Below are 186,964 nucleotides of genomic sequence, written 5' to 3' on the forward strand. Positions count from 1 at the left end.
GTGAATGAAGAGGTGTTTGTAACCTTCCCCTCTTACCTGGTGCCCACAGAAACCTATACCAACGCCGTTGGGGTTACCTCTCAAAGTTTGTTCACCCGCTGGAACTATAGCTATAAAGGCACTTACAACGTGTCGGGCGTATACCGCAGGGATGGTTCCTCCCGCTTCGGTCCGGAGAATAAATACGGTAACTTCTTCTCGGGTTCAGCTTCCTGGCGTTTCTCCGACGCGAAGTTTATGCAGTGGGCCTGGGGATTCCTCAATGATGCCCGCGTACGTGTAGGATATGGCCAGGTAGGTAATGACCAGATCGGTTATTACGATCACCTCACCAAATACCAGTTTGATGGTAGCTATGGTGGCGTAGGAAGTGCGTATACCAGCAACCGCTTCGGTAATGCTTTTGTGAAATGGGAAACCGTAGAACAGAAAAATGCTGCCATTGAACTGAGCTTCTTCAAAGGACGCCTCCAGTTCTCTACCGAATACTATATCAAGACTACCAAGGAACTGTTGTACGATCGTCCGCTGGCCAATGAAACCGGGTTCTCGGTCGTTACTACCAACGTAGGTACAATCCGCAACCGAGGTCTGGAGTTTGTCGTGAGCGGAACACCCATTGTGGGCAAAGGGTTCAATTGGGACATCAGTGGTAATATCTCCTTCGAACGCGGCGACATCGTGGAACTGGCCAATCATGCTTCTTTTGTGGCCGGCAATAAATGGTATGTGGAAGAAGGAAAAGCCATCGGTAACTTCTTTGGCTGGAAAAACCTGGGTGTGTATCAGTGGGATGAATCCAATGCCTATACCCGCGACTGGCAAAAGCTCACTGTTGTATTGGATAAAGACGGCAAGCCCCTGTACGAAAACGGTAAGGCGTCATACTCCTACAATGGACAACCCTATACTGATAAAGTATACAGTCTCTATGATCCCTCCGGTAAGCTGAAAGGAGGCGACACGGAATGGCAGAATATGAACACGGACAGTTTGATCAATGATGCCGACAGGCATGTGATCGGTAACTATCAGCCGGATTTTTACCTCGGTATTGTCAATAACTTCCGCTACAAGCAATGGGGGCTCTCTGTATTGATCAACGCTTCCTGGGGAGGTATGATCTACAATACGCTTCAATACAATGCCAATTATCCTACGAATACTGGTCCCGGTTCACCGCAGGTATTGGCCAACTCCTGGAGAAAGCAGGGTGATGTTGCCACCATGCCTTATTATCCGCAACGTACCAATCGCGGAAGCCTGAAGCAGCATGGTAACAGCCTTTACCTCGAAGACCGTTCTTTTGTTCGGCTCTCCAACGTACGCCTTACGTATACGTTGAAGCCAAGCCTGGCCAATAAGGTCTTTGCGAAAGGAATTACCGCCTTTGTCTTCGGACAAAACCTGCTCACTTATACCAATTACACCGGGTATGATCCTGAGTTTAGTTCGAACAATGTGTTGACGCCAGGCGATGATACCGGTAAGTATCCCAAGCGCCGCGAAGTAGGGTTAGGTGTAAATATTAACTTCTAAATTGATTGCAATGCTGAATAAAAAATTATATATACCAGGCTTACTGCTGCTGACGATGCTGGCCGGCAGCTGTAAGAAGTTTCTTACACAAGACCCGCTGGCAGAAGTTGCCGAGTCGCAGTTCTTCAAAAGCAAATATGATGTAGATGCATCTGTGTCTGGCATGTACAAGTTGTTCCAGGATCAGATGGTGGGCGAGGGACAGTACAAAGACCGTTATCATATCTGGGGCGAGCATCGTTCCGATAATTTTGAGCGTTTTGTAAGTTATACAACGCCGGTGGTCAACGAGATCACGCTTAACGGCCTCACGCCCGATAATGAGTTCGCTTCCTGGACTGGCTTGTACAATGTGATCTATCGTGCCAATGTAAATATCAAGAAAGTGGCCGGGGCGGCGCAATACGATAGCCGCGTTACCAAAGAAGTGATCGATAAGGCGTTGGCGGAGAGCTATGCCATGCGGGCCATGGCCTACTTCTACATCGTACGGGTGTGGGGTGATGCGCCTATCTGGACGGAGCCTTATGAAAGCCTTTCCGATACGGCAAACCGTGCGCGTGAATCGGCTTCGAAGATCATCGATGAAGTGATCATCAAGGACCTTGATAAAGCCTATTCACTCACCCTGAAAAACCAAACGCCCATCGTATGGAGCATTGGGGAAGGTGCTATCTGCGCATTGATGGCCGATGTGTACATGTGGAAAAAGGATTATCCCAATGCCATCAAATGGTTCCAGAACCTCTTCAAGGCAAAAGCGCCTACTGGTAAAGTATTCGGAGGGTTGGCTATCACCGACCTGCAGCCTACCGCTACCTGGAAGCAGATGTTCACGGCCCCTGATAAGAGTATAGAAAGCATCTGGACGATCGACTGGAGTTTCGCTGCTGCAGGCTGTGCTTGCATGAGTATTTCCTATACGCCCAACAATAAACAGTATATCATCGATCTGGATGTTTGGAATAAATATTTCCTTCCTTACCAGAACACTGCCGCTCTGCCCGATGTGCGGGTGCGCCAGACACATGACGTATGGGCCAACAACCGCGACCGGTTCATCAAGTATTATAATTCGCCGGCTAACCCAACAGCTGCGTATACCTTCCCGGCTACGCCCGAAGAAATACCGGCCTATGTAACCATGTACCGCCTGGGCGATATGTACCTGCTGTATGCAGAAGCGCTGAACGGCAATGGTGATCTCGCGGGAGCACTCAAATACCTCAACTTCATCCGCAAACGCGCCGGTGTACCGGAATTTGTAGCTGGTGAAGCGGCCGTAGCCAGCAAGGAGGCCATGGAAGATGCTATTCTCCAGGAAAGGCAATATGAGCTCTATGGAGAAGGTAAAAGATGGTTCGACCTGGTACGTACCAACCACGTTCAAAAGGTGATGGACCCTGTGTTGAAAAGACGCCAGGCTGCTGCGGGCAGTGACGTAGTGGGCTTCCCCGACCTGCGTAAGATTGTGTGGCCCATCAATAGGTCCGTGCTCAACGCCAACAAGAAGCTGATCCAAAATGAAGCGTACACCGATTAAAATTGATCGCATGAAAACGAATAGTAAGAAACTCCTCCACATATTGACACTGGCACTTGCTGTGCTGGTTTTTTTACCCGGTTGTAAAAAGTTCCTGGGGCTCAGCCGTCAGGAAGACTTTGAGTACAAGCCGCAGACGCTCGATCCGAATATCAATATCAGTGCCCGCCAGTTCCTCGAGAACAGGTCGTATGGCGCCACTCCCCAGGATACAGTGTTTAAATGGATGCGCCTGGGGCTCGAGTATGCAGGTATTGACCTCGCCGAGTACGAGAAGCCCGACCGCACGTTCATCTTTTTACACAATGAGGCCATCCGCAGGTTCGATGGTACCGGCAAATTGAATGGCGGTCTCTTCTTTACGTACCCCCTTGCACAGAAAGACGGCAGCGGTAATTATATTGTAGATCCTGTTACCGGTCTTCCCAAAACAACGGCGGCCACCAAGTGGAGCGATTATGACAAAGAAACAGTGAAGAATTATTTTCTCTACCTGATTGGACAAGGCAAACTCAATTTTACCGACCTCAATAACCTGAACAAAGATGTTCAATCGCTGTTGCCTCCCAATACAACGGCTACCAAAGAGTCGCTGCTGGGTTGGGTGAATGGCGGTAAAGGATTTGACCAGGAAGGTAAGTTCTGGCTCAAGATCAGGAGTAATGACGATCTGGGACCTATCGTGTTTAATGATAATGCCAGTGACAGATCGGCCGGGTATATTGCCACCAATGGCATCATACACGTGTATGGTGTTGCCTTGCAGCCTTTCAGACCACAACAATAAAATCAAAATGGTGGCACTTTCAATGGGGAGTGCCACCTTTTTACGACAACGTTTTCGGTTTATTTTAATCTGTCCGGTACCTGTTGAAGACAATGTTTCCAGATATTCGTAGCATGAACAGGATATTAATTGCTTGTATTGTAATTATTAGCATTGGTTTAAGCCAGCAGGCCCATGCCCAGGTAAGTACCCGATTGAACAACAACTGGGAATTTTTGAAACAGGACCTTGGCGGCATCTGGGAAGCTGTTCGCCCCGTAGGTAAAGGCAATCCAGAAAGTGTGCCGTTGTGGGAGAACGTAACCCTGCCACATTGTGTCAATGCCACCGATGCCGTAGATCCTGATGTAAACTATTACCAGGGCCCTGCCTGGTACCGCACCCAGCTCGAGATCAAAAATCCCTATGCCAATGGCCGTATCCTTCTTCATTTTGAAGGGGCCGGACAAAAGACCGATGTCTACGTGTACACTACCAAAGTAGGTACCCATACCGGCGGCTACGATGAGTTTACGGTTGATATCACGGAAGCCGTCAATGCATTCACGCAAACCGACGTTTTTCAAAAGCAGTTCAAGGGCAAAGTGCCCATTTCAATCCGTACCGATAATTCACGCGACCTGGAAATGATCCCTTCCGATCTGTCCGACTTCAATCTCTATGGCGGCGTTTACCGGTACCTGAACCTCGTGTATACCCCTGCTTTATCCATTGATAAATTATTTGCCCTCGCCGAAACGGATAATGCCGGCAGGCTGGGCAGGCTCACGATCAAGTCCCGTTTTTATAATCCACAACGTGTCAGCAACACCTCGGTTGCAGTAAAACTATTCGACCCTGCCGGTAAACTGGTACATCAACTTACTAAAGAGATGCTGACCGGCTCCGCCGATGTCAACATTGCTGAACTGTCGGTGAAGAAACCGATGTTATGGTCAACGGAATCACCTAAGCTCTACACAGTAGAGGTAACCCTCAAACGACCGGAAGGTATTTTTACCCAACGGGAGAAGATCGGCTTTCGCCGGTTCGAGTTTGTAGAGAATGGGCCGTTCAAACTGAACGGCAAACGTCTCTTGCTGCGTGGTACCCACCGCCATGAAGATCATGCGGGGGTAGCGGCAGCAATGACAGAAGATCAGATGCGCACAGAAATGATCATGATGAAGGACATGGGCGTCAACTTCATTCGCCTGGGCCACTACCAGCAATCTCGTACCATATTGGAGTTGTGCGATAGCCTGGGCATAGTTGTATGGGAAGAAATTCCCTGGTGCCGTGGTGGTCTCGGTGGAGATGTCTACAAGGAGCAGGCCCGGCGTATGCTGCGCAATATGATCGAACAGCATTACAACCACGCTTCTGTGATCATTTGGGGCCTCGGCAATGAAAATGACTGGCCGGGCGATTTCCCCGAATTCGATAAAGAGAAGATCCGCACTTTCATGAAAGAGTTGAATGATCTCTCGCATCAACTCGATCCTACCCGTAAAACAGCCATCCGCCGCTGCGATTTCTGTAAAGACATCGTAGATGTTTATTCTCCCTCTATCTGGGCGGGGTGGTACCGTGGTATCTATACTGAATACAAATCGGTGTCGGAGGAAGAGTTCAAAAAAGTAAAACACTTTCTGCATGTGGAGTGGGGTGGCGATAGCCATGCCGGCCGCCATTCAGAAAGTCCCGATAAAGCATTACAAAACCTCAAGGCGTCCGGCGCTGCCGATGAGCGTGCAGGCGACGCCTCTTTGTACGGTGGCGCAGCCCGTGCCTCCAAAGATGGTGATTGGAGCGAGTCGTACATCTGTAACCTCATCGACTGGCACTTGAAAGAGCAGGAAAACATGCCCTGGCTTACTGGTACAGCCCAATGGCCTTTTAAGGATTTCTCCACTCCGGTGAGGCCCGATAATCCCGTACCATATATGAATCAGAAGGGTGTAGTAGAACGTGACTTCACCAGGAAGGAAGCCTACTATGTGTTTCAGTCTTATTGGACGGCCAAACCCATGGTACATATTTATGGCCACAGCTGGCCCATTCGTTGGGGAAATGATGGAGAAGAGAAGATGATCAAAGTATATTCCAATTGCGAAGAGGCAGAACTCTTCGTGAATGGAAAGAGTTATGGTGTAAAGAAGCGCAATAGCCAGGATTTTCCCGCCGCTGGCTTGCGCTGGAATGTGAAGCTGGAGAAAGGGCTCAACTCGATCAACGTGATCGCCCGTAAAGGCAAAGACTTCGTACGCGATAACCTCAGTTTCCAGTATCAGACAGAAAGCTGGGGCAAGCCCGCAAAACTCACCTTGCAGAAGGTAAAAGAAGAGAATGGCATTGCCACCGTAGAGGCCCGGTTACTCGATGAGAAAGGCATACCTTGTCTCGATGTGGCCAACTGGGTACGTTTCGGCCTTGCTGGTGATGGCAAGCTGATCGACAACCAGGGAACTTCTTCCGGCAGTCGCCTCGTTCAAATGTATAATGGACGTGCCACGATACGGATACAAACCAACAATGGAACCAATATCGTCAGTGCACAGAGCACAGGACTTAAAACGGTAACCACTACGTTGTAGAACATATGCGCATATTCCTTTGCATAGTAATGTTATGGGTGCAGGCTGTTGTAGCCCAGGAACTGTATGTGAGCAAACAGGGCCGCGACAGCAATCCGGGCACGAAAGTGCTGCCATTCGCTTCGCTGGAAAAGGCTAAAGCGGTTGCCGCTAAATATAAGTCGGGGGTAACCGTCCATATTATGCAAGGAACCTACTATCTGGCACAACCGCTGGTGTTTTCCAAAGCCGATAGCAGGAATGCCGGGGCCGATCTCACCTTTACGGCTTATAAGAACGATCAGGTCACGATCAAAGGTTCCCGCTTGTTGAAAGTGACCTTCAAGCCCTGGCGCGATGGGATATGGCAGGCAGATCTACCAGTGGGCAGCCCTTTACCGGATCAGCTTTATGTAAATGGCCACTTGCAGGTGATGGCGCGCTATCCCAATTATCAACCACATGCAAAGCCATTACAGGGAACCGCTGCGGATGCTATCAGTGCCGAAAGGGTACGCACGTGGAAGTCTCCTGGCGGTGGCTACATACATGCCCTTCATGGAAGCGAATGGGGCGGTATGCATTATCGCATCACCGGCAAAAAGAACGATAGCACGCTGGAGCTGGAAGGTGGCTGGCAAAACAACCGGCCTTCGCCCATGCATAAGCAATTCCGCTATGTAGAGAATATTATGGAGGAACTGGATGAGGCTGGTGAATGGTATGCCGATAGCATAAAGCGCATACTATATTATCATCCGGCCATGGGGCTGGATCTGCATAAGGCCATCATTGAAGTGCCCGTACTGCAAAACCTCGTTTCATTCAAAGGGTTGCCTGGTCAGCCTGTAAAGAATATTCATTTCAAAGGGCTCCGCTTCGAACACACCCTGCGTACCTTCATGAAGAACCGGGAACCGCTGTTGCGTTCCGATTGGACCATCCACCGCTCGGGGGCGGTATTCTTTGAGAATACGGAGAACTGTTCGCTCGAAAGTTGCGACCTGTTCGACCTGGGAAGTAACGCTGTTTTCTTCAGCAACTACAATGTGGCCGACTACGTGTACGATTGTCACATCGCCAGGGTAGGTGCCGGCGGTATCAGCTTCGTGGGCAATCCGTCTGCTGTACGTTCACCTGCCTTCCGCTATGAACAATTTGTACCTTATGATCAGATGGATTTAACACCCGGGCCTTCCGGCGTTGATTTTCCCGCACAATGTCTCGTAGCCGATAACCTGATCCACGATATCGGACTCGTCGAAAAGCAGGTAGCCGGCGTGCAATTGTCCATGAGCCAGTCGATCGATGTGTACCACAATACGATTTACAACCTACCCCGGGCCGGCATTAATGTGAGCGAAGGCACCTGGGGTGGTCATGATATCAGTTTCAATGAGGTCTTCAATACGGTGCAGGAAACAGGCGATCATGGCGCTTTCAATTCCTGGGGCCGCGATCGATACTGGCATCCCCGCAGGGCTGCCATGGATTCGCTAATGGCTGTCCATCCCGATCTGTGGCAACTGGATGCCGTATTGCCCACGCTTCTGCACGACAACCGCTTCCGGTGCGACAATGGTTGGGATATCGATCTCGACGACGGATCTTCCAACTATTATATCTACAACAATGTTTGTCTCAACGGCGGCTTAAAACTGCGCGAAGGATTTCACCGCGTAGTGAAGAACAATGTGATCGTAAATAACTCCTTTCATCCACACGTATGGTTTCTCCATAGCCGTGATACATTCATGCACAACATTGTATCCGGACCTTATTTGCCCATCCGCATCAATGACTGGGGAACTGGTGTGGACTCTAACTTCTTTTTGGACCAGGCCGCATTGCACACCACACAGCAATGGAGGATCGATCAGCATTCCGTAGCCGGTGATCCGCATTTTGAGAATGCTGCGCACGGCAACTATGCTATCACTTATCCCTCCCTTGCCTGGGACCAGGGTATCAGGCCGATCAGTAACGATTTTGGGGTGCGAACGGCCCGGCTGCGTGCAAAGGCGATGAAAGTGCCGCTGCCACAATTGGCCAATACGACCAGCGATGCGTCGGCCACTCACCATTTCCTCGATATGAAGGTGAAAAACCTCCATACGCTCGCAGAGCGTTCGGCTACAGGTATGGACCGCGAAGTGGGTGTGCTGGTACTTGAAGTGCCCGCCTCATCGCCCTGGCATCAACAACTGCAGGCCAATGATGTGATACTGGGGCTGGGTGGAGAGCCGGTCAATAATGTGCAAGACCTTCTGAATGCAAAGATGAAAGTGCAGTGGCATGCCACTGCAGTGGTGATCATATTCCGCGATCAAAAAAGGCAGGAACTGAAACTGCCGCTGAAATAATAGAACAACTAAATCGACAACCATTGAAAAGGATTGTTTTCCTGTTTGCTGTATGCATTGGTTCGGGTGCTGTTCACGCACAAACCGATCCCCACCTGAAATTGTGGTATGCGAAACCCGCCAAAGCCTGGGAGGAAGCCCTGCCATTGGGTAACGGAAAAACCGGGGCCATGGTCTTTGGTCATGTGAAGACCGAACGTTATCAGCTCAACGACAATACGCTTTGGAGTGGTTTTCCCGATCCGGGCAACAATCCCAATGGCCCTACGGTGCTGCCGCAGGTACGCCAGGCGGTATTTGAAGGCGAGTATATTAAAGCCGCCGAATTGTGGAAGAAAATGCAGGGACCTTATTCTGCCCGCTACCTGCCACTCGGCAACCTGTTGCTGGATTTTGACCATGCCGATACGGTGGGCACAGCCTATTACCGCGATCTCGACCTTGCTACGGCCATAGCGGCCGTGCGGTACAGCAGCGGCGGCATTCAATACCAGCGCGAAACATTTACCAGCTTTCCCGATAAAGTAATGATGGTGAGGCTTACCGCCTCTACAGGCAAAAGCATCAGTTTTACGGCTGCGCTCACCAGTAAGCTGCATTTTTCAGTAACAGCTACCGCGGCCAATCAATTGGCGCTGACCGGTAAAGCTCCGAAGTTCGTAGCCAACCGGGAATCTGAGCCGCAGCAGGTAGTTTATGATGAAGATCCCAAAGGAGAAGGGATGAATTTCGTCATCTATCTGCGGGTGAAGAATGAGGGGGGCACGGTAAAGCAGTCGGGTGATAAGATCACCGTTACCAATGCGGATGCAGTTACTCTCTACCTCACAGAAGCGACCAGTTTCAACGGGTTTAATAAGTCGCCCGGAAAAGAAGGGAAAGCGCCGGGCATAGAAGCAGGTAATAATCTTAAAAAGGCACTTGCTTTTTCCTATGCACAACTGAAACAAAGGCATACAGCCGATTACCAGCAACTGTTCAACCGGGTAAAGCTCGATCTCGGCAGCAATGAGGCCGCCGTAAAATTGCCTACTGATGAAAGGTTGCGCCAGTTTGCCCAAAACAAAGGTGACAACCAGCTGCAAACGCTTTACTATCAATTTGGCCGGTACCTGCTCATCGCCAGCTCACGCCCCGGATCAAGACCGGCCAACCTGCAGGGTATCTGGAACGATCATGTGCAGCCGCCATGGGGTAGCAACTATACGACCAATATCAATACCGAAATGAACTACTGGCTGGCGGAGAATACCAACCTCTCCGAATGCCATCAGCCGCTCTTTGATTTTATGAAAGAGCTGGCCGTTAACGGAGCCGTTACGGCCAAAGTGAACTACAATATACCCGAAGGCTGGGTAACCCACCACAACTCCGACCTGTGGGCCAAGACCTCACCACCCGGTGGGTACGAATGGGATCCACGCGGCATGCCTCGTTGGAGTTGCTGGCCCATGGCAGGTGTTTGGTTCAGTACACACTTGTGGGAGCATTATCTCTATACCGGCAATAAGCAATGGCTGCAACAACAAGCCTGGCCTTTGATGAAAGGCGCTACGCAGTTCATGTTGCATTGGCTGGTAAAAGATAGTACTACCAATTTCCTCGTTACCAACCCTTCCACTTCGCCGGAAAATACCATCAAGCTGAATGGTAAGGAATACCAGGTAGCACTTGGCAGCACGATGGATATGTCGTTGCTGCGTGAGTTGTTTACCGCCGTGATCAGGGCCGGAGAGCAATTGAACATTGAACCTGCTTTCCGCAAACAGGTACAGCAGGCGCTCGATCGTTTGTATCCTTATCATATTGGGCAGTATGGCCAGTTGCAGGAGTGGTATGGTGATTGGGATGATCCGAAAGACAAGCACCGTCACCTGTCGCATTTATTTGGTCTGTATCCCGGCAGTCAGATCACCGTGCAGCAAACGCCCGAACTCGCAGCAGCTGCCAAACAATCGCTCATTCATCGTGGTGATGTAAGTACAGGCTGGTCGATGGCCTGGAAGATAAACTGGTGGGCAAGGTTACAGGATGGAGAGCATGCCTATAAGATACTGTCCGATGCTTTTACCTATATCGATCCTAACCAAACCCGCGAAACCATGGGTGGCGGCGGTACTTACCCCAATCTATTCGATGCGCATCCGCCATTCCAGATCGACGGCAATTTTGGGGCTACGGCCGGGATCACGGAAATGTTGTTGCAAAGCCATGCCGGATACCTGAGTTTGCTGCCTGCCCTGCCTGGCGCATGGCCTGCCGGTAGCGTGAAAGGGATAAAAGCACGCGGCAATTTTACGGTCGATATAAAATGGGAAGCCGGTAAATTGACAACAGCAAAGATCTATTCAGGAGGCGGTGGAGTATGTAGGATCAAAAGCACCACGCCGGTTAAAATAGTGGAAGTAAAAGCCAATATACTGAATGGCAATAATACTAATCCGTTGAATATTGCATACGGAAAACCTGTGTACCTGAAGGCCGCAGCAGCGAACCTCGTATCGGTTGGGAAAGAAGGGGAGTATGTGATCGAATTCCCTACGGTAAAAGGTAAAACGTATACGGTAACAGGTTATGTGAATGGTCGATAGTGGAGCGCGCAACGGATTGGAAATTCTAAAGACAAACATAACATGAATCGTAGCAAAAGCGTATTGTTATTGATCGGCCTGGTGGTATTGACCACCCGTATACTGGCGCAGGCGCCCGCCTGGACGGAAGTGGCCCCCGGTGTTTGGAAAGCCGTCATTGGCAAGCCCGAAGCATTTGACCTGTTGAAAGCTGCTGGCGCAGCGCCCAATAAAGAGGGACTGGCTGGCGTAGGAAAATCGGGCTTTCCGCTTTCTAAAACTGAAATAGCCGCCCGCGTACAGGATGGGAAAACCTATCTGCGTTTCCCCTTGCAAAAAGAAGAGCAGGTGTATGGTTTCGGTTTGAACTTTCAAACCGTACACCAACGTGGTAAAATTCTCCAGCTGCACGTAGATCATTTTGGGGGTAAGGACAATGGCCGTACCCATGCGCCTACACCTTTCTATGTGTCATCACTTGGTTATGGAGTGTTCATCAATGCAGCGCGATACCTTAACGTCTATGCAGGAACAGGCGTTCGCACAGACAGTAAAACGCCTCCTGTAGCCAAAGATCGCAATACAGATAAAACCTGGGCTTCCCGTCCTTACTCGGATGCCGTTGAAATTTTGGTGCCTGCAGGTGGGGTAGAAGTGTACCTCTTCGCTGGCCCCACTGCACTCGATGCCGTTCGCCGTTTCAATCTCTATCAGGGTGGTGGTTGCCTGCCCCCGCGCTGGGGACTTGGTTTTACGCAGCGCGTGCAAAGGCTTTATGATGCAGATGGTGTAAAGAAAGAAGCGAATGATTTTGAAGAGAAAGGATTCCCCCTCGATTATATTGGCCTGGAACCCGGCTGGCAAAGCAAATCATACCCCTGCACCTTCGAATGGGATAAGTCGAGGTTTCCGCAGCCCAAACAGTTTGTGCAGGAAATGCTGGACAAAGGCATTCGTCTCAACCTCTGGCTCAATCCTTATGTATCGCCCGATGCATCGATCTACAAATCCATATTGCCATATACAGGTTCGCATACCGTATGGGTGGGCGCCGTGCCCGACTTCACTTCCCCGCAGGCGCGTAATATCTTCTTTGGTCAGTTAAAGAAGGATCAGGTGGGTATTGGTGTGAGCGGTTACAAGATCGATGAAGTGGATGGGTACGATCATTACCTGTGGCCCGATGTGGCGACCTTCCCCTCGGGCAATAGCGCCGAGCAATTACGTCAAACTTACGGTGTATTGGCGCAACGGTATAGTACCGATATGTACAGACAGCAAAATAGCCGCACTTTCGGACTGGTGCGTGCTTCCAATGGTGGCGCTGCCTCTTTCCCCTATGTGATCTACAATGACTATTATAACCACGAAGACTTTATCACCGCGCTCATCAATAGTGGCTTTGCCGGTGTATTGTGGACGCCCGAAGTGCGTGCCTCCAAAACGGGCGAAGAGTGGTTGCGTCGGTTTCAAACCGTGATCTTTTCGCCCATGGCGATGATCAATGCCTGGTCGAGCGGTACCAAGCCCTGGACCTATCCCGAAGTGGCGGAGCAGGTAAAACAACATGCTTTGCTGCGCATGCAAATGATGCCTTACTGGTATTCGGAGTTTGCCAAATATCATTTCGAAGGCACGCCGCCTTTTAGGGCTATGAACCTGGAGCCAGGCTTCAAACAGGAAACAAAGAAAGAAGCCGTGAATGAGAATCTTGAACAGAATCCATACGCGGAAGCGGCTTCGAAAGAGATCAAAGATCAATACATGGCGGGCGAATACCTGTTGGTGGCTCCCTTGTTCACCGGACAAACAACCCGCAAAGTAATATTGCCAAAAGGTAAGTGGTACGATTTCTATACCGGCGCCTACGTGGGCAATGGTGAGGTGATCAGCGTAACGCCCGGCCTCGATAAAATACCCGTATACGTGAAAGACGGAGGCATCATTCCGATGATGCCGGCGAGACTTCATGCGCCCAAAGCTGGTGAAGTGGTTGACATCGAGATCCGTTATTACGGAGAAAAGCCCTGCACTTACAAACTGTATGATGATGATGGCGAAACCTTCAACTATGAAAAGGGCGCTTATAGCTGGCGGACCATCACCGTATCGAAGGATGCGGCCGGACAAGTTAAGGGAAACATAACGGCGCCCGTAACCGGTAAGCCCAATACGATCGGTAAAGTGACCTTTACCGGCATGACGAAATAATAACCCGGTGCCGGCGCGGAAGCGCCGGCACCGGTAGTTCTAATACAACGATTATGCATTGGAAAATAGAAATCGATAGATCCATCACCGGACAGTGCGCGATCGCCTTCGCCATGCTGCGCAGGTGGCGTAAGCTATGGTGGACAGGTGTACTGTTGATCATAGCTTCAATGGCCACGGGGCAACAGGCTATTGATTATACCAGGGTTATTTCGAAGACCCTGCGTAAGCAGGTGTTGAAGGAAGCGGCCTGGGCCATGCAACAGGAGCCGGTTACCGTTACGGCTGATCATTCCCCTCGCAGCGCAGGCGGTCGGCACGATTTCTATTCCGAAGGCGATTACTGGTGGCCCAATCCCGTTTCCTCCGATAGCCCCTACGTACAAAAGGACGGCATGACGAATCCCGGCAATTTCGTGGCCCACCGGCTGGCGATGATACGTTTCAGTCGTATCATGGGTGCACTGGCATCGGCTTATAAGATCACCGGCGATCAAAAGTATGTAGTACAGGCGCTGAAGCATTGCCGGGCCTGGTTTGTCGATACGGCTACGTTGATGAACCCTAATCTGCTGTATGCGCAGGCCATCAAAGGGCGGGCTACCGGCCGGGGTATTGGTATCATTGATACCATTCATTTTATGGAAGTGGTACAGGCCCTGACAGCCATGCAACAGGCTGCTGCAATGGATGCGGCGGTACTGACAGGCGCAAAGAGCTGGTTTGAGCGATACCTGCAATGGCTAACCACCGACCAGTACGGCAAAGATGAAATGAATGCTACCAATAACCATGGCACCTGTTGGGTGATGCAGGTGGCGGCATTTGCAAAATTCACCGGCAATAACACCTTGCTGGAGTTTTGCAGCAACCGCTACAAGACGGTTTTGCTACCCAACCAAATGGCTGCGGATGGTAGTTTTCCGCAAGAGTTGAGAAGGACGAAACCCTATGGTTATTCCCTGTTCAACCTCGATGCCATGACAACCCTTTGCCGCATCCTGTCGACTAAGGAAAATGACCTGTGGGCTTTTCAAACAGCCGATGGCCGCTCGATGAGGAAGGGTATTGAATATCTCTATCCCTTTGTGGCCGATAAAGGGAAATGGCCTTTTAAACAGGATGTGATGTATTGGGAGAACTGGCCCGTAGCGCATCCCTTCCTGGTATTTGGTGCCCAGGCCTATGGTAAAAAGGAGTGGCTGGCTACCTGGCAAAAGCTCGACCATGCGCCGTCGGTAGAAGAAGTGATCCGTAACCTGCCGGTGCGTAACCCATTGATCTGGTAGTGCTGGTTTGTAGAGCGGAGCGATCATCAACTACAAAATAATCAAGCGGATAATGACATTGACATATAAACATATCTGGAACACACTGTTGCTTTCATCGGTCGTTGGCTTGTCTGCACAGGCACAAACAGCCGGCGACGAAGACAAGGAAATGTTCAATCGCGCCAAAGCACGCGATCAGGAAGCGATTGATGCCGCTGTAAAAGAGTGGTGGACGAGTTCAATGAAAACGCACGATCAGCGCATACAATGGTGGCGCGAAGCGCGTTTTGGTATGTTCATTCACTGGGGTGTTTATTCACTGCCCGGCGGCGAATGGAAAGGTAAAAAGGTGGGGGGCTATGCCGAACACCTGATGCGTAAGGAGAAGATCTCCCGGGCCGAATACCTGGGGCTCGCTCATCAGTTCAATCCCGTCAATTTTAATGCGGAGCAATGGATATTGCAGGCAAAGGCGGCCGGTATGAAGTATTTCATCATAACTGCCAAGCACCATGATGGATTTGCGATGTACAATTCGGGTGTGTCGGACTTCGATATCATCGATCAAACGCCCTTTAAGCGCGACCCCATGGCCGAACTGGCGGCGGCCTGCAAAAAGCATGGGATGCGTTTCGGGTTCTACTATTCGCATGCATTCGACTGGGAGCATCCCGATGCGCCGGGCAATGACTGGGAATTCAACAATCCCGGTGGCGACAAGCTGCTGCATGGCGGTGCACGCTGGTACGATGAGCATCCGGAATTATTGCCCAAGGCACAAAAGTATGTAGCGGAGAAAGCGATCCCGCAGATCAAGGAACTGATCAATAAATACCATCCCGATATATTGTGGTTCGATACGCCGCACAAATTGCCATTGTCGGAGAATATCCATATCCTGCAGGCCATCCGCGAAACGGATCCCAATGTGGTCGTGAACGGACGGCTGGCCAGAAGTGCGGATATCAGCTTTGGCGATTATAAGAATACGGCCGATCGTCCGGCCGAGTTCTATCCGGTGGAAGGTGATTGGGAAGCAATCCCTACCACTAATGAATCGTATGGGTACAGCAAATACGACAGTAGTCATAAATCAGTGGCATTCTTTATTCAGTTAATGGCTAAGTCGGCCTCCCGTGGTGGCAACCTGCTGATGAATATCGGTCCGAAAGGCGATGGTACTTTCGATGCAAGGGATGTAGCTATCCTGCAGGGAATCGGCGATTGGGTGAAGAAGAATTACGAGAGCGTAGGTGGAGCTGGCGCCTCGGGCATGCCTTTGCAGAATTGGGGCGTAACCACCCGAAAGGATAAGAAATTATACCTCCATGTATTTCAGTGGCCACAGAATGGTAGGCTGCAGGTGGGCTCAATGCCTGCAATGGCAAAAAAAGTATACCTGTTGGCCGATGGGGCAAAGCTGCCTTTGAAGTTTGTGCAAACTGCCACCAGTGATGGACTTACAGGCATCACGGTTAGTTTGCCTGCAAAGCCAAACGATACAACCAATACGGTGCTGGTGGTTGAGCTGGGCAACGAGCATAAGATTGGTAAGGGCGTGTTTGTGCACAGTAATATACCGCTTACACGCCTGCTCGCTTTTGATGCGGTGCAAACGGGCAAGGGATTTCAATTTGGCGATGGTAAAACCGATAAGTACTATGTAGCTGGCTGGAAACTGGCCAGTCAATGGTTGCATTGGGACCTACGGTTTGATACACCCGCTAAATATAAGATGATCATTAAATATCTTGCGGGTCCTGATGCCGGCGGTACCTACCGGGTTGAGTTGGATGGCAAGGGGCAAGAGTATAGCGTGCTGAAGGCGAAAAAGGACACAGAGGTGCAAGTGCAGGACCTGGGCGAGGTGACAGTATCGCCCGGGTCACGTCAATTGATCGTAAAGCCTGTTGCCGTAGTGGGGCAGGAGCTGATGAAAATACTGGAAATACAATTGATCAAAATCCCATAATAACGATAACATGAGAGTACTCGGAAGTTTAGCGATGGGCGTATTCATGTGTGGCGCCCTGCAGGCTCAGGTAAAATTGCCAAAGGTGTTTGCCGATGCAGAGAAACAAACGGAAGTAATGTTGAAGGCGGTGCCGCAGGCGAAAGGTGATAAGCCCGAGCTGGTATCTCCCCGTACAATAGAGAACGGTAAGTTGAAGCTGGTGGCCTCCCGCGACTGGACAAGCGGCTTCTTCCCGGGCGTGCTGTGGTTCCTGTATGAGTATACGGGCAAGCAGGAGTGGCAAACACAGGCCCGCGCTTATACTGCCAATATCGAAAGGGAGAAGACCAATGGAGGTACCCACGATATGGGTTTTAAAGTGTATTGCAGCTTTGGTACAGGCTACAGGCTTACCAATGATGCGGCTTATAAAGACGTGATCATTCAATCGGCTAAGACATTGTCAACGCGTTTCAATCCCAAAGTGGGTTGCCTTCGTTCGTGGGATCATCATAAAGAGGTGTGGGGCTTCCCGGTGATCATAGACAACATGATGAACCTTGAATTGCTGTTTGAAGCTACGCGCCTCACCGGCGACTCTTCCTTCCATAAGATCGCGGTGAGCCATGCCAACACTACGATGAAGAACCACTTCCGGGCTGACTATAGCTCTTACCATGTGATCGACTACGATACCCTAACCGGGGCGGTGGTGAAGAAGAATACCCACCAGGGGTATAGTCATGAGTCGGCCTGGTCGAGAGGACAAGCCTGGGGACTGTATGGTTATGCGATGTGTTATCGCTATACGAAAGACCCGGCTTACCTGGCGCAGGCTGAGCACATTGCTTCCTTTATCCTGAAACATCCTCATATGCCTAAGGACCTGGTACCCTATTATGATTTCGATGCGCCGGGTATACCCAATGAACCGAGGGATGCTTCAGCCGCTGCTGTGATTGCATCGGGACTGTATGAGTTGAGCGGCTATAGCAAGGAGGCAAAGTATTATCGTAAAACGGCCGATAAGATCGTGAGCAACCTTACACAGTCTTACCGTTCGCCCATCAGCGAAAACTTTGGTTTCCTGTTGTTGCATAGCACGGGTTCGAAGCCTTCCAACAGCGAAGTAGATGTGCCCTTGAACTATGCCGATTATTACTACCTGGAAGCTTTGTTGAGGGGTAGGAAGAAGTAGCGGGGAAGGAATTAAGTTCTCCCGAAGCGCTTGAAGATTCATTTTTATGTTGGATTATATAGAAAAAGCCTCCGCTCGGAGGCTTTTTCTATATAATAGTATTATGTGACGTGCTAAAGTGATCTCAACATTTTCATGAAGAAATCTGCCTGCTCCTGGGTTTTGATGACTTTTCCTAATGAAGAAGTCCCGCCTGATTTAAGGGTATACTTTACGGCAGGATAGGTGCCTTTTTTAGCCTGCTCTGCGTATTCTCGGGCCTCATTTAATATTTTCTCTTTTGAGACTTTCTGTTTCATATCATTAAAATTATGAATAATTTCTGAAAGTGAGACAATAGGGTCAGTCGTCGGATTTTAATTTGAATATGAAGTAGTTATAAAGCTTCTGAGATCTAATGGTTTCATTTTTTGAAATTCTTTTGGGAATTGATATTAAATCCTCGGGGTCGTATTCGGTTAAGTTGTCTCTCAAAATCCTTAGGTAATAATTTATACCATAGATGTCGAAGATCGTGCTCAGGTATTCGTAATTGTTTAGGATGCACCTGTAGTACATGTATGCTCGTCGCGTGTCGGAGCATTAATTTCATTTTTGTCATCAACAGGACCAAATGCGAGATTATAGACTTCAGGAAGGAAGGGGTGTTCCTCGTCGCTTATTTTTACAGCAATTTGCGAAATGCCCCCATTCGATTGAGGGCAGGAAAACATATTATAGTGCAGATTATTGTCCTTTGCTTTTAACTCGTATCGGTTCTCAAGGTCAATTTTAATGTTCAATGCCATCCGGGATATGGATTAAGGCAATAGTATACGAGTTTTCCTCAGGTTTGGTTTTGGTACCTGCAAAAGAGAGGAGGTTGAATTTGCGCGGGCCGTCGTACATTAGCCCCTCATTCCAAACCATGCGTACCAGCGTTTTTGTCATTCTTGCAATCCTTTCTATAACGGCGTGCCGTAACAAACGGACTTCACCGGGTGCGGCTGTTATCGACAAATCCGCTGTACGTGACATCGCAGGTTTGTGGTACGCAACCGACGAAACCTACGCCTTGCTGGCAAAGAAGAATTACAAACAGGACACTGTCTTTATTGAACTGCGACCAGATTCTTCTTTCAAAGTCCGCCTGCCCGACTGCCTGGATGCAGCCGCCAAAGGCGGCATGATATGGGATGCCATCGGCTCCTGGAAATTAAGACAATCCGGTAGCGCCTGGAAACTACTCCTGGCTTTTGAGAAAGGTCGCCTCTTCCGGTATCGGACATATACTGATTTTGATATATTGATGACGGATTCGGTATTGACACTTGCCCGTGTTGTCGGGAATCCGGATAAGGAAGAAATATTGCAATTCGTCCGGGCGCATTGACCGGATGGCGATAGCGTGCTTTGAACTAATGCATATCTCAATATTCCTATCTGCTAAATAACAAATTGATACATTGAATCGAATCGACCGACTCATGGGCCTCATCACCGTACTTCAATCCAGGAAGTACGTGTTGCCAGAAAAGATTGCCGAAAAATTCGGGATGAGCGTACGCACTGTTTACCGCGATGTAAAAGCCCTCAATGAGATCGGTGTACCCGTGGGCTTCGAACCCAATAAAGGTTACCATATTGCTCAGGGATTTTTTCTGCCACCCCTGCTGTTCACCACCGAGGAGGCAAATGCCCTCATTCTCTTGCAAACGCTCGCCAACCGTTTCACCGATCAGTCTATCGCCAGACACAGTACCTCAGCACTCAATAAGATCAAAGCCGTGCTGCGTTCCTATGATAAAGAAATGGCCGATCAAATGAGTACGCAGATTAATATTTATGTACCCGAAGACGAGAAAGCCGCTGCCGCCCACCTCGCCACCCTCCAGCAGGCCATCGCACAAAAGCATATCCTTCACATCAAATACGCCGATAACAAAGGCGCGCATACCGAACGAGACATTGAACCGGTGGGCCTCGTTTTCTACACCTTCCAATGGCACCTTATTGCCTGGTGCTGGCTCCGGAACGAATACCGCGATTTTAAAGTGAAGACCATCGTCAAGCTTACCAATTCCGGCAAGCCTTTTCGGAAAGAACATGCCTTCAAAGCCGAAGAATATTTAAAGTTTTTTTCTCAGCGCTGAAACTGACTGCCATAGGGTTGTCAGTGACCGGCTTTTACTTTGTGGTCAACAAAATCAGGGGAATACCCCTCGCAAAGTATAGCCATGGAACAAATTCAACTCAATGCAGCAGGCGAAGTGATCCTCACGCCTGCTGCTTCTTCTTCTCAACATGATTTCGATTTTCTGCAAGGTAGTTGGCTGGTTCATAACCGCAAGCTCAAAACAAGACTTAACGGATGTACTGAATGGGTAGAATTTCCTGCTACGCAAGAGTTTTGGAAAGTACTACAGGGAATGGGTAATACCGATCGTTTTATTACAGTGGTGGATGGTAAGCCGTTTGAAGGCCTCACACTTCGCCTGTTCAACCCGGCAACGCGCTTATGGAGCATTTACTGGGCCGATAGCAATGTGGTAGCACTTGACCCTCCTGTGCTGGGCTCCTTCCAGGATAATATTGGCCACTTCTTTACCCGGGACACCTTCAATGGTATCCCCATTATCGTACGCTTCCAATGGGATGCCACCAATCCCGCACAGCCCGTTTGGAGTCAGGCCTTTTCCAACGACCAGGGACAAACCTGGGAATGGAACTGGTATATGTATTTTACAAAGGCAGATTGAATAGGCTAGCCCGGCGTGCAGTACAATGCTGCCAATATCACTGAATAGAAAGTAAAATCAACGCGTGCAGCAACCGCAATTATTGAGTTAGTTGTGGAACAAATAGCACCGGCCCCGGCATCAACCTGCCGGAGCCGTTAGCAGCTTTTTGTTCATCCATTAACCAAATCTATGCACTGCAAAACGATTGCTTTCCTGTGTCGGCTCCTTGCCGTTATGTACTTATTGACAGCCTCTTACACCATTACTTACGCCCAGGCACCATTGGTGTCTATGCAGAATGGCAAGCTGGCCTATAACCAGTATGCCAATGAAGGCCAGCAGAATGCCGTGAACACTGTGCCCGATTTCTCCAACGCCGGTTATAAGGGTGGCGGAGTAACATTGCCCACGCTCGCTGTTGTTAAAACAGTCACTGCGCCAGCCAGCGGCGACACCCGGGCACTGATACAAGCCGCTATTGATGAAGTAAGCGCCCTTGCGCCAGATGCCAATGGTTACAGAGGCGCCGTATTACTCAAAGCAGGCATATACCCCATAGAAGGCACTGTATTCATCCGTACAGGGGGAGTCGTGCTGCGTGGTGAAGGAACCGGACTACAGGGTACTGTACTCATAGCTACCAAAAAAGAACAGCATACGCTGATTACGCTCCAGGGTGCCGGTAGCGGTTATGCTGAAGTGGCAGGTAGCCGTGTTAAGATCACCACACCTTACCTGGCCACGGGCGCCAAAACGCTCGAAGTATCGGCTGGTCATAGCATACAGGTCGGTAACAATATTGTGGTACAGCGCATGCCCAATGAAGCCTGGATCGATACGCTCGATATGCGTCAATACGGGTGGACGGCCTCCGGCTATCGCAATACCTATGAACGCAAGGTGGTAGCCGTGCAGGGAAACTCCATTACGCTTGATATTCCTATCGTCGATCCGCTCGAAGACGCCTATGGCGGTGGCGATGTATTCAAAGCCAATATCACCGGGCGCATTCAACAAAGCGGTGTTGAGAACCTGCGCATGGAATCCTTCTTTGCCAGCAACGACGATGAAAGCCATGGCTGGAACGCTGTTCAGCTCAACCGTGCCGAAAACTGCTGGGTGCGCGATGTGGTGGCCAAATACTTCGGTTATGCGGCGGTGAACATCTCCAATATGTCGCGCTACAACACCGTACAGGATTGCGCTATGATCGATCCCAAATCGGTCACCACCGGTGGCCGCAAATATTCATTCAACCTTGAAGGCAATGCCACCCTCAACCTCTTTCAGCGTTGCATGACCTGGGGTGGCCGCCACGATTTCGTAACAGGCTCCCGTGTACCGGGTCCCAACGTTTTCCTCGATTGTATGGCCGATAACACGCAGTCCGACATAGGCCCGCACCACCGCTGGTCTGCAGGCCTGTTGTTCGATAATATTTACGGCGGACAAATACATGTTCAAAATCGCAAAGCATCGGGCAGCGGCCATGGTTGGGCCGGTGCGCAAACCATGTTCTGGAATTGTTATGCCTATAAAGGCGATATCGAAGTGGAAAGTCCCAAAACGGCTAAGAACTGGGGCATCGGTTGCATTGGCCCCAAACAAACCAGCGGAGGTTATTGGGAAAGCTGGGGCACGCATGTATTGCCACGCAGTCTCTACCTGCAACAACTCGAAGACCGGCTCGGTGCGCAGGCTGTGCAAAATATTATAACCCCTCAACAGGTGCAGGGACGCATCTGGGATAGCCTGAAGGCCAATGCCGCCAGGATCGCCCAGGAACCTAAAGTGCCGGTAGGCACATCCGGGCCCAGTGCCTCGTTTGACATTACAGACAACGGTGGCACCATCACCGGTCAATATCCCAACACTACCAAGCCTTCGGAAGATGTGCCCAGCCTCATCGATAATGCTACGAATACAAAGTACTTCCGTAGTGGTCGTACCAACCTCTGGGTCCAGTATCAATCGACTGTGCCGGCAATCATTACCCGTTATACCATCTCTTCAGCCAACGATGTGCCCGAGCGCGACCCTAAAAACTGGAAGCTGTCTGCGTCGAACGACGGCGTCAACTGGCTGGTGCTCGATAGCCAGGTCAACCAAACCTTCGCCAGCCGTTTGCTGACCAAAACTTATAAGATCGATACCAACGTAACTGCCTTTTCTTACTACAGGCTCACCATCACCGCCAACAATGGACAAACCGGTACCCAGTTCTCCGAATGGGAGTTGTTTGAAAGAAGGATACAACATATTTCGATGGGCGACATACCGGATCAAACCTTTGGCGATGATCCTTTTGAAGTGGTCACCAGCAGCAATGCCGGATTGCCCGTGACGGTAGAAGTACTGTCTGGCCCCGGCATCCTGGCCGATTCATTCGTTACCATCACCGGTGCAGGTGCCATTCTGCTGCGCGCCAGTCAGCCGGGTAATGACCAGTATTTTCCCGCCAGCATAGAAAAGCAGGTGATCGTGAATAAAGCCCTGCAAACGGTACACATCAACGAAGTGGCGGCAAAGATATTTGGCGATGCGCCTTTCGAGCTGAGTGCCACTGCCAGCACTGGTCTGCCGCTGGTATTGGAAGTAACGGGACCTGCAACGCTCGCGGCTAATACTGTTTCAATAAAAGGTGCAGGCACCATAAGGGTCACAGCTACACAGCCGGGTAATGATAATTATGAAGCAGCTACTGCCGAACAGTCCATTATAGTTAATAAAGCCACACAGACTATTTCATTTGGCGCTCTTGCTCCCAGGTTGAAGAATGAGACCGTGAACCTGGTTGCCACGGCCACCAGCGAGTTGCCTGTTGCCTTTAAGCTAATGTCAGGTGCCGGTACTTTAACGGGCAATTCTCTTAAGCTGAATGATGAAGGGTTGGTGACGGTACAGGCTGAGCAGGCCGGTAATGAGAATTACGAAGCTGCTGCCCCCGTACAGCAAACCATCCTGGTATTGGGACTCGACTATCTCAAGCCAGGTGTTGGGGTGCTGGTGTATCCCAATCCTACCACCGGACCGCTCAAGGTAAAAGTGGTCAGGAAGCCAGAGCGCAGCTATTCCTTTCTTCTCATCGATCGCAATGGCGTGGTAGTGGCATCAGCCAATCTGCCGGCCGGTAGCAGCACCAATGAAGTGAATTTCAAGCTCGCCGGCAAAATAAACGGCCTTTACTTCCTGCATGTAACAGATGGGTACGAAAAGTCGGTAAGGATCATCGTGAAGTACTGATCGCAACATCGTGGATCATGAATAGCGCCCCGCTCCGGCGGGGCTTTTCTCATTACAATGACGTTAGTTGAGGTCTTTGCTGCGTATGGTATTTTATCTGTCCTGAACTGTCCTGATATTTTGCTAATAACGTTGAATGCTATGCCAAATGCTGCAGTACAAATCGCTCAAATCAATTCTAATTTGCTGCTACAACGATTGCCAATACTAACTACCGTATGCCATATACGCTGCGTTATATTATTCTCCCGCATTTATCCCAAACTAACATAACCAAATGTAATGCTTATGATCAGAAAGTTACTGTGCATAACAGGGTTCCTCCTGTTGTGGTGTGCCGCTTTGCACGCCCGGCAAAATAACCTGTCGCCGGTGTCGCCACCCACCGCTGGCGTTCCGGAACCGAATCGGCCTGCTTTAAAAGAAGTGCGGGGAACGGTCTCCGACTCGGCCGGCGTATTGGCTGGGGTATCGGTGTCCGTAAAAGGACAGGACAATGTAGGCACCACTACCGATCTCAGCGGTAAATATATCCTCAATGTGCCCGATGAAAATGCCGTACTCATTTTTACGATGGTCGGATACGATAGCCAGGAATTGCCGGTGCGGGGCAAGGATGTCATCAATGTAAAGATGTTACGATCCTCCAATTCCATGAACGATGTGGTTGTCGTGGCATTTGGCAAACAAAAGAAACGGGAGGTCGTTGGTTCGGTTACCTCCATCACTCCCAGCGAGTTGAAGATACCCTCCAGCAATCTCACCAATGCGCTGGCAGGCCGCCTGGCCGGGATGATCGCTTATCAGCGTTCGGGTGAGCCAGGGCGCGATAACGCCGAATTCTTTATCCGCGGTGTAACCACCTTCGGTTACAAAAGAGATCCGTTGATCCTGATCGACAATGTGGAGTACACTACCAGCGATCTGGCGCGCCTGCAACCAGATGATATCGCCAGTTTTTCAATCATGAAGGACGCTACCGCCACGGCACTGTATGGAGCACGCGGCGCCAACGGCGTTATCCTCATCACGACCAAGGAAGGTAAACAAGGCAAAGCAAAGATTGCCCTGCGGGTAGAGAACTCGCTCTCGTCGCCCACTCAGAATGTAGACCTGGCCGATCCCGTTACTTACATGACCCTCGAAAATGAGGCCAACGCTACCAGGGGTAACCTGATCCTTCCTTATACACAGGCCAAGATTGAGAATACGGCATCAGGTAAGAACCCTGTCGTGTTTCCCACCACCGACTGGCGCAAGATGCTGTTTAAAGATCATACCATGAACCAGCGGGCCAATTTCAGCGTAAGCGGCGGCGGCCAGGTAGCCACCTATTTTGTGTCGGCTTCCTTCAATAAAGACAATGGCGTGCTCAACGTCGACAAGCGCAATAATTTCAATAACAACATCGATCTCCGCACCTATACCCTCCGGTCGAATGTGAACATGAAGATCACCAAAACAACCGATGCCTGGGTAAGGTTGTACGGACGCTTCGACGACTACAAAGGCCCCATCGATGGCGGGAAAGGGTTGTATGAAAAAGTAATGCGTACCAATCCTGTCCTCTTCCCGGCCTGGTATCCGGTGGATGAGGAGCATAAAACAACCAATCATATCCTGTTCGGTAACTACGACAGGGGCGATTACCTCAACCCCTATGCCGACCTCGTAAGAGGCTATAAAGACGAGTCGAACTCGCTCATGATGGCACAGGTAGAGCTGAATCAAAGCCTTTCCTTTATAACGCAGGGCCTCGCTTTTAAAGGAACACTCAATACCAATCGCCGCTCCAACTTCGATGTAGCCAGGGCCTACAGGCCGTTCTATTATAATGTCGGGTCTTACGACAAGTTTAATAATACCTACAAGATCTACAATATCAACCCCGATCAGGGAACCGATTTCCTCGATTATGCCGAAGGGGATAAGAACGTGTTGTCGATGTTCAACTTTCAGGGTTTGCTGAACTATAGCCGCCTGTTTAATGACAAACACCAGGTGAGCGGCCTCATCGTATTCCTGGCGCAGAACCAGCTGGAAGGAAATGCCAGTTCGCTGCAGAACTCATTACCAAGCCGTAACCTCGGCCTCTCCGGAAGGGCTACCTATGGATACGATAATAAATACTTCGCTGAATTCAATTTTGGATACAATGGCTCCGAACGTTTTCATGAAGCAGAGCGTTTTGGATTCTTCCCTTCAGCGGGACTTGCCTGGTATGTCTCCAACGAACCCTGGTTCGACGGGATCAAGCTGCCTGTTACCAAATTAAAACTGCGCGGTACCTATGGATTGGTAGGCAACGATGCCATCGGTAATAAAGACGATCGTTTCTTCTACCTCTCCAATATCAACATGAACAGTGCTGCCAACGGCGCCAGCTTCGGAACCGATGGTGGCTACAGCCGACCCGGTATTTCAGTAAGCCGGTACGATAATCCATTCATTACCTGGGAAACCTCCGAAAAAGGCAACGTTGCCATGGAGCTGGGCTTATTCGATAAAGTAGAGGTCATTGCCGAATACTGGTGGGAGCATCGCTACAATATCCTTATGAACCGTACTATTCCCAAAACACTTGGCCTGCAAGGTTCACCGCCCAAAGCCAACGTGGGCGAAGCGCGTGCACAGGGAATTGATATATCTATCGATTATTCCGAAAGGATCGGCAGCGACTGGATCATCAATGCCCGTGGCAATTTCACGTATGCTACCAGCCAATTCGATGTGTACGAAGAGCCTAAATACGATGATGCTTATTTGTCGTACGTAGGGAAGAAGATATCCCAGCAAAGAGGGTATATCGCCGAGCGCCTGTTTGTGGATGATGAAGAAGTGCGCAGCTCGCCCTTCCAGGATGCCAATACCCGGGGAGGAGATATCAAGTTTCGCGATGTGAATGGCGACGGACAGATCACCACCCTCGACCAGGTATTCATCGGCCATCCCACTACGCCGGAAATTACTTATGGATTTGGCGTATCGTCCAAATACAAAGGGTTCGATTTCTCGCTTTTCTTCCAGGGATCTGCGCGCTCTTCCTTCTGGATCGACGTAGTATCCACTTCTCCATTTGTCGATATCGATGGTACACCCGGTATTAAATCGCAAAACCAGCTGTTGAAAGCCTATGCCGATAATCATTGGTCCGAGGAGAACAGGAACCTTTATGCCTTATGGCCCAGACTCAGTCCCGTTGTGCATAGCAACAACGTGAAAACAAGTACCTGGTTCATGCGCAACGGCGCCTTCCTGCGGCTTAAACAGGTAGAGGCTGGTTATACATTCTCTAAACGCCTGCTGCAAAGAATGAAAATGGACAACTGCCGCATTTATGTAAATGCCAACAACCTGTTATCCTTTAGCCACTTCAAACTGTGGGATATCGAAATGGCAGGCGAAGGGTTGGGTTACCCGGTACAGCGGGTCCTCAACCTCGGTATACAACTCGGTTTTTAAGGAAGAAAAGTGTCGTGTAAAATTAAATCATCATGAAATCATTCAAGCTATACGGCGTGCTGCTCTTGTTGCTGACGACAGGCGCCTGTAAAAAATACCTCGATGTGGTGCCCGACAATGTGGCCACCATCGATAATGCCTTCACCCTCCGGTCTTCGGCCGAACGTTACTTGTTTACCTGTTATTCCTATATGCCGCGTTCCGGTAGTTTTAATGATAACCCGGCCATGAATGCAGGCGACGAATTGTGGTACATGTTCCCTTCAAAAGACATCAATACCAATTTCTGGAACATCGCCCGGGGGGAGCAGAATGCCTCCTCGCCGCTGGGCAATTTCTGGGAAGGCACCAATAGCGGCCGGCCTTTATTTACGGGCATCCGCGATTGTAATATCTTCCTCGAAAACATTCACCATGTGCCCGATATGGACCGTTTTGAGAAAGACCGCTGGAGCGCCGAAGTGAAGTTTCTCAAAGCCTATTACCATTTTTATCTCCTGAGGATGTATGGTCCCATACCTGTAACGAAGGTCAATCTGCTCGTTGGCAGTAAGCCCGAGGCGGTGAAGGTGTACCGGGATCATGTCGATAGCGGCTTCAATTACGTGGTGCAGCTGCTCGATGAGGTTATGGAGAATGAACAATTGCCCGATCGCATCGTAGGTACGGAAGCCACCGAGCTGGGCCGCATCACCAAGAGCATTGTAACGGCCTTTAAGGCAAAAGTGCTGGTAACGGCTGCCAGTCCGCTGTTCAATGGTAACACGGAATATGCCGGCATGAGTGATCCCAAGAGTGGAGGTAAACCGCTCTTCAATACCACCCTCGATCCGCAGAAATGGGCAAGGGCGGCAGAAGCCTGTAAACAAGCGATAGAGTTTTGTCATACCAACGGGTACTCCCTGTACAAGTATACCGGTGCTGCATACAACCTCGTGCCCGAAACAAGGCGGCAACTGGATATTCGTGGTGCGGTAACCGATAAGGAATTCAATTCGGAAGTCATCTGGCACAACACGCTCAGCAGGGCAGGGGATATCCAGCGCTGGTGTATGCCGCTCATCAATGCAGGTACAGCTAGCAGTGGCCCCAAGGGGATCATCGCACCGCCTATTAAAATGGCCGAGCTGTTCTATAGCAAGAACGGCGTGCCCATCGATCAGGATATCACGTACGACTATAGCAACCGTTACGCGTTGCGTAAAGCCGTAAATGCAGAACGTTTTTATGTAAAGCCGGGAGAGGAAACGGTCCAGTTACATTACGATCGCGAGCCGCGCTTTTATGCTAACCTTGGTTTTGACCGGGGCATCTGGTACGGCAACTGGATTAATAATTATGATACCACCGGTCTGGCTGTGATCCGTGCGCGCAAAGGAGAAACTGCCGCCCGCCAGGGCATCAGTAACTTTTCCATTACTGGATACTGGATCAAAAAATTGGTTGGCATCACTACCGCCTGTGCGGCCGACGGTGCTATGACTACTGTACAATATCCCTGGCCTGAGATGCGGCTGGCCGATCTGTACCTGCTGTATGCCGAAGCCCTGAACGAAGCAGGTGGTCCCTCGTCGGGAGCCCTCGAATGGATTAACCTGGTAAGAGCACGCGCAGGCTTAAAGACAGTAGAAGAGTCATGGTCCAATTATGCCCGCGAAAACGCCAAATTCAGTTCTAAAGCCGGCCTGCGTGATATCATTCAACAGGAGCGCCTCATAGAACTGGCCTTTGAAGGACAGCGCTTCTGGGACCTCCGCCGCTGGAAACTTGCGCACGAAGTGCTCAACCGCCCTATCAAAGGTTGGGATATCGAACAGCTTGATCCGGCAGCGTATTACAAGGAAGTGTTGCTATTCAACCAAACCTTCCGCATGCGCGAATACTTCTGGCCCATTTCCATCAATGAGCTGCTGACCAACAGGAACCTTGTACAAAATACAGGATGGTAAAACCTTAAAACCGAAACGATGAAACGCATCAATATACTTTTGGCCGCAACGATGTTGATCATGGTGGCAGCCTGCAAAGAAGAAATACTAGGACCTACCGGCGATGGCAATGCTCCGGCGCCGGTTACCAATACGCTGGTCGAGAACCTGCCGGGTGCAGCAAAGATCAGCTATACGCTGCCCAAAGACCCCAACCTCCTCTACGTAAAAGCCGTGTACGAGATCAATGGGGTAAAGATGGAAGAAAGGGCATCCTATTTCAACAACAACCTCACCGTGCAGGGATTCGGCGACACCCGCGAGCGTGATGTGGTACTATATGCCGTGAGCCGAAACGAAAAACCTTCAGAGGCGGTGACGGTGAAGGTGAAGCCCCTGCCGCCGGCTATCGAAGATATTTACAACTCCTTGGTGGTGATCAATACATTCGGGGGCATCAATGTTACCTACAAGAATATTTATAAAGCAAAAGTGGTGATAGAAGTATTGCTCGATTCGGCCGGCGAATGGCGTAGCCTCGATGCGGAATACACCGAACTGCAGCAGGGTGATTTCTCTTCGCGCGGATTGCCACCCGTAGAGCGCACCTTTGGGCTCTTTGTGCGTGACCGCTGGAACAACCGATCCGACACACTGACCATTAAACGCACACCGGTACCGGAAGAATTGCTGCCGGCGCCTACCTACAAACGGAATGCATGGCCCATTCCGCAGCGGGCGCCCTTGCCGGCCTCCGGACTGCCCATGGTTAGCCCGGGCAACCTCAGCAGCTGGACCTTTGATAAGATGTTCAACGATATCATCTCATCGGGCGATGGATTCCATACCAACGAAAAGCTGGACCAACCCATCTGGCTGCCCTTCGATCTGGGACGCACGACCAAGCTCAGCCGGTACAAAATATGGCAGCGCCAGGCAGGCTATATCTACAACCACGGGAATCCCCACCGCTGGGAACTCTGGGGTTCCAATAATCCCACTGATACCAGTAGCTGGGTGCTGCTAGGCTCGTACGTAATGGCTAAACCATCCGGGGGCGAATCGCCGGGTGCCGAAACATCGCAGGATGCCGATGTAGCAGCAGCGGGACAGGAGTATGATTTCCTGGTGTCGGCGCCCGCCGTGCGGTATGTTGCCTGGAAGAACATCGATAGCTGGGGCAATATCGGAGGCGAAAAAGGTTTCTTCCACTTGACAGAAATGAAGATCTGGGGTCAAAGGCAATAGCTTCCCCAGGGTCTGAAAATTTATAACCAATAATTCAATAAGATCATGCGTGGATCTTTAAAATACTTCGGCCTGTTGATGGGCGCAGCTTGCCTGTTTGCCTGTAGCAAGATGGAAGACTACACCAAAGAATTTACGAAGAATGGGGAGATCGTTTATACCGGCAGAGCCGATTCACTGAAAGTGTATCCCGGCCGCAACAGGATCGGCTTGTCCTGGTTGCTGCTCTCGGATCCGTCCATAGTACAATGCAAGGTGTTCTGGAACGATGGGGCCGATTCGGTCACCATACCGGTTAAGCGAACCAATAATGTCGATACGATAAAAGTGGTGCTGGATAAAATGAGCGAAAAAGCCTACACTTTCGAGATCTATACGTACGATGGTCAGGGACATTCATCGGTAAAGGTTGATACCATTGGCATGGTGTATGGCGATCACTATGCGGGTGCACTGTTCAACCGCCCTTTGAAGACGATCGCCTACAGTGCCGATACGGCCAGGCTCGAATGGTCGGGCGCCTCGGCACAATGCGTAAAGGTCGATATCCGGTATACCGGCGTGTCTGGAGCGCAATACAAAGTAGCAGTATGGCCCCTGGATAAAGCCACTAAACTGCCCGATTTCAAAAAAGGATTGTCCTTCGAATACAGGACCTCCTATTTGCCGGCTAAAATGGCCATAGATACCTTTCACACAGCTTTCGAGTCGAAGATCGTTCCATAAATCCAGCAGGTTACAAGGTGTTGCTGGTATACAGGCCTTCCGCATTTGCGGAGGGCCTTTTTGATGCAGTCAGGTAGCCGAGTGGGGGAGGATCGCAGCTGTGTAATCTGTCCTGAACTGTCCTGATATTATGCTAATAGAATTGAATAGTATGCCAAAAACTGAATCTGGGTTACGGGATATCTGGGTAATTTGCTGTTCATTACGGATACTGTTTTCTAAATTAATTGCACCCATGATAAGACGCTTTATTTGCTTGCTATCGGCATCCTGCATCCTGTACACCGCCAAGGCCCAGCCTTCGCCAGCCGTTTCCAAAGAACAACGTATGGAATGGTGGCGCGAGGCCCGTTTTGGTATGTTCATCCATTGGGGAGTGTATGCCGTGCCCGCCGGAACCTACAAAGGTCAAAAGATCAATCGCATTGGCGAATGGATCATGAACCGGGGAAAGATTCCGGTGGCAGATTACCAACAATTTGCCCGCGAGTTCAATCCCGTACAATACGATGCCGATGCCTGGGTACGCCTGGCAAAAGAGGCTGGTATGAAGTATATCGTCATTACCGCCAAGCACCATGATGGCTTTGCACTCTTCGACAGCAAAGCCAGTAAATGGGATATCGCCGATGCTACGCCCTATGGAAAAGACCTGCTGAAGCCCCTGGCCGAAGCCTGTCGCAAGTACGGTGTTAAATTAGGGTTCTATTATTCTCATGCGCAGGACTGGAACAATCCCGGCGGCGCAGCGGCTCGTAAAGTTGCCTCCGAAGGTTGGGCCAATCCCGATTCGGCCCGCATCGATGCGTATACCGCTGCCAACAAAGGACACTGGGATCCCGCACAAACTACCAAAACGATGGCGCAATACATCGATGAAGTGGCTGTACCTCAGGTAAGGGAACTCCTGAGCAACTACGGCGACGTAGCGGTTCTGTGGTGGGATACGCCAACCGATATGACAGACACATTTGCCGAAAAGTTCAATGAAGTGCTCAAGCTTCAGCCCAATATCATCACCAACGACCGGTTGAAACGTCCCAACTTTGCCGGCGATTACACCACCCCCGAGCAGCGTATCCCCAAAGTAGGAGAGATGGATGGAAAAGATTGGGAAACCTGTATGACGATGAATGGCTCCTGGGGATATAAGAGCTACGACAACAATTGGAAGCCCGCTACAACCCTTATTCAAAATCTGATCGACATCGCTTCGAAAGGTGGTAACTACCTGCTCAATATTGGCCCCAAAGCCGATGGCTCCATACCAGCCGAAAGCATAGAACGGCTTAAGCAGGTAGGAGAGTGGATGAAGGTGAATGGTGAAGCTATCTATGGCACTGCCGGAAGTCCGCTGAAGCCACTGGCCTGGGGACGTTGTACCAGGAAAGAAGAGAACGGCAACACCGTGCTCTATCTCTCCGTATTTGAGTGGCCCGCCAATGGCAAACTGGAAGTACCGGGCATCAGCAAAAAAGTAAGCAGCGCCAAACTCCTGGCCACCGGTAAGTCGGTAAAGACAAATACCAAAGGCGATCTGTTAACGATCACCTTACCCGAAAAGGCTGTAGACCCCGTGGCATCTGTGATAAAAATTGAATTGAAGGGGAAGTTGTAGCCCCGTTTATTGATAAAGCACCAGCAGGGTCCGGCAATCGCAATCTTCGTTGCCGGACCCGCTTAAAGTTCGTTGAGCATATCAATTAATTCCCCCCTGTAAGTCTGTACCATTCCTTAAAGGCCGTAAGCTGCATCGACAGCCTACCGGGAATTATTTGCCCTTAGAGAAGGTTACATGCTGGAAAATAGCGAGACGGTATGCTGCACCAGGCAGCGTACAGGCCTGCTCATGTCCCATAGAGAACGAAATGTTGTATTCTAATCATTAATAAAACTGCCGTTATGAAATTTGCTTGCATTACTAAGCTACTATCCGTTTGGCGGATAAGAACGAACAACAGGCACCTGCTGTGCGCGGCGCTGGCCATGCTGGTGAGCTGCCTGTTGTTGCACATGCCTGCTGCTGCCCAATCGGGCGAAGGCAAAACGATAACCGTGAAAGGGGTTATCACCGGCGCAAAAGGCGCTCCCTTGGGGGGCGTTAGTTTGGTCGTGAAAGGTCTCGATAAAGCCACCATTAGCCAGGCCGATGGATCATTCTCCATCACCGTGCCGGTCAATTCAACCTTGCAGATATCGCATGTAGGGTATGCTGATTATGAAATTGTCACTACCGATAAAGACCTGCTCAGTGTGTCTGTGGCACTTACCCCCGGTAAGGCCGCTATGGATGAAGTGGTGGTTGTAGGTTACGGTACCCGCCGCAAATCGGAGATCACTGGTTCGGTGGTATCCGTGAACGAACAGTCTATCAAAGACATCCCCACTCAAAGTGTGGCATCTGCCTTGCAGGGGCGTGCGGCCGGTGTCGATATTCAAAAAGTTGGTGGCAATAGCAAGCCAGGTGCAGGTGTGTCGATACTCATACGAGGCGCACGTTCGGTACGCGCCAGCAATGCTCCTCTCATTGTTGTAGATGGAATTCCATTCGGTGGTAATTTCAACGACCTCAACCAGGATGACATCACTTCGGTAGAAATACTGAAAGATGCCTCTTCTACGGCCATCTATGGTTCACGGGGCGCCAATGGTGTAATCCTCATCAGCACACGCCGTGGTAAGAATGGCAAGCCCATCGTTTCCTACAGCGGCTATGCTGGCGTGGTAAAGTCCATCGGTCAATATCATCTCATGGATGCACAGGAATTTGCCGAACTTAAAAAGTGGGCGCGCTACTTTGGCGTATGGACCACCGGCAACAACCCGGTAAAGAAATACTCCGGACCCAATGATCCTCTGCTCATCTCCGAAGCATTTACCAATGATGAACTGGAAGGTCTCAAAGGTCCCGGCACCAACTGGCAGGATCTTATCTATAAAACAGGTATTCAAACCGATCACCAGATCGGTGTATCAGGTGGTACCGAGCAAACGCAGTACGCCATATCCGGTGGTTACTACAAAGAGACAGGCGTATTTCCTGGTCAGGAGTTCGAACGTTTCTCTATCAAGCTCAGCGTAGACCAGCAACTGGGTAAACTGTTCAGAGTAGGGTTAAGTTCACTCAATAACTATTCAACCACCCTCGGCGAAGGATTCAATCCCATGTCGCAGGCCTTGCGTGCCTCGCCATTGGTAGGCCCTTATGATAGCGACGGTATCTTGCGCAACGACTTCCTGCCCGGCAGTCAAAGCCAGGTATGGAATCCGCTGGCCGATTTCCAGCCAGGCGCCAAGTCCGAGAAAAGAAGAAGACTGGGTACTTTCACCTCAGCTTACCTCGACGTAAATCTCAGCCCTCTGCTGAAGGGTTTGAAATACCGCCTCAATGCAGGTACCGAGATCAGGACCGATGTATACGGCGCCTTCTATGCCAGCAAATCGACCAATCAGATGGGTACGCAGTCTCTCTCCAACAACCGCACCAGCAACCTCACCAGCTGGACGCTCGAGAACCTGCTCACCTATGATAATACCTTTTTTGAGAAGCATAAGGTCAACTTCACAGGTCTCTTCAGTGCACAACAGGAGCGTTCCAATAACAACGAATTTGAGAACAGGGATATCGTAGCCGATTACCTCGAATATTATAATCCCGAATATGGCTTCAACCTCACCGGTAGTGGCGGCTACTCCCAATGGGGATTGGTCTCCTATATGGGCCGTCTTAACTATGGCTACGATGATCGTTATCTGTTAACCCTCACGGTGCGTTCGGACGGTTCATCCCGCCTCGCCAAAGAAGAACAATGGCAGGTATTCCCTTCTGCGGCAGCAGCCTGGAATATCCACAATGAAAAGTTCTTCAAGGTAGATGCCATCTCCAGCCTGCGCCTGCGGGCAAGCTATGGCAGGGTAGGTAATGCTTCCATCAGTCCTTATGGAACCTTGCCCCGCCTCGGTGGTGTGGTCTACAACTTTGGCGAAACCATGAGCCGCGGTTATTACCAAACCAATGTAGGTAACAATACCCTTACCTGGGAGTATACCTCCACCGCCGAGCTGGGCCTCGACTTCGGTATACTCAATAACCGCATCTCCGGTAACCTGAACTTCTACAAAGCCTGGACCGATAAACTGCTGCTGCCAAAGGACCTGCCACCCACCAATGGTATCCAGAACTCGGTACTCACCAACGTGGGTAAAACGGAGAATCAGGGTATCGAGTTCCAGATCACCTCGGCCAACATGGTGCCCAAAGGAAGAAATAGTTTTGGCTGGACCACCGACCTTAACTTTTCCATCAACCGCGGTAAGATCACGCAACTGGCCGACGGCATCACACAGGATATCGGCAACAACTGGTTTGTTGGGCAGCCCATTGGCGTGTTTTACAATTACGTGAAAGCAGGTATCTGGCAAAACTCCAAAGCCGATTCGCTCGAGGCGGTACGCCTGGGGCAAACTACCACCGGCTCCGGTAGCGTGATCGGTGATATCCGTGTGGCCGACCTCGATGGCAATGGCGTTATCAACGACCTCGACAGGAAGATCATCGGCACCACCCAGCCCGATTGGACCGGCGGTATGACAAACCGGTTCACCTACGGAGGCTTTGATCTTACGGTAGTGGCCTTTGCAAGATGGGGAGCTATGATGAACAGCAGCCTGCATGGCGGTGGGTTTGTCAACACCTTCCAGGGTACTTACAACAATATCAAGACCCGTTACTGGACGCCCACCAATGGCGAGAATGAATATCCCAAACCCAACTATGGCCGGCAAAATCCTACCAATCTTGGCCTGCTAGGCTTCTTCGATGGCAGCTTTGTGAAGATCCGTACCATCAGCCTGGGTTATGTATTGCCGCCTTCTATCATCAAGCGGACAGGCGCCCGCAATATCAGGCTGTATGCAACAGCGAGAGATCCATTCATTCTCTTCTCTCCGTTCCGCAACAACCCATTGGGTGGCCTGGATCCCGAAGCGGGTGGCAGTGCCTCGAGCCCTACAACAGGCACCAACCTTTCTGTAGATACACCGCCTACCTGGTCGCTCATCTTCGGACTCAATGTGTCGTTCTAAACGATCAAATTCAAAAAAGCAAAACTGTTCATCATGAAAAAGCTATTTATATACGGCAGCATGGTACTGGCAATGGCTACAGCCGGATGCAGCAAGCTGCTCGAAGAAGAACCTAAGTCGATCCTTACCCCCGAGTTCCTCGGTACGGAAAAAGGGCTTAATGCGGGACTTGAAGCAGCCTACGCAGGCATGCGCAATTATTGGGGTAACCAGGACCTGTTCACCATGACGGTAATAGGTACCGATGAGTTTCAGCGAGGCATTGATGGTAATACCGATATCAATAACTACGCGAGCAATTATACAAACAATAATGGACAAACGCGCAACATCTGGACCAATGCTTACCGCTATCTCAATGCCTGCAATGGGGTCATCTCTTACGCGCCTAAAACAACCATGGACGCAAATACCAAAAAGAAGTTGGTGGCCGAAGCGAAGTTCCTGCGGGCCCAATACTATTTTGTATTGGCACAGTTCTTCAGGGATGTAACCATCTACTCGGAGTTTGTTGATCAGCCACTCACCAGTGCCAAAAGAGATCCGCTGGCCGATGTGTATAAGCTGATCATCCAGGACCTTACCGATGCAATGACCGACCTGCCCGCGGGCCCGCGCAGCAGCAATGTGCAGCCGGGCCGGGCCAGTGCGGCCGCCGCCCGCCACCTCCTGGCAAAAGTATATCTCGCCAAAGCTGGTTCGCCCGCCAAAGCGGCTACTGATTATGAAGAGGCGTATAAGCTGGCCAAAGACCTGATCGATAAGAAAGGTACTTATGGCTTGAGCCTGCTGCCCGATTTTAGAGATGTGCATAAAGAAGGCAATGAGAACAATGCAGAGGTGATCTGGAGTGTCCAGCATACCTCCAACATCGCTTTCAATGGTCCCAATAACAGTGGAGGCGCCGATAATGTACTCAATCATATGTATGTTGGGCAATACGATAAAATGGGCCTCAAAAGAAGCAAAGAGTATGGACGTCCTTATATCCGCTGCGTGCCTACAGCCTGGGTGCTTGATTCCGCATTCAAAGACCGGGTCAATGATACCCGTTATGCTAAAACCTTTCAAACATTGTGGATCGCCAATTCCAAAGACAAGGCCGATATCGAAGCCGTAAAATGGCCCGATCCCTTGCCGCCAGGCGCACCTGCTGGCGCCGTAGCCGGACAACCCAAGATCAAGAATATAGGAGATACTGCCATCTTTATGCCCGGCGTCGATAAAACGAATGCGGAGGTCGCTGCCGCCCCTTATTTACTGATACCTCCCCGCCTGTACGATTCAAGGATAGCGCCTACGGTGACCAAGTATTTCGATAGTAAGAAGGCATCGGTGAACGATCCATCCATCAGACCGGTGATCGTATACCGTTTTGCAGAAACTTACCTCATCGCCGCAGAGGCAGCCCTCAAGACCAATCGCGTAGATGAAGCGGTAACGTATATCAACGCTGTTCGTGAAAGAGCAGCATCTACCGGCAATATTGCCAATATGCGTATTACGGCCGATGTGCTGAATGCCAAAGGCATCGATTTCATCCTCGATGAGCGTACGCGCGAATTGCTGGGTGAAAACCTGCGCTGGTGGGATCTGGTGCGCACAGGCAAGCTCATCGAGCGGGTAAAATTGTACAATGGCGATGCAAAGAACAATATCCAGGAAAGACACATACTTCGCCCAATTCCCCTCGATCAGCTCAACCGGGTGACCACCGGCGAGCCTTATCGGAACGACCTCTATTTCCCTGCGTGGAATTGAGTATAGTTTAGTGAACAACCATCTGGGCCCGTCTGGTTAACACCGGCGGGCCCAGCTATTTGAGGCAAAAGATGGCTGGCTGATCGTAGCGCTGCCAGGGGCTATACAGCTGCTTCTGCCAATAGAGCTTAATAAAGGGCAAACTACTGCAACCTGCAAAAGGCGGGGAGTCTTTCTTTTGCGTAGAAAATAACTACATTTCCGTAATAGAAAGCTCATGTACATCAAACGATTAGCGCTTGCTGCCTTACTGCTTGGCCAACTTACTGCCGCTCACGCGCAGGATGAAATGTGGGATAAGTCTGCATCAGGCCGGCAACATCCCAACATTCAATGGTTCAAAGAAGCCAAATTCGGCCTGTTCATTCACTGGGGACTCTACTCCAAACTCGGCGGAGTTTGGAACAATAAACGCTACTACGGCAGCGGAGAATGGCTCATGAACCAGGCCAAAATTCCCGCCGCAACCTATGCTGCCGAAGCGGCCAATTTCAATCCCGTCAACTTTAACGCCGAAGCCTGGGCTGCTCTTGCCAAAGACGCAGGCATCCGCTACATGGTCATAACAGCCAAACACCATGAAGGATTTGCCATGTATGATTCCAAAGTGAGCGATTTCAACATCGTAAAAGCTTCGCCCTATAAAAAAGACCCCATGAAAGCCCTGGCCAATGCTACGCGTAAACAGGGCATTCAATTTGGTTTCTACTATTCTCAATTCCTTGACTGGCACGAACCCAATGGCGGCGGCAACCGCTGGGATTTTGACGAGTCGAAAAAAGATTATCAACGTTATTACCGGGAGAAGTCAATCCCACAGCTCAAAGAATTGATGACACAATACGGCCCGCTCGGTATCGTGTGGTTCGATATGCCGGGTGGTCTCACCAAACAACAAACGCAGCAGTTGGTCGATAGTCTTCGCATACTGCAACCCAATAGTCTTTTTAGCAGCAGGGTGGGACAGGGGCTCGGCGATTACCGCGATTTCGGCGATTCGGAAGTGCCGCCAGCGCCCATTAATGAAGTGTGGGAGTCGATCTATACCCACAACGATTCCTGGGGTTATATAGAGCACGATATGAACTTTAAGTCACCGCGGGAGATCATTCGCCTGCTGGCCAACGTGGCTTCTAAAGGCGGCAACCTAATGTTGAATGTGGGGCCCGATGGGAAGGGTAATATTCCCTATTATTCGGAACAATACCTCAAGGCCACCGGCCGATGGCTTGCACAGAATGGAGAGAGTATTTACGCTACCTCTTACGGATTTATTCCTGCACAACCCTGGGGCGTTACAACAGCAAAGCCGGGTAAATTATACCTGCACGTACTCGTCCGTCCCCAGGATGGTAAGTTGCTACTGCCCAATTGTAAAGTGGCTGTAACAAAAGTGTACACGCTTATAGGCAAGAAGCCGGTAGCGTTTTCAACAGCCGGTGCTGATGTGATCGTACAGGCGCCGCCGATGGAGGCACAAAGTGCCAACACGGTATTGGTGTTGGAATACAAGGGGGCAACGCCTGCTTACGATGCGGCGGCGCCCGTAACCATATCGGCACAGGTACCTGTTAATACCATAGAAGCTATACACGCCAGCACCAGTGATAGTGCGCGGGTCAAAAGTCTTACCTACAGCCATTACTTTGGCGATTGGAAACATGCGGTATGTGTAACCAATATGCAGGGACCTGCCGATAGTGCCTCTTTTAAAGTACGCATCACCGAAGCGGCCGACTTTAAAGTGATCCTAGAATATGCCTGCGGGACAGAAAGCGCCCGTCAGGAAGGTGAACTGCAGGTAAATGGAAAGCCTTATCTCTTCCGGACATTGCGCAGCTCTGAGTTCGATAAAAGTAATCCGTTGATGTTCATTCAGCATGCTGTGGCGATCACGACGGTCAGTAAGCCCGGTGTGTACACGATTGTGGTGAGACCCCTGCAGCAAGGGAAAGAATTGTTCAAATTGAAAAGCATCAGGCTCGAGCCGGTTCGGTAACGGTGATGCACCCAGCTTGCTAAAATAGCTGAATAGGAAGTAAACACCGCCATCGTTATATTGGGATATAATTAGTCTCTTGCAGTAGTTAAGTTCAGTGCGCAGAATATAGCAAGGTTTACAAATAGCATGAGCAAGCAATTATCACTTAAAAGCTCACTTTACTTAACTGTTATTAAGTAGTGTTGAGTCACCGGTGAAAAACACCGGTGGCTCATTTTTGCACAACTAACAATCATGTCAACAATGAATACAACGATGAAATGCCTGTTCCTCGCCGCTGGTATGGTTACCCTCACCGGCTACGCAGGGAATGCTCAGTCTAAAAAAGAGGCCGGTGGTTTGAAGAACTGGCCCAAAGGCGCCTCTCCGCAGGAAGTAGGGAAGAAGGTGGCTGCACGCTTTGTGGAAGTGCCCCATCCCAATTTCGGCCGCCCGCAGCCGCCCAAAGTGATCACCTATCCCGAAGTATGCGCCTGGTATGGAGCGCTCACCTTTGCCAAGCAAAGCAAAGACAAAGCCCTCACCCAGCAACTGGCCAGCCGCTTCGAACCTTTCTTCAGCACAGAAGCCAGCATGATCCCCAAACCCGATCACGTAGACTATGCCGTGTTTGGCTCCGTGCCGCTGGAACTCTACATGCAAACCAAAGATCAGCGCTACCTCGACATGGGTAAAGGCATCGCCGATAAACAATGGGGACCTCCCGAAGGCCCGCGCGTTAAACCGGAGAGCCATGATTTTTACAACCGTGGCCTCACCTGGATGACCCGCATGTGGATCGACGATATGTTCATGATCACCGCCGTGCAGGCGCAGGCCTATCGCGCCACCGGCGATAAGGTCTACATTGAAAGGGCGGCAAAGGAAATGGTCGTGTACCTCGATTCCCTGCAAAAGCCCAACGGCTTGTTCTACCATGCGCCCGATGTACCTTATTTCTGGGGTCGCGGCGATGGTTGGATGGCAGTAGGTATGGCCGAACTGCTCCGTTCACTGCCTAAAGACAATCCCAATCGCGAACGCATTATGCAGGGATATAAACTCATGATGTCTTCCTTGCTGAAATACCAGGCCGAAACAGGCATGTGGCGCCAGCTGATCGACGATCCGGAATCCTGGGCCGAAACTTCGGCTACCGGCATGTTTACCTTTGCCATGATCACCGGCGTAAAAGAAGGTTGGCTCGATAAGAAAGCTTATGAACCTGCCGCCCGTAAAGCCTGGCTGGCACTTATTACCTATATCGATGAAAAAGGAGATATCAGCGAAGTGTGCGAAGGCACCAACAAAAAGAATGATCGCCAGTATTACCTAGATCGCAAGCGCAATATCGGCGATATGCACGGCCAGGCGCCTGTGCTATGGTGCGCCACCGCTTTGCTGCGTTAACAAATAACGACACAAAAAGGTTGCAGCTGCAACGCAGTTGCCCGCTTGGTACATACCGTTTTTTGATTCTGTTAACACAGGGCAGTCCTCCGGGGCTGCCCTTCGTTATTGAATGGTTATTGCAACATCCGCGCAGTAAACCTTTATACCTCCTTAATGGTCTATTATAGCAAAAAAGGAGTTGTTATGAAAAAGCTGCTATTTGTATTGTTGTCGATCGGACTGGCATTTGGCGCTGCTGCTCAAAAGGTCATCGTGCGCGGGGGAACCCATCATTATGTACGCCCCCACGTAGCAGTAGGGCTCGGATTAGGCTATGGGTATGCTCCCTTTTATCCATATTATGGATTTAACCCCTGGTATGGCCCATCGCCCTATGCGTGGGGATACCCGGCAAGACCCTCCCGCCTGGACCGCACCGTTCAGGATATCAAACAGGACTATGCCGACAGGATCAAATCCGTCAGGCTGCAGGATGATATGACCGGGCACGAAAAAAGGCTCACCATCCGCGACCTGAGGCAGGAACGCGATAAAGCGGTATTGCAGGCGCAAAAGGACTATTATCACCAGCGTTCCGGGAAGAACAGGAGCAACACTCCGCCACAGAACGATAACAATAACAACAACGAAAACAATGCCGGCAGCGACAATAGCTAACAGCTTATTGTTCAGGCAGGCAAGGTGGACCACTCAGGCAGTCCACCTTTTTTGTGTCTGCCCGTATCCCGCGCCATGCAACGGTCATACAACGACGGCTGTCAACCATGAAAACAGTTCATATGCGGCCATATCTAATCGTTGTATTGTTGATATCAGTTATAGGGTGCAGTAAGGACAAAGAGGAAAAGGAAGTTCGGGAGGAGCTTTCGGCAGGTGGAACATTTAAAGGAACCTTTCAGCGGCAAACCAATACCGGTGGCGCCATCGTGCCCATCACGCTTGAATTGAAGGGCAATACGTATAGCGGCAGTGTTGGAGCGCCTGGCTATCGGTATCCCGTTATCGGGAGAGGTTCATTTACTGTTAAAGACAATACGATTAAGTTTCTCGATTCGCTGTATTATACAGCCGATTTTGATTGGACCCTCATCCTGAGTGAGGAATATAAAGCTTCCAGACAAGGTGATTCGATTGTGCTGTCACGTAGTTATGAGTCGAATAGGAAAGATGTTTATAAATTGAAGAAACAATAGGAGAGGCTTTAGATCACGACCTCGTCTTCTACCTTGATCAGCGGCACCACCACGGCAAAGGTTTTCTCATCTTCCTGTACAATGATATCGTCCTGCTTCAATAGCTTGTACTTTTTGACGATATTGTTAAGTCCTACTTTGTTCGAAGAGATCCTTTTCTTTCGCTGAAGATTGTTCGAGATCAGCAGTCGCGGTCCGGCAACTGTGGTGATCATGATCTGCAACGGTCGGTCCTTCAGCATCATATTGTGTTTAACCGCGTTCTCTACCAGCATTTGTAAAGTGAGGGAGGGGATGCGGTACCACACGAGTTCGTCGGGTATATCTATTTCCAGAAAAAGACTCTCGCCATACCGGGTTTTCAGCAAGTGATAATATGATTGGATGAATTGCATTTCCACCCACAAAGGGGCCAGGTCGCTTTCATTATTGCGCAATAGGTACCGGTACACCTTACACATCTCATCGAGGAATTTTTCGGCTTTCGTTGGGTCTTCGCTGATCAGCGAGGAAAGTGAATTGAGGCTATTGAACAGGAAGTGTGGATTTACCTGGGCCTTTAAACTCTCCAGTTGGGTTTGCAGGTTTTCCTTTTTCAATTGCTCGGCTTCGTCAGTTACCTTCTTCCATTTCTCGTAAAATGCAACCCCCTCATGGAAACTGGCCGCCAGCACGGAAGCTCCTGCACTCGAAACGCAAGCCAGCAGTAGGTGCCAGCCGTTCAACTCATAGGCGAAGAAGTGTACCCGGTCATACAGGACGAAGACCAGGGCCACGGTGATCACCGTCACCGCTACATACAGGGCCATGGACAGCAAAACGCGGCGGATAGTTTGATTGTACTTCGGGTAGCGGGCATTCATCACCAGGGCGATCAGTATCTGCAAGTACCAGGAAATAAGGCCAAAGCCGCCCGAAAGCAGCGTCGACCACCAAAAGATACCTGCTCCGGAAAAATACCTTTTTCCGAAAATGCAATAATTGACTAATATGATCACGGGAGGCAACAGCAGTCCGATGATCACCCAGTCTTTTTTGGTGTAGTATGCCAGTTTCATATTGCGGGAGCGCAGGCTAAAATAAACGCCCCTTGCTTGTAATCCTAATTTGCCTGCATGAATTGTGAGTAAACCGGTTCGGATGTAGATCGTGCAGGATGAATTGTGGCGATAGGTGCTCCAGATCTCCGGGGGGTGAAGTATTTCAGTCGTGATACCGCATCTTTCAAACACGCAAATCGTCGTTCTGTCCACTCAAACATTCCCCGTGCAGCGGCATCGACCTGGAGGCTGTCATGCCCACACCACCCTCCGCAGCATGCCTGCCGATTACCTTACCTGAAAATTGATCAAGTATGAAAAGTTTGCTGTTGCCGGCACTCCTGTGCTGGAATGCGCTGGCTGCCGCCCAGGGAGCCCGGTTCGATTCCATCGTGGCGTATCCTGTAAAGCAAAAAGTAGTGGGCCTTAAGGTCGAGGACATCACCGGCGATCGCATACCCGATATCACCGTCATGTACAACGCCAACACGCCAGAATTTGGCATCCTGCAGGGCGTTGTCAATGGCCGCTTTGGCCATGAGCAATCGCACCCCAAACCCATCAATTACCAGCGCTGCGATATAGCCGATTTCAACAAAGATGGTTTTCCCGATCTCGTTATCTCCAGTTACTGGGACAATGGCATCCGGGTGTTTTACGGAAACGCCGCGGGCGATTTCGGCACCGGGATATATTTTGCCACCGGGGTGCACGGCCGCGAAGTGATCTGTACCGATATCAACAAAGATGGCTATGAAGACATCATAACCACCACCAGCGGTTCTGCCCACCTCATCGCACTGCATGTATTCATCAACAAAGGGGATGGAACTTTTCACCCGAGGAAATCCTATCCCTCACAGCTCGATTCCAGCCAGGAAATATTTGTAACAGATAAGAACGGTGACGGCCTGCCCGATATCCTCGTCACTAGCGCTTTTCCCTGGGTGATGTTCTGCTACCAGCAACCTGATGGCAGTTTTGTCGATAAATATCTCGAAACCCAAACCTCCGCCCGCGCCGCTGTGGCCGACCTTAACCTCGATGGGCGCGAAGACCTGCTGTTACTATATTCCTCTTTCGATAATATGCCCGGATCCGATAGCCTGCTCTTATTGATGAATACTGTTGATACCGCCTTTGCCAGGCCGGTACGCATCCCGCAGGTAGGCCCTCATGCCATCAGCGCCAGCCTGCTGAAGGTCGCCGATCTCAACCGCGATGGTTTCCCTGATCTGGTACTCAACCAGATTGACGGGGATGGAGCCCCTGCAGATACACTGTTCTACCTCGCTGGCAGGTCCGATGGTGGCTTTCAATCACCGGTTAAGCTACCCATGCCGGCCAATGTGCTCCAGTTGCAGCTCGCCGACATCAACAATGACGGACTTATCGATCTGGTAGCCGCCTGCGACGACAATACGATATACATGCTGTTTAACACTGGAGAGGCCGGCAACAAGGCCGGCAAGTTGCACTTGTACCCCAACCCGTCGTCCAATTACCTGTATGTGGGCGAGTTGGGCGAGGGCCAACACCAGATCGCTCTATATAATGCCGCTGGTATGTTGTTGCATACCTACACATCCGCAAATTTGCTTTTTCACTGCAGCGTCGCTCATTTGCCCGCTGGTATTTACCACCTGGTGGTGAGGGACGGGCAGGGAAGAAGAACAGTCAGCTTCAGGAAGCTATAGGAGCCTGGTTCAGAGATTACAGCAGTGTTTCATAATGGATCAAAGCTCCTGATTTTCGGAAATTCATGGACGGTTGCCAGCCTTTTGCAGAACCGTTTCCGGAAACATTTGCGTACCTTTAGTCCTGCGTGATAGCACTAAAGCACTCTCTGTTATGGAACCTGTAAACCTCAAGCGGTTGGCGAAAGAGCTCAACCTTGCCATATCTACCGTATCCAGGGCCCTGCGCGACAGTTACGATATCAGTCCCGAAACGAAGAAGCGGGTATTCGAACTAGCCCAGCAACTCAATTACGAGCCCAACCCATACGCCAGTAGCCTCCGCAAGCAAAAGAGCCGCACGATTGCCGTCGTGATACCCGAGGTGGCGAACAACTTCTTTTCACTGGCCATCAATGGCATTGAATCCATCGCCCAGGAAAAAGGTTACCATGTTCTGATCTATCTCACGCACGAAGATTTTCAGAAAGAAGTGTCCATCACCCGCCACCTGCAGAGCGGGCGCGTAGATGGAATACTGATGTCGGTATCGGCCAATACAGAAGATACCAGCCACATCGTTGAATTGCACAACAAAGGCGTACCCATCATCTTCTTCGACCGCGTTTGCGATGCCATCGATACCTCCCGCATCACTACCGACGACTACGATAGCGGATTCAAAGCCACCGAACACCTGATCCAGAGTGGCTGTAAGCAGATCGCCTACCTGTCGTTCTCACAACACCTGTCCATTACGAACAAACGCATGCGGGGTTATCTCGAAGCCCTCGAGCATTACAATATTAAGCCAGATAGAAAATTGATCATCCAATGCAGCAATGACAACGGAGAAAGCTATCCGGTGCTCAGGAAATTGCTGACAGGTAAAAAACGGCCCGATGGTATTTTTGCATCTGTAGAGAAGCTGGCCATTGCCAGTTACCATGTTTGTGAAGAATTGAAAATATCCATACCGAAAGATATCAAGGTGATCAGCTTCTCCAACCTGGAAACAGCCTCCCTCCTCAATCCATCGCTCACTACCATCACGCAGCCCGCATTCGATATCGGGAAGAAAGCGGCGTCGGTACTGTTTCGCTTGCTGGAGAAGAATAAGCCCGCCTATGGTTCCGAAACCATAGTCCTCAATTCAGCCTTGATACCAAGAGAGTCTACGAGGAAATAACTAACGTAACACCGCTATTAAACAGCAGCCGCAGCCGCCGCGCATGACCGCCGCGAAGGCTACAGTGCGAAGGTGGTCAAGTTTCCACATTACACAACAAGGTGAAAGCAGATCAAAGATCCGCTTTCACGTATTTGGCTTTGCTGGTCTTAATGCCCTTGCTCGCTTCGCCCTCCGTTTTTACAAAAGCAGCCGCCTTGCCTTTTACGGTAAAGCCGCGTACCACGGCACCCCGTACATTTTCAAATCGTACGATCGATTCGGTGCCGGCACTGGCCGAAACCTGCCAGTCGGTAAGTTCAATCTGTTCGCCATCTTCCGCGATGAAAGCAGGGCGTAGGTCGGGCGACGAAAGGTGAAAGCGGATATTTTTGAGTTTCAAACCTTTTACATGACGGGCCCAGATGCCATACGCAGGGATCAATGGCCCAAAAGTCTTTACCTCGGGATATTGATCGATCGCTTCCGGCACCGCATGGTGGGCTTGCTCAGCCGTGCCGCCACCGGCCAGACTGATCTCTATATTCTCCAACGTTACATTGTTGATCGTGTGCCCCGGAACACCGGTAATTAGGATGCCCGAAGGAGGCTTCAGTTGCGCATCGGCAGCCGCTTCTGCCTTCACATTGCGGATCACCACCTGATCAAAGCTGCCGGTTGGTTGTTGTGTATCCTTTCCTTTCCGGAAAACAGTCAGGCGCGATCCAAGGCGCAGCAACATCGGCGTGCGCACATTCTTCATGGTAATGTCCGAAATATTTACGCGGCGCAGGTGTGCGCCGTCAACTGTTAGCAGTTTGATGCCGCCGTTGCGTGTGTCGTAAATATCGCAATGCGAAATGTTGATGTCTTCAAAGGGCGCCATCGATTCAGTACCCATCTTAATGGCAGCCTGGTTGCTCTTTAAACGCAGCCGCGTAACGGTAATATCCTTACAGGCCATGGTGCTTGATGTAGTCTTGAAGCACAGCGCATCATCTCCGCTTTCCACATCGCAGTCGCGTATCTGCACGTTCTGGCAGCCGTCGATGTCCATGCCATCGTTGTGCGCCACACCATGGCTCACGATCTTCACCTGCTCGATCAGGATCTGCCTGCTTTGGAAATAATGAGAGGTCCAGGCAGCTGCATAATACAGCGACACACCCCGCACCGTTACGCCGGTGCAACGCACAATGCGCAGCAGGAAAGGCCGACGTCCCCAGATCTTCGCTTCACCCCTGGTATCGGTTAATACATGTTGTGCTTTCAGCTTAGAGCCTTGTCCGTCTATAGCACCTTCTCCTTCAATACCGATATTTTTAGCATCTACTGCCACCAGCAATGCCCAGCCCACATCGATGCCCAGCCCATCCATAAACGGATCGATGTTATCGTAGTGGTTGATATCGGTGCTGCCCAGGATCAACGCATCTTTTTGCAGTAGCAAGGTTACATTGTCTTTGATCACGATGGTGCCGCTCAGGTATTTTCCTGCCGGGAAGATCACCTTGCCGCCACCTTGCTTTGTGCAGGCATCGATGGCTTGTTGAATGGCTTTAGAGTCGAGTGTAGTACCATCGCCGGTGGCACCAAAGTCCTTCACGTTTACGTCTGCTGCATAACCATGCAGGCATAAGATGCTGAGCAGTAAGAAGAGTGTTCCTTTCATAAGACTTATTATCGTTGTTGTCTTGCTTTTAATTGCGCCTGGTAGAGGGAAGCAGGTTGAAGGCCTTCCTGGTTCTGTCCTTCCCACTCGCCATCGGGCCTCCCTTTCAGGCGGCCTGCTACCTTTTCGCCTCTTGTGCCGATGCTGTAGTTCTTGCCCGAAGCCCACGGGCTTTGTACAGCCGCTTTCTTAACCGTACAATTCCACAATACCTGCGTAACACCGGCCCATCCATGGCCGCTGCCCCAGTTGCCCCGGTCCTGGACATTGATCTCTCCATCGGTCACGATATTGTCGTACAGGGTGCCTACCGCCCAGCGGTGGTGCGGACCAATATCTGCATGCGTATTACGGGCCTTGCAGTTGTAAAACACATTGGGTCCCAGCGTACGGGCTCCGGTCACATAATCGTGACGGCCTTCCGTGGTTTCGCAATTCATCACCAGGTTACACTGGCCATTGTTGCAGAAAGAATAGCGACGGCCGCCGGTGATCTTGGATTTCGCATCGAAGCACTTGCTGTCCTGTACTGTGAAGAACCGGGCGCTACCGCCAATGTTCACACAGGAATAGCCAAAATAACGGGAGGTTACCTGCGTCACCCATCCATGTTCGGCGCGGTCGATATTAATGGCATCCCAGGCATGGTTTTCGGCCGTGTCACTTTCGTATACGGATTCCATATACAGGTTCTCTATACCTACGTTGTTGATCCTGCCTTCGAAAGCATAGCGGTAGGTCTCGCCGCCTCCATACTGCGCATCCAGCGCTTCCATTACCGGGTTATCGATATATACCTTGTTGCCATCGATACGGGTGATCACACGTTCAAACTCGAGGGAGTATTCAGCAGGCTTCCATTGTTTCGTGCCGCCCCGGTCTTCGATCTGGTCCATTTTATTATCACGTATCCATTGCTCGCTGCCCGGCCGGCACAACATCACCGCGTCACCGGCTTTCAGTCCTGCGGTACTCGCTACCTGGAAGCTAAAGCTGCCTACGGGTACATAAGCGTCAGTAATTTTGATCCGCTCACCGGTAGCCTTTGCTTTACCGCTGCCGCTGATGTCAATGAGCGGTTTTTGATTGTTTGCCGTAGCGATCAGCTTGGTGCCGGTTTCTGTGTTGCCTTCACCACGCAACACAATACCACCGGCATTGATCTGCAGCGTAACAGGAATATTGTAACTGCCTTTCTTTAGCAGAATTGCGCCCCGGTAGCCATTCTTGTCGGGTTGTTGCTTCGACAAGGCATCGATGGCCTGTTGTATCTTTTGAGCCGCATCGTTCGAAGGGCCAATGGTAGTCACCACCGGCAAAACAGGTATCACCTTGTCGCCCTGGTAATAACCCACCCGGCTGAAGTCGGGAATCGTGTTGCCCCTGGCATCGGGCGTATAAGTGAGTTTTCCTTTGTTGTCGGCTTGCACGAATTTCGATTGCCAGCCGAATGAACGGCTCACAGTAAAGGCCATCGTGGCCAATGAGCCAACGGCAAACAAAGTCAGGTATTTTTTACGGATCATAGCGGGCATATAGCATGGTTTAAGAGTTGAAAGTAAGCACAAAAAACACATACCTTCCGCCCCTTGCCAGAATAGGTGAATGCTTTGCCAAAAATGCCGGCCATCATCGATGGTGATTTGAACGAATTTTACGAACAGGTAATAACAATACATGAAAATGAACGATTCGCTTCAGTTACAACAGGCCGCTCGCAACGTTGCAAAGCCTGTACAGATAAAGAACCACCAGACCAGAAGATTCCTTGTCAACACAATGGCGGCGGCCTTTTTGTTGTCGCAGCAACTCACGGCACAAACCCCGCAGCAGCTGGATCGCTGGGCCATACAAGCCGATGGAAGTATCCTGTGGAGTGTTAACGGCCGCTTACCGCACCGCGATCACATAGAGATGAGCGGAGAGAAAGTCTCATACTGGGTGCAGTACGGGGTAGATACAGGCGGCAGATTGTCGCTCAACCGCACCATGGTATATCCATCCTTCCGTTTACTGCCCGAGCGCACCATCGCCAGCATGATGTACAATGTAACCGACAATGACCTGCCCCGCATTCTCATCAATGATAAGTTGTTGCGGGCCGGCGTTTACAACGCCTCCGTGGCAGAGGACATGCCCGAGCAGGTTGTGAGCATCCGTCACAAAGGCATCATGGAAGTACAAAGCCTCATCGGAAAAAACAAAGACCTGTTACTGAAGCGTACCTTGTATCCCTCCGTCGATAAACCCATCGCCTTGGAGAAAATGGTATTCGTGAATACTGGCAAACAGCCGGTAAAAATAGAAATGGAATACCTGCAACGCGTCGTGAAGCCAGCAGCCGAACGCTCCAAACCCGCACAGCATAGCTTCATCATTTCAACCATAGGAGAGGGGCTCAAAACCGTGGCGCCTGGCGATTCCGCTGTCTTTGCACTTGCCTATCAGGCGGTGCGAAACAATGAGCAGGGGGTAACCGCCAACATACAAAGTGAAGAACAGGCGCGCCGCCAGCGGGTGGCAGGCATACAATCACTGCTGCGTCTCGAAACGCCCAATGAAATGTTGAACACGGCATTCGCCTTTGCGAAGATCAGGGCCACGGAAAGTATTTACCTTACCAAAGGAGGTTACCTCCACGGTCCCGGTGGTTTGCGTTACTATGCCGCTATCTGGGCCAACGACCAGGCCGAATACATCAATCCATTCTTCGCCTTCCTGGGTGATGACATTGGCAACAGGTCCGCCATGAATGCTTACCGTTGGTTTGCCCATTACATGAACCCGGATTACAAACCCATCCCCAGTTCCATCATATCCGAAGGTGATGGCGTATGGCACGGCGCCAAAGACCGTGGCGATATGGCCATGATCGCCTATGGCGCCGGACGTTATGCGCTGGCCTACGGCAACATCGATTCGGCAAAGGTGCTGTGGCCCCTCATCGAATGGAGCCTTGAATACCTGCGCCGCCAGCTCAATGAAAGTGGTGTGCCGCGCTCCAACAGCGATGAACTGGAAGGCCGTTTCCCGGCCGGCAAAGCCAACCTCAATACCAGCATCCTCTATTACGATGCCCTGCGCTCGGCAGCCATGCTCGGCAAACAGTTGTCACTGCCCAAAACGCAATGGCAGCAGTACCAGCAAGAGGCTACCACCCTGCGTACCAACATCGACCGGTATTTCGGCGCAACGGTAGATGGGTTCAATACCTACCGGTATTATGAAGGCAACGATACCCTCCGCGCCTGGATCTGCTCACCCCTCATTGTTGACCTGTTCGAACGCAAAGAAGGCACCATCGCAGCACTCTTCTCCCCCCGCCTGTGGACCGACGACGGACTGGCATCGCTCGCTGGCAATAAAACGTTTTGGGATCGTTCCACGCTCTATGCCCTGCGCGGCGTATTCGCAGCAGGCGAAACACAAAAAGCATTCGACTACCTGCAATATTACTCACGCCGCCGGCTGCTCGGCGAGCACGTGCCGTACGCGGTCGAAGCATATCCCGAAGGCAACCAACGCCACCTCTCGGCAGAGAGCGGCCTTTATTGCCGCATCTATACCGAAGGTATGTTTGGTATGCGGCCTACCGGTTTCCGCAGTTTTGATTGTACGCCCCGCTTACCGGCTGCCTGGAACCAGATGGCGCTGCGCAACGTACAGGCATTCGGCGCCACCTTCGATCTGGAAGTAAAGCGCATGGCAGGCAATAAGCTCGAAGTGATCACTACAAAGGCCGGCCAGTCGAAGAAATATACGATCAAAGACGGTGCTACCTTGTCTGTCACCATTTGATCGCACCAGTCACGAACCCCTAAAACAGCACACTCATAAAAAAAGGCCGGAAGCGATTCCGGCCTTTGCTATAACTGATCCCTTTCCTGAGGTAAACCTTATTCTCTTTGAACCTTCTCGGTAATGATACGGGTGGGGCCCGGTTGGGGATACCCATACTTCAGCCAGAAGGTTTTCGTGGTAGGATTATACGTGTTGTTGTACGTAGCATCGCCGGCAATTGCTGCTACCGTGGCAGTAGTGCCCGAGGTGCCCGGTCCAGGCGCAATGCTTACCGTATTGTCGGCATTTACGGTAAGGATCACGTTGGTGCCCGACAGGTCGCCCAGCGTCTTGATAACGCTTTTAGCGCCCGCTGTAGGAAGGAATTCCTCCTGGTCAATGTCCCGTGGAGCTGATGGGTGCTGGAAGTAACCGGTAACCAGGTAATCACCCTCATAATCGTTCTTCACAAGAATGGCCACCAGGCCGGTCTTCAGGTTGCCACTGATGGCCAGTCCGCCCTTATCGACAGCAGTGATCTCGTAACCAAGGCCCCACTCTTCACCGAGGTAATCCCTTGGTTTCAACTTCACCTGGAGATAGCCTGTATTCGATCCCTTGGGGATGGTAACTACACCGCCCGGGTTCACAACGGTGAACATGTTCGCAGTGGGTATTTTCAGGTTTGCACTGTTGGCCGTATTGTAATCGGTAACGATCTTGTTGTTCTGGGTCAACGTTACATGCACGTCTTCCGAAACCGGCCCCGAAGAAGCTACCACCGGTATAAAATTGAGCGTTGTGTCGTAATTGAGGTTGTCGAAGGCGATCGCGAGATAGTTGCCGGCCGAGGCTGCCGTTAATTTTACCTCCACGAAATTATTCGAGCCGCCGTGAAGCGATTGCACCTCCCGGTTATCGTAGCTGTCGTCCTTTAAGCAACCCACCATGCTAATACCCAGCAAAGCACCAAGGGTCAACAGGGAAAATATTCTGATGGATAATTTCATAAACACTGTTTTAAAATTGATGAATTGATTAGGGCTGCCAGAACAACTTGGAAGTGAACTGGTCTATTTTGCCCTGCGCATTCACGTTTGCACTGTTGGTCGTGTATTCACTTTGTGGATACAACAGGCGGTTGGGCAGTGAATTGGACAGCTTGCCCGGGTTTACCGAAATATATCCCTTGTTGGGTATCATATTCAACCTGCGCAGATCACTCCACGCTTCCAATGGGTTAACACCATTCAATGCAATATATTTCTGATAAGTGATGAATTTGGCTTTAGACAGCGCCGTACCACCGGCATTATCCCAGTCGGCAATGGCCTGGCTCGCCATATAGGTGTTGGCCGCGGTGGTGGCGTTGGGTACCCCTAGCCAGGTGAATGACTCCCGCACAGCATTCTCATAAGCTGTTTGTGCATCGCCGGTCATCCAGCCGCGGGCTATGGCCTCGGCTTCGAGGAACATGCTTTCAAACGAGGTCAGTATCCACTGGGCCTGGGCCGAGCTATTGGCTAACCCCGGACCAAAACTGGAGCTTGCCGCACCCACCGGGTTGCCGGCTGCCAGTCCATAGGTAGTACCCGTAATGGCGCCGCCATTGGCCGGAGCTTTAAAGAAACGGCTGAGCCTTGGGTCCGAAGTGCCGCTCATAAGGCCTACAATGTATTGATTGGCCCTGGTAGCGGTGCTGGCTTCAGCACCGGTAGGAGTGAGACCAAAGTTGGCATAGAAAGGAGATTGCTTGTTAACGGCATTCTGATAGCCCGGGTTAACGTCGATCGATTCACCAGCATGCAAAACGCCGCCATTGGCAACGATCTTGGCGATCTCGGCCGCCGGGTTGAAGCCCGACACTTCCGATTGCCTGATCAGCATACGCAACTTGAGTGTGTTGGCAAACTTGATCCAGAGATCCGTATTGCCGCCATTCACAATATCTGCAGCAGTAAAGGAAGTGCTGGCAGGGGTCTTTAGGTAAATGATGGCCGAGTCGAGGCTTGCCTGCAGGGAACTGTACACAGCCTTGGCATCGTCAAAAGTGGGTTGCGTGTATTTGTCATTCTGGAAGGCCTGTGAATAAGGGATATTCCCAAAAAGGTCAACCAGGTCCTGGAACAATTTAGCCGATAAAACCATCGAGGCGCCGGCAAGTCCCTGCTCGCCCTTAGCCTGTGCTTTTGTTTTCACCTGGTTAAGGTCAAAAAGCACATTGTATTGGTTTTGCCACAAGAGATCGCCGAAGGTAAAGTCGATATTGTACGTTGTTTCATCCTGCTGGATAGCAAAGTCGCCCGAAGCCGACCAATAGCCCATCCAGTTGTCGATGAACTGGAAATTACCGCTCGCCGACCTGGCGCCCGTAGCATGTGCAGCCTGTGGAAAAATAAGTTCGGCTGTAATGTTATCATCCGTCACCCGGTTGGGATCCTGGTTCACATCCAGGTAGCTTTTTTTGCAAGCGCCCGAACCAACCGCCACGGCCAACATGATAACAAACAATTTATGATGTATGGTTTTCATGTATAATCAGTTTAAGTATGATTAGAATTGTACCGCGATCGAACCACCAAATAAACGGGAGGCTGGCGATTGATAAGAACTGGCCAAACCAAATGTGTTACCGGTAGCTGAGTAGTTGAATTCCGGATCGCCCCATTGATTACTATTGGGTACAAACAACAGCAGGTTTCTGCCGATGGCACTCACTGTAATGCGCTTGATCGCAGTTTGATTGCCAAACCACTTCATGGGCAGGTTGTACGAGATGTTTACTTCGCGCAAACGCCAGGCCGCAGCAGAGTAAAAATAATTGGTCGCGATCTGGTTATTGTACGCAGCACCTGTCCAGAAGGTATAGTTGCCGTCTGCTGTTTGGATATTGGTATTTGGTACATATTTCGAACCATCCCAATAAGAGGAATTGGGTACTACGAAACGCTGGCGGCCATATTCGGCACTGCGCTTGGATATGCCTGCAAAATCCATATCACTGCCAAGGCCCGAGTAACCATTGTGACCACCTTTGTAGTCCCAGGTCATGCTAACGCTAAGGCCACCGAGCGTAAAGGAAGGCGTAACGCCGATCACCCACAAAGGCAATGAACGGCCACGTACCACCAGTTCAGAAGCTTGCGAAGGATAACCGGTAACGGCATCAACGATCACCCTGCCCAGAGAATCACGGTTATAATCGGTCAGTTGAAAAGCAAAAGCAGGTTTGCCCACAACCGCAATATTGTTGGCTGTTGGTGAACTTACGGAGTTTTGGATGAAGCCCGCATTACCACCAATCACTACCGGAATATTGTTCAGCGTACCGGTAACCTCATTGTCGTTGTAGGTAGCATTGATCTTGAGGTCGATCCGGCCCTTGCCTACATTAACCAAGGGGCTCAGACCAAGGTCCATTTCCACACCATAGTTCTTGAAGCTGGCAGCATTGGCCAACCCGATCGTATAACCGGTAGTTGAAGATTGGGATACCTGCAAGATCTGGTTGTCCGACTGTTGATGGAAATAAGTGGCTTCAAGGTTGATCCTGTTCTTCAGGAAGCCCAGTTCACCGCCAATTTCAAACGTTTTTACAAACTCGGGTTTCAGGTCGGGGTTCGGAATAGTTTGGTTGGCGGTAAAACCTGCCACATTACCATAAGGAAATCCACCTGGTTGTGAGTAAGTAGACTGCAGCGAATAAACGCCTACGTTCACGTTACCCGATTTGGAATAAGCGGCCCGCACCTTCGCAAATGAGATGAGGTCACTGTTCTTGATACCAGCTACGGCGTCGGAGAGCACAATGGCTGCGTTCACGCCGGGATAGAAGAAAGAACGGTTGTCGGGCAGCAAACGGCTGTCCCAGTCATTACGGCCGGTGAACTCTATGAAAGCCCAGTCGCGGAAACTGAGGCCTACACTACCGTAAGCGGAAAGCAGGCGGCTTTCTGTATTGGCGTTGCTGGGATACAGCGGCACGTTGGCATCACCGCTTCGCACTGCCACATTGTACAGGTAAGGTACCACCAGGTTATTACCACCTACTGAAACATCTTTTGCGCGGTTCTGGCGCAGCATACCGCCTGCCAGGTATTTAATGTTGAAGTCTTTATTGATGTCGTAATCGCCATTCACGAAATAATCCAGGTTTAATGTGGAAGTGAAAGCCTGGTTATCAAACACGTTACCGGGACGATCGGTGTACTGCGTGGGATTGCGGTTGTCATGCGCCCAGTCGGTTACATCTATAGGTGCTGTAGTATTCTTGAAGCTGGTAAAGGCAAGGTTCGTACTGGCCCTTACCGTACCCTTGATCCAGGGGAAGAATTGATAGCTCGCCTCGATATTGCCGATCAGGTCGTCTTCACGGCCTTTTTGGCGCAGATTGCCGATGATCCAGTAAGGGTTTACCGCAAACTCGTTGTAGTAATTGGAGTATTGGGCAAATTTATCGGATTGCCAGTTCTTGTAAGAAGTAAGCGGCACATTGCTCGGCGTCTGCATCACCAGGAAGAAGATACTGCCATTGTAAGCAGGCAACAAACCCGCCATGCCTGCTTCATTCACCACGTCATAGTTCTGGATCACGTAGTTGAGTCCATAGTTAACAGTAAGATTGCCATATTTTTTACCGCCATTGAAGCGGATACTGGTTCTCCGGTTCTCGTCTTCCGGCATCAATCCCTTCACTTTCGCATCCTGGATACCTACATAAAAATCATCGCCCGATAGTGACACGGAGTTCTGATAAGTAATGCCTGTATTCCAAAATTTCTTTTTCTCATTGGCATGCAGGTTCGAATAAGGCCCTCTTTGAATGGAACCATCTTCCAGCGCCACACCTATGTCCTGCATCGAACCATCAAAGCGAGGCCCATATTGTTGGTTCTCATAGGGTACATAGCCAAAATTGCCATATTGGTCGAGTACTTCACCCGCACCGGCGCCAAAGTCTTCCTGAAGCTTGGGGAAATAGGCAACCCGCGCAGCCTGGATGGTGGAGTTGATGTTGACGGTAATCTTTTTGCTGGTTCCCTTCTTCGTGGTTACAACGATCACACCATTTACAGCGTCCGGACCATATATCTGGGCCGAAGCGGCACTTTTCAGAATGGTAAGATCCTGGATGTCATCCGGAGGTATGGACGATAGATAACCCAGTGGGGTGGGAGCACCATCGATAACCAGCATGGGCTGGTTATTGCCGGTAAGCGAACGGATACCACGGATGTTGATCTTCGCGTTCTCAAAGACACCACTATTAGTAGTAGCAACTGATACGCCAGATACCTTTCCGTTTAATGCCTGTTGAACGTTTACGGCCTTTCCTTGAACAAGAGTGCGGCTGTTCAATGACGTGGCAGCATAACCAAGTTCTTTGGCCTGCCGCTTGATGCCAAGGCCCGTGGTCACCACCACCGCAGCCAGTTCTTCATTCGTTTTGTTGAGCGATATCGCCAGCGTAGCACCTTGCCCGGATGTGTTGAACACCCGCGTGCTGTAACCTGATGCACTTACTTCTAATACAGCGTTTTGGGGAGCATTGATCTTGAAGAATCCATTTTCGTCGGCAGCAACACCGGTGGTGGTACCGTTGATCTTCACCGAGGCAAAGGGGATGGGATCACCCTTTTCATCGGTTATCCGGCCCGTTAGTGGCCTGGATTGACACAGTACCATGATACTCAATAGTAATACTACTGGTAGTAATAGAACTTTTCTCATGTTTAATAATTTGATGGTAGAATTTGTTCGGAAAATATTGTAATCTAACGGTTACGAACCGCTGGTAACTAGAAAACAATATGCTCCATTTGACTATTGGACAGATGGTACTTTGAAGATGCTGCGTATCATGATAAGATCATAACTTATTCTTTACATATGTTGTCAACTCGTTATTGTATTGTTATTATCCATTGTTATTTGAAATAGAAAGATTATATTTTTACTATTACGTTATAGCAATCACAGTAACCATTACCCATAAGTGTAGATAAAATGATGCGAATTGTTATCCTACTGTTATTGAGATGTTATGCCGGTTGGAATACAGTTTGAAATAGAATAGGTTGCAGCAGAAATTTGTCATGAAGCCTTATATTCTCATGTGTCATGTATAGTTCCTATAAAGGAAAAGGTCCCTGGTGTTTACCAGGGACCTTTATTATTGCATGAAATCTTCAACAGTTACCGGCTGTACACAAGTACCTCAGCTGGGTCTTTTATCTTGTCTGCCAATGCTTTGGCCCGGCTGCTGTAAACGGGTGCCGCCCACGCCCCGGCCGCCCGCGCCATCAGTAAGAACATATCGTTCTTATTATAAGGGTTGATCTGCTGGTACGGCCAGGCCTTTTCTCCAAAAGCATACGGTGTAAGCCAGTCCAGCGCCTTACGCAGTCCTGCGCCTTTAGACGTAGTATGATCCCACAGGTTCACATTCACCCGCTTAGCCAGCGTGGCCAGCATAAACCAGGCCTGCAAATTATAGGTGCTATACCCCAGGGCGGTCGTACGCTCCAATTCCAACGGCTGCGATCCTTCGGCCGTCAACTGGCTGTCGAGCCTGACCTTACTTTCTTCCGCCAGCGCACGGGCTTGCTCAGTTTTACCACAAAACAGCGCAAAATCAACGGCCTGTACATAAAACCAGGTGCCGTGATTGTTTTTCGCCGCATATTCTTCCTGGCCGTTCTTGCTGCTTAACATCCAGTCAAGGTAAGCATTGTACCATTGTTTCAGGCCCTGTTGATCTGTAGCCTTCCAGGAACCTGAACTACTCAATAAGATAGCAGCATCGGCAATCCCGGTAAGCGCAACAGTCTCAATGATGCCGATACCACGTCCATCATTGATGCCCGGAATCGCCTGTGCATAGTTCAGGTGCGGGTTCATTTTCGTGGTTTCCTCCAGGAACCACACACGCAAAAGCGCCGCAGCCTTGGCAGCATATTTTTCTTCCCCGGTAAGGTACCAGGCCAGCGCCAGGGTATGGGTAGCTTGGTCCAGCTTGCCCAAATGGCTCCGGTCGGTGATCTTGTAGATCTCCGGGTTCCGCACGCCATCCCGGCGCATATAAGGGCGTCCATTCGGCTTCGAACTGTCGTACCAGAAATAAGGCGCCTGGCTCATGTAATCGTGCTTATTACCGCTCACTGGCGTAAAGGCCTTTTCCATCACAGAAACGGGCTTCATCTCCAGTAACGCGTCTGCTTCTTTTACCAGGGCCTCTAATTGGGTCGATAATAGTTTGTCTTTTTTGGCAGATCCTTTAACCTTGGCCAGGTGGTTGCCATCCATTAACAGTACGGAAGGGGTTTGAGAAAAAGCAGGCATGCCTATGAAAAAACCCACAAGCGCAAGCCACAGAACAGGAAGCAATCTATTCATTTTGATTATTTAAGCTGGTAGGCCGCAATCGTCTTGGCAAAAAAGGTCGGTACATACACGATCTTTTTTACAGGGTCGTAACCTATGTCGGCAGTATTTCTTTTTTCAAGATGCGTATCGAGCAGGGTTTCCACTTTGCCATCGGCCTGCACATAGAAGATATACCCGGCCCAGGCAGTCACCAGGTAGTCGCCATTGCCGATCGGTTCAATGCCATCTGCCCCTTGCGGCAGGTCGGCAATTTTAGTGATCTCCTTTTGCGCGTTGGCCTTGAGGAATGATTTACCCGATCCGATGATCAGGTCATTACCCACCGCTTTAAGACCATTTAAGCCGGGCAGGTTCTCCAGGTACAGGTTCAGCACGCCGTTCTCTACTTTCCATACCTTGAACGATTTGGAGTCGGAAACATACACCACACCCTTGTCCGAAATAGTGATGTCGTTGAAGCCGCGAGCGCTGTCGTGCGTAATGCGCTGTTCGATCTTGCCACCGTTGATATCGATCACTACCACCGAAGTATAGTCGGCAACATACAGCTTACCCTTAAAAGCGCCCATGCCTTTAGGGCAATGCAGGCCCATCACCCACGAAGAGTCATAGTCTTTGCCGTTGGTGCTCAGAACGCCAATGCCTCCTTTCCCATCCGCCTCCCAGGGCGCACCATCGATCAGACTTACCAATACTTTATTTTGTTTGGGAAGCAACAAGGCAGATTCCGGTACGGCAACGATCGAGTCCGTTTCCCATATCTTTTCCAGCGAATGTGATTGGGCCTGCGCACCGGCAGTGATCAGGCAAAAGATAGCAGCTAAGGTTTTTTTCATGATGCAAGGTGTTTAAAGTGAAGCTGAAAGATACTGCACATTATTCTTCGGTCAGTTCAAAAATATTGCTACTCAAGGGAGTGATCCTGCCGGGCGCCAGGTTCAGTCCCACCTGCATCAGGTATTCACCCGTCAATACTTTATCGTTGTCGGGTTGGGCCGATTTTGTATCAGGCAGCAGGTTGATCTCGCGCAGGCGGTATTTCTTCTGCGGATCGAGTCCTTCCAGCTTTACCCGGCCAAAAATATCCTTGCGCCGCGTTTGTAATAAATAGTTGTAAAGGATCGCACGTTTCCGGTCGCCCGAAACATACATTAATACAGCCCTGGGTTCATCATAAGGCGAAACCAACCGGTAAAGATCCCCCTGCCAAACTACATCACTAATGCGTTGATAGGTCTTTACCGCCTCGCGGCTAAAGGCCAGTTCCACCGGCGTGAAATTATTCACCCGGATATCATAACCCAGTTTGCCCATCATCGCCACATCAGTGCGAAACTTGAGCGATTGTTGTTTGCCCATACTTGTTACGTGGGCCGAGATGGTATTCGATGGAAAGAAATAAGAATAGCCCCATTGAATGAACACCCGCTCCAGGCCATCGGTATTATCACTCGGCCAAAACTCTGTAAAGTATTTCAGCGCACCATAATCGGTACGACCGCCGCCACCCGCGCACAGCATAATGGGTAAATGAGGGTATTTAATGCGAATGCGCTCCATTACCTTGTACAAACCGCGTGTATAGTCGATATATAGATGAGATTGTTTTTCTTTCAGGTAAGGAGAATAAGCATTCGTCATGCTGCGGTTGCAATCCCATTTAATGAAAGCAATGCCCGGGTTCTTCGTCATCATATCATTCACGATGTTGAAAACGAAGTCCTGCACCTGCGGGTTTACCAGGTCCAGCACCAGCTGGTTCCTGCCATAATGCTCTTCACGGTTGGGCAATTTCAGTATCCAGTCGGGATGTTGCCGGTAGAGATCACTCTTAGGATTCACCATCTCGGGCTCCAGCCAGATGCCGAATTGAATACCTTTCGCAGCAGCTTCCTTCACCAGGTAGCCCAACCCCGAGGGCAGTTTCTTCTTGTCTTCCTGCCAATCGCCCAGGCCGGCCTTGTCATCATTGCGTGGAAAGGAATTGCCAAACCAGCCATCATCCAGCAGAAAAAGGTCTACACCCAGTTTCTTCCCTTCATCAAACAACTCCACCAGCCGGTGCTCATCAAAGCTGGTGTGCGTGGCTTCCCAGTTATTCAATAAGGTGAGGCGGCGTTCTTTACCGTCCAATACGCCATAACTACGGGCCCAGCGATGCAGGTTGCGGCTGGCCTGGCCCTTGCCTTGATCGGTCCAGGTAAAAATGAAAGCAGGCGTAGTGAAGATTTCACCCGGAGCCGCATAGTATTCCGAAGCAAAAGGGTTGATGCCGCTGCGCATGCGCAGGCCATTGCGTTGGTCAACCTCAAAAGTATATTGGAAATTGCCGGTCCAGGCAAGTGTACCCGCAATGAGTTCGCCGGCTGTTTCGGTCGACTTCCCATTCAGCGAAAGCAGGAAAGCCTGCGTTTGGTAAAAGTTGGTGCGCGTGCCCAGTTTGCTTTCGATGGTCTTGATGCCATTCGTCAGCGGTTCTTCCACGATATTGACCTCCCGGGCCCAATCGCCATGAAATTGCGTAAGCCAGTACGCGTCGGCATTGAAATGGAGCAGGGAAGAGGCATATTGGGTCATCATAACCGGCCTCTTTTCCCGGTGCTGGATCACCGCCCAGCTCTTGATCACATCACTGGCGCCAAAGGCTGCATAGTGAAGTGTTACCTCAACCGGGTAAACCGGGTCTTTCAACAACACCGAAGTTTCCGACACATCGCCATTTTTGACAACGGAATGCGACACATACTTCAGCTCCAGAGATGCATTGCCATCGTTGTGCACCATCCTGAGGGCCGGTTCAAACTGGTTGTCCATCCCCGCCGTTAAATAGGCTTCGCGCCCTCCGCCAGGGTAGGCGCCCGCCACCAGTTTCCTGCCCAGATACGATTGCAGTAAACGCTGGTTGCCGCCCACCGTCAGCACCAGGGCTGTGTGGTCCGTCTCGATCACGATGGGTTGCACCTGGGCAGCAAGGTGGCAGGAGAGACATACAAACAAAACAAAAGGTAAAAGCCGCTTCAGCATAGAATGGGGATTGATAAAAAGGAGCAAGTAAGCAACAACGTTCAATATATAGCTGCGTTGCCTTGGCTACCTATTCAATATAATTGGCCGGTCTCCTTAAAAAGCTCGCCCAAAAGTCTTGTGCCGCTGTATCGGCAGTTGAACTTTTGGGCGAATGAAAAAGCAGATCCTGGAATATAAATATCGAGATCAATGATCGTTTCAACTGAACGGGCGTTAGTGGCGCAGGAGCCTTTTTGCTTTGCTCCCTCAAAACCGCCGGCCATTGCGGGTCATCAGGCAATAAATTCCTTTTGATAGCTCAGCGGGCTCTTGCCGGTGATCATCTTGAAATACTTATGAAAGCTGGTGAAATTATTGAAACCGCTTTCGTAACAAAGTTGTTTGATGCTCAGGTTGTTTTCGATGAGCAGCTTGCAAGCCTGGCCCACCCTGATCTCGATCAGGAATTGCGAATAGGTTTTGCGTGTTCTGGATTTGAAGTAGCGGCAAAAAGAATTGGGGCTGATGTTGGCCACCGCTGCGATCTCTTCCAGCTGGATCTTCCGTTTATAGTTTTTCAGGGAGTATTCGTAAATCGCATTCACCCGGTCGTTCTCCGCATCCACCAGGTCGTGTTTGAAACCGATGGAGGATAACGTGGAAAGTTGCTTGCAATCAGCTATGATGTTGAGCGCCTCCATCAGGATGATGATGCGTTCGGAGCCGTCGGTCTTTAGAAGACGCTCCAGCAGTTCGGCCACCTGTTGCCGCGTTTTGCCGGTGATCTGCAAACCGCGCCGGGCCTTCTCCAGCACACTTTTGATGGCGATATTTTCTGGCAGGTGCAGGAATTGCTCGCCCCAGAAATTCTCGCAGAAATGCGCTACGCGGATATCGGCCTGCAGGCGCGTGTCCTCCTCGAAGAAAAGGTCGTCGAAACGCCAGTAGTGGGGCAGGTGCGCGCCTACCATCACGATATCGCCCGATTTGAACCGCTTGATGCTGTCGCCAATGAACTGGGTGCCTTCTCCCTTCTTGAAATGGATCAACTCAATCTCCGGATGGTAATGCCAGCGGTTATTGACGTAGGGAACAAGGTCACGGCGCACGCTGAAAGAGTGGCGTGGCCCTGTCGATACTTTAAGTAGTTGCGGTCGCATGCAAGTGTTTATTTGAAGTTCAAGGTGATTTGTCGCTAGGTACAGTCCTGGAATAAGGCTTACAGAAAACGTTTTTTTCGGAAAAACAGGTCGTTTTTTCCGGAAAATATCCCGAAACTATTGCGGAGGAGAACCAAAAGAAGATCGATGGGGAAGTGTCGGGAATACGCAGTATCCCGGCAAAATAGTATCCGCACCGCGGAGGGTGCGCAAGGAGCGTAGTTGCCCCTGTAATACGGTCGCGTCGGCCATCAGGCCCGGGCAGAAAACCATGGCAAGCAAATTTGAATGAACAGAAAATAGCATTTAGTAACCTGGTACAAATTGGATATTTTTTTTCAATGCAACATCAACTGCAATGCACTTTATTTATGCAAACGTTTTCGAAAATCAGGACAGTTCAGGATGCTGGTTTTCGATGCGTAAGCCCAGGGTTGCCCATAATAAAAACAGGCGTAAACTCATTGAGAATGGGGCTCTTACACCAATGGCGATATGCCAATAAAGTTTACTAATTTGGCAACCGCATACAATTTTGATGACCCCTCCCTACATTTATTTGTAGTCAAGAATTTTGGTACTTAAATCACGATATGGAACATACACACAAATACCTCCAGATACACCCTGGCGATAATGTACTGGTGGCTTTACAGGACTTACCCAAAGGCACACTGATCCAATTGAACAACCAGCAGTTTCCCCTTACCGACCCTGTAGCAGGCAAGCACAAGTTTTCGCTTCAACCACTCAATCCCGGTGATAATATCTATATGTATGGAGTGCTCGTGGGCAAGGCAGATACCGCCATCCCACAGGGAGCTGCCATCACCACGAAGAATATTCATCATGCCGCAGAAGATTTTACCCTCGGCCAGCGCCGGCTCAACTGGCAGCAGCCCGAAGTGACAAAGTGGAAGAACAAGACCTTTATGGGCTACCACCGTGCCGACGGCAGCGTAGGCACCGCCAATTACTGGATCGTGATCCCCCTCGTATTTTGTGAAAACAGGAACGTGGAAGTATTGAAAGAAGCACTCGTTGATAAGCTCGGATACAGCAAAACCAAGGCATTCGAAGCCGATGTAGAGACACTCGTGGACCTCTACCGGAATGGAGGCGCAGCAGCCGATATTCTCGAAGCGCCCATCGAAGAGGTGTTTACCGAACAGGCCGCCCATCGCGTATTCCCCCATGTAGACGGTATCAAATTCCTGAACCACGATATGGGTTGCGGCGGCACGCGCCTCGATGCACATTCGCTCTGCGGCTTGCTGGCCGGGTATATCACCCATCCCAATGTGGCAGGCGCCACCGTGCTTAGCCTCGGCTGTCAGCACGCACAGGCCTCCATATTGAAAGATGAGATCATGAAACGTGATCCCGGCTTCAATAAGCCCCTCATTGTGCTGGAGCAGCAAAAAGAAGGTACGGAGCAACAATTGCTCAAGAAGGCCATCAAACAAACCTTTGCCGGCCTCATGCAGGCCAATGAGATCAAGCGCCAGCCCGCCCCTTTATCCAAATTGTGCATTGGTCTTGAATGCGGTGGCTCCGATGGCTTCTCCGGCATCTCTGCCAACCCCGCATTGGGTTATGTATCCGATATACTCGTTGCACTGGGTGGATCAGTGATCCTCTCTGAGTTTCCTGAGCTCTGCGGCGTTGAGCAGGAGCTAAGTGATCGTTGCGTGGACGAAGTAACCGCCCTGAAGTTTATGGATCTCATGCGCGTGTACAATGCCAAAGCTGAAGCCGATGGATCGGGCTTCTATGCCAACCCGTCGCCCGGTAATATCCGCGATGGCCTGATCACCGATGCTATCAAGTCGGCCGGCGCTGCCAAGAAGGGAGGCACCTCACCAGTAACGGCCGTGCTCGATTATCCCGAGCGCGTAACCAAACCCGGACTTAATTTGCTGTGCACCCCTGGTAATGATGTGGAGAGTACTACAGCTGAAGTAGGTTCAGGTGCCAACATTGTACTCTTTACAACAGGCCTGGGCACACCCACCGGCAATCCTATTGCACCGGTCGTTAAGCTGTCTACGAATTCGAAAACGTTTTCGAAGATGCCAGATATACTCGATATCAATTGCGGCACCATCATAGAAGGAACGGAAACGATTCCGGAAGCAGCCGACCGCATCATGAACTATGTAATTGAAGTGGCCAGCGGCAACGTGCAGCCCAAGGCGGTATTGTTGGGGCAGGATGATTTTATTCCGTGGAGAAGAGGAGTAAGTTTATAAGACAACTATTAACTTCGCCCCTCAAACAACAAACAATATCATCATTACATGAGCAACACGGCAGTCAAGACCCCGCACCTGATGGAGCAATCATTTCGTTGGTTTGGACCCAAAGATCCTGTTAGTCTTTGGGATATACGCCAGGCTGGCGCTACAGGCATTGTAACCGCCCTGCATCATATCCCCAACGGAGAAGTATGGCCGGTAGAGGAGATCATGCAGCGTAAGAACGAAGTGGAAGCAGCAGGCCTTCGCTGGAATGTAGTGGAGAGTATTCCTGTGCACGAACACATCAAAATACAAAAAGGAGAATACAAGCAATACATCGAGAATTATAAGATGAGTATCCGCAACCTTTCCCGTTGCGGCATAAAGATAGTCACTTATAATTTTATGCCCGTACTCGACTGGACGCGTACCGATCTTGCTTATACTATAGAAGACGGATCCAAAGCATTGCGTTTCGAAAGAGCAGCGCTCGTAGCATTCGATGCCTTGCTGTTGAAACGCAAAGGAGCTAAAGAAGAATACACTGCAAAAGAACTCGAAGCAGCTACCAGGCGCCTCGAAGGAATGGAGGAAGCAGAAAGGACCTTGTTGCAAAGGAACATTATCGCCGGTCTCCCAGGGTCCGAAGAGAGCTTTACCCTGCAGCAGTTTCAGGGAGCACTTGATACCTATGACGGAATCGATGCAAAGAAATTACAGCAACACCTCATCTACTTCCTGCAGCACATAACACCGGTAGCTGAAGAAGAAGGCGTGGTGCTGGCTATTCATCCGGACGATCCTCCTTATGCGATCTTCGGGCTGCCACGCGTGGTTAGCACAGAAGCTGATGTAAAGGCCTTGTTCGAAGCAGTACCCTCAAAAGCCAATGGCTTGTGTTTCTGCACAGGATCCTTTGGTGTGCGGGCCGACAATGACCTGCCCGGCATGGTGAAAAGATTTGGCGATCGCATCAACTTCATCCACCTTCGCAGCACGCAGCGCGATGCTGACGGTAATTTCTACGAGGCCAATCACCTCGAAGGCGATGTAGATATGTACAGTGTGGTAAAAGAAATATTGCAGGTGATGAAGGGGCGCAATATCTCCATCCCCATGCGTCCTGATCATGGTCATCAGATGCTGGATGATCTGAAGAAGAAGACGAATCCCGGTTACTCTGCCATCGGTCGCCTGCGGGGCCTCGCCGAGCTCCGCGGACTTGAGTTGGGCATATCGAGAAGCAATGTTTGATCTGCTGAATTACGAATAATGAAAAAGCCGTCTCCCTCGAGACGGCTTTTTCATTATGTCGGTGCGCCCGCACAGTTGTTGACGCTAAAAACCTTCTGCTACTTCGAAGCTGATTTTTTCCCGGGTAGTAGGGTGCATGAATTCCAGTTGTGCGGCATGGAGATACATCCTTTCAGCCGCAGAACCATACAGATCATCTCCAACAATCGGCGCATTAAGCCCCAGTGCATGAGCCGAGTGCATACGCAACTGATGGGTTCTTCCGGTGAGCGGCCAAAAGTCAACCTTGGTCACTCCATCGTATTGTTGGGCCATTTTCCACCGCGTAATGCTTTTTTTGCCGGTATCAAAACAAACCAGTTGCCTGGGTCGGTTGAACAAGTCGGCACACAGTGGAAGGTTGATCTCACCTTCCAGCTGATCGATCACGCTGGAAAGTAAAGCCCGGTATCGCTTTTTTACCGTACCACGTAAGAACTGACTTTGGATATGCTTGTGGGCCTGCCGGGTCTTAGCAACCACCAAAAGTCCTGAAGTGCCCATATCGAGCCGGTGAACAATAAGTGGTTCAATATTCCCGAGTGTTTGTTGCAGCCTGGAATACACCGAATCCCCGATGTCTACACCCGGTACGGAACGTAAGCCCGCTGGTTTATTCACCACAACAAAACTCTCATCTTCATAAACGATATCGAGCTCGCTGTCTTTCTCGGGGGTGAGTAAAAACGAGTTTTCGTCAAGCGGCATTCCTTCCAGCATATGTGCCAGAATAGGCTTGCATTTCCCCGTACAGGCAGGATAATATTGTTTATGCTTTCTGATCTCCGATTTTGGTGAAGCACCCCACCAGAACTCTGCCATAGCAAGAGGGGTGTAGCCGTTCGCAAAGGCAAATTGTAACAGCTTGGGAGTGGCACATTCGCCGGCAGCGGCAGGTGGTTTGCCAAAAGGGGTCAAGCTGAAGATATCATGTAAGCTTTTGCTTTTGCCGTCCTTGTTTAAGAAAACATATTGTTCGAAAAGCTGCTGCTGCAAAGCAGCCGATTTTTCCTTTCGCTCATTTTTCAACATTTCTATAGGTGAGTCAAATTGAGCCAACCTTGCTCTTGCCTCATCAAGGACCTGCTCCCACCTGCTGGTAAGCACCTTAAGCTGGTGCTTGTCGTGCAAACTCTGCTTTATAAGTGCTGCTTCAGCCACAACATGATCTTGCTGGGTAAGGCGATTCTTTTGCTGTTCACGGACCTGCTTTCGGGATGCTTTGTTGGCTTTCAGTTGAATCCTGCAAGCTGAAATTTCCTGCAGGGATTGGGCGGATAATTTTTCCGCTTCCAGTTTTAGATCCTGGTAAATTTTGTCTTCCTCTATTTCTTTGATGCCGGCATTAACGGCATTAATGACCGCAATCTCTTTGAGAAAAAAACTGTCTTCCTCCAGCATATCGAAAACCGGCGGCACAAATTTCGGGTGATCGTTGGTGCCTGCCAATTTACCGGAGAAAGCTGATAGGTAACCCAGCTTCCCTGCGGTATCCTGAACGACCAGAACGCCAAACATTTTCCCGATAACCATTCCGTCCTTATCAGCACTTAGTCCGAAGTTATGATCAAGGTGTGTTTGCGTTTCAAGATAATCCTGCAGTTCAGTAGCTGCTATGGTGGCTAAAGGATGTGGCTCATAGTAAAACGGAAAAGTAAAACGTTCAGGTATTACAATATCAGTTATTTGCTTATCCGAAAAATAGGAAATCCTACGTTGACTGTTCTCTCTCAAGTGCTTAAATTCAATTGAGCCGCGAAATTATCACATTTACAGATCTCTGCCATCGTAAGTTGTAATAGCTGATTCCCTTACCTGGGGGTAGGAGTGTAGATCAATTGCACCACACCCGATTTGAATACTTTCGTATCGGCCAGCACCAGGCCCAGCCTGGCACCAATGTTAAACAAGGGCTTGCCGGCGCCCAAAGCGGTGGGGTGAACCGAGATCATATATTCATCCACCAGGCCATTTTCGATAAAGGTGGTGATCAGTTTGGCGCCTCCATAGAGCCAAATGTCTTTTCCGGGTAGACTTCTGATCTTTTCAACCTGGGCTACAAAGTCGGTGTTGATGAAGGTCGCGTTGTTATCCCCCCTTGGCTGACTGGAAAAAACGAACTTTCCCTTCGATTGAATGGCAGCCGAAATCTGCTTCTCCATAGCCGAAGCAGCGGCATCAGGCTGGTAATTGCCCCATAGATCATAGCTCACGCGTCCATAGAAGATAGTATCAATAGAATCCAGGAAGCTGTCGAAATGCATATCTTCTTCCAAAATGCACCAATCCACTTCTCCATTGGGCCCTTCGATAAACCCATCTAAAGTCGTCGCTAAATTCAGTATGATCTTTCGCATAGGGCAAATATAAAGAGCGGGAAAAGAGTTGGGTTGGAAAAATGAGGAAAAATCATATGCGGGAAGGAGGGAGGCTGGTGTAACGCTTGCGGAGATGGTATTTAACGGCGATTAACATGTTAAATGGTATCATTCGATAGGGGAGCAGTTTTACCTTGCAGTTGGAAATGAGCTGGTTCACTAGCTTTGGTCTTACCGACGTGGCCGGTCAATCTTTAATACAAATGCAATAATAATTTGATTATGAGAAATAAGTCGATATCAATCGTGTTACTAACAAGCATGATAGTAATGTATTCATGCAATGCTAAACAGGAAAAACCCGCGGAAGTGGTAGTTGATAAAGAACAGATAAAGAGAGACATTCAGGCCAAAGAAGATGAGTTCGCTGCAAATTATAATGCAGGAATCCTTAAGAATATAGGCTATTATGCAGATGATGCTACTACCTTTTACCAAAACAGGGCTCCTTTGGTAGGCAGAGACGCAATAGTAGAATTTTTAAGATCCGACCTGATGAATAATTCCAACAAGATCACCTTTAAGACGAAGGAGGTATTTGTATCAAACGATGGAAAACAGGTAGTGGAAATTGGATATTTCACGGTAGTAGACTCCTCAAATACGACCATCAATACCGGCAACTATATGAGTTTGTTTGAGAAAAGAGATGACAAATATGTATGTGTGAGAGATATGAGTGCCTCTGATATGCCTCTTCAATAAAATATAGGGAGGTCCCTTACCCACAGTGATGAAAACGGATTTCACCCGGCCAGATATATTATCTTCTCCGGCCTCCACCGCCTCCAGACCTCATTCCGCCTCCTCCGCCACCACTCCTGGTCCTGCCTGATGAATAGTTGGATGTTGATGGGCGGGTCGTCGCACGATTATTGCTAACTCCCGTGGAAGGACGGTTAGATACTCCTGTAGAAGGGCGGTTAGCCGTTCCCGCAGAAGGACGATTAGATGTCCCCGCTGATGGACGATTAGATGTCCCCGCAGAAGGGCGATTAGACGTCCCTGTAGATGGACGATTAGCTGTAGACCCCCTGTTACCGGATCGATCTGCTGCTCTGTCGCCATAGCTGCCATTAGCCCTGTTATTGGCTACAGTAGTAGACCTCATTTTGTTATTCTGGTAGTTATTGAAATTATTATAATTGTTCCTATTGACAATTACTGTATTACCCCCTCCATAATGCCCGCCGTAATAACCACCATGGTAATGATAATGGTTATGCCGGTAAATACCAACCGCCATAACCGTAGCAAATCCAAACCAGGGAGGGTAAAATCCATAGTAATAAGGAGGAGTATATGGCACATAGGCAGGTGAATAGACATACTGAACAATCGGCGCCGATTGGACCACAACGGTGGTGGTAGCTGGAACCGTCACCGTAACAGGGTTTTCACCGGTATACGCGGGGTTAGGTGTTACGGGTGAATTTCCCTTGGGCTCTATCACATAATCTTTTCCGTATAAAGCCTCGTCGCCAACGATCTGAAGGGAAATTTTCTTGTCTTTATCCCTATCCAGTAGAATGACCGCAACATCCTGCGTTTCTTTTTTATTGACATCGACCTGGAGTATAAATGAATACGAGTCATCCTTTTTTTTGGTCACCACTTTGATGAAATCGACCTTTTTATCCAGATTCAGATCCAGGTTATTGATTTTCTCTTTTTCATCGTTCAACGATTTCTCAAACGCTTCAATGGTTTTCGATTTTTGAAAAAGCGTTAGCACGGCATAAAGATCCAGGTTGTCTCCTGCCAGGCCTAGTAAGGCAGTGGAATCTTCCTGGGAATACGCAGGAAGATATAACAAGCTCATGACAGCTGCTATATATGGAAAAATGAATTTTTTCATGGTAGGTGAGATTGGTGAGAGGTAGCTAATGCAAGTTACACAAATGGCACGGCTCTCTGGGCCGCTCAAAGAGATTGATCACCCAGCCGCCTCAGTTAACTGTTAAATGGCGTTCTTTCACGCTAAATATAAAGCAACCCATAGTACAGGAATCATTTCAAAACTAAATGACTCACCCTCTTTCTTTTATTCAGCATAATGCTCAACTTTGCAGCAATGACCCGCTTGCCAAACATTCCAAAAGAACTGCTATTGAAGATCGCCGGGGGCGATAGCCAGGCATTCACCCAATTATTCGACGCCTGTTGGCTCCAGGTATTTGCCCACGTACGCCGCTACCTCAAAAACACGGCCGAGGCGGAGGATATAACACAGGAGATATTTTTCCATCTCTGGATCAATCGTTTAAAACTCCCTGAAGTGCAGGAGTTTGAGCCCTGGTTGTTTGTCATCACGCGCAACCGCACCATATCCGGTTTACGTAAATTGTTGAAAGAAACAACAGGGGCCATGGCGGGCACCATACCGGAAATATCGGACCAACCATCCAGCACGCCTGCTGGTCAGCTCGATTACAAGCAATCCTGCGAACTGCTCGAAAAGGCCATTGATCAAATGCCAGCACGGCGCCGCGAGGTATTCCGCCTAAGCAGGCAGGAAGGCCTCACTCATGCAGAAATAGCCGAACAACTAAATATTTCAAAAGCAACTGTTAATGAACACATCAGGGAGGCCCTGGCATTCCTGAAAATGAAATTCGGAGAAAGTCCGGGCCTGCTCACCGCTTTACTCCTTATCTCCGCCTGCTGGCTGGCAAGAAAATAAAAAATAATCTGGAACCGACCCCTTATCCTGCCGAACCCCTGCGTCAATATTAATAGAACAGCGGTTAAATCCTTATCGGTATGAATTCGGAAACATTCAGCAAATTGGTCACTGCCTACCTCGACAACTCTTTAAGCGACGGGGATAAGATGCTTTTGAGCAATCTGCTCATGCAGGAAGAGTACCAGGACTTGTTAGATAGGATCATGCAAGAACAACAGCAGCAGGGATTTAAAATGGATAGTGAGTACGAAGCATCATACCAAAGAATGCGGCATTCGCTGCAAGCCCGCATCGGAAAGACTGCACCCCGCAAGAAAGCCCTGATCTGGCGCTTATGGCCCGCAGCCGCAGCCTTGGTGATATTGGCCTGGGGAATATGGTACCTGATGAAAGGAAGAAGCGAAGTGGAGCCCACGCCAACTACGACGGTCGCTTCCGTCGACATAAAGCCCGGACACGATGGGGCAATCCTCACCCTGACCGATGGATCAAAGCTGGTGCTCGACAGCATGAACAATGGAAAGGTAGCCAGCCAGCCGGGTGCAACAGTACATTTGGCAAATGGAGCATTGATCTATGCAAGCTCAAACCCAACACCAGGTGACGTGCTATACAATACGCTGGAAACGCCCAAGGGAAGGCAGTTCAAAGTAACCCTGCCCGACGGAACACAGGTTTGGCTCAATGCTGCCAGCTCCATCCGTTACCCCACACAATTCACAACGCAGGAGCGGCGCGTGGAAATAACCGGCGAAGCATATTTTGAAGTGGCATCGATACAAAAGCAAGGCAAAAAAAAGCCATTTATAGTAAAGACCAACCAACAGTTTGAAATAGAAGTAGTAGGAACACACTTCAATGTCAATACGTATAGCAATGAGCCGGTGTACCGTACAACCCTGTTGGAGGGAAAAGTGAAAGTGAACAGGTTCAGTCAGGCTTCTGCACAAACTGTCGTCTTGAAGCCGGGTCAGCAGGCAGCCCTGCCGCCCGCAAGTAAACCAGGATCTATACAGTTGATACAGGCCGATACAGCCAAAGTGCTCGCCTGGAAGAATGGGCTCTTCAATTTCGAGAACGCGAAGCTGGAAGAAGTAATGCGCCAGCTCGAAAGATGGTACGATATACAGGTAACCTATGAAGCCGGTATACCCGATATAGAATTCGTTGGTAAAATGACAAAAGATGTACCACTCAGTGGATTGTTGATAGCACTGAAAAGGTCCGATATCCATTTCCGAACCGAAGGCAGAGTCCTGATCGTAACACCCTGAACAAAATATCGAACGCACTCAATCTTATCCTCACTGAAATATTCCCACACGAACGGATAGAAACGAAAACCGGAAGTGATTGGCCTCACTCCCGGTGGAAGTTCCGTTGATCATAAAAGGTTTCGCAACAGCTTTTATTTACAACCAAACTGAATGCAATTTATGCAAAAAACTGCTTTTGGGAACTTGCCATGCCCGCCAACGCCGGCACGCAGGTTGCCTGCTCAAAATGCAAGAGTGATGAAACTGCTCACACTATGTATGTTCGTCGCAATGGTATCGGCCCACGCTAAAGGCCTCGCCCAAAGGGTTACCATCTCCGGTAAAGACCTTTCGCTCAAGCAGGTGTTCACAACCATTGAAAAACAAACAGGTTATGTGTTGTTCAGTAACAAAGAAGTGCTGGCAGCAGCAAAGCCCGTCACCGTGTCGGCCGTCAACATGCCCCTCAAAGAACTGCTCGACAAAGTACTCAAAGACCAGCCCATCGATTATGTGATCCAGGGCAAAACTATCATCCTTTCGCGCAAGCCCGCTATCCCTGTCATTCCTCGTACCGGTATTGACGAACAGCCCGCTCAGGTAATAGGCCGCATCACCGATGCAGTCGGGCAGCCCATGGCTGGCGTAAACGTAATCATAAAGGGTAATGGCAAAGGCACCGTATCGGCAGTCGATGGGTCCTTCGCAATAGCTGCCAAAGAAGGCGACGTGTTGCAATTCACCTTCGTAGGCTTTGCTTTGAAAGAAGTAACGGTAACCGCAGCCCTGATCTCCGGCGCACAACGTGGGTTGATGGTCGTGCTCAATCCGCAAACCACCGCACTCGAAGAAGTGGCTGTCACAGTCAATACTGGCTATCAAACCATATCGAGAGAAAGGATGACGGGTTCCTATTCATCCATACAAACCAAGCGGCTCGAGAATAAGTTACAGCCCAGCTTGCTCACTGCCCTCGAGGGACAGGCGGCCGGCATGGTCGTAACCAAAGATGGCCGGTTGGAAATACGCGGAAAATCCACCTTCCTGGCCAACGCAGAGCCCCTGATCGTTCTGGACGGATATCCCATAACCGGCGGATTGCAAACCATAAACATCGACAACATCGAAAGCATCACCGTGTTGAAAGATGCAGTAGCCGCATCCATCTATGGAGCCAGGTCATCTAATGGAGTTATTGTGATCACCACCAAAACGGCGAAGACCGGCAAAATGCAGATTGGGTACAAGGGAAGCGTAGGCACAACCCTCACGCCGCAACTGTCCTACCTCAATAAAACAGCCACATCAGATTATATTGATGCGGAGGTACATTCCTACAACATTAATCCGGCCCTTGCGCAATATGTCTATAACTCCTATCCCAACGCATCAAGGGTAACCCAATTACTCGTTGCCAAAGATAACGGTACCATCACAGCAGCGCAGATGAATGCGGAGCTGGATCAATTACGAAAGAACAACGGCATAGATCAACTCGAAAAGTACCTCTTTCGCAATAAGCTCACCCAGCAGCACAACCTGTCCTTTTCATCCGGCAGCGAAAAAAATGCCACCAATGCAGCCTTGCGCTACGTCTCCAACCGGAACAGTATGATCGGCAGCTCAGATAACAGGCTAATTGTCGACATTAAGAACGATTGGAAGCCCGTCAGCAAGGTAACCGTTCGCCTGTTCACCAATATTACCTACAACACGGGCAGTGCACCGGGGCGCTCGGCAGCTGAATTTTATGACTATGGATATTATAGCGTAATGAAGCCTTACCATCTCATCAAGGATCCGGCTACGGGCAGTAACCTTGATGTGCCGGCTGCAAGGCCCGAGCTGGCGGCACAATTCGGAGCTATCAGGGGATTGAAACCCATGAACTATAACCCACTCAACGATCTGATGCTCGAAACATCCCGCAACGAACAATTTCAGGGAAGGCTGGGAGGTAGTATCTCAGTGAATATAATCGACGGCCTCACCGCTGAAGCAGGTGGCGCCTGGACAAGAGGCAGCACACTTGTTCGTATAATACATGATGTGAATGCTTATGAGGTCCGTACCCTATTCAATTCCACTACCTCCCTGACCAACCCTAATAAGCATTACATTCCGGATGGATCGATTGTCGACGAATCCCGGGATATCAATGAATCCTATACACTGCGGGCACAGGTTAACTTCAATAGGAGCTGGAAGTCCAAACACCGCCTCTCGGCCATTGCGGGCGGAGAGATCAACAAGGACGTGCTCGATAACAACGTGTATCCTACACGGTATGGTTACAATGACCAGGCAGGAGCCTTTGCGCCATTCAACTATACTGATTACAATGCTGGGGTATACGATGCCGATTTTCAATACCCGGATGGTTGGAAGCCTGCGTCCATTGGTGGTTACCAGCTGCGCGACAACCGATTTGTATCCATCTATGCCAATAGTTCCTACGAATATGATAACCGCTTTATCGTGAGTGGTAGTGTGCGGATCGATCAGGCCAACCTATTTGGTACCAATCCCAAATACCGGTACAAGCCCAATTGGTCGGTAGGTGGTACCTATAAACTGGCGCAGGAAAAATTCTTCAACGTGTCATGGATAAGTCGCCTCAATCTCCGCGGTTCCTACGGTATCAATGGTAATATATCGCTTAAACAGGGGCCATTCCTGCTTGTACGTGCCGTGGGATATTCTGCCACCTCCGGAGGAATCGTTTACATTGTTACATCGCCGCCCAATAACGACCTGCGTTGGGAACGTACGCAGATCACCAATGTTGGAACGGATATGACCCTCTTCGGTGGCCGGCTCAACTTTTCCCTGGACTACTACAACAAGTTGAGCAAAGACCTGTTGGCGCCCGATTATATCGATGCAACCACCGGTTGGTCAACCATCACCCGCAATGCTGGAATGGCCAGGAATACGGGCATAGAACTGTCGCTCGAAACAGATGTAATAAAGAACAGGTTATTTAAATGGAACGTATATTTCAATGGCAGCTACAACCAGAGCAAGGTGTTGAAGTTCAACTATGATTATCTCTACACAACTTATCTTACTTCCACCTCGTCGGCCAGCTTGTTCGGGAGTAGCGGCGGCGCCACCCTCAAGGCTGGCTATCCTGTCGATGCACTTTTCAGCTACCGCTTTGCAGAATTGGATAACACGGGTACACCGCTGTATTATGATGAGGCTAAGAAAAAAGTGCTTGGAGGCGCTGTGCAGGTAAAGGATATGGCCTATTCGGGCACCACCAGACCCAAATATGTATTGAACCTCACCAATACCTTCTCCTATCAGCGGTTCGATCTGTCTTTTATGCTCATCGCACAAATGGGGGCCGTGTTTCGCAGGGATACCTATAATGGTACTAACTACAACAACAAAGATGTGGCAAAGAGATGGAAGGCGCCCGGTGATGAAGCCAAGACCATTTATCCTAAGTTGGCCCCATTTAGTACCGATGGCTGGTATTTCCCCTACGCCGACATCATCATTCAAAGTGCCGATTATATGAAGTTGCGCGATGTAACGCTTACTTATACATTCAACGATAAATGGTGGAAAAAGGTAGGCCTCAATACGGCAAAGATCTACTTGCAGGGACGTAATCTGTGGATGGTTAGGGCCAACGATTTTGGCATCGATCCCGAAACCATGAATCTGTCCGATGGCGGCACCATTACCAGGAATCTTCCGTTGAGACCAGAATTCTACATCGGACTTTCTGTAAACCTGTAAACTATTAAACATGATTACTCGAAATATTTATATATTCCTCGTTACGGCACTGTTCATGTCGGGTTGTAAGAAATACCTCGACGTAAAACCAAAGGGTAGGCTCATTCCTGCAACCGTCACCGATTTTGATCACCTGCTCGATAATTCACAGTCGATGGAATATAATTTTATCGACAATAATAGAGGTAGCTTGCTTTCTTATCTTACCGACAACGTAGTGATATCCGAAGGGCAGGCAAAGGTAGGGTTCATACTGAACAGTCATCCAAATATCGACCGCTATTATGCGCACATATACCGGCAGCCCTACAAGAACCCCGCCGTGAACGATTATTTTTGGAGCTCTTCGCTAAGCGGCATTTATGTGCAGGTATCCTATTTCAATAATGTACTGAAAGGTATCGAAGGCGTTGTTGAAAAATCACCGGCCGACCAGGAGCTGGCCAATAAAGCCACCGCGCAGGCGCTTACCGCCAGGGCATGGTGCTTTTTCATGGCCAACCTGGTATATGGCCCGGTGTATAAACCCGGTACCAACAATGCTACACGCACAATACCATATGTGGTGAGTCCGGATATAAACGACCCCATACCCGATCTGTCCACATCCGAAGAGGTGGTGAAGTCAGTATTGGCCGATCTGCATAAGGCGCTGCCGGGTTTACCCGCAGTGGCAAGTTGGCCATCCCGGGCCAACAAGGCCACCGGGCAGGCAATGCTGGCCTATTGCCACCTGTTCACCCGCCGCTATGATAGTGTGGTGTATTACTCAAACCTGGCCTGGACCGCTTCTGCTGGTAGCGATCCGGCCAGGGTTTTGTATGATTTCAATGGCTTTAATTTCTCCAATCCCAATAACCTGGTATCGAGTCCCATTACCTCCACCCAAGACCCCTACGTGAATGCAGTCAACAGTCGTGAAATATTGTTCTATCGTGGGGTCGACAATACGGCCGGACAGGCGCCATCACTCTCATACCCGTCCGATGAGTTGATCGCATTGTACGATAAAGAAAATGATCTCCGGCTCAAATTCTTCTATATAAGCGCACCGGGATATAAAACCACGTTGGGAGGTGGCTACAATGATGGAACACGGATCAGCAATTACCGCTATTTCAAAGTGAAAGTATCAGATGGGTTTTCGTATCCCGAAGTGTTGCTCATGCGGGCAGAAGGGTATGCAAGAACCAATCAGTTGGCCCTGGCCATCGCCGACCTCAACACCCTACGCAAATTTCGCTTTAAGGCCGGCTACACACCGCTCACAACGGGTACCGAAGACCAGGTGCTCCAATGGGTATTGGAGGAAAGGCGGCGCGAATTACCCATCGGTGGCATCAAGCGGTTCCTCGACCTCAAGCGTTATGTATTGGAAACCGGAAAGCCCTGGTCGAAGGATAAGATCACGCATACCGTTGGAGGTCAGGCCTACACCGGAACCATCGATTCGAAGGATTTCATACTTACCATACCCAATACAATACTACAGTTCAATCCACAGTGGGGAATACCCCTCGATACAAGACCGTTTTAAATAAACCATAAAATAAAACAATCAATGCAAAGAATACTCTCCTTGCTGATGATGCTATTGCTGACAATCATGGCTGCTGCACAATCTGTTGTAATAATTAAAGGAAAAGTGCATGGAAATACTAAGGGGTATAATAAAGTCTATATCTATGGCAAAAACCTACAGACGGATTCTGCGCTCATCAGCAATGGAGAGTTTTTGATAAACTGTCCGTACACGGATGGGGTCATGCCCGTGTTGTATACCGAATACGATTTGCAGGTAAAGAAGGGCATGACGCCTTATCCCCTGGTCATCGACGGACCTTGCACGGTAACGTTGGAAGACATTGATATCGAAAAAGGAATGGCATCCGCAAAGTTGAGCGGTAACCGCTCAGCCGAAGAATACCTCAGGTTCGACCAGAATATCGCAACAGTGAAAGGCGGCGCAAAGGAATATGCAGTGTTCCTGAACAATTATGTGAAGGACCATGCGGATGTATATGCTGCTGCATTCGTCATGTTGCGGTACCGGAGCCTGTTATCTGCCGATGACATGGAAGCCTTGCTGGGACAGCTTGCGCCAGCAGTGAGAGAAACTGAAACAGGCAAAGCGATAGCGGTCTATCTGGAGGCCCTGAAGCGCAGCTCAATGGGGGCCACTGTCAATGATTTTGTATTACCAACGCCCGGTGGGCAGGATTTCAGCTTCAGCAGCCTACGGGGCAAGTATGTGCTCATCGACTTTTGGGCCAGCTGGTGTAGCCCTTGTAAAGCATCCTTCCCCCATATGAAAAAACTATACGAACAGTTGAGGGGCGATCGGTTTGAAATACTCAGCATATCGATCGATAAGGACAAGAAGGCCTGGCTAAAGGAACTGAAGCAACAGAAACTTCCCTGGCTGCAGTTGCATGATACCGCTGATGTGGCGGAACGCAACTTTGCCGTGGCGGCAGTTCCTACCGTGTTTTTGGTAGATCCCGATGGCAGACTGGTGATGAAAGAAACAGGCTTCGATAAAACAGGCAAAGGTCCGATAGAAAAGAAGCTGCGTGCATTGTTTCCCGGAAAGATTACTCCGGACACGCCTTTAAAGAAAATGAAGTAAGAATAAGCAACAATGCAACACCTGTTCTCAGGTAAAGCGCCGATAAAAATGGATCGATGTAATGGTTAATGAAATCAATCAGAATGGGCCCCGCGTGTCTACGTGGGGCTTTATGTTGCCGCTATTTTATTTTTTCATAGATCATACGCTCAAAGGTTCCGGTTGTTTCGAAATAGTCAAGATTCACCCATACAATTCTTGAGCCGTATTGATACAGACCGTCGGCACCTCTTCTTTCTGTGGATTGAGTCCGCTCATATTGAACATGTACAAGGTTGATATTGATCGAGGTTCCACTTCCGTTTGCTTTAAGGCGTACGTTCCATTCGGCGCGGCATTCATCGGGTTGCTTCGATTTTTCAAAGTGCCACTGCGTGTTTCGGGAAGAACTGCGTTTGCAGCAACATTGTAGATCTTCCGCACAACGATGTTCGCATCTGGGTGCACGAGCGTTCCATTCTTGTCTTCCCAGGTGGCGGTCAGCGCCATGTTGTCGGAGATGATGAGGCCGCTGTTTTTGTCGGTAAACTTGATCGGCAATCCCCGCTGCGCAAAAAGGTCTATCAGGTTATCCCAAACCTCATTCACAGGTTTTTCGCTGGTGTAAATAACGGGCGTCTTTTCATAATTGCCTTTGAGGGGGATTACTTTGGCGGTCCGACAGGAAAACAACAATAGCAACGCTGCCAGGGTAAAAAGTTTCATATAAACGGTTTAGGAAATAGTATGGCCTGAACATACATAACCTCCCATAACTCCTATAGATACACTGCGCCAAAGTTTCGTTAATGAATGACGCGTGTCGGAACGCAACCCTCCAATGCTCGGTTACCCAAAGCCTGCATAATGCCAAAAGGCTTTAGCAGTCTGTCACCTTGCTAAAGCCTTTTGGTAGGTTGATATGGATTAATCGCGGGCCCTCAGAAATACCAGCGTATCGGTCATTACACGGTTGCCGCCACCGCCGGAATATTGCCATTTGGCATAAATGGTCTTGGTGGCAGGGTCATAGCGGGAATCGTACCCTGGTGAATCTGCGAAGGCATTACCACGTGCATTGGAGACAGTAACCTTATTGGTCGACGGGTCTACCGAAAAGGTAACGTTGTAGTTATCGGGTTGAGACACGCCATTGGCCCAGGGGTGCGTTCTGTCAGTTTCCACGCTGCTGCCTCCTGTGGTAACCAGGCCCACTTCAATGGGTGTAATGCGCCCGTTGTAAGCAGCAGTATTAGGATGAACAGTAACGCTGCGCCACTGATATACCCCATCGTAGTCATTCCTGAACAGGATGCCCATGAGCGATTGCCGCGCATTGCTCGCTATTTTCACAGAGGCATCACTTACGGTAGCAATTTGAACGCCCAATCCATAAGCGCCAACCGGATCGAGACCAGTCTTTTTTATCTTCACATGCACCACGGCATATTCATGCCCGGCAGGGATCGTTATGCTGGCAGGCAATTCATAATTAGCCGCTGGCAATACCTCATAGACATCATCGTTGGCATCATTGTGTTCCGATACCAATGCCGGAACGGCGGTCAGCGTAAGCTGTACATCTTTGTTGTACACCGGTCCTGTAAGCGCAACGGTGAAGGTTTCAACGGGTTCTTCTGCCGGCTTGGTAAAAATATCGTTGGTATGAAGACCAGCTGTTTCGTATGGATACAAAATGGAAACGAACCGTTCACTTGTAACGGACTTCATGCCGGTTTGATGATCCTCATAGCCCTTGTCTTTCAGGCAGCCAGTCGATAAAATTGAAAGGGCAGCCAGCGTATAATATATCTTTTTCATCATTTCGTCAGTTTAAAGGTTAGTTATCCCAAAATACTTTCTGGGAATAGGGATCGATAGTGCCTTCAGCCTGCACATGTTTGGCATTGTAGCTGTATTCGCTGTTGGGATAGGGGTAGCGATAGGGGACATGGTCAGTTAACTTGCCGGGGTCCACAGAGATAGCCGGTTGTACAACCCCGGTACGCTTGTAATCATTCCAGGTTTCAAAATGGTTGTTACCATTGAATGCGAAATACTTTTGCCAGATGATTACCTTGATCTGGTCGGCGGTGGCGGCAGGCCAGGCCACCCTGACGTTAGCGCCTGCCAGGTAGCCGTTGGCAGCATTAACGGCATCAGTTACCCCAAGCCAGCGAAACGACTCCCGCACACCTTCTTCATACAAGGATCGGGCGTTTCCGGTGGTCCAGCCTCTGGCGGCAGCCTCTGCCTGCAAAAACAGACTCTCTGACGCTGTGATCACCCAGCAATCCATCGTGGGGGCTTTGGCAAGTCCAATGGATTGCGCGGCTGTAGGGGAAGCGTTGGGAGCACCGCCTATATCGGAAGTATTGGTCTCGTAGTAGATCTGCCCGGGGTCATTGTTGGTGCCATAGTCTATGCCGCGATATTGACCAGCGTAGGTGCCGGAACGAACGGCACGATAGAAATAACGGAGACGCTCGTCGTTCAATGTAGTCATAAGGCCTAGCGCAAAATTGTTGGCACGGCGGTAAGTGTTGGGATAGCTGCCCGTGGTGGTAAACCCATAGGTCGACCAGAATGGATTGGGCTTATCGGTCGTGTAACCGGGATTAACGTTCGCAGTTTGCCCCGCACCCAGAAAGCCACTTCCCTCTGCATTGATGGCTGCAATTTCTGCGGCAGCGCTGAAGCCGCTTACCTCACTTTGGTGAATCAACAAGCGTAATTTAAGCGTATTGCCAAACTGAGCCCAGCGGCTCTTGTTGCCATGGAACATAATATCGGCGCTGGCAATTTCAGGATTGGCGGTTACTTCGGCGTTTTTGATGAGGTTGATGCCCTCTGTGATTTGTTTTAAAAGGTCCTTATATACCTCAGCTCCTTTGTCATAAGCAGGGGTGATATTGCCATTGAAATCCATGGCCTTCGAATAAGGGATGTTGTTGAAAAGATCAACCAGCATCTGATAGTGCACGCTTTTCATGATCTTCGCAATACCCACATAAAAATCCTGGCCGCTGGCCGCTGCCTTCTGTTGTAAACTGTGATAGTCGAAGATGATGTCATAGTTGTTGGTCCAAAAACCGTTGCCAAAATCTGTACCCATGGTATACCGGTGTTCTCCTACAGCCCCAAAGTTGGTGCCGATCGACCAATAGCCCATCCAGGCGCCAAGGGTAGAACCATTGGTGACATTAGAGCTGGCTGTACGCTCCAGGGCCGCTGGAAGTACCAGGTTGGGAGTAACACCAGTAACCGTTGGGGTGTTGGGGTTTTTGTTGATATCGAAATAGCTCTTGCCGCAGCTCATCAGGATAGCGGGGAAGGCCAATAGTAAGATCAGTTTCTTCATAATTCAATGATTAAAAGGTGAGGTTAAGAGAAGCGCCCAGGATCCTGGTGGGGGGAGTGTTATAAGTGTTGTTCACGCCCTGTGCATTGCCGGTGGTATTGCTGAATTCAGGGTCGGTATAGATATTCGATTTGGGCACCCACATCAGCAGATTCCTTCCGCTTAAAGTAACTACAGCAGATTTGATCACTTTAGTGCGTTCGAGCAGTGAAGCTGGCACCTCATAAGAAAGCGCCACCTCCCGTAGTTTCCAGGAGTCTGCGCTGGTATAGAACTGTGATTGAGTATTGGTCATAACACTGCTGGTCCAGAAGGTAGCAGATCCTCCGTTGGTCAATACATCTTTATTCTCTACAAATTTACCGGTACCATCATCATAGGCCGAATTGGGGAATATGAAAGGTTTGCGGTCATATTGGGTGGTCATGGCTCCATTACCTTGGAAAACCAGGTTGCTTCCAAGGCCGTTGTAGATAAAATGTCCTCCGCGGTAGTCGGCCACAATACTCAGGGAAAAGTCTTTGTACCGTATCGAAGGAGTAATGCCGAACTGGTGTTTGGGCAAGGTGCGGCCATAGGTCCTGGGCAGGGGATCCACCGATGGTAACCCGGTTACGCGGTCCACAATCACTTTCCCATCAGGTGTTCGGGCGAAATCTGTCAGCTTAAAGGTAAACGCTGGCAAACCAACGATAGCGAAGTTGTTATTGGCGAGCCCCAGTTCATCCAACCCTTCGTAGATCCGGGTCACTTTGTTGTCAGAAAGGGTGTAGTTGGCTTTTACGTCCAGCTGGAAATCTTTGCCAACCTTGATCAAAGGAGTTAGCTTAAGATCCAGTTCCACGCCTTTGTTCACAAAAGCGGCAGCGTTTACCAGGGCAGTAGAATAACCGGTAGCGGTAGATAACTGAACGTTGATGATCTGGTCGGTGTTCGTCTGGTGGTAGTAGGTGGCTTCCAGCATGACCTTGTTGTTCAGAAAACCAATTTCAACGCCCGCTTCCTTTCCGTTTACATACTCTGGCTTGATATTCTCATTGTTGATGGTACCGCCGGCAGTATACCCCGCCAGGTTGCCGTAAGGAAACCTGCCACTCGGGAAATAGGCCGATTCCAGCGAATAGGGTTCCAGGTTCACGGAGCCCGACATGGCCCAGGCAGCACGTACTTTCAGGTACGAAACGGTGGATGTTTTAAATTGAGGAAGCACTTCATGCAGCAACACCGATAAACTGGCGCCTGGATAGAAGAAGCTGTTCTTGTTGAGGGAAAGGCGGGAGTCCCATTCGTTCCGGCCAGTCAGTTCCAGGAAAGCCCAGTCATCCCAGCCCAGTGATACTTTGCCAAAGGCAGCAGCAGTACGGATTTCCGAATTGAATTCGGAGGCAATGGCCTCACCGGTACGGTTACTGACATTGTAGAGCTCCGGTATCACGAGATTATTGCCGGCAGTGCTCTGTCTGCGAACGATACGGTTGATCACAGAGTACCCAACCAGGGCATCGGTGGATAGTTTGTTGAATTGTTTCTTATAGGTCACAAACGCTTCGGAGTTGAGGCGCGCAGCATAGCCTGCGCCATCCACTACAGTAGCCCTGCTCGTTTGATAAGCCTTTTGCGAATGTGGATCATTAAAATTGATGGCGCCCGTCCAGCTCTTGGTGATATTGTTACTGATCGTAGTGCTTAAACGATAATTAAGGGTAAGGCCATTCAATACTTTTAGATTGGCTTCCAGGCTTCCGATCAGTTCATCTCCCCGGCCTTTGGAACGATCGATGTCCAGCAGCATCCAGGGATTTAAGCCGAATCGGTTATAATAGCCGTCAGGAGTAGAGAATTTATCATGTCGCCAGTCCTTGAATTCAGAGATCGGCACATGGGCGGCAGTTTTGAACAGGCTGGTATAAATATTGTCGGCGCCTGCCCGCTGGTTAACGATATCAAAGTTCTCGCGGATGTAAGAGATCCGGAAGGCAGTAGACAGTTTGCCGAAATCCCGGCTGGCATTAAGACGGATCGTTGTACGTCGGTTCTCATCATTGGGGATCAGCCCTTTTACTTTAACATCCCGCAGGCCGATATAATAACGGCCTTTATCGTCGCCGCCGGAAATGGAGACATCATTTTGCAGGGTAGTCGTAGGCCGGAAGAATTGCTCGATAGGGGTTTTGCTTTGCGCGGCATATTTCACCCGCTTAATACTGCCATCGGGCAGTGGATCACCCAGGTCTACTTCACTACCGTCGTAACGGGGCCCGTAGCTGTTATTGGTCCATACATCGAGGCGGGGAGTACCATCAGCATTTTCACCTTCACCGTTGCCGAATTCCCGCTGCACCTTGGGCAGGTAGGCTAGCGATTCGCGTTGAAACGTAGTGCCGACCGTAATAACCGGCTTACCCCGCGATCCACCCTTCGTGGTAATGATGATCACCCCATTACCGCCATCCTGTCCGTACAAGGCAGCGCCGGTGTTGCCCTTTAGCAGGGTAACATCCTGTACATCGTTGGGGTTGATCGAATTGATAAAGTTGAGGTCCATAGGTGCACCATCTACTACCAGCAGCGGTTGATTGTTGCCGGTAAGGGAACGGATGCCGCGCAGCGTAATGCGGGTATCCGCAAAAACGCCATTGTTGACGGTTTGAATGGTTAAGCCCGAAACTTTACCGGTAAGGCCATTCTGGATGTTGACCGCGCGTCCTTTCATCGCATCATCGCCACTGATCTTGGAAATGGAATAGCCGAGTTCCTTCGGTTGGCGGCGCACGCCAAACGCAGTAACAACTACTTCACTCAGGCTGTTGTTGGCTGATCCCATCATCACCGTCATACCTTCTTTGGCGGGAGCTGTCTGTGCTTCATATCCCGAAGAAGTGATGGTGAGCTTGGTGCCTTCGGCCACGCGGATGGTAAAACGGCCGTTCTGGTCGGCAGTAACAGCCTTTTTGGTGCCTGTTTCAACGATAGTAGCAAAGGGTACAGGTTCGCCTTTGCTGTCTTTGACGATCCCTGTAATGGGCTTCTGCTGAGCCTGTGCTGCCAGCAGGAACAAGAGGCAAAAGACAGTAGTCAAGATTCGCTTCATGTGTAGTTTTGGTTGATTGATGAACTCAAATAGACAACAAAAGTTGCACAGCTTATCTTGAGTTGATCTCAAATGCCTGATTTGATATTTGAAGAAACCAAATGTGGATGCTCAATGATGAGTGGTCGTATCAGGATAAGCATGATGGAGCCGCTGTCGTCCGTCATTTTAAACTGCTTGAGCGCTCAATCTTACCACAAAAACAAAAGGGTGTTCAGGTTCTAACCCGAAACACCCTTTGTTGCTGGATCATTGGTCATCCTTCGTGATGACCGCGGCATTCATAGATATGGATCTAAACGGGACATAGTTCTTAATTACAGTCTCCGCATCGTTACCTGGCCTTAACCAACGTGTAGGAGCTCCAGGCGTTGTTGTAGAATACGGAAACGCAGTAAGTGCCATAACTCAGGTCGTGCAGGTTTTTCAAGGTAGTATTATTGACACCGGCATTGCACTCGATGTCCCACTGCCCCAATAATCGGGCACCGAGGTCCATCAGTTTGATCTTTACCGTTTGTTTGGTCGTTAGTTTTAGTTGTAGTTTGATCTGCCCTTCAAACGGATTGGGAAATAAGGTCAGTTCATTGTCGATCAGGGGGTGCACGGCAGCTATGGAGCTGTAGCTCACCTGGCCATTTACATCGGTCAGTTTGATCCGGTAATAGGTGGTTGCCACAACTTTTCCCCTACTGGTATAGGTAACATAGTTGGTGACCGGGAGGTTGACGCTGGCGAGCACAGCTTCTGTTTCGAAATGGGCGCCGTCGGCAGAAACCTGCACATCGTATTGCTGAATGGATCCCGGCGTTGATGCCAGCCATTTCAGTAAAGCACGGTCTCCGTTACGGGTAGCGTAAAAATTGATATCGGCGCTTTTCAGCAAAAGCATGTTAACCTGGGTGGCAAAAGTAAAAACGACACCGTTATTGAATAGTACGTTGTTGAATTGAAGTCTGCCGTTGGCGATAGACTGGGCAACCACCACGGTGGGCGTGCCGGTGGTAAAGTCGCCATCGCCGTCTTCGTCGATCAGCATGGAGTAGTTGGCTGGGTCGCCGGTATTGCCTAGAAAGGTCAGGCCATTCATGTCGAAGCTCAGGTCGAGCCGGCCAAGGTCGCCGGTGTGCTGCACTTTCCATTCACGGGCAACCCGGTTGGCCCCCACAAAGCTCGCAGGTAGTTCGGCAGTGGATTGAGTAAGCGCCCTGCCGTCGTTCGCCACGAGCAGGTATTCGCCATCGTCCATGGTAGATGGATTGGCAGTAAGGATGATATTGCCTTTACCGGCCTGTCCGGTGCCATCACCACTTCCTGTGTTGAGGCTGTTGGAACGAACCAGGTCGAGTTTAGAACCGTTAACCGATTCATCGAGCCCCACACCAAAGATGTCGTTGTTGTACGTTGCGTGGCGATGCCAGAAAACAGTACCGGTGCTACCATTCCAGTTGGAAGCAACATAGTCGAACCCGGGAATGGTGATGCCGTATTTTAAAGCGAGGTAAGAAAAGATCTTGGCTCTTTCAACACCACTCACTGGCCTGTCATAGATAATGAGTTCAGCCATGTCTCCGTGAAAGGGTTCAAAGGCAATGTCACAGCTGGCGCCGATCACGTTGTACATGTCGGAGATATTCCTCGTATTTCTGCCTCGGTTAAGGTCGCTCGATAATATTTGCGGACCAGCAGCTAAATTCTGTGGAGTGGAAACGTGCAGGTCCTGTGTAGTAAGGTTCTGAACGTCCAGCTGGCAGAACTGCCAGGTGCCCGGTGTATATTTTTGTTTGATGCCTTGACCGTAGGGCGCAATTTCGAACTGGGCGCCATAATAAAAGTCGAGCCCCGTCGAAAGGGTGGTCAGCGAAAAGCCATGTTTTTGAGTTACACAATTCCATTGCAACCAGAGTCGTTCACCGGTAAAACCGGTAAAGGTGCTGTTCCATACGGCGAACAAACTATAGTCATCGTCGCCGGCAGGAATGGGCGCATTGGTGCCGCCTGGGCCGTTCATAAGTTGCGCGCCGGAAAACTCGGCTGTAGGTTGAAAGTTGATCCCATTGGGTCTCCAGTTCGGTCGTTCGGAGCCGGTAGCTACGAAAGCTCTCGCCGGATTGTTAAGGTATCTCCATTCATTGATCTTGTTGCCGGTAACGGAAATCGTACTGGCATCGTCAGATCGGATCCACATCTTCAATTGGGTTGAAATGCCACCCGGTGCTTGTGCAGAAAGACCGGGTGAAAGCAGTAAAAGGATAAATGTCAAATTTGATTTCATATGATTGAATTTTAGGGCTTGGGGCAATAGGATGGTAGCCTCCACATCATTAACTTGACATGAGGTACCGGACCGCTTAGCGCAGGCCGGATAAGGTTTATAGGAAGGTTGTGCTAGAAGTGGAGTTGACGGTCGTCAACACAGAAAAAACAGAAATACTGGATAGGTTGGTGTTGGTGTAGGGTAGGGGTATTCATTACTTATTGGATTATTCTCAAATGTATGGTTTGGAAAGATGGCAACATAGCGCCTGCATTTGATATGCCTGAAATAATAGTTGAAAGTATATTTCTATATAGCTGAGTGGTGTTACATGTCTGGAGACTGCCTGTTGCAAGTGGCGGAAAATTACACGATATTTACTTCCATGACCCTTTTATCCGGATTTACCGACAGCGCTGTGATGGTTATCTTTGCCTTGTACTTATTGATGGCTTTAGTCGTTTACGGCGTACTCTTTGCGATATTGTACAATTTCCCCTCCTTTAATCGATGGAGAGCACGTCTCAAAGCTAAGTCGCTCGCTCATTACTGGGGTGCCTTGTTTCTGTTGTATGTCGTGAGTCTGCTATTGACTACTGCCTTTATCGTTATCCGGCAGCAAATAGTAGGTGAGGGGCTGCTTGAGTAGCTTTACAAAACGAACCGCAGTCAATTAGGATCCCTTGAAAAAACACTTTAATGATTTGGGCCTTTCCCGGTCTGGTCAAGTGCCGCCCTTAGGCCATGAGCGAGTTGATTGGACGGCCCCACGCCCCAATAATGCAGGAAAAATATACGGGGCTGTTCATGTACCATATGGTTATGCACCGCTACTACTTCGATACCGTTTTCCACCAGGGCTTTGATAACTGGCTCCACCTCCTGCTCCAGCATCGAAAAATCACCGGCAACCGCAGCCCGCTCTGGCGTACCCTGCCAGGCAGCCCACGTATTGAAGCCTGCAAAGCTGCTTACAGGTATACCATGTTCCTGTAAAGCTACATCTGGACGCCCAATAGTATATTTATAAACGCCCTTGCTTAATTCACCCTTGTACCCGATAATGGAGTCGAGCAGGGGAGTGGAGAGGGTATTTACTACACTGTCGGGTTTATGCTCCTTCGGATCATGGCCCCTTACTGCTTTCACTTTATCGAAGATCGCTTTTACCTTGGTGGCCACCTGGTCTGCTTTTCCCCTGCCATCGATATGCATGTACAGAACATTGGGATGATTGCGTACAAAATGATTGTGAATAGCCGTCACCGCAAACCCCTGTCGTATCACTTCGCGTTGAACAGGTGCCAGATCGGTTTCGGTAAGTACGATATCGCCCATCGCCATCACACTGTCTCCGCAGGGCGTAAAACAGGTCCAGCTGCCCAGTCCCATGGCCGGTATGATCTTGAAGCCATCCACCACGATGTTGAGGTCATGCTGCGGAACCGTGATCTTGTATTCGCCATTTTTTTCTACGCCTTTAATGCCGGTAATTTGGTGTATAAGCGCCGTGTCGATTTTGTTGCTGCCCGGAGGACAGGAAATAGTGTCTTTATTGGACGCAGAAACGACAGATGGCTCAGTAGGCTGAACGGCCTCATTGCAGGCAGAAAACAAGACGATAAATCCCAGAGCGAAAATGACAACAGTTTTCATGTATTTGTTTTTGGCGTTCGAAAGCTAACAGCAGATTCTGAAGAAAGTCTAAATCAAGGTAGCTCATTTAGACCTTAAACAACAATAATCCGACCAACGCCGCGGCAATAATGATCACCGGCTCCGGTAGTTTCTTGAATCGTACAAGTAACAAAACGACAACCAAAGCGATCAGCACCGGCGTCACACCCGTGAACTGTCTTTTCGCAAGCACACCCACAGCGCCTCCAATAGCGCCGACGGCCGCAGCGGTAACACCGTCAATAAAAGCTTTGATGCCCGGATGACGGCCATATTTCTTAAAATAGGGCGCTGGTAATATGGTAAACAGGTAGCAAGGTAAAAAGGTCGCGAGCGCTGCGACACAAGCTCCGGACAGGCCGCCCACGAGGTAGCCGATAAAGCCCACCGTGATCACTACCGGACCGGGTGTGATCATCGCCACAGCCACCGCATCCAGAAACTGCTGTTCATTTAACCACGCATATTCCTTCACAACACCACCATATAAAAAGGGAACGATCGCCAGGCCGCTGCCAAACACAAAAGCGCCGGCTTTGAAGAAGAACCAGCCAATCTTCCATTGCTTGTCATCGAGCCACAATTGGAAATTCATAAGCACCAGGGCAGGCATGCAAAACACAGAGAAGAACTTCGCGCCTTTATTCTTTAAAGTACGTTGCACCCAAACCAAGGCCCCGGCGCCAAGGATCAGCCATATATTCTCTTCTTCAGTAATAAACGTGGAGATAGCCAACAGGGAAAAGATCGCCCAGAGTAACCAATCTTTGCCGAGGCTCTTACGCGTAAGTTTATAACTGCTCACGGCTATAATGCCGATCACAGCCGCACCGATACCGTAAAAAACAGCCTGCATCCACGGTAATCCCCCAGCTGCAACATAAGCATAGGAGATCCCCAACACCATGATAAAAGAGGGAAGCACAAACGCAAGTCCGGCCAGCGTTGCCCCTAAAATACGGTAATGAACGTAGCCCAGGTAGATGGAGAGTTGTGCTGCGAGCGGACCGGGTGCCAACTGAGCCAGTGCCAGGCCTTCCCGGTAATCCTCTTCCGCAATCCATTTTTTTTCTTCTACCAGGTCACGATGCATGTAGCCCACCAGGGCCACCGGGCCGCCAAAGCCTATGGTACCCAGTTGCAAAAAATATAATACCAGTTGTCGTAAAGTATAGGTTGGTTGGTTCATGCATTAAATTCGATAGGATAGAATTGGCAAATCTGTAAAAAGTTCCTATTAATAAATAGAATATTAATTACTGTTTGGCATAAAGGTTACCATCATTCCTGAATAATTGCAGCATGGCATCATACTTTGAATAGTTTTTGTGAAAGGGATCAGGCCTAAATATCTTCCTTTTAAATAGCCATTTATTTTGTAGATATGGCAATAAACCAATGAGTTATGTACGGCGAAGCAAAGAAGTTGCATTTGATTGAAGAGATTCTCAAAATTGAGAATGATGCTGTGCTGGATGAAGTTGAGAGTCTAATTAGTAAAAGTAAGCTGCATCCTGTTGAACGTAAAAGTTTTAAGGACTTCTCAGGCATTTGGTCTGCAGAAGAAGCTGATGAGATGAAGCGTATTATTGAAGAAAGTTTTGAGCAAATAAATCCCGATGACTGGAAATAAAGTGCTATTAGATACCAATATAGTGATTGAGTTGTTCAAAGGTGATCAGAAGATCCTGAGTTTTTTAGATGGACAACATAATGTTTTTATCGCTACGGCTGTATAGGCTGAATTATATTTAGGAGCTTACCGTTCTGCTAACGAACAAAAGCACATGGCGCAGATCAAGGCTTTCTTGTTGAGATGCACTGTTTTGAATGCTGACTAGGTTACTGCTGAAGCTTGTGCCAAAGTAAAAGCAGCATTGCTCACGAAAGGTAAGCCTATCCCTGAAAATGATATTTGGATAGCTGCAACTGCATTACAGTATGATCTTCCCTTGTACACAAATGATAAGCACTTTTCAGAGGTGGATGATATTTCATTGGTTTGATGGATATGGAACAATATTTACGAATAAGGCCTGCTGTTTCATCTAATGCAGGCTTTTTTATTCTATGTGCAATTCCGCCGGAAAGTCTCCAGCCTAAAAATGCATGCCACAATGAGATGTAGGATTATTGTCTACCGTCCCCGGCATTCATAGCAGCCAAACTATCCATCGCGTGTTGCACAGAGTCAACAAAAGCACGTCCAAATTTGGTAATGATCTGGTCTCTCATATACCTGCAATAACAAACGGGAGTCTGGTCTTCCACAATGGCATCCGGAACGAGGCCGAGTTGGTAGGAAATACCAAACTTCCCCAGCAGGGAGTCCATTAGGTACTTATCTGACAGAGGCTCAATATGAAGGCTCACCAGTTTGCAAAAGACCAGTTTCCCTTTTTGCAGGTCGGCCTTTGCCGAATCAATCTCTTGTAAGCAGGTTGTGTCGATAGAGGCAATGGAATCCACCCAGGTTTTTGGGCCCGCCGTTTCCCGGACGCGGGGAGTATTTCGGCAGCCTGAAAGGGTCATCAGTAAGGCGACGAATGAAATCAGTAGGCGCATAGGTTTTCTAAATTAGATGCAAAAGCGATAAAGATTGCATAAACTTTTGCAGTCGGGTAGAATTTTGTTCTTTTGGTGCGATTTACTGCGGTCTCATAATCATATTTTAGAAAATGACTCTTACGGACAGATACAAGAAAGGAGAATGCAAAACAGTATATGCCGAGATCCTAAAATTGGAGGAAAAAGCCTATCAACCCGAATATTATGCAGATATTATAGATGTATTGCGTGAAACTTTTAGAAGGGTGGCGCATAATCTGGAGTTGATACACGCTGAACTTGCCCTAAGGGGATATAATTTTTGTAAGGAAACTGACTATGATTTTCAAAATCCTATCTGTAAACCTGCCCAGGAAACGGAAAAGTTAATTGAGAAATTAGATAAAACTGTGAGAAGCGTTGGTGCTGTGCCAGAATCTATAAAAATGTTTTATCAAATAGTCGGGTCATGCAATTTCGCTTGGGATTATGATACAGATGATGAGATTCCTTGGGAAGGTGCCGATCCTATCCAGTTATTCCCTTTGAATGATATGCTGGACGAACTAATAGAAATGGCTGAAAACGAAGAGCCCATTGAATACCTTCAATTGTCGGCCGACTATTTACATAAGGACAATATTAGCGGCGGGCCTGCATATGGAATAGAGATAACTCCAGGCCCATCCATTGACGGGCTGTTTCTGAACGAAGAGCATAATACTACCTTTATTAACTACTTAAGGATAGCGTTTGAGCATGGTGGCTTCTCCAGGGGGCAGGAGATAACTGTTCCTGATTTCAAAGATTACCTGTGCACCATTCTTCCCAAACTCCTTCCCATATAGTTATCCCTGAATGTTTATATTTATCCAAATAGGTAGTAATGAGGTACAATATCGAGGATGAGTTTCCTGAGGTAAATACACCAGGCGAGTTTATGCGGCTGCTGAAACAGGAAAGGGTTGTCCTGTACATACAAGTCGACTGGTCTGGGCCCGAAAGAGGGTCGCGCCAGGTGTTCAAAAAAGCCTTGTCAGAAATGGCTGACGTCAATATTCCGGTTTGCAGGATCGATTGCTTCGATGAAAGCAAAGAATATGTTATTGATTGGCTACTCGAACAACGGGTACAATACAATGGGTTTAACTTCCACGGAACGGGTGAGGTACTTTTGGTCGTAAACGGGAACCTCGTTGAATTCATCGCCTATCCCGCCAAGTCTGGCCTCGACGCTGTAAGAGAGAAATTGAATCAATGGCTAAATGGCCCAACCCGCACACTATAAAGTTTAAGTAGCACCTGATTGCATCAGCAGTTTTTCCAGGTTTCACATACAAAAACACGCCATTCACATACATCACTACCCGAAAGTCGCATACACGTAGGTAAATTGGTAGAGAATCGTTCATTTTTTACCATTAAACCTACAGTCATGAATGCAGCAAACACAAGTTTGGCTGGCGGCCCTGCACAGCAGCTATCCGTCAGCTCCCGCCTCACCCAGTATTACCGCAGCGCAACACCCTTTTCACCCGGTCCTGGCCTGAAGTTCAAGCTCGCAACAACCATCAATGCAACCCATCAACCCGTCCTGTTCTCGGTCGATGATCAAGGCGTTATTCACAAGCTCTACCCCGATCCCTCCAGCGATACGGGATGGAGCGAAATAACGATGCCGCAGCCACCCACGCCCGTTACATTCGTAGCGGCGGGCACCAACAAAGACGGTACTATCACCGTCTATGCCGTATGTAACAACAATGGTGAGCTGCGGTACCTCAATGATGCCGATCCCACTCAGCAATGGAAGTCAGTGACCCTGCCGCAATCTCCTTTGGTCATCAACGCAGGCATCGCTACCTGCTATGATGCAAATGGTAATCCATTCCTGGTAGCAGGGGCCGGATATGAATTTTCCTATTACCTATACCTGCCCTTCAACAGCACCGCCGCTGTTGAATTTGGAATTGCCACCATTTACCCCTACGACTGGAGCCCCGCCTTCCTGCCGGTTGCGCATGATCATATTAGCTACACCTTGCAGCCCGGCAATTACTCTTGTCAACAATCAATTGACACCAGCGACGATCGGGGCATCATCGGTTTGGGCCTCAAGGATGCATTCGGGCGATGGCTCGCGGGACCATTTGGTCCCATGACGGTGGCCCGCAACAACAAAGGGTATGATGAACCATTCGCATTAGTGAAAAGCGAAAAGGCCCTGTATTATTTCTATCCGCTCGATACCGATACCAAACGTTTCGGCACGCAAAAGCTCAATGGCGATATACCCGTGCAGGCAATTACCGGCGGACAAAACAATGAAGGCCTCATGGAAGTCTTTGCCGTCGGATCGGATCATAAATTATACCACGTGCGGCAGGAACCCGACGGCCATGGCTGGACTACCTTAACGCCCCTTTTTTCGGATTACCCCTTTCTCGATCTCATCAGCGTGCAGAACCCCGATGGTTTCACCGAAGTATTTGCATCAACCACCGACCATAAACTCTACCATATCTGGCAGCAACCCGGCAGCCTGGAGTGGAATTGCGAAGAGGTTGACCTGGGTATTGGCCACACCGAAGAAGTCACAGCCTACGATCTGCAATTAACCGTGTACGAAAACAACAACGTGGTATCACCTGCAGCAGCACTTACCATCTCATCCGAACTACCGGTATCCGTAACCATCAACGGCGCATCCGTTTGGCTCGATAAAGACAATGTGTGGCAAGGCGCCACAGACCCATCGGGATCAGTAAACATAGTCATCAAAACCAATAGCCTCGGCGTACCCGCACTCTATGTACAAACACCCCTGATGCCATCGGGCGATAAACTCCTGCTCAACGCCAGCGGTACCATACAACGGCGGCTGGCCAACCTCGATAACGAAGGATTTGATCTCCTGGCTGCCATGATGACTGACAATGACGGCAACGAAACACCACTCGTGCAGGGAACAGAAAACCGGCAGCCCGCCGTAGTGGCGCAGGTTGCTCAATTGGTCAAATCGGCCGTATCATTACTATTGCCGACCGAAGTCGAACATAACCAACCCACCTTCCTGCATCCCGATACCAATCCCCATGTGGCGCGCTACATCCCAGCCTCACAGGGATCGATCCCCTTGCCTTATAATGGTCCGGATCAATACTGGCATGCCGATCTCTCGGGCCATCAACCACGCTATACAGCATTGACACCCGCCGAAGCTGCAGAACGCTTCGCACAAAATGGCACCCTGCCCGGCTTGCGCACGGTTGGCATCTTTGGACTCGATGTTGACTGGGGCGATCTCTTTGCCAATATCAAAAACGGGATCGTTACGCTGTTCGATTTCACTACGGCCGCCACCGCCAACGGGATCCGCGTGGCATTTACCGTAGTGGTCAATGGCATCAAACATGCATTCGATGCAGTAGTGCATCACATCAACCAGCTGCTCGACCTGGCAGAAGAAGTGTTTGAGAAGGTCAAAGTAGGGTTTAAACAACTCCGGGACTGGCTGGCCTGGATATTCCTTTGGAAACACATCGGACGAACAGCCCAGGTCATCGCATTTGGTATCAAAGAAATGTTCAGCTTTCAGCAAACAGCCCTCACCAGCCTGTCCAACAAGCTCGCAGACCTGTTTGATGATGCACAGGAAAAGGTCGGCGATGCATTCGATAAAATGATCGCCAACGGAGAAATGAACAATAGCTTCACCAGCATCGGCGGCCAGTTACCACCTGCACCGGTCAACACCGACGATACACGGCATAATATAATATACACCGCCTTCATCAACAATGCGAAATTCGCCACCCAGGTTGGGCAGGAGCTCGGGGCCACTCCGCAATTCTTAAAAGATGTGGAGCAGATCATCGCGCTGCTCACGCAGCAGGCCGACGCATTCACCGGCAATACAGCATTTACCGACGCCGTCAATTATTTCATACAAGCCAAAAACAACCCCGACGAGGTAGTGGCCAACACCGTCGCCGCATTGTTGAGCCTGTTGAAAGGCTTCAGCCTGTTTGCCCTGCAAATGGCCAACGCGATCTGTCAGGCCCTCATCGAAGCGATCATCGCGTTGCTCGGAGGCCTCCAAACACTGCTCACGGCCGAATGGGACATGCCCGTAGTGTCGGATCTCTTCAAACTGGCCAGCAACGGACAGCCTTTGAGTTTTGTAAACCTCGTATCCCTCATCATTGCGCTGCCGGTAACCACGGTCTACAAAACTGCATTTGGTAAAACGCCTTATCCCGATAGCACGTCCGTGACAAATTTTACAACCGTATTCAACGCGCAATCCTTGCTGCAGGATGCAGGCCTTAACACGAACAAGCAAATGAATGGGGTAGGAGGGCACAATCTTACGGAAGCTGAGTTGCAGGATACCCTTCAGGTAGCGAAGGTGGCCCTCGGCATGGCCAACGCATTTGGAACCTGGATCTGGGGTATCATGACGTCCGTAATCGATGCCGTGCCACCCAATACAGATAAGATGGACCCGTTTGTGATGAAGATACTGTCGCGTGCAGCCTGGGGAGTAAGCTGTTTGTTGCAATTTGCCAGCATACCCTGGCCTTTCAAGAAAGACGGATTGCCGCCAGTGCCATTTTACAATGGCACATCCAGCGAATTTGAGAACGTGATCTGGATATACCGGTGGATGCCCGTAGGCGTCAATGCCGTATTCCTGGTGGCCAACAACCGGCTGGCGCCAAGCGCCAGTGACGCCGGCGCCGTCGTAAACTCACTGTTCGGGGCACTCAACCTGGGATTGGGCAATGGACTGGCCGTTTGGGAAAATGGCGAGGACGACCGCAAAACTGTCCAGAATCTCTTCAAAACCACACCAGCCAGTGTGAAATTTTTACGCTTGCAGGAGTTGGTAGCCGCCTCCGATGGTACCAGCCTGGTTGCGCTGGTGACCGCCGATCTCACTGGCTGCACCGTCGCCGGCATCGCTCAGTTATTACGCACCCTCGAGCCGTCGCCGGTACTCGTTGCGTAAAACACAACTCATTTCGGATGCCAGGAATCCATGACCTTGAAGATCGACAGGGCGAGGTGGTTTAATCGCTAACTCGTCCTGTTGTTTATTTCGACGGAACAAGCTGTCAATGCTCAGAACCCAATGAATGTCTGCTATCGCATCAATATCTTTGTCCGATGACGCCCCGCATAGAAGCCCTCGAAGAAAAGAAACTGGTAGGTATAAGCACAACGATGAGCCTGGTCAACAATACCACCGGCGCCCTCTGGCGAAGTTTTATGCCGCGCCGTAAGGAGATCATCAACACCCTATCCAACGATCTGTATTCCCTCCAGGTTTACCCGTCCGATTATTACACGAGCTTCAATCCGGCTACCTCGTTTCAGAAATGGGCCGCAGTAGTAGTGAACGGCGACGAGGACGTTCCCACAGGTATGCAAACATTCATCCTCGCAGGAGGTCTTTACGCCGTATTCGATTACAAAGGACCGGCCGGCGATCCGGCCATCTTCCAATACATCTTCGGCACCTGGCTGCCCGGCTCACCGTATGAATTGGACCACCGCCCCCATTTCGAAGTCCTCGGTCCCAAATATTCCAATACCGATCCCCAGTCAGAAGAAGAAATATGGATCCCGGTCCGCCGCGGGACCCCATCAACTAACCACCACCTGATCCCAAACGGCTGAACGCTAAGCCACCCGCCCCAAACAAATAATATTACCTTCGCGCCCGCATGCAACAGGCCATTCATTATTTCCTGCATTTTGGCTTTCCCCTCATCGTAGCCCTCGCGATCGACCGGTCGAAATGGCTCCGCATGTATGGTATCCTCCTGCTCACCATGCTCGTCGACCTCGATCACCTGTTCGCCAATCCCATCTTCGATCCCTGCCGTTGCAGCATCGGCTTCCACCCCTTACACAGTTACCCCGCCATCGCCGCCTACATCCTTTTACTACTTCCCCGTAAAACGCGCATCGTCGCCATCGGTCTCCTCCTGCACATGGCCACCGACGGCATCGATTGCTTATTTATAATGAAGCACTGCTGATCACCATCGCCGCCCGTCCCGCCACTACCCATTTACCGCCATCCCCTCATTTATCCGCCGTGTCATTTCTACACTCAATCCAGGATTTTTTACGCTCCAAAACCACATTTACCCCCTGAAAGGCTTTCAGGTTTTTATGAAACGTTTTCAGCATTACCCTCCGGTAACCAATCAGTTATCATGCAAACGGCGGTTGAAAAGGGTGCAACACCCGCTGTAGTAGTTTTGTAGTATCCTTTATGGGGGGTAAAATGACGATTAGCCCCCTTATTATGCGTCTATACCCCCTTACATTCGCCCCCGCTATAATAATTTTAGCGGCGTTAGTCTCGTTTCTACTCTCCAAAAAAACTGACTATGACTTTTGACTTGCCGTGGAAAAACGATCCACACCCAGACGACTGCATTTCCCCAACCCGGAAATTGCCCGACCGATCGGAACACACCGTTCCTGTTTTCAACATCCCGACAGGAAACATGTCTCCAACCTAAAATAAGGCTCAACAAAAAGGCTTCGATCATCCGCCCCGCGGATCGCTCATAGATTTAATACCAATTCTCTAAAAATGGAAATACCCGCAAGGGTAGATCCGGTTGCTGTTTTTTAATTCAAAAATTGCTGCTGTTATGATTGATTCCAACATCAGGCGCCAAACCGGCAAGGCTGACCGGCTGGTCCCGCTGCTTAGACTACTCACTACTTTTACCGTTTTCCTGCTCATCGCTGTCGGCGCTTTCGCCCAGGATGCCGTTACCGGTCAGGTACGCATTCCGGAAGGCCAGGCTATGGGAGCTACCGTAACCGTAAAAGGAACTACCAACTCCGTACAAACCGATGCGGAGGGTAAATTCAAGATCACTGCCAGGCCCGGCGACAAACTCGTCATCTCTTATGTAGGACACGAGTCGCAGGAAGTAAACGTGCCCTCAAGCCGCCTCGTCGCAGTATCCCTTACCGCTACCAACAACCTCGACCAGGTTGTGGTCATTGGCTACGGACAGGCCCGCAAAAAGGACCTCACCGGCGCCATCACACAGATCAAGCCCGACAAACTGGCCGATCAAAACCCCAACACTGTACAGGACGTACTGCGCGGCACCCCCGGCCTCAGCATCGGACTCGACCCCAACGCCAAAGGCGGTGGCTCTATCCAGATCCGCGGTCAGCGTTCCGTGTACACCGATGCCGGTCACAATGATCCACTCATCGTACTCGATGGAATGATCTTTTACGGCGAACTGTCCGAGATCAATCCCGACGATATCTCGCAGATCGACGTATTGAAAGACGCGTCCGCAGCCGCCGTATATGGAGCTAAATCTGCCAACGGTGTATTGATAGTCACCACCAAAAAAGGACAAAAAGGCAAACCTAAGATCAACTTTACCAGCAACCTCGGTCTATCAACCATGGGAGCCAATCGCGAAGTATTTGATGCAGCCGGTTACCTGAAATACCGCGAAGACTGGTACACTGCTGTTACCTATGGCGCCAATTCGGCAACGGGTAATTATGAACCCTACCAGGTAACGACCATGTCAGGCTGGGGTGGCCAAAAGAGACCAGGCTTCTACGCCCGGCCAACTGCCGAAAACCTGACGAAGTACGGCATTACCATCGATCAGTGGAGAGCTTATGGAGCTGCATCCGATAACAATGAAGAAGTATGGGCAAAGCGCCTCCTCATGCAAGACGTTGTGCTAAAGAACTTCCTCGACAATAAAACATTCGACTGGTACGATCACTCTTTCCAAACAGGCACTAACCAGGACTATAATATCAGCGTATCCGGCGCCAACGACCAGGCCAACTACTACCTGTCTGCCGGCTACCTCGATAATAAAGGAATGATCGTAGGTGATAACTACAAAGCCATCCGTTCCAACTTCAAAACAGAATTCAAAGTGACCAAGTGGTTCGAGATCGGCGCCAACATCAATTTCCAGAACCGTACCGATGGTAGCATCGCCACCAACTGGCAAACCCAGGCCACCCGCAATGCGCCCTTTGCTCAATATTATGATGCCACCGGCAAACTCGCCGTGCACCCCATGGGCGACCTGATGGTGAATAACCTCGGTTATAACTACGATTTCGATAAGCAATACCTCTCCCTGCAGAAAGGTTATACCATCTTTAATGGTATCGTGAACGCCCGGGTGAAACTGCCTTTCGGCATCACTTACTCGTTCAACGCATCGCCCCGCTACCAGCAGTTCCGCGATCGTTACCACGAGTCATCCAGCCACCCCGATTGGAAAACCACCAACGGTCTCATCAACCGCGAGCAAACCCAACGTTTCGACTGGTCACTTAACAATACCATCAACTGGGAAAAGACCTTCTTTGGCAAACACCGCGTAGCCGTAACCCTCGTACAGGAAGCCGAGCAACGCCAGCAATGGAAGGATAGGATAGAAGCCCGCAACATCACGCCGAGTGATATCCTCGGATTCCACGAAGTGCAGAACGCAGAAAAAGCGAAAAGTAACTTCGACTCCGAAGATCTCCTTGAGTCAGCCGATGGTATGCTGGCCCGCCTCTTCTACTCATTCGACGACCGTTACATGGTAACCGGATCTATCCGTCGTGATGGATACTCAGCATTCGGTGCCGCTAAAAAACGCGCCAACTTCCTGTCTGCAGCCTTCGCCTGGACCTTTACCAACGAAAGCTTCTTCAAATGGGAACCCATGAGCACCGGTAAACTGCGTATCTCTTACGGACAAAATGGTAACCGTTCCCTCGCCGACGTGTACATGGCCTATTCTAACCTCACCGCAGGTTCTGGCGCTACACAGGGCTACCTCGATAACAACGGTAACCTGATACAATACAAATACCTGTTCATGGATCGCCTGGCCAACGAGCAGCTTTCCTGGGAGAAAACGGAGTCTGCCAACTTTGGTCTGGATTTCGGTTTCCTCAATGACCGCATCACCGGTTCATTCGATTATTATGTTACGCCTACAGTTGACATGATCATGAAACGTAGCTTGCCCGGATACTCCGGTGTCAACAACATCGCTTCCAACCTTGGTAAAGTGATGAGCAAAGGTTTCGAGATCACGATCAACTCGACCAATATCAAGAACCGCAACTTTTCCTGGAATACCACCTTCGGTATCTCTAAATACAGAAGCGAGATCCAGCACCTGTACTACGAATACACTACAGCTATCAAGGATGCGCAGGGTAATGTTACCGGCTACCGTGAAAGAGATGACATTGGCAACGGCTGGTTCATCGGACAACCCATCGGCGTGATCTGGAACTACCAGGTAACCGGCATATGGCAAAACAACGAAGTGGCAGAAGCCGCCTTGTATGGTCAGCGCCCCGGCGATCCCAAAGTGGCCAACACCTACACAGCCGACGACACGAAGAATGCCAACGGAACTACCACACCGGTGTACAACGACAACGACAAGGTATTCCTCGGTCAGTCTGCGCCGCCCATCATGTGGTCGCTCCGCAACGAGTTTACCTATAAGGATTTCAATTTCTCGTTCAATATGTATTCTTACATGGGGCACAAGAGCCTTGCCGGTATCTACCTCAACCAGGATAACGGAACCTCACTGGTTACCAACCTCGCCAATACCTGGAAGAAGAACTACTGGACAACCGAAAATCCGACAAATGACTACGCTCGTCTGGATGCCAAAGGTCCTGCCGGAGCAAGTGCGCCCGGCAAGCTGTATGATCGTTCATTCATCCGTCTGGAGAACATCACAGTGGGTTACACACTGCCCCGCAGCCTGATCGCAAAGGCAGGTATCGAAAGAGTGAAAGTATTCGCCAGCATCCGCAACGTAGCAGTTTGGAAGAAAGAAAAGAACTGGGATTATGGTGATATCGAAACCTTCAATACCCGTACAGAAGCTGAGAACCTGTTCCGTTCAGGTATGGCCCCCAGGGTATTCAACTTCGGATTAAATGTATCCCTCTAAAAACGATTGAACAATGAAAAAGACACTCCAAACGATATTCAACAAAAAAGCAGCGGTGGCCGTGGTATTGGCAGGCGCGCTGACTAGTCAAACCGGTTGTACAAAGGAATTCCTGTCGCCGGACCCTACCTCATTCTATACGCCAGACGGTACGCTGATCAATAAAGCAGGTCTCGATGCAGCACTCGCTACCGCCGACCGTCACCTGCGTACATATTGGACATATTATACCTACCAGGATTTGAGTTTGCCCATCAGCACCGACTACATGTTCTCGGACATGGCTGTTGCCAGTAAAACCGATGATGGTAATATCCTGGCCGATATCGCAACGCGCGTAACGCCTACCGATATGCCCGAGCGGATGATGTGGTTCTGGGATGAGACATATAATGGTATTAAGTACGCCAATACGGTGATCAACTATGTAGGCGGCGCAACAGACCTGGATGAAGCAACCCGGAACGTTTACCTGGGCCGTGCTTATTTCCATCGTGCGATACGCTACATGGACCTCGTATTCAAATTCAAAGACGTACCCCTCATCACCCAACTGCTCAAGCAACCCAAGGTGGATTATAAGAGCACCAAGCGCGAGGCGATCCTGCAAATGATCACCGGCGAAATGGAAAAAGCAGTAGAGTGGGTGCCCGAGCAAAAGAATATGAGCCTCGTGGGCCTCGTAAACAAAGGTGCCTGCCGCCAGTTGCTGATCAAATGTTATATGGCAACCGGTCAATTCCAGAAAGCGGTAGATCAGGCCAATATCCTCATCGATCAGTCGGGCTATTCATTGATGACGGGCAACTTCGGAACTTTTATCAACCCCTATCCCCAAACCTGGCCCATCACCCGCAACGTGATCTGGGATCTGCACCGCCCCGAAAACAAGGGCATCGCTGCCAACAAGGAAACCATCCTCATGATGGTGAACCGCAACGGAACAGATGCCGGAACAAAGATGAACAGCATGCGTAACTGGCTGCCTTGGTTCGATGCGGCGGGTACAACAACCCCCGATGGTAAGAATCAGGCCTTGAGATATGCGGCAACATCTAATGCGACTTACTTCCGTCCTATGTATGACTATACACACGCATTAGGCCGTGGAATCGCACATATCCGTCCTACGTATATGGCCACCAACGAGCTGTGGACAAACATCAGCGACGCTGGTGACCTCCGCCACAACAGCACCGTGGGCAACTGGGCACGCGTAGATTCGCTGAAGTACAATGATCCGGCCAATGCTACCTGGTTTGGTAAGAACCTCCGCCTCTATGGAGCAACCGGAAACATCCTGTGTAACGATACCATTCGCCAGTGGTTCGATTGGCCACACTACAAATATTACATCGAAGATCCCCTGGAAACAGGCAACGCGAACGAAGCCAACCACCGCGGTGGCGCTGGTGATCTGTATTGCTACCGCCTGGCCGAAACCTACCTGTTGCGTGCCGAAGCGCAGTTCTATCTCGGAAAGCCCGATTTAGCGGCGGCCGACGTAAACAAGGTAAGGCAGCGTGCAGGCTGTACGCAGCTCTTTACCAGCGTATCGATCGGTGATATCATGGACGAGCGCGCCCGTGAGTTGAATATGGAAGAATGGCGCTTCGCAGAGTTGAGCCGGGTGTCTTATTGTCTCGCACTGAGCGGCAAGGCCGACGAGTGGGGCAATACCTATGCAGTAGCCGATCTCGCAACCAAGAGCTACTGGTTCAACCGCGTATCGCGTTACAACAACTATTATAATAAAGGTAAAGCAGTTGTAAAGGGCCGCGCATATACCATCGGCGCACACAATATCAACTGGCCTATCCCCAACGGTGCGATCCAGGCAACTGGTGGTGGCAAGTTGTGGCAAAACCAGGGTTACAGCGGTTATGATCCTGCCGTAGTAAGGTGGGAGAAATGGGAAGATGCTGTAGCCGACGAACTCCCCAAGAAGTAATAAGCACTGACCGGCTGCAGGCGTTTCAGAATAATCAACATGAAACGAACCACCCGCAGCCCTGAAGGTGTAGATTTTGGAATATAGCAAGCAAAAGGCCGGTAGATTCTTCTACCGGCAATTTTTTTTAGGGGCTACGTATAGAGGCCCTTCCAACATCCTTGGCTCGAAACAAAGGCCTCCACGAGCCGTAGCACTTCATCATTGAGCATCCCTTGCTTCCACAAGCCTCAACATCTCCTCGAAAGTTTTTCCTGATTCTTGTGTGCGGCCCGTTAGTTAATCTTTTTTTCTCCGGCCAAGAAACCCTTCCACGAGCCTCAATACCTCCTCGAAATTTGTTTCCAGTACCATATGACTGCCCTCGATCAGGTGCACTTGCGCAGCTGGCAGATCACGCTGGTAGCAGTGCGCTTCGGCTACGCTGAAGTAGGGATCATGCTTACCCCAGATCACCAGTGCAGGAGGCTGCTGTTCCCGGAAATAAGCCTGGAAAACAGGAAATAGCGGGAAGTTGTGCTGATAATCGCAGTTCAGTTCGTATTGCATAGCGAGGTTCCCCGGACGGCTCAACCGTTCCCAGTCCAGCACCCACAGCTCCGGGCTCACCCTGTTCCACAGCGCTTCCGGTAACCCGCTGGTGTATTGGTCCCGCGTGCCTTCCTCGCTCAGGAAAGCATATACTTTTTTCTTTTTTGCCGGACTAGGGTTTTTCCAGTAATCAATGGTTTCATCCCACTGCGGACCGATCCCTTCCGCATACGCATTGCCATTTTGCACAATGATACCGGCAATCTTTTCAGGATGAGCCACACTCAGCCGCAGACCGATGGGGCAACCATAATCATGAAGGTAAATGGTGAATCGGTGCAGGCCGATGGCATCAGTAAAAGCGTTGATGATCGCAGACAGGTTGCTGAACGTATATTCAAAAACTGCCTTGTCGGGAAAAGCGCTGAAGCCGAACCCGGGATAGTCGGGAGCAACCAGGTGATAACGGTCGCCAAGCGCCGTCATCAGGTTTTTGAACATCGTTGATGATCGGGGAAACCCATGTAGCAATAAGAGTGCTGGGTGTTTTGGGTCGCCCGCTTCGCGGTAGATGATATCGATGCCGTCAATCTGGATGGTCCTGTTGAAAATTTGTTGAGCCATGCGCTTGTGGTTTTATCGCGTAGCGATTACATTTGACAATAAGCACATGCGTGGACTTTCAGTAGCGGATAGGAGAGAGGGGTAAGTTAGCTTATTCAAAGTTACTGTTTTCGGTTAACTGAAAATGTCTTCCGTACCCCCGGGTTGCTTGCCCAGCTAAAAAGATCATACGCTCCTTGCTCCTGGCAACCTTTCCCGGCCTCATTGATCTCCCGCTCCCCGGCTTCAGACAACCCCCAATGTTAAAAAGAAAATCCCCTCCAATCCCTTGATTTAAAAGTCACAGCACGCTCTCCGTGACAGGTTTCGTCCGCCCTCCCAAAGAAAAATTTGCGTAGTTATATGGCTACACATATATTTGTAGTCAAATAGCTACATGATGAACCTACGACGCGACGTTTTCCAGGCCATAGCCGATCCTACCAGGAGGGCTATCCTGCTGCTGGTAGCCGCGCAGGCCATGAGCGCCGGCGCTATCGCAGCCAACTTCGATACTGCCCGCCCTACTGTATCCAAGCACCTCGCCATCCTCACCGAATGCGAACTGCTCGAGCAGGAGCAAAACGGCCGGGAAATATTCTATCACCTCAATCCCCAAAAGATGAAAGAGATAGCCGACTTCATCGAGCCGTTCCGCGACCTCTGGGACGATCGCTTCAATAAACTGGAATCCATCATGAAAAAATACAAACCCAAAAAGTAAAGCACCATGGAACGTAAAACAAAGGTCAATGCCGAAAAAGGGAAACAGGAGATACTCATCACCCGCGAGTTCGATCTCCCCGTAGATCTGCTCTTCAGGGCGTTTGCCGAGCCGGAAATAGTGGAACAATGGATGGGCACCAAAGTATTGAAACTGGAAAGCTTCCCCGGTGGCCGTTATCAGTTCGAAACATCCAATCCACAGGGTGTCGTGGCCATTCGCATGAACGGGGTATACCACGAGTTCGTGACAGATCAAAGGATCACCCGAACCTTCGAAATGGAAAATACGCAGTTCGCCGTACAGCTGGAATTCCTTCAGTTCGAAGCGCTCACCGAAGATACCAGCAGGCTCAACATGCACATCATCTTCAAAACCGGCGAATTGCGCGATCAGCTCCTTAAAATGCCTTTTGCGCAAGGCATCAACTTTGCACACAATCGATTGCAGGAAATAGTTAGTAACCTTAAATAAAACCAATCATGAAAAAAGCACACAAGATTATTTATTGGGTCGCCACAGCGTGGCTGGCACTCGGAATGCTCTCCACCGGATACGTACAGTTGTTCCATTTGAAAGACGAAACGAAATTTATACTAGATTTGGGATACCCCGAATACCTGCTCACCCTCCTCGGTATCACCAAGGTACTGGGCGTGCTGGTGGTATTGATCCCAAAGTTTCCCTTGTTGAAAGAGTGGGCTTATGCAGGATTTTTCTTTATGATGGCGGGAGCGATCTATTCGCACATCGCAGCCGGCAATCCCGGTGGTATCTTCCCTCCATTATTGTTGTTAATCCTTACCGTAGTATCCTGGTACTTCCGGCCAGCAACCAGAAAACTCGCACTAGCCAACCAATAATCAATAGTCGTATGAGCAAAAAGAAATTAACTACAGAAGAAGTGACCGGCCTGCTGAAAACACTGAAGGCCCGTTTTGATAAACATCCTCAACGTCACAAAGGCATTAAGTGGGAGGATGTGCAAGCGAAACTCGAAGCAAGTCCCGCAAAACTGGTAACCCTCAACGAAATGGAGATCACCGAAGGGGAGCCCGATGTAGTAGGGTACGATAAGAAGACGGATGAATATTTGTTCTACGATTGTTCGCCCGAAAGTCCCAAAGGCCGCCGGAGCATTTGTTACGATGGTGAAGCGCTGGCATCCAGGAAAGAACATAAACCCGAAGACAGTGCCCTCGAAATGGCGGCTGCGATCGGTGTAGAGATACTAACGGAAGAAGAATACCGCGAATTGCAAACCCTGGGCAACTTCGATACCAAAACGTCGAGCTGGGTAAAAACGCCCGCAGAGATCCGGAAATTAGGTGGCGCGATTTTTTGTGACAAGCGTTATAACCATGTCTTTATGTACCACAATGGGGCAGAGTCGTATTATGCGGCCCGCGGCTTCCGGGGATCCGTCAGGGTATAAACGGTCCGCTGCATATACATCCAAATACATCACCATTAAATGAATAACATGAATCCGAAGATTGATGAATTCATAGACAGGGCCACCAAATGGCAGAAGGAATTTGAGAAGTTGCGCGACATCGTGCTGGCTTGCGACCTCACCGAAGAGTTGAAATGGGGCCAACCCTGTTATTCCTATCAGAAGAGTAACATCGTACTGATACACGGCTTTAAGGACTATTGCGCCCTGTTGTTCTTTAAGGGTTCCTTGCTCAATGATCCCAGTGGAATATTGATACAGCAAACCAGGAATGTACAGGTAGCCCGACAGATCCGCTTCACCAATATGAAGGAGATCACCAAGCTGGCAAAAGTGATAAAGTCCTACATTTATGAAGCCATCGAGATCGAACGGGCCGGACTCAAACCCAAACTCAAAAAGACCGCCGACTTCAAAGTCGTGGAAGAGTTTCAGAAGAAGCTCGATAAGCGACCTGCCTTGCGTACGGCCTTCGAAAAGCTCACACCCGGAAGGCAAAAAGGCTACCTGCTGTATTTTGCATCCGCCAAGCAGGCAAAGACCCGCGAGTCCCGCATCGAAAAATACATTCCCGAGATCCTGAAAGGAAAGGGTCTGGATGATTAGACCGGTAAATGTAGCGCATGCAAAAGATCACACCCGATGATATCCGTTATGCCGACCTGGCTCAGAAGCGGTTCAATAAACGCTTTCAGGGGCAGCCGCATTACATCTTCCTGCCAACGACCACACAGGAAGTGATAGAAGCACTGCAGTATGCGGTCGATCATCGACTGCGGCCTGTTGTCCGCAGCGGTGGCCATTGCCTCGAAGGATTTGTGTCCGATCCATCCGCACAGGTGCTCATTGATACATCGCTCATGACCAGTCTTTCATTTGATGAGCTGAAAGGAGCATTTGCTATAGAGGCTGGCGTTACAGTAGGGGAGATGTATCGGCGGCTCTTTCTCAACTGGGGAGTGGTATTGCCGGCCGGTGAGCATCCCGGCATCGGCGTGGGCGGACATATACTCGGCGGCGCCTTCGGTTTCCTCTGTCGTGAATACGGACTGGCAGCCGATTACCTCTTTGCTGTGGAGGTCGTAACGGTAAATGCCGCCGGAAAGGCCCTTAGTACAATAGCAACGCGCCAACCCGGCGATCCCCACCACGAACTCTGGTGGGCGCATACGGGTGCCGGCGGTGGCAACTTCGGAATCGTAACACGTTACTGGGTGCGCAATCCCCAGGCTGTGGGCTCCGATCCCTTTACGGCATTGCCAAAAGCGCCATCATCGATTATTACATTTCGCATAGGGTGGGAGTGGAAGGACTTCGATGAAACATCTTTCGCTCACCTCGTTCGAAACTTCGGAACATGGGCCGGGCAAAACAGTGCCCCCGATTCACGGTTCACGCCATTGTGCAGTTTCCTATTCCTCAATCACCGCAACCTGGGTAAAATTGAAATGAAAGGGCTCGCAACCGGTCCGCTCGCAGCCCAACTCATCGGAGAACACCTGGATGCAGTAGCGACTCCGATCAAGCTGCCCTTCACAAAACAGCTGGAAGAAAGTGGTTGGCTGCGCTTCGCACTCAATCCCTTTCCCGAACTGTTTCAGCCCGGATCCGACAGTGCGCAGATAAAAGTGAAAGACGCATTCTTTCGCAATCCATTGACCGACGCACAGATCGCAACAGCCTGGCAATACCTTACGGCCAATGCCACTATCGGAGGCGGATTGGCATTCGCAACCTATGGTGGAAAAGTGAATGAACACCCGGTAGACGCAACCGCAAGCGCACAACGCGATAGCATCATGGATGTGGCCTGCAATGCCGGATGGATCGATCCGCAGGCAGCCGCGCCCAGCTTGGATTGGGTGCGCAATTTCTACAAAGACCTGTTTGCCGATACAGGCGGGGTGCCTATTCCCTGCGAACAAACCGACGGCGCTATGATCAATCATCCTGATACAGACCTCTCCAGTCCGCTGTGGAATCAATCGGGCGTACCATGGTATAGTTTATATTATAAGCAACACTATCCGCGCCTGCAGCAGGTGAAGGCGGACTACGATCCATTGAACATATTCCATCATGCCTTGTCCATAAAGGCGGCGAAGTAGCATGGCTGTTAGGCCGACCTTTCATTAATGCAACTCCTGCTTCTTTGCGGCAGGACTTTAAAGAAGCCCTTGCCGCCTCTGCGCCCTTTACCGCTTTCAGGGACACCGTCGATGTGCCGTCAACTTGCGTGCTCACTTCCATAAGCGCCGGCAATGCGCAGTTGTCGCAATACTGCCGCCGCTTCACGCGACTGAAGCCGATCAGCATTGGCGCATCACAGGCTGCTACACCCACCGCCGCAGCGCCTGTTCCCATTGCTGCCGCATCCTTTTTCACCTGCTGCTTCCCCTCACCAGGCGTCGCCGCCTTGACCTCCACGATCTTCATCACACCGCCGTCTAACCGTTCATACCCGCCATGCTCCAGCGCCCTGTAAAACACAATGCCCATCGTGGCGATCAGGAAACGTCCCGCAGCAGCAGGCATATCATGCGAAAGCGAAATGCACCTCAGTATACCAGCTTGCAGGGGCATGTAGTCAGTCTCCTCCTCCCGGCAATCGAATTGCCGCTTCTCGAAATTCACCGACGCCCCGTTGAACAGTACCCTGAAATGTGTGGCATTCACAGGAATGCGCAGTTGCTTGAGAGGATCAAATGACTCAATATGCAATCTCAAAATACCGCTGCTCGTGTCAACGTCACAAGTCACAGCTGCACCAAACACCTGTTGAAAGGCGTTATCCTTCTCAGTAAAGAACTCAAACTCCTTCAGCAAGCTCATGTCTCCCTTCCACATGACCCTTTCACCCCGCACATTCTCCGGGTCGCTCCGCAAAATCCGGGTGCAGGTACTGTTGAGCCTCCCCGAGAGGATCGGGTCGGCCAGCTTATGCCCTTTGATCATTCCCCGCAGGCATAGCCTGATCACCTTGGCGGAACCCGATGCCCGGCCAAAGTCATGGAAATTCTCCCGCGTTCGCGCCATACCCGGACTTTTCATGATCTTATCACGTGTAGCGCCACCCTTGGAACGCACATTGGTAGTGCCATCAGGTTGTTTTGCGTAGGTAGCGCCTCCAAGAGAACCCGATAAACTGCCATCCGGCTGAAGTTTTGCCATACAAGTAGTTTTATAGGAACATAAATAGAGCCGATATTAATAGGATGCAAAAAGGGCCGATTTCCATAAGCGAAAACGAGAAAAATCTACCTTACTGCAGCTACTTTATATACGCAATGGGAGTTTGGGTAGATTGATAACGGGAAACTATAGTGTTGGGGTGTACACATGGAGGCCCTGTAGCTTACGCAGACAGTGCCTGGCAATTAACCCATAAACAAAACCTGGATAAATTGGCCGGTAGCATAGCACTCGTTCGGGACCAGGAATTCAAAAGAAAACTGCCGGATCGAACAGATCCGGCAGTGAGGCCGAGCGTAGGTAGATAAGGAATCCCCGGTCCGCCAGTAAAGCAGAACGCAGGTGGATCAAGAATTCCCCCAATCCGGCAGTGTCCTCGAAAGCCGGTAGACCAGAAGTCCGCTGCTTATAACACGATCTTTTCAGCCTTTCCCTTATAGTTGATAAAATAAACACCTTTGGGGAGAGCGTCGGCTGGTAGTGTAACCTGCTGATCGCTGGTGACCACCGATCTCACCTTCCTGCCCGCCTGATCATAAATGTTCAGCTCCTTCTTGCCTTGCTCCGAAGGGCCGAAGCGGATGATCAGTCCGGTACTGCCAGGTGTACCAGCCACCAGGAAGATTTTTCCGGCAGGGAAAGGTTTGATGTCAGCGGCCTGACTGGTAGCCACGCGTAACCCGCTTCCCACGGGTTCCAGCAACCATTGCTGATTAGGTGTTCCCGTGCTGCCGTTTTTGGTGTACAGGATGAGGCGGGTGCCGCTGGTGGTACTGCTACCCGGATTGTCGATGACCAGGGTGGCCGATAGGTTGGTTTGGATTAGCTTCTTCCCGCTGCCCGCATCTGTCAAAGTCCATTTCTCCGGATTCGAACCATTGTTGTCATACAGTACCACATTGTTGCCCGAGGTGGCATTGCCATTTTGTACATGAACACTCCTGTTGCTGAGCCGGTTCACCAGCACAGACGTAGTACCCGTGGTAACGATACTCCATTGCTGGGCATAATTGGTACTGCTGCTGGCCTGCACGATATAAGCGCCGTTGGCAGTGCCATTGTTCTCTACCGTCATAAAGAGGTTACTATGGACATTTTTGATCTTATAATAAGTGGTGGCGGCACCTGCCGTGAAAGAAGTAGACGAAACCGCGGCAGACAATTGATTGTATATGTCCCTGATGGTTACCCGCGCCGTATAAGAGCCTGCAGGCAAACTGGTGGAGATAACACGGCTTCTGCGTTCGGGCACCGTATCTGTGGCGGTTGAAACTACCGTGCCGCTGCTATTGACCACTTCTACTGTAGAGATCCACTGCGGACTCACCGTAGCGCTGTTAGTCCACGACACGCTTACCTGGTTGTTGGCGTACGAAGCAGTCACAGCCGTAACCGCACCGGTGGTAAGAGTAGGGGAACTGCCCTGGTTGGTTTGCACAGGGAGGGTTAGTGTACGTCCGCCCGCAAAATCCGCCGATGGCGTCGTGCTGCCGCCATGTTGCATAAAATAAGCATCTTCACCCGCATCGAACCCGGCATTGAAAGCCCAATGGTAAATGCCATTCCGGTAGGCGTCGCCAGGATTGGCAGAAACATACCTGCCGGTCGACTTTTGCCAAACCCCCGAAGTATTCAGGTTCCAGGCATCTTTGAAGAACGCTTTTCGGATAAACCGACCATCGGTGGTAGCACCATAGCCAGTCCAGTTTTCAAGAAAAGCGTCCATGCCACTGCCCAGGTAATTGCTCGAAGCGGTACGCGATAGGGTGCTGGTATGAAACCACTGTCCAGTACTGATATTTTGAATAAACGTGGCGATATAGATCTTGCCGCCCGACTTCCACGAACGCTCGGCCAGATTGTACCAGGTATTTAACGACCAGCTGTAGGGGTTAATGGTCTTCCAGCCATCGCCTTCCCCGCCAAAGCGGCTGGTGATGGTCGTCGGTGCGCTGTAAGCAACGGTAGAGTAATCGCCGGTCGCCGTATTCGCATCCCACAACGAAGCAATTAAGATATTGGGGGTGGAATAAGAAACATCAGGTGTTTGCTGTAAACCAGAATAGCCACCCGCGAAATTGTGTACGGAGAAATAAGAAGCCATGGCCGATTGAACGATCTTGATCTTATGGATCTTGACCACGGCATCGGCAGGAAATGAATAGACGAGGTGCATGGAAGGGGCTGCGTTTTCCTGGCGGGCGAATCCCGGCAGACAGCCAAGCAGAACAAGCAGAAGTAGTGTAACCGATTGTTTCATATTTGTTGATTTAATAGTGAGCATCGAGGATCGCCAGACCCTGCTCTGCTTGGCCAACACTCCCTGGTGATAGAAGTATAGTCCGCCATGGCACGTTAAGGGGGTATACGTAGTTGGTTTCTGCTAAAAGATCACACAAACGATTGCAGGTGTAGCTCAGTGGAAGAACGATAAAGAAAGGAAAGCTTGGGGCCAGATAAGAAGGGGCTTAATAGCCGGATTGAAGAGGAAGAAGTACAGGCGGCCCGTGTCTGCCTGTGCTGCAAGATGGTCGCCAGGTAGCCCAATGTTGAAAGCCTGATCCCCGGGCATTTGCTCAGGGATGGTCGTAAGGTAGCTCACCGTAGAATGCTTGATTCTTTGCCAAATGCTCCCGGTTGGTCGCCTGGTGCTCGTCTGATCACCCCGGGATCCCCACCTGATGCCGGCCTCATCCCCGCCGCATCAGGGCCGGAGTAGGTAGTGAGGAACTCCCGGCTAACTTATGGGTAAATCGTAGCCAAAAGCAGGGTAGAAGCAGCCTAAAAGCAGCCCACCTCCAGCCCGGGAGCAGCCGAAGCCTGCCCCATATCAAGCAGCAACCCGGCCATCTGACCGGGTTGACAACTGATTAACATCATATATCGGTTGGCATTCATGAAATCGGGTAAATGCTGCCAAAAGGCAGGCCACGAAAGGCTTTTAGCCCTACTTTAAATATACGAAATAAGTAGCCTGGACGGACGAATTGGACGCGTTTTCCTGGATTAAAATTTTCCTATTCAGGAAATAATCCCTTAGGCTACAGTGATTCCCCTAACTTTGACTCATCATATCATCTGATGACTATGGATCAAGGGATTTCCCGCCGCTCCCTCGCCGATGAGGTAGCCGCACGTATACAACAGCAAATAGTGTCCGGGCAGTACAAGATCGGCGACCAGCTGCCCATCGAGCCCGAGCTCATGCAGCAGTTTGGCGTTGGCCGCTCCTCCATCCGGGAGGCCATCAAGCTCCTCGTCAACTCCGGGCTCCTGCGCGTACAGCAAGGCGTCGGCACCTTCGTGGCCGACAATACCGGCATAGGCGAACCATTGGCCCAGCGCCTTAAACGGTCCGACCTGCCCGATATAAACGAAGTGCGCCAGCTGCTCGAAATGAAGATTGCCGAAAAAGCAGCTGATCACCGTACCGACAAAGACGTTGAAAAGATCAGCCGGCATTTCAACGAACGTGAACAGGCCGCCAACGATCAAAACATCGCCGCCTGCGTAGAAGCCGATATCAACTTCCACAATGCCATCGCCGACGCCTCCGGCAACGCGATACTCGCCGATCTGTACAAATCATTCTCGGCGCGCATCAAAAATGACTTCCTCAGCCGCTTCAAGGATACGTCACCATTTATCGAAACCATGCGACTGCATAAAGAGCTATTGAACAGCATCATCGATAAAGACCCCAAACGCGCCTGGCATTTTGCCGCCCGCATCAATGGTCACATTACCGCATAATACATTGAACAGACCTAATCACAATACAGCAATATGAACACAACTACCACAGCCGCCGCTCCGAAGGCGACAGTGAGCACCACCGTATTTCCTATACTTTTTACGATCAGTTTCGCTCACCTGCTCAACGATATGTTGCAGTCGGTGATCCCCTCCATTTATCCATTGATCAAAACCAACCTCAACCTTACCTTCTCACAGATCGGGTTGATCACCTTCACTTTTCAGATCACGGCCTCCCTGCTGCAACCATTCGTAGGCCAGTACACCGATAAATATCCCAAGCCTTATTCACTGGCCATCGGCATGGGTTTTACCCTTGCCGGCCTCATTGTGCTGTCGATGGCCACCGGCTTCTATGCCATCCTCGCCGCAGTAGCACTCGTAGGTGTCGGGTCATCGATCTTCCATCCCGAAGCATCGCGTGTAGCGCACCTCGCTTCCGGTGGCAAACGCGGTTTGGCGCAGTCGATCTTTCAATTGGGTGGTAATGCAGGCAGCGCCATCGGGCCCTTGCTCGCTGCCGCGATTATCATACCCCATGGACAATCCAATGCCATTTGGTTTGGCATCGCCGCCATCGCCGGCATCATCATCCTGTCGAAGATCGCTGTATGGTACCGGGATCACCTCATCAAGCGCACCGCAAAGAAGGGGAGTGGGGAAGTGGTCAGTAATGGATTGTCAACATCACGTGTAGTGGTATCTATCACAATCCTGCTCGTACTCATCTTCTCCAAGTATTTCTACATGGCCAGCATGAGCAGCTATTTCACCTTTTACCTCATCGATAAATTCCATTTGTCGGTACAGCAGTCACAGATCTACCTGTTCATCTTCCTGGGCTCAGTAGCAGCAGGTACCCTGCTGGGCGGACCGCTCGGTGATCGCTTCGGACGTAAATACATCATCTGGATATCGATATTGGGCGTAGCACCATTCACACTCTTGTTACCGCATGTCAACCTGTTCTGGACAGCCGTGCTCTCAGGTATCATCGGTGTCATTCTCGCATCTGCCTTCTCTGCCATCCTGGTATATGCGCAGGAACTGGTGCCCGGTAAAGTAGGCATGATCGCTGGATTGTTCTTTGGCTTTGCTTTTGGTATGGGAGGATTGGGTTCTGCACTGCTGGGTAAACTCGCCGACGCTACCAGCATTGAGTATGTGTTTAGCGTATGCGCTTACCTACCACTTATTGGCATCATAACTGCCCTGCTACCCAACCTCGGCGGACGTAAGAAAGCATAGCCGTAAAATAGACTTTGAACGAATAGAATGAAAGGCCATCTTCCCTAGAAGACGGCCTTTTGGCTGATAGTCAAACTCCCTTTGTTTGACAAAGTAATTAGGTTGTCAAAAGTCTGGAACATATTCGAACACCTCGTCATATTTGCTGATAAGATATACCTTGTTGTTGATGACATGCGCACGGAATATTGTTTGAAAATCCGTTCCAACAATCTGCCATTGAACAGGCGCATCAGGGCGGTACCGGTACATTTTGCCAGTGTACTCAATGAGATAAACACTGCCTTTATATACAAAGCTGGTTGCAATGCCAAATTCGCCGGGGAATCTGGTTTCTGGGGTTACAACGCCAGCGCCATCGATCGAATAAATTGTCTGCTCTCGTAAGCCTGCGGGCGTGCCACCCACACCTGCATGCAATTTGTTGTTCAATACAAAAGAAGCAGTGTGCTGCATCGCGATAGGCATATTGATTTTCTCCGTCCAGCTGCCCGTACCACTTTCATCAAATTCGTACATTTTTGAGGATTCAGTGGAACCGCACCCCATAATGAGTTTATTGTTGATGACCTCCAGGCTTGCACCTATAGAAGGGGTGGGGAACTTTGCCATCGTTGTCCAGGTATTGGTAACAGGGTCCAGCCGATACCAGCTATCTAGTCTGGCCACACCATTATAGCCCGTTCCGAGATAGACCTTTCCGCCGAGTTCCCTGGCCACCGCATACCGCCTTCCTTCGATGGTTGCCGGCGGCAGCACGTACTGTGACCATTGTTGTGTAGTAAGATCATAGGCAGCGAATGCTTCATTTATAAGTGCATTGGTATTTCCATCAAGTCCCCAGCCTATATAGATCTTGTTATTGGCAACAAAACTTATTCCTTCCAGTCTGTACCGGTTATTGGTGAAAGGAGAACGGCTTATTTTAACCGGCATGTCGGTGGTCATAAAAGTGCCTGCCTCAATAGAAACGTTGTGTTGTTTGATCGTGATCTTTGATTCTACCGCGTCGGCAAGTAGCCTGAAGGTGATCTTTGTCGTGGAACGGTCGCTCTCGAACTGGGTAATATTGGTATTGTTGTAATAGACAGTTGCATCCGGAGAGAGGTTTTTGCCGGTAATCGTTACGTAAGCTCCCTTTGTTCCATGATCCGGGCTGCAGGAAATGATTGTTGGTAACAGAAAAAAGACGCCGGGGCTGGAAGTTTCCAACTCGTGCACGTTGACCTTGATAGTTGCACTCATGTTAACACCAGCAGGCACCTTTACTTTGATTTGCGTAGCCGACACCGGCGTTACTTCACTGGCTTCAACGGTACCAAAGCTTACCTTGTTACCTCCTGCCTCTGTACTGAAATTGTTGCCTTCAATAGTGATCACTTTGCCTTCTTCTTGTTTCTCCGGTGCAAAGCTGGTGATCGATGGTCGCAGGTAGAAGCTGGTGGCGCTGATGGCTTCCAGCGTTCCGTTGATCACCTTTAGTTTACCTGTCGTGGCGCCGGTCGGCACCTTTGCACGTAAAGTGGTTTTGCTCTCAAAGGTAACGTTGGTGGCTTGCGTACCATTAAAGTATACTTTACTGGTATTGAGAAAGCGCGTGCCCGTGATGGTCACATCCGAACCGATATCAACTTGGTCGGGCGTAAAGCTGGTAATGGATGGCGCCGAAGCATTTACTTTGAAGTCCATGGCTGAAGTAGCAGACTCGTCCCCCACCTTTACCGTGATCTTGCCATTCGTAGCCTCCTCCGGCACCGTCACCGACAGCTCCGTAGCTTTGGCCTCAATAACCGTGGCTGCTTTACCATTAAAGCTCACTGCATTTAAAGATTTGTCGGGGGAGAAGTTTTTACCGGTGATGACCACCGTGGCGCCCTCAGCTGCTTCAGCTGGGGAGAAACTGGTAATGACCGGTATGTTGTCGGCGGGTTCCGGCTTGTCATGCTTGTTGCAGGCTGTCAGGTACAAAAGGCCGATACCGGCACTGACTAATGCCGTGCGACATAGGTGCGCACTGTTTTTCATGTCCATATTGGGTTTTAATTGGAGACAAAGTAGAACAGCCTGCAGCCATGCGCAACCCGCCGGCGCTCAAATGCCGGATCTGTCAGTCGAAATGCTTAGGAATGTCACCCGTAGATATTTGCCCGGCGCCTGAAGTGGACCCTATTTAATGGGTAGGTTCTGTGAAGCAATATTGACGCTTCGCACATGCATAAGGGCACTTCAGGAATCCTCCCTTGTGGGTGTTCGTTGGTTTTTATATACTGTGAAACTAGCCAAAAAAAAAGCTTACTTATTCTAAAACCCAATACACAACATTGCCATAACATGGAAAACAAGATAACACTGGAGCACCTCACAACACTCTGCGATGCCAATGGAGTTCTCGGCAAAAAGAAGCCCAAAGCATTGGCATTCGAGTTTGCCCCCTATGGAGCAAAGAAAACCGTCAACCTGATCATCTGCCTGCAAAATGTGAACGCGAAGTTTGAAACAGCCCTGAAGTTCCGTAATAAAGGACAATTGGATGGCAGCTTTTCATTTGAACACGATGGCATAGCATTCGCGCGGGATGCCAACAAGAAATTCATCGATTTCAACGAAGAAGTATTAACGAAGCGCTTGCCCGAGACGATGGCGGTATTTGAAGAATTGGCTCAGCACCTCGGATATACCCATTGTAAATCGATGGATCGTTACCCCGGATCACCACAGGAGATACTGTTTCACATATGGATGGGCAATCAAATGGCATAGACCTTAAAGCAAAACAGGATGCGCCTTTCGATGCATCCTGTTTTGTATATAATTGGCTTAGTATTCCTCGTTGCCTCTTAAGGCCATTCAACTCCTCGTTGTCCCAACGAATGTCGGGAATGCCTGGTTGCCTTCTTAATAATGCCACCTCACAAACGCTTCCATCGCAGCATACTTGGTTAAGCCCAGTTGTGCGTACAGGTTGGCCGTGTTGGAGTTGCGGTCTTCCGCACGCTGCCAGAACTCGCGGCTGTCGCTGCCCTGGAACGGAACAGAGTCTTTCTGCGATTGGTGAATGAAGATACCATAACGCTTCTTCATTACCTGGTCGGGGCTCATCGGGATGGCCATTTCAATTTCGCTGATGTCCCACTCCTGCCATGCTCCTTTGTACAACCACACCCAGCAGTCCTTCACCCACTCATCGCCATCAGCCTTGATCCGGCGCAGCGATTCGAAGATGATGTCGAGGCATACTTTATGGGTACCATGCGGATCGGCCAGGTCACCCGCAGCAAACACCTGGTGTGGCTTGATCCTGCGTAGCAGCTCCATGGTGATCTGTACATCGGCTTCGCCCATCGGGTTCTTTTCGATGGTGCCGGTTTCGTAGAAAGGCAGGTTCTGGAAATGATAATTGCTATCACCCAGCCCTACATAGCGGCAGGTAGCTTTCGCTTCACAACGGCGGATAAGGCCCTTGATGGCGCGGATATCTGCTGTATCGATCTGGTTCTTTTTCTTCATCTTGAGGTACTTCCTGGCTTCCTGCAGGATCTCCGTGCTCTTCGTGCTGTCGATGTTGAACATCTCTTCAAAGCCTACCGCGAAATCCATAAAGCGGGTAACGAACTCGTCGGTCACCGCGATGTTGCCGGAAGTTTGGTATGCTACATGCACGTCATGCCCCTGGTCGTGCAGGCGCTGGAAGGTGCCGCCCATTGAGATGATATCATCATCCGGGTGGGGGGAGAAGATGATGCAACGCTTGGGATAAGGCTCGCTGCGCTCGGGATGATTGGGCAGGCTCACATTGGGTTTGCCGCCGGGCCATCCGGTAATGGTGTCGCGCATCATATAATAGACCATCAGGTTGATCTCGTAGGCGTCGCCTTTTTCCACGAGGAGGTCGCTGATGCCATGATCACGGTAATCATTGTTGGTTAAGCTGAGGATAGGCTTGCCTACTTTCAGCGAAACATTCACCACCGCTTTGCGGATCATTGCAGGCGTCCACTCACAGTCACCCGTAAGCCAGGGCGATTTGAAGCGGGTCAGCTCGGCAGCCGCCAGTTCATCCAGCACGAAGGTGCAATCATTGTGTTGTTGCAATAGCGAAGCAGGGATCTGCTCGTCTACATGTCCTTCTACCGATTTTTGTACCACCGGTGCTTTACCGGGGCCCCAGGCCATCAGGATGATGCGCTTGGCCTTCAGGATGGTGCTGATGCCCATCGTGATGGCCAGGCGGGGAACCAGGGAAATATTGGCAAACTCATACGCATTGGCAATGCGGGTAGAGTTGTCGAGAGTTACAAGACGTGTGCGGGAATAAATGCTGGAACCGGGTTCGTTGAAACCGATATGACCATTGTTACCAATGCCCAGGATCTGCAGGTCGATACCACCGGCTTCTTCGATCTGTTGCTCATACTGGCTGCAATGCGCCTTGATATTCTCTTTGGATATCTCACCATCGGGAATATGGATATTACCCGGCTCGATGTCTACATGATCAAAGAGCTGAACATGCATAAAGCGGTTATAGCTTTGCAAAGCATCTTTGTCAATCGGGTAATACTCATCAAGGTTGAAGGTGATCACATTCTTGAAGCTGAGGCCTTCTTCTTTGTGCAGGCGTACCAGCTCTGCGTACAGCGATTTGGGCGTAGAACCGGTGGCAAGCCCCAGTACACATTTTTCCCATTTGGCCTGCTTGGCGCGGATCAAATTGGCGATTTCACGTGCTACTGATTTGGAACCTTGCTTTAGATCGGAATAGATGTTAACGGGGATCTTCTCAAACGAATCGACCATGCTCATAGATACAATTTTGTATGCGCGAATGAATTTGAGTGCACGAAATTAAGAGCAATTTCTAAGAATCGCAATGAAAAAATAAACAATAGGCTGATTGCTGGCTTTTGCAACCGGTTGCGCAAACCGTTGCTATTGCCGGACTTAACCCCTGATAAATGCGCAGGTAACCTCATGCCAAAAACAACAAAGGCAGCTTTTGAAGGATCTTTTTCATCGTCTTGATGGCCTGTGATAGTAAATTACGGGCCACCTGGTAATTGATATTCATGATATCGCTTACCTCTTCATAGCTAAGGTTCTGGTAAAACTTGAGGTAGATGATCTCCTTTTGGCGGGCAGATAGCTGGGCAAGGGCATTGATCACCCGGACCGTTTTCTCGGCATGTTCCTGTTTATCAATGATAAAGGTTTCGTGGCACATCTCGAAAAGTTGGTTCTCCGGCAGTTCCGCCTGGAGCTTCACCTGGGCCCTTTTATGCAGCGCTTTGAGTAGTTTATACTTAATGGCTTTCAACAGATAAGCCTTGACGGAGGTGCTGGGGGGAGGATTCTTGCTTTGCCATAATTCTATAAATAACTCCTGGATGCAGTCTTCCAGGATCTCCGTATCGGCGCATATCTTGTTCCCATACCGGAACAGGTCGGCGTAATGGCGGCGGAACAGTTGGCCCAAAGCCTCCCTGTTACCTTCAATGAAGGCTTGCCAACAGTCAATGTCTTGGTTATGGTCAATCAGTCCTTCTGGCATTCGTTGAATAGCGAGCAAACGTAAGCTAGCGGTAAAAACGTAATAAATCAACCGTTAGGAAAAATATTTTTAAAATTGGCATTACAAACTCTTCAGACCAGACACTTATAAACGGAAACAAGCTGATCTATGGAACAATCGTTTTCTACAGTAGAAGATATTATTGCCGATGAGGACTTCCAGGCCTGGTACCTGGCCGGTAATGAAACCGCCCGCCAATCCTGGGAAACACGCATCGCTGCCGATCCTGCCCTGAGGCCACTCGTTCAGGAAGCAAGCCAGTACATGGATGCACTGGTGATTAAAGAACAGGGGCTACCCATTCAACAGATCAATGCTGCTGAACAAAGGCTCATGGATCGCCTGTCAACTGCACCAGCAGCACCCGTTGTGCCCATGAAACGCAACACCTCCCGTTGGTGGTGGGCCGCCGCCGCAGCCATTGTATTGGTCACCGCAGGCCTTTATGTATTCAATAGCCGTCTGGCAAAGCCATCATCGATGCAAACAGCATATGGTGAGATCCGTAAACAACAACTGCCCGATGGTTCTACCGTCATGCTCAATGCCAATAGTGAGATCAGCTACCACAATGGTTTTGAGAAAGGAAGCTCCCGCGAAGTATGGTTGAAAGGAGAAGCTTTTTTTCATGTAGCCAAAACACCTTCCAAAGCACGCTTTATTGTACACACCGATCGCTTCGATGTAGTGGTAACAGGTACCCAGTTCAATGTGATGAATCGCGCAGGTAAAACCAACGTAATGCTCACCGAAGGCAGCGTAACCCTTCAGTTGCGGAATGGACAGGAGATAAAGATGAAGCCCGGCGATTTCGTCGACATCAATGACCAGCAGCCCGATATCAAAACAGCCAAAGAAGAAAATATACTTGCCTGGAAAGAGAAGAAACTATATTTCGAAAAGACACCCCTGCGCACCGCGGCTCACCAGATCGAAGAGTTGTACGGCGTAAAGATCACCCTGGCCGATGATGAGATCGGCGACAGACTCATCACCGGGATCATGATGAATGATAACCTCGACGTTCTCCTGAAAGCATTGGAAACAGCCTTCGAGCTACAGGTCGAAGTACGGGAAAACAAGGAGATCATCATTTCAGATTCGCTGTCCGACAAAGGTCATACACCTGCACGTACCTCAAAAAAAGTAACGAATTAGTCATACACGAGTAATCGTAGAATAAGGCCGTTGGTGGAAGGTGCATCGCCCCCCGCTGCGATGTCCAGTCACACAACAGGATGTTTTCCTGCTGCTCCGGAAAGCAGGAGGGTATCCCATGCCATGGATCACAGGTAACAATCACTAACTAAACTGCTATTAACAAAAAGGTTTGTATTATGAGAGTTGATCACATAAAACCAAAACTACTGGGCTGTTTACTGGGGTTGCAATTGTTAATCCCTCCGGTAGTAAATGCACAGGACAGCTATGCCTATGCAGCCGGAAAACAAAAATCGCCTCAACAGGCCGAGCCCAACAGGAAGCCGGAAGATTCCAGTTCAAAGCAACCATTGTTCAAAGTCTTAAAGGAACTTAATAAAACAAAAGGCGTTTACTTCCTCTTCTCCGATGAATCGCTGGGCGAAAAGCTGGTGAACCCGGCTAAGAAAGACCATGCCGATGTGGAGAAGATACTGAACCAGATCCTGGAGAACACCGGACTGCGCTACAAGAAAGTGAACGACAAAACTTTTGTCATACTCCCCTCCAAAGAGACCGCCAAAACAGATGGTACTGCCAACGGTAGTGCGCAGGACGAACAAGCACGGCTTATTGCTAACCGCCTGGCCGACCAGGTAACCGGTAAGATCACCGACGCCACCGGCGCCGGTGTAGCCGGTGTATCCGTATCGGTAAAAGGTACCCAGCGCGGAACCACCACCAACGGCGAAGGCGTATTCTCCATCGAGGTAAAAGACAATGAAACGCTCATATTCTCGGCCGTAGGTTATACAACACAGGAAATTGCGATAGCCGGCCGCACCGTCATCAACGTACAACTGGCTGCTGCCGGTTCGCAAATGACCGAAGTAGTGGTCACCGCCCTTGGTGTCAACAGGCGGGCCCGCAGTATTACCTATGCTACGCAAAAGATCTCCGGCGAAGAACTTACCGCCGTGAAAGATCCCAACCTCATCAATAGCCTCAATGGTAAGATCGCCGGCCTCACGGTCAACCGCAGTGCTTCCGGCGCCGGTGGATCCGTAAAGGTGGTGATGCGCGGCAACAAGAGTACGCAAAACAACTCACCCCTCTATGTCATCGATGGTATACCCATGTTCAACAGTTCGGTAGCACAACCCGAAAACTTATTCGGCCAGTCATCCGGTACAGCCAGTGCAGGCCGCGACGGTGGCGACGCCATCTCCAACATCAATCCCGAAGACATCGAAAGCATGCAGGTGCTCAAGGGCGCCTCTGCAGCGGCCCTTTACGGCAGCCAGGCTGCCAACGGAGCCATCCTCGTAACCACCAAAAAGGGTAGGGCAGGATCGGCCAGGGTAAATGTGGCCAGCAGTATACTCGCCGATCGCGTGATGCTGAAGCCCGAAGCCCAGTTCAGCTACGGACAGGATGGCGCCAACAACGAGAACGGCTGGGGCAGCAAGAATGGAAAAGGCGATTACTCCGACGAGCTCTACCAAACCGGCATCACCTGGATTAACAGCATCGGGCTGCAAGCCGGCAGCGATAGAGCCCAAACCTACTTCTCCTATTCCAATACTGATAACAAAGGTGTGATCCCCACGGCGAAGTTCAATCGCCATACGTTCACCTTCCGTGAGAATGCCAGGTTCTTCAACGATAAGCTCACCGTAGATGGATTGGTCACCCTCACCCGCCAAAAATCTACCAACCGCCCCTCCTCCGGATTGTACAACAACCCGCAGGTAGGCGTGTATTTCTTCCCGCGCAACCTGGACTTTGGTACCTACAAGAATACCTTCGAAGTGTTTTCACCCGCCCGCGCCCTCATGGTGCAAAACTGGTGGAACGTGAAATACGACGCCGGCACATTCGGCAACGAGTACTCACAGAATCCATTCTGGATACTCAACCGCAATGTGCGCGACGATAGCCGCGACCGCGCCTTCAGCTCACTCACCCTGCGCTATGACATCGCCAAAGGACTCGCCGTACAGGCACGCGGCAGCTACGATGTAAGCGTGGATGATTACGATTCCAAAATGCACGCCAGCACCAATCCCATCATCGCCGACCTCAACGGTCGCTTTACCTGGGAGCGCAGTAAAAACAATGTAGCCTATGGCGACCTGCTGCTGTTTTACAATACCAAACTCAGCAGCAACCTGTCGCTGGCAGCCACCTTCGGCGGCTCCATCACCGATTCGCGCACGGCCGACCGCACCTTTATCGACTCCTATGGCGCCGTCAATGCAGATGGCGTAAAACAAGGCCTCAGCATCGCCAATATCTTCAGTGTACAAAATATCTTATCGGGCAATGCCTCCAAGCAGCAATCTGTCTTGCGTTCACAAACGCAATCTTTACTGGGTAGTGCCTCGCTGGGGTATAAAGACATGTTCTACCTCGATATCACCGGCCGCAACGACTGGTCATCGGCCCTCACCTTTACCGATAAGCTTAGCTTCCTGTATTATTCGGTAGGCGCAACCGCGGTATTGAGCGAAATAGCCCACCTGCCCGAAGTGGTTGACCTGGCCAAAGTGAGAATGTCGTATGCACACGTAGGTAATAGCGTGCGCTCCTTTGCTACCAACCCGCCACTGTACCGTGTAAATCCAGTTACCGGCGGTCTTATCAAGAACGTACGCGCAGCCTTCCCCAACAAACCATTGAAGCCAGAAGACAACCGCTCCTTCGAGATCGGTACCGAATGGCGTTTTTTCGGCAGTCGACTCGGCTTCGACCTTACCTGGTATAAGAACGATAACTACAACCAGTATTTCGAAACACCCGCACCCAGCAGCAGTGGATTCAATACCTACTTCCTCAACCTGGGGCAAATACGCAATACCGGCGTAGAGATCATGGTAACCGGTGCACCGGTCAAGAGTGCTGATTTCGATTGGAATACATCACTCAATTTCGCCGCCAACAAGAACACGGTGGTTAACCTGAGCGAACCGGGTGTTACCGACGAAACCGGTATGTTCTTCCTCACCACCTTCGATAATACCTATGCCTCCATCGTAAGGCAGGGTGGCAGTTTCGGCGATATCATTTCCTTCGGCGCCGCACGCGACGACAAAGGCAACCTCGCCCTGGCGGCCAACGGAGCGCCCGTGCGCAATACCGCCGACCGCAAACTGGTGGGCAACCCCAATCCCGACTTCACCGGCGGCTGGACCAATAGCCTTCGCTACAAGAACTTCGACCTCAACTTCCTCATCGATGGCCGCTTTGGTGGCGAAGTGATGAGCATCACCCAGGCCGAACTCGACCTGCGCGGCTTCAGCGAAGCATCCGTGAAAGCGCGTGAAGATGGTGGCGTGTTTGTGAAGGGCACCAAGAGCGGAGTACCTTTCGAAGGTAAAATAGATGCCAAGACTTATTACAATGCAGTAGGTGGCCGTGCGGGTATCGGGGAGTTCTATATGTACGATGCAACGGCCGTTCGCCTGCGCGAAGTATCGCTGGGTTACAATGTGCCGCTCAAATGGAAAGGCGTGCGCAGCCTCAATGTATCGCTCATTGGCCGCAACCTCTTCTTCATCAAACGCGAAGCACCATTCGATCCGGAGATATCCATGAGTACCGACAATGGCCTGCAGGGCGTGGATGTGTTTGGATTGCCTGCCACCCGCAGCTTTGGAGTGAACTTAAAAGTTGCCTTCTAATTTGACCATTTAAACGCATGAATGTTATGAAACCTACTAATAAATTCTTCCACCGGTTCGTGCCTGCAGCAGCGCTGGCCTGCGTGCTCGCTACAGGATGTACCAAACGGTTCGAGTCGATCAATACCGATCCATACGGATTGAGCGAGAACGATCTTAAAGGAGATTTCGCCTTGTATGGGGCGCCCTTTAGCCAGATGCAATTGAGCGTGCACCTCTTTGCCCCCGAGTGGCAATACCAGCTGATGCAGAACCTCAATGCCGATATCTTTTCGGGTTATATGATGACGCCCACACCCTTTGCCAACAATGTCAACAATTCCAGTTACGCCATGATGGATGGCTGGAACAACAATATCTGGACCCTCGCCTACGACAACGTGATGTCGCCAGCACAGGCCGTCGTAGACCGGGCAAAGAAAGACGGCTATCCCAATTTTGAAGCCTGGGCCATGGTATTGAAAGTGCTCTCCCTGCACCGGGTCAGCGATGTGTTTGGCCCCGTGGTGTACACCAATTTCGGCAAGATCAATTCCGATGGAAGTGTAACCTACGACTCGCAGCAGGAAGCCTACAATGCCTTCTTTAAAGACCTCGACGATGCACAGGCCAAACTGAAGCCCTATGCCCTGAGCGCCGACTCGGCCAAAAAGTTCAAGAACTTCGACCTGTCGTACGGCGGTGATTATACCAAATGGATGAAACTCATCAACTCCCTGCGTCTGCGCCTGGCCATCCGCATCGTGAAGGCCGATGCCGCCAAAGCAAAAACAGAAGGGGAGAAGGCCATGGCCAATGAGTTTGGATTGATCGAGACCAATGAAGATGACTTTATCATCAACAGCAAAACGCTCAACAATCCGATCAGTGTGATCTCCAACAACTGGGGCGATATCAAAATGGGCGCCCCCATGGAGTCCTACCTGAAGGGGTACAGCGATCCACGCCTGGCCAAATACTATTCACCAGCAACCGATCCTGCCGTCGCCGGACAGTACAAAGGCATCCGTAATGGCATCGACCTGCCCAATGATCAGCTGTACCGCAAACTATCGAGCGTGGCCAGCCTCGGTACAAAAATGCCAATGCTCACGTCGTCGGAAGTGTGGTTCCTGAAGGCGGAAGCCAAATTGCGTGGCTGGGCCGTGCCCGGCGCCGCAACAGTACAGGCGGCATACGAGAAAGGAATACAACGTTCGCTGGGCCAATGGGGCGTGGAGGGGCAGTTTGATGCTTATAAGAATAGTACTGGGACAGCAGCTGCCTATACCGATCCGTTCAATGCAACCAACAGCATCGCAGCCGGATCGCCCTTGCTGAGTACGGTAACACCAAAATGGAACGATGGCGGCAGCAATGAAGAAAAACTGGAGCAGATCATTACGCAGAAATGGATTGCCCTCTTCCCCGAGTCGATGGAAGCCTGGAGCGAGTTTCGCCGTACTGGATACCCGAAGCTGTTCCCGGTGGTGGTGAACAACAGCGGAGGCGTAGTACCTGCCGGTCAGTTCATCAAGCGGATCAACTTCGTGATCAGCGAAAAGGAAACGAACCAGAAGGGCTACCAGGGAGCCGTGCAAAAACTGGGCGGAACAGACAATATCAATACCCGCCTCTGGTGGGATAAGCCCTGATCCTTTTAAAATAACAATTCCCGCGTGGCAAGCATAAATGTATAAACGCTGGGATAATATTTCCTTATCCGAGTATTTTAAGTGTTATACGTAGTCGATATCGAGGTACAAATAGGCCCCACCTGTTCAGGTGGGGCATTTTTTTGATTGACCTGATTAGAGTGTATCAAGATCATAATTGGTTATTTTATAGAAAGGCTTCCTATCATAGATGGGTAGCCTTTTTGGTTTTGTTATCAGTGTATTCCTTATACGGATAATTTATCCGTATAACGGTTAACTAAAGTACAGTGAATTAAACTTTGCTGCCCTATCTTTAGCTTTCAACTGGCATCCCATATGCTGTGCCGGTTTTTTTAGTTTTACGCCTGAGTAGAATTTCTCCCACTATTGAATTGAGATCATAGCTATCGCTAATTAGTCCAACCGTGTCTTTTTGGGTTATCACCTTTTTCATTAACACCATTTGTTAATCAATTCTTCTATTATGCTCAGTGCTTTACTTCTGAAACCATTGCTATTGACACGAAGACCTGTGAAGAAGCGAGCGATCTGCCTTCTTTTGCTGGTCTTGCTGACAGGGTTAGCCAAAATGCCTGTTATGGCCACCGGTACGCCACAGGTGATGCCCAATCCGGCCAACGGCGCGGCCATCCTGCTGGCGCCGGCAACTTTATCAGGACCTTACCGCGGCGCACCTGCGCAGAACAGGATCCAGTTCGTGATCAACGACAACGCTGGTGAGAATTTCTATTTTAACGTGAAGGCCTACGATCGCACTACACCTACCGCCAACCAGGTGCAGGTGTATTACCGCATCCTCAATTCGTCCAATGTGCAGGTGGTAGCCCCCACACCGATCGCCACCGGCGCACAGATCAGTACCTATGCGCAGGCAGTGGCGGGGCCTAATATCGCCGGTACAGTACCCACCGGGTACGCACCGATTACATTCGACCCTGCGGTAAACGATACCTACTATATCGAGATCTATTATAGTACGGATGCCGGCGCTACGGCCAACACGCAGCAAACCCTGCTTACCTTGTTCGATTTCACCGTAGCTACCCCCGCCGGTGTAAGGCGCCTGGGCCGCATCTATTCCCGTGGCTGGAGCTTTATCACCTACAATCCAACCGGCAACCAGGGGTCTATCAACAACGCATTCGAAGGCGATTTCTATGGTTATACCAATGATAGTACCGTCGTAAAACTCGACTTCCTCGATTTTCGTCCCTTTGGATTTACGCTTTATATGAACCATTATGGGGCCGTAAATGGTACCAACTGGCTGCTCGACCGCCGTTCGCAGAATACAGGCGCCAGCGCCCCTTCGCTGCCCAATGGCTATCCGGTGTTCCTGGCACAGCCCGATGCAACCATCTTTCCTACTTCCACACCGGCTACTGCCCCGCAGTTTGCCGGTAAGATATATGGGTGTGCCCCCAATATATACATACCCTTCCGCATCGATAAGCCCGGCGATGTAGTAATACTGCTCGACCTCAACGGTACAGCAGGCTACCAGGCAGGTACGGCCGACCGCTATCTGTACTTTATAGACAGGCCAGTTGGCTACAATGTGGGCGTATGGGATGGGTTGAACGGTCTCGGCGCTGCAGTTGCCGGGAATGTTACCATCAATATGACGCTCTCCTCGCGAAGAGGGCGTGTGAATATTCCCTTGTATGATGCCGAGTTGAACCCTCAGGGTTTCAACGTATCCGGCGTAGCGCCGCTGGCTACTGTTCCCCGGCTCTACTTCGACGATGCCCTCTTAGCCAACACATCGCCTTCCACTTGCGTAGACGCAACAGGCGATGCCAACAACAACAATACAGGAACCGGTATTACCAATGCCGACGTAGGGCTCGTGCCGCCAGCCCGTGCCTGGAACGGTCCGGGATCGGGCAATGCCGTGCCTGCGCCGGCAGCCGGTGGCGCCAGCACCGCTATTACCTGCGACGACTTTGGTAACGTGCGCACCCTCAATACCTGGTTCTGGGCCTACGAGATCAGTTCCTCCATATTTGTACTCGCCATGCCCACCTGTAGCGGCGATGGCGATGCGATACCATATACAACCGACGTAGATGACGACAACGACGGAGTAACCGATATCGTGGAAGGCGGAGGCACCGATCCATTTGCCGATGCCGATGCCGATGGAACACCCAACCTGCTCGATCTGACACCGGGCGGCACCGTACCTGCCTTTGTAGATGCCAACAGCGACGGCGTTAACGACAACTACGATGCCGATCTCGATGGCATCGTCAATTCATTCGACCTCGACAGCGACAATGATGGCATACCCGACCTCATCGAAAATGGTGGAGTGGATACCAACGGCAATGGCCGTGTAGATGGAACAGCCGATGTGGATGCCGATGGTTTGATCGACACCTACGATGCATCTCAGGGTGGAGTAATACTGGCGCCAAAGAATCCCGACGGAGACCTGGTACCCAATGCACGCGACCTGGATAGCGACAATGATGGCATACCAGATATCGTAGAAGCCGGCGGCATCGATGCCAATAACGATGGAGTAGTCGATACATTCGTCGACAGCGATGGCGACGGCTGGGCCAATGCCTACGATCCTGACGACGACAACAATGGCACTAACGAAAATCCCGAGCAATCGCTCATCATCACCGGGGCCGATGCCAATGCCGACGGACTCGCCGATAGCTACACACGCGGCGATTTTGATGCCGACGGAAAAGCCAATCCATACGATCTCGACGCCGATGGCGATGGTATACTCGATGTGCGCGAAGCCGGACTGCCCGATGCAGATAACAACGGGATTGTAGATGGTACCACCGGCGCCGACGGCTGGAGCGATACCGTCGATGCACTGATATCACTCGCATTGACCAATACCGACGGCCTTACCAACCCCAACTACCTCGATATCGATTCGGACAACGATGGTATCGTTGATAATATCGAAGCACAAACCACCACTCCATATATCGCACCCGTTGCGGGCGATACCGATGGCGATGGTATCAGCAACGCCTACGATAACCTGCCGGCAGCCTTTGGCGGTAATTCCAGCAATGGTCTTACACCTACCAATACCGACGGTGCAGACAATCCCGACTATACCGATCTCGATTCCGACAACGATAACAAAACCGATGCGATCGAGGGTTGGGATACCAACGGTAACGGCGTGATCAATGGCGCTGAGAAAACAGGAGGCGCAGCCGATATCGACAACGATGGCCTGCTCGATGGTTACGACGCCAACACCGCAGCCGTAAATCCTACCAACGGTACCGCGCCCACCAGCTATCCCGACGTAAACAACCCGGGTGGCGACCGCGATTGGCGCCAGGCGCAGAATTCCGATAACGACGCTATACCTGATAATGTAGACATAGACGATGATAACGATGGCGTGCCCGATACCGCAGAAAGTGCCACCGGACTCGATCCGCTGGCCGACCAGGATTCGGATGGCATACTCAACTACCTCGACCCATCTCAAGGCGGATTCAACGATTCCAACGGCGATGGCGTAGATGATCAGTACGATGCTGACCTCGATGGCGTCATCAACAGCCGCGACCTCGACAGCGACAACGATGGCATACCCGATATCATCGAAGCAGGCGGAATCGATACCGATGGAAACGGAAGGGTAGATGTGACCACCGATACCAATGGCAATGGATTGATGAATCCTTACGATCCAGCCAATGGCGGAACTACCCTGGCCAACCTTGATACGGATGGCGATACCATACCCAATAGCCTCGACCTCGATAGCGACAATGACGGCCTGCCCGATATCGTGGAAGCAGGTGGTGCAGATGCCAACAACGACGGTAAAGTAGATGGATTTACCGATGCGGATGGCGACGGTTATGCCGATGCCTACGATCCGGACGATAACAACGACGGCACCAATGAAGGAGCAGCCCAGCCGCTCATCGTCACCAGCGTCGACACCAATGGCGATGGAAAGGCCGATAGTTATACAAGCGGCGATTATGAAGGCGACGGCAAAGCCAATCCGTATGATCTTGACACCGATGGCGATGGAATACTCGATGTACGCGAAGCCGGTCTGCCCGATACCGACAACAACGGTATAGTAGACGGCACACTGGGAGCCGATGGCTGGAGCGATTCGGTGGATGCCTTGCCATCACTCAGCCTCATCGATACCGACAGCACCGGCAATCCCGATTTCGCCGATATCGATGCAGACAACGATGGTATCGTGGATAATATCGAAGGTCAGCCGACATCGCCGTATATAGCGCCTGCCGGCGCCGATACCGATGGCGATGGCATCGATAATGCCTACGACAATGCGCCCGGCGCCTTTGGCGGCACCGCCAACAATGGCATAACGCCCACCAATACCGACGGCATCGACCTGGCAGACTATAGAGACCTGGATGCAGACAACGACGGCAAGTCGGATGCGCTTGAAGGCTGGGATACCAATGGCAACGGAACGATCGATGGTGCAGAAAAGACAGGCGGCGCCACCGATGCCGATGGCGACGGACTGCTTGATGGATACGACAACAACACCGCCGCGGTGAACCCGACCAACGGAACCACACCCACCAGCTATCCCGATGTCAACAACCCAGGTGGCAACCGCGATTGGCGCCAGGCGGTAGACAGAGATAATGATGGCGTAACCGATCTCGTTGACGTCGACGATGACAACGACGGTGTGCCCGATACGGATGAAAGCCCTGTGGGCCTCAATCCGATGGCGGATGCTGATAGCGATGGCATCCCGAATTACCTCGACAGTAGTAACGGAGGATACGTAGACACCAATGGCGATGGCATCGACGACCGGTACGATACCGACCTCGATGGAGTGATCAACGCCTTCGATCTTGATAGCGACAACGACGGCATAGCCGACCTGGTAGAAGCCGGTGGTGTAGATACCAATGGCGATGGCAGGGTAGACGGCGCCTTTGCGGATGCCGACGGCGACGGACTGGCCACCGCCTACGACGCCAACAACGGCGGCGTGGCGCTGAGTAATTTCGACAGTGATGGCGACCTGATCCCCAACGCACTCGATACCGATAGCGACAACGACGGAATACCCGATGTGCGGGAAGCCGGCGGCACCGATGCCAACAACGATGGCTATATCGATGGATTCGCAGATGCAGATGGAGATGGATTCTCTGATGCGGTGGACGGCGATGCAGGCAATGACGGCACGGCCGAAAACACAGCCGGCGCACTCATCATCACCGGAACCGATACCAATGGCGATGGCATACCAAACAGTTATCCCAAGGCCAATGCCGATGCCAATGGATTGCCCAATCCGTACGACCTCGATGCAGATGGCGATGGAATACCCGATGTGGAAGAAGCAGGCATCACCCATAACATTGGAGAAGCAATCGCCACAGGCACCCTCAACGCCAAAGGCTGGAGCTCTACGGTAGATGCATTGCCAACCCTCACGTTGCCGAATACGGATACCGATATCTATCCCAACTACCTCGATATCGATGCCGATAACGATGGTATTACGGATAATGTGGAAGGCCAGCTCACGAACCAGTACAAGCTGCCCACCGGTACCGATACCGATGGAGATGGAATCGACAACGAATACGATAAGGACAACAATATCCTCTTCAACTACCAGGGCCTCATACCTGTCAACTTCCTGGGTGCAGTGGATGTGCTGCCCGATTACATTGACCCGGATACGGATGACGATGGCGTATCGGATATCATCGAAGGTCATGATGCCGATCTCAACCAGGTAGCCGATTATACCCTAACTGGTATCGATACCGATGGCGATGGTCTGGACAATGCCTTCGACCTCGACAATACCGGTCCCAATGTGAAGAACGAGGGTATGAATGCGGTGCCCATGTTTGGGTTCGATAACCCGCCAGCCAACCCGCCCGCACCGCTCGGCGCAAGAGGACCTTTGCAGGAGAACCAGGCCGTCGACCTCGATCGTTCCTGGAGAACAATCAACCCCGCACTGCCCATCACCCTGGTCAACTTCAAAGCACAGAAACAGGGCGATAGCAAGGTATACCTCAGCTGGAGGGCCGAAAGTCAAAGCAACTTCAAGGAGTTCATCCTCGAAAGAAGCACCGATGGTGTGCGCTTCTCAGCAGTGGCTACCATCGAAGGCAAAGAAGGCTTGAGTGCTGATTACAGTTATCTCGATGACATTGGTGCGCAGGCAGCAAGCCGGCTCTACTACCGCCTCAAACAGGTGGACAATGATGGCCGCTTCGAATACAGCCGCATACTCAATGTTATCCTCAACATCGCCGGCATCACCATCAGGGTAGCGCCCAATCCGGCGAGGGATTATGTAACGATCAACATTACGGCCGACAGGAAGCTGCCTGTTGCCATCCACGTCGTAGACAACCTCGGCAGGTTGCTGATCATTCAGCGTACCAGCGTTGACAAAGGTGATAATATCATCCGCCTTAACAACACCAACACCCTGCAAAACGGCAACTACAATGTGGTAGTAACCGCAGGCGACAACCGATCAACACAGAAGCTCATGATTCAGAAATAGCGTTTGGTTGACGAACAGTAAGCAAAACAAAGGGGCTCCGCGTAGCGGAGCCCCTTCTGTATTTCCTATGGGAAAGAAATTAATTGACTGAAATCTCATCCACAAACAACCAGGCCTTGCTGCCCGAACCGGGTTTGCCATCGGCAATAACACCATGGCTCTTTGCCACCACTTTTACAAAGCGGGCATCTTTGGCAGCAACAGGAACAGTAATAGAAGCCATGTTGCTTGCTTCTTTTACTACCTCGCTGGCTTTGCCGGCCGCTTCGAAAGTTTTACCATCTTTCGAAACCAGTACTTCCACATATTGCGGAGGATACACCCAGCTCGGCTGCTGATCGAGGATATGCAGGTTCACCGAAGAAACCGGTTGCGCCTTACCCAGGTCGATCACCGCTTCCATATCTGGCCCCTGCCAGCCCAGCCACTCATCCGAGTTGATGCCAATGGCCGATTTTGCACCGTTTACCAGGCTGAACGTTCCACCATTGCCAGCACGATTCTCTGCTGTAGGCGTTGCGATAGTTACTTTCTTGCCGGTAGCTTTGTTGAAAGTGAACTTCTGCTCGAGGGCCACCCCTTCACCATGATGATAAAGCGGTACAGCTTTCCAATGTGAAGTGGAAGTCACTTTAACTTTGTTGGTGTTATCGTACTGTAATTCATTCGTTTTCCGGTACACGGTTGAATCCCTCAACATTCCTTTTGAACCATCAGGGTCTTTTTTAAAGTCGGGCAGATAGATAGTTACTTTCTTCAAGGTGTCATGGGGAAGCACCTTGATCATCTTTGTTGATGCATATTCGAAAAGAGATCCTTTTTCAGCCGCCCTGTTATTGATCTGCCAGATGACACCGTTGTTGTCAGGCGTTGGTAAGATCGATGCACTGGGCTGAAAGAAAGCTGAGCTCGAACTGGACCCCCAAAGTGTATAACGCTTGAACTGCGTTTGCAAACGCTTCTCGAAATCGTTCCAGTTGCGCTTTTCTTTCGGGCTCCACAATACTTCACTCAACGCAGTAGCACGGGGGAATACCATGTACTCCACTTTGCTGGGATACTTCATGTATTCTGTCCACACATTGCCTTGCGCTCCCAATACATACTTACCTTCTTCTTCGGTAAGTTCTTTGGGGATCGGCTCATAACCATACACCTTCTGCAAAGGAATAAAGCCGCCAATGGTTACAGAATCTTCATTCTTGGTTTGAGAATAGTCGAGGTACACATAGGTAGTTGGCGTCATGATCACCTGGTGCTTTTGCTTGGCAGCTTCGATACCACCTTTCTCACCGCGCCAGCTCATCACCACCGCATTGGGAGCCAGACCGCCTTCCAGGATCTCATCCCAGCCGATCAGGGTTTTGCCCTTGCCGTTGATGTACTTCTCCATCCGTTGTATGAAATAGCTTTGCAGCTCATGTTCGTCTTTCAGTCCCAGGTCCTTGATGCGCTGCTGACACTTGGGACATTTCTTCCAGCTCTCCTTGGGGCACTCATCCGCGCCGACGTGTACATATTTTGCCGGGAATAAGGGGATCACTTCATCCAGCACGTCCTGCAGGAAATTGAACACCGTATCATTGCCCGCGCAGAATACTTCATTGAAAACACCCCAGGTGCCCTGAACCTTGTAAGGACCGCCGGTGCAACCCAGGTGCGGGTAGGCCGTAAGCGCTGCAGAAGCGTGACCCGGCATTTCAATTTCGGGGATCACGGTTACGTAGCGTTTAGCGGCGTAAGCAACGATCTCCTTTACTTCTTCCTGTGTATAGAACCCTCCGTAGCGGATATTGTCGTTGCCCGTACCGGGATAGCGGCCAATAATGGTGCCATTGCGCCAGCCACCCACTTCGGTCAGCTTGGGATACTTCTTGATCTCGATGCGCCAGCCCTGGTCTTCCGTCAGGTGCCAGTGGAAATAATTCATCTTGTGCAGCGCGATATAATCGATATACTTCTTGACAAAGCTGATGGGGAAGAAATGACGGCCCACATCCAGCATTAGGCCACGGTATTGAAAACGTGGATAGTCCTTGATGTTGACATAGGGGATCTTCAGCGAAGCGGATTTCTCCACTGGCAGCAACTGCAGCAGCGTTTGCACGCCGTAGAAAGTGCCGTTCTCATTGTCGCCGGCAATATATACCTGGCCTTTCTTCACCTGCATCACATAGGCGCCGGGAATCGGATATTCCATCTTCTCGTAATTGAGGTGGATGCCGCCCGGGGTGCTCTTGTTGGTCACCTTGAGGGTAAAACCATATACCTGTTGCAGGTAGTCATTCAGGAAATTAGCAGAGTTCTCGAGCCCGGATCCATCCAGTACGATCGGCGTGCTCTTCGTGATCACGAAAGAGCCGGCGATCTTGGGCTGAATGAGTTCCACAGGCTGCGGAATGATGTTTACCTGACTAAACAGCGTAGGACTGCTGCAAAGCAAGGCAAGAGTTAGTAGCTTTCGCATAGCGTTTCAATTTGTAAAGAGTGTTGTTAGGTGTTCAAATGTAACCATTCCCGACCGGGAATATTATCGTGAAAATCAATATTCTTGCGCAATCGGTTGCTTGAGTAGTAACGAAAACGGCTCCGGCAGCATGCTGCCGGAGCCGTTGAAAATCAATAACTATTTACCCAGCACCGGCAATAATATACTGCTGCTGTTGGCGCCATCGTGGAAGATCCGGATGGTGGCCTTTTTGAAATCGCTGTCGTTCGCCTCGTAGATATTCACGAACTGCTGCGGGTTGCGGTCCACCAGCGGAAACCAGCTGCTCTGGATCTGGATCATCACCCGGTGGCCCTTTTGAAAGGTGTGCGCCACATCGGGAAGTTCGTATTTAACACGCTCTACTTTATTGGGCTTGAAAGCTTCGGGCTTCTCAAAACTATTGCGGAAACGGCCGCGCATCACCTCGCCACGAACCAGCATCTGGTAACCGCCCATAGGGTAATCACCACCGCCATTGCGGCCTACGGCCTGCGCAGCGCCGGGATAGGTGAAATTATCGGGAAATACATCGATCAGCTTCACCACAAAATCGGCATCGGTGCCGGAAATGCTGGTGAGCAGGTCGGCAACGAGCGTACCACCGAGGGTAAGGTCTTCGGCCAGTACATCTGTCTGGAAGGTGAGTACATCCGTTCTGCGTGCCGCAAAGCGCTGGTCGTCGGTCATGTACTCGCGGGTGCGGCCGAAGTGTACATCCTCCGTATAAGGAACAGGCTTAGCCGGATCGCTGATGTATTCACTGAAGCTGTTCTTGCCGGCCGGCTTATCCCAACCCAGCCTGCCATCGGGCTGCAGGTAAAGCGCCTTGTCGGTTTTGCCCGCAGGAGGCCATTGCGGCAATTGTTTCCACTCATTGGCGCCGCTGAAGAAAACCGTCGCCTCTGCAAGTTTGGAAATGTCTCCCTTGCCCTTCAGGAAATAGTTGAAGAATGGCAGCTCGATATTGTTCTGGTACCAATGGGAAGTGTTGTCGCCAAAGCGAACATTGCCCAGCTTTGTGCCATCCAGCGAAGACCATTGGCCATGAAACCAGGGGCCCATCACCAATTTATTGAAAGCCGTAGACGGATTCTTTTTCTCGATAGCCTCATATAAGCGCCAGGCGCCGAAACAATCTTCCGCGTCGAACAAGCCACCAACCGTCAGCATGGCCGGTTTGATATCGCCCACAAAGTTGCGGGGATTGCGCGCCTTCCACCAGTCGTCGAGGTTGGGGTGAGCATACAGGTCTTTCCAGAACTGCAAACTGTCGCCGGTCAGCTTCATGAAGTTCTTCAGCGCACCTACGCGCAGATAAGTTTCATAGTTATCATTACGCGGCAACGTGAGGGCCGTTTGTGGACCTACCGTAGTGGGTTTGGGTCTTGGATAACCAAAGCCGCCTGCATAGAAAGAGAAGCCGTCCATGAGAAAGAGTGCTCCGTTGTGGTGGAAATCGTCGCCCATGAACCAGTCGGTTACCGGCGCCTGCGGACTCACCGCCTTCAAAGCCGGGTGTGCACTCAGCGCCGCCATGGTCGAGTAAAAGCCGGGATAGGAGATACCCATCACACCTACATGACCATTGTTGCCAGGCAGGTTTTTGACCAGCCAGTCGATGGCATCATAGGTGTCGCTCGCTTCATCGATATCCTTACCTTGCTTATTGGGATTGAAGGGACGCACATCCACGAATTCGCCTTCGCTCATCCAGCGCCCGCGCACATCCTGTGTTACGAAGATGTATCGTTCACGGGCATAATGCCGGAAATGGCTGATCCACAAACGCGGTGCATAATTGCCCGCTCCATACGGCGCACAGGAGTAAGGCGTGCGCGTCATCAGGATGGGGTGTTTCTCCGTAGCGTCCTTGGGAACATATACCGAGGTGAACAATTTTACGCCATCGCGCATCGGGATATAGAATTCCTGCTTGGTGTAGTTATCCCGCACCCAGGCCGAGTCCTGGGCGGTTTGAGGGCTCAATTGAGCCTGACTCCAAAAAATAATGAAGCAATTGGATAGGAAAAGGAATAGTTTTCTCATGGTAACCTTTAATTTTAAAGGTCGAATGTAACAAAAGTTGCACAACCGTAACAACCGCTTATGCACCCACACCAACAACTCATCGAAAAGTTCTATACCGCATTTGGCAAGCTGGATGCGCCCGGCATGTTATCGTGTTACCATGAGGAGGTCACGTTTTACGATCCTGTATTCGAGAACCTGAATGCAGCAGCCGTAAGGGCCATGTGGACGATGCTCTGCAGGAACGCCAAAGATTTCTCGCTTCAATTCAAGAACGTGGAAGCAGGCAATGAATATGGCAGCTGCGAGTGGATCGCCACCTATACCTTTTCCGCCACCGGCCGCACCGTCACCAACCACATCAAAGCACATTTCAAATTCCATGAAGGCCGCATCATAGAACACATGGATGATTTTGACCTGTGGAAATGGAGCCGCCAGGCACTGGGTTTCAAGGGCCTCCTGTTGGGGTGGAGCGGCTTCGTGATCAACAAGGTGCGTAAAGGAGCAAAAGCCAACCTGAAAAAGTTCATGCAATCGGCCAGCAAGGTGTGATCAAAGGGTGGGTGATATCGCCCGATTTCCTGATATTGCACCGTATACCAACCAACTGGTTACATTATACAAGAGATAAATCTGCCATTTGCTATGTCTACGAGAAGAAAATTCATACGTTCATCGGTCATGGGGTCTGCCGCCGTCCTGGCAGGCCAATCGCTGCCGGCGATGGAGCCCGCACCGTTCTCTGTTACGAAAGACAATCCTATTGTAATATCCACCTGGGATTTTGGCAGAGCCGCCAATGCAGAGGCCTGGAAAATACTGGCTGCCGGTGGCCGCGCCCTCGATGCCGTGGAAGCCGGCGTAAAAGTGCCCGAAGCCGACGAAAGCAACCAGAGCGTAGGCTACGGTGGCTTGCCCGACAGAGATGGCCGCGTAACCCTCGACGCCTGCATCATGGATGAAAACTACAATTGCGGCGCCGTCATGTGCCTCGAGCATATCATCCATGCCATTTCTGTAGCGCGTTTGGTCATGGAGAAAACTCCGCACGTACAACTGGTGGGAGATGGCGCATTACAGTTTGCCCTCGCCAATGGGTTTAAGAAAGAAAACCTGTTGACCCCTTCCTCCGAAAAGGCCTGGAAAGAATGGCTCAAGACCTCCAAATACGAGCCGGTCATGAATATCGAAAACAAGTTGTACAATAAAGAGAACGATCCCATGCCCGGCGGTATCAACAACCACGATACCATTGGTATGGTGGCCATGGATGCCAAAGGACAACTTAGCGGCGCCTGCACCACGAGTGGCATGGCCTTCAAGATGCGCGGCAGGGTGGGGGATTCGCCCATCATCGGCGCAGGTCTGTACGTAGACAATGAAATTGGCGCTGCTACCTCTACCGGCGTTGGTGAAGAAGTGGTGCGCATCGTAGGTTCGCACCTTGTGGTGGAATTGATGCGCCAGGGCAACAAACCCGAAGCTGCTTGCAGAAAAGCGGTGGAGCGTATCATCAGCCGCAGTCCCGAAAAAGCAAAGAAAGTACAGGTGGGTTTTCTCGCCATCAATAAGAAAGGTGAGTTTGGCGCTTATGCGCTGCAGCCCGGTTTTACCTATGCCGTAAAAAGCGGTAAGGAAGAAAAGATCTATAAGGCAAAAAGCATTTATTAAGATATGGCAGAGAAAATAGTACTGGAAGTATGTGCATTCAATATACAATCCTGCATCGTGGCCGAGCAGGTAGGCGCGGCACGCGTAGAGCTCTGCGATAACCCGGTAGAAGGTGGAACCACACCATCAGCAGGCACCATTCGCCGCACCCGCGAAAGGATCGGCATCGAATTGTATCCCATCGTGCGGCCGCGCGCCGGCAATTTCTGGTACGATGAAGATGAGTTTGAGATCATCAAAAGAGATATCCTGCTTTGTAAGGAGCTGGGCTGCGATGGCGTATCGACCGGCGTGCATTTGCAAAGTGGAGAGATCGATATCGAACGCCTCAAGCGTATCGTGGAATGGGCCTATCCCATGGGCGTCACCTGTCACCGCGTGTTCGACCGCACCCCCGATCCTTTCAAGTCGCTCGAAGAGATCATCGATTGCGGTTGCGAAAGGATACTCACCAGCGGACAAGCCAGCGGCGCACCGGAAGGAACAGCTATGCTCGCGAAGCTGGTGCAGCAGGCCAATGGCCGCATCATCATCATGCCCGGTGCCGGCGTACGCTCTACTAATATTGAACAACTCATCAAAGAAACCGGAGCGGCCGAATACCATACATCGGCGCGCATCAATGTGCCCGATGGAGTTACTTATAAGAACCCCGCTGTATTGGATTACGGCAATGTAGTGATCGCAAATGCCGACGAGTTGAAGCAGTTGCTGGCAAATGCGCAGCAGGCAGTTGGCGGCATGTAAGAGAAAACGCATTCAGGAATAAAGAAACCCCGGCAGCCATCAGCCGGGGTTTTTAGTAAGTGCTACCCCCGGGGGCGCACTGCTTACAGGGTCGGATCGCTATAGGGAAGGTCTGCTTGTTCTTATATGTCGTATAAACAGGATCACCTTCTTCCCTGTCTTTGTTCCATTAATCTTTCGGCAATACATGTAAAGTTGGTCCTTTGATGCCCCTCTCTTCCATATTGGCCTTGTTCATTTCAAAGTGGGCAGTGGTCATCGTATTCAGGTATGCTTCAACGTACTCCAGTCCCACCGATTTGCGTCGCACATTCACCGTGGCACTGTCTTCCAGCGGTTTGGGGATCGCCTGGCAGATATCCCTTCTGTACATCACCTGCGTACCATACACCTGCTTACGGCCGGTGTTGAGCCGCACCCGGTCAATGAGGTAAGCATAGTTTTTGGGGTCGGCATTGTTGCGTTTTACCTCTAGCTGCATGGCAGTGAGAATTTTGTCCTGGAAATCGGGTTTCTTATCGCAGTGTTGTACCATCAGCCAGAAGTCATGCTCGCCGTCCTTACCCACCAGGTCGTAGCCGGGATAGCCATATTGCTGAAACATCTTGTCGAGGATCTGTTGGTGCGTGCCAAACACACTGTCTTTGAATTGTTGCCAGGCTTCGGGCGGCAATTCCAGGAATCTGCCCTGGCGGAAATTGGCGGCAATCTGGTCGGTCTTCACCATGTTATGGAGTGAGTCGGCCAGTACTTTGTTGAAGGAAAGTTTGCTGGTCTGGGCAAAGGTGGGCGCCAGATTGGCCATCAGCATCAGGATCAGTAAGACGATTAAACGTATCATGGATTATTTTTTACGGGTGCTTACGGAAGGATGTTGGTTCTTCCATGCTTGGTCGCGGGTACAAAGAAACCGCACCGCCCATTGGCAGAATTGTATTTTTCGGACAGGCGGGCGCCCGCCCAGAACAGCAAATCCCTTGTCATTAGCGACGACAATCCCCAGAACGCAACCGCTACCTCCTATATCCGCGACCCTGGGGAGTCCTTGTCTCTCCAGCAATAACCCCGCACACGCAAGTGCTGTTACTCCTTTACGAAGCGAAAGATGAGATGATCGTCGGCCAGCTTTTCCACGCTTTTAAAGAAAGCGCCCGGGTTCGAGCCGGTGAGTTTGTTGTAGACCTTGATGAAATAAGATTGATCGTAGAAATTACTGCCATAGCCGATCTCGGTAAGTTTCCTGAACTGGGCATTGAAGAGTTTGTTCTTGAGCGAATGCCGGAAGCGGGCGATCTTTTTCCAGGCTACCGGGCTAATATTCATGTGCTTCAAAAAAAGCCGGTTAAAAGAACGTATCGTGAGGGCCAGGCGCTCAGCCACTTCATCGATGGTGCAGGGGTTGTCAAAGTCCGATAGCCAGGCGATCGCCTGCCCCATCATTTCATAGGCCGGGTCGTGCCGGTATTGAGCCAGCAGCCAGGACTCCAGATGCTCCACTCTTTCATGATTGTCGTCGGTACCAAAGAAGCGATCGAGAAACGCCTGGTAACCGGGTATGCCTTCCCAGGCAGTAAACAATTGTGAATCGTCCGGAGCTATTATACTGAATGGCTGAGGGATGAAATAACTGAAGCCCGAAGGCTTGAAGCAAATGGTCACTTTGTCGATGGGCCCCTGCAACTTCACCAACAGGGGTTGTTGAAAGGTACGTTGCACCAGGGCAATGGATTGACCTTGTTTAAGGGCTTGCACCTGCGTGCAGGCGTCAGTGATCTCGCAGGTGGCGCTGCGGTGAATGCTGAGCGGTACGGCGATATTGGGAAATGCGTAATAAGTAGTTTGGAAATCGGGCGAATCGGCTTTCAGGAAATAATAATAGTCGATATGCGCTTTCAGCGTTTTGTGTCCGGGATAGAAGGTGGCGATATCCATAAGTGGTGCAGCATCAAATTTAATATAACAAATGTTAAATAGCCATTAAAGTCACGTTATGAGAAAAAAACTACACAGCCTTTCCGCATACTGTTGAACGGCACGCTGTTGAGCGGCGTGGTGGCATCGTATTTGGGTTCATAGAAGTGCAGATCGATTGTTCACTAAAACGAGAAATTATGAATTACGCAAAGAATGATTTCCGGGCATTACTGGCTGCGGTGATGATCCTGGCCGGAAGTATATTGACCGGTTGCCAAAGTAATAACAGTAGTTACGACAATGGTTCTATCAAAAGCGAACCACCTGCTGGTGACGCCACCACCATGGATAGTACACAAGGTAATCCGGTCAATGAATCGATGACCTCCGGCGATAACGTATCCGACAGGCCGGTTGACAATACAGCGGCCATGCCAACAAAAAAAGGCACCAAAGGCAAAGCGTCCATCAATATAAAACGGATGAACAGGGACAGGCCTTCGATGATGGTGCCCGATGCGGAAGGCGTGTATGCACGCACCGATATCATGCCGCTTTACCCCGGTGGGGAAAAAGCCTTGCAACAATATATAGAGAATAACATCGAATATCCGCAGGAAGCCATCGATCAGGGCGCCGAAGGTGATATCCGCATCGCGTTTACAGTAAATGAAAAAGGTAAAGTAACCAACGTAAAAGCGGTAGATGACAACAATACCGAATACACGCTGAAGCAGGAAGCGATTGATGTGATCAGTAAAATGCCCGACTGGACGCCGGGTACCGTAAAAGGTAAAAAAGTAAAGACAAGGTTATATATGCCGATCAGTTTCCAGATCATCGAGTAGAACAGCTTTCATTTTCATCATCATACCAACCCATTAAAACAAATAAAGCGGGATGCGCGTAAGGCGATCCCGCTTTATGCATTTAATTACGTTCTATTTACCGGGCGGCGACTTCCGTAGCTTAACCATCAACCCCACACTGGCGAAATAGGGAAACACACGCACCCCATCGCCCCATTCTCCACTGTTCTTCATGGAGAAACCCTGCAATATCTCCAGCCGCACATTACGGCCACCGATCGCCACACCAAAATAGGGTTCATAGAAAAACAGGTGGTCGTCGAATTCTTTATTGCTGAGCAGGCCGTTGTAGTCAAGATAATTTACCCGCAGGCCTATATAGCCATCGAAGTGAACACCCGAATTGAAGAGGGGCTTATCATAAGCGGCAAACTGTGCCTGGAAGAAAGGACGGTTGTAGTTACCGCTAAGGCCGATCTTGTCCTTTTCATTGTTGCCGATGCCCATACCGAGGGAAAAACTACCAACCGTGTTATCGCCCGGGTTGGTTTGCACGCCCAGTGAAAACTCCGATTCACGACTGGTATACCCGTTGTCCGATTCCGGCATACCGCCAAAATAGCCGTTGATGTTGATATTATCGGATACCGCAATACCCCCTTTTACAGCGATGCCAACCGTGCCGAAGGCAAGGCCCAGGTGCCCCTCGCCGGCATGCGCATAAGGCAGGGCATTGATGGTAGTGGGTACATAATGATAGCGGGGCGTGGAGCAGGCAGTAAGCCATAATAGCAGTATGGCAGCAAGCGCAAATTTCATGTGGTGGTGTTTGGCCTATATACGTAGCCAATCCGGCTAAGGATTGTTCGTTAGGGGCAAGGCTACAAGGGTAAATGTAAAAAAATGACGGGTTAGCTCAACAATTCATACATTTTTAATGTTTCTTTTACTTCAACATTGAATCGACTATACTGCTAACTCTCAGGGCGGGGTAGTTTGTAATCTATACTGCTATGGTAGTCAAAACAGACGCTCGTAGACCTGCTCCTATGCGGTCATTGCCCGGTCATGCCTTTTACCAACTAAATCATTGCGTATGAAGGCGACCGCAGTTTATCAACACTCCATAAAAGACCTGATCGAATATACAGGTCATTCCTGGTATCCCGAAGGGCTCCAGGTGATGGTGGCACGTCCCGAACCGGCCAAGCCTCCCATACAACACCCATTTCGCTCCAATGCCTATTGGGTCATACTGGTTACGGCAGGCGAAATAGCCGTTCAACTGGATGGTAGTGAGCACATCGTAAAGGAGAACAACCTCATGATCATACCGCCGCATGTCGTCCGCCAGTCTGCCGGACCGGGGGAATGCTGTGCGGTAGCCTGCGTGATCTTTACGCCCGAGTTCCTGATGGATGCCGGTATCCGACAACAGCACATTGATTCCTTTAAATTCCTGGCCGGCGATCCCTGCACACTGCTGGAGTTATCCGCAGCCGACGCCACCCGCTTCAAAGGAGTGATCACCCAATTACAAGAAAAGAACTTTTATGAAGGCGACAATCCTTTCGCAGCAGAGATCGTCCGGCACTTCTTCAATGTGTTCCAGTTTGAACTAGCTGGTCTCTACCATAAATATTCCAATCAGCCGAATATCGTGTACGATCGCAAGAAGGACCTGCTGTGGCGATTCCTGGCATTGCTGCCCGGGCATGTAAAGTCCGAACGCAGTTTGCAATTCTATGCAGATCGCTTATACGTGACTCCCAAATACCTCACACAAACAGTCAAGAAATTATCCGGACAAACCGCCGGTACTTACATCGATAACCTCGTGATCGTGGAAGCCAAGAACCTGCTGCGCGATCCCGCCCTGACCATCGCACAGGTGGCCGATCAGCTCGACTTCAGTGATCAGTTCTTCTTCAGTAAATTCTTCAAACGATATACAGGCACTACACCTTCCGAATACCGAAAGATGAATTGAGTTGTCGGTATCAACACCGCAATTGTATAAATGCGTAATGCCCGGGGATTCCCCGGGCATTACGCATTTAGCCTATAAACATGGTAGAGTGTGTTGCAGCTGCATTACAATCATGGTGGAGGCATTGTTCACATAGGTTGTCTGTAAAATTATACCCATGTGTGCGAACAGGAAGGTAGGAGAGTTTTAGACATAATCCGGAGTGTTTTAGACATTGCCCCGGTGTTTGTTTCGTTACAATTTTGCATGTACCAGCCCGATCATCGATGGTTGGAAAGTTGATTCATGCGTAACATACTACAACAAAAGATCTCCCAGTTCAGGGACGCGGATTTGATAAGAGCGCAAAATGTATATCCCTATTTCCGGGTCATTGAATCGGGACAGGAAACCGAAGTGGTGCTCAACGGCAGGCGTGTATTGATGTTCGGTTCCAACTCCTATCTGGGGCTCACAAATCATCCCCGCATTGCGGCAGCTGCGAGCCGTGCTATTGAAAAATACGGAAGCGGCTGTGCCGGTTCCCGTTTCCTCAACGGTACGCTCGACCTGCACGTAGAGCTGGAGCGCCGCCTGGCGGCCTATACCGGTAAAGAAGACGCCGTGCTGTTCAGCACGGGCTTTCAGGCCAACCTGGGAGCACTATCGGCCCTGGCTGGCCGCGCCGATGCACTTTTGCTCGATGAATACGATCATGCCTCAATCATAGACGGTAGTCGCCTGTCATTCTCCCGGGTATTCAAATATGGTCACAATGATATGCACGATCTCGAACATCGCCTCCGCAACCTGCCCGCCGATGCCTTCAAACTGATCGTGACCGATGGCGTATTCAGCATGGAAGGTGATATCGCCAACCTGCCTGCCATCATCGAACTGGCCGACAGGTACAATGCTGCCGTGATGGTCGATGATGCCCATGGCCTGGGCGTTATCGGTGTCAATGGCGCCGGTACGGCTTCTCATTTCGGACTCACCAAGGAGACCGACCTCATCATGGGGACCTTTAGCAAGTCACTGGCATCATTGGGAGGCTTTATAGCGGGCGATAGCGGCGTCATCGATTACCTGAAGCACAAAGCACGCTCCCTGATCTTCAGCGCCAGCATGACGCCTGCCTCCACGGCCAGCGTAATTGCTGCACTGGATATTATTCAGGAAGAACCTCACCGTATTCAGAAACTCTGGGACAATACCCATCATATGCTGTTGCTGCTGAAGGAGCAGGGATTCCATACCGGCGACACGCAAAGCCCGATTATACCGGTACGTATCGGCGATAACCACAAGACCTTCCTGTTTACAAAGATCCTCCAGGAAAAAGGCGTATTCGTAAACCCGGTGGTATCACCCGCTGTGCCTTCCGAGTCGTCGCTGATACGTTTGTCATTAATGGCTACTCATTCATTCGCCCAGATAGAAGAGGCCGTCGATAAAATGAAAGAAACAGCCCTCGAGCTGGATCTATCCCTGGAACTTAAAAAAGAAAGCGCATGACAGGCATCGTAACAGTTCGGGATAAAAAGCAGTTGAAGGCCTTTATCGATTTTCCGCACGACCTGTACGCAGCCGATGCGCAGTATGTGCCGGAACTTTTCATTGCCCAGCGCGACCTGCTCACGCCCGGGAAACATCCTTTTCATGAACATTCGAAACTGCAGTTGTTCCTGTATTATAAGGATGGGAAGATCCAGGGCAGGATAGCGGCCATCCTGAACAATAACCACAATCAATTTAACAATACGACCGACGGGTTCTTTGGTTTTTTTGAAAGCGTTGATGATGTACAGATCGCCACGGCACTGTTCCGTGCGGCTGGAGCCTGGCTGCAACAACAAGGCGCCACGACGATCATCGGCCCGGTAAACCCTTCCACCAACGAACCATGCGGTTTGCTCATCGATGGGTTCGATAAGCCGGCGCTGGCGATGATGGTCTACAACAAACCTTATTATCCGGCTCTGCTGGAGTCGATCGCCCTGCAAAAAAAGGTCGATCTGCTGGCCTACGATTTACCCTTACAGGAAGTAGGCGACCGTCCTGTGCGGCTGGAAGAAAAATTATTGGCGCGGCTGCAACAAAAGCAGATCACCATACGGCCGGTCAATAAGAAAGACCTGGTCAACGAAGCACGCAAGGTGCGTGAAGTATACAATGCAGCCTGGGACCAGAACCTCGGTTTTGTACCTATGACCGATAACGAATTCAACTACCTCGCCAAAGACCTTAAGATGGTATTGGATGAACAGTTCTGCCTCATCGCCGAGCACAAAGGCGAGCAGATTGGATTTGTACTGGCCATACCCGATATCAATGAAATACTGATCAAAGTACGGCGTGGCCGGTTATTACCCACCGGTATATTCAAGCTGTTGTTTGGTATGAACCGCATCAGCCGTATCCGGGTACTGGCCCTGGGCGTAAAAGAAGAATACCGAAAGCTGGGCATTGAAGCCTGTTTTTATGCCGGCATGATCAGGCGGGCTACGGAAAGGCGTATGCAGGGAGCCGAATGCTCCTGGATACTCGAGCACAATGAACCAATGAATAAAGGCATTCAAAACATCAATGGGAAAGTGTACAAACGCTATCGCATTTATGAAAAACCGCTATGAAGGAGAAAGTACTGATCACCGGCGCCAGTGGCTTTATCGGCTACCACCTTATTGAAGCTGCCTTACGCAGAGGGCTGGCGGTATGCGCCGGCGTGCGGAAGGGGAGCGATATAAGCCATTTGAAAGTGTTCGATATCACGTACTGTACTTTGGATTATGCGAACCAAAACGTGCTGGCGAAACAATTGGCCGATGCCGGCTGCAGGTACATCGTGCACGCAGCCGGCGCCACACGGGCCGCCACGCAGCAGGCCTACGATACCATCAATGCGCAGTATACGTACAACCTGGCGGCAGCAGCGGTGGAAGCATTAGGCGACCAACTGGTGAGTTTTGCGCTGGTCAGCAGTCTGGCGGCCATCGGTCCGTTGAACGATCACCACACCGTGATCGATGAAACAGCAGCACCTGCCCCCGTTACTGCCTATGGCAGAAGCAAACTGCTGGCCGAGCAGAAACTGCAGGATGTAGCCGGATTGCCCTGGCTGGTATTGCGGCCAACTGCTGTATATGGACCCCGCGAGCGGGATATATTCATCATGCTGCGGTCGGTTAGCCGGGGTATTGAACCCTATATCGGGCGAAAGATCCAGCAATTGAGTTTCGTGTATGTGAAAGACCTCGCTTCGGTGATCATCAATGCACTGTTTGCCGGGGTTACACACGAGACCTTTAATATTTCCGACGGCAACAGTTATGATCAGTATGCACTGGCCGATCTCTCTAAACAGATACTGCACCGCAAAACATGGCGGCTGCACCTTCCATACGGAATGATCAATAGTCTCGCAGTTGCTCTGGAGAAGATCCATGGCTGGCGTGGCAGTACGCCAGTGTTGAACAGGGAGAAGCTGCAGGAGTTGACGGCCCTCAATTGGGTATGCGATATCTCGAAGGCTAAAAATAAGTTGGGCTACAAACCGACTTATACATTGGAAAGGGGACTCACCGAAACCCTGCAATGGTATCAACTATATAAGTGGTTGTAAATAACATTAGAAACAAAATAAGTATTATGAAAGAACAAATATTGCCGGCTGAAGGGAAACTAGGCGTCCTGCTTCCCGGATTGGGAGCAGTGGCATCTACAATGATCGCAGGCGTTTTTGCTACGAGGAAGGGATTGTCAAAGCCGGTGGGATCGATCACCCAAACCGGTCATATCGAACTGGATGGTGTGGGTAATCAATATCCCCTCATCAAGGACATTGTACCATTGGCAACATTGGAAGACCTGGTATTTGGCGGATGGGATATTTATGAAGACAATGTGTACCAGGCGGCCAGTCATGCTAAAGTGCTCGACCAGCATTTACTCGATGCGATCCGCCCCGAGCTGGAAGCCATCAAACCCATGAAGGCGGTATTCGACAGGAGTTATGTGAAGAACCTCGATGGCACCTTCATCAAAGAAACGGCCAACAAATGGGAAGCAGCCCAGGAGTTGATCAAAGACATAGAGCAGTTCAAGAAAGCGAACAATGTAAGCAGGGTAGTGATCGTGTGGACAGGTTCAACGGAGAAATACATCGAACAAGCTGCTGTACATGAATCCATTGCCGCATTCGAAGCAGGATTGAAAAACAATGATCCGCTGATAGCGCCCAGCATGGTATATGCTTATGCAGCCGTAAGTCAGGGCATTCCCTTCATCAACGGCGCTCCCAATCTTACTACAGATATTCCTGCCATTGTGCAACTGGCGCGTAAAGCAAAAGCTGCCATTGGTGGAAAGGACTTCAAGACAGGTCAAACATTGATGAAGACCATCGTAGCGCCCGGACTGGCAGCACGCGCCCTCGGCGTAAGCGGCTGGTATTCTACCAATATCCTCGGCAACCGCGATGGCCTGGTGCTCGATGATGAGCAGAACTTCAAAACGAAAGAAGTATCGAAGCTCGGTGTGCTGGAAGATATCCTGCGGCCCGATCTGCATCCCGATCTCTATGGCAACCTGTACCACAAGATCAGGATCAACTATTATCCGCCGCATGGCGACAACAAAGAGAGCTGGGACAATATCGACATCTTCGGGTGGCTCAATTATCCCATGCAGATCAAGATCAACTTCCTCTGCCGCGATTCGATCCTGGCAGCGCCCATCGTACTCGACCTGGCCCTGTTTGCCGACCTCGCACAACGTGCCGGTATGTACGGAGTACAGGATTGGTTATCGTTCTACCTCAAGTCGCCGCAAACCCAACCTGGCGTACCTGCGGAGAATGATGTATTCAAACAGCTCAATACGCTGAAGGAAGTACTGCGGTCGATGATCAAAGAAGAAGTACAGGAACCGAAAACTATAAACAGGGCCAAAGCGATAGCACCGGTATTATGACGGCCCTCGCGCGCATGATAGCAACTGCAGGTGGTATTGGTTTTATCCCCAAGGGTGGGGGAACCGCAGCTGCAGTTGCTTTTTGTATAATCTGGTACCTGTTCCCCATGGGGTATATGTACCAGGGCATATTGTTGCTCGTACTGCTCCTGGCCGGCACCTGGAGTGCCGGGAGGATGGAAACAGTGTGGGAGCACGATAGCCAGCGGATCGTGATCGATGAAGTAGCAGGCATGATGATGACGCTGGCCTTTTTGCCTTATAAGCCCGCGATCATTATTGTGGGATGTGTGCTGTTCCGCTTCTTCGATATCGTGAAGCCGCTGGGTATAGGCCGGGCGGAGATATTGCCAGGCGGTTTTGGTGTGATGGCTGATGATGTGTTGGCTGGGTTTTATGCACAGGTATTGTTAAGGGTGTTGATGGCGCTAAACCTGCTTTGACCATGATCACTTTCCTCAAAGCAAACACGTCCTCCTTACTGGCCTCGGCTACAGATTTTCTGCTCACGGTATTGCTCGTGCAATTCGCCGGGTGCAAAGTGGTGCTGGCAGCTGCGGCGGGCACCCTTGCTGGTGGTGTCATTAATTTCCTGGTCAACCGGCACTGGGTGTTCCGGCAGGAAGAGGAAAGGGCTGCCAGGCAGATGGGGAAATATGCCCTCGTATGGATGGGTAACCTGGCGCTAAATACCGGTGGCGTATATGTGCTGGCCAATATGGCCGGCCTTCATTATGTACTGTCGAAGGTGCTTACCTCACTGCTGGTGGCCTTCCTGTACAATTATCCGATGCAAAAGAATTTTGTGTTTAGCAACAACTGGTAGACGATGAGTAGTTCGATCGATATGAAGAAAGGATGGACCTTATTCCTGTTATTTACCTGCTTAATGACCTTCGTGCAGGGTCAAACAGTGGTAAAGGGAATTGTGCGCGATGCTCAAACCCGCAAGCCACTGGCTTTTGTTAGCGTATATTTTAAAGGCAGCAAAGGCGTGTTGAGTGATGAAGACGGGCGGTATACGATCTCCACGGCCAATCCGAAGAATACGGCATTGGAATTCTCTTTTAATGGGTATAAGGTATTTAAGACCACCATTACAGCTGGCATCGAACAGGAGCTGAATATAGACATGGAGCTGGTGGCGTTGAAAGAAGTGGTCGTGAGCTCGCGCAACAAAAGCAAATACAGCAATAAGAACAACCCGGCGGTAGACCTCATCCGCAAAGTGGTCGACAACAGGGCGCGCAATAGGATGAGCGCCTTCGATTATATACAGTACCAGCAGTACGAAAAAATGGAGCTCTCGCTCACCAACAAACCTGAGAAGCTGCTGAACAGCAAGCTGCTCAAGAATTACCGCTTCCTGGTGGAAAACCAGGATACCACCTTGCTCGAAGGGAAAACACTGGTGCCGGTGTACCTGGAAGAAACACTGTCTGATAAGTATTATCGCAAAGCTCCCTCCAAAGAGAAGACCTATGTACTGGCTAAGAAGAAGGTAAACCTCGGTGAGTTTGTAGACAACGACGGCGTTACACGCTACCTCAACAGCATGTACATGCCCATTGACATTTATGAGCCCAACATTACGATATTGTCCAACCAGTTGTTGAGCCCCATCTCCGACCTGGCGCCTACCTTTTACCGCTTCTATTTGCGCGATACGGTTGAGATGGAAGGCATCAAGCTGGTACAGCTGGCATTTGCTCCCCGCAATCCCAATGATCTCCTCTTCCGCGGCTCCATGTACGTAACACTCGATGGTAACTATGCGGTGCAGCGTATTCAAATGGGGCTTACCCGCCATGCCAATATCAACTGGACAAGAGAGCTGCGCATTCGGCAGGAGTTTGAACGCGGCGATGATGGCCGCTACCGCGTAGTCACGAGCAATATATTGTCAGAGTTTGCCTTGTCGAAGAAAGCCAGCGGCGGCCTGGTAGGTCAGCGAACAGTGAGCTACAAGAATTATGTGGTGAACCAGCCTGCCGCCGATTCGGTATACGAAGGCCGGTCTGAAGTAGCGGTTGATCTGCCTGCATCCGATACCGATAGCTTTTGGGTGGCCAACCGCCATACCGCTCTCACAGCAACGGAGCAAAAGGCGTACAGCAATATGGATAGCCTTAAGAACATGAAGTCGTACCGGCGCCTGATGGACTGGGCCACGTTTTTCCTGGCAGGGTACAAAGCAGCCGGCCCTTTCGATATCGGTCCGGTGAATGCCTTCTACAGCTTCAATCCTGTGGAGGGGCTGCGTTTGCGCTTCGGCGGACGCACCACCCCCAAGTTCAGTAACCGGCTGTATTTTGAAACCTACGCCGCGTATGGTTTCAAGGATGAAAAGGTGAAATACTTCCTGTCGGGTGCTTACTCGTTCAATGGCAAATCGATCTATTCCTTCCCGATGAATTTTCTGCGGTTGAGCTTCCAGCACGATACGAAGATACCGGGGCAGGAGCTGCAGTTTGTACAGGAAGATAATTTCCTGCTGTCGTTCAAACGGGGCGATAACAACAAATGGCTTTACAACGACATCTTTAAAGCAGAATACATCCGGGAGTTTGGTAAGAACCTTTCTTACACTTTTGGCTTCAAGAACTGGAAGCAGCAGGCCGCCGGCAATATCGTGTATGAAAAGCCCGGCCTGTCCGGCAATTCGATCGTCCCTGATATTACTACGACCGAGTTGTCGGCCGAATTGCGGTGGGCGCCGCATGAACAATTTTACCAGGGTAAGTCGTACCGTATCCCCATCTACAACAGGTATCCCATATTCCGCCTGCGATACACACAGGGCATCAAGGGATTGATGAAAGGCGATTACGACTATCAGCAACTCACGCTGAATGTGTTCAAGCGGTTTTATCTTTCGCAGTTCGGGTATGCCGATGTGGTTACAGAAGGAGGCTACACGTTTGGCCAGCTGCCTTATCCTTTGCTGACCATCCACCGTGCCAACCAAACCTATGCCTACCAGCTCAACTCTTTCAACATGATGAACTTCATGGAATTTGTGAGCGATCACTATGTATCGGTGAGTACCGATTACTATTTCAATGGATTCATCTTTAATAAACTGCCATTGATCCGGAAGCTGAAGCTGCGCGAAGTGGCAGGGTTTAAGATATTGTATGGTGGTGTTCGCAAAGAGAACAACCCGGCTTACAACAAAGAAACATTTCTGTTCCCAACGGATGAGAACGGAACGACCACTACATTTTCACTGGCCGATAAGCCTTATATGGAGGCCAATGTCGGCATCGGTAATATATTCAAGGTGTTGCGGGTTGACCTCGTCAAGCGCCTTACTTACCTCGAAAATCCGGATGCACCCAATTGGGGTATCAGGGCCCGGGTGAAGTTTGAATTCTGATCTTAAATGCATTTGATATGAGCCAGATCGTTATGCGTGACCGTTTACAAAGGGGCATCTATACCATCATCGATCCGCTGGTACGTGGATTGGTGCGCATCGGTATAACACCCAATTTCATTACCACCACGGGGCTGGTGTTGAATATAGGCGTAGCCATCGTATTTATTGTGGGCGCCGAAGAAGGCAACCGGGGCGACCTACGGTATGTAGGATGGGCCGGCGGACTGATCCTCTTTGCGGGTTTGTTCGATATGCTCGATGGGCAGGTAGCGCGGGTAGGGAATATGAGTTCACGCTTCGGCGCCCTGTACGATTCCGTGCTGGACAGGTATAGTGAGTTGTTCATGTTCCTCGGTATATGCTATTACCTCGTGGCGCACCATTATTTCCTCAGCTCCCTGTTTGCCTTCATCGCTCTCATCGGCTCCATGATGGTGAGTTATACCCGCGCGCGCAGTGAGGGATTGGGTATACAAAACAAAGGCGGCCTGATGCAGCGCCCCGAGAGGGTAGTGCTCACCGCCGTGTCGGCCATAGCCTGTGGTATTACGGCATCGGCAATCGGGGGCGATTACAAACTATCGGTGCCCGGTTTGCCCTTCCATGTATTTGAAACTATGTCGGTATTCACCATTCCCATTACCGTCATGGCAGTGCTCACGAACATTACTGCCATCAAGCGATTGGTGGATGCTAAAAAAGCTTTGGACAAATGATGAGATACAGCCTGTTCTTATTACTGGTGGGGTGCCTGCACTTCGTAGAAGCTGGTGCGCAGGAGGGGTTTCCCGTACCGCCTGTCAATGATCGTCAGTTGTTTTACCTGCAGCGAACGTCCAACACCAATACGATCGTATATGAGCTCAACTACAAAGATGGTAAGCTCAATGAGCGCAACCCGCTGCATGTGTATTGGATCCGCTATACCGAGCAGGGACAAAAGGCCGAGTTGAGCTGGATACAAAGGGTGTTTGCGTATGGTATTAAGGCTAAGCTGCTCGGCGATAGCAGTTACCAGGTAACCCTGGTATCGTATGCGGGCTACAAAATGAGCCTTCGCAAAGGGGCCGACGGGAAATACCGGCTCTATGCGCCTATTTATGGAAAGATGATGGAGCTCAGGCGCGTATTTGTCAAGATCACCGGCGGGTCGATGTGGTCGCCGGATATCGAGTACTATGAAGTGAGTGGTATTGACCCTGCAACCGGTAAGCCCATTGCAGAGCGCAAGAAAATATTGGCCAACGAGATCAAAGAATAAAACGATGAAGAAGTTATATGTCTCCAATTCCACGGAGTCGGTGCGGATGTTTAAACAAAACTGGATGGAAGCCCTGTCGAAGGTGCATTTCTCCATCCCATTGTTCATCTACATACCGGTCATAGGTTTTATGACCTGGAGAGCCTTCCATGCAGGTATTGGGGTGGGGTATTATTTTCTGTTCCTGCTGGCAGGTATCGCAGTGTGGACGGGCACCGAGTATATCCTGCACCGCTATGTGTTTCATTTTGAACCCGACTCCCCATGGGGTAAGCGCATCCATTTTATCTTCCATGGTGTACACCACGATTATCCCAAAGATGCGAAACGCCTGGTGATGCCGCCTTCGGCCAGCATACCGCTGGCGATCGGCTTTTATTACCTGTTCTACTGGCTGTTTCCCGTTGAATTGTATCTCTATCCATTCTATGCAGGGTTTATTGCGGGCTACCTGGTGTATGATATGATGCACTATGCCATGCACCACTATAATTTTAAAAGTTCGGTGATGAAGAGGGTCAAGCAACACCATATGTTGCATCATTACGACGACCCCACGAAAGGGTATGGCGTAAGTTCCTCGTTGTGGGATGTTATTTTTCAATCGGGATTTCCCAGGAAGAAGAAGTGATATGCTGAAAGCTGCGCCTGCCGTATTCTTTGCCCCGCGGACCCTGGTGGTTACTACCTGTATTTCTGCCCTGTACTTGCTGCTATCGGTGACCCTGGTAGGCTTTAAGACCGATCAACTCGTGTTGATCGCGATCTTTAACGGACTGTATTATGGCTCGGCCATTACCCGGAAATTCATTACCGGGTTTTCCATCTTCATCGTGTACTGGATCATATTCGATTACATGAAGGCCTTTCCCAATTATGCATTCAGGCCGGTACACATAGAGCAGTTGTACGAGGCCGAGAAAAGCCTGTTTGGGATCCATACAGCCAGTGGGGTGGTTACGCCCAATGAATATTTTCAGCAGCACCCCAGTGTGGCAGGCGATTGGTTGAGTGGCGTTTTTTACCTTTGCTGGGTGCCGGTGCCTTTGTTGTTTGCGGCGTTTCTGTTCTTTAGGAACAGGCCGGTGTTCCTGCGTTTTGCGCTGGCCTTTTTCGCGGTCAACATGATTGGGTTTGTCGTGTACTATATTTATCCGGCGGCGCCGCCCTGGTACGTGCAGGAACATGGGTTTAGCCTGATCACTTCCACCCCGGGCAATACGGCTGGCTTACACCGGTTCGATGAACTGGTGGGCGCGCCCATATTCCAATCCCTGTATGCCAAGGGATCGAATGTGTTTGCGGCAATGCCCTCTTTGCATTCAGCGTATCCGGTCGTGGTGTTGTACTATGGCATGAAAGGGCGGTACCGGTACGCGAGTATCCTGTTTGCGGTGGTCATGCTGGGCATATGGAGTGCGGCCGTTTACACCAGTCATCATTATGTGCTGGATGTGCTGGCGGGTATCACTTGTGCCGTGTTGGGCATTGGATGCGTAGAAAAGGGTATTAGCGGCAATGGCCCGTTTTCCAGGTTCTTTGATTCCTACTTACATAAAATACTTTAACGGATACCTTATGAACAATACCATGACGGAGGCGGACAAGCTCGCGCAGCTCACGCGGCAAAGCCGGGGCAACTACGAGGCCTTCCTGTACGACTGCGACGGTACCCTGGCCGACAATATGGGTGCGCACAAATTATCGTACCAGGCGGTGGCTAAAATGTATGGGTTTGAGCTCGACGCAGCGTTGATCGATGAACTCGCTGGCTGGCCGATCATTGCCGTGGCAGAAGAGATCAGGAAACGCTACGGAGTCAATTTCGATCCTGCTGTATTTACCCAACAAAAGAATACCCTGTACGAGAGCTCCTTTATCAACGAAACAAAGCCCATCGGCTTTGTGGTAGAGCATTTGAAGCAACATGCCGGTCAGGTGCGTATAGGCGTAGTATCCGGTGGCAGCAGGGCAGCTGTATCGAGAACCTTGCGCATGCTGGGCATAAGCCCGCTGGTGGAGATATTGGTATGTGCCGGAGAAACACCGCGTGGTAAACCTTATGCTGATCCCTTTTTATATGCTGCCAGGCAACTGGCGGTTGAGCCTACAAGGTGCCTGGTGTTTGAAGACGGCGAACCGGGTGTGCAGGCTGCCGAGGCTGCGGGTATGCGCTGGATCAGGATCGACAAGATCGGGTAATTGCTTACTGGTAAACCAATTGGTCATCTCATAAAAGAAAAGTGGCCGTCTCTGATGGAGGCGGCCACTTTTTGTACAATGCCCTGCAAGGACACTATACGCGGTAATATTATTCGATTACTCAACTTTCGTGATCTTGAGCGTGTTGGTGGGCAGGTGCAAGTGTACAGGCACGCTACCGGTGTTTACGACAACGTTACCGGGAGCCACGAAGCCACGCTCTTTCAGGATATTGATCTGGTCGAAGATGATATCGTCCAGGCTTTCCTCTTCGTCGTAGAAGAAGGCACGCACGCCCCAGCTTAAGCTCAGCTGGTTAACGAGGGTCTTTTCCTTAGTGAAGACATACAGCAACGATTTGGGACGGTAGCTGCTCAATACGAAAGCGGTATAGCCGCTTTGCGTCATACCAACCAGCGCATCGGCGTTGGTATCGTTCGCCAGCTTACAGGCGTTGTAACAAACTGCATCACTCAGGAAAGAAGGAGAGTGGGGCTGGGGCTTCAGGTCCTCTTCGCGGTTATAGCGGTATTCGGTCCTTTCTACTTCCAGGATGATCTTGCGCATGGTTTCTACCACGAGTGCGGGGTGCTTACCGGTAGCGGTTTCGCCACTCAGCATCACCGCGTCGGCGCCTTCCAATACGGCGTTGGCCACGTCGGTGATCTCACTGCGGTTGGGTTTTACGCGGTCGATCATGCTCTCCATCATCTGAGTAGCCACGATCACGGGCTTGGCGCGGTGGATACATTTGCGGATGATGTCGCGTTGTGCCATCGGTACTTTTTCTACCGGCAGTTCAACTCCGAGGTCACCACGGGCAACCATCACACCATCAGATTCTACTACGATATTGCGAAGGTCGACGAGGGCAGAAGGCATTTCGATCTTGGCGATCACCTTGCTCTTACTGTTCTTCTCAGCCAACCGGCGTTTGAGGTCGATAATGTCTTCAGCTTTGCGTACAAACGAAAGCGCTACCCATTCTACTTCCTGGGCAATGATGAACTCCAGGTCAACCAGGTCCTTTTCCGTCATAGCGGGCAGCGAGATCTTGGTATCGGGCAGGTTTACACCCTTCTTGGGAAGCAGGGTGCCACCATAGGTTACTTGTACTTTTACGTCGCCGCCTTTGGTGATCTCGGTAACGATTACTTCCAGCTTACCGTCGTCGATCATGATCTTGTTACCTACTTCCACATCTTCGTGCAGGTTGGGGTAAGAGACATAGATCTTTTCTTTGGTGCCCACTACCTTCTCTTTGGAGGTGAAGGTGAGGATATCACCGGGTTCGATGGGGAGGGCTCCATTCTCGATCTCACCTACACGGAGCTTGGGGCCTTGCAGGTCGGCGAGGATGGCAATATTATAAGGTTCTCTTCTATTGATCTCCTTGATATGGGCAATGATCTCGGCTTTGTTCTCGTGGGTGCCGTGAGAGAAGTTTAAACGGAAGATGTTAACCCCTGCTTTTACCAATTCCAGCAATTTCTCGTACGTATCGCAAGCTGGGCCTACAGTGGCAACAATCTTGGTACGGTGGTTGATGTGCTCAATACCGGCTTTCTTGTCCATTTCATTGTGCAGGTATTTCGAAAGATCTCTGGCCATGTTTATTGGGATTACGTGATTTACAAATTCATATTTCCAAAAAGCTATAGGCTGTGTTGCCGCAGGCAAGGGCGCGAAAGTACGTCCATTTCGGCCAAAACCCGCAAACTCATTCGATTTAGCTGGCTAAGATCTTCACGATCTTCATCCATTCTTCACTGATCTTTTGCTTCGATTTCACCGCTTTTTCCAGCAGGGTATACTGCATACGGTTGTTGAGGATGCCCACCATTACATTGTGGCGTCCTTCGAGCAGGCATTCTACGGCTGCGTAACCCATGCGGCTGGCGATCAAACGATCGAGGCAGGTAGGGGCGCCGCCGCGCTGAATATGTCCCAGGATGCAAAGACGGGTGTCGATATTGGGCAGGCGTTCCTTAACGAGCTGAGTTACGGTTTCGCCACCGCCAAACTCATCCCCTTCGGCCACTACCACCATGTTCACCAGCTTTTTACGACGTTCTTTCTCCTGGAGCGAAAGGATCAGGTCTTCCATATCGGTCTTGCGCTCGGGGATCAGGATATGCTCGGCACCGGTAGCAATACCACTGTGCAGGGCGATATATCCCGCATCACGGCCCATCACCTCGATGATGAACAGGCGGTCATGCGCATCAGCCGTATCGCGGATCTTATCGATCGACTCAACGGCGGTATTAACGGCGGTATCGAAACCTATGGTGAAATCGGTACCGGCAATGTCTTTATCTATGGTACCGGGGATACCGATACAGGGAATGTCAAATTCACGGCTGAACACATCAGCGCCACGGAATGAGCCGTCGCCGCCAATGATCACCAGGCCATCGATGCCCAGGGCTTTCAGGTTGTCATAAGCCTTCTGGCGTCCTTCTTTTTGAAGAAATTCTTTACAACGGGCAGTTTTCAGGATAGTGCCTCCGCGCTGGATGATGTTTGCCACACTGCGGGAGTGCATGGGAATAATGTCATTTTCCACCATGCCAGTATAACCGCGCATGATTCCAAATACTTCCAGTCCATAATAAATACCTGTTCTTACTACGGCGCGAACAGCGGCATTCATACCGGGAGCATCACCCCCTGAAGTAAGAACACCGATTTTGGTCACCTTTTTTGCCATGAATGTGTGCTGTTAGTTATTTTTTAAGAAAATCTCCAAAATAATGCAAGAAATGTTGATAATCAGGCCCTCTTTTTTAAAATGCGGCCCAAAAATAAGGTTTTAGTTTGATACACGAACGGCAGCGGTGGATGTCTGAAAATCAGTAATCTTGCCATAACAACCCTTCTGTTATGAAAAAAAACTATATATTACTTTTTATGAGTTTTGCAGTAAGTACGGCCACAATGGGGCAGGGAAGCTATCCAAATACCCGGAAAACAGATCAAGTCGATGATTATCATGGCGTAAAGGTGGCCGATCCCTACCGTTGGCTGGAGGATGACAATAGTGCCGAGACCAAGGCCTGGGTAGAGGCCCAGAACAAAGTGACCTTCGACTTCCTGAATAAGATACCCTACCGGGCGCAGATGAAGAAAAGACTGGAGGAACTGGCGAATTACCCCAAATATTCCGCCCCCGACCGCAACGGCGAATACTATTATTTCTACAAGAACGACGGACTCCAGAACCAGGCGGTCCTGTACCGCCAAAAGGGTCTGGACGCGGCCCCCGAACTGGTGATGGACCCCAACAAGCTGTCGGCCGAAGGCACCACCTCGCTGGCCTATTTCAACCTGTCGAAAGACGGTAAATACGCCGCCTGGGGCATATCGAAGGGCGGGTCCGACTGGCGCACCCTGTACGTCCGGGACATGGAAACAGGCAAAGACCTTACCGATTCCATCCTGTGGGTAAAAGTGTCGGGACTCGACTGGCAGGGTAAGGGCTTCTATTACAGCCGCTATCCCGCGCCCGAAAAGGGTAAGGAACTGTCGTCGAAGAACGAAAACCACCAGGTTTGGTTCCACACCGTGGGCACGCCCCAGGAGCAGGACGAGCTGGTGTACGAAGACAAAGCCAACCCCCAGCGCTTCCATTTCCTGAGCACCAGCGAAGACGAACGCCTGGCCTACCTGTCGATCAGCGATCGCGGCAAGGGCTTCGATGGCAATGCGCTTTATTACCGCGACAGCAAGGGCGGCGATAATACTTTCAGACCCATTGTGGCAGCCGTAGGGAAGTTCACTTATAGTCCTATCGACAACGACGGCGACAAAATCCTGCTGTTCACCAACGATGGCGCTGAGAAAAATAAGGTGGTGCTGTTCGACCCCGCCAACCCGGCCAAAGAGAATTGGAAAGTGATCATCCCCGAGCAAAAGGAACCCATCCAGAATGTGGGCACCGCCGGCGGACGCCTTTATGTGAGCTACCTGAAAGATGTAACTACCCGCGTATACGAATATGATTATAGCGGCAAACTAATCCGTGAGATCAAACTGCCCGGCGTTGGTACGGCCGGTGGTTTTGGTGGTAAAAAGGAAGATAAATTCTTCTTTTACACCTTTACCTCGTTCACCTTCCCGCCAACGATCTATACATATGATATCGCTACGGGTACCAGCACGGTATTCCGTCGGCCGGAAGTAGCCTTCAATCCCGAAGACTACGAAACCAAACAGGTATTCTATACCAGCAAGGATGGCACTAAAGTGCCGATGTTCATCGTGCACAAGAAGGGACTGAAGCTCGATGGCAACAACCCCACGATGTTGTATGCTTATGGTGGTTTTAACATCAGCATGCTGCCTTCCTTCAGTTCAACGCTGATACCCTGGCTCGAGCAGGGCGCGGTATATGCCGTGGCCAACCTGCGTGGCGGAGCCGAGTATGGCGAAGCCTGGCACGAATCCGGTATGCTGTTTAAAAAGCAGAATGTATTCGATGACTTTATCGCCGCAGGCGAATACCTGATCAAAGAAAAGTATACATCGAGCAAGCGACTGGCAATACGCGGAGGTTCCAACGGCGGATTGCTGGTAGGCGCGGTGATGAATCAGCGGCCCGACCTGTTCAAGGTGGCCATTCCGCAGGTAGGCGTAATGGATATGCTGCGCTTCCATAAGTTCACCATCGGGTGGAACTGGATTGCAGAGTATGGCAGCAGCGATAGCGCAGATCATTTTAAGAATCTTTATGCCTATTCGCCCATCCATAACCTGAAACCCGGCTTACAATACCCGGCTACGATGATCACCACGGCCGACCACGACGACCGCGTAGTACCGGCGCACTCGTTCAAGTATGCAGCCACCTTGCAGGCTATGCACAAGGGGAGCAACCCGGTGATGATCCGCATCGACACCAACTCGGGCCATGGCGCCAGCAATACGGCGAAGGCGCTGGAAGGCATTGCGGATATCTATTGCTTCACCTTCTCGAATATGAACTTTACGCCGAAGTTTAAGACGGGTACAGGTGATGGCGGTCAAAAGAAAGGGTTTTAGCTAGACTCGCCCGGCGCAGCAGCAAATGCAACCTGCGACCCGCTAATCATATAACTGGCCTTTGCCACAAGTGCCGCTCCTTACGGGGCGGCATCTTCTTTTGGGGCCGTTAGCTTGCAGGAATTATAGGACAGCATTTTTTGTTGACCCGCCGTATTTCTGCCAGTCTTGCGCATTTATGAACCGCTTGCTTATTTTTGCCGTATGAAAGTACTTGTTACTGGAGCCAATGGACTATTGGGACAGCACCTCGTGATGCAATTGCTGGAAAAAGGATTTACGGTGATCGGAACCGGTAAAGGCGATGCCCGTCTGCATCCCGAAGGCGTTGGCGATCGATATACATATCGTACACTTGATGTGAGCGACCCGTCAGATGTGCAGGAAGTGATGGACGCCGTGAAGCCGGAAGTGGTGGTGCATGCCGCCGCGATGACGCAGGTAGATGAATGCGAACTGGCGCCCGAACAGTGCGAAAAGATCAATGTAACCGGTACATCACTTGTGCTCGCAGACGCAGAGTTATACAGCAGCCATTTCATATACATCTCTACCGATTTTGTTTTCGACGGGGAGCAGGGTAATTACAAAGAAGACGACGACCTGAAACCCATCAGTTATTATGGGTTTACCAAGATGCAGGCCGAAGCGATGACAGAAACCAGCTCTATACGCTGGGCCATTGTACGTACCTGTCTGGTATACGGCGATACGCTCGAGGGTACGCGCAGCAATATCATATCCTGGGTGAAGGACAGTTTGGAGCAGGGTAAAGACATCAGGGTAGTGTCCGACCAATGGCGTACGCCCACCTTCGTGGAAGACCTGGCCAGAGGCATTGTACTCATCATAGAACAAAAGGCAACGGGAGTCTACCACATATCCGGGAAAGACCTGTTAACCCCCTACGATATCGCTATTCAAACTGCCGATCTGTTGCAGCTCGATAAAAGCAAGATCACCAAAGTCGATGCCTCCACCTTCAAGCAACCGGGCAAACGTCCTCCCAAAACTGGCTTCATTATCGATAAGGCGCGTAAAGAACTCGGCTTCGAACCCGTGAGCTTTGCGGAAGGGTTGAAGAAGATGTTGGGGATCTAACAAAAACAATCAAAGTCAGGTTGTAAATAGATTGAAAGAAGTATATGAATAGAAAAATTAAGAGTTTGGAAATAATAGGGGTCATTAATGATAGGTTGAACGCTAACCACGATGTTATCGTTGAACTTACAGACTCCAAAAGGTATATTGCGACATTCTTTACTTTAATCAATATTCAATACTTAATGACACACTATGAGCAAAATAGTGGTGAATGTAATAATGGCTCTTTTTTCTGGGCATCAGATATGTGTATCGTTAAGGTAATTGATGAAAAGGTTATAACAGAAGCCATAAATACTATGTTAGAGGACCTTTATTTTGACAACGTGTTCACATTGATAGAATCCTAAGCTGGGTAACGTTGGTAATGTTTTGATTGAAGTTGGTAGAGCGGGTTTAACGACCTGCTTTTTATTTTTGATGACTACTGCCCAAACAGCTTCCAATTCCCCTCCGAGATTACTTCAATAGTGCCGTCAGTTACTTTGAGCGCAGTTTGATCATCAATCGCATAAGAAGGCATGGGTAGGGCGGCAGCCAGCTTTTCCAAATTGGCTAAGGAGTTGTTGGGAAACCACTCATGGTCCAGGTGAGGATGGATGGCAATATCAAGCAGTCCCAAAGATTTGTCGGTTTCACCAGGCAGCGTGTGGTTTCCATAGGTGGTTCCATATCGGGTCATGATCATGCTCCCCGCACTCAGGCCTACATACACAATCTTGCTGAGCAACGATGGCAGGAGCGCTGCCAATCCGGATAGCTGCATCCAATAGGTCAAGTACTGACAGTCGCCACCACCAACCAGTAACGCATCAGTCTTTTGCAGTAGGGGAACCCAAAGCTCTTCTTTGATGCTGGGCAGCGCGGTGAGTTCCAGCAATCCCAAAGACTTCCAACCCATTTCGCAAAAGGGATCACCCAGCGATCCGTTGATCACCCTTCGGGCCAGGTCACCACCTCCGGCTATGGCGTATATTGCGGTGGGTATGAATAGGGCGTTTGCCTCGGCAATGGGTTTGCCCAGCAGGTCAACCAATGCGTTGTGAATACTCGGATTGCTGATCCCGGCAGAGGTGAGCAATTGCTTCATGATTTCTTTCTTTGACGGTTATGCAGGGCCGCAGGCGCATACGATCCCTTTCCGCAGCTCTGTACTACGAAAATGGAACAATAACCGCTATCGACCAAGGGGCCAATGCGACAGATTGCAGGTTGTTTGCGCTAACCTGAACTGCAGGCAGACAACAATGAAGGGAGGCTGCCACTATAATGGCTGGAACGCCTGAGCTGTTGTATAAATAGTGCCATTACGCAACAGCGTTTTCCGGGTGAGGCTTTCGATCTTACCGCTTGCGTTGCGGACGATATAAACCCTCGAGCTATTGGGGCCATGGTCTTTGTTGAGGTCCACGATCGTAAACACATCGGGCTTCAGTTCTTTCAATTGGTAGTGCTGAACTGCTTTACCGGGTTCTGTTCTTGTCCAGGTAAAGCCATTCGCGGCATAGGTAATCGTCAAATGGTTGTTGTATTTGCCTGCCAATCCTGCATAACGGCCGTTAAGGTTACTTGTTGGGGTATTGGTTGAATTGTTTTCGTCAATCAGCCATTCCACCACTTCCTGCTCCGCCGGGGATGATGGCGCTTTTGCGATTTCCTTTAATATCATCACGCGCACGGCTGCCAGCGCATCTGTTTGTCTGGTCAGCGAATCCGGTATCACACCAGTTCCTTCCCAACCGGTATTGGTATAGGGGCCAACCACCATTTTGAACGGAAGGAAAACAACCAGATTATTATCGAGCGGTGCATAGGTGCCGGCAATACCTGCCCCGGCGGTGGTATCGCCAACGATCGCTGCACGGTGCAGTTTCTGCATGGCATACGCAAATCCCTCAGCCGCAGAGCCGGTGCCCCTGCCCACTAAAATGTAAACCTTGGCGCCTGGGTTCCTTTTTCCCGGTACGTATGAATAGGTCCATTCCTGCACGTCCTTCGTGCGGTCTTTATAAAAGCCATTCAGGTAAAACTGCTCATTGCCTGCTTCATAAAAGTAGGAAGCCAGGAAGCGCCCCATTTCACCAGAGCCGCCTCCGTTGGAGCGGATATCGATAATTACATGTTTACTGTAGGCCGCTAAATTCATCGCGGCAGCCGCCGTTTCAAAGGCTTCCTGTTTGGCAAGGAAGGGGCCGGGAAAATTGATATAGGCGGTCGAGGTAAGGGCATCCATTTCAACCGACTTAACGCCATAATTGCCACGTCGCAAGGATTCCGTTTCTGAATTAGGAGCCTCCTCGCCATTTGAGGGGACTGTTAAGTTTTTGAACAGGTCAGCATTCGCAAATATATTCAGGTGCACATCGCGGTGCACTTTTGCCAGATCACTAGTCAGCTTGCCGGCTAATGCCGATTCATTAAGGTTATTATACTTGCCTTCAGATAGGTTTTTCAGTAAGGTGCTTTGGTACTTTTCGGAGATCGTGGGGAACGGATATTTGTCGACGAGCTCGTTGGCCAGTTTATGGACAATGCGCTGCACATTATCGTTGCCAACAACCTGGGTATAGGAAGGAGCCGCAAAAATTAATAAGAAAGATAAAACAGGCAACAGGGCCTTGAGGGTTGACGATAGTTTGGCAGTAGTCTTAAAGTGGGAATTGCTATTCGATTGGCGCATTATCTGGGTTGTTTTTGGAAGTTACCAGCAAGCCAATCGCTCGCCCAAGATAAAGAAAATTATTCCAGGATGCGTCTTGAGAACATGTAATTCGCTGTATAGCGAATGCCATCAAAAAAATCCCAGGCAATCCCCCCATGTCATGTTTTGTCATGACATAACCTGACACGCTCAAAAATTCACTCCGTAAGATTTGGAGACCTGCAATGGCTTACAGTAGGTTTGCTATACAGGAGGCAGGAGAAGAAAAGGACTCGCCGAAGGTGCAAGAGCAATGGAAAAAGATCAACGGCGGAGCATGCAAAAGGCACCGCCTCCCAGCCGCTCCCGTACCCGCTCCGTACCCGACCCGTACCGGTCCCGTATAAATAGCACAACTTTTGAAAACAGGCCTCTTACACCAAAAGCGGAAGGGCAGCTGGTGCACCTACAGGTTGTGAAACGCCGAACCAATAAAACGGAGACGCACCAAAATCCAGTTACGAGAATTGCCCCGCTTAGTTGTATTTTGAGCCTATAATTGTTGTCAATCCAATGTATAGTCGTCGAAGCAAAATAAACATTCAGTCCATAAAGCACCGTGCCTTACTGGCCCTGACTTTCATCTTTCTAGGTCAACTCGCACAGGCCCAGGATGCCACCGCTCCCAACACCGCCCAGCGCCTGCTGAAAGCCTATCCCGACTGCATCTCCGTTATCAACAACAACCAGGTTATTTTTAAGAACGGCATCCGCCTGCCCTGGGACGACGGCAAACAAAAGACCCTGGAGCAGCAATACGCCCAGGCCGACCTACAGGATCAGTTGAACACCGTATATGTTAAAGGGAAAACGCCCCGGCCCGCCGAACTGGATGATCCCGGCCGCATCCGCAACGATAGCTTCTTTAAAGCCATGTACGGCGCCACCCCCGCTGAGGTACAAAAGAACTTCGTGACCATCACCTGGCTGCCTAAAACAGCGCCACAACAACTAAAAGTAACTCGCATCAATGGAGTAGATAAAAAACTGCAGGCGGTGTCGGATGAGTTGGAAAAGTTACCAGCCATGTTGCCCTATTTGCAAAAAGCGGCCGGTACCTATAGCTGGCGCGTCATTAAAGGCACCACGCGGCTCAGCACGCACAGCTATGGCATAGCCATCGATATCAATACAGGATTCTCCAACTATTGGCAGTGGGACAATAAAACGACCGACGAATCAAAGAAGATCCCCCAATACATTAACCGCATTCCCTGGGAGATCGTCGAGATCTTCGAGAAGCACGGCTTCATCTGGGGTGGCAAATGGTACCACTACGACACCATGCACTTCGAATACCGGCCTGAGTTGCTGGCAAACTAACTGGCCTTACCTGCTTTGCATCCCGGTCGCAGGCAAAATCTCCCAACCTTGCCTCAGGGCACTTCTACCGCATCATACACCTCCAGCTCATGCGCATGGTTGATAGAAGAGAACAGCAGAGGCTGACCGTTATCCTTGAACTTCGTGAAGCGTATCTTCTTACCCACCACGGCAAGATTTTGCGGCAGGTTCTTCAGGTAAACAGCATTGGTGCAATTATAGATTGGCTTGGGGTCGCTGCTACCGAGGTTGCATAGAAACCGGTGATCGGCAGGGTTGGGGTTCTCCACCAACGCCGCCAAACCAAAGTTAGACTGCACCGCGATGGTAACCGTGGCCGCAGGTTGTTTGTCCTTTTTGCAGCCGCCTGCGGCAACCGCGCCAACAACCAACAATGAGTAGAGATACTTCATGACAAGCATTTTTTCGTTGACCTAATTTCCTCCAAAAGAGTTGCATGTCCGTCCTGAACTGTCCTTTTATTTGACGTATACGATATAAAACAAACGGCATACCCCAATGGAGTATGCCGTTTGTTTGGGAAGGACTGCTTCCTTTATTCTGTAATAAGTCGTTCCAGGAATACTTCCGCCATCATACAGCGGGCGCTGCCCCCGCCATTGGTCTCGATGGTTTGCAGGGGAGCATGCACGATCCGGTTATAGCTACGCAGCCGGTTAACCTGCTCGGGCGCGAGGGAGTGGTAAGCCTGCGAACTCATCACCAGCAACGTTTCACCCTGTATACTGGCCACCTGCAGCATATTACCGGCAAAATGGTTCATCTGGTCGAGCGTAATGGGGATCAGTTCTTTGCCCGATTGATCGATGGTATTCTCCAATAATTCACGCTCCTCCGCTTTCAACACCGCATCGAGGCAGATCACCACATAGCGGTCGCCCACACACATCACCACATTAGTATGGTAAATGGCCTGGCCCGTAGAACCAAACGCATCGAAGATGATGGGTTGAAAATCCATCGCCCGGCACCATTCTTCCACGATGCCCCGGTCGGTACGCGGACTCAGACAGGCATAGGCCAGCTTAAGGTCGCGGTCGAGCACCATGCTGCCCGTTCCTTCCAGAAATCGGTTTGCAAGCTCGTAGTGCGTGAGGTCATAGGTTTGTTGAATGACGAATCTTTCTTTCAGCTTTTCAATCACATGCGGCTTGCGCTCCAGCCGGCGGTTATCGGCAAACATGGGATAGAGGCATACCGTGCCATCGGCATGAAAAGAGATCCAGTTATTGGGGAAAATAGAGTCGGGGGTATGGGGCTCGGGCGTATCGTTGACGACCGTAACGTCCACACCGTTGTTGTGGAGCATGGATACGAAAGCGTCGAACTCTTCCTGCCCTTTCTGCTGGGCCTGGGCATCCTGGCCCGGCACCTGGAATTCATTGTTGACGGCCGTTTGGGCATTGAAGCCAAAGTTGACCGGTCTGATCATTAAGATATATGGGGTAACTGACATGATGTATTCCGGATATAGTTTTTAATAGAACAGGTTCCTATTCTTTGTCTGCAATTTCTTCGCGCACCAGCGGCATACTCATACAATGGAAACCACCCCTTGCGCGCGACAACTCGGCCGATGGCATCAGGATCACGGTATTCTCCAGGTCTTCGGGTTGGGTAATATCCTGTTCAAACTGGTCGAGCAGTTCTTTAACAGGCACTACAGTGAACCCTGCCTGGCGAAAGGCCTCGACCGTTTTATCATTGCGGTCATAACCCAATACCACGCCTTCTTTCAGCGCCAGCAGGTTGCAACTGTCCGTCCATTGTTCGCGGGTATCGTAGGGGAACTTGTTGTTGCCCGAGTAAATGAATTTGATCTTGCCTTCACAACCCAGGTCATTGCGGCTGATATCGGTAAGCAGCTCTTCCAGGTTATCGAAGTACTTGGGTTCTTCCAGTGCCTTTTTACGAAACTGGATGATCTTGATCTTCTCATCCTTTTTCAATCCGCCTTCGAGTATGCGTTCTACGGCATCATCATCTTCGTGTTTCATCACCTTTTTAGAGAACGCGCCCAGCATTACCCATACATCACGCCTTACCTGGGTGAAGATGGTATCGATGTGCATGTAGTCGCGTTTCTTGGGTATCTTGATCACCGTGATCTTCTTCACGATATTCTTTTCGAAGAGCATATTGATCACCTGGTGAGCGGCTTCCATCGAAGTGCGTTCGCTCACACCCACCAGCAAATGGTCTTTGCTCACTACCATTACATCACCGCCTTCGAGGGTAACCTTTTTCTCATCACCATCGCGGGGCAGTAGAAAGTGATGGAAAGTGTCGGGGATCTCGAGAATATTATCCCGGTATCTTTCGAACAGCGGATGGTTGAAGAAGATGTACTTGGCCAATAGTGCTTCGCGGGTGCGGGCTTTCTTTGCTGGTTTATTGAGCAGCACGTGATCGTTGATCACGATGCCGATATCGCGGGTAAAAATGAAATTGGGGATAGGGGGGAAGAGCAGGTCGTCGCCCGCCAGTGTGCCGCTGATCATCACTTTCGAGAGCTGCGCCGGTGGTAGTTCCAGCAACTGGGTTTGCGTGGTATAGGAACATTGTTCCACCGCACACACGGAGGCTACCAGTTTAAGACGGATCTCATGATCTTCCAGTATCTCCGCCAGCAGCCATTCCAGCTCTACCACCTTTTCGCTTTGGAAGAAGTCTTTTTTCTCGGGCTTGTAGAAGTTGCGCCGGTTATCGGCAGCATCTATTTCCTGTAAGCGCCCTTTGATCTTGCCGGGATCGAGGAAGTAGAGCAGTATTTTGGTGTAATAGTCATATTCCTTGCGCCGGATGGTTTCGAGGTGCACAATGTCTTCAAACAACCAGTCCTGCGCTTTTGAGGGCACTACGCGGCCAAGTCCGCTATCCGGACTGTGTACCAGTAATCTTTTAAGTGTTCCAACTTCCGAAGTAACGTGTAAAATAGTCTTGTCTTTTTTAGTCATATAGGCAAATTGATCTGTAAAACAGTATGGAAAGCAGGGTGCACGGAAAAAACTGATCAGGGAAGCTAACCGGGAATGTAATAGTTAACCGGCAGTAGTAACTGCGCAAAAGGGGAAATATAAGATGGCGATGGTTTCATTTCGGGTAACAAATATACAGAAATAACCATTTGGACAAGGAAGGGCAGGTTTTACGGCTACGTTAACAAAAAAGGGACCCATGTCTTTCGACATCGGCCCCCTTAAACTTTAGTATGCAGGACATGGCAGCAGCATTTCAAAGCAGGCTGCTGTATGTAATATACTGAATTATTTGACAGCCATTTGTTTTACTACGCCGCCTTTTCCATCTTCCTGGAAAGTTAGGTACAGGTTTCCCTTTTTCATCACCAGGCCGGTATAGTAGCTTCCGGTACCGCCGGCTGTTATTTCGGCCCACTTAGCGCCATCGAATTTGCTAACCTTGATGGTGTGTGAACTGGTCACATGGTACGATACATAAGGGCTATCCTGTGCATCGAGTGCCAGCGATACGTTGTCGTTGCCGCTGGCAAATACCGGGTCGCCTACGTTTACCCAGGCTTTGCCATCGAATTTCTTCACCAGGATCTTTCCATCCCAGGTATATTGATAAGCCACTACGGGCTGGTCTTTGCTGTCGAGTGCCATGTGAATGTAGCGGCCTTCTTTGTCAGATGCCGGAGCAGCACCGGTAAGGTCCCATTGTGTGCCATTGAAGGTTTTTACGGTTACCTTCTTGCCATTCTTGCTATCGGCAAAGCAGATCACCGGCTTATTGGCCTTGGTGAATAGCAGGGTGATCTCATCGCAGGTAGCCTGATCCTGCGGAGAAGCCAGCTCCACCCAGGCATTGTTGTCGAGTTGCGATACCGCCAGGCGGCCACGTTTGTAATCGGCAAAAGCACAATACAGCTTGTTGTTGTTATCGAAAGCGAGGGTGATGTAATTAATACTTCCTACGCTTACAGGCCCGCCACCAACGGTTTCCCATTCCTTACCATTGTATTTTTCAACATAGGCCAGGTCGCCGGTAGTGCCTTTCTTGCGGCACTTATAAGCTACATAGGGAGTGCCATCTGCTGCTGTGGCAATGTCTATCATCGTAGCGTACGCGCCCGAGAAATCGGGTTTGCCCACGTTGCCCCAGCTTTTGCCATCGAAGGTCTTCACGTTCACGCCATTCATGGTATTGTCGTACGCGGCGTACACATTTCCATTATTACCTACCGAAAAGGCCATCTTGTTGTTGCGGGTAATGGCATCGCCCAAAGGTTTCCAATCCTGGGCGTTGATGGACGAAGCACTTAATAAAATAGCGGCAAGACTTGACTTGTAGAGAACATTCTTCATGTAATAGGATTTTATAATGAACTAAAGTATAGTCTATCCTATTGATACGCAATGGCTTTGGGGGTGATGCTGTGTGAGTTTCGGGAAATGCGTGGCGAGTTGTAGTGACCGTGCAATGAACTGTCATGTAAAATAGTGTCAGGGCCTTCGGAAGCAGCCTGGAGGGTAAAAAACAAAAAAGCCCATTGCTTGTCGCAATGGGCCTTCAACTACTTATAGCACCGGTTATTGGTAAGTAACGCTCATGGTAATGGGCACGCTCAGGGCTTTGGAAATGATACAATTTGCCTTGGCGCCATTGGCGATCTCGTTAAACTTGTCGGCAGATACACCGTCGATCGCAGCAGCTTTCAACTCGAGGTGGATACCATTTACTTTGAGGGCTACCATGTCGAGGTCGAGGATCGCCTGGGTGTCCAGATCGCCGGGGGTAAAACCTGCCTGAGACAGCGCGGCGCTAACGGCCATGGTAAAGCAACCCGCATGAGCAGCTGCCAGCAACTCTTCGGGATTCGTGCCAACACCTTCCTCAAAACGGGTCTTGAAAGAATACTGGGTTTTATTCAACGTGGTGCTCTGTGTGGAGAGAGCGCCGCTGCCTTCTTTTAAATTGCCGTTCCAATGTGCGCTTGCTGTGCGTTTCATAATTAAATGGTATTTGAAAGTTTAAAGAATGAACCTGTATAAAATACTATGCCAGCCTGGAGGCCGGCGTCGAAAAAATGAATAGCATAAAGCTACGGGATTTAGTTTAACCTGCCGCGGCCGGTATGTTATCTGCAAGAGAAACCATGATTTCGACAAAAGATTTTATGGAATGGTAACATGGCTGGCAGGGTTTCATTGGGGTGCCTGTGCAGCAGGCGCGTCGGAAGGCGGGATTACTTTGAACCAGGTTTTACCACTGATGGCGCCCTGGCCGGTAATGCCCTGCAACACGGCCACAAACCTTCCGTTGAGGTCGTTGGTCGAGAATTGCAGCGTGGCTTCTCCCTGCTGATTGGTGACCACCTGGTAATTCCAGTACACGGTCGACATCAGCTCGGGTTCCGTAGGATTGAACTTTTCATAGTCTGCCACATAAAATTCTTTGGGGTAAGAAACGCCCTGTACCTGTTGCAGAAAGCCCGGCGGCGTGTCGTCCTTACAACCTTCATACACCACCTGCATGCCCCTGTAGTTATACAATTGACCGTCCACCGGCTGCGAGCCCGTGGGATGGTTCTGGCAGTTGAGCACATTGTACATGCATACCCAGTCGTTGCAGTTGGCGCTTTTGAATACAGAGCCCCCATAGTGGTTTTCCTTTTTGGCAGTGACCACCACGGCTTGCAAGGCTTTCTTTAGATGGTCCTGTTCCTGCACGGACAGCTCGGCCCGGATAAAATCGGCCGGGGGCCAATGCTGATGGGATAAGCCCGTATCCAGTATACTGCATGGATTGCGCATGGTGACCCGGTAGTCCTTGAAATCTTTTACATCGCTTACCAGAATGATGACCTTCTTGCCGGGTTCTGTAGCCAGTGCCTGGGCAGGAAGTTCAAAATGCCCTGCAGAGTCGGTGGCCAGCGTATAGGTTTGCTTGCCGGTGATGATCATAAGCGAAACGGGTTTCCTGACCGGCCGCTCCCGGTAAGTGACCACTCCCATGTCGCAGATCTTTTCTTCCTGTTGAACCACGGGAGGGCTGTTTTGGATCTCTTCCCATTTATACCGCGTCCAGTACCGTGTGAGCAAGAGCTCCTGAATGTTTTGATCGTTGGTGAAATAGTCGGCGGCCGGCAGGGTAGCAGGCGCCGGCAGAAAACGGTCGAAGGTCAGGTACCGGCCAATGTCGTAAGCGCGGGTGGTATCGATGCGCGACGCCAATACGCAGGCAAGCGAAAAGATGCCGGTTACGGGCTGTCCCTGCTGATTGGTGACTTTAACTGTTAACTGTAGTTTGGACCGGTGGTGGTAGAGGGCAGAGTCGGTTGTTAGTTGAACCTGCAGGGGCTGCCGCCGGCGAATGTACACGGCTCTTTCTGCCCGTGGTGTGCCGGTAGAATCGAAGAAGGTCAGCGTTACCACCCCTTCGGGCATGTCGTTGGTGGGTATACGCAATGCTGCACGTTCTTTGGTGGTGCGGAAGGTGCCGGAGAAAAACGATTGCCGGTAGTTGTGCGCTACCAGGTGACAGGCGCCGGGGCCGGGTGTGCCCATCTCTACCAGTAGGGTGCTGTCGCCGGTAACTCCATCGCGAAGGTGCAGGCTATAGCCTTCGGGCGCAATCGGTGGTACCTGATATACGGGTTGATGGGTGGCATCGTCGAGCCGGATGGTGTAATTATTTCCCAGCTGCGGTATCCAATCGATCACGGCGGTGCCATAGCGACTGGTTTGAAAAGCGGCCACCACCTTCCCGTTGGCCAAAAGCTGTCCACGGAGGGCGAGGGGAGTACCAGCGCCATTCCTGATTTCCAGGGCCATACTGGTCGGTTGCAGGTGCACGAGGTTGCCTCCTTCCGGATATAGTTTAATGATCGCTTCGTCGAGCAAGAGCGGTATGGCCGTCCGGATCACCTGTTTCTGTTTGTCGCGGGTAACCGTGGCGAGTAGTTGCAGCCTTTTGCCGCGTACGGCTGCTTTAGCTACACCCAATGATAGCTCCCCAAATGCATTGATCTTTTGATTACCCGATTGCAGGGGTTTGCCATCGGCCAACAGGCTATACGCTACGGTGCCGCCGCTGGCGAGGCCGCCATACTCGGTTAGCACTTTAACCATGAAGAAAGCCGAGTCGCTGCTGGCTGCGTTGGCAGCAGCAGGTAGTATCGATAGTTTGAAGGTATTGGGCTCACTACCCCGGAGGCTGATCGATTGCTGGAACACCGGTTGCCGGGTATGGTTTAGGTATTGATTGGTATAAGCCAGCAAACGGTATTCGCCCAGCGGCAGGCTATCGGGCAAAAAGAGGGTGCCGCCGCCGAGGCCATTGTCGAGCACGAACCTTTCCGTCGCCGCGATCTTTTGCGTGGCTTCTTCCACCAGTACGGTATAAAGTGTGTGCTGCGGAGCAGTGGTGTCATACCCCATCACGTAAGCGCTGAACCAGATGTTCTCGCCATGCACATACACATTCTTGTCGGTGTGCAGGAACAGGTCCGAAGGCTGCCTGGACGTATACAATGAAAAGGTCGAGTCGAGCGCTTCGAGGGTGGCCAGGTCACGTTCCTGGGCTTGAAGCTTACAAGAAAGCAAAAAAACTGCAAAAAGTAGTAGGGAAGTATGGATTGGCGATCGCATATAGATTATGAAAATAAGGATTGCCGGTTGTCTGCCCCAAAAAAAGAAATGTGATGCATGTTGATTGGGGAGGCGGACTTGCAAAATGATTAAATTCGCTCACTTTTCTTAAAGCATTATGATCACCGAAGCTGTTTACAAGGAATACCTGAACGGTAACTGCGCCGACGCCTGGCGTGAGATCGCTTTTGTAAAATATGGAAACTTAACGCTGGCCGAGCGCGTAGTGGTTGACAAGATTATGCAGGAAGCACTGAGGCGTATTGAGCAGAATGTTGCGATTGTTTGGGACATACTTCGACAATACGGGTATCGATATGTGAACTTTGGTGATATGAATCCGTTCAATCAGCCAGTTGTTGTCGGTAGCCCGAGCCAATACGAGCAAAAGCTGGCCATCAAGACTGGTTTCGTCGATTTTGAGGAAGTATCGGGCCATCTGCCTTTGTTCTTTGCAGCGTTCATAAGCCGCTTTGATGTGGTGGATTTCAGAGGCGAATTCGAGGGTATTGAAAACAAAGTATTGTTGGATGCTCTCTATGTTGATAGTTTTTCCGATTGGAGTGATATTGAACCTTTGACTTACGAAGTTGAGTTCCGGGAGCGGGATTGTGTTGGCTACATGTTCACTCCTGACCAGTTTCATAAGGAAAATGTAAGCGGCGATGCAGGTCCTTTTGTGATTATTGGGGAAGAACTTCAGATAGATAATTTCGTGGTTGGGTTTACCGATGATTATGACCTGACCTTCCTTGAATACCTTCGATTTTGTTTTCACTGGGCTTGTTTGCCCAATCTTCATTGGCTTTCCGAAAAGGATTTTGAACCCTATGAACAAATAGTACGGGAAGTGAGAGCCCGGCTTCTTCAATTCTAAGCGCCCTCCTGGCTGCCCTGGCACCCAATATATGCACAACCGGTTGCACATCCGCCGAGCCGTTTCCTCCACTAAATTCGGTGCCGTATAAGAGCGGGTATGCCCTGCTTTTATGCTATTTCACATTAAGAAGCAGCATTTATTACTCTATGTTCAAGAATATACTGGCAGCCTATGGCCTGGAAACTGGTGATGTCTTTATCGAAGAATTCGGCATGGGTCTCATCAACAAGACCTGGAAGGTAACGCGCAACGACCATTCCCAATCCTATATCCTGCAAAAGATCAACCATGCCGTGTTCAAACAACCGGCCGATATCGCCTTCAATGTTGCCGCAATTGCAGACCACCTGCAAAAGCAGCACCCCGAATACCTGTTTATTACTCCGTTGCAAACCCTGGATGGACAGGATCTCTTTGTCGTCGAGGGGGACGGATATTACCGGATGGCGCCCTTTCTCGAGCAATCCTGTACCCTGCAAACGGTACAGGCGCCCAAGCAGGCCTTTGAAGCAGCCCGTCAGTTTGGCCGCTTCACCAGCCTCTGCGCGAGTTTCGATGCCTCCCGTCTCAAGGTGACCATTCCCGATTTTCATAACCTGCCCTTCCGCTACCAACAGTTCACGACCGCCCTCGAGCAAGGGAATAAAGAACGCAAGGCCGAAATGAAGGAGTTGATCGCTTTCCTCCAGTCACAATCGTCCATCATTACCACCTACAACCAGATTGCGGGCAATCCTGCTTTCTCCCTGCGGGTTACCCACCACGATACCAAGATCAGCAATGTATTGTTCGATACAGCCGACAACGGCCTTTGCGTGATCGACCTGGATACCGTGATGCCCGGTTATTTCATCAGCGACGTAGGCGATATGATGCGCACCTACCTGTGCCCGGTGAATGAAGAGGAAACAGATCTTTCGCTGATCACGGTGCGGGAAGATTATTTCCAGGCCATCGTGGCCGGTTACCTGTCGGCCATGCAGCCTTTGTTGAGCCGCGAGGAAAAACAGCATTTCGTATATGCCGGCAAATTCCTGATCTACATGCAGGCATTGCGCTTTCTTACCGATTACCTGAACAACGACGTGTACTATAAAGCCCGTCATCCACGCCACAATGCCGATCGTGCCGAAAATCAGGCGGCCCTGCTGCAGCAATTGCTCGATAAAGAACCCCTGCTCAATAGCATCGTAACCGACGCTTTGTACGCCGCACAAGGCAGTAAAGTAGAAGGATAACTGACTGTTCCACGCACGCAACCGATTGTTGCAACCGATTGTGTGAAATTGTATGGAAGACTCGCAAACCGCCCTTGTTATGGCTACCTTTAGCAAGGTATTTGTTCACCGTTTTTATATTGAATGATGAAATTGATGTTAACCGGATGGTGTATCGCGGCGCCACTGATGATGATGGCCCAAACCATTCCTGCAGAACTGCAATCGCCCGAGATCACCTCCGTGAACAGGCTTCCGATGAAAGCCACCGCCTTCGCTTACGAGAACAGGCAACTGGCTTCCAGCGGTAAAAAAGAACAATCCGCTTTTTTTCTTTCCCTCAACGGGCTTTGGAAATTCAATTGGGTACAGGACCCCACCCAGCGACCGGTTGATTTTTACAAGAAAGATTTTAATGATGCCAGCTGGAATAATTTCAAAGTACCTGCCAACTGGGAAGTAAACGGATATGGACTGCCGATCTACGTCAATCACCCCTATGAGTTTACCGGTCGCGCGAAGACCGGCCGTAACCTGAATCCTCCCTTTGATATTCCCGAACACAATAATCCGGTAGGCTCTTACCGCAAGAAGTTTACGATGCCCGCCAACTGGAACGGACGCCAGGTATTCATTCACCTGGGCGCTGTGAAGTCGGCCTTCTTCATTTGGGTGAACGGTGTGAAAGTAGGTTACAGCGAAGACAGCAAGCTGGCTGCCGAATTCGATATCACCCGCTTTGTACAGGAAGGAGAGAACCTGGTAGCGCTCGAAGTGTACCGCTGGAGTGATGGCAGCTATCTCGAGTGCCAGGACATGTGGCGCATATCCGGTATCGAACGGGATGTGTTTGTTTATTCAACGCCCAAGCTCGACCTCAACGACTACAAAGTGATGGCCGACCTCAGCAACAACTACACCACCGGCGAACTCACCATCGATGCCACCGTGAACAGTTACAAGATCGACAAAAGAACCTTACACAGTAAACCCGATACTTTTTCCATCGAGATTGAATTGGTAGACCGGGAAGGAACTAGCGTGCTCAAAGACGCCACCAACAATGTACAGGCTGTTTTGGGCAATTACCGGTCTACCGTTCAGTTCAAACGCCAGGTGCCTGGCGTAAAGACCTGGTCGGCCGAAACGCCCTATCTCTACACGCTGTACCTCACCTTGAAAGACAAAGCCGGCAACGTGCTGGAAGTAATTCCGCAGCGCGTGGGCTTCCGCAATATCCGGATCGAGAATCGCAACTTCCTGGTAAACGGTAAAAGAGTTTTCCTGAAGGGCGTTAACAGACACGAGCACAACGCCACCCAGGGCCATACCCTTACCCATGCTGATATGGAGAAGGATATGGAAATGATGAAGAAGCTGAATGTGAACGCTGTTCGCCATTCTCATTATCCCCCCGATCCGTATTGGATGGAGCTGTGCGATCAATACGGCCTGTACGTGATCGATGAGGCCAATATCGAATCGCATGGCCGGTATTATGACCTCGAAACCACTTTCGCCAACGACCGCCAGTGGCTGAAGCCCCATATGGACAGGATCCTGCGCATGTATGAGCGCGATAAGAACCACACCGCCGTGGTGACCTGGTCGCTGGGCAACGAAGCCGGCAATGGTTCGAATATGTATGAGGCCTACGACTGGCTGAAGCAGCACGATAGCCGCCCGGTACAATACGAGCGCGCCGAAAATGATTACAATACTGATATGATCGTGCCGCAATACCCTTCGCCCCGCTGGCTCGAAAGGTATTCGCAGCGAAATCCCGACCGCTTGATGGTGATGAGCGAATACGCGCACATCATGGGCAATAGCCTCGGTAACTTCCAGGAATACTGGGATCAGATCGAAACGCATCCTTACCTGCAGGGCGGTTTCATCTGGGAGTGGATCGACCAGGGTATCGATACCGTGAAGAACGGCAAACGCATCCTCGCTTATGGCGGCGACTTCCCGTTGAGCGGCCCCGTGAACGAGAACTTCAGCGATAACAACTTCTGTGTAAAGGGTGTGGTGACGGCTTATCGCGGACTGACTCCCATGGCCATCGAAGTAAAGAAGGTATACCAGCATATCAAAACCATTAAGAAAAGCAATACGGAGATATCTGTGCGCAATGGCTACTTCTTCCGCAACCTCGACAACTTTCAACTGAACTGGGAGTTGCTGGAAGATGGCAAAGCAGTAGCGAAGGGGAGCATTCCCCAGCTGTCGATAGCGCCCCAGCAACAGCTCGATCTCGCTATTCCGTATAAGAACAAGATCAGCGAAGGCCATGAGTACTTCCTGAATATTACTTATACCCTGAAAGACGCTGAGCCATTCCTGGAAAAGGGCTATGTGATCGCGGCGGAGCAATTGCCGCTGGCAGACAAGGTGATCTATACGGCTGCACCGGCTAAAGGAGGCAACATCACGGTGGCTGAAAATGGCGGTCAGCTGGTATTGAAAGCGAAAGACTTCACCATTAGCTTCGACCTGGCCCGTGGTGTACTGAATGGATATACCCTCAAGGGACAACAACTATTACAACAAGGACCGCAGCCTGCTTTCTGGCGTGCGCCTACCGACAACGATATCGGCGCCGGGTTCAATCACTCACTGCGCAACTGGCGCGATGCCTTTGAAAAGGGCACAGAGCTTTCGGTTACCAAACAGGCTATTACCGGAGGGTACGAAGTGGTGATCACCAAGAAGCTCCTCAATGGCGATGCGGTGGCCGAGCAAACCTTTACCGTATATGGCGATGGCGCCATTAAAGTAGACAACCGTTTCAAGGCGGTGGCGGGCAAGCACAAGCTGCTGTTCCGCGTGGGTAACGACCTGCAATTGAACGGACAGCTCAGCAATATCCGTTTCTATGGCCGCGGCCCCTGGGAGAATTACTGGGATCGCAAAACAGCCTCTCCCGTTGGCATCTACGCGCAAACGCTCGATGAACAATATTTCCCCTATGCAAGACCGCAGGAAAGCGGCAACAAAGCCGATGTGCGCTGGGTAGCATTGACCAATCAGCAAGGAAAAGGCCTGCGTTTCGAAATGACCGATAACCTGCTCAACTTTGCCGCATTGCCCTATAACATCGATGACCTCGATCCGGAAGCTGACAAGAAACAATATCACTCCGGTGAACTGGTAAAGCGCAAAGAGATCTACCTGCATGTAGACTTGCAGCAGCTTGGCTTGCAGGGCATCGACAGCTGGGGTTCACAACCGTTGGAACAATACCGTATCCCTTATAAAAACCACCAATACAGTTATTGGATTAAACCCGTACGCTAATGACAACCCCCACTGTTTTGAAACAAATTCTCGTCATCCCGGCCTTGCTGACTACAACGGCGCTGATGGCATCACCCTTACCGGCCGATGTGCCGCCGCCCTTCAGTGCAGCGGCCAGTGCCACTATACAGGTACCACTCGGTGGCAATACCTGGGCATTCGGTGGCGCCGAAAGGAGGCAGGTATCTGGAAATGGCATTGAACGCTGGAAGAACAAGGAGGTGTATTTCATCACCTACGTGCGCATCAATACACCCGGTTCGATGGTCGTGAAACTGAAAGCCAGCAATGCGCAGGCTAGTCAGCTCACGATGACGATTGCCGGTAAAAAGAAGAAGGTGCCCGTGGGTGCCGGTGTTGACCAGTGGGCTGCCGCCGGCGAATGGCAGGTAAAAGATACCGGCTATATCGCCATCCGCCTCGAAGGTGAAAGCCGTACAGGCGATGAGTTTCCCGCTATCAGCGACTATGAGATCAGCGGCACGGCGATCAATACGGCCACAGCCTATGTGAAGAACAACGAAGGCAATTTCTTTTACTGGGGCCGCCGCGGCCCTTCCGTACACCTCAACTATCCGTTTGCTGATAGCACCCAGGCGGAATGGTTTTACAACGAGGTCACAGTACCCGTAGGGCAGGATGTAATAGGTTCTTATTACATGGCCAATGGGTTCGGCGAAGGATACTTCGGTATGCAGGCGAATTCCGCCACTGAGCGCAGGATACTGTTCTCGGTTTGGAGCCCATTCTCTACCGACGACCCCAAAAGCATTCCCGAAGATATGCGCATCACCATGCTGAAGAAAGGCGAAGGCGTGCACACCGGTGAGTTTGGCAATGAAGGTTCGGGCGGACAGAGTTACCTGCGTTTTCCCTGGAAGGCCGGGCTTACTTACCGTTTCCTGCTGAGAGGCGTACCCGATAACAACAACCATACAACGTATACGGCTTATTTCTATGATCCGGAGCAATCCAAATGGATGCTGATCGCGTCATTCAAAAGGCCCAAGACCAATAAACACCTTACCCGGTTCCATTCCTTCCTCGAGAATTTCAATCCCGAGCAGGGGCACCTGGAGCGCAGGGTATTGTTTGGCAACCAGTGGATCCGTGATGTAAAAGGCAACTGGATCTCCCTGTCGAAAGCAGGTTTCACGTATGATAATACGGCTGCCAAAGGCTATCGTAAGGATTATGCCGGTGGGGTAGAAGGGGATAAGTTCTTCCTGAAGAACTGCGGCTTCTTCAACCAGTACACGTTGTACAGGACCTCTTTCGAGCGCACAGGCGGTAGCCATCAGCCGGAAGTTGACCTGGAAAAATTGCCCTGATCATAGCAACGAACAAAGACCTTGTCCTTTCAAAATAACTGATATGAAGAAACTGACCATCAACAAGCTTTCCCTCAACAACACGCAAGACATCAAAGCGGCTGGTGTTGCTTTGGATGCCCTGGTGAAGCAGCCTGTTGCGGAAGCTCCCTGGATGGCCAGTTATCCCTACAAGCCCACGGTTCATTTTGCGATGGGGCACCAGGCAGACCGGCTTTTTCTGAAATATTATGTAACAGAGAAAGCCATTCGCGCTGTCGCCAACCAGGTAAATGGAAAAGTGTGGGAAGACAGTTGTGTGGAGTTCTTCATTGCTTTTGATAACAATGCCTATTATAACCTTGAATTCAATTGTATCGGTACTGCGCTGATCGGTTTCGGACCGTCGAAGCATGAGCGCAATATGCTGCCGGCACCCGTGGTGGAGCAGGTGGCTATCCATACATCCATCAACCGGCAGCCTGCTGCCGGTACTATTCATTGGGAACTGACGATCATTATTCCATTGTCAATTTTCCTGCATCATCAACCGTTGACCTTATCCGGCAAGGATTGCCGCGCCAATTTTTACAAGTGCGGCGACCTGCTGCCCGACCCCCATTTTGTGGCCTGGTCGGGTATTGATTCATCGACACCTAACTTTCATGTGCCGGCTTCCTTTGGCAGCCTGCATTTTGAATAGCCATTTGTTCATCTTAAAAATTATCAACGATGGAGAACAAGTTGCCAACGGTAAAAGAGATTGCCCGCCGTCTCAATGTTTCGGTTTCGACCGTATCGAGAGCTTTGAGCGACCACCCGCGTATCGGGTTACGTACCAAAACGAGGGTGCAGGAACTGGCGAAGGAACTGAACTACGAGCCCAATGCGAAGGCTATCTTTTTCAAGCAGCGCAAATCATTCATCGTAGGGGTGATACTGCCCTTTATCCGCGAAGAGTTCTTTTCGCAGGCGATCAGCGGTATCGAGGCTGCGGCGATGGAGCACGACTACACCATTCTCTTTGGACAGAGTTACGACAATCCCGATCGTGAGAAGCAGGTGGTGGAAACGATGAAGAAGCAGCGGGTGGACGGATTGATCATTTCGCTTTCTAAAGAAACCAACAAATACGATCACCTGCAGGCGCTGGATAAGTATGATATCCCGGTAGTGTACTTCGACCGGGTACCCCAGCTGGAACAGGCGCACAAAGTGTATTGCGATCTGTACAAGGGTACTACCGAAATGGTGAACTGGCTGTTCAACCGCGGTTATCGCCGGGTGGCCTTCATCAACGGACCCGATAAGCTGTCGGCCAGTAAGGAAAGGCTAAAAGGTTACCTCGAAGGCGTCTCGAAGCAAAAGCTCAAGATCGATATGCAGATGGTGGAGACGACCGACCTTTCGCGCGAGAGCACGCACGAGGCCATGAAGAAATTACTGGCGCTCAAGCACCGGCCCCACGCCATTGTAACGTTCAATGACTATGTGCACATGGATGCGGTGCAATATGCGGAGCAGCACAATATCCTCATCAACAAGGATATTGCATTTGTGAGCTACGCCAACCTGCCCATCACCAACTATACGGCCTATCCGCCGCTGGCTTCTATAGAGCAGTATCCATATGGCCAGGGCAATAAGGCGATGGAACTGATGATCCGTATACTGAATGAGAAAGGGATGCCCACCAATGGCGCGCGCACTTATCACAACGAGAAAGTGGTGCCCACGCTGGTGATGCATCAACCCGTGATCCGGTAAGTTGCTTTTTTGCGCTACCGGTTGCACGTACGATGAAACGATATGCTTCATAATATTGATGATCCCGGGCATGCTGACACTGGCCGGATGCAATCAACCAAACCAAATTTGATTCATGAACAGGAAAGAATTCGTAAGAAACACCAGTTTGGCCGCGGCTGCCCTGGTACTGCCCGGTAAGAGTTTATTCGCCTCGAACAAAGCGGAGGCTAAGGTTAAGACAGCCATGATCGGCGTGGGCCTTCGTGGTATGAGTCACCTGGACCTTTTGCTGAAACGCGACGATGTAGAGCTGGTGGCGATCTGCGATGTGGATGATAAGATGCTGGCCCGGGCTAAAGGCATGATCACCAAGAGTGGCAAGAAGATGCCTGAGGTGTTTACCGGCGATAATTATGCGTGGAAGAAAATGCTGGAGAAGAAGGGCATTGAAGCGATAGTGATCGCTACGCCCTGGGAGTGGCACAAACCCATGATCATTGGTTCGCTCGAAGCGGGGATCAAGTACGTGGGTACAGAGGTGATACTCGGTATTACCATGGCCGACCATTGGGAGGTAGTAAAGGCTGCTGAGAAGTACCAGGGTCATGTGATGATGCTGGAGAATGTTTGTTACCGCCGTGATGTAATGGCGGTGCTCAATATGGTGCGTCAGGGATTGTTTGGCGAGATGGTGCACCTGCAGGGTGGCTATCAGCACGACCTGCGCAACGTGAAGTTCAATAATGCTGATGGAAGCAAGGGTGTTGAGTTTGGCGACAAGGCCTTCTCCGAAGCCAAATGGCGTACGAATCACTCGGTGTACCGCAATGGCGATCTGTACCCCACACATGGTGTAGGCCCCATCGCACATTATATCAACATCAACCGGGGTAACCGTTTTCTCACCCTGAACTCTTTCTCTACCAAGGCCCGTGGCCTGCACAATTATGTGGTGAAAGAGGGAAGTGAAACGCATCCCAATGCAAAAGTGAACTTCAAACTGGGTGATATCGTTACTACGCAGATCTCCTGCGCCAATGGCGAAACGGTGTTGCTGCAGCACGATACGAACCTGCCAAGGCCTTACTCATTGGGATTCCGGGTACAGGGAACCGAAGGTTTGTGGATGGATGTGAACAGGAGCATTTATATCGAAGGCAAATCGGCCAAAGGCCATACCTGGGACGACCAGAAGGCCTGGCTGGATAAATACGACCACCCGCTGTGGGCCAAGTACAGCAATTCGGCGGCGGGCGCTGGTCATGGTGGCATGGACTTCTTCGTGATCAACTCCTTCATCGAGTCGGCCAAGCGCAAGGTGGCCACGGCGATGGATGTATATGATGCAGCGGTATGGAGTGCGATTACGCCACTCAGCGAGCAGTCGATCGAACTGGGTAATGAGACCGTTGAATTTCCTGACTTTACAGGTGGCCAGTGGATGTACCGCAAACCGGTATTTGCGCTGGACGACCAATATTAAGCTATTCCATAGCTTATCCTACGTTCTACTATGGTTTACAAATCAGGGCCAGCCTTCGGGTTGGCCTTTTTGTTTTGGAAAAGGGCATAAAATTTCGTATATTTTAATTGATGCTTTTTACTCCACGATATACTTCACACTTGGGCGCTTCTGCCCAACATCCACTACGGTTAAATCGGTCTTAGGGTACGGTCAGGCTACCCTCCTGGTACGGTTGTGATACGGTCATGGTACGGTCGGGACCACTGCTTACCCACGACTTACCCAGGGCCAGATCAGGACCAGCTATGGGGTTGATCAGGGAATGATGGGAGCGGGATCAGGAGGGGATCAAGGAAATGGCTTTACAGGCAAGCAGGTCAATACTGAAATGGCTTTACAGGTGAACAGTTGTTACTTGGTGAGCTTTACAGGTAGGTGATCTGAAGCTGTTGCATGGGCTGAGTATTGGCTTTCTGCCGCCAAAATTTGGCCTCCATAGAGCCTGGGGTTTGTCAATGAAAAGACAGGTGTTTCAGGCTGGGTGCAGGCCATGCGGAAGAGATGGGTAGGCGGGGAGGGCCGTCTGCCCGTACGGGTAACGGTTGCTGCAGGACTGTTTGCAGGGACGGGGACGAGGGCACCTGCCGGTACGGGAGACGCGGTTGGGTGCGGGTGTCGTGACGAGGCTTGTGGCGGCCTCCGGAAGGTTTTTAATGCGCGATCTGCGAGTTTGCGGCATTCCTCTTGGTCGGTGCTTTGGGGTGGTCTGTTGGGGCGCTAATGCGTTTTTAGGGGATGGTGTCTTGCAGGCGTTGATTGTCCTTTACCAAAATAGCTATACAGTTTCCATAAAACACGACATTTATGGAGCATATGGTCAAAAAGGTAACAGGATCCGAAAGCCGTGAGAGTTACCGGTTTTCAGAATCGCAGAAAAAA

Annotated in this window: 129 protein-coding genes (1 of these 129 only partly in view); 86 read left to right on the top strand and 43 right to left on the bottom strand. The window is 50.5% G+C overall.

Annotated elements, in window-relative coordinates:
• The 10 genes from P2H89_RS32915 to P2H89_RS32960 form a co-directional block, all read left to right on the top strand.
• Positions 1-1,539 carry the 3' end of a SusC/RagA family TonB-linked outer membrane protein gene (locus tag P2H89_RS32915; RefSeq protein WP_275835339.1) on the top strand. 1,596 nt of this gene lie to the left of the window's left edge, so the window shows 1,539 of its 3,135 coding nt (coding positions 1,597-3,135); its start codon lies beyond the left edge, outside the window; its stop codon occupies positions 1,537-1,539.
• A gap of 10 nt (positions 1,540-1,549) precedes the next feature.
• Positions 1,550-3,082, top strand: a complete 1,533-nt coding sequence (locus tag P2H89_RS32920) for a RagB/SusD family nutrient uptake outer membrane protein (protein ID WP_275835341.1) — start codon at positions 1,550-1,552, stop codon at positions 3,080-3,082.
• Between the two features lie 10 nt (positions 3,083-3,092).
• Positions 3,093-3,869, top strand: a complete 777-nt coding sequence (locus tag P2H89_RS32925) for a hypothetical protein (RefSeq protein ID WP_275835343.1) — start codon at positions 3,093-3,095, stop codon at positions 3,867-3,869.
• Between the two features lie 113 nt (positions 3,870-3,982).
• Entirely contained in the window at positions 3,983-6,445 is a 2,463-nt protein-coding gene (locus tag P2H89_RS32930; RefSeq protein WP_275835344.1) for a glycoside hydrolase family 2 TIM barrel-domain containing protein, read from the top strand.
• A gap of 5 nt (positions 6,446-6,450) precedes the next feature.
• Positions 6,451-8,787 (top strand): S1C family serine protease, encoded by a 2,337-nt coding sequence (locus P2H89_RS32935; RefSeq protein WP_275835347.1) that lies wholly within the window; start codon positions 6,451-6,453, stop codon positions 8,785-8,787.
• A gap of 23 nt (positions 8,788-8,810) precedes the next feature.
• Complete coding sequence (locus tag P2H89_RS32940) at positions 8,811-11,378, top strand: glycoside hydrolase family 95 protein (RefSeq protein WP_275835349.1); 2,568 nt, start codon at positions 8,811-8,813, stop codon at positions 11,376-11,378.
• A 42-nt stretch (positions 11,379-11,420) separates the two neighbouring features.
• Positions 11,421-13,568: a TIM-barrel domain-containing protein gene (locus tag P2H89_RS32945; RefSeq protein ID WP_275835351.1), complete on the top strand. Its 2,148-nt coding sequence runs from the start codon at positions 11,421-11,423 to the stop codon at positions 13,566-13,568.
• A gap of 53 nt (positions 13,569-13,621) precedes the next feature.
• Entirely contained in the window at positions 13,622-14,857 is a 1,236-nt protein-coding gene (locus P2H89_RS32950) for an alginate lyase family protein (protein WP_275835353.1), read from the top strand.
• Positions 14,858-14,909: 52 nt separating this feature from the next.
• Entirely contained in the window at positions 14,910-16,811 is a 1,902-nt protein-coding gene (locus tag P2H89_RS32955) for an alpha-L-fucosidase (RefSeq protein WP_275835355.1), read from the top strand.
• Between the two features lie 10 nt (positions 16,812-16,821).
• Entirely contained in the window at positions 16,822-17,991 is a 1,170-nt protein-coding gene (locus tag P2H89_RS32960; RefSeq protein ID WP_275835357.1) for a glycoside hydrolase family 88 protein, read from the top strand.
• Positions 17,992-18,104: 113 nt separating this feature from the next.
• On the opposite strand, the gene P2H89_RS32965 is transcribed toward P2H89_RS32960, so the two are convergent.
• Positions 18,105-18,290: a hypothetical protein gene (locus P2H89_RS32965; protein WP_275835359.1), complete on the bottom strand. Its 186-nt coding sequence runs from the start codon at positions 18,288-18,290 to the stop codon at positions 18,105-18,107.
• A gap of 237 nt (positions 18,291-18,527) precedes the next feature.
• Positions 18,528-18,779 carry a hypothetical protein gene (locus P2H89_RS32970; RefSeq protein WP_275835361.1) on the bottom strand — a complete coding sequence of 84 codons (252 nt, stop codon included), beginning with the start codon at positions 18,777-18,779 and terminating at the stop codon, positions 18,528-18,530.
• 119 nt (positions 18,780-18,898) lie between these two features.
• Between P2H89_RS32970 and P2H89_RS32975 the strand changes: the two genes are divergently transcribed.
• The 15 genes from P2H89_RS32975 (at position 18,899) to P2H89_RS33045 (ending at position 42,751) form a co-directional block, all read left to right on the top strand.
• Positions 18,899-19,363 (top strand): hypothetical protein, encoded by a 465-nt coding sequence (locus P2H89_RS32975; protein ID WP_275835363.1) that lies wholly within the window; start codon positions 18,899-18,901, stop codon positions 19,361-19,363.
• A 73-nt stretch (positions 19,364-19,436) separates the two neighbouring features.
• Positions 19,437-20,123, top strand: coding sequence for a YafY family protein (locus tag P2H89_RS32980; RefSeq protein WP_275835365.1), 687 nt, complete (start codon positions 19,437-19,439; stop codon positions 20,121-20,123).
• 84 nt (positions 20,124-20,207) lie between these two features.
• Positions 20,208-20,729: a hypothetical protein gene (locus tag P2H89_RS32985; RefSeq protein ID WP_275835367.1), complete on the top strand. Its 522-nt coding sequence runs from the start codon at positions 20,208-20,210 to the stop codon at positions 20,727-20,729.
• Positions 20,730-20,900: 171 nt separating this feature from the next.
• Complete coding sequence (locus P2H89_RS32990) at positions 20,901-23,954, top strand: T9SS type A sorting domain-containing protein (protein ID WP_275835369.1); 3,054 nt, start codon at positions 20,901-20,903, stop codon at positions 23,952-23,954.
• A gap of 288 nt (positions 23,955-24,242) precedes the next feature.
• Positions 24,243-27,416, top strand: a complete 3,174-nt coding sequence (locus P2H89_RS32995) for a TonB-dependent receptor (RefSeq protein WP_275835371.1) — start codon at positions 24,243-24,245, stop codon at positions 27,414-27,416.
• 32 nt (positions 27,417-27,448) lie between these two features.
• Positions 27,449-29,365, top strand: coding sequence for a RagB/SusD family nutrient uptake outer membrane protein (locus tag P2H89_RS33000; protein ID WP_275835373.1), 1,917 nt, complete (start codon positions 27,449-27,451; stop codon positions 29,363-29,365).
• An 18-nt stretch (positions 29,366-29,383) separates the two neighbouring features.
• Positions 29,384-30,592 (top strand): DUF5000 domain-containing lipoprotein, encoded by a 1,209-nt coding sequence (locus tag P2H89_RS33005; RefSeq protein WP_275835375.1) that lies wholly within the window; start codon positions 29,384-29,386, stop codon positions 30,590-30,592.
• 45 nt (positions 30,593-30,637) lie between these two features.
• The gene (locus P2H89_RS33010) at positions 30,638-31,318 is read left to right on the top strand and encodes a DUF4998 domain-containing protein (protein WP_275835377.1); all 681 of its coding nucleotides are present in this window, start codon (positions 30,638-30,640) and stop codon (positions 31,316-31,318) included.
• A gap of 235 nt (positions 31,319-31,553) precedes the next feature.
• Positions 31,554-32,936: an alpha-L-fucosidase gene (locus P2H89_RS33015; protein WP_275835379.1), complete on the top strand. Its 1,383-nt coding sequence runs from the start codon at positions 31,554-31,556 to the stop codon at positions 32,934-32,936.
• 284 nt (positions 32,937-33,220) lie between these two features.
• Positions 33,221-36,403 carry a TonB-dependent receptor gene (locus tag P2H89_RS33020; protein WP_275835381.1) on the top strand — a complete coding sequence of 1,061 codons (3,183 nt, stop codon included), beginning with the start codon at positions 33,221-33,223 and terminating at the stop codon, positions 36,401-36,403.
• A 33-nt stretch (positions 36,404-36,436) separates the two neighbouring features.
• The gene (locus P2H89_RS33025) at positions 36,437-38,164 is read left to right on the top strand and encodes a RagB/SusD family nutrient uptake outer membrane protein (RefSeq protein WP_275835383.1); all 1,728 of its coding nucleotides are present in this window, start codon (positions 36,437-36,439) and stop codon (positions 38,162-38,164) included.
• Positions 38,165-38,381: 217 nt separating this feature from the next.
• Complete coding sequence (locus tag P2H89_RS33030; protein ID WP_275835385.1) at positions 38,382-40,163, top strand: alpha-L-fucosidase; 1,782 nt, start codon at positions 38,382-38,384, stop codon at positions 40,161-40,163.
• Positions 40,164-40,400: 237 nt separating this feature from the next.
• Positions 40,401-41,555, top strand: coding sequence for a glycoside hydrolase family 88 protein (locus tag P2H89_RS33035; RefSeq protein ID WP_275835387.1), 1,155 nt, complete (start codon positions 40,401-40,403; stop codon positions 41,553-41,555).
• A gap of 186 nt (positions 41,556-41,741) precedes the next feature.
• Positions 41,742-42,215 carry a hypothetical protein gene (locus P2H89_RS33040; protein ID WP_275835389.1) on the top strand — a complete coding sequence of 158 codons (474 nt, stop codon included), beginning with the start codon at positions 41,742-41,744 and terminating at the stop codon, positions 42,213-42,215.
• A gap of 122 nt (positions 42,216-42,337) precedes the next feature.
• Complete coding sequence (locus P2H89_RS33045; protein ID WP_275835391.1) at positions 42,338-42,751, top strand: hypothetical protein; 414 nt, start codon at positions 42,338-42,340, stop codon at positions 42,749-42,751.
• A gap of 8 nt (positions 42,752-42,759) precedes the next feature.
• Here P2H89_RS33045 and P2H89_RS33050 read toward each other — a convergent pair whose 3' ends face one another.
• Positions 42,760-43,809 carry a histidine kinase gene (locus P2H89_RS33050; RefSeq protein WP_275835393.1) on the bottom strand — a complete coding sequence of 350 codons (1,050 nt, stop codon included), beginning with the start codon at positions 43,807-43,809 and terminating at the stop codon, positions 42,760-42,762.
• Positions 43,810-44,105: 296 nt separating this feature from the next.
• On the opposite strand from P2H89_RS33050, the gene P2H89_RS33055 reads away from it, so the two are divergent.
• A complete protein-coding gene (locus P2H89_RS33055) occupies positions 44,106-45,488 on the top strand; it encodes a T9SS type A sorting domain-containing protein (RefSeq protein ID WP_275835395.1) in 1,383 nt (460 codons plus the stop codon).
• A 154-nt stretch (positions 45,489-45,642) separates the two neighbouring features.
• Positions 45,643-46,656: a LacI family DNA-binding transcriptional regulator gene (locus tag P2H89_RS33060; RefSeq protein ID WP_275835397.1), complete on the top strand. Its 1,014-nt coding sequence runs from the start codon at positions 45,643-45,645 to the stop codon at positions 46,654-46,656.
• Positions 46,657-46,768: 112 nt separating this feature from the next.
• On the opposite strand, the gene P2H89_RS33065 is transcribed toward P2H89_RS33060, so the two are convergent.
• Together P2H89_RS33065 and P2H89_RS33070 are read right to left on the bottom strand one after the other, a co-directional pair.
• Positions 46,769-48,307, bottom strand: a complete 1,539-nt coding sequence (locus P2H89_RS33065) for a glycosyl hydrolase family 28 protein (protein WP_275835399.1) — start codon at positions 48,305-48,307, stop codon at positions 46,769-46,771.
• An 8-nt stretch (positions 48,308-48,315) separates the two neighbouring features.
• Positions 48,316-49,842 carry a hypothetical protein gene (locus P2H89_RS33070; RefSeq protein WP_275835401.1) on the bottom strand — a complete coding sequence of 509 codons (1,527 nt, stop codon included), beginning with the start codon at positions 49,840-49,842 and terminating at the stop codon, positions 48,316-48,318.
• Between the two features lie 142 nt (positions 49,843-49,984).
• On the opposite strand from P2H89_RS33070, the gene P2H89_RS33075 reads away from it, so the two are divergent.
• Complete coding sequence (locus P2H89_RS33075) at positions 49,985-52,105, top strand: hypothetical protein (RefSeq protein WP_275835403.1); 2,121 nt, start codon at positions 49,985-49,987, stop codon at positions 52,103-52,105.
• 98 nt (positions 52,106-52,203) lie between these two features.
• On the opposite strand, the gene P2H89_RS33080 is transcribed toward P2H89_RS33075, so the two are convergent.
• The 7 genes from P2H89_RS33080 to P2H89_RS33110 all read right to left on the bottom strand — a co-directional run bounded on the left by P2H89_RS33080 (position 52,204) and on the right by P2H89_RS33110 (position 63,639).
• On the bottom strand, positions 52,204-53,097 hold the full coding sequence (locus P2H89_RS33080; protein ID WP_275835405.1) for a DUF1735 domain-containing protein: 894 nt from the start codon (positions 53,095-53,097) through the stop codon (positions 52,204-52,206).
• Positions 53,098-53,125: 28 nt separating this feature from the next.
• Positions 53,126-54,619 (bottom strand): SusD/RagB family nutrient-binding outer membrane lipoprotein, encoded by a 1,494-nt coding sequence (locus P2H89_RS33085; protein WP_275835407.1) that lies wholly within the window; start codon positions 54,617-54,619, stop codon positions 53,126-53,128.
• Positions 54,620-54,640: 21 nt separating this feature from the next.
• Complete coding sequence (locus P2H89_RS33090) at positions 54,641-57,817, bottom strand: SusC/RagA family TonB-linked outer membrane protein (protein ID WP_275835409.1); 3,177 nt, start codon at positions 57,815-57,817, stop codon at positions 54,641-54,643.
• A gap of 465 nt (positions 57,818-58,282) precedes the next feature.
• Positions 58,283-59,482: an alginate lyase family protein gene (locus tag P2H89_RS33095; protein WP_275835411.1), complete on the bottom strand. Its 1,200-nt coding sequence runs from the start codon at positions 59,480-59,482 to the stop codon at positions 58,283-58,285.
• A 5-nt stretch (positions 59,483-59,487) separates the two neighbouring features.
• The gene (locus P2H89_RS33100; protein WP_275835413.1) at positions 59,488-60,309 is read right to left on the bottom strand and encodes an ATP-binding protein; all 822 of its coding nucleotides are present in this window, start codon (positions 60,307-60,309) and stop codon (positions 59,488-59,490) included.
• A gap of 40 nt (positions 60,310-60,349) precedes the next feature.
• Positions 60,350-62,497 carry an alpha-galactosidase gene (locus P2H89_RS33105; RefSeq protein WP_275835415.1) on the bottom strand — a complete coding sequence of 716 codons (2,148 nt, stop codon included), beginning with the start codon at positions 62,495-62,497 and terminating at the stop codon, positions 60,350-60,352.
• A gap of 275 nt (positions 62,498-62,772) precedes the next feature.
• Positions 62,773-63,639 (bottom strand): AraC family transcriptional regulator, encoded by an 867-nt coding sequence (locus P2H89_RS33110; protein ID WP_275835417.1) that lies wholly within the window; start codon positions 63,637-63,639, stop codon positions 62,773-62,775.
• Between the two features lie 593 nt (positions 63,640-64,232).
• Between P2H89_RS33110 and P2H89_RS33115 the strand changes: the two genes are divergently transcribed.
• Together P2H89_RS33115 and uxuA are read left to right on the top strand one after the other, a co-directional pair.
• Complete coding sequence (locus tag P2H89_RS33115) at positions 64,233-65,891, top strand: altronate dehydratase family protein (RefSeq protein WP_275835419.1); 1,659 nt, start codon at positions 64,233-64,235, stop codon at positions 65,889-65,891.
• Between the two features lie 48 nt (positions 65,892-65,939).
• Positions 65,940-67,133 (top strand): mannonate dehydratase, encoded by a 1,194-nt coding sequence (gene uxuA / locus P2H89_RS33120; protein WP_275835421.1) that lies wholly within the window; start codon positions 65,940-65,942, stop codon positions 67,131-67,133.
• An 84-nt stretch (positions 67,134-67,217) separates the two neighbouring features.
• Here the strand turns inward: uxuA and P2H89_RS33125 are convergent, their stop codons facing one another.
• Complete coding sequence (locus P2H89_RS33125) at positions 67,218-68,906, bottom strand: RluA family pseudouridine synthase (protein WP_275835423.1); 1,689 nt, start codon at positions 68,904-68,906, stop codon at positions 67,218-67,220.
• Positions 68,907-68,983: 77 nt separating this feature from the next.
• Positions 68,984-69,529, bottom strand: a complete 546-nt coding sequence (locus tag P2H89_RS33130; protein ID WP_275835425.1) for a dihydrofolate reductase family protein — start codon at positions 69,527-69,529, stop codon at positions 68,984-68,986.
• Positions 69,530-69,811: 282 nt separating this feature from the next.
• Here P2H89_RS33130 and P2H89_RS33135 point away from each other — a divergent pair, with 282 nt between their 5' ends.
• A complete protein-coding gene (locus P2H89_RS33135; protein ID WP_275835427.1) occupies positions 69,812-70,255 on the top strand; it encodes a nuclear transport factor 2 family protein in 444 nt (147 codons plus the stop codon).
• A 58-nt stretch (positions 70,256-70,313) separates the two neighbouring features.
• Here P2H89_RS33135 and P2H89_RS33140 read toward each other — a convergent pair whose 3' ends face one another.
• Positions 70,314-71,408, bottom strand: a complete 1,095-nt coding sequence (locus P2H89_RS33140) for a hypothetical protein (protein WP_275835429.1) — start codon at positions 71,406-71,408, stop codon at positions 70,314-70,316.
• Positions 71,409-71,624: 216 nt separating this feature from the next.
• Between P2H89_RS33140 and P2H89_RS33145 the strand changes: the two genes are divergently transcribed.
• The 5 genes from P2H89_RS33145 to P2H89_RS33165 all read left to right on the top strand — a co-directional run bounded on the left by P2H89_RS33145 (position 71,625) and on the right by P2H89_RS33165 (position 79,874).
• Complete coding sequence (locus P2H89_RS33145) at positions 71,625-72,233, top strand: RNA polymerase sigma-70 factor (protein WP_275835431.1); 609 nt, start codon at positions 71,625-71,627, stop codon at positions 72,231-72,233.
• An 80-nt stretch (positions 72,234-72,313) separates the two neighbouring features.
• Positions 72,314-73,510: a FecR family protein gene (locus P2H89_RS33150; protein WP_275835433.1), complete on the top strand. Its 1,197-nt coding sequence runs from the start codon at positions 72,314-72,316 to the stop codon at positions 73,508-73,510.
• 240 nt (positions 73,511-73,750) lie between these two features.
• Positions 73,751-77,245 carry a SusC/RagA family TonB-linked outer membrane protein gene (locus P2H89_RS33155; RefSeq protein WP_275835435.1) on the top strand — a complete coding sequence of 1,165 codons (3,495 nt, stop codon included), beginning with the start codon at positions 73,751-73,753 and terminating at the stop codon, positions 77,243-77,245.
• A gap of 10 nt (positions 77,246-77,255) precedes the next feature.
• On the top strand, positions 77,256-78,782 hold the full coding sequence (locus tag P2H89_RS33160) for a RagB/SusD family nutrient uptake outer membrane protein (RefSeq protein ID WP_275835437.1): 1,527 nt from the start codon (positions 77,256-77,258) through the stop codon (positions 78,780-78,782).
• Between the two features lie 24 nt (positions 78,783-78,806).
• Positions 78,807-79,874 carry a TlpA disulfide reductase family protein gene (locus P2H89_RS33165; protein WP_275835439.1) on the top strand — a complete coding sequence of 356 codons (1,068 nt, stop codon included), beginning with the start codon at positions 78,807-78,809 and terminating at the stop codon, positions 79,872-79,874.
• 183 nt (positions 79,875-80,057) lie between these two features.
• Here the strand turns inward: P2H89_RS33165 and P2H89_RS33170 are convergent, their stop codons facing one another.
• The 5 genes from P2H89_RS33170 to P2H89_RS33190 form a co-directional block, all read right to left on the bottom strand.
• On the bottom strand, positions 80,058-80,579 hold the full coding sequence (locus tag P2H89_RS33170) for a hypothetical protein (protein WP_275835441.1): 522 nt from the start codon (positions 80,577-80,579) through the stop codon (positions 80,058-80,060).
• 201 nt (positions 80,580-80,780) lie between these two features.
• Entirely contained in the window at positions 80,781-81,677 is an 897-nt protein-coding gene (locus tag P2H89_RS33175; RefSeq protein ID WP_275835443.1) for a DUF1735 domain-containing protein, read from the bottom strand.
• A gap of 16 nt (positions 81,678-81,693) precedes the next feature.
• Positions 81,694-83,214: a SusD/RagB family nutrient-binding outer membrane lipoprotein gene (locus P2H89_RS33180; RefSeq protein WP_275835445.1), complete on the bottom strand. Its 1,521-nt coding sequence runs from the start codon at positions 83,212-83,214 to the stop codon at positions 81,694-81,696.
• Positions 83,215-83,224: 10 nt separating this feature from the next.
• The gene (locus P2H89_RS33185) at positions 83,225-86,305 is read right to left on the bottom strand and encodes a SusC/RagA family TonB-linked outer membrane protein (RefSeq protein WP_275835447.1); all 3,081 of its coding nucleotides are present in this window, start codon (positions 86,303-86,305) and stop codon (positions 83,225-83,227) included.
• A gap of 334 nt (positions 86,306-86,639) precedes the next feature.
• Positions 86,640-88,580 (bottom strand): hypothetical protein, encoded by a 1,941-nt coding sequence (locus P2H89_RS33190; protein WP_275835449.1) that lies wholly within the window; start codon positions 88,578-88,580, stop codon positions 86,640-86,642.
• 367 nt (positions 88,581-88,947) lie between these two features.
• On the opposite strand from P2H89_RS33190, the gene P2H89_RS33195 reads away from it, so the two are divergent.
• Positions 88,948-89,211: a hypothetical protein gene (locus P2H89_RS33195; RefSeq protein WP_275835451.1), complete on the top strand. Its 264-nt coding sequence runs from the start codon at positions 88,948-88,950 to the stop codon at positions 89,209-89,211.
• A 47-nt stretch (positions 89,212-89,258) separates the two neighbouring features.
• On the opposite strand, the gene P2H89_RS33200 is transcribed toward P2H89_RS33195, so the two are convergent.
• Together P2H89_RS33200 and P2H89_RS33205 are read right to left on the bottom strand one after the other, a co-directional pair.
• A complete protein-coding gene (locus P2H89_RS33200) occupies positions 89,259-90,218 on the bottom strand; it encodes a DUF1259 domain-containing protein (RefSeq protein WP_275835453.1) in 960 nt (319 codons plus the stop codon).
• 67 nt (positions 90,219-90,285) lie between these two features.
• Complete coding sequence (locus P2H89_RS33205; protein WP_275835455.1) at positions 90,286-91,428, bottom strand: chromate transporter; 1,143 nt, start codon at positions 91,426-91,428, stop codon at positions 90,286-90,288.
• A 216-nt stretch (positions 91,429-91,644) separates the two neighbouring features.
• On the opposite strand from P2H89_RS33205, the gene P2H89_RS33210 reads away from it, so the two are divergent.
• A complete protein-coding gene (locus tag P2H89_RS33210; RefSeq protein ID WP_275835457.1) occupies positions 91,645-91,872 on the top strand; it encodes a hypothetical protein in 228 nt (75 codons plus the stop codon).
• Between the two features lie 497 nt (positions 91,873-92,369).
• Here P2H89_RS33210 and P2H89_RS33215 read toward each other — a convergent pair whose 3' ends face one another.
• Complete coding sequence (locus P2H89_RS33215; RefSeq protein ID WP_275835459.1) at positions 92,370-92,804, bottom strand: hypothetical protein; 435 nt, start codon at positions 92,802-92,804, stop codon at positions 92,370-92,372.
• Positions 92,805-92,917: 113 nt separating this feature from the next.
• On the opposite strand from P2H89_RS33215, the gene P2H89_RS33220 reads away from it, so the two are divergent.
• The 7 genes from P2H89_RS33220 (at position 92,918) to P2H89_RS33250 (ending at position 104,741) form a co-directional block, all read left to right on the top strand.
• Positions 92,918-93,634: a hypothetical protein gene (locus P2H89_RS33220; protein ID WP_275835461.1), complete on the top strand. Its 717-nt coding sequence runs from the start codon at positions 92,918-92,920 to the stop codon at positions 93,632-93,634.
• Between the two features lie 38 nt (positions 93,635-93,672).
• Positions 93,673-94,074: a hypothetical protein gene (locus P2H89_RS33225; RefSeq protein ID WP_275835462.1), complete on the top strand. Its 402-nt coding sequence runs from the start codon at positions 93,673-93,675 to the stop codon at positions 94,072-94,074.
• A 147-nt stretch (positions 94,075-94,221) separates the two neighbouring features.
• A complete protein-coding gene (locus P2H89_RS33230) occupies positions 94,222-97,800 on the top strand; it encodes a hypothetical protein (protein ID WP_275835464.1) in 3,579 nt (1,192 codons plus the stop codon).
• Between the two features lie 158 nt (positions 97,801-97,958).
• Positions 97,959-98,471 carry a GyrI-like domain-containing protein gene (locus tag P2H89_RS33235; RefSeq protein ID WP_275835466.1) on the top strand — a complete coding sequence of 171 codons (513 nt, stop codon included), beginning with the start codon at positions 97,959-97,961 and terminating at the stop codon, positions 98,469-98,471.
• A 47-nt stretch (positions 98,472-98,518) separates the two neighbouring features.
• Positions 98,519-98,836 (top strand): DUF6122 family protein, encoded by a 318-nt coding sequence (locus P2H89_RS33240; RefSeq protein WP_275835468.1) that lies wholly within the window; start codon positions 98,519-98,521, stop codon positions 98,834-98,836.
• Between the two features lie 627 nt (positions 98,837-99,463).
• A complete protein-coding gene (locus P2H89_RS33245) occupies positions 99,464-102,790 on the top strand; it encodes a SusC/RagA family TonB-linked outer membrane protein (RefSeq protein ID WP_275835470.1) in 3,327 nt (1,108 codons plus the stop codon).
• A gap of 13 nt (positions 102,791-102,803) precedes the next feature.
• On the top strand, positions 102,804-104,741 hold the full coding sequence (locus P2H89_RS33250; protein WP_275835472.1) for a RagB/SusD family nutrient uptake outer membrane protein: 1,938 nt from the start codon (positions 102,804-102,806) through the stop codon (positions 104,739-104,741).
• Positions 104,742-105,020: 279 nt separating this feature from the next.
• Here the strand turns inward: P2H89_RS33250 and P2H89_RS33255 are convergent, their stop codons facing one another.
• Positions 105,021-105,896, bottom strand: coding sequence for an alpha/beta hydrolase (locus P2H89_RS33255; RefSeq protein ID WP_275835474.1), 876 nt, complete (start codon positions 105,894-105,896; stop codon positions 105,021-105,023).
• A gap of 379 nt (positions 105,897-106,275) precedes the next feature.
• Here P2H89_RS33255 and P2H89_RS33260 point away from each other — a divergent pair, with 379 nt between their 5' ends.
• The 6 genes from P2H89_RS33260 to P2H89_RS33285 are packed head-to-tail and all read left to right on the top strand — an operon-like array spanning position 106,276 to position 110,163.
• Positions 106,276-106,599 carry a metalloregulator ArsR/SmtB family transcription factor gene (locus P2H89_RS33260; protein ID WP_275835600.1) on the top strand — a complete coding sequence of 108 codons (324 nt, stop codon included), beginning with the start codon at positions 106,276-106,278 and terminating at the stop codon, positions 106,597-106,599.
• 6 nt (positions 106,600-106,605) lie between these two features.
• Positions 106,606-107,073: an SRPBCC domain-containing protein gene (locus tag P2H89_RS33265; protein WP_275835476.1), complete on the top strand. Its 468-nt coding sequence runs from the start codon at positions 106,606-106,608 to the stop codon at positions 107,071-107,073.
• A gap of 8 nt (positions 107,074-107,081) precedes the next feature.
• Entirely contained in the window at positions 107,082-107,462 is a 381-nt protein-coding gene (locus tag P2H89_RS33270; RefSeq protein ID WP_275835478.1) for a DoxX family protein, read from the top strand.
• Between the two features lie 11 nt (positions 107,463-107,473).
• The gene (locus P2H89_RS33275; RefSeq protein WP_275835480.1) at positions 107,474-108,034 is read left to right on the top strand and encodes a DUF4256 domain-containing protein; all 561 of its coding nucleotides are present in this window, start codon (positions 107,474-107,476) and stop codon (positions 108,032-108,034) included.
• A 48-nt stretch (positions 108,035-108,082) separates the two neighbouring features.
• Positions 108,083-108,661 carry a DUF1801 domain-containing protein gene (locus P2H89_RS33280; protein WP_275835482.1) on the top strand — a complete coding sequence of 193 codons (579 nt, stop codon included), beginning with the start codon at positions 108,083-108,085 and terminating at the stop codon, positions 108,659-108,661.
• Between the two features lie 17 nt (positions 108,662-108,678).
• The gene (locus P2H89_RS33285; RefSeq protein WP_275835484.1) at positions 108,679-110,163 is read left to right on the top strand and encodes an FAD-binding oxidoreductase; all 1,485 of its coding nucleotides are present in this window, start codon (positions 108,679-108,681) and stop codon (positions 110,161-110,163) included.
• 1,490 nt (positions 110,164-111,653) lie between these two features.
• Here P2H89_RS33285 and P2H89_RS33290 read toward each other — a convergent pair.
• Positions 111,654-113,507 (bottom strand): RICIN domain-containing protein, encoded by a 1,854-nt coding sequence (locus P2H89_RS33290; protein WP_275835486.1) that lies wholly within the window; start codon positions 113,505-113,507, stop codon positions 111,654-111,656.
• Between the two features lie 827 nt (positions 113,508-114,334).
• On the opposite strand from P2H89_RS33290, the gene P2H89_RS33295 reads away from it, so the two are divergent.
• Together P2H89_RS33295 and P2H89_RS33300 are read left to right on the top strand one after the other, a co-directional pair.
• A complete protein-coding gene (locus tag P2H89_RS33295) occupies positions 114,335-115,000 on the top strand; it encodes a FadR/GntR family transcriptional regulator (protein WP_275835487.1) in 666 nt (221 codons plus the stop codon).
• A 33-nt stretch (positions 115,001-115,033) separates the two neighbouring features.
• Entirely contained in the window at positions 115,034-116,251 is a 1,218-nt protein-coding gene (locus P2H89_RS33300; protein ID WP_275835489.1) for an MFS transporter, read from the top strand.
• Between the two features lie 105 nt (positions 116,252-116,356).
• Here the strand turns inward: P2H89_RS33300 and P2H89_RS33305 are convergent, their stop codons facing one another.
• Positions 116,357-118,276, bottom strand: a complete 1,920-nt coding sequence (locus tag P2H89_RS33305; RefSeq protein WP_275835491.1) for an IPT/TIG domain-containing protein — start codon at positions 118,274-118,276, stop codon at positions 116,357-116,359.
• A 306-nt stretch (positions 118,277-118,582) separates the two neighbouring features.
• Between P2H89_RS33305 and P2H89_RS33310 the strand changes: the two genes are divergently transcribed.
• Complete coding sequence (locus tag P2H89_RS33310; RefSeq protein ID WP_275835493.1) at positions 118,583-119,011, top strand: hypothetical protein; 429 nt, start codon at positions 118,583-118,585, stop codon at positions 119,009-119,011.
• 135 nt (positions 119,012-119,146) lie between these two features.
• On the opposite strand, the gene nagB is transcribed toward P2H89_RS33310, so the two are convergent.
• Together nagB and P2H89_RS33320 are read right to left on the bottom strand one after the other, a co-directional pair.
• On the bottom strand, positions 119,147-121,054 hold the full coding sequence (nagB, locus tag P2H89_RS33315; RefSeq protein ID WP_275835495.1) for a glucosamine-6-phosphate deaminase: 1,908 nt from the start codon (positions 121,052-121,054) through the stop codon (positions 119,147-119,149).
• A gap of 166 nt (positions 121,055-121,220) precedes the next feature.
• Positions 121,221-121,724, bottom strand: a complete 504-nt coding sequence (locus tag P2H89_RS33320) for a sigma-70 family RNA polymerase sigma factor (protein ID WP_275835497.1) — start codon at positions 121,722-121,724, stop codon at positions 121,221-121,223.
• Positions 121,725-121,928: 204 nt separating this feature from the next.
• Here P2H89_RS33320 and P2H89_RS33325 point away from each other — a divergent pair, with 204 nt between their 5' ends.
• From P2H89_RS33325 to P2H89_RS33340, 4 genes are all read left to right on the top strand, one after another.
• Complete coding sequence (locus tag P2H89_RS33325; RefSeq protein ID WP_275835499.1) at positions 121,929-122,978, top strand: FecR domain-containing protein; 1,050 nt, start codon at positions 121,929-121,931, stop codon at positions 122,976-122,978.
• A 179-nt stretch (positions 122,979-123,157) separates the two neighbouring features.
• The gene (locus tag P2H89_RS33330) at positions 123,158-126,643 is read left to right on the top strand and encodes a SusC/RagA family TonB-linked outer membrane protein (RefSeq protein ID WP_275835501.1); all 3,486 of its coding nucleotides are present in this window, start codon (positions 123,158-123,160) and stop codon (positions 126,641-126,643) included.
• A 26-nt stretch (positions 126,644-126,669) separates the two neighbouring features.
• Complete coding sequence (locus P2H89_RS33335) at positions 126,670-128,277, top strand: SusD/RagB family nutrient-binding outer membrane lipoprotein (protein WP_275835503.1); 1,608 nt, start codon at positions 126,670-126,672, stop codon at positions 128,275-128,277.
• A gap of 520 nt (positions 128,278-128,797) precedes the next feature.
• On the top strand, positions 128,798-134,848 hold the full coding sequence (locus P2H89_RS33340) for a T9SS type A sorting domain-containing protein (protein WP_275835505.1): 6,051 nt from the start codon (positions 128,798-128,800) through the stop codon (positions 134,846-134,848).
• Between the two features lie 79 nt (positions 134,849-134,927).
• Here the strand turns inward: P2H89_RS33340 and P2H89_RS33345 are convergent, their stop codons facing one another.
• Together P2H89_RS33345 and P2H89_RS33350 are read right to left on the bottom strand one after the other, a co-directional pair.
• Positions 134,928-137,315 carry a family 20 glycosylhydrolase gene (locus P2H89_RS33345; RefSeq protein WP_275835507.1) on the bottom strand — a complete coding sequence of 796 codons (2,388 nt, stop codon included), beginning with the start codon at positions 137,313-137,315 and terminating at the stop codon, positions 134,928-134,930.
• A 159-nt stretch (positions 137,316-137,474) separates the two neighbouring features.
• On the bottom strand, positions 137,475-139,385 hold the full coding sequence (locus P2H89_RS33350) for a CocE/NonD family hydrolase (RefSeq protein WP_275835509.1): 1,911 nt from the start codon (positions 139,383-139,385) through the stop codon (positions 137,475-137,477).
• A 60-nt stretch (positions 139,386-139,445) separates the two neighbouring features.
• Between P2H89_RS33350 and P2H89_RS33355 the strand changes: the two genes are divergently transcribed.
• The 3 genes from P2H89_RS33355 to P2H89_RS33365 all read left to right on the top strand — a co-directional run bounded on the left by P2H89_RS33355 (position 139,446) and on the right by P2H89_RS33365 (position 141,788).
• Positions 139,446-139,922, top strand: coding sequence for a nuclear transport factor 2 family protein (locus P2H89_RS33355; RefSeq protein ID WP_275835511.1), 477 nt, complete (start codon positions 139,446-139,448; stop codon positions 139,920-139,922).
• A 93-nt stretch (positions 139,923-140,015) separates the two neighbouring features.
• On the top strand, positions 140,016-141,041 hold the full coding sequence (locus tag P2H89_RS33360; RefSeq protein WP_275835513.1) for a N(4)-(beta-N-acetylglucosaminyl)-L-asparaginase: 1,026 nt from the start codon (positions 140,016-140,018) through the stop codon (positions 141,039-141,041).
• Between the two features lie 3 nt (positions 141,042-141,044).
• Positions 141,045-141,788 carry a copper homeostasis protein CutC gene (locus P2H89_RS33365; protein ID WP_275835515.1) on the top strand — a complete coding sequence of 248 codons (744 nt, stop codon included), beginning with the start codon at positions 141,045-141,047 and terminating at the stop codon, positions 141,786-141,788.
• Positions 141,789-141,957: 169 nt separating this feature from the next.
• On the opposite strand, the gene P2H89_RS33370 is transcribed toward P2H89_RS33365, so the two are convergent.
• Both P2H89_RS33370 and P2H89_RS33375 read right to left on the bottom strand, forming a co-directional pair.
• On the bottom strand, positions 141,958-142,629 hold the full coding sequence (locus tag P2H89_RS33370) for a DUF6624 domain-containing protein (protein WP_275835518.1): 672 nt from the start codon (positions 142,627-142,629) through the stop codon (positions 141,958-141,960).
• Positions 142,630-142,871: 242 nt separating this feature from the next.
• Entirely contained in the window at positions 142,872-143,720 is an 849-nt protein-coding gene (locus P2H89_RS33375) for an AraC family transcriptional regulator (protein WP_275835520.1), read from the bottom strand.
• Between the two features lie 179 nt (positions 143,721-143,899).
• Here P2H89_RS33375 and P2H89_RS33380 point away from each other — a divergent pair, with 179 nt between their 5' ends.
• Complete coding sequence (locus P2H89_RS33380; RefSeq protein ID WP_275835522.1) at positions 143,900-144,550, top strand: energy transducer TonB; 651 nt, start codon at positions 143,900-143,902, stop codon at positions 144,548-144,550.
• A gap of 93 nt (positions 144,551-144,643) precedes the next feature.
• Here the strand turns inward: P2H89_RS33380 and P2H89_RS33385 are convergent, their stop codons facing one another.
• Positions 144,644-145,330: a hypothetical protein gene (locus P2H89_RS33385; protein WP_275835524.1), complete on the bottom strand. Its 687-nt coding sequence runs from the start codon at positions 145,328-145,330 to the stop codon at positions 144,644-144,646.
• A 277-nt stretch (positions 145,331-145,607) separates the two neighbouring features.
• On the opposite strand from P2H89_RS33385, the gene P2H89_RS33390 reads away from it, so the two are divergent.
• The 13 genes from P2H89_RS33390 to P2H89_RS33450 all read left to right on the top strand — a co-directional run bounded on the left by P2H89_RS33390 (position 145,608) and on the right by P2H89_RS33450 (position 158,299).
• Positions 145,608-146,501, top strand: coding sequence for a helix-turn-helix transcriptional regulator (locus tag P2H89_RS33390; RefSeq protein WP_275835526.1), 894 nt, complete (start codon positions 145,608-145,610; stop codon positions 146,499-146,501).
• Between the two features lie 285 nt (positions 146,502-146,786).
• The gene (locus P2H89_RS33395) at positions 146,787-147,998 is read left to right on the top strand and encodes a pyridoxal phosphate-dependent aminotransferase family protein (RefSeq protein ID WP_275835528.1); all 1,212 of its coding nucleotides are present in this window, start codon (positions 146,787-146,789) and stop codon (positions 147,996-147,998) included.
• Entirely contained in the window at positions 147,995-149,116 is a 1,122-nt protein-coding gene (locus P2H89_RS33400) for a hypothetical protein (RefSeq protein WP_275835530.1), read from the top strand. The genes P2H89_RS33395 and P2H89_RS33400 overlap by 4 nt, the downstream gene beginning before the upstream one ends.
• Entirely contained in the window at positions 149,113-150,105 is a 993-nt protein-coding gene (locus P2H89_RS33405; protein WP_275835532.1) for an NAD(P)-dependent oxidoreductase, read from the top strand. The genes P2H89_RS33400 and P2H89_RS33405 overlap by 4 nt, the downstream gene beginning before the upstream one ends.
• A gap of 26 nt (positions 150,106-150,131) precedes the next feature.
• Complete coding sequence (locus P2H89_RS33410; RefSeq protein ID WP_275835534.1) at positions 150,132-151,454, top strand: inositol-3-phosphate synthase; 1,323 nt, start codon at positions 150,132-150,134, stop codon at positions 151,452-151,454.
• Positions 151,455-151,468: 14 nt separating this feature from the next.
• Positions 151,469-151,897: a phosphatidylglycerophosphatase A gene (locus P2H89_RS33415; RefSeq protein ID WP_275835536.1), complete on the top strand. Its 429-nt coding sequence runs from the start codon at positions 151,469-151,471 to the stop codon at positions 151,895-151,897.
• Between the two features lie 2 nt (positions 151,898-151,899).
• Complete coding sequence (locus P2H89_RS33420) at positions 151,900-152,280, top strand: GtrA family protein (protein WP_275835539.1); 381 nt, start codon at positions 151,900-151,902, stop codon at positions 152,278-152,280.
• A 3-nt stretch (positions 152,281-152,283) separates the two neighbouring features.
• Positions 152,284-154,833, top strand: coding sequence for a DUF5686 and carboxypeptidase-like regulatory domain-containing protein (locus P2H89_RS33425; protein ID WP_275835541.1), 2,550 nt, complete (start codon positions 152,284-152,286; stop codon positions 154,831-154,833).
• 17 nt (positions 154,834-154,850) lie between these two features.
• Positions 154,851-155,552, top strand: coding sequence for a CDP-alcohol phosphatidyltransferase family protein (locus tag P2H89_RS33430; protein WP_275835543.1), 702 nt, complete (start codon positions 154,851-154,853; stop codon positions 155,550-155,552).
• On the top strand, positions 155,549-156,097 hold the full coding sequence (locus P2H89_RS33435; protein WP_275835545.1) for a DUF4833 domain-containing protein: 549 nt from the start codon (positions 155,549-155,551) through the stop codon (positions 156,095-156,097). The genes P2H89_RS33430 and P2H89_RS33435 overlap by 4 nt, the downstream gene beginning before the upstream one ends.
• Positions 156,098-156,101: 4 nt before the next feature.
• On the top strand, positions 156,102-156,728 hold the full coding sequence (locus P2H89_RS33440; RefSeq protein WP_275835547.1) for a sterol desaturase family protein: 627 nt from the start codon (positions 156,102-156,104) through the stop codon (positions 156,726-156,728).
• 1 nt (position 156,729) lies between these two features.
• A complete protein-coding gene (locus P2H89_RS33445) occupies positions 156,730-157,665 on the top strand; it encodes a phosphatase PAP2 family protein (RefSeq protein ID WP_275835549.1) in 936 nt (311 codons plus the stop codon).
• 10 nt (positions 157,666-157,675) lie between these two features.
• Positions 157,676-158,299: an HAD family phosphatase gene (locus P2H89_RS33450; protein WP_275835551.1), complete on the top strand. Its 624-nt coding sequence runs from the start codon at positions 157,676-157,678 to the stop codon at positions 158,297-158,299.
• A gap of 117 nt (positions 158,300-158,416) precedes the next feature.
• Here the strand turns inward: P2H89_RS33450 and pyk are convergent, their stop codons facing one another.
• Positions 158,417-159,910: a pyruvate kinase gene (pyk, locus tag P2H89_RS33455; protein WP_275835553.1), complete on the bottom strand. Its 1,494-nt coding sequence runs from the start codon at positions 159,908-159,910 to the stop codon at positions 158,417-158,419.
• A 118-nt stretch (positions 159,911-160,028) separates the two neighbouring features.
• Positions 160,029-161,012 carry a 6-phosphofructokinase gene (gene pfkA, locus P2H89_RS33460; RefSeq protein WP_275835555.1) on the bottom strand — a complete coding sequence of 328 codons (984 nt, stop codon included), beginning with the start codon at positions 161,010-161,012 and terminating at the stop codon, positions 160,029-160,031.
• Positions 161,013-161,212: 200 nt separating this feature from the next.
• Between pfkA and P2H89_RS33465 the strand changes: the two genes are divergently transcribed.
• The 3 genes from P2H89_RS33465 (at position 161,213) to P2H89_RS33475 (ending at position 164,796) form a co-directional block, all read left to right on the top strand.
• Positions 161,213-163,342 carry a prolyl oligopeptidase family serine peptidase gene (locus P2H89_RS33465; protein WP_275835557.1) on the top strand — a complete coding sequence of 710 codons (2,130 nt, stop codon included), beginning with the start codon at positions 161,213-161,215 and terminating at the stop codon, positions 163,340-163,342.
• Between the two features lie 204 nt (positions 163,343-163,546).
• Complete coding sequence (locus P2H89_RS33470; RefSeq protein WP_275835560.1) at positions 163,547-164,443, top strand: SDR family oxidoreductase; 897 nt, start codon at positions 163,547-163,549, stop codon at positions 164,441-164,443.
• Positions 164,444-164,487: 44 nt separating this feature from the next.
• Positions 164,488-164,796, top strand: a complete 309-nt coding sequence (locus tag P2H89_RS33475; RefSeq protein WP_275835562.1) for a hypothetical protein — start codon at positions 164,488-164,490, stop codon at positions 164,794-164,796.
• Positions 164,797-164,870: 74 nt separating this feature from the next.
• On the opposite strand, the gene P2H89_RS33480 is transcribed toward P2H89_RS33475, so the two are convergent.
• Positions 164,871-165,536, bottom strand: a complete 666-nt coding sequence (locus P2H89_RS33480; protein WP_275835564.1) for a Type 1 glutamine amidotransferase-like domain-containing protein — start codon at positions 165,534-165,536, stop codon at positions 164,871-164,873.
• A 174-nt stretch (positions 165,537-165,710) separates the two neighbouring features.
• Positions 165,711-167,126: a S41 family peptidase gene (locus P2H89_RS33485; protein ID WP_275835566.1), complete on the bottom strand. Its 1,416-nt coding sequence runs from the start codon at positions 167,124-167,126 to the stop codon at positions 165,711-165,713.
• A 534-nt stretch (positions 167,127-167,660) separates the two neighbouring features.
• On the opposite strand from P2H89_RS33485, the gene P2H89_RS33490 reads away from it, so the two are divergent.
• On the top strand, positions 167,661-168,470 hold the full coding sequence (locus P2H89_RS33490; protein WP_275835568.1) for a M15 family metallopeptidase: 810 nt from the start codon (positions 167,661-167,663) through the stop codon (positions 168,468-168,470).
• A 53-nt stretch (positions 168,471-168,523) separates the two neighbouring features.
• Here the strand turns inward: P2H89_RS33490 and P2H89_RS33495 are convergent, their stop codons facing one another.
• The 6 genes from P2H89_RS33495 to P2H89_RS33520 all read right to left on the bottom strand — a co-directional run bounded on the left by P2H89_RS33495 (position 168,524) and on the right by P2H89_RS33520 (position 176,104).
• Positions 168,524-168,883, bottom strand: a complete 360-nt coding sequence (locus P2H89_RS33495) for a hypothetical protein (protein WP_275835570.1) — start codon at positions 168,881-168,883, stop codon at positions 168,524-168,526.
• A 143-nt stretch (positions 168,884-169,026) separates the two neighbouring features.
• Positions 169,027-169,947 (bottom strand): arginine deiminase-related protein, encoded by a 921-nt coding sequence (locus P2H89_RS33500; protein ID WP_275835572.1) that lies wholly within the window; start codon positions 169,945-169,947, stop codon positions 169,027-169,029.
• 37 nt (positions 169,948-169,984) lie between these two features.
• Positions 169,985-171,448 carry an arginine deiminase family protein gene (locus P2H89_RS33505; protein ID WP_275835574.1) on the bottom strand — a complete coding sequence of 488 codons (1,464 nt, stop codon included), beginning with the start codon at positions 171,446-171,448 and terminating at the stop codon, positions 169,985-169,987.
• Between the two features lie 309 nt (positions 171,449-171,757).
• The gene (locus tag P2H89_RS33510; protein ID WP_275835576.1) at positions 171,758-172,819 is read right to left on the bottom strand and encodes a hypothetical protein; all 1,062 of its coding nucleotides are present in this window, start codon (positions 172,817-172,819) and stop codon (positions 171,758-171,760) included.
• Between the two features lie 225 nt (positions 172,820-173,044).
• Positions 173,045-173,464 carry an OsmC family protein gene (locus P2H89_RS33515; protein WP_275835578.1) on the bottom strand — a complete coding sequence of 140 codons (420 nt, stop codon included), beginning with the start codon at positions 173,462-173,464 and terminating at the stop codon, positions 173,045-173,047.
• A 195-nt stretch (positions 173,465-173,659) separates the two neighbouring features.
• Entirely contained in the window at positions 173,660-176,104 is a 2,445-nt protein-coding gene (locus tag P2H89_RS33520; protein ID WP_275835580.1) for a hypothetical protein, read from the bottom strand.
• A 118-nt stretch (positions 176,105-176,222) separates the two neighbouring features.
• Between P2H89_RS33520 and P2H89_RS33525 the strand changes: the two genes are divergently transcribed.
• The 7 genes from P2H89_RS33525 (at position 176,223) to P2H89_RS33555 (ending at position 186,043) form a co-directional block, all read left to right on the top strand.
• Complete coding sequence (locus P2H89_RS33525) at positions 176,223-176,981, top strand: hypothetical protein (RefSeq protein ID WP_275835581.1); 759 nt, start codon at positions 176,223-176,225, stop codon at positions 176,979-176,981.
• A gap of 149 nt (positions 176,982-177,130) precedes the next feature.
• Positions 177,131-178,222, top strand: a complete 1,092-nt coding sequence (locus tag P2H89_RS33530; RefSeq protein WP_275835583.1) for an aminoglycoside phosphotransferase family protein — start codon at positions 177,131-177,133, stop codon at positions 178,220-178,222.
• Between the two features lie 126 nt (positions 178,223-178,348).
• On the top strand, positions 178,349-181,501 hold the full coding sequence (locus P2H89_RS33535) for a glycoside hydrolase family 2 TIM barrel-domain containing protein (protein ID WP_275835585.1): 3,153 nt from the start codon (positions 178,349-178,351) through the stop codon (positions 181,499-181,501).
• Positions 181,502-181,518: 17 nt separating this feature from the next.
• Positions 181,519-182,832, top strand: coding sequence for a DUF3472 domain-containing protein (locus P2H89_RS33540; RefSeq protein WP_275835587.1), 1,314 nt, complete (start codon positions 181,519-181,521; stop codon positions 182,830-182,832).
• A gap of 43 nt (positions 182,833-182,875) precedes the next feature.
• Complete coding sequence (locus P2H89_RS33545; protein ID WP_275835589.1) at positions 182,876-183,514, top strand: carbohydrate-binding family 9-like protein; 639 nt, start codon at positions 182,876-182,878, stop codon at positions 183,512-183,514.
• A 29-nt stretch (positions 183,515-183,543) separates the two neighbouring features.
• A complete protein-coding gene (locus P2H89_RS33550) occupies positions 183,544-184,578 on the top strand; it encodes a LacI family DNA-binding transcriptional regulator (protein ID WP_275835591.1) in 1,035 nt (344 codons plus the stop codon).
• Positions 184,579-184,693: 115 nt separating this feature from the next.
• Positions 184,694-186,043 (top strand): Gfo/Idh/MocA family oxidoreductase, encoded by a 1,350-nt coding sequence (locus P2H89_RS33555; protein WP_275835593.1) that lies wholly within the window; start codon positions 184,694-184,696, stop codon positions 186,041-186,043.
• Positions 186,044-186,964: the final 921 nt, after the last annotated feature.

The sequence above is a fragment of the Paraflavitalea sp. CAU 1676 genome, from assembly GCF_029223285.1.
Taxonomy (GTDB): Bacteria; Bacteroidota; Bacteroidia; order Chitinophagales; family Chitinophagaceae; genus Paraflavitalea.

Coding starts and splice junctions, on each gene's coding strand:
- P2H89_RS32920 (WP_275835341.1), top strand. CDS start 1,550: ATGCTGAATAAAAAATTATATATACCAGGCTTACTGCTGCTGACGATG.
- P2H89_RS32925 (WP_275835343.1), top strand. CDS start 3,093: ATGAAAACGAATAGTAAGAAACTCCTCCACATATTGACACTGGCACTT.
- P2H89_RS32930 (WP_275835344.1), top strand. CDS start 3,983: ATGAACAGGATATTAATTGCTTGTATTGTAATTATTAGCATTGGTTTA.
- P2H89_RS32935 (WP_275835347.1), top strand. CDS start 6,451: ATGCGCATATTCCTTTGCATAGTAATGTTATGGGTGCAGGCTGTTGTA.
- P2H89_RS32945 (WP_275835351.1), top strand. CDS start 11,421: ATGAATCGTAGCAAAAGCGTATTGTTATTGATCGGCCTGGTGGTATTG.
- P2H89_RS32950 (WP_275835353.1), top strand. CDS start 13,622: ATGCATTGGAAAATAGAAATCGATAGATCCATCACCGGACAGTGCGCG.
- P2H89_RS32955 (WP_275835355.1), top strand. CDS start 14,910: ATGACATTGACATATAAACATATCTGGAACACACTGTTGCTTTCATCG.
- P2H89_RS32960 (WP_275835357.1), top strand. CDS start 16,822: ATGAGAGTACTCGGAAGTTTAGCGATGGGCGTATTCATGTGTGGCGCC.
- P2H89_RS32965 (WP_275835359.1), bottom strand. CDS start 18,290: ATGAAACAGAAAGTCTCAAAAGAGAAAATATTAAATGAGGCCCGAGAA.
- P2H89_RS32970 (WP_275835361.1), bottom strand. CDS start 18,779: ATGGCATTGAACATTAAAATTGACCTTGAGAACCGATACGAGTTAAAA.
- P2H89_RS32975 (WP_275835363.1), top strand. CDS start 18,899: ATGCGTACCAGCGTTTTTGTCATTCTTGCAATCCTTTCTATAACGGCG.
- P2H89_RS32985 (WP_275835367.1), top strand. CDS start 20,208: ATGGAACAAATTCAACTCAATGCAGCAGGCGAAGTGATCCTCACGCCT.
- P2H89_RS32990 (WP_275835369.1), top strand. CDS start 20,901: ATGCACTGCAAAACGATTGCTTTCCTGTGTCGGCTCCTTGCCGTTATG.
- P2H89_RS32995 (WP_275835371.1), top strand. CDS start 24,243: ATGATCAGAAAGTTACTGTGCATAACAGGGTTCCTCCTGTTGTGGTGT.
- P2H89_RS33000 (WP_275835373.1), top strand. CDS start 27,449: ATGAAATCATTCAAGCTATACGGCGTGCTGCTCTTGTTGCTGACGACA.
- P2H89_RS33005 (WP_275835375.1), top strand. CDS start 29,384: ATGAAACGCATCAATATACTTTTGGCCGCAACGATGTTGATCATGGTG.
- P2H89_RS33010 (WP_275835377.1), top strand. CDS start 30,638: ATGCGTGGATCTTTAAAATACTTCGGCCTGTTGATGGGCGCAGCTTGC.
- P2H89_RS33015 (WP_275835379.1), top strand. CDS start 31,554: ATGATAAGACGCTTTATTTGCTTGCTATCGGCATCCTGCATCCTGTAC.
- P2H89_RS33020 (WP_275835381.1), top strand. CDS start 33,221: ATGAAATTTGCTTGCATTACTAAGCTACTATCCGTTTGGCGGATAAGA.
- P2H89_RS33025 (WP_275835383.1), top strand. CDS start 36,437: ATGAAAAAGCTATTTATATACGGCAGCATGGTACTGGCAATGGCTACA.
- P2H89_RS33030 (WP_275835385.1), top strand. CDS start 38,382: ATGTACATCAAACGATTAGCGCTTGCTGCCTTACTGCTTGGCCAACTT.
- P2H89_RS33035 (WP_275835387.1), top strand. CDS start 40,401: ATGTCAACAATGAATACAACGATGAAATGCCTGTTCCTCGCCGCTGGT.
- P2H89_RS33040 (WP_275835389.1), top strand. CDS start 41,742: ATGAAAAAGCTGCTATTTGTATTGTTGTCGATCGGACTGGCATTTGGC.
- P2H89_RS33045 (WP_275835391.1), top strand. CDS start 42,338: ATGCGGCCATATCTAATCGTTGTATTGTTGATATCAGTTATAGGGTGC.
- P2H89_RS33050 (WP_275835393.1), bottom strand. CDS start 43,809: ATGAAACTGGCATACTACACCAAAAAAGACTGGGTGATCATCGGACTG.
- P2H89_RS33055 (WP_275835395.1), top strand. CDS start 44,106: ATGAAAAGTTTGCTGTTGCCGGCACTCCTGTGCTGGAATGCGCTGGCT.
- P2H89_RS33060 (WP_275835397.1), top strand. CDS start 45,643: ATGGAACCTGTAAACCTCAAGCGGTTGGCGAAAGAGCTCAACCTTGCC.
- P2H89_RS33065 (WP_275835399.1), bottom strand. CDS start 48,307: ATGAAAGGAACACTCTTCTTACTGCTCAGCATCTTATGCCTGCATGGT.
- P2H89_RS33070 (WP_275835401.1), bottom strand. CDS start 49,842: ATGCCCGCTATGATCCGTAAAAAATACCTGACTTTGTTTGCCGTTGGC.
- P2H89_RS33075 (WP_275835403.1), top strand. CDS start 49,985: ATGAAAATGAACGATTCGCTTCAGTTACAACAGGCCGCTCGCAACGTT.
- P2H89_RS33080 (WP_275835405.1), bottom strand. CDS start 53,097: ATGAAATTATCCATCAGAATATTTTCCCTGTTGACCCTTGGTGCTTTG.
- P2H89_RS33085 (WP_275835407.1), bottom strand. CDS start 54,619: ATGAAAACCATACATCATAAATTGTTTGTTATCATGTTGGCCGTGGCG.
- P2H89_RS33090 (WP_275835409.1), bottom strand. CDS start 57,817: ATGAGAAAAGTTCTATTACTACCAGTAGTATTACTATTGAGTATCATG.
- P2H89_RS33095 (WP_275835411.1), bottom strand. CDS start 59,482: ATGAATAGATTGCTTCCTGTTCTGTGGCTTGCGCTTGTGGGTTTTTTC.
- P2H89_RS33100 (WP_275835413.1), bottom strand. CDS start 60,309: ATGAAAAAAACCTTAGCTGCTATCTTTTGCCTGATCACTGCCGGTGCG.
- P2H89_RS33105 (WP_275835415.1), bottom strand. CDS start 62,497: ATGCTGAAGCGGCTTTTACCTTTTGTTTTGTTTGTATGTCTCTCCTGC.
- P2H89_RS33110 (WP_275835417.1), bottom strand. CDS start 63,639: ATGCGACCGCAACTACTTAAAGTATCGACAGGGCCACGCCACTCTTTC.
- P2H89_RS33115 (WP_275835419.1), top strand. CDS start 64,233: ATGGAACATACACACAAATACCTCCAGATACACCCTGGCGATAATGTA.
- uxuA (WP_275835421.1), top strand. CDS start 65,940: ATGAGCAACACGGCAGTCAAGACCCCGCACCTGATGGAGCAATCATTT.
- P2H89_RS33130 (WP_275835425.1), bottom strand. CDS start 69,529: ATGCGAAAGATCATACTGAATTTAGCGACGACTTTAGATGGGTTTATC.
- P2H89_RS33135 (WP_275835427.1), top strand. CDS start 69,812: ATGATAGTAATGTATTCATGCAATGCTAAACAGGAAAAACCCGCGGAA.
- P2H89_RS33140 (WP_275835429.1), bottom strand. CDS start 71,408: ATGAAAAAATTCATTTTTCCATATATAGCAGCTGTCATGAGCTTGTTA.
- P2H89_RS33145 (WP_275835431.1), top strand. CDS start 71,625: ATGACCCGCTTGCCAAACATTCCAAAAGAACTGCTATTGAAGATCGCC.
- P2H89_RS33150 (WP_275835433.1), top strand. CDS start 72,314: ATGAATTCGGAAACATTCAGCAAATTGGTCACTGCCTACCTCGACAAC.
- P2H89_RS33155 (WP_275835435.1), top strand. CDS start 73,751: ATGAAACTGCTCACACTATGTATGTTCGTCGCAATGGTATCGGCCCAC.
- P2H89_RS33160 (WP_275835437.1), top strand. CDS start 77,256: ATGATTACTCGAAATATTTATATATTCCTCGTTACGGCACTGTTCATG.
- P2H89_RS33165 (WP_275835439.1), top strand. CDS start 78,807: ATGCAAAGAATACTCTCCTTGCTGATGATGCTATTGCTGACAATCATG.
- P2H89_RS33170 (WP_275835441.1), bottom strand. CDS start 80,579: ATGAAACTTTTTACCCTGGCAGCGTTGCTATTGTTGTTTTCCTGTCGG.
- P2H89_RS33175 (WP_275835443.1), bottom strand. CDS start 81,677: ATGATGAAAAAGATATATTATACGCTGGCTGCCCTTTCAATTTTATCG.
- P2H89_RS33180 (WP_275835445.1), bottom strand. CDS start 83,214: ATGAAGAAACTGATCTTACTATTGGCCTTCCCCGCTATCCTGATGAGC.
- P2H89_RS33185 (WP_275835447.1), bottom strand. CDS start 86,305: ATGAAGCGAATCTTGACTACTGTCTTTTGCCTCTTGTTCCTGCTGGCA.
- P2H89_RS33190 (WP_275835449.1), bottom strand. CDS start 88,580: ATGAAATCAAATTTGACATTTATCCTTTTACTGCTTTCACCCGGTCTT.
- P2H89_RS33195 (WP_275835451.1), top strand. CDS start 88,948: ATGACCCTTTTATCCGGATTTACCGACAGCGCTGTGATGGTTATCTTT.
- P2H89_RS33200 (WP_275835453.1), bottom strand. CDS start 90,218: ATGAAAACTGTTGTCATTTTCGCTCTGGGATTTATCGTCTTGTTTTCT.
- P2H89_RS33205 (WP_275835455.1), bottom strand. CDS start 91,428: ATGAACCAACCAACCTATACTTTACGACAACTGGTATTATATTTTTTG.
- P2H89_RS33210 (WP_275835457.1), top strand. CDS start 91,645: ATGTACGGCGAAGCAAAGAAGTTGCATTTGATTGAAGAGATTCTCAAA.
- P2H89_RS33215 (WP_275835459.1), bottom strand. CDS start 92,804: ATGCGCCTACTGATTTCATTCGTCGCCTTACTGATGACCCTTTCAGGC.
- P2H89_RS33220 (WP_275835461.1), top strand. CDS start 92,918: ATGACTCTTACGGACAGATACAAGAAAGGAGAATGCAAAACAGTATAT.
- P2H89_RS33225 (WP_275835462.1), top strand. CDS start 93,673: ATGAGGTACAATATCGAGGATGAGTTTCCTGAGGTAAATACACCAGGC.
- P2H89_RS33230 (WP_275835464.1), top strand. CDS start 94,222: ATGAATGCAGCAAACACAAGTTTGGCTGGCGGCCCTGCACAGCAGCTA.
- P2H89_RS33235 (WP_275835466.1), top strand. CDS start 97,959: ATGACGCCCCGCATAGAAGCCCTCGAAGAAAAGAAACTGGTAGGTATA.
- P2H89_RS33240 (WP_275835468.1), top strand. CDS start 98,519: ATGCAACAGGCCATTCATTATTTCCTGCATTTTGGCTTTCCCCTCATC.
- P2H89_RS33245 (WP_275835470.1), top strand. CDS start 99,464: ATGATTGATTCCAACATCAGGCGCCAAACCGGCAAGGCTGACCGGCTG.
- P2H89_RS33250 (WP_275835472.1), top strand. CDS start 102,804: ATGAAAAAGACACTCCAAACGATATTCAACAAAAAAGCAGCGGTGGCC.
- P2H89_RS33255 (WP_275835474.1), bottom strand. CDS start 105,896: ATGGCTCAACAAATTTTCAACAGGACCATCCAGATTGACGGCATCGAT.
- P2H89_RS33260 (WP_275835600.1), top strand. CDS start 106,276: ATGAACCTACGACGCGACGTTTTCCAGGCCATAGCCGATCCTACCAGG.
- P2H89_RS33265 (WP_275835476.1), top strand. CDS start 106,606: ATGGAACGTAAAACAAAGGTCAATGCCGAAAAAGGGAAACAGGAGATA.
- P2H89_RS33270 (WP_275835478.1), top strand. CDS start 107,082: ATGAAAAAAGCACACAAGATTATTTATTGGGTCGCCACAGCGTGGCTG.
- P2H89_RS33275 (WP_275835480.1), top strand. CDS start 107,474: ATGAGCAAAAAGAAATTAACTACAGAAGAAGTGACCGGCCTGCTGAAA.
- P2H89_RS33280 (WP_275835482.1), top strand. CDS start 108,083: ATGAATCCGAAGATTGATGAATTCATAGACAGGGCCACCAAATGGCAG.
- P2H89_RS33285 (WP_275835484.1), top strand. CDS start 108,679: ATGCAAAAGATCACACCCGATGATATCCGTTATGCCGACCTGGCTCAG.
- P2H89_RS33290 (WP_275835486.1), bottom strand. CDS start 113,507: ATGAAACAATCGGTTACACTACTTCTGCTTGTTCTGCTTGGCTGTCTG.
- P2H89_RS33295 (WP_275835487.1), top strand. CDS start 114,335: ATGGATCAAGGGATTTCCCGCCGCTCCCTCGCCGATGAGGTAGCCGCA.
- P2H89_RS33300 (WP_275835489.1), top strand. CDS start 115,034: ATGAACACAACTACCACAGCCGCCGCTCCGAAGGCGACAGTGAGCACC.
- P2H89_RS33305 (WP_275835491.1), bottom strand. CDS start 118,276: ATGAAAAACAGTGCGCACCTATGTCGCACGGCATTAGTCAGTGCCGGT.
- P2H89_RS33310 (WP_275835493.1), top strand. CDS start 118,583: ATGGAAAACAAGATAACACTGGAGCACCTCACAACACTCTGCGATGCC.
- nagB (WP_275835495.1), bottom strand. CDS start 121,054: ATGAGCATGGTCGATTCGTTTGAGAAGATCCCCGTTAACATCTATTCC.
- P2H89_RS33325 (WP_275835499.1), top strand. CDS start 121,929: ATGGAACAATCGTTTTCTACAGTAGAAGATATTATTGCCGATGAGGAC.
- P2H89_RS33330 (WP_275835501.1), top strand. CDS start 123,158: ATGAGAGTTGATCACATAAAACCAAAACTACTGGGCTGTTTACTGGGG.
- P2H89_RS33335 (WP_275835503.1), top strand. CDS start 126,670: ATGAAACCTACTAATAAATTCTTCCACCGGTTCGTGCCTGCAGCAGCG.
- P2H89_RS33345 (WP_275835507.1), bottom strand. CDS start 137,315: ATGCGAAAGCTACTAACTCTTGCCTTGCTTTGCAGCAGTCCTACGCTG.
- P2H89_RS33350 (WP_275835509.1), bottom strand. CDS start 139,385: ATGAGAAAACTATTCCTTTTCCTATCCAATTGCTTCATTATTTTTTGG.
- P2H89_RS33355 (WP_275835511.1), top strand. CDS start 139,446: ATGCACCCACACCAACAACTCATCGAAAAGTTCTATACCGCATTTGGC.
- P2H89_RS33360 (WP_275835513.1), top strand. CDS start 140,016: ATGTCTACGAGAAGAAAATTCATACGTTCATCGGTCATGGGGTCTGCC.
- P2H89_RS33365 (WP_275835515.1), top strand. CDS start 141,045: ATGGCAGAGAAAATAGTACTGGAAGTATGTGCATTCAATATACAATCC.
- P2H89_RS33370 (WP_275835518.1), bottom strand. CDS start 142,629: ATGATACGTTTAATCGTCTTACTGATCCTGATGCTGATGGCCAATCTG.
- P2H89_RS33375 (WP_275835520.1), bottom strand. CDS start 143,720: ATGGATATCGCCACCTTCTATCCCGGACACAAAACGCTGAAAGCGCAT.
- P2H89_RS33380 (WP_275835522.1), top strand. CDS start 143,900: ATGAATTACGCAAAGAATGATTTCCGGGCATTACTGGCTGCGGTGATG.
- P2H89_RS33385 (WP_275835524.1), bottom strand. CDS start 145,330: ATGAAATTTGCGCTTGCTGCCATACTGCTATTATGGCTTACTGCCTGC.
- P2H89_RS33390 (WP_275835526.1), top strand. CDS start 145,608: ATGAAGGCGACCGCAGTTTATCAACACTCCATAAAAGACCTGATCGAA.
- P2H89_RS33395 (WP_275835528.1), top strand. CDS start 146,787: ATGCGTAACATACTACAACAAAAGATCTCCCAGTTCAGGGACGCGGAT.
- P2H89_RS33400 (WP_275835530.1), top strand. CDS start 147,995: ATGACAGGCATCGTAACAGTTCGGGATAAAAAGCAGTTGAAGGCCTTT.
- P2H89_RS33405 (WP_275835532.1), top strand. CDS start 149,113: ATGAAGGAGAAAGTACTGATCACCGGCGCCAGTGGCTTTATCGGCTAC.
- P2H89_RS33410 (WP_275835534.1), top strand. CDS start 150,132: ATGAAAGAACAAATATTGCCGGCTGAAGGGAAACTAGGCGTCCTGCTT.
- P2H89_RS33415 (WP_275835536.1), top strand. CDS start 151,469: ATGATAGCAACTGCAGGTGGTATTGGTTTTATCCCCAAGGGTGGGGGA.
- P2H89_RS33420 (WP_275835539.1), top strand. CDS start 151,900: ATGATCACTTTCCTCAAAGCAAACACGTCCTCCTTACTGGCCTCGGCT.
- P2H89_RS33425 (WP_275835541.1), top strand. CDS start 152,284: ATGAGTAGTTCGATCGATATGAAGAAAGGATGGACCTTATTCCTGTTA.
- P2H89_RS33430 (WP_275835543.1), top strand. CDS start 154,851: ATGAGCCAGATCGTTATGCGTGACCGTTTACAAAGGGGCATCTATACC.
- P2H89_RS33435 (WP_275835545.1), top strand. CDS start 155,549: ATGATGAGATACAGCCTGTTCTTATTACTGGTGGGGTGCCTGCACTTC.
- P2H89_RS33440 (WP_275835547.1), top strand. CDS start 156,102: ATGAAGAAGTTATATGTCTCCAATTCCACGGAGTCGGTGCGGATGTTT.
- P2H89_RS33445 (WP_275835549.1), top strand. CDS start 156,730: ATGCTGAAAGCTGCGCCTGCCGTATTCTTTGCCCCGCGGACCCTGGTG.
- P2H89_RS33450 (WP_275835551.1), top strand. CDS start 157,676: ATGAACAATACCATGACGGAGGCGGACAAGCTCGCGCAGCTCACGCGG.
- pyk (WP_275835553.1), bottom strand. CDS start 159,910: ATGGCCAGAGATCTTTCGAAATACCTGCACAATGAAATGGACAAGAAA.
- pfkA (WP_275835555.1), bottom strand. CDS start 161,012: ATGGCAAAAAAGGTGACCAAAATCGGTGTTCTTACTTCAGGGGGTGAT.
- P2H89_RS33465 (WP_275835557.1), top strand. CDS start 161,213: ATGAGTTTTGCAGTAAGTACGGCCACAATGGGGCAGGGAAGCTATCCA.
- P2H89_RS33470 (WP_275835560.1), top strand. CDS start 163,547: ATGAAAGTACTTGTTACTGGAGCCAATGGACTATTGGGACAGCACCTC.
- P2H89_RS33475 (WP_275835562.1), top strand. CDS start 164,488: ATGAATAGAAAAATTAAGAGTTTGGAAATAATAGGGGTCATTAATGAT.
- P2H89_RS33480 (WP_275835564.1), bottom strand. CDS start 165,536: ATGAAGCAATTGCTCACCTCTGCCGGGATCAGCAATCCGAGTATTCAC.
- P2H89_RS33485 (WP_275835566.1), bottom strand. CDS start 167,126: ATGCGCCAATCGAATAGCAATTCCCACTTTAAGACTACTGCCAAACTA.
- P2H89_RS33490 (WP_275835568.1), top strand. CDS start 167,661: ATGTATAGTCGTCGAAGCAAAATAAACATTCAGTCCATAAAGCACCGT.
- P2H89_RS33495 (WP_275835570.1), bottom strand. CDS start 168,883: ATGAAGTATCTCTACTCATTGTTGGTTGTTGGCGCGGTTGCCGCAGGC.
- P2H89_RS33500 (WP_275835572.1), bottom strand. CDS start 169,947: ATGTCAGTTACCCCATATATCTTAATGATCAGACCGGTCAACTTTGGC.
- P2H89_RS33505 (WP_275835574.1), bottom strand. CDS start 171,448: ATGACTAAAAAAGACAAGACTATTTTACACGTTACTTCGGAAGTTGGA.
- P2H89_RS33510 (WP_275835576.1), bottom strand. CDS start 172,819: ATGAAGAATGTTCTCTACAAGTCAAGTCTTGCCGCTATTTTATTAAGT.
- P2H89_RS33515 (WP_275835578.1), bottom strand. CDS start 173,464: ATGAAACGCACAGCAAGCGCACATTGGAACGGCAATTTAAAAGAAGGC.
- P2H89_RS33520 (WP_275835580.1), bottom strand. CDS start 176,104: ATGCGATCGCCAATCCATACTTCCCTACTACTTTTTGCAGTTTTTTTG.
- P2H89_RS33525 (WP_275835581.1), top strand. CDS start 176,223: ATGATCACCGAAGCTGTTTACAAGGAATACCTGAACGGTAACTGCGCC.
- P2H89_RS33530 (WP_275835583.1), top strand. CDS start 177,131: ATGTTCAAGAATATACTGGCAGCCTATGGCCTGGAAACTGGTGATGTC.
- P2H89_RS33535 (WP_275835585.1), top strand. CDS start 178,349: ATGAAATTGATGTTAACCGGATGGTGTATCGCGGCGCCACTGATGATG.
- P2H89_RS33545 (WP_275835589.1), top strand. CDS start 182,876: ATGAAGAAACTGACCATCAACAAGCTTTCCCTCAACAACACGCAAGAC.
- P2H89_RS33550 (WP_275835591.1), top strand. CDS start 183,544: ATGGAGAACAAGTTGCCAACGGTAAAAGAGATTGCCCGCCGTCTCAAT.
- P2H89_RS33555 (WP_275835593.1), top strand. CDS start 184,694: ATGAACAGGAAAGAATTCGTAAGAAACACCAGTTTGGCCGCGGCTGCC.